This window comes from Arthrobacter globiformis, assembly GCF_030815865.1.
GTDB lineage: Bacteria > Actinomycetota > Actinomycetes > Actinomycetales > Micrococcaceae > Arthrobacter > Arthrobacter globiformis_B.
The window spans coordinates 1474665-1704453 of sequence record NZ_JAUSXI010000001.1; the positions used below are offsets into that span (position 1 = coordinate 1474665).

The 229789-nt window shown below is 65.3% G+C and carries 197 protein-coding genes, 1 tRNA gene, 3 rRNA genes, 5 pseudogenes and 1 riboswitch (2 of these 207 only partly in view); of the genes and pseudogenes, 108 read left to right on the top strand and 98 right to left on the bottom strand.

Going from position 1 to position 229789, the window contains the following annotated elements; genetic code table 11:
- Positions 1-1092, bottom strand: partial view of a DUF6361 family protein gene (locus QFZ33_RS06840; protein WP_307026007.1) — the 5' portion only. Its footprint begins 117 nt before the window's first position; only the first 1092 of its 1209 coding nucleotides appear in the window; its start codon is at positions 1090-1092; its stop codon lies off the left edge, out of view.
- 283 nt (positions 1093-1375) lie between these two features.
- Here QFZ33_RS06840 and QFZ33_RS06845 point away from each other — a divergent pair, with 283 nt between their 5' ends.
- Complete coding sequence (locus QFZ33_RS06845) at positions 1376-4252, top strand: SNF2-related protein (protein ID WP_307026009.1); 2877 nt, start codon at positions 1376-1378, stop codon at positions 4250-4252.
- A gap of 22 nt (positions 4253-4274) precedes the next feature.
- On the opposite strand, the gene QFZ33_RS06850 is transcribed toward QFZ33_RS06845, so the two are convergent.
- Complete coding sequence (locus QFZ33_RS06850) at positions 4275-4553, bottom strand: helix-turn-helix domain-containing protein (protein WP_307026011.1); 279 nt, start codon at positions 4551-4553, stop codon at positions 4275-4277.
- Positions 4554-4671: 118 nt separating this feature from the next.
- Here QFZ33_RS06850 and QFZ33_RS06855 point away from each other — a divergent pair, with 118 nt between their 5' ends.
- Both QFZ33_RS06855 and QFZ33_RS06860 read left to right on the top strand, forming a co-directional pair.
- Positions 4672-6534 carry a site-specific DNA-methyltransferase gene (locus QFZ33_RS06855; RefSeq protein ID WP_307026013.1) on the top strand — a complete coding sequence of 621 codons (1863 nt, stop codon included), beginning with the start codon at positions 4672-4674 and terminating at the stop codon, positions 6532-6534.
- 10 nt (positions 6535-6544) lie between these two features.
- On the top strand, positions 6545-9250 hold the full coding sequence (locus QFZ33_RS06860) for a restriction endonuclease (RefSeq protein ID WP_307026015.1): 2706 nt from the start codon (positions 6545-6547) through the stop codon (positions 9248-9250).
- A gap of 8 nt (positions 9251-9258) precedes the next feature.
- Here the strand turns inward: QFZ33_RS06860 and QFZ33_RS06865 are convergent, their stop codons facing one another.
- The 4 genes and pseudogenes from QFZ33_RS06865 to QFZ33_RS06875 form a co-directional block, all read right to left on the bottom strand.
- Positions 9259-9693, bottom strand: coding sequence for a DUF559 domain-containing protein (locus QFZ33_RS06865; protein ID WP_307026016.1), 435 nt, complete (start codon positions 9691-9693; stop codon positions 9259-9261).
- A 129-nt stretch (positions 9694-9822) separates the two neighbouring features.
- A pseudogene (locus QFZ33_RS23855) lies at positions 9823-10770 on the bottom strand (zinc-ribbon domain-containing protein); the annotation flags it as partial.
- A 103-nt stretch (positions 10771-10873) separates the two neighbouring features.
- Positions 10874-11218, bottom strand: a complete 345-nt coding sequence (locus tag QFZ33_RS06870) for an HNH endonuclease (RefSeq protein ID WP_307026018.1) — start codon at positions 11216-11218, stop codon at positions 10874-10876.
- Positions 11193-11558 carry a hypothetical protein gene (locus tag QFZ33_RS06875; RefSeq protein WP_307026019.1) on the bottom strand — a complete coding sequence of 122 codons (366 nt, stop codon included), beginning with the start codon at positions 11556-11558 and terminating at the stop codon, positions 11193-11195. Before QFZ33_RS06875 ends, QFZ33_RS06870 begins: the two co-directional genes overlap by 26 nt.
- Positions 11559-11772: 214 nt before the next feature.
- Between QFZ33_RS06875 and QFZ33_RS06880 the strand changes: the two genes are divergently transcribed.
- Positions 11773-13008, top strand: coding sequence for an exonuclease domain-containing protein (locus tag QFZ33_RS06880; protein WP_307026021.1), 1236 nt, complete (start codon positions 11773-11775; stop codon positions 13006-13008).
- 49 nt (positions 13009-13057) lie between these two features.
- Here the strand turns inward: QFZ33_RS06880 and QFZ33_RS06885 are convergent, their stop codons facing one another.
- Positions 13058-13378: a hypothetical protein gene (locus QFZ33_RS06885; RefSeq protein ID WP_307026023.1), complete on the bottom strand. Its 321-nt coding sequence runs from the start codon at positions 13376-13378 to the stop codon at positions 13058-13060.
- A gap of 225 nt (positions 13379-13603) precedes the next feature.
- On the opposite strand from QFZ33_RS06885, the gene QFZ33_RS06890 reads away from it, so the two are divergent.
- Positions 13604-14299 (top strand): DUF6994 family protein, encoded by a 696-nt coding sequence (locus tag QFZ33_RS06890; RefSeq protein ID WP_307026025.1) that lies wholly within the window; start codon positions 13604-13606, stop codon positions 14297-14299.
- A gap of 284 nt (positions 14300-14583) precedes the next feature.
- Positions 14584-21048, top strand: a complete 6465-nt coding sequence (locus QFZ33_RS06895) for a DUF3320 domain-containing protein (protein ID WP_307026028.1) — start codon at positions 14584-14586, stop codon at positions 21046-21048.
- 260 nt (positions 21049-21308) lie between these two features.
- Here the strand turns inward: QFZ33_RS06895 and QFZ33_RS06900 are convergent, their stop codons facing one another.
- Positions 21309-21536, bottom strand: a complete 228-nt coding sequence (locus tag QFZ33_RS06900; RefSeq protein WP_307026029.1) for a hypothetical protein — start codon at positions 21534-21536, stop codon at positions 21309-21311.
- Positions 21537-21617: 81 nt separating this feature from the next.
- Positions 21618-22940: a hypothetical protein gene (locus QFZ33_RS06905; protein ID WP_307026031.1), complete on the bottom strand. Its 1323-nt coding sequence runs from the start codon at positions 22938-22940 to the stop codon at positions 21618-21620.
- Positions 22941-23193: 253 nt separating this feature from the next.
- Between QFZ33_RS06905 and QFZ33_RS06910 the strand changes: the two genes are divergently transcribed.
- The gene (locus QFZ33_RS06910) at positions 23194-23820 is read left to right on the top strand and encodes a DUF4230 domain-containing protein (RefSeq protein WP_307026034.1); all 627 of its coding nucleotides are present in this window, start codon (positions 23194-23196) and stop codon (positions 23818-23820) included.
- A 234-nt stretch (positions 23821-24054) separates the two neighbouring features.
- Here QFZ33_RS06910 and QFZ33_RS06915 read toward each other — a convergent pair whose 3' ends face one another.
- Positions 24055-24924: a ribokinase gene (locus QFZ33_RS06915; RefSeq protein ID WP_307026036.1), complete on the bottom strand. Its 870-nt coding sequence runs from the start codon at positions 24922-24924 to the stop codon at positions 24055-24057.
- 139 nt (positions 24925-25063) lie between these two features.
- Here QFZ33_RS06915 and QFZ33_RS06920 point away from each other — a divergent pair, with 139 nt between their 5' ends.
- Positions 25064-26497 carry an MFS transporter gene (locus QFZ33_RS06920; protein WP_373427240.1) on the top strand — a complete coding sequence of 478 codons (1434 nt, stop codon included), beginning with the start codon at positions 25064-25066 and terminating at the stop codon, positions 26495-26497.
- 31 nt (positions 26498-26528) lie between these two features.
- On the top strand, positions 26529-27530 hold the full coding sequence (locus QFZ33_RS06925) for a nucleoside hydrolase (protein WP_307026038.1): 1002 nt from the start codon (positions 26529-26531) through the stop codon (positions 27528-27530).
- A 298-nt stretch (positions 27531-27828) separates the two neighbouring features.
- On the opposite strand, the gene QFZ33_RS06930 is transcribed toward QFZ33_RS06925, so the two are convergent.
- Positions 27829-28203 (bottom strand): PH domain-containing protein, encoded by a 375-nt coding sequence (locus QFZ33_RS06930; RefSeq protein WP_307026041.1) that lies wholly within the window; start codon positions 28201-28203, stop codon positions 27829-27831.
- A 103-nt stretch (positions 28204-28306) separates the two neighbouring features.
- Between QFZ33_RS06930 and QFZ33_RS06935 the strand changes: the two genes are divergently transcribed.
- Both QFZ33_RS06935 and QFZ33_RS06940 read left to right on the top strand, forming a co-directional pair.
- On the top strand, positions 28307-28510 hold the full coding sequence (locus tag QFZ33_RS06935) for a hypothetical protein (RefSeq protein ID WP_307026042.1): 204 nt from the start codon (positions 28307-28309) through the stop codon (positions 28508-28510).
- 103 nt (positions 28511-28613) lie between these two features.
- The gene (locus QFZ33_RS06940) at positions 28614-29885 is read left to right on the top strand and encodes a S8 family serine peptidase (protein ID WP_307026043.1); all 1272 of its coding nucleotides are present in this window, start codon (positions 28614-28616) and stop codon (positions 29883-29885) included.
- A gap of 3 nt (positions 29886-29888) precedes the next feature.
- Here the strand turns inward: QFZ33_RS06940 and QFZ33_RS06945 are convergent, their stop codons facing one another.
- Complete coding sequence (locus QFZ33_RS06945; protein ID WP_307026046.1) at positions 29889-30671, bottom strand: GntR family transcriptional regulator; 783 nt, start codon at positions 30669-30671, stop codon at positions 29889-29891.
- A gap of 331 nt (positions 30672-31002) precedes the next feature.
- Positions 31003-31803, bottom strand: coding sequence for a class I SAM-dependent methyltransferase (locus QFZ33_RS06950; RefSeq protein WP_307026048.1), 801 nt, complete (start codon positions 31801-31803; stop codon positions 31003-31005).
- A 136-nt stretch (positions 31804-31939) separates the two neighbouring features.
- On the opposite strand from QFZ33_RS06950, the gene QFZ33_RS06955 reads away from it, so the two are divergent.
- Both QFZ33_RS06955 and QFZ33_RS06960 read left to right on the top strand, forming a co-directional pair.
- A complete protein-coding gene (locus QFZ33_RS06955; protein WP_307026050.1) occupies positions 31940-33574 on the top strand; it encodes a LuxR C-terminal-related transcriptional regulator in 1635 nt (544 codons plus the stop codon).
- A gap of 81 nt (positions 33575-33655) precedes the next feature.
- Positions 33656-33802: a hypothetical protein gene (locus QFZ33_RS06960; protein ID WP_307026052.1), complete on the top strand. Its 147-nt coding sequence runs from the start codon at positions 33656-33658 to the stop codon at positions 33800-33802.
- Positions 33803-34054: 252 nt separating this feature from the next.
- Here the strand turns inward: QFZ33_RS06960 and QFZ33_RS06965 are convergent, their stop codons facing one another.
- From QFZ33_RS06965 to uxaC, 6 genes are all read right to left on the bottom strand, one after another.
- Positions 34055-34504 (bottom strand): DUF4383 domain-containing protein, encoded by a 450-nt coding sequence (locus QFZ33_RS06965; protein WP_307026054.1) that lies wholly within the window; start codon positions 34502-34504, stop codon positions 34055-34057.
- A 189-nt stretch (positions 34505-34693) separates the two neighbouring features.
- A complete protein-coding gene (locus QFZ33_RS06970) occupies positions 34694-34837 on the bottom strand; it encodes a hypothetical protein (protein ID WP_307026057.1) in 144 nt (47 codons plus the stop codon).
- A 5-nt stretch (positions 34838-34842) separates the two neighbouring features.
- A complete protein-coding gene (locus QFZ33_RS06975) occupies positions 34843-35799 on the bottom strand; it encodes a sugar kinase (protein WP_307026059.1) in 957 nt (318 codons plus the stop codon).
- Positions 35796-36461 (bottom strand): bifunctional 4-hydroxy-2-oxoglutarate aldolase/2-dehydro-3-deoxy-phosphogluconate aldolase, encoded by a 666-nt coding sequence (locus tag QFZ33_RS06980; RefSeq protein WP_307026061.1) that lies wholly within the window; start codon positions 36459-36461, stop codon positions 35796-35798. The genes QFZ33_RS06975 and QFZ33_RS06980 overlap by 4 nt, the downstream gene beginning before the upstream one ends.
- Positions 36458-37870 carry an MFS transporter gene (locus tag QFZ33_RS06985; protein ID WP_307026064.1) on the bottom strand — a complete coding sequence of 471 codons (1413 nt, stop codon included), beginning with the start codon at positions 37868-37870 and terminating at the stop codon, positions 36458-36460. The genes QFZ33_RS06980 and QFZ33_RS06985 overlap by 4 nt, the downstream gene beginning before the upstream one ends.
- A gap of 50 nt (positions 37871-37920) precedes the next feature.
- The gene (gene uxaC, locus QFZ33_RS06990; RefSeq protein ID WP_307026066.1) at positions 37921-39390 is read right to left on the bottom strand and encodes a glucuronate isomerase; all 1470 of its coding nucleotides are present in this window, start codon (positions 39388-39390) and stop codon (positions 37921-37923) included.
- Between the two features lie 194 nt (positions 39391-39584).
- On the opposite strand from uxaC, the gene QFZ33_RS06995 reads away from it, so the two are divergent.
- The 3 genes from QFZ33_RS06995 to QFZ33_RS07005 all read left to right on the top strand — a co-directional run bounded on the left by QFZ33_RS06995 (position 39585) and on the right by QFZ33_RS07005 (position 43856).
- The gene (locus QFZ33_RS06995; protein WP_307026068.1) at positions 39585-40595 is read left to right on the top strand and encodes a LacI family DNA-binding transcriptional regulator; all 1011 of its coding nucleotides are present in this window, start codon (positions 39585-39587) and stop codon (positions 40593-40595) included.
- Positions 40596-40809: 214 nt separating this feature from the next.
- On the top strand, positions 40810-42363 hold the full coding sequence (locus QFZ33_RS07000; RefSeq protein ID WP_307026070.1) for a UxaA family hydrolase: 1554 nt from the start codon (positions 40810-40812) through the stop codon (positions 42361-42363).
- A 50-nt stretch (positions 42364-42413) separates the two neighbouring features.
- Positions 42414-43856, top strand: coding sequence for a tagaturonate reductase (locus QFZ33_RS07005; RefSeq protein ID WP_307026072.1), 1443 nt, complete (start codon positions 42414-42416; stop codon positions 43854-43856).
- A gap of 37 nt (positions 43857-43893) precedes the next feature.
- Here the strand turns inward: QFZ33_RS07005 and xylB are convergent, their stop codons facing one another.
- Together xylB and QFZ33_RS07015 are read right to left on the bottom strand one after the other, a co-directional pair.
- Positions 43894-45294: a xylulokinase gene (gene xylB / locus QFZ33_RS07010; protein WP_307026073.1), complete on the bottom strand. Its 1401-nt coding sequence runs from the start codon at positions 45292-45294 to the stop codon at positions 43894-43896.
- Complete coding sequence (locus QFZ33_RS07015) at positions 45294-46241, bottom strand: sugar-binding transcriptional regulator (RefSeq protein WP_307026075.1); 948 nt, start codon at positions 46239-46241, stop codon at positions 45294-45296. The genes xylB and QFZ33_RS07015 overlap by 1 nt, the downstream gene beginning before the upstream one ends.
- Positions 46242-46451: 210 nt before the next feature.
- Between QFZ33_RS07015 and QFZ33_RS07020 the strand changes: the two genes are divergently transcribed.
- The 5 genes from QFZ33_RS07020 to QFZ33_RS07040 are packed head-to-tail and all read left to right on the top strand — an operon-like array spanning position 46452 to position 51488.
- Positions 46452-47798 (top strand): ABC transporter substrate-binding protein, encoded by a 1347-nt coding sequence (locus QFZ33_RS07020; RefSeq protein ID WP_307026077.1) that lies wholly within the window; start codon positions 46452-46454, stop codon positions 47796-47798.
- 26 nt (positions 47799-47824) lie between these two features.
- Positions 47825-48793 (top strand): carbohydrate ABC transporter permease, encoded by a 969-nt coding sequence (locus QFZ33_RS07025; RefSeq protein ID WP_307026080.1) that lies wholly within the window; start codon positions 47825-47827, stop codon positions 48791-48793.
- Entirely contained in the window at positions 48790-49725 is a 936-nt protein-coding gene (locus QFZ33_RS07030) for a carbohydrate ABC transporter permease (protein ID WP_307026082.1), read from the top strand. The genes QFZ33_RS07025 and QFZ33_RS07030 overlap by 4 nt, the downstream gene beginning before the upstream one ends.
- Before the next feature lie 36 nt (positions 49726-49761).
- The gene (locus QFZ33_RS07035; RefSeq protein WP_307026083.1) at positions 49762-49995 is read left to right on the top strand and encodes a hypothetical protein; all 234 of its coding nucleotides are present in this window, start codon (positions 49762-49764) and stop codon (positions 49993-49995) included.
- 26 nt (positions 49996-50021) lie between these two features.
- Complete coding sequence (locus tag QFZ33_RS07040) at positions 50022-51488, top strand: mannitol dehydrogenase family protein (protein WP_307026085.1); 1467 nt, start codon at positions 50022-50024, stop codon at positions 51486-51488.
- Between the two features lie 130 nt (positions 51489-51618).
- Here the strand turns inward: QFZ33_RS07040 and QFZ33_RS07045 are convergent, their stop codons facing one another.
- From QFZ33_RS07045 to QFZ33_RS07055, 3 genes are all read right to left on the bottom strand, one after another.
- Positions 51619-52017, bottom strand: a complete 399-nt coding sequence (locus tag QFZ33_RS07045) for a type II toxin-antitoxin system VapC family toxin (protein ID WP_307026087.1) — start codon at positions 52015-52017, stop codon at positions 51619-51621.
- Entirely contained in the window at positions 52014-52277 is a 264-nt protein-coding gene (locus QFZ33_RS07050) for a type II toxin-antitoxin system Phd/YefM family antitoxin (RefSeq protein ID WP_307026089.1), read from the bottom strand. Before QFZ33_RS07050 ends, QFZ33_RS07045 begins: the two co-directional genes overlap by 4 nt.
- Before the next feature lie 1078 nt (positions 52278-53355).
- Positions 53356-55257 carry a hypothetical protein gene (locus QFZ33_RS07055; RefSeq protein WP_307026090.1) on the bottom strand — a complete coding sequence of 634 codons (1902 nt, stop codon included), beginning with the start codon at positions 55255-55257 and terminating at the stop codon, positions 53356-53358.
- Between the two features lie 1160 nt (positions 55258-56417).
- Between QFZ33_RS07055 and QFZ33_RS07060 the strand changes: the two genes are divergently transcribed.
- The 3 genes from QFZ33_RS07060 (at position 56418) to QFZ33_RS07070 (ending at position 59218) form a co-directional block, all read left to right on the top strand.
- Positions 56418-56864, top strand: a complete 447-nt coding sequence (locus tag QFZ33_RS07060; RefSeq protein WP_307025295.1) for a transposase — start codon at positions 56418-56420, stop codon at positions 56862-56864.
- Between the two features lie 17 nt (positions 56865-56881).
- Entirely contained in the window at positions 56882-57871 is a 990-nt protein-coding gene (locus tag QFZ33_RS07065) for an IS3 family transposase (protein ID WP_307025297.1), read from the top strand.
- 837 nt (positions 57872-58708) lie between these two features.
- Positions 58709-59218, top strand: coding sequence for a hypothetical protein (locus tag QFZ33_RS07070; RefSeq protein ID WP_307026091.1), 510 nt, complete (start codon positions 58709-58711; stop codon positions 59216-59218).
- Here QFZ33_RS07070 and QFZ33_RS23860 read toward each other — a convergent pair.
- On the bottom strand, positions 59157-59288 hold the full coding sequence (locus QFZ33_RS23860) for a hypothetical protein (protein WP_373427333.1): 132 nt from the start codon (positions 59286-59288) through the stop codon (positions 59157-59159). The two genes, QFZ33_RS07070 and QFZ33_RS23860, sit on opposite strands and share 62 nt — an antisense overlap.
- A gap of 166 nt (positions 59289-59454) precedes the next feature.
- On the opposite strand from QFZ33_RS23860, the gene QFZ33_RS07075 reads away from it, so the two are divergent.
- Complete coding sequence (locus QFZ33_RS07075) at positions 59455-59883, top strand: YybH family protein (RefSeq protein ID WP_307026093.1); 429 nt, start codon at positions 59455-59457, stop codon at positions 59881-59883.
- A 133-nt stretch (positions 59884-60016) separates the two neighbouring features.
- Complete coding sequence (locus QFZ33_RS07080; RefSeq protein ID WP_307026095.1) at positions 60017-60754, top strand: hypothetical protein; 738 nt, start codon at positions 60017-60019, stop codon at positions 60752-60754.
- Positions 60755-60976: 222 nt separating this feature from the next.
- Here QFZ33_RS07080 and QFZ33_RS07085 read toward each other — a convergent pair whose 3' ends face one another.
- Together QFZ33_RS07085 and QFZ33_RS07090 are read right to left on the bottom strand one after the other, a co-directional pair.
- The gene (locus QFZ33_RS07085; RefSeq protein WP_307026097.1) at positions 60977-62653 is read right to left on the bottom strand and encodes a thiamine pyrophosphate-binding protein; all 1677 of its coding nucleotides are present in this window, start codon (positions 62651-62653) and stop codon (positions 60977-60979) included.
- Positions 62654-62773: 120 nt separating this feature from the next.
- On the bottom strand, positions 62774-63277 hold the full coding sequence (locus QFZ33_RS07090; protein WP_307026099.1) for an Lrp/AsnC family transcriptional regulator: 504 nt from the start codon (positions 63275-63277) through the stop codon (positions 62774-62776).
- A gap of 93 nt (positions 63278-63370) precedes the next feature.
- Between QFZ33_RS07090 and hisC the strand changes: the two genes are divergently transcribed.
- Both hisC and QFZ33_RS07100 read left to right on the top strand, forming a co-directional pair.
- Entirely contained in the window at positions 63371-64480 is a 1110-nt protein-coding gene (gene hisC, locus QFZ33_RS07095; protein WP_307026101.1) for a histidinol-phosphate transaminase, read from the top strand.
- A 69-nt stretch (positions 64481-64549) separates the two neighbouring features.
- Positions 64550-65974 carry an amino acid permease gene (locus tag QFZ33_RS07100; protein ID WP_307026102.1) on the top strand — a complete coding sequence of 475 codons (1425 nt, stop codon included), beginning with the start codon at positions 64550-64552 and terminating at the stop codon, positions 65972-65974.
- Positions 65975-66058: 84 nt separating this feature from the next.
- Here QFZ33_RS07100 and QFZ33_RS07105 read toward each other — a convergent pair whose 3' ends face one another.
- From QFZ33_RS07105 to QFZ33_RS07120, 4 genes are read right to left on the bottom strand one after another with little or no spacing between them, the layout of a single operon-like run.
- The gene (locus QFZ33_RS07105) at positions 66059-66637 is read right to left on the bottom strand and encodes a hypothetical protein (protein ID WP_307026104.1); all 579 of its coding nucleotides are present in this window, start codon (positions 66635-66637) and stop codon (positions 66059-66061) included.
- 2 nt (positions 66638-66639) lie between these two features.
- Positions 66640-67347, bottom strand: a complete 708-nt coding sequence (locus tag QFZ33_RS07110; protein ID WP_307026106.1) for a hypothetical protein — start codon at positions 67345-67347, stop codon at positions 66640-66642.
- Positions 67348-67363: 16 nt separating this feature from the next.
- Complete coding sequence (locus tag QFZ33_RS07115) at positions 67364-67540, bottom strand: hypothetical protein (protein ID WP_307026108.1); 177 nt, start codon at positions 67538-67540, stop codon at positions 67364-67366.
- A gap of 9 nt (positions 67541-67549) precedes the next feature.
- Positions 67550-69064, bottom strand: coding sequence for a multicopper oxidase family protein (locus QFZ33_RS07120; protein WP_307026110.1), 1515 nt, complete (start codon positions 69062-69064; stop codon positions 67550-67552).
- Positions 69065-69619: 555 nt separating this feature from the next.
- Between QFZ33_RS07120 and QFZ33_RS07125 the strand changes: the two genes are divergently transcribed.
- Together QFZ33_RS07125 and QFZ33_RS07130 are read left to right on the top strand one after the other, a co-directional pair.
- A complete protein-coding gene (locus QFZ33_RS07125) occupies positions 69620-70960 on the top strand; it encodes a sensor histidine kinase (protein WP_307026112.1) in 1341 nt (446 codons plus the stop codon).
- A complete protein-coding gene (locus tag QFZ33_RS07130; RefSeq protein ID WP_307026114.1) occupies positions 70953-71636 on the top strand; it encodes a response regulator in 684 nt (227 codons plus the stop codon). The genes QFZ33_RS07125 and QFZ33_RS07130 overlap by 8 nt, the downstream gene beginning before the upstream one ends.
- Positions 71637-71788: 152 nt before the next feature.
- Here the strand turns inward: QFZ33_RS07130 and QFZ33_RS07135 are convergent, their stop codons facing one another.
- From QFZ33_RS07135 to QFZ33_RS07155, 5 genes are all read right to left on the bottom strand, one after another.
- Complete coding sequence (locus QFZ33_RS07135) at positions 71789-71941, bottom strand: hypothetical protein (protein ID WP_307026115.1); 153 nt, start codon at positions 71939-71941, stop codon at positions 71789-71791.
- 23 nt (positions 71942-71964) lie between these two features.
- Positions 71965-73845, bottom strand: a complete 1881-nt coding sequence (locus QFZ33_RS07140) for a glycoside hydrolase family 15 protein (RefSeq protein WP_307026117.1) — start codon at positions 73843-73845, stop codon at positions 71965-71967.
- A gap of 27 nt (positions 73846-73872) precedes the next feature.
- Positions 73873-74349 carry a hypothetical protein gene (locus tag QFZ33_RS07145; RefSeq protein ID WP_307026119.1) on the bottom strand — a complete coding sequence of 159 codons (477 nt, stop codon included), beginning with the start codon at positions 74347-74349 and terminating at the stop codon, positions 73873-73875.
- Between the two features lie 471 nt (positions 74350-74820).
- Entirely contained in the window at positions 74821-76128 is a 1308-nt protein-coding gene (locus QFZ33_RS07150; protein WP_307026121.1) for a flavin-containing monooxygenase, read from the bottom strand.
- A 2-nt stretch (positions 76129-76130) separates the two neighbouring features.
- Entirely contained in the window at positions 76131-76517 is a 387-nt protein-coding gene (locus tag QFZ33_RS07155) for a TfoX/Sxy family protein (RefSeq protein ID WP_307026123.1), read from the bottom strand.
- A gap of 266 nt (positions 76518-76783) precedes the next feature.
- Between QFZ33_RS07155 and QFZ33_RS07160 the strand changes: the two genes are divergently transcribed.
- The 5 genes from QFZ33_RS07160 to QFZ33_RS07180 all read left to right on the top strand — a co-directional run bounded on the left by QFZ33_RS07160 (position 76784) and on the right by QFZ33_RS07180 (position 79675).
- On the top strand, positions 76784-77251 hold the full coding sequence (locus QFZ33_RS07160; protein WP_307026125.1) for a hypothetical protein: 468 nt from the start codon (positions 76784-76786) through the stop codon (positions 77249-77251).
- A complete protein-coding gene (locus QFZ33_RS07165) occupies positions 77248-78474 on the top strand; it encodes an Nramp family divalent metal transporter (protein ID WP_307026126.1) in 1227 nt (408 codons plus the stop codon). Before QFZ33_RS07160 ends, QFZ33_RS07165 begins: the two co-directional genes overlap by 4 nt.
- Positions 78471-78911, top strand: coding sequence for a hypothetical protein (locus QFZ33_RS07170; protein ID WP_307026128.1), 441 nt, complete (start codon positions 78471-78473; stop codon positions 78909-78911). The genes QFZ33_RS07165 and QFZ33_RS07170 overlap by 4 nt, the downstream gene beginning before the upstream one ends.
- Positions 78898-79245, top strand: coding sequence for a PRC-barrel domain-containing protein (locus QFZ33_RS07175; protein ID WP_307026130.1), 348 nt, complete (start codon positions 78898-78900; stop codon positions 79243-79245). The genes QFZ33_RS07170 and QFZ33_RS07175 overlap by 14 nt, the downstream gene beginning before the upstream one ends.
- A gap of 226 nt (positions 79246-79471) precedes the next feature.
- The gene (locus QFZ33_RS07180; RefSeq protein ID WP_190606256.1) at positions 79472-79675 is read left to right on the top strand and encodes a cold-shock protein; all 204 of its coding nucleotides are present in this window, start codon (positions 79472-79474) and stop codon (positions 79673-79675) included.
- Between the two features lie 1043 nt (positions 79676-80718).
- On the opposite strand, the gene QFZ33_RS07185 is transcribed toward QFZ33_RS07180, so the two are convergent.
- Positions 80719-82551 (bottom strand): tetratricopeptide repeat protein, encoded by a 1833-nt coding sequence (locus tag QFZ33_RS07185; RefSeq protein WP_307026131.1) that lies wholly within the window; start codon positions 82549-82551, stop codon positions 80719-80721.
- Positions 82552-82671: 120 nt separating this feature from the next.
- Between QFZ33_RS07185 and QFZ33_RS07190 the strand changes: the two genes are divergently transcribed.
- Complete coding sequence (locus QFZ33_RS07190) at positions 82672-82839, top strand: hypothetical protein (protein ID WP_307026133.1); 168 nt, start codon at positions 82672-82674, stop codon at positions 82837-82839.
- Between the two features lie 183 nt (positions 82840-83022).
- On the opposite strand, the gene QFZ33_RS07195 is transcribed toward QFZ33_RS07190, so the two are convergent.
- Both QFZ33_RS07195 and QFZ33_RS07200 read right to left on the bottom strand, forming a co-directional pair.
- Entirely contained in the window at positions 83023-83586 is a 564-nt protein-coding gene (locus QFZ33_RS07195; protein ID WP_307026134.1) for a hypothetical protein, read from the bottom strand.
- A 283-nt stretch (positions 83587-83869) separates the two neighbouring features.
- Positions 83870-84604 (bottom strand): FadR/GntR family transcriptional regulator, encoded by a 735-nt coding sequence (locus QFZ33_RS07200; protein WP_307026136.1) that lies wholly within the window; start codon positions 84602-84604, stop codon positions 83870-83872.
- A gap of 191 nt (positions 84605-84795) precedes the next feature.
- Between QFZ33_RS07200 and QFZ33_RS07205 the strand changes: the two genes are divergently transcribed.
- From QFZ33_RS07205 to QFZ33_RS07220, 4 genes are all read left to right on the top strand, one after another.
- Positions 84796-85341: a gluconokinase gene (locus QFZ33_RS07205; protein WP_307026138.1), complete on the top strand. Its 546-nt coding sequence runs from the start codon at positions 84796-84798 to the stop codon at positions 85339-85341.
- Positions 85342-85393: 52 nt separating this feature from the next.
- The gene (locus QFZ33_RS07210) at positions 85394-86797 is read left to right on the top strand and encodes a GntP family permease (RefSeq protein ID WP_307026140.1); all 1404 of its coding nucleotides are present in this window, start codon (positions 85394-85396) and stop codon (positions 86795-86797) included.
- A gap of 638 nt (positions 86798-87435) precedes the next feature.
- Entirely contained in the window at positions 87436-89670 is a 2235-nt protein-coding gene (locus tag QFZ33_RS07215; protein ID WP_307026142.1) for an FG-GAP-like repeat-containing protein, read from the top strand.
- 353 nt (positions 89671-90023) lie between these two features.
- Complete coding sequence (locus QFZ33_RS07220) at positions 90024-90323, top strand: hypothetical protein (protein WP_307026144.1); 300 nt, start codon at positions 90024-90026, stop codon at positions 90321-90323.
- Between the two features lie 69 nt (positions 90324-90392).
- Here the strand turns inward: QFZ33_RS07220 and QFZ33_RS07225 are convergent, their stop codons facing one another.
- Both QFZ33_RS07225 and QFZ33_RS07230 read right to left on the bottom strand, forming a co-directional pair.
- Complete coding sequence (locus QFZ33_RS07225; RefSeq protein WP_307026146.1) at positions 90393-91127, bottom strand: type 1 glutamine amidotransferase domain-containing protein; 735 nt, start codon at positions 91125-91127, stop codon at positions 90393-90395.
- A 96-nt stretch (positions 91128-91223) separates the two neighbouring features.
- Positions 91224-92513 carry a class I SAM-dependent methyltransferase gene (locus QFZ33_RS07230; RefSeq protein WP_307026148.1) on the bottom strand — a complete coding sequence of 430 codons (1290 nt, stop codon included), beginning with the start codon at positions 92511-92513 and terminating at the stop codon, positions 91224-91226.
- A gap of 340 nt (positions 92514-92853) precedes the next feature.
- On the opposite strand from QFZ33_RS07230, the gene QFZ33_RS07235 reads away from it, so the two are divergent.
- Positions 92854-93321 (top strand): hypothetical protein, encoded by a 468-nt coding sequence (locus QFZ33_RS07235; protein WP_307026150.1) that lies wholly within the window; start codon positions 92854-92856, stop codon positions 93319-93321.
- A 152-nt stretch (positions 93322-93473) separates the two neighbouring features.
- Positions 93474-95114 carry an alkaline phosphatase D family protein gene (locus tag QFZ33_RS07240; RefSeq protein ID WP_307026152.1) on the top strand — a complete coding sequence of 547 codons (1641 nt, stop codon included), beginning with the start codon at positions 93474-93476 and terminating at the stop codon, positions 95112-95114.
- A 25-nt stretch (positions 95115-95139) separates the two neighbouring features.
- On the opposite strand, the gene QFZ33_RS07245 is transcribed toward QFZ33_RS07240, so the two are convergent.
- Positions 95140-95493 carry a GYD domain-containing protein gene (locus tag QFZ33_RS07245; RefSeq protein WP_307026153.1) on the bottom strand — a complete coding sequence of 118 codons (354 nt, stop codon included), beginning with the start codon at positions 95491-95493 and terminating at the stop codon, positions 95140-95142.
- Between the two features lie 144 nt (positions 95494-95637).
- Between QFZ33_RS07245 and QFZ33_RS07250 the strand changes: the two genes are divergently transcribed.
- The 3 genes from QFZ33_RS07250 to QFZ33_RS07260 all read left to right on the top strand — a co-directional run bounded on the left by QFZ33_RS07250 (position 95638) and on the right by QFZ33_RS07260 (position 98168).
- Positions 95638-95910 carry a hypothetical protein gene (locus tag QFZ33_RS07250; RefSeq protein ID WP_307026155.1) on the top strand — a complete coding sequence of 91 codons (273 nt, stop codon included), beginning with the start codon at positions 95638-95640 and terminating at the stop codon, positions 95908-95910.
- A 241-nt stretch (positions 95911-96151) separates the two neighbouring features.
- The gene (locus tag QFZ33_RS07255; RefSeq protein WP_307026156.1) at positions 96152-97279 is read left to right on the top strand and encodes a hypothetical protein; all 1128 of its coding nucleotides are present in this window, start codon (positions 96152-96154) and stop codon (positions 97277-97279) included.
- A 133-nt stretch (positions 97280-97412) separates the two neighbouring features.
- Positions 97413-98168, top strand: a complete 756-nt coding sequence (locus QFZ33_RS07260; protein WP_307026158.1) for a ZIP family metal transporter — start codon at positions 97413-97415, stop codon at positions 98166-98168.
- Between the two features lie 81 nt (positions 98169-98249).
- Here QFZ33_RS07260 and QFZ33_RS07265 read toward each other — a convergent pair whose 3' ends face one another.
- The 3 genes from QFZ33_RS07265 to QFZ33_RS07275 all read right to left on the bottom strand — a co-directional run bounded on the left by QFZ33_RS07265 (position 98250) and on the right by QFZ33_RS07275 (position 102574).
- A complete protein-coding gene (locus QFZ33_RS07265; RefSeq protein WP_307026160.1) occupies positions 98250-100598 on the bottom strand; it encodes a multicopper oxidase domain-containing protein in 2349 nt (782 codons plus the stop codon).
- 179 nt (positions 100599-100777) lie between these two features.
- Positions 100778-102175, bottom strand: a complete 1398-nt coding sequence (locus QFZ33_RS07270) for a GAF domain-containing serine/threonine-protein kinase (RefSeq protein ID WP_307026162.1) — start codon at positions 102173-102175, stop codon at positions 100778-100780.
- Between the two features lie 141 nt (positions 102176-102316).
- The gene (locus tag QFZ33_RS07275) at positions 102317-102574 is read right to left on the bottom strand and encodes a hypothetical protein (protein ID WP_307026164.1); all 258 of its coding nucleotides are present in this window, start codon (positions 102572-102574) and stop codon (positions 102317-102319) included.
- A 699-nt stretch (positions 102575-103273) separates the two neighbouring features.
- On the opposite strand from QFZ33_RS07275, the gene QFZ33_RS07280 reads away from it, so the two are divergent.
- The 4 genes from QFZ33_RS07280 (at position 103274) to QFZ33_RS07295 (ending at position 109932) form a co-directional block, all read left to right on the top strand.
- Positions 103274-104798: ribosomal RNA gene (locus tag QFZ33_RS07280) — 16S ribosomal RNA — on the top strand.
- A 536-nt stretch (positions 104799-105334) separates the two neighbouring features.
- Positions 105335-108461 (top strand): 23S ribosomal RNA (locus tag QFZ33_RS07285).
- 232 nt (positions 108462-108693) lie between these two features.
- A 5S ribosomal RNA gene (rrf, locus tag QFZ33_RS07290) occupies positions 108694-108810 on the top strand.
- The 16S, 23S and 5S rRNA genes sit together here, the layout of an rRNA operon.
- Before the next feature lie 267 nt (positions 108811-109077).
- Positions 109078-109932 carry an SDR family NAD(P)-dependent oxidoreductase gene (locus tag QFZ33_RS07295; RefSeq protein ID WP_307026166.1) on the top strand — a complete coding sequence of 285 codons (855 nt, stop codon included), beginning with the start codon at positions 109078-109080 and terminating at the stop codon, positions 109930-109932.
- Positions 109933-110432: 500 nt separating this feature from the next.
- On the opposite strand, the gene QFZ33_RS07300 is transcribed toward QFZ33_RS07295, so the two are convergent.
- From QFZ33_RS07300 to QFZ33_RS07320, 5 genes are all read right to left on the bottom strand, one after another.
- Positions 110433-112586: a putative bifunctional diguanylate cyclase/phosphodiesterase gene (locus tag QFZ33_RS07300; protein WP_307026168.1), complete on the bottom strand. Its 2154-nt coding sequence runs from the start codon at positions 112584-112586 to the stop codon at positions 110433-110435.
- A gap of 513 nt (positions 112587-113099) precedes the next feature.
- Positions 113100-114482: a UDP-glucose dehydrogenase family protein gene (locus QFZ33_RS07305; RefSeq protein ID WP_307026170.1), complete on the bottom strand. Its 1383-nt coding sequence runs from the start codon at positions 114480-114482 to the stop codon at positions 113100-113102.
- Entirely contained in the window at positions 114479-115720 is a 1242-nt protein-coding gene (locus tag QFZ33_RS07310; RefSeq protein WP_307026172.1) for a glycosyltransferase family 4 protein, read from the bottom strand. The genes QFZ33_RS07305 and QFZ33_RS07310 overlap by 4 nt, the downstream gene beginning before the upstream one ends.
- Before the next feature lie 80 nt (positions 115721-115800).
- The gene (locus QFZ33_RS07315) at positions 115801-116046 is read right to left on the bottom strand and encodes a hypothetical protein (RefSeq protein ID WP_307026174.1); all 246 of its coding nucleotides are present in this window, start codon (positions 116044-116046) and stop codon (positions 115801-115803) included.
- A gap of 40 nt (positions 116047-116086) precedes the next feature.
- Entirely contained in the window at positions 116087-117523 is a 1437-nt protein-coding gene (locus QFZ33_RS07320) for a flotillin family protein (RefSeq protein WP_307026175.1), read from the bottom strand.
- Between the two features lie 372 nt (positions 117524-117895).
- On the opposite strand from QFZ33_RS07320, the gene QFZ33_RS07325 reads away from it, so the two are divergent.
- Together QFZ33_RS07325 and QFZ33_RS07330 are read left to right on the top strand one after the other, a co-directional pair.
- On the top strand, positions 117896-118105 hold the full coding sequence (locus QFZ33_RS07325; RefSeq protein ID WP_307026176.1) for a DUF2945 domain-containing protein: 210 nt from the start codon (positions 117896-117898) through the stop codon (positions 118103-118105).
- 125 nt (positions 118106-118230) lie between these two features.
- Positions 118231-119318: pseudogene (locus tag QFZ33_RS07330) on the top strand (pyridine nucleotide-disulfide oxidoreductase).
- 107 nt (positions 119319-119425) lie between these two features.
- On the opposite strand, the gene QFZ33_RS07335 reads toward QFZ33_RS07330, so the two are convergent.
- From QFZ33_RS07335 to QFZ33_RS24070, 3 genes are read right to left on the bottom strand one after another with little or no spacing between them, the layout of a single operon-like run.
- The gene (locus QFZ33_RS07335; protein ID WP_307026177.1) at positions 119426-120067 is read right to left on the bottom strand and encodes a DUF3618 domain-containing protein; all 642 of its coding nucleotides are present in this window, start codon (positions 120065-120067) and stop codon (positions 119426-119428) included.
- On the bottom strand, positions 120064-120495 hold the full coding sequence (locus QFZ33_RS07340; protein WP_307026178.1) for a phage holin family protein: 432 nt from the start codon (positions 120493-120495) through the stop codon (positions 120064-120066). Before QFZ33_RS07340 ends, QFZ33_RS07335 begins: the two co-directional genes overlap by 4 nt.
- Entirely contained in the window at positions 120492-121475 is a 984-nt protein-coding gene (locus tag QFZ33_RS24070) for a hypothetical protein (RefSeq protein ID WP_307026180.1), read from the bottom strand. Before QFZ33_RS24070 ends, QFZ33_RS07340 begins: the two co-directional genes overlap by 4 nt.
- 415 nt (positions 121476-121890) lie before the next feature.
- On the opposite strand from QFZ33_RS24070, the gene QFZ33_RS07350 reads away from it, so the two are divergent.
- Positions 121891-122763 carry a PRC and DUF2382 domain-containing protein gene (locus QFZ33_RS07350; protein WP_307026182.1) on the top strand — a complete coding sequence of 291 codons (873 nt, stop codon included), beginning with the start codon at positions 121891-121893 and terminating at the stop codon, positions 122761-122763.
- Between the two features lie 100 nt (positions 122764-122863).
- Positions 122864-123613, top strand: coding sequence for a MarR family winged helix-turn-helix transcriptional regulator (locus QFZ33_RS07355; protein ID WP_307026184.1), 750 nt, complete (start codon positions 122864-122866; stop codon positions 123611-123613).
- Positions 123614-123731: 118 nt separating this feature from the next.
- Here QFZ33_RS07355 and QFZ33_RS07360 read toward each other — a convergent pair whose 3' ends face one another.
- Entirely contained in the window at positions 123732-123941 is a 210-nt protein-coding gene (locus tag QFZ33_RS07360) for a hypothetical protein (RefSeq protein ID WP_307026186.1), read from the bottom strand.
- 87 nt (positions 123942-124028) lie between these two features.
- Complete coding sequence (locus QFZ33_RS07365) at positions 124029-124580, bottom strand: hypothetical protein (RefSeq protein WP_307026188.1); 552 nt, start codon at positions 124578-124580, stop codon at positions 124029-124031.
- Positions 124581-125353: 773 nt separating this feature from the next.
- On the opposite strand from QFZ33_RS07365, the gene QFZ33_RS07370 reads away from it, so the two are divergent.
- Positions 125354-125536: a hypothetical protein gene (locus tag QFZ33_RS07370; RefSeq protein WP_307026189.1), complete on the top strand. Its 183-nt coding sequence runs from the start codon at positions 125354-125356 to the stop codon at positions 125534-125536.
- Positions 125537-125588: 52 nt separating this feature from the next.
- Complete coding sequence (locus tag QFZ33_RS07375; protein ID WP_307026191.1) at positions 125589-126380, top strand: ZIP family metal transporter; 792 nt, start codon at positions 125589-125591, stop codon at positions 126378-126380.
- Between the two features lie 185 nt (positions 126381-126565).
- Here QFZ33_RS07375 and QFZ33_RS07380 read toward each other — a convergent pair whose 3' ends face one another.
- The gene (locus QFZ33_RS07380; protein ID WP_214849745.1) at positions 126566-127027 is read right to left on the bottom strand and encodes a DUF4383 domain-containing protein; all 462 of its coding nucleotides are present in this window, start codon (positions 127025-127027) and stop codon (positions 126566-126568) included.
- A 175-nt stretch (positions 127028-127202) separates the two neighbouring features.
- Between QFZ33_RS07380 and QFZ33_RS07385 the strand changes: the two genes are divergently transcribed.
- Positions 127203-128522 carry a cell division protein PerM gene (locus QFZ33_RS07385; RefSeq protein ID WP_307026195.1) on the top strand — a complete coding sequence of 440 codons (1320 nt, stop codon included), beginning with the start codon at positions 127203-127205 and terminating at the stop codon, positions 128520-128522.
- 40 nt (positions 128523-128562) lie between these two features.
- Here the strand turns inward: QFZ33_RS07385 and QFZ33_RS07390 are convergent, their stop codons facing one another.
- Positions 128563-129006: a hypothetical protein gene (locus QFZ33_RS07390; RefSeq protein WP_307026196.1), complete on the bottom strand. Its 444-nt coding sequence runs from the start codon at positions 129004-129006 to the stop codon at positions 128563-128565.
- A 39-nt stretch (positions 129007-129045) separates the two neighbouring features.
- Here QFZ33_RS07390 and purN point away from each other — a divergent pair, with 39 nt between their 5' ends.
- The gene (gene purN, locus QFZ33_RS07395; RefSeq protein WP_307026197.1) at positions 129046-129633 is read left to right on the top strand and encodes a phosphoribosylglycinamide formyltransferase; all 588 of its coding nucleotides are present in this window, start codon (positions 129046-129048) and stop codon (positions 129631-129633) included.
- A 120-nt stretch (positions 129634-129753) separates the two neighbouring features.
- The gene (locus QFZ33_RS07400) at positions 129754-130704 is read left to right on the top strand and encodes a hypothetical protein (protein WP_307026199.1); all 951 of its coding nucleotides are present in this window, start codon (positions 129754-129756) and stop codon (positions 130702-130704) included.
- Positions 130705-130783: 79 nt separating this feature from the next.
- Here the strand turns inward: QFZ33_RS07400 and QFZ33_RS07405 are convergent, their stop codons facing one another.
- Entirely contained in the window at positions 130784-132136 is a 1353-nt protein-coding gene (locus tag QFZ33_RS07405; RefSeq protein ID WP_307026201.1) for an MFS transporter, read from the bottom strand.
- Between the two features lie 215 nt (positions 132137-132351).
- Here QFZ33_RS07405 and purH point away from each other — a divergent pair, with 215 nt between their 5' ends.
- Positions 132352-134022, top strand: a complete 1671-nt coding sequence (gene purH / locus QFZ33_RS07410) for a bifunctional phosphoribosylaminoimidazolecarboxamide formyltransferase/IMP cyclohydrolase (protein ID WP_307026203.1) — start codon at positions 132352-132354, stop codon at positions 134020-134022.
- Positions 134023-134253: 231 nt separating this feature from the next.
- On the opposite strand, the gene QFZ33_RS07415 is transcribed toward purH, so the two are convergent.
- Both QFZ33_RS07415 and QFZ33_RS07420 read right to left on the bottom strand, forming a co-directional pair.
- Positions 134254-134424 (bottom strand): hypothetical protein, encoded by a 171-nt coding sequence (locus QFZ33_RS07415; protein ID WP_307026205.1) that lies wholly within the window; start codon positions 134422-134424, stop codon positions 134254-134256.
- A complete protein-coding gene (locus tag QFZ33_RS07420; protein WP_307026207.1) occupies positions 134408-135409 on the bottom strand; it encodes a trypsin-like serine peptidase in 1002 nt (333 codons plus the stop codon). The genes QFZ33_RS07415 and QFZ33_RS07420 overlap by 17 nt, the downstream gene beginning before the upstream one ends.
- A 363-nt stretch (positions 135410-135772) precedes the next feature.
- Between QFZ33_RS07420 and QFZ33_RS07425 the strand changes: the two are divergent.
- A pseudogene (locus QFZ33_RS07425) lies at positions 135773-137993 on the top strand (NADP-dependent isocitrate dehydrogenase).
- Positions 137994-138112: 119 nt separating this feature from the next.
- On the opposite strand, the gene QFZ33_RS07430 reads toward QFZ33_RS07425, so the two are convergent.
- A complete protein-coding gene (locus QFZ33_RS07430) occupies positions 138113-139051 on the bottom strand; it encodes an SRPBCC family protein (protein ID WP_307026209.1) in 939 nt (312 codons plus the stop codon).
- A gap of 272 nt (positions 139052-139323) precedes the next feature.
- Between QFZ33_RS07430 and QFZ33_RS07435 the strand changes: the two genes are divergently transcribed.
- Positions 139324-141540: a catalase gene (locus tag QFZ33_RS07435; RefSeq protein ID WP_307026210.1), complete on the top strand. Its 2217-nt coding sequence runs from the start codon at positions 139324-139326 to the stop codon at positions 141538-141540.
- Positions 141541-141591: 51 nt separating this feature from the next.
- Here the strand turns inward: QFZ33_RS07435 and QFZ33_RS07440 are convergent, their stop codons facing one another.
- From QFZ33_RS07440 to QFZ33_RS07490, 11 genes are all read right to left on the bottom strand, one after another.
- Complete coding sequence (locus QFZ33_RS07440; protein ID WP_307026212.1) at positions 141592-142128, bottom strand: mucin-associated surface protein; 537 nt, start codon at positions 142126-142128, stop codon at positions 141592-141594.
- Entirely contained in the window at positions 142125-143249 is a 1125-nt protein-coding gene (locus QFZ33_RS07445; protein WP_373427335.1) for a serine/threonine-protein kinase, read from the bottom strand. Before QFZ33_RS07445 ends, QFZ33_RS07440 begins: the two co-directional genes overlap by 4 nt.
- A gap of 355 nt (positions 143250-143604) precedes the next feature.
- Entirely contained in the window at positions 143605-145302 is a 1698-nt protein-coding gene (locus QFZ33_RS07450) for a hypothetical protein (protein ID WP_307026216.1), read from the bottom strand.
- 87 nt (positions 145303-145389) lie between these two features.
- The gene (locus tag QFZ33_RS07455) at positions 145390-146586 is read right to left on the bottom strand and encodes a hypothetical protein (RefSeq protein ID WP_307026219.1); all 1197 of its coding nucleotides are present in this window, start codon (positions 146584-146586) and stop codon (positions 145390-145392) included.
- A 123-nt stretch (positions 146587-146709) separates the two neighbouring features.
- Positions 146710-147780, bottom strand: a complete 1071-nt coding sequence (locus QFZ33_RS07460; protein ID WP_307026222.1) for a Gfo/Idh/MocA family protein — start codon at positions 147778-147780, stop codon at positions 146710-146712.
- Positions 147781-147973: 193 nt separating this feature from the next.
- Complete coding sequence (locus tag QFZ33_RS07465) at positions 147974-148681, bottom strand: ABC transporter ATP-binding protein (RefSeq protein WP_307026224.1); 708 nt, start codon at positions 148679-148681, stop codon at positions 147974-147976.
- A 2-nt stretch (positions 148682-148683) separates the two neighbouring features.
- On the bottom strand, positions 148684-150141 hold the full coding sequence (locus QFZ33_RS07470; RefSeq protein WP_307026227.1) for an ABC transporter permease: 1458 nt from the start codon (positions 150139-150141) through the stop codon (positions 148684-148686).
- Positions 150142-150342: 201 nt separating this feature from the next.
- Positions 150343-151443, bottom strand: coding sequence for a substrate-binding domain-containing protein (locus QFZ33_RS07475; protein WP_307026229.1), 1101 nt, complete (start codon positions 151441-151443; stop codon positions 150343-150345).
- A 53-nt stretch (positions 151444-151496) separates the two neighbouring features.
- Positions 151497-152774 carry a multiple monosaccharide ABC transporter permease gene (mmsB, locus tag QFZ33_RS07480; RefSeq protein WP_307026231.1) on the bottom strand — a complete coding sequence of 426 codons (1278 nt, stop codon included), beginning with the start codon at positions 152772-152774 and terminating at the stop codon, positions 151497-151499.
- Positions 152775-152818: 44 nt separating this feature from the next.
- A complete protein-coding gene (gene mmsA / locus QFZ33_RS07485; protein WP_307026232.1) occupies positions 152819-154375 on the bottom strand; it encodes a multiple monosaccharide ABC transporter ATP-binding protein in 1557 nt (518 codons plus the stop codon).
- A gap of 129 nt (positions 154376-154504) precedes the next feature.
- On the bottom strand, positions 154505-155695 hold the full coding sequence (locus QFZ33_RS07490) for an ROK family transcriptional regulator (RefSeq protein WP_307026233.1): 1191 nt from the start codon (positions 155693-155695) through the stop codon (positions 154505-154507).
- 210 nt (positions 155696-155905) lie between these two features.
- On the opposite strand from QFZ33_RS07490, the gene QFZ33_RS07495 reads away from it, so the two are divergent.
- Complete coding sequence (locus tag QFZ33_RS07495) at positions 155906-156724, top strand: nitrilase-related carbon-nitrogen hydrolase (protein WP_373427336.1); 819 nt, start codon at positions 155906-155908, stop codon at positions 156722-156724.
- On the opposite strand, the gene QFZ33_RS07500 is transcribed toward QFZ33_RS07495, so the two are convergent.
- Both QFZ33_RS07500 and alr read right to left on the bottom strand, forming a co-directional pair.
- The gene (locus QFZ33_RS07500) at positions 156711-158348 is read right to left on the bottom strand and encodes a PucR family transcriptional regulator (RefSeq protein ID WP_307026237.1); all 1638 of its coding nucleotides are present in this window, start codon (positions 158346-158348) and stop codon (positions 156711-156713) included. The genes QFZ33_RS07495 and QFZ33_RS07500 overlap by 14 nt on opposite strands.
- Complete coding sequence (alr, locus tag QFZ33_RS07505) at positions 158338-159570, bottom strand: alanine racemase (protein ID WP_307026239.1); 1233 nt, start codon at positions 159568-159570, stop codon at positions 158338-158340. Before alr ends, QFZ33_RS07500 begins: the two co-directional genes overlap by 11 nt.
- 102 nt (positions 159571-159672) lie before the next feature.
- On the opposite strand from alr, the gene QFZ33_RS07510 reads away from it, so the two are divergent.
- Positions 159673-161211 (top strand): amino acid permease, encoded by a 1539-nt coding sequence (locus QFZ33_RS07510; RefSeq protein ID WP_307026241.1) that lies wholly within the window; start codon positions 159673-159675, stop codon positions 161209-161211.
- Between the two features lie 33 nt (positions 161212-161244).
- Positions 161245-162969, top strand: coding sequence for a flavin monoamine oxidase family protein (locus QFZ33_RS07515; protein ID WP_307026243.1), 1725 nt, complete (start codon positions 161245-161247; stop codon positions 162967-162969).
- 357 nt (positions 162970-163326) lie between these two features.
- On the opposite strand, the gene QFZ33_RS07520 is transcribed toward QFZ33_RS07515, so the two are convergent.
- The 3 genes from QFZ33_RS07520 to QFZ33_RS07530 form a co-directional block, all read right to left on the bottom strand.
- On the bottom strand, positions 163327-163854 hold the full coding sequence (locus QFZ33_RS07520) for a gamma carbonic anhydrase family protein (protein ID WP_307026245.1): 528 nt from the start codon (positions 163852-163854) through the stop codon (positions 163327-163329).
- Positions 163855-163904: 50 nt separating this feature from the next.
- Complete coding sequence (locus tag QFZ33_RS07525; RefSeq protein WP_307026247.1) at positions 163905-164225, bottom strand: DMT family transporter; 321 nt, start codon at positions 164223-164225, stop codon at positions 163905-163907.
- A 95-nt stretch (positions 164226-164320) separates the two neighbouring features.
- Positions 164321-165733, bottom strand: a complete 1413-nt coding sequence (locus QFZ33_RS07530; protein WP_307026249.1) for an aminotransferase-like domain-containing protein — start codon at positions 165731-165733, stop codon at positions 164321-164323.
- Here QFZ33_RS07530 and QFZ33_RS07535 point away from each other — a divergent pair.
- Positions 165732-166739 (top strand): DMT family transporter, encoded by a 1008-nt coding sequence (locus QFZ33_RS07535; protein WP_307026251.1) that lies wholly within the window; start codon positions 165732-165734, stop codon positions 166737-166739. The two genes, QFZ33_RS07530 and QFZ33_RS07535, sit on opposite strands and share 2 nt — an antisense overlap.
- A gap of 42 nt (positions 166740-166781) precedes the next feature.
- On the opposite strand, the gene QFZ33_RS07540 is transcribed toward QFZ33_RS07535, so the two are convergent.
- Together QFZ33_RS07540 and purU are read right to left on the bottom strand one after the other, a co-directional pair.
- Positions 166782-167141, bottom strand: a complete 360-nt coding sequence (locus QFZ33_RS07540) for a class I SAM-dependent methyltransferase (RefSeq protein WP_307026253.1) — start codon at positions 167139-167141, stop codon at positions 166782-166784.
- Between the two features lie 119 nt (positions 167142-167260).
- Positions 167261-168121, bottom strand: a complete 861-nt coding sequence (purU, locus tag QFZ33_RS07545) for a formyltetrahydrofolate deformylase (RefSeq protein ID WP_307026254.1) — start codon at positions 168119-168121, stop codon at positions 167261-167263.
- A gap of 42 nt (positions 168122-168163) precedes the next feature.
- Positions 168164-168250: riboswitch (ZMP/ZTP riboswitch) on the top strand.
- Positions 168251-168424: 174 nt separating this feature from the next.
- Here purU and glyA point away from each other — a divergent pair.
- The 13 genes from glyA to QFZ33_RS07610 all read left to right on the top strand — a co-directional run bounded on the left by glyA (position 168425) and on the right by QFZ33_RS07610 (position 180493).
- A complete protein-coding gene (gene glyA / locus QFZ33_RS07550) occupies positions 168425-169729 on the top strand; it encodes a serine hydroxymethyltransferase (RefSeq protein WP_214849863.1) in 1305 nt (434 codons plus the stop codon).
- 8 nt (positions 169730-169737) lie between these two features.
- A complete protein-coding gene (locus QFZ33_RS07555) occupies positions 169738-170631 on the top strand; it encodes a bifunctional methylenetetrahydrofolate dehydrogenase/methenyltetrahydrofolate cyclohydrolase (RefSeq protein WP_214849865.1) in 894 nt (297 codons plus the stop codon).
- Positions 170632-170861: 230 nt separating this feature from the next.
- Positions 170862-172058: a sensor histidine kinase gene (locus QFZ33_RS07560; protein ID WP_307026257.1), complete on the top strand. Its 1197-nt coding sequence runs from the start codon at positions 170862-170864 to the stop codon at positions 172056-172058.
- A complete protein-coding gene (locus QFZ33_RS07565) occupies positions 172055-172720 on the top strand; it encodes a response regulator (protein WP_307026259.1) in 666 nt (221 codons plus the stop codon). The genes QFZ33_RS07560 and QFZ33_RS07565 overlap by 4 nt, the downstream gene beginning before the upstream one ends.
- Positions 172721-172859: 139 nt before the next feature.
- Positions 172860-173168, top strand: coding sequence for an SHOCT domain-containing protein (locus tag QFZ33_RS07570; RefSeq protein WP_307026261.1), 309 nt, complete (start codon positions 172860-172862; stop codon positions 173166-173168).
- A gap of 287 nt (positions 173169-173455) precedes the next feature.
- Positions 173456-174427 carry an ABC transporter ATP-binding protein gene (locus tag QFZ33_RS07575; RefSeq protein ID WP_307031702.1) on the top strand — a complete coding sequence of 324 codons (972 nt, stop codon included), beginning with the start codon at positions 173456-173458 and terminating at the stop codon, positions 174425-174427.
- Positions 174428-174512: 85 nt separating this feature from the next.
- A complete protein-coding gene (locus QFZ33_RS07580; RefSeq protein WP_307031704.1) occupies positions 174513-175331 on the top strand; it encodes an ABC transporter permease in 819 nt (272 codons plus the stop codon).
- Positions 175328-176161, top strand: a complete 834-nt coding sequence (locus QFZ33_RS07585) for an ABC transporter permease (protein WP_307026262.1) — start codon at positions 175328-175330, stop codon at positions 176159-176161. Before QFZ33_RS07580 ends, QFZ33_RS07585 begins: the two co-directional genes overlap by 4 nt.
- Before the next feature lie 100 nt (positions 176162-176261).
- Positions 176262-176825 carry a hypothetical protein gene (locus tag QFZ33_RS07590; protein ID WP_307026263.1) on the top strand — a complete coding sequence of 188 codons (564 nt, stop codon included), beginning with the start codon at positions 176262-176264 and terminating at the stop codon, positions 176823-176825.
- A 10-nt stretch (positions 176826-176835) separates the two neighbouring features.
- Complete coding sequence (locus tag QFZ33_RS07595) at positions 176836-177669, top strand: exodeoxyribonuclease III (protein WP_307026265.1); 834 nt, start codon at positions 176836-176838, stop codon at positions 177667-177669.
- A gap of 20 nt (positions 177670-177689) precedes the next feature.
- Positions 177690-178778 carry a tryptophan--tRNA ligase gene (gene trpS, locus QFZ33_RS07600; RefSeq protein ID WP_307026267.1) on the top strand — a complete coding sequence of 363 codons (1089 nt, stop codon included), beginning with the start codon at positions 177690-177692 and terminating at the stop codon, positions 178776-178778.
- A 16-nt stretch (positions 178779-178794) separates the two neighbouring features.
- Entirely contained in the window at positions 178795-179391 is a 597-nt protein-coding gene (locus tag QFZ33_RS07605) for a 2'-5' RNA ligase family protein (protein ID WP_307026269.1), read from the top strand.
- 37 nt (positions 179392-179428) lie between these two features.
- Positions 179429-180493 carry a YihY/virulence factor BrkB family protein gene (locus QFZ33_RS07610; protein ID WP_307031705.1) on the top strand — a complete coding sequence of 355 codons (1065 nt, stop codon included), beginning with the start codon at positions 179429-179431 and terminating at the stop codon, positions 180491-180493.
- Here the strand turns inward: QFZ33_RS07610 and QFZ33_RS07615 are convergent.
- The 5 genes from QFZ33_RS07615 to sdhC all read right to left on the bottom strand — a co-directional run bounded on the left by QFZ33_RS07615 (position 180450) and on the right by sdhC (position 184980).
- Positions 180450-181220, bottom strand: a complete 771-nt coding sequence (locus tag QFZ33_RS07615; protein WP_307026270.1) for an alpha/beta hydrolase family protein — start codon at positions 181218-181220, stop codon at positions 180450-180452. The two genes, QFZ33_RS07610 and QFZ33_RS07615, sit on opposite strands and share 44 nt — an antisense overlap.
- A 192-nt stretch (positions 181221-181412) precedes the next feature.
- The gene (locus tag QFZ33_RS07620) at positions 181413-182195 is read right to left on the bottom strand and encodes a succinate dehydrogenase iron-sulfur subunit (protein ID WP_307026273.1); all 783 of its coding nucleotides are present in this window, start codon (positions 182193-182195) and stop codon (positions 181413-181415) included.
- Between the two features lies 1 nt (position 182196).
- Positions 182197-183999, bottom strand: a complete 1803-nt coding sequence (gene sdhA / locus QFZ33_RS07625) for a succinate dehydrogenase flavoprotein subunit (RefSeq protein WP_307026275.1) — start codon at positions 183997-183999, stop codon at positions 182197-182199.
- 105 nt (positions 184000-184104) lie between these two features.
- Positions 184105-184596 (bottom strand): succinate dehydrogenase hydrophobic membrane anchor subunit, encoded by a 492-nt coding sequence (locus QFZ33_RS07630; RefSeq protein WP_102970629.1) that lies wholly within the window; start codon positions 184594-184596, stop codon positions 184105-184107.
- Between the two features lie 3 nt (positions 184597-184599).
- Positions 184600-184980 carry a succinate dehydrogenase, cytochrome b556 subunit gene (sdhC, locus tag QFZ33_RS07635; protein WP_076798412.1) on the bottom strand — a complete coding sequence of 127 codons (381 nt, stop codon included), beginning with the start codon at positions 184978-184980 and terminating at the stop codon, positions 184600-184602.
- 257 nt (positions 184981-185237) lie between these two features.
- Here sdhC and QFZ33_RS07640 point away from each other — a divergent pair, with 257 nt between their 5' ends.
- From QFZ33_RS07640 to QFZ33_RS07735, 20 genes and pseudogenes are all read left to right on the top strand, one after another.
- A complete protein-coding gene (locus QFZ33_RS07640) occupies positions 185238-186371 on the top strand; it encodes a mannose-1-phosphate guanylyltransferase (RefSeq protein ID WP_307026278.1) in 1134 nt (377 codons plus the stop codon).
- A 149-nt stretch (positions 186372-186520) separates the two neighbouring features.
- Positions 186521-187720 (top strand): amidohydrolase, encoded by a 1200-nt coding sequence (locus QFZ33_RS07645; protein ID WP_307026280.1) that lies wholly within the window; start codon positions 186521-186523, stop codon positions 187718-187720.
- 165 nt (positions 187721-187885) lie between these two features.
- Positions 187886-188320 (top strand): MarR family winged helix-turn-helix transcriptional regulator, encoded by a 435-nt coding sequence (locus QFZ33_RS07650; protein WP_307026282.1) that lies wholly within the window; start codon positions 187886-187888, stop codon positions 188318-188320.
- Between the two features lie 52 nt (positions 188321-188372).
- Positions 188373-188804 (top strand): organic hydroperoxide resistance protein, encoded by a 432-nt coding sequence (locus QFZ33_RS07655; protein WP_307026284.1) that lies wholly within the window; start codon positions 188373-188375, stop codon positions 188802-188804.
- Positions 188801-189829, top strand: a complete 1029-nt coding sequence (locus QFZ33_RS07660) for an NADP-dependent oxidoreductase (RefSeq protein WP_307026286.1) — start codon at positions 188801-188803, stop codon at positions 189827-189829. The genes QFZ33_RS07655 and QFZ33_RS07660 overlap by 4 nt, the downstream gene beginning before the upstream one ends.
- A 208-nt stretch (positions 189830-190037) precedes the next feature.
- Positions 190038-190439: a cytidine deaminase gene (locus QFZ33_RS07665; RefSeq protein ID WP_373427337.1), complete on the top strand. Its 402-nt coding sequence runs from the start codon at positions 190038-190040 to the stop codon at positions 190437-190439.
- Positions 190436-191749, top strand: a complete 1314-nt coding sequence (locus QFZ33_RS07670; protein ID WP_307026289.1) for a thymidine phosphorylase — start codon at positions 190436-190438, stop codon at positions 191747-191749. Before QFZ33_RS07665 ends, QFZ33_RS07670 begins: the two co-directional genes overlap by 4 nt.
- 2 nt (positions 191750-191751) lie before the next feature.
- Positions 191752-192369, top strand: coding sequence for a DedA family protein (locus QFZ33_RS07675; protein WP_307026291.1), 618 nt, complete (start codon positions 191752-191754; stop codon positions 192367-192369).
- 102 nt (positions 192370-192471) lie between these two features.
- Entirely contained in the window at positions 192472-193155 is a 684-nt protein-coding gene (locus QFZ33_RS07680) for a DedA family protein (RefSeq protein ID WP_307026293.1), read from the top strand.
- Positions 193156-193255: 100 nt separating this feature from the next.
- Positions 193256-194401 carry an adenosine deaminase gene (locus QFZ33_RS07685; protein WP_307026295.1) on the top strand — a complete coding sequence of 382 codons (1146 nt, stop codon included), beginning with the start codon at positions 193256-193258 and terminating at the stop codon, positions 194399-194401.
- Between the two features lie 73 nt (positions 194402-194474).
- Positions 194475-194909 (top strand): annotated as a pseudogene (locus QFZ33_RS07690) (MazG nucleotide pyrophosphohydrolase domain-containing protein); the annotation flags it as partial.
- A 475-nt stretch (positions 194910-195384) separates the two neighbouring features.
- Positions 195385-196665: a phosphopyruvate hydratase gene (gene eno / locus QFZ33_RS07695; protein ID WP_214849955.1), complete on the top strand. Its 1281-nt coding sequence runs from the start codon at positions 195385-195387 to the stop codon at positions 196663-196665.
- Positions 196666-196753: 88 nt separating this feature from the next.
- Positions 196754-197557, top strand: a complete 804-nt coding sequence (locus QFZ33_RS07700; protein ID WP_307026298.1) for an FtsB family cell division protein — start codon at positions 196754-196756, stop codon at positions 197555-197557.
- Positions 197558-197632: 75 nt separating this feature from the next.
- Positions 197633-198307: a DUF501 domain-containing protein gene (locus QFZ33_RS07705; RefSeq protein ID WP_307026300.1), complete on the top strand. Its 675-nt coding sequence runs from the start codon at positions 197633-197635 to the stop codon at positions 198305-198307.
- Positions 198304-199261 (top strand): annotated as a pseudogene (locus QFZ33_RS07710) (Ppx/GppA phosphatase family protein). The gene QFZ33_RS07705 and the pseudogene QFZ33_RS07710 overlap by 4 nt, the downstream one beginning before the upstream one ends.
- 18 nt (positions 199262-199279) lie before the next feature.
- The gene (locus QFZ33_RS07715) at positions 199280-200677 is read left to right on the top strand and encodes a S8 family serine peptidase (RefSeq protein WP_307026302.1); all 1398 of its coding nucleotides are present in this window, start codon (positions 199280-199282) and stop codon (positions 200675-200677) included.
- Between the two features lie 34 nt (positions 200678-200711).
- A complete protein-coding gene (locus tag QFZ33_RS07720; protein WP_307026304.1) occupies positions 200712-202199 on the top strand; it encodes an NAD(P)/FAD-dependent oxidoreductase in 1488 nt (495 codons plus the stop codon).
- A 131-nt stretch (positions 202200-202330) separates the two neighbouring features.
- Complete coding sequence (locus QFZ33_RS07725) at positions 202331-203281, top strand: N-acetyltransferase (protein ID WP_307026306.1); 951 nt, start codon at positions 202331-202333, stop codon at positions 203279-203281.
- A 20-nt stretch (positions 203282-203301) separates the two neighbouring features.
- Positions 203302-203375, top strand: a tRNA-Leu gene (locus tag QFZ33_RS07730).
- Between the two features lie 172 nt (positions 203376-203547).
- Positions 203548-204894, top strand: coding sequence for an ABC transporter substrate-binding protein (locus QFZ33_RS07735; RefSeq protein ID WP_307026308.1), 1347 nt, complete (start codon positions 203548-203550; stop codon positions 204892-204894).
- Between the two features lie 66 nt (positions 204895-204960).
- Here QFZ33_RS07735 and QFZ33_RS07740 read toward each other — a convergent pair whose 3' ends face one another.
- From QFZ33_RS07740 to QFZ33_RS07755, 4 genes are read right to left on the bottom strand one after another with little or no spacing between them, the layout of a single operon-like run.
- Positions 204961-205731, bottom strand: a complete 771-nt coding sequence (locus tag QFZ33_RS07740; RefSeq protein WP_307026310.1) for an ABC transporter ATP-binding protein — start codon at positions 205729-205731, stop codon at positions 204961-204963.
- Positions 205728-206759 (bottom strand): ABC transporter ATP-binding protein, encoded by a 1032-nt coding sequence (locus QFZ33_RS07745; RefSeq protein ID WP_307026311.1) that lies wholly within the window; start codon positions 206757-206759, stop codon positions 205728-205730. The genes QFZ33_RS07740 and QFZ33_RS07745 overlap by 4 nt, the downstream gene beginning before the upstream one ends.
- Positions 206756-207724, bottom strand: coding sequence for a branched-chain amino acid ABC transporter permease (locus tag QFZ33_RS07750; RefSeq protein ID WP_307026313.1), 969 nt, complete (start codon positions 207722-207724; stop codon positions 206756-206758). Before QFZ33_RS07750 ends, QFZ33_RS07745 begins: the two co-directional genes overlap by 4 nt.
- A gap of 9 nt (positions 207725-207733) precedes the next feature.
- Positions 207734-209029 (bottom strand): branched-chain amino acid ABC transporter permease, encoded by a 1296-nt coding sequence (locus QFZ33_RS07755; protein WP_373427338.1) that lies wholly within the window; start codon positions 209027-209029, stop codon positions 207734-207736.
- A gap of 348 nt (positions 209030-209377) precedes the next feature.
- On the opposite strand from QFZ33_RS07755, the gene QFZ33_RS07760 reads away from it, so the two are divergent.
- The gene (locus tag QFZ33_RS07760; RefSeq protein ID WP_307026316.1) at positions 209378-210283 is read left to right on the top strand and encodes a Bax inhibitor-1/YccA family protein; all 906 of its coding nucleotides are present in this window, start codon (positions 209378-209380) and stop codon (positions 210281-210283) included.
- A 175-nt stretch (positions 210284-210458) separates the two neighbouring features.
- Here the strand turns inward: QFZ33_RS07760 and QFZ33_RS07765 are convergent, their stop codons facing one another.
- Genes QFZ33_RS07765 through QFZ33_RS07780 form a run of 4 tightly spaced genes read right to left on the bottom strand, consistent with a single transcriptional unit; the run spans position 210459 to position 214955 of the window.
- The gene (locus QFZ33_RS07765) at positions 210459-211697 is read right to left on the bottom strand and encodes an acetyl-CoA C-acetyltransferase (protein ID WP_307026318.1); all 1239 of its coding nucleotides are present in this window, start codon (positions 211695-211697) and stop codon (positions 210459-210461) included.
- A 35-nt stretch (positions 211698-211732) separates the two neighbouring features.
- A complete protein-coding gene (gene galK, locus QFZ33_RS07770) occupies positions 211733-212890 on the bottom strand; it encodes a galactokinase (RefSeq protein WP_307026320.1) in 1158 nt (385 codons plus the stop codon).
- Positions 212887-214050, bottom strand: coding sequence for a galactose-1-phosphate uridylyltransferase (gene galT, locus QFZ33_RS07775; protein WP_307026322.1), 1164 nt, complete (start codon positions 214048-214050; stop codon positions 212887-212889). The genes galK and galT overlap by 4 nt, the downstream gene beginning before the upstream one ends.
- Complete coding sequence (locus QFZ33_RS07780; protein ID WP_307026325.1) at positions 214047-214955, bottom strand: DeoR/GlpR family DNA-binding transcription regulator; 909 nt, start codon at positions 214953-214955, stop codon at positions 214047-214049. Before QFZ33_RS07780 ends, galT begins: the two co-directional genes overlap by 4 nt.
- 172 nt (positions 214956-215127) lie before the next feature.
- On the opposite strand from QFZ33_RS07780, the gene QFZ33_RS07785 reads away from it, so the two are divergent.
- From QFZ33_RS07785 to QFZ33_RS07800, 4 genes are all read left to right on the top strand, one after another.
- Positions 215128-216105: an aldose 1-epimerase family protein gene (locus QFZ33_RS07785; RefSeq protein WP_307026327.1), complete on the top strand. Its 978-nt coding sequence runs from the start codon at positions 215128-215130 to the stop codon at positions 216103-216105.
- A 182-nt stretch (positions 216106-216287) separates the two neighbouring features.
- Positions 216288-217658, top strand: coding sequence for an AI-2E family transporter (locus QFZ33_RS07790; RefSeq protein WP_307026329.1), 1371 nt, complete (start codon positions 216288-216290; stop codon positions 217656-217658).
- Between the two features lie 3 nt (positions 217659-217661).
- A complete protein-coding gene (ilvA, locus tag QFZ33_RS07795; protein WP_214850020.1) occupies positions 217662-218900 on the top strand; it encodes a threonine ammonia-lyase in 1239 nt (412 codons plus the stop codon).
- Positions 218901-218908: 8 nt separating this feature from the next.
- The gene (locus tag QFZ33_RS07800; protein ID WP_307026331.1) at positions 218909-219514 is read left to right on the top strand and encodes a rhomboid family intramembrane serine protease; all 606 of its coding nucleotides are present in this window, start codon (positions 218909-218911) and stop codon (positions 219512-219514) included.
- 95 nt (positions 219515-219609) lie between these two features.
- Here the strand turns inward: QFZ33_RS07800 and greA are convergent, their stop codons facing one another.
- Both greA and QFZ33_RS07810 read right to left on the bottom strand, forming a co-directional pair.
- Complete coding sequence (greA, locus tag QFZ33_RS07805; protein ID WP_214850024.1) at positions 219610-220104, bottom strand: transcription elongation factor GreA; 495 nt, start codon at positions 220102-220104, stop codon at positions 219610-219612.
- Positions 220105-220307: 203 nt separating this feature from the next.
- Positions 220308-220778, bottom strand: a complete 471-nt coding sequence (locus QFZ33_RS07810; protein WP_307026334.1) for a DUF4307 domain-containing protein — start codon at positions 220776-220778, stop codon at positions 220308-220310.
- Between the two features lie 85 nt (positions 220779-220863).
- On the opposite strand from QFZ33_RS07810, the gene mca reads away from it, so the two are divergent.
- From mca to QFZ33_RS07825, 3 genes are all read left to right on the top strand, one after another.
- Positions 220864-221769, top strand: coding sequence for a mycothiol conjugate amidase Mca (mca, locus tag QFZ33_RS07815; RefSeq protein ID WP_307026336.1), 906 nt, complete (start codon positions 220864-220866; stop codon positions 221767-221769).
- Positions 221770-221902: 133 nt separating this feature from the next.
- On the top strand, positions 221903-222181 hold the full coding sequence (locus tag QFZ33_RS07820; protein ID WP_214850043.1) for a hypothetical protein: 279 nt from the start codon (positions 221903-221905) through the stop codon (positions 222179-222181).
- Positions 222159-224357 (top strand): thioredoxin domain-containing protein, encoded by a 2199-nt coding sequence (locus QFZ33_RS07825; RefSeq protein ID WP_307026339.1) that lies wholly within the window; start codon positions 222159-222161, stop codon positions 224355-224357. The genes QFZ33_RS07820 and QFZ33_RS07825 overlap by 23 nt, the downstream gene beginning before the upstream one ends.
- Here the strand turns inward: QFZ33_RS07825 and trhA are convergent.
- Positions 224338-224979: a PAQR family membrane homeostasis protein TrhA gene (gene trhA / locus QFZ33_RS07830; protein ID WP_307031707.1), complete on the bottom strand. Its 642-nt coding sequence runs from the start codon at positions 224977-224979 to the stop codon at positions 224338-224340. The genes QFZ33_RS07825 and trhA overlap by 20 nt on opposite strands.
- Before the next feature lie 277 nt (positions 224980-225256).
- On the opposite strand from trhA, the gene QFZ33_RS07835 reads away from it, so the two are divergent.
- Both QFZ33_RS07835 and QFZ33_RS07840 read left to right on the top strand, forming a co-directional pair.
- Positions 225257-226018: an isoprenyl transferase gene (locus tag QFZ33_RS07835; protein ID WP_307031709.1), complete on the top strand. Its 762-nt coding sequence runs from the start codon at positions 225257-225259 to the stop codon at positions 226016-226018.
- 326 nt (positions 226019-226344) lie between these two features.
- The gene (locus tag QFZ33_RS07840) at positions 226345-227781 is read left to right on the top strand and encodes a PhoH family protein (protein WP_307026342.1); all 1437 of its coding nucleotides are present in this window, start codon (positions 226345-226347) and stop codon (positions 227779-227781) included.
- Positions 227782-227963: 182 nt separating this feature from the next.
- Here QFZ33_RS07840 and QFZ33_RS07845 read toward each other — a convergent pair whose 3' ends face one another.
- The 3 genes from QFZ33_RS07845 to QFZ33_RS07855 all read right to left on the bottom strand — a co-directional run.
- Positions 227964-228620 carry a GNAT family N-acetyltransferase gene (locus QFZ33_RS07845; protein ID WP_307026344.1) on the bottom strand — a complete coding sequence of 219 codons (657 nt, stop codon included), beginning with the start codon at positions 228618-228620 and terminating at the stop codon, positions 227964-227966.
- A gap of 51 nt (positions 228621-228671) precedes the next feature.
- Positions 228672-229226: a hypothetical protein gene (locus QFZ33_RS07850; protein WP_307026346.1), complete on the bottom strand. Its 555-nt coding sequence runs from the start codon at positions 229224-229226 to the stop codon at positions 228672-228674.
- A 93-nt stretch (positions 229227-229319) separates the two neighbouring features.
- Positions 229320-229789: the 3' portion of a hypothetical protein gene (locus QFZ33_RS07855; protein ID WP_307026348.1), read on the bottom strand. The gene runs 313 nt beyond the window's last position; only the last 470 of its 783 coding nucleotides appear in the window; its start codon lies off the right edge, out of view; the stop codon is at positions 229320-229322.

Here is a 229789-nt window from a genome sequence, read left to right on the forward strand (position 1 = left end):
GAGCCGGCGTTCGTTGCGGAAGCGTGAGTTCGCCTTCTTCATCAGCTTCTCCCGGGTTTCGACGGCGGCGCGGAAGTCCGCGTTGTCGGTCAGCTTCCTGAGGCTGACGGCGGCCGTGAGCATTGCCCTCGCGAAATCGGCAGTGTTGCTATTGATTCCCCTGTTGAGGGCCTTGGCGCGGCTGAGGTAATCGTCTATGTCCCACGTGGCGAGAAGGTCCCGCTTGCTCTCGCGGCGTTCCTCCCAGGATTCCAGGAGATGCCGTGTCGGCTCCATCGTGTCGGCCTCATTGGAGAAAGTCTTCCATGACAGCTCCGCAACAAGGTGCTGATAGAGGATGGTGGCGCCGTTCTGAATGAAAGAGAATGCTTCAGCATCTTTGAGCCACTGCGCCGGTTCGCCCTCCGCACTGCGGCACGCAGGGTCAACCCAAGGTGCCCACGACCGTGGTTCGGGACTGGTCGCGGAGCCAACGACGTGAGCCAGCATTGTGCCCGTGCAGGTGGTGAGGATCCGCTCCTGGAGCCAGCGGGCTTCATCGTGGGAAAGCGTCAGCCCATGTTCGTCTGTCTGGGGGAAGCCAGCTGGTGGCTTTGGAAGAGTCTCGTTCCAGACGGAGTAGCGGCCTTCGTCCTCTTCAGGGGCAGGGGTGTCAGCGCACATGAGCAGTGCAACGGCGGAGCGGTCTGTTTCCGGACGGACGATCCCGTAGCGGCGAAGGGCCGACCAGTAGGCGGCCGATGGAAGCTGCTGCACGTTTCTGCCGGCGTCGCGGCCGATAAAGCTCTCCACTTTGCGTTCCCGGAATCGGTCAATTAGCTTCCGCTCGGATTCCTCGGCCCGTTTCCGCAGCTCGTCCGGTTTTTTGGTGACGTCGTGCGCATTGAGATAGGCCCAGGGGACCAAAAGCATGTATCGGGCACCCATGTGCAGGACTGACGTGCCCGGGAACAGGCTGTTGCTGATCGCGTCCCGGAGCTGGCCCATGCCAAGGTCATCGGTGGTTTCCGGAGTGCCGAAAAGCTTGACGAGCTCGCGCATCTTCGAGTTTTCTTCGGTGGAAGCGTCGAGCCATGAGATGAGGGAAGGCATTGGTTGAGGACTCGCTTCTGCGCAGGTGCCGAACAATTGCTGTGGTGGCACTTCGCAGCTACGAAAAATCCCCCGAAAGCACCATATGTCACCTCGGTCCCGCGACAAATCATGATGCGGCAATACTGCGCAGATTCTTTGTTTTGGTGACCGCCAGGTGGTTGTCGGGGCCAACGATCCCTCGCTTTGGCAGCCTGATCAGCAGCCGGTACCCCGTGAGGCAACGGATTCAGCTCCCATCCGTGCACAATTGACAGGTATATATGCATCTCAGGGGGCGCGCGTGACCACGGACTACCATGCCAAATATTGGGCGAACCTGCTCAAGGCACAAACATCAACTAGCAGCGACATCATGGCTGCCGTGTCATCGGCGCGGGTGGACCTCAACCCCCATCAGGTGGAAGCGGCGTCCTTCGCGCTGCGCTCGCCACTGAGCAACGGCGTCGTCCTGGCCGACGAAGTAGGCCTTGGCAAGACCATCGAGGCAGGGCTAGTGCTGCTGCAGCTATGGGCCCGGCGCAAACGGCGCCTGCTAATCATTGCCCCCGCAACGCTTCGCCGCCAGTGGGCATCGGAACTTTCCGAAAAGTTCGGACTACCCGCCCGTGTACTTGACGCTGACTCCTATGGGGGCAAGGGAAATCCGTTCGACGACGACCGGTCGGTTTTGATTTGCTCCTACCACTTTGCGGCTCGTCATCAGGGTGACGTCCAGATGGTCGCCTGGGACCGCGTCGTCTTCGACGAGGCACACCAGCTGCGGAACGTTTGGAAGTCCCAGAACCAGCGGGCCAAGGCGCTCGCGAGGGCAACCCGCCACGCCCCCAAACTGCTGCTGACGGCCACGCCCCTACAGAACTCGCTGATGGAACTTTACGGTCTCGTCCAGATCATCGATGAACACGTCTTCGGTGACCAGAAGACATTCCGCAGCGCCTATTCCAGTGCTGCCACGGATGCACCCACCATGCTGGAGTTGAAGGCGCGCCTGCAGCCCCTGGTTAAAAGGACCCTGCGTCGCCAGGTTCGGGAGTATGTGAAGTTCACCAGCCGTATCCCCATCACCCAGGACTTCACGCCCAGCGATGACGAGCAGGCGCTCTATGACCTCGTGTCTGAGTATCTGCAGCAGGAGGACTCCTATGCGCTGCCTAAGGCGCAGCGTACCCTGATGACACTGATTCTGCGCAAGATCCTGGCGTCCTCGTCGGTGGCAATCGCAGCGACTTTGGAGAATATGGCAGCCAAGCTGGAGGGCCAGGTGCGCCACCTTTCCGGGGAAAAGTCCGACGGCGGGACTCGCCACTCCGAGGCGGAGGACCTGGCTGAGGAGCTGGAGATCGATGAGGATTACGACGGCGAGCTGGAGGAATCCCGCGGGGTCGAGTTTGTCGATTCAGAGCTTGCGGGGGACTTCGCCGGCCGGCGGTCGGAAGCATCCCAGCTGCGGCAGTTTGCCGACCTGGCGCATTCGATCCAGCTCGACGCGAAGGCGAAGTCGTTGATCGAGATCCTGCCCAAGGCCCTTGCCATGGCCCAGGAACGGGGAGCCCAGGAGAAGGCGGTCATTTTCACAGAGTCGCGCCGGACCCAGCATCATCTGGTGGAGCTCCTCGAAGCAACCGGCTACGCGGGCAAAGTCATCACCATCAACGGGCAGAACATCGAGGCGCAGGTCCAGACGGTCTACAGCGACTGGCGGGCTAAGCGGCTGGAAGCCGGGCTGGCCGTGGCCAACCGGGTATCGGACACAAAGTCCGCGATCGTGGACGCTTTTCGGGACGATTACCCGATCCTAGTGGCGACAGAAGCGGCGGCAGAAGGCCTTAACCTCCAGTTCTGTTCCCTCGTGGTCAACTTCGATCTGCCGTGGAATCCCCAGCGCATCGAACAGCGTATTGGACGTTGCCACCGCTATGGTCAGAAGCACGATGTCGTCGTGGTGAACTTCCTGAACACGTCCAACGAGGCGGATAAGCGCGTCTTCGAACTCCTGGATGAAAAATTCAAGCTGTTCAGCGGGGTCTTCGGCGCCAGCGATGAGGTGCTGGGAGCGCTGGCATCGGGTTTCGACCTCGAGAAGCGGATCGGTGCGGTTTACCAGACCTGCCGCACGGCGCAGGAAATCGAGGAGCAGTTCGACAAGCTCCGCAGTGAACTTGAGACGGAGATTGAATCCAAGATGGATTCCACGAAGGCCACGCTGTTAGAGGACTTTGATGACGAGGTAATCGAGCGACTGGACGTACAGCTTGGCGAGAGCAAACGATCGCTCGGACTCCAGCAGGCGGCGCTCTGGTTTCTGACGCAGCACGAACTGCAGCAGGCGGCCGGAGCAGCTGCGGTGTTCGAACGGGACCAATTGCTGTTCGAACTGGATGGCGACGAACACCCAGGGCGCTATGTCATGGACTGGGCAAGAGCCGATGAGCTCAGGGCGACCTTCTACCATCACCTCTCACCGCTCGCGGAGTTGCTGAGCGCAAGGGCGGCGGCCCGGCAGCTGCCCGAGTCCGAGGTGGTCTTCGACTATTCGTCCCACGGCAGCACTGTGGGTGCGCTGGAGCCGCTTCGAGGAGAGTCAGGGCTCATGGCGGCCCAACTGGTCACCGTTGAATCGGCAGACAGCGTACTCGAGCTGATCCTGACCGGTGTCACCGATGGCGGCGAAGTGCTCGACGGCGAGCAGCTGGCCAGGATGTTCAGTTTGCAGGCCGCCGAGCTTGGCAAGGCGTTGGCGCCCGGTGAGGTCCGCTCCGTCCTGGCCAAGCAGGTCAACGGCGACGTCAAAGCCTTCGAAACGGCGCAGCGTGAACGGCTGGACGTGTTGCTCTCCGAGGAATCGGAAAAGCTGGACCGTTGGGCGGATGACCTCCGGCAGGGGCTGGAACTTGAGCTGAAAGACATCGAGAAGACGCTCAAGGAAGCCGGCCGGGAAGCCCGCCAGTCCGCCGGCATGGGTATCCAGGAGAAGCTTCTTGCTCAGCGGAAAAAGCAGGAGTTGGAGCGCAAGCGGAACCAGAAGCGCAGGGAACTATACGAGGAGCAGGACAGGATCGACGCCCGCAGGGATGAATTATTGTCCGAGGTGGAGGCTAAACTCGCGGCCAAGGTGATGGTCGAAGAGCTGTTTGCCATCCGTTGGACGCTCGCCTGAGATTCCCTGCCGTGGCGGGGCGTTACTGATCGGGTGAGCTGTTGGTGATGACCACATCGATCAGTTCCTTGGGATCGATCCGGTAGACGCGCGCCAGCTCCAGGAGGGTGGCCATGGTGGGGTTCGACGGCCACCGGTCGCCGTAGTCCGCGTGTCCCAGTTCCAAGGTGCGGTCGTGGCCTCGGGAGATTCCGGCGAGGCCCGCCCCCTCCTCCTGTGTCCAGCCGAAGTCCACCCGCAGATTCTGCAGCCGAAGCCCAAGAGCCTTGGCGGCTTCCGGTTTGAGCTTGGCGTGCGACACGACCTCTAGCTCAGTGCAATCCGGCTAAGTTAATGACATATTTATATGTCATTGTTTGCGAGCTCGGTCACGTTGAGACCCTCGCTTTCGTCTTTGCTGAACATGGGGTGCAATTCTGATGTCCGACGGCGCATGGAAGATTCAGGAACTGGCGTCGGAAGGCTTGCCGGACCGGGCCGCCGAACTGGGGCAGCTGTTCCCGGAGGCAATGACTGACGGCAAGGTGGACATCGGGCAGCTGAAGTTGCTCCTCGGTGAGGCCGTCGAGGAGTCTCCAGAGCGGTACGGGCTTACCTGGCCCGGGAAGCGCGATGCCGTCCGCCTGGCACAGAAGCAGTCGACCGCCACACTTAAGCCGATGCTTGGCGAGTCTGTGGATCCTGGCACCACTAAGAACGTGATCATCGAAGGTGACAACCTCGAAGTTCTGAAGCTCCTGCAGAAGAGCTACTTCGGCAACGTCAAGGTGATTTACATCGACCCGCCGTACAACACTGGTAACGACTTCGTGTATAAAGACGATTTTGCCCAGCCCATGGCCGAGTACTTGCGGGTTTCAGGGCAGACTGACGAAGGTGGGCGCCAAACTTCTGTAAATAAGGAAACCTCGGGGCGATTTCACTCGGACTGGCTTAACATGATGTATCCGCGTCTAGCTGCGGCCCGGAGCCTGCTCGATGAGCAGGGTTTGATCTTCATAAGCATCGATGAAGTTGAAATCTCGCGACTAAGACTTGCTTGCGACGAAGTGTTTGGTGAGGAAAACCACGTCGCTGACTTTGTGTGGCATAACAAGCGAGGCGGCGGAAATGACGCTAAGCACGTGGCTGTAGAACACGAGTATGTTGTCGCGTACGCGCGGGACAAAGTCCGTCTTGCGCACTTGTTTGTTCCATATGATCCGGCCTATCTCACGCGCTATCGTGAGGAAGACTCCATCGGACGCTTTTTCTGGGACACTTTCAAACGAAAGTCGGGAAAACAGTACTATCCGATCATTTGCCCTGATGGCACGGTCCTAGAATTCGACGAGAGGGGCAACCCGCTGAGTTGGCTTCGTTCTGAGGCGCGATTTCTGCAAGACCAGAAAGATGGCGAAGTCCGATTCGTTCGCTATGGAGATAGATGGTCGGTCCAATTTAAGCAGCGCCTGCCGGAAGGCAAGAAACCGCGGACGGTCTTCCTCGAGGAATCTATCCTGGGAAGCCAGGGAACCACCAGTGACGGAAGCACCGCTATGTTGGATCTTTTCGGCTCTAACATCTTCGACAATCCGAAACCTGTACCCCTGCTCAAACACCTGCTTTCGTTTCAGGGCGATCAAGACAGCATCATTCTCGACTTCTTCGCGGGGTCTGGAACCACAGCCAATGCAGTCATGAATATGAATGCCGAAGACGGTGGGAACCGGCGCTTCATCCTTGTCCAGCTTCCCGAAGAAACTGACAACCCGGAGTACCCGAGGATCTCGGACATCACACGCGAGCGTGTCCGCCGTGCCGGGAAGAAGATTAAGGAAGAAGCGGGCGACAAGGCCGCGAATCTGGATGTGGGTTTCCGGGCCTTCAGGCTCGCCGAGTCGAACTTCAGAAATTGGGATTCAGATACGGACACGTTCCTGAGCGAAGAGCTCGATTTCTACGTGGACAACATCAACTCCGGTGCCTCCGATGATGATGTCGTCCACGAGATTTTGCTCAAGGCTGGAGTGCCGCTGGACGTTGACCTGCAAAAAATGCAGGTTGCTGGCGAAGACGTTTACGTGGCAATGGAGGGCCTCTTTGTCACGAGTGCCGCACGAAAGATCAGCCAGGAACTGATTGACGGGCTCCTCGCGTTGGAGCCATGGCCTGTCCAGGTGGTGCTGCTGGACGCCGGGTTCGGGGACAACGATTCCCTCAAGCTCAACGCCCGGCATCAGTTTGCCAGCCGCCGTCCGGAATCGGATCCGGATAAAGACAACGCCCTCCGCACGGTCTGAGGCACCCCACATGAAACTTCAGTTTGACGCCACCCAGCCGTACCAGCGCGCGGCCGTTGACGCCGTCGTCGACCTTTTTGCCGGGCAGCCGCTGGCACAGAGTGCCTTCGAAACGTCGTTCGTGGAGGAAGGTGCGCTGCTGACAGAAACGGGCATCGGCAACCGGCTCGCCATCAGCGACGACCAGATTCTCCAGAACCTCCGGCTGGTGCAAGGCCGGGAAGAAAACTTCGTCCCCCAGGACGCCCGGGACCGGCAGCTGATTTCCAACAACTTCACGGTCGAAATGGAAACAGGCACAGGCAAAACCTACGTTTACCTGCGGACCATCCGGCGGCTGCACGAGCTTTACGGCTGGCGGAAGTTCATCATCGTGGTGCCGTCCGTTGCAATCCGTGAAGGCGTCAAGCAGAGCATCGAGGGTATGGCGGAACACTTTGCCGAGGTCTTCGAACGGCAATCCATGGACGCCTGGGTCTACGACTCCAAGGACATCAACAAGGTTCGCAGCTTCAACCGGGACAGCGACCTCAAGGTCATGATCATGACCCTGGCGTCGTTCAATAAAGCCGGCAACGTCCTGTTCAAGGACATCGAAGGCCTTGGCCAGGGCATAGACCTGATTGCAGGCACGCGCCCCATCGTCATCCTGGACGAGCCGCAAAAAATGGAGAGTAAAAAGAGCAAGGACGCCCTTGCCCAGCTCAACCCGCTGTTCACGCTGCGCTACTCCGCCACCCACAAGGAGCACTACCACCAGATCTACAAGCTGGACCCAGTCCGCGCCTACGACCTCGGGCTGGTCAAGCAGATCATGGTCCGCTCCGTAGTCCAGGAACAAAACCTGAACGCCACCAGCATCAAGGTGAAAAAGATCCTTGCCACGAAGACCAAGGTGACTGCCGACGTAGAAATCTTCGCGATCACGAACGGTAAAATTGGCAAGAAGACCGTGAAGCTTGACCGTACCGGGCAAAGCCTTTATGAACTTTCGGGCGGACTGAGCCAGTATGCCTCGTGGGTCATGGAGGATATCAAGCCGGATATAGGGGAAGTCATCTTCGCCAACGACAAAATCGTCCGCGAAGGCGAGGACCTCGGCGTGGACCGCGACGCGCTGATGCAAGCACAAGTCCATGCAACTGTGGAGAAGCACCTGCAGCACGAGGAGTACCTGCGGAAAAAACTCAACGCTCCCGGGGAACGGGTCAAGGTGCTTTCCGTCATCTTCATCGACAAGGTGGCCCACTATGCCGGCCCGGACTCCTCCCAGCCCAAAATCCGCCGCTGGTTCGAACAGGCTTACGCCGAATTGAGTGTTCAAGAACGCTTTGCAAAGCTGAACCTTCCGGATGTCGACGCTGTCCACAGTGGCTATTTCGCCAAAGACCGCTCGAGCGTAGCGAAAGACACCTCTGGAACGACGGCCGACGACCAAGCGATCTACGACGAGATCATGCGGGACAAGACGCTGCTCCTCAACCTAGACAACCCGCGCCGCTTCATCTTCAGCCACTCTGCGCTCCGGGAAGGCTGGGACAACCCAAACGTTTTCCAGATCTGCACCTTGAATGAATCGGTCTCCGCCGATCGCAAACGCCAGGAAATTGGCCGGGGGCTGCGCCTGCCCGTGAACGAATCGGGCGTGCGCTGCTTCGACAAGGCTGTGAACAAGGTGACCGTCATTGCCAACGAGCACTATGACGACTTCGCTGCGGCACTGCAATCCGAAATCGAGGAAGAGACTGGAGTGAAGTTCGACGGCGGCCGGATCCGGAACGAGCGCGACCAGGTTTCCGTCACGTTGGACCCGGGCTTCCGCCACAACCAGTACTTCAAGGAATTGTGGGACAGGATCAAGCCCCGGACCCGCTATGAGGTGACCATTGACAGCGACAAGCTGCTGGCCGACGTCGTTCAACGCCTTACGGAGGCGGCTGACATCGCCGCCCCGAAGTTCGTGATCGCTGACGCCTCCCTGGCCATCAAACGTGGAACGGAACAGGCTGCCGGTGGCGTGAAGGCACAACTGGCAGGAGCCCTGCACGAGGTGGATACCGTCCAGGCCAAAGTCCGCATTCCGGACGTTTTAGGCTACCTTCAGCGAGAGACCGGGCTGACCCGGGGAACGCTGGCCAAGATCGTCAAGGCCTCTGGGCGCACAGCCCAGTTGGGCATCAATCCGCAGGGTGTCCTGGACCTTTTGGCCCGAACCATCAACGAGTCCAAGCGTGCGCTGATGGTGGAGGGAATCGTTTACCACCGCATCGAGGACCATGATGATTCTGAATGGCAGCTGGACATCGTCACGGACGCCGAAGGCCCGGTCGACCGCAAATACCTCGTGGAAGTGGACGGTTCCATCTTCAGCCACGTCCGATTCGACTCCGCGGTGGAGGAGCAGTTCGCCCGGGATCTGGCCGGGCGTCTTGCCGACGGCGACACGGACGGGGACATTCGAATGTTCATGAAGCTGCCGCCGAGGTTCAAGGTCCCTACCCCGTTGGGTGGTTACAACCCGGACTGGGCCATCCTCAAGATCGACGTTCAGGATGGCCGCGAAACCGATGTAACGATGGTGGTCGAGACTAAGTCGACGCATGAGATCGAGAAGCTGCGGGACGAGGAGAAGAGGAAGATCGCTTGCGGCCGCGCTCACTTCGGCGCGATCGAGGTGCTGTACGAAGGACCAGTGGTCTCAGCCTCCGAAATCTAGCCGGATACCTACTTGGAGCGCTTATCAGTACCGCCTTCCTCTGCATCCCTCCGCTTTCGTGGAGCCTTGGCGCTCAATGGGACGAAACGTTCGGACAAGGGCAGAGATTCGTAAATACGCTCCGCCCTTTCGGCTGCCGACTGACTGGGTGCCTTGGCATAGGAAGATGCGATGTCAGAGGGGATCCACCCGAGGCTCACCATGTGGCGTAAGACCTTGGTTGTTATGGCCTTTACGTCCGGAACACGGTCTTGTTCAACCGATATGTCGTGCTGAGGATTCACGAGCGCCAACGGCTCCTCTCGTATGCGCACGACTTTGTACCCGGCGTCGCGAAGTTTCTTCGTTTTCAACACGTCACGCTGTTCGTGTTCTTTGCCCTTGTGGGAGTACGATCCGTCGAACTCGACGGCAATCCCCAAGGATTTGATGAGGATGTCCACGGTGTGCGGTCTATTGTGACCCAGATCGAGACGTTCTTGTCGCAGGGGGTCGACGTCCCCCGGAAACGCGAGTTCAAACTCGCACGCTAGTGCAACGTCGAGCTTGGATCGAATGGCCGGTGCGCACCATTTGCACCCGTCGCCGTCGTGAGCGCGTGCGCGAACTGAAGTAGACCACACGTGGGCGGAATCCTCAGGGCAGACCCACCAGACACTGCGGTTGCTGCCTGTTGTCACGTCAGCAGGAGTCAGCCTTCCGTTCTTTACGGGGTGCCACTGGTTAGCCAAGGTTGGCTGATTCAGGTCGAGCCGGTTACTGTCCGTGGGCCGTTTGCCGTTGCAGAAGGGACACCCGGCCCCGTTGGACGGACGGGAGCCAACCACGGCGGTCCACCTGTGTGTTTCATCCTTCCGGCATATCCAGGCCGCTTTATAGTCGCTACCGCGGGAAACCGCATCTGATCGTTTCGTGTTGGCTGGGTCCCACTCGGAGGCCAGAATCGGACTCGTTACCGCGACGCTATTGGACTCGTTGACCAGCTTTCCAGCGCAGTAGGGACATCCTCTGCCACGGGAACGGGTGGCAGGGGAGGCTTCATATTCGTGGCTGGGGTCGTTCGGGCAGTTCCACCAAACTTTCTTATTCGACTGCGGCAACACATCAGTCGGATTTACGCCAGTGTTGCGCCGGTGGTGCCAGGTCGCCAGCAGGCCAGGTCTCTCGGTAGCGAGGTTTTTGCCAGGGGTCGCTTTCATGCCCCTGCAAGCGGCGCAGCCATGGCCTTTAGTTCGGACGTCCGGGGCAGCACGCCAGGAATGTCCTTCTTCACACACCCACCAAATTTGGCGGTTGCTCCTGGGGCGAACGTGGGACGGCGGGAATTCATTCTTGGCGTGATCCCATTGGGCTGCAATGTCCGGGAACAGGTGCGCGAGCGACCGGATGCGCTCATCGCGGACCGGCTGTGGCCGCTTGCGACGGCCGCTGCCCGGTACTGCGACTTCTGCCCCTTCAGTGTTCGGGGCCATCTGGTCTGCGGGGAAAGTGGTGAGGCCGGTACCGGGGGTCACTGGCATTCACAGGCTTGTTGATACACATGGAAAAGCCTAGCGGGGTCCGCTCAGTATCGGCACAAAAACGGCCAAGGCCCCACCAATGCAGTCAAACGGGGCTGGCTCATCAATGGCAGCGGTGAAGCAAGCGATGCCAAGAAAACGGGGGGACGGTACGGGAGCCGAGCCGAGCCGAGCCGCGATCAGCTGATCGGCTCCCGTTCCCCAACGGCGATGGCGCTTTCGGCCGTAAATATTCCCGCCGTCGTCGTTCTATCCGACGCTGGTGGCCGGGAGACGGGACCCTGGCACCCTGGGCACGGTTGCATTTGGAGCAGGCCGCAACGAAGTTCTGCAAACTGGTGGATCCGCCCTTGGACCATGGGTAGAAATGGTCACCATGCTCAGCTGGCTTGGCACACCGGCGTCGAAGGCCGGCCTCCATCTCACACTGGCTGCCAGCCCTGGCCATGCCCCTCGCGGCGATGCTGGCGCGCGAAGCGCCGCACCGGGTCCCGGCGTCGGACGTCGCGGGCGTGGATGACGACTGCAACGATGACCAGGCCGACGAGGAATACGCCTGGCGGGGCAGCCGCGGCCAGAGCGCCGTCGACCATCCCGCCTAGGATTTCTCTGACCGATGTATTCTCGCCACTGTCTTGATTGGTTGTGTTCGGCATGAGCGCCAAGACAAATGAGAGGCTCAACCACAAAATGACAGCCGAATATGCCAGGCGCAAAGTTTGACGGCTCCAGTAGATGCGGTTCAGTTCCACAATAGGGACGTTCCCCAATTCGTTCTTCAGCTTCAAAAATCGCACTCCCAAACGGCAGCGGACCCACACGAACGGAGACGGGCTGGGCGGGCGCGTTGTCGCGGATTGTCGGCGGCGGCCGAAAAGAACGCAAGCGGGCTGTTGCTATGCCGAAATCTGAAGTTGTCAGAGCTAAGTGCAATAGTTGCCGCAGCGGCGGACGAAAATGTTCGCCTCCTTAAGCGTAGTAATTCTATTTGGGGACAAGACCATGAACGCAGGATTCGCCGTCATCGACGTGGAGACCACAGGACTCTTTCCGGGGAGCCATCGCATTGCCGAGATCGCTGTGGTGCACGTAGAACCGGACGGGACAGTCAGTAACCGCTGGGAAACGCTGGTAAATCCACAGCGCGACCTGGGACCACAGCATATACACGGCATTCGGGCAGCCGACATCCTGAACGCACCGGTCTTCGGTGACATCGCACATGATGTGATGGAGCTGATGGCTGGTCGTGTGCTGGTCGCACATAACGTGCACTTCGATTACCGCTTCGTCTCACATGAAATGGGCCGCGCCGGATTGGAATTGCCCTTCGAAGTCCACGAGTGCATGTGCACGATGAAGCTTGCCCGCCAATACTTGCCTGGCGCGGGGCGCTCCTTGAAAGATTGCTGCGACAGCTTCGGGCTGGATTTGAAAAACGCGCACTCAGCAGGTGACGACGCAGAGGCAGCTGCACACGTCCTTAGTAACTACATCCGTATGGATAGGGAGAGCCCACACTGGATTTCGGCCTTGGACCGGGCGTACTTTGCATCGTGGCCGGCTGTGAACCCAACACGTTTGCCGCAGGCGTTCCGCAGTTCCGGAAGCGAGCCCCGAGCCCACTTCCTAGAGCGGCTTGTGAACCGCCTGCCGGAGGTCGTGGGCCCGGATGAGCACAGCGCCTATCTTGCAACGCTTGACCGGGCACTCTTGGACCGGCAAATTTCGGCGTCCGAGGCGGACGGGCTAGTGAACCTTGCCGATTCGTTGGGCATAAGCCGAGGCATGGCTGAACAGCTGCACGTCAAGTACATGATTGCCATGCTGGCGGCAGCATGGGACGACGGAGTCATTACTGACGAGGAGGCAGCTGACCTTCGAATTGTTGGCGATCTCCTCGACATCAGCCAAGAGTCCGTTACTCAGGGACTCGCTGCGCCCGTCGTCGGGCAGGACGAACAAACGGGTGCGGCTGCGCAATCTTTCGCCCTGGCCGCGGGCGACAAGGTGGTACTCACGGGCGAGATGTCTCGGGATCGTGATGACATCGCGGCTGACCTGCGTGCTGCTGGGTTTGTCCCCCATCCGGCGATCACCAAAGCGGTCAAGCTGTTGGTAGCGGCAGATCCGGACAGCTTGTCCGGCAAGGCGAAGAAGGCACGCAGCTACGGGATTCCGGTAGTGGGCGAGGGCTACCTGCCACAACTGCTGGGGAATAGGGAGGCCCGTTCTTAGCGATGTCCGTGACGATGCTCGGGACGTACTTCTTCCCGACTTCCCCCGGCTACAACGGAGTGCATTCCCTATGCCGAGGGCTGTCGGGGTCCTCGCGCGGAGCGTCGTCGGTGAGCACCAGCAGGTGCCGGCCGGAACTGGAATCGTCGGCCAGCAGGTCCTGCAGTGCGGGCATCACTTGGTGCAGCCGGTGCTCGCGCCGCAGCTCCAGCACCTCCAACGGGTCGTGCAGGTGCCGCGGGCTGTGCTGGTCCGGGCTGATGCCCAGCGCCATGGACCGGCGCCACGACTCCGCCAGCGGCATGGGGATCTCCAGGCGCAGGGCAGGCGCGTACTTCGCCGGGTCCGAAAACCTCAGGCCGTAGTCCACCGTCTCCTCCGCACTGCCGGCGTCCTTGCCGGCAGTGCGGCGACTTCGTCTCAGCTTTGACGCAGCATTGGATCAAGACCGCCTTCGCGCGTGAAATCGCGTGAAAGGATTCATGCAACTTACGCTTCACGACAATATGGGGGTCTCAACAATGAACATGCTTGTCGGCTTGAACTGGCAAATGTCACAACAGCTAGAAACACGCATCGAACTCGAGGGACACTGATGACCTTCGACTTCCACTCGGATACTCCGGCCGGCAAGGACCCTGACTCCTTCAGCCCTGCCCTGCGGAAGTTCCACCAGTTGCTGTGGAGCAAGGAGTTGCCCACCGGCGCACACTTCGACCTGACAATGGAACCCGGCGCGTACCTCTTGCACCGGTCCTCGTCCGGTGTCTTCTTCCTCGCCAGCGACGCGATCACGACCAGGCTGCGGAAAAAGGCGTGGAACGTCATACGCGGGATCCCGGAAGACGACCTGCCCCAGTACCTCGGCTACACGGCCGGAAGCACGCTCGTGTTCCCCGGCAACAAAATCGGCGGAAAACCGACGATCAATGGTGCACGCGGGCTCCATCCCAGGATCGCCGATCGCTTCGATCTGACTCTTGAGTGCATCCGCCGCCACTATCTTGGCGAGCCGAGCCCCCTCGCAAATGTCCTGCTCAGATATGCGGAATTCTTCGCCCTGTTCGGGGATTTCGCCGGGTACGTCAAATTCTTCCTACTGGAAGACCTCGTGGAGGATGACGGCCAGACCATCCGGTTCTTCCACCCGTTCGTCGACTTCAGCACGCCGGCCGTCCCGAAGGACCGTGACGAATACCTCGAGTATTTACGGCTCAGCAACGCTTTCATCTCCGCACGCAATCGAAGGATCGACGAAGAACTTCAAGGGCGGATCGCACGGGAAGCCTGAAGTCCACTTGGTCGCAGCCCACCGGCCCTACGGAACGGCGGTATCCGCGGTCAAAGCTCGCTGCCTCGGCCGGACGGCTCTTTCTCCGTGTCCGTAGCCTCGGGAGGGCCGAAAGGGCCTCAAACGACGGGTTCAATTGGTCCGGGCCGTAACTTACCGGTTTTCCGGACCGCTGAGCGGCGCCAGAACCAGCAGACACGCAGGATTGTCAGCGCCGGATGCCATGATTGGTTGCATTGATTGAATGAAGGTACTGATGCCGGTGCCGTAGATGGGGGAATTTGATGAGTCTGTCCAACCGCGAGTATGTGGGCCGGGCCCTTGAGGCCTTGGCGGTTGGCCTTGAGCCCTACATCGCATCAGTGCTCTCTGAGGTAGCCCCCGGGGTGGCCTGGACCAAGATCATCCAGCACAAGGACGAGAACGCCGGCCGCGCTGCGCAATCCTACGCACCCACGGATCTCAGCGTGCAGCTGCGCATCATGACTGAATCCATGGGCTCACTCGGCTACCCCTTCAACCTCCCGCATGACGCACGCAGCCACACCTCCGAGCTGCGCCAGGCACGGAACCGCTGGGCCCACAATGAGACCTTCGACGACGCCGATACCTTCCGTGCCCTGGACACCGCAGGTCGGCTGGCCAAAGCGATCGGGCTGGACCAAACTCAGAGCGAGTTGGTTGCGCTTCTCACCGAGTACCAGAACCGGTCCTCTCCGAACCGGGAACAACCGGAAGAAGACCAGCAGGCCCTGCCGGCCGCCGTCGTGCAGCCGGACCTGCAAGCGGCAAACTCTGCAGGTGAACCTGTGGCCCATGAACCGGCGGCATCCGCTGCTCATGTTGTGGTCGAGGTGACCACGGCAGATGCACTGAGCTACGCGATGGCGCACAACGGCTTCCGCTTCGTCAGACAGGTCAGGATCACCAACGTTGGCGCGGAAATCCGCGGCGCCGTTGTTCATGTCGAGGCGTCCGCGCTGTCGGGCCGGATCTCGGGCGACTTCCAGCAGTACGTGGACCTGGCCGCAGGCCAGACCATCACGCTGGATGACCTCAACGTCCCGGTGGAGGCTGCCACCATGTATGACCTGGTTGACCGGCAGCTGGGAAAGGTACTGGTGACCGTGCAATCGGCGGGCGTCGATGCCGCCGTAAGGGAGCTGGGCCGCGCAGAGGCGGACCTGACGCTCCTGCCCGCCCAGCTGTGGATCGCCGGCCGGGGACTCGTCTCCTACGAGTTCCTGGCCGCCTACGTGCAACCGCACCATCCCAGCATTGCCAAGCTCATGTCCGAAGCCGCCGACATCCTCATGCAAACAACCGGCAGCGGCAGCTTCGACGGGTACCTGGAAGACGGGGACCGGGTTGACCAGATCGTATTCGCCATCGCCCAGGCCATGAGCGCCCGCGACATCCGCTACAGCATGCCACCTGCCAGCGGGGGACTGGAGGGCCAGCAGGTCCGCACGCCCGCGCAGGTCCTCGACGACCGTCTGGGCACGTGCCTCGACACCACGCTGGTCCTCGCCGCCGCCCTGGAATCCTGCGGCATCCGGCCTCTGATCTGGCTGGTGGAGGGCCACGCCTTCCTCGGCTACTGGCGGGAAGAAGGCAGCCTCAGCACTGCGGCCTCCGACGACGTGCCCGAGCTGGTCAGCCTTGTACAGCGCGGCTTCATCGGCCTCGTGGAAACCACGCTCCTCACCGGCAGTCAGCCGATCTCGGCGGCCGCACTCCGCAGCAGCCCCCTGAACCGCTATGTGGAAAGCGGCAATGACGAGATCAACGCAGTCACCGACGTCCGGCGCGCCCGCCTCGATGGCATCTACCCGCTGCCCGCCCGCACCATGTCCGACGCCGGAACCTACACGGTGGTCAACTACGTCCCGGAAACCAAGACTGCGCCGGCGCTGCCGAAGAAAGCAGCCTCAAACGGGGGACCGGCCAGGACCACATCCGATGTTCCACCCCGGGTGGTCCAATGGAAGAACGCCCTGCTGGACCTGAGCTTGCGAAACAGGCTCATCAACTTCACTGACACCGCCCGGTTCCCACTCGCAGTGCCCACCGCATGGATGGGCGCCTTCGAAGACCTCATCAGCAAGGGCACGTCCGTCAGCCTGCTTCCGTCCAACCAGATCAGTGCCATCCACCAGGAGCGCGGCGTCCGCTTCGGCAAAGACCTTCCCCAGGACGAACTCGCGGAGCTGCTCGATTCTAAAAAGTCCGTGTTCGCCGAGGTCACCGAAGACGGCTACAACGCCAAGATGCGCGGGCTCGCCTACAAGGCGAAGACCCAGCTCGAGGAAACGGGAGCCAACAACCTCTACCTGGCCATCGGCAGTCTGATGTGGGAGCTGGACGGCCGGGCGCTCAGGTCCCCGCTGGTTCTGGTCCCGGTCAAACTGACCTCTGCAGGGAAAAATGGCCTGTACCGGGTCACACTTGATGAGACGGGCCAGTCCACGCCGAACTATTGCCTCCTCGAGAAGCTGGCGCAGTCTCATGACCTGCGCATCCCGGGCCTGGCCGAGCCGGAGGAAGACGGATCCGGTATCGATCTGGACGCCGCCTTCGCGGCAGTCCGGGCCGCCGTTTCGGCCAAGGGCCTGGCCTTCCGGGTGGAAAACACCGTGGACCTGTCCATGTTGCAGTTCGCCAAGTTCCGGCTGTGGAAGGACCTTGACGAGAACTGGAAGGAATTCACGGCCAACAGCCTGGTCAACCACCTGGTCAGCACCCCCACGGAACTCTATTCAGACGGCGTTCCCGTCACGTCCGACGTCGACCTGGACGCCCTTGCGGCGCAGTGTCCCATACCAGCGGACTCGTCGCAGCTGGAGGCAGTCGCGTCTGCCGTCGCCGGCCAGACGTTTGTCCTGGAAGGCCCTCCGGGCACCGGAAAGTCTCAGACCATCACCAACCTCCTGACCCGTGCCATCGTTGACGGCAAACGGGTTTTGTTCGTTGCGGAGAAGCGGGCAGCACTCGACGTTGTCCAGAGGCGGCTCGACGACGTCGGGATGGGGCCGTTCTCCCTTGACCTGCATGACAAGGGCAGCAAGCCGGCGGTAGTCAGGGCACAGATCAAACACGCCTTGGAGCTGAGCCAGTCTGCAAATAAGCAGCAGCTTGAGACTGCCTCCACCGATCTTGCCGCAGCCCGGCGTGGGCTGGTCCGCTATACCAACAACGTCCATGAAGAGAACGGCGCGCAGCTTTCCCTCTACAGCGCGCGGACCAAGGCTCTGACCTATGAACCTGACCACGCGACGGTTCCGCTCAGCCCGGAACTGACAGCGTCCTTGAATGACTCCACCCTGACCTCCATCCGGCAGGTGTTCCGGGAACTTCCGGAGTTCACCGACCCTGTCCGTCCTGGGCCGGATCATCCGTGGCGGTTTGCCTCCGTTGCCGGCCGTGAGCAGCAGGAGAAGCAGCTGCTGGCTCTGGGACGGCGCCTCAATGAGGCGCTGAACGCCTTGCGGCCAACCCCCGGGCTTCCGGCGGTTCTGGACGCAGCGCAGACGCCGGCCGACCTCGAAACTCTCGCTACTCTGCTGCAGGACCGGAACGTCCCGTTGAAGACCCTGGATGTGGTCCGCTCCGGCGACTGGTCGGTGAACGCTGAACAGCTGGAGAAGCTGGTTACGGCCTTTGCATCCGTCCAGCATCCAGGCCTTGAGCAGGTCGCTCCGGGGGCCATGGACCTTCCCCTGCCGGAAATCCTCGGCCGTGCGCAGCAGGCCGCGGCCTCCGGATTCTGGGGACGCAAGAAGCGGCTGCTGGCAGTGGCCGCCGAACTGTACCCCGTGCTGGTTTCCGGAGCTGAAGTCCGCCACAAGGAGCTGGTGCCGCTGCTGGAGAAACTGGTGGCCGTCCAGCAGGAGGTCTCCGGCCTGCGGGCAACGCGGGGCGCTTTGCCTGGGCTTCCTGCGGATCAGCAATGGAACCCGCTGACGCCGGACGCCCAAGCCGACCTGCGCCACCGCATTTCCTGGCTGCGCTGGGCCGCGCAGGCGGTGCACCCATCTCCGGAGCCCGCCGTCGTGAGCTTCCAGAGCGAGCTCCGTACGTTCCTGAGGGACGCTCCGGACGTCCACCAGAACGTTGTCGGCTGGCTGCGGGAACTTTCCCAGGCCTGGGAAGAATTCCTGCAGATCCAGGGTGTGGTTACTGCTGACCTGCGAACGTGGACCGGTGGGCGGGGCTTCCTGGCCCGCTGGTGGGAAACGTCCGTGGCGCGGCGGCTGGATACGGCGGGGTCAGTGCCGCTGACGCGGTGGCTCGAGCTGGTCCGTCATGTCGAGCCGCTGCGTGCTGCGGGGCTGGTGGACGCCCGTAGTGCCATCCTCGACGGCGAGCTGGAGGCCGATAACGCAGCGGCAGCCTTTGAACGCGGTTTGGCTGAAGGGTCGCTGGCCGAACGGCAAATTGCTACCGGGTTGAGCGACTTTGATGCGATGGTGCACGAGCGCACCATCGAGCGGTTCACCAGCCGAGCGGAAACGGTGCGCGAGCTGCTCAAAAGCAACCTTGCCGCCGGGGTCCTGCGCTCCCGGACGGTCTCGTCGTCGTCGACCTCCGGTCGCATGGGCGAGCTGCAACGGCAACTGAACAGGCAGCGGGGTGGGATGTCCGTCCGCAAGCTGATGGAACACTACTCGGACCTCATCACGGGGATCATGCCCTGCACACTGGTCAGCCCGGATTCGGTGGCCCGGTTCTTCCCTGCCAAGGCCGGTCTGTTCGACATCGTGGTGTTCGATGAAGCCTCACAGATCCGGGTCGCCGACGCGGTGGGTGCTATGGGCCGCGGCGCGTCAGTGGTGGTCGTGGGTGACAGCAAGCAGATGCCGCCGACGTCGTTCGCGGAGATTTCCTCCGACGCCGGCAGCGACGGGGACGCCGAGATCTCCGTGGTGGAGGATATGGAGTCGATCCTTTCCGAATGCGTGGAAGCGCGGGTGCCGCGGCAGTGGCTGTCCTGGCACTACCGTAGCCAGGACGAATCGCTGATCGCGTTCAGCAACCAGCAGTACTACGACAGCAAGCTTTCCTCGTTCCCGGGCCCGTCCCACGGCGCTGCGAATGCCGGTGTCCGCGGACACGGCGTGAACTTTGTCCGGGTCGACGGCCAGTTCCACCGTTCGGGACCATCCAAGGTCCTTCGTACCAATCCTGAGGAGGCTGCGGCGGTGGTGGCCGAGATCCGCCGCAGGTTTGATGCTGATCCCGCGGGGACTCCCTCCATCGGTGTGGTCACGTTCAACCTGCAGCAGCGCGCACTGATCGAAGGTCTGCTGCGCGACACGGATGAGCCGCGCATTGTCGCCGCTCTTGACGAGGATTCAGAAGGCCTGTTCGTCAAAAACCTTGAGAATGTGCAGGGCGATGAGCGGGACGTCATCCTGTTCTCCACCGGGTTCAGCAAGAATGACAAGGGATATCTGCCGCTGAACTTTGGTCCCCTGAACCGGTCCGGTGGTGAACGGCGCCTGAACGTTGCCGTCACCCGTGCACGCCGGCAGGTTGTTGTCTTCTCCAGCTTCAACCCCGCCGACCTGCGTTCCGAGGAAACCAGCTCCGTCGGCATCAAGCACCTGCGGTCTTACCTTGATCTGGCAGAGCAGGGCACCGCTGCGCTGCCTTATGACGGGCGCCGCGCTCCTAACATTGACCTGCACCGGGAAGAGATAGCCGACGCGCTGCGGGATCGCGGCTTTGTTGTTTCGTCGAATGTGGGATTGTCCGATTTCAAGGTAGACCTGAGCGTTGCGTCGGCCGAAGACTCTTCCCGCCAGCTGATGGCCATTTTGCTGGACGGTCCGGCTTGGGCCGCACGCCGGACCGCGGGCGACCGGGACGGGCTGCCCCGGGATGTCCTCACGCGGATGATGCGGTGGCCTTCAGTAGAGCGGGTATGGTTGCCGGCGTGGCTTGCGGACAGTGAAGCCGTACTCGATCGGCTGGAACTGTCCTTGCGGGAAGCTGCCGATGACGTTTCGGGAGAAGCTGTCGCTAAGCCAGCTCCACGCGACACTAGCGTTCCCGGATCCGCTGGCGATGGGGGTCACGCAGAACCGCATAGGAGTGTCACTGACCCGCTCGGGACCCTGCCGCTGTTTGAGGAGATTCGGAAGCCTGCGGGACCGCCGTCGCCTGTGCCTGTTGTCTCCGAAGTTGCTACCTACCAGCCGTGGACAGTGAAAGCGTTCGGAACCACAGACGTTTTGGACAACCTGCACTCACGACGTTCGATCGCTGCCGTCCGAGATGCTATTGGTGTTGTTGTCGCGGCAGAGGGGCCAATACATCAGGACCGATTGGCAAGGCTGGTCTGTGCTGCATTTGGACTCAACAAGGTCAACGGTTCCCGTGCAAACTCCGTGCTTCGTCTGGTCGATCCGTCGGCTCACGTTATCGACGACGATGGGTTCGTTTGGGATGCCAGGGTGGATAGGCGCACTTGGAGCGTCTTCCGGTCTAATGACGCTGACATCGTTCGCAAACCGGAGCACATCAGCGTAGTGGAGCTACGGAATGCCATGATGGATATCGTGAGTGCGACAGGCGGCATCGGAGTGAGCGAGCTGCATCGGGAAACGATTCAGACGTTCGGCGGGAAGCGCCGGACTGCTGGCATCACGGCCCGCCTGAATGAGGGGCTGCAGCACGGAGTGGACACCGGACATCTTGAACTGCGCGGCGACACTGTGCGGCTGGCCACATCGTTTCAACCCTAGATGAGGCTCTGACTTCTTTCCTTCCGCACTACGCCTCGCAGTAACGGCGGCGACTGGCCCGACCGCAAAGCATACAAGCTCGTCATTGGCCAGCCCGGCGAATTACTGGACGAGGCACGGGCGGAGGAAGTCGTGGAGTGGCTCGTGATTTCGGAGCACACGATCGCGCGGGTCTTGTCGAAGCCTATAAAACACGGGTAATTCGCGGGATCGGCGGGATCAACGCCGTCTTGGTGACCTGGCGGGAATCCAGCCCTCGGCTATTTCTTCCGCATCTTGTTTTTTACTTCCGCTGCCTTGCGGTAGGCCTCTTTGGCTTCGGGGCTTGTTGCTGCACGATACATCTTCTTGCCGTCCTCAAGCAGTTTCCCTGCCTTGGCCTGCGTCTCCGGGTCTTTCGCGAGAGCGTAAAGCTTTGCGGCGGCATCTTTGGCCTTCTGCCCGCCGTCCTTCATAACAGCAACGGCTTTGTCTGCTTTTCCGGCCATGGTCTGCTCCCTATCGTGGGTGGTTTGTCTAGCGGGGCGAGCAAGCGCCAGGTCCAGTGATCGCTTTGCCCCAGCAGGTAATCAGGCAGCGACTGCAGGGAAAACTACAAGCGATCCGTCGCTGTTTCGTTCGATCTCGATTGCAACGTCATCCTGGTGGCCCCTGAGATGCAGACCGTCGCCCAGAGCACGCAATCGGTAGGCGGCTTGTAGCAGTTGGTCCACTTCGCCGGCCGTGAACGCAGGAAGGCGGAAACCGCCGTCGCGCTTCACCTCGAGCGCAGAAAGTCGAAGGAGAACCTGATTGATACCTGACTCCAACTCGTCGGTGCTGCGCCCGTCGTCGTGAAGCGCCCCGATGAAATTCTTGAAGGAATTGCCGGTGTCCTGCTGGGCGTGCTCGACTGCCTGAAGCACGAGCACCCGGCGTTTAAGAGCAATGGCCAGCCGTGCAATCTCTAGGTGCGCCCTGAACGTGCCGCCGTCCTCTGTGATGCCGGGGAACGCCTTTTTCAGATCGCTTACTTCGACTGCGCCGCCGGACAGCGCATCCAGCGCCGCTTCCCACTTCTTCAGCCGCCGCCGGGCGGCAGCGATAGCGGTATTGATGCCGTGCACGGATGAATCCAGACCGAGTGAAAAGCCGATCCGGCCCTGGTCCAGAAGGATCGAGGTAGCCTTGTCGATCGCTTCACGGCAACCGTCAAGCTCGTTGCGTTCCTTATCGAGACTGCCCTCGTGCAACTGCTCCAAAAGGTCAGTGATCCGCTCAATTGCTTCCTGACGCTGGTGCTCGGCATACGCGCTGACGCTGACGGCTACGGCCATCAGCACCAGTGGCGCCGCCACCGTCAAAGCTCCAGCGCTGGCAACCGCAACGCCTGCCGTAGCTGCCGAACCGGTTGCAGCACCCGCAGTGCCTGCAGCCGCGGCTTTACCAGCAACAGGCACAAAAGTGGCAGCACCGACGATGCCGGAGGAATCAACTAAGGCACCATGGATACCTCCCGCAACTCCTTTGGCCGCCATGGGCCGAACAAGTCCTTTGCCGACCTGCGCGGCAACCTTGGCGGGGACCACCATCCGGTAAAGAACCTCCCCCGCATCAGCAACATTCAGCTGCGGGGGAGCGGATGTCGCTGTCTTGCCTACGAGCTCCGCTAACTGCTTTGCGAGCGGGCTCGCTGCGTCAAGCGGAATCCCGCCCTTGCGCTCTCGAGTCGGGGGCATGGAATGCATTTCGAGTGTTGCTATGGGGGAATCCGCAAGTGCTGCCAGTACCGTTCTCAGTTCTGCGAGACGAGCCGGCGTGAGGCCGTCGGTGCCCAGCACGTCAGACACGCTTACAGCCTCTGTAGCTAGTGTCCATACCGGCACGAGTGCCTTGTTGTCAGTAGTAGTCACTCTTGGCCCCTCATGAAAGTGAATTCCGCCTTGGGCGGTGGTAGCGACGCTGCTTGGGGACCCGAGAACGTGGTCCTTGCTCAATTGTCACCGGTCGTTATCGTCCCACATTGAAATCAGTTTTTATGAAAGTGTCGCCACCGTAACCGTCGGGCGAGTCCCGCTACACTGATCCTGAATCAGCCAGACAGCAATTTCTGGAAGGCAACCAACAGGAACGGAACCCAAGCCGTTTCGAGGCAAAAGGGGACCAGTGTCCGAAGCGAAGTCATTCAAGCCCGTCGCGTTCATTGCATCTGCGGTGGCGGTGCTACTGGCTGCACTGCTTGTAGCAACCATGCTTGGGGTCGGCCCGTTTTCGAGCAAGAGCGAGCGGAGCCAAACCGTTCTGCTGAAGTCCGTCAAGGACGTGAGCCAGTATCACGCCGCCGTCGGCAATTTTGAACAGGTAGTGGACACTGGAGATGACGACGCGGCTATGCCCGATTTTATCGCGGGACGACGGACGCTGTTTGTCGCGGTTGGCACCGTCAATGCGCACGTCGACCTCGCAGGCTTGGCCGAGAACGATCTGAGGTTGTCTCCGGACGGCAAGACCGTGGAGCTGCGGCTTCCCGAGCCGCAGCTCGACAAGCCCAACATCGACCATGACCGGTCCCGTGTGTACAGCCAGGATCGTGGCTTGGCAGACCGGATCGTAGATGCATTCGAGGCACCGCAGCAGGCAGAGCTCTATAAGCTCGCCGAAAGCAACATGGCTGCCGCCGCGGAGGAATCCGAACTACGTGAGCGTGCTGCCGAGAATACCAAGGCCATGCTAACTGGCCTGTTCGGCTCGCTCGGGTACAAGGTGACCTTCCGCGACGCCGAGTCCCGTTAGACCATGTCAATCAAGTGGTTGTGACCCAGGCCCTCACAGCGACGAATTCGACAGACTGGTTTCGACAGGCTTAACGACAGAGGACTACAGCTCCAGCCGGAACACCCACAGCAGCACGTCCTCGCCCGGCACATACCAGTCACGCTCGGGCGCGCGACGGAAGCCCAGAGGCGTCGAGCGTGATGCGCCGGACCTCCGGAAAGTCAGGCGAGGCCGCCCGCCGGAACGCGAAGCTCACCGTGCGTCCGCGGCAGAAGCCGTCCGCTCGACGTAACGGCCCAGCTGTTCCAGGGCTGGCTGGGAGGACGGATCACCCACAGCGTCCGCGCCCACCGCATTAGCCACCGCAAGCGCCCGCTCGTAAGAAAGCCCGTCCCGTAGTGCCAGAACCAACGCAGCGCAGAAAGCATCACCAGCCCCGATCGTGTTCGCTACAACGGTTGCCACGGCTGGCGCCTCAGCCACCTTCCGGCCGTGCTCGAACATCGCCGAGCCGTCCTTCCCGTACGTCACCGCAACCAGCTTGGCCGTAGCCAGCGCCGGGATCAGCTCGTACTCCGTCTCGTTGACGATCACCAGGTCGCACCGCTCCAGCAGCTCGGCCGGCAGGTCCATCGCGGGGGCCGCGTTCAGGACGAAGAACCCGGAGGACTTTCGAGCTGCCTCCAGCACCACAGGCAGGCCCACCTCGAGCTGGCACAGCACCGCCTCGTCCGGAGCGAACGAAACGCGCTCCAACGAGAACTGCGAGTTAGCCCCCGGGCACACCACGATCTGGTTTTCGCCGTCGCGGTCCACCACGATCAGCGCGGTACCGGTCGCGTCACCGTCGAGCACCGCCACGTCGTCAGTGTCCACGCCGGCGGCGGAAAGCGACTCCAGCATCAGGCGTCCCTGGGCGTCGTCGCCCACCGCGCCAATCATCCGGGCGCTCCTGCCAAGGCGCGCGGCGGCCACGGCCTGGTTGGCCCCCTTGCCGCCGGGCTGCTGTTGCAGGACACCGCCGCCGATGGTCTCGCCGGCGGTGGGGAGCCGGTCCGTGGTGGCGATGATGTCCAGGTTGATGCTGCCGACGACGGTGACGGCAGGAAGTCGAGTGCTCATGGAGAAGTCCTATCAGGTCGAGCCAGGGCGGCTGAATTAGGAAACAGTGTACGCCACGGTTGTACTTGTTCGTTATACATGGTTGTATAACAACTCACATCCCACGGCAGAACCAGCCTGCAGAACAAAGGAGTTTGATGTGAACACACCAGCCAGCGGCACCGCCTCGCCGCCAGCCGCCGTCGACAATGAAGACGTGCACCAGACCAAACTCAGCGGCCGCCCCGCTGCCCTGCTCATTTCCACCCTGCTGCTCGGCGTGCTGTCCTTCCAGCTCAATGCCAGCATGGTCACCCCGGCGCTGCCGCAGATCGCCGCCAGCTTCGGCCTGGCCCCCGACGCGGCCGCCCCCGTGCAGTCCATGTTCTTCCTCGCCGGCGCCATCGCCGGTCCGGTGATCGGCAGGTGGAGCGACTTCGTCGGCCGCCGCGCCGCGCTCCTGCTGGTGCTGGCCATCATGGGCGCCGGCACCGTCCTCTGCATCGCCGCGCCCACCCTGCCGCTGCTCATCGCCGGGCGCTTCCTGCAGGGCGTGTCCAGTGCCGTCTTCGCTCTCTCCTACATCGTGCTCAGCGAGAACCTGCAGCCGCGCGTCTTCGGCACCTCCGTGGGCATCATCGCCGCGATCAACGGCGGCATCGGGGGAGTGGACGGCTACGTCGGCGGCCTGATGTCCGAGACGCTCGGCTTCCGGTCCATCTTCGCCGTCGTGCTGGTGCTCACCGCCGTCGCCGCCGGCTGCATCCTCAAGACCGTCCCGAAGGGGCGGCCGCACGGCGTGCGCGGGGCCATGGACTGGTGGGGCGCCGGCTCGCTCTCAGTGTTCCTGGTGTTCATCACCTACTTCGTCTCCGGCGGTTCGGCCGCCGGCTGGACCGCCCCCGGCACCCTGGCCCTGCTGGCCGGAACCGTCGTGTCCTTCGCCGCCTTCTGGATGATCGAGAAACGGCGCAGCCACCCGCTCATCGCCGTCCACCACCTGCGCTCCCGCCAGGTGTGGCCCGTCATCGCCACCACCGTCCTCACCCTCGCCGGCATCTTCGCCGTCATGAACTTCACCGTGGTGCTGCTCAGCCAGGATCACGACGCCGGGTTCGGGCTCAGTGCCTCCCTCTCCGCACTTCTGTTCCTCACCCCGGCCGCGCTCATCGGCGTCTTCGCCGCCCCCTTGGCCGGGTGGCTCGCGGGCCGCCGCGGCTGGATCAAGACCCTCCGCACCGGCACCGCGCTGAGCCTCGTCTGTGCCATCGCTGCCGCGGCGTTGTCCGGCAACCAGGTGGCGGTGATGATCGCCGTCGCGGCCCTCGGCATCTTCTACAACGGCCTCTTCCTCACTGCCATCAACGGACTCTCCGTCCTGCTCTCGCCCAAGGAAGCCCCGGCGTCCCTGCCCGGCATCAACGGTGCCTCCTTCGGGATCGGGGCGAGCCTCGGCGTCGTGATTGTTGCGCCGTTCGCCGCGCAGGCGACGCCGGCCGGCTACGCCACCGCCCTCTGGATCTCGGTGGCCATCACCGCGGCCGCGTTCATCGTCAGCCTCTTCGTCGCCGCCCCCAAGGGCGAGACCCTCTAACCCTTCCTCAACTGAAAGAAGAACCACCTCCATGACCAGCCACCCGTTCTACCTCGACTGCGACACCGGCATCGACGACGCCCTCGCCCTGGCCTACCTGCTCGCCTCCCCGCAGGCGGACGTGCGGGGGATCGGCGCCGTCAGCGGCAACGTGAGTGCCGCCGTCGGCGCACGCAACACCCTGGACCTGCTCGAGCTCGCCGGGCACGCGCACATCCCCGTTGCTCTGGGTTCGCATGACCCGCTTGTTGGTTCTTTTGGCGGGGGAGCGCCCTGGGTGCACGGCTCCAACGGCATCGGCGAGGTGTCGCTTTCTGAGTCCTCTGTTTCCCTTGCGCCGGAGACCGCGGCGGAGATGCTGGTGCGGCTAGCCCACGAGCACCCCGGCACACTGCGGGTCCTGGCCATCGGCCCGCTCACCAACATCGCCGAGGCGCTGCGGCTGGAGCCCGAGCTGCCGCGGCTGGTGGAGGAGATCACGATCATGGGCGGCGCGGCCCTGGCCCCGGGGAACCTCACGCCCGTGGCGGAGGCGAACATCGCCAACGACCCCGAGGCCGCCGCCCTGGTGCTGTCGGCTGGCTGGGACGTGACCCTGGTGCCGCTGGACGTGACCATGACCAACGTGCTGGAGGAGAACCACCGGCAGGAGTTGCTGGCCTCGTCCGGTCCCGTGCCGCGGGCGCTGGGGGAGATGCTGGGATACTACTTCCGGTTCTACGAGGGCATCTTCGGCCGGGCCTGCTCCGCCATGCACGATCCTCTCGCCGCGGCGCTCGCGGTGGGGGCCGTTACCGCTGCGGTAGCGCCGGTGGTGCACGTGGACGTCGACACCACGTCCGGGCCCAGCCGCGGGCAGACGGTCTGCGACCTGCGCGGACTGTACATGGACTACCCGGAGCAGCCCGGCGCCCGCTGCAGGGTGGTGCTGTCGCTGGAGGGTGAGTTTGCGCCGCACCTGGTGGAGACGCTGCTGGCGTTCAATCCGGAAGGTTCGACGGCGGGAGTCACCTTGGGTGCGGCGGTCGCCTGAGCGTTTCATCCGGCGGGCCGGTCAGGACCGCAGCCACTCCATCATCGGGAGGTGCCCGGCGCGGTCCACGATGAGGCACTGACTACGTAGACAGGCCGGTCCGCGCGCCTGACGACCGTGGCGGAACAGGGCCGATTCCCGGAGTCACCAGCCAGCCACGAGTTCGACGCCGAGGCCGGGGCGACGAACGGGAGGCGGGCTGCGCCGCCCTCAGGAGGCGCAGCGCCGTGGTGCCCCGGACGTCGGAGACCAACCGGCCGGCTGAGCGGCGGCGAGAACGTGACAAGACGACCCCAGGTCAGTGCTGCGTGCCAAGGACCGAATGGGCGATCAGCATATCCAGCCGCCGCACGTCCGCCTTTTTGCCCACCTTGATCTTGATGTGGCCCGCCCGCGTCCATAGCTCAAGCTCAGCGTCCACGTCGAATGTTCCGGCATTCTCCGAGGACCACATGTTGATTGCAGAATAGGGCAGAGAATACACCTCCACCTTCCTGCCAGTGAGTCCCTGGGCGTCGCGAACGATCAATCGCTTGGTCGTAAAAATGGCGCTATCGCGAAATGTCTTATACGCGGCCACCGGCTGCTCACCAGGGACCATTAGTTCCACAACGTCCTTCGGGATCGGACATTCGGCGACGAACATCCATGTGGTTACTGCTGCTGCCTCCAAGGCTGCTCCTTTTGATTGGTACGGGTCCAGCCATCAGTGTCTCAGGACGTCTGAGTCTCTCCGCGCTTTCGCCGTTGGCGTGTGTCGTGGCGGAGGCGACCGGATGGAGATCAGCATCGAGGAGCTGGGCCGCCAGGAGCAGAAGCTGAGCAGTTACCCAAAAAATGACGGCAGCCTGAGTGCCGCCCGCTACTTCCGGGCCTCCGCTTTGGTGAGGGCCGCGGGCAAGGTGGCACCGCCGTCGTCCGTTTTTCACGCGCGGCGGCGCCGTAGCACTGGCCCAACCCCCGAGTTTTTGTACAGATAATCCGCCTTTGGCCCCATTCAAGCCGCGAGAGCTGGACAAAAACTCGGGGTAATCTTCCGGCAGACGCTAGGTGGCCGGGCCTGATTGAAGCAAGATTCTCGGTATGAAAAAAGTCGTTACAGCCAGCCTCGCCGCAGTAGCCGTAGGTTTTGGCGCACTCACCATAGCTGTCCCGAGCAATGCGGCAACGGAGCCGCAACAGATCTCAGGCCAGATCATCGTCAAGTTCCGCGACAACGGCGCCGCACTTGGCCTGCTACGTCAGAACGGTCTCAGCGCCGGCGCTGGCATCGGCAGCACCGGCGCGCACCTCATCAAAGTACCGGCCGGCAAAGAGTCCCAGCTCATCGAATCCCTGAGCCGGAACCCTGCCGTTGAGTACGCCGAGCCGGACCAGGTCGTTACAGCCGCCACCGACGACCCGTATTTCGGCCGCCAATACGCACTGCAGAACCTGGGCCAGTCATTTACCAACACCGGCGACACGCAAACCATAGCCAAGGGCACAGACGACGCTGACGTGGACGCCGTCGAAGCGTGGAGCACCACGACCGGCAAGGGCATCACGGTTGCCATCGTCGATACAGGTGTCGCAATCGACCACGAGGACATATCGCAAAAGGTGGTGGCACGCGAGAACTTCAGTGATTCGAAAATCGTCAATCCCGAGGACTATGACAAGTACGGCCACGGCACGCACGTTGCGGGCATCGTTGCCGCCGCCCATAACTCCACAGGTGTTGCAGGGGTGTGTCCGGACTGCTCCATCCTGGATGCCAAGGTGCTTAACGACAGCGGGTCCGGCTCCAGCTCAGCCATCGCCAACGGCATCAACTGGGCAGTCGAAAACGGTGCCAAGGTCATCAACATGAGTCTCGGGCAGCGCGTCTCTTCACGCGTGCTCGAAACTGCGGTTAATAACGCGTGGAACAAGGGCGTGGTGCTGGTGGCTGCAGCCGGCAATGCCGGTACCCAGGCCAAGATCTACCCCGGTGCCTACCCCAATGTCATTTCCGTGGCTGCAACTGACAACAATGACAAGAAGGCATCCTTCTCGACCTACGGCAAGTGGGTGGATGTCGCGGCTCCGGGTGTCGACGTTTACTCGACCTTCCCGAACCATCCCTTCGCTCTGGGCACGCAGGGCGGACGGTCCATGGGTTATGACATTGCCAGCGGCACCTCAATGGCCTCACCTGTTGTCGCTGGCGTCGCGGCGCTTGTCTGGAGCACTCCTGCCGGTACCGCCAACAACCTGGTCCGTGAGAAAGTGCAATTAACCGCTGACGCCAAGGTTTTCGGGACCGGCACCTACTGGAAATACGGCCGGGTGAACGCGTGCAGGGCTGTCGGTGGGGATTGCGACCAGCCCTGAGGTTCAGGACTGGAGCGACTGCATCACGGAGAGGTGTCCGGCGCGGTCGGCGATGAGGCACTTAGCCAGATAGAAGGGCCGGTTCGCATGCCGGACGTACTGGGTTAGGACCAGGACCGGGTCCGAGGCGCGCAGGTCCAGCAGCTTGGCACGGCTCGGGCCCACCTGGCTCAGGCCAATCTGGCACTCGCCAGGTCCAAGTCCCCGGCCAGCCGCTTTGTTGAGGGCCGTGAGCAAGGTGGTGCCGCCGTCGTCCTTGATTTCCAGCGGCGCGGCGGTACCGCCGGCGAAGCTGACCGGCTGGGCGGAGATGTTTTCCTGCAGGTGCGCGATGGGTTCGCCGTCGCGTAGCAGGACGGATTCCCAGAGCCAGACGTCGCTGCCGGGTTCGACGCCCACGCCGGGGGCGACGAATTCGGAGGCCGGCTGCCGTTCCACCTGGATGCGTTTGATCTGGATCTGGTGTCCGGGGCCGCCGAGGACCTCCTCGAAGGGGCGGATGCGTTCGATGCCGATGCGGGGGAGGGTGTCTGAGACGAAGCGGCCGACGCCTCGCCGGGCACGGATGAGGCCGTCCTCCTCGAGCAGCATGAGGGCCTCACGCACTACGGTGCGGCTGACCTTCATGTCGGTCCCGAGTTCGGTCTCGGTGGGGAGCATGGAGCCGGGCTGCAGCAGGTTGTTGCGGATGGCTTCGGCGATCCGTGAGTAGACGGCAACCCGGAGCGGTGAGCCGGGCTGGGCCTCCACCGGCTGGGACAGGAACCGGACGGCGTCCTCGTGCACGTTATGCCTCGCTTGCGTTTGTTCTGGGGAATCCAGCCTAGCAAGTGGTACGCGCTTGTTGGACAACGGCTATTTCGATACGACGGCAGGCGGTGACGGCGCCCCTGGCTGACGTCGGAGCACGCACAGGGCTGCTGTTCACGCCCCGATCCCGCGGCCAGTTCCGTGATGCTTGACGCCGAAAGGTCAAGCGTTGATTGCGTAGTAGTTTATCCGGGTCCTGTGTCGGGTGGCTCAGGTCGTTGGATTCAGCCTATGCGACCGCCCCGACATCTATCCGCTCCCGTCAGGACGGGCTTCTGACCTGCCGAACCTCGAGGAGTAACGCTTTTCACTTTTTCGTTGCGGTAATGATGTGCCCCTGCAGCGGCGCGGCTACGGAGCCGTCAGCAGAAGTGAACGGGCGGAGGACTTCCTCGGCGTCTTCCCGGATGCTGGCATACTGCCGGGGAGTAATCCGATCAATGAGCGGTGAACCCTCCACCTCGGTTCGAACGAATGCCTCAACCGAGGCATGCCGGGCTGTTCCCATGTGGCTGCTGGCAGACACCACGTCCAGGCCGGCGGCGTGGAAGAGCCACTGCAGCTCGCCGATGTCCCCGCATGACCAATACGTGTTCAGTAAGGCCAGTGCCTGGTCACCGGCATGCCGGGCCGCGACGTCCATGAAAGGCCCGTACGCCGGTTGGTCCGCGAGGCGGCCGGGGACGACGGCGGCGACTGTTCCTCCATCGCGCGCCACCCTGGCCATTTCCCGCAGTGCACCGACCCTGTCAGGGAAAAACATTAGGGCCATTTGGCACAGGACGGCATCGAACTCCCGTGCCGGGAAGGGCAGTGCACCGGCGTCGCCCTTCCTCCAGTCAATGTCCGGACGTATCCTCCGGGCTACTGCCAGCATGGCGTCGTTAAGATCCACTCCCACAACTACCCCGGTTCCGGCGAGACGGTTAGCGGCATGCCTGGCCACGATCCCGGTGCCGCAGCCCACGTCAAGAACCGACTGACCAGGCGAGATGCCTGCGGCCTGGATCAGGAGTGGGGCCCACTCCGCAAAAATTGCTGGCACGAATTTCTGCTCATAGAACTCCGCTGCGGTTATCTGGAGCTGAAACGTCTCCGTAGCCGTCATCGTGATCATCCTCCTGTTCGACTCGTTCTGCTACTCCGAGTATGAAAGTGAAGCGCGTGCCATACATGGGTGCCGGCACCTAACTGCGGGGTGAGGGGCCATGTGCGGCCCCTCAGGTCAGGCCATAAAATAAGGAATGGCTTCCAATGCCGAGATGCTGCTCCGCGAGGGCCACTCAGCGCTTGACCAAGGAGACTGGCGTGCCGCCCGGTCGCGCTTTGCTGAGGCCCTGGAAGAAGAACCCGGCCCTGATGCGCTGTACGGCCTGGCCCGGGCATCTGAGTGGTCCGGCGACTACGAGGCCGCAATCAGCTTTTACGAGGGCGCTTTTGCCGGGTTCCGCTCGCGCGGTGAATCGAGGCTTCCGGCGCTCATCGCCGGCCGTGAATTGAGCTTTCTTTACACGGCCGTCTACGGAAATTCTGCCGCGGCTAATGGCTGGATGGCACGGGCAGTACGGCTCTCCAGGGAGGCCGGTGATTGCGTCGAGCGAGGCTGGGTGGAGCTGGCGGAGTGCCTCATGGCGGAAGACCCAAATGCCGGGGACAACCACGCACGCGCTGCCATGAAGATCGCCAGACGCTTTGGCGACGTCGACCTGCTATTCTGCGCCATGAGCTACGAAGGGCTCGTCCTAGTCCTGAAGGGCAGGATCGCAGAGGGTATGCGCCGCATCGATGAGGCCGCTGCAGCAGCGTCAGGAGGGGAGGTCCACGACTATCTGGCCGTGGGCGAGATCTACTGCAAAATGCTCGCCTGCTGCGAGCTGACGCTGGACGTCCGTAGGGCCGAGCAATGGATGGCTGCAGCGGAATTCTTTGGCCACCGTGCGAACTCGCCGTGGATCCCGGCCATTTGCGCCATGCACTATGGCGGAATCCTCACCGCAGCCGGGCGTTGGCCCGAAGCGGAGACCCAGCTCTGCGAGTCGATGCGGAAATACGACGGCGGCTACCGGGCAATGCGTGGAGGCGCCGTGGCGCGCTTGGCTGACCTGCGCATACTGCAGGGCCGGCTCGGTGAGGCTGCAGAACTCCTTCAGGCGGCTTCAACCGATGGATACTCGGTCCGCCCCCGGGCGCGGTTGCATCTTGTCAGAGGTGAAGCGGAAATCGCCGTCTCCATTCTGCGTAGGCATCTTGCTGCTGCAGGCACCTCTCGCCTGATAGGACCGGAACTGGCGCTGCTGGCCGAAGCCCAGGGGGCAGCGGGACGGGCAGGGGAGGCGTTGGCCATTAGCAGCCGGCTTGAGTCCCTGGCAGCGGACACTGGACTGGTACGGGACGTGGCCTTCGCCGAAGTAACTGCCGGACGGGCCGGCTGGGCGGAGGGTTCTCCCGATGCACTGGCACACCTGGAAGCGGCCCTTGGCGCGTTCACAGCCGCGGGCCTGCCGTGGGACGAGGCCCGGACACGGCTGCTGATTGCCAGGGCAGTGAAGGATTCCAATGTTGAGGTGGCGACGGCGGAAGCACGGGCGGCCCTGATGGCCTTCCGCAAGCTGGGGGCGGCACCTGATGCAGACGCCGCTGGCGCCCTGCTCCGCAGCCTGGGCAGCCCAGGGCGGCCTGCCCCCCGGATAGGAGGGCCCCTCACCGCCCGGGAAGCCGAAGTCTTGCGACTCCTCGCAGAGGGGGACTCCAACGATCAGATCGCGGGGCGGCTCGTTATCAGCAAACGCACTGTGGAGCACCACGTTGGAAGCATACTGGCCAAACTCGGCCTGTCCACCAGGGCCCAAGCCCAGGCCTATGCCGTGCGCCGCGGCTAGGACAGGCAACAGATAGAGCTGAGTCCAGGGCTTCAATTTGTTCCTGCCACAATTGGGTGAGACCAGAACGGGATCCGAAGCATGAAGGTCAAGCAACCTGGCGCGGCTGGGACCAACCTGGCTGAGGCTCATCTGGCACTCGCCCGGCCCGGGAACCCGGCCCAGCTGTTTGGTGAGGGCGGCAAGCAGGGTGGCAGGCTGCTGGAGCCGCCCTTGGACCACGGATAGAAGTGATCGCCGTGTTCGGCGGATCGGTTGCAACCAGCGCCCGAACCCCACCTCGAGCTCGCACTGGCCGCTCGCCCTTGCGATCCCGACCAACAAAGCCCCCGTGCGCGGAGTCTGAACTGCTTGCACGCAAAACTGCTCCCCGGGAGTCGGAACTGAATTTCTCAGTCCTACTTCCGGGGAGCAGTTCAGTCTCTCTCCGTTGCCGGGGGCTTTGCTGTTTCCGGGCGCTGGGTCGGGCGCCGGGGAGTCCTAGGCCCGTGCCTTGTGGCGCTTGGTGAGAACCAGTGCGAGGGCTACCATCCCTACCCCCAGGAGAAGGTGCAGGATGTTGTCGAAGCCGTTCAGCGGCACGAAGTTGCCGGCGGAATCCTGGGGGATCACCAGCCCGTAGACGAAGAGCACCAGGTAGATGATGCCTCCGTAGAGGAGGAAGGAACGGGATCCGGCGGCGGTCTTCGACAGGGCGAGTCCAGCTGCTCCGAACAACAGGTGGACGATGTTGTGCAGGGCGGAAACCTGGAAGAGGCCCAGCAACATGGCCTCGGAATGGTGGCCAGCGAAGGCCAGCTCGCCGTAGTTACCGGTGATGCCCGGGACGAAGCCCAAGACGCCGACCAGCAGGAATACGGCACCAACAACCATCGATGCCTTCTGGATGTTCGTGCGGGCCGCTGTCCCGGTGTGGGTGTGTGTTGCCATGGAGGTCTCCTGATGCGATATGTGTTCATGGACCGGCGGGCTCCCACCTGCCAATCCAACGGGCTATGCAAGCTATTCGCGCTGTACCGCATTGAGGATGGGTTTTTCCGAAACTTCAGGAGAAAAAGTGGCGGCCACCACCGGCGGTGCCACTACAGGCTTGCTGACAACAGTTCTCGGTGGATCAGTTCACACGCCGTACTGGTCCTCGTCGCCGATGTCCCCCTCGAGCAGCGCCGCGGCGGTGAGCTGTTCGGCGGCGGTCAGCATCCCGCCGTCGTCCGCCAGCGGAGTCTCGGTGGCAGGCAGAAAGTCTTGCCGAACACGAATCAAACGGCTTACCGGGCTACGGGGTCTTTGGACTCCAGTAGCCCGAGTTCGCCCCGGCGTGGCATGCCTTCCCAGTCACCCGGTACTTGGCAGGCGAAGGCTCCGGTGCGCACGGCCGTCTTCAGGCGTTGTTCCAGGTTCTCACCGGCCAGGAACTCGGCGATGTAGCCGGCAACGAAAGCATCCCCGGCTCCGACCGTGTCCACTGCGTTGACCGGCACGGCTACCTGGACGAGCTCAGCATTGTCGGCGACTGCCACGGCCCCCAGTGGTCCGAGTTTCACGACGGCATGCCGCGGGCCCAAGGCTGTCAGCTGGTGCGCCAGTTCCAGCGGCGGGGGCGGTTGCGATTGGTCCAGTCCCAAAGCGATCATCGCTTCGTCATCGCCGGCGAAGACCAGATCCACCTGCGGGAGCAGTTTCCGGTACAGCTCGCCGGCCTCTTCCGGGGACCAGAGGGCGGCACGGTAGTTGAGGTCCAGTGACACCAGGGTTCCTGCATCGCGCGCTACGGCTATGGCATGGTCAACGGCCGCCGCCGCTGAGGCCGACAGGGCAGGGGTGATGCCGGTCAGGTGCAGGAGCCGGGCTTCGCGGATCTGCCTCGCGGGGACGTCCTGCGGTTCAAGGCGGGAGCCAGCGCTTCCGGACCGGTAGTACCACACCTTGAGCTGTTCGGAGGTGCGGCGTTCTTTGATCATCAGCCCGGTGGGGGCCTCGGGGTCCACGATGCCGTGGACGTCGATGCCCTCGGCACGCAGTTCGCGGAGCACCAGCTCGCCCATGCTGTCGCCGCCGACCCGGCCGGCCCAGGTCACTGCCATGCCCAGCCGGGACAGGGCGATGGCAAAGTTGCTCTCTGCGCCGCCCATTCCGATGCTTAGGGAGCGTGTGTGTGCCAATGGCCCGGGCGTGTCGGCCTTCATCAGCCCCATCGTTTCTCCCATGGTGACCACCTCGCTCATGCGTTGACCATCCTGTTCTGGGCGAGGGCGACGAGGCGGGTGACCTCGGTGGCGCGCTCGGTGAGCGCGGTGAGATCGCCGCCCTTGAAGGCGTCTCCCAGGAGGGGCCCGCCCAGGCTCACGGCCAGGGCCCCGGCCTCGATCCATTTCGGCGCGTCCTGGATGGACACTCCTCCGGAGGGGATGATCGGCAGATCGGGGAAAGGCCCGCGCAGCTGCCCGATGTACCCCGGCCCCACCCCAGAGGCGGGGAACAGCTTGACGGCTGTGGCTCCCAGGGACCATGCCGTGTGCATCTCCGTGGGCGAGTACGCGCCGGGGAAGACGGGGACGCCGCGGTCGACGGCGGCACTGATCACCTCCGGCACTGTCACCGGGGTAACGAGGTAGTCAGCGCCGGCGTCGAGCGCCTGCCGGGCCTCGTGAAGGTCGACGACGGTGCCCACTCCGATTTCTGCGGAACCGGCGAACCGGGCCCTGAGTCCGGCGATCTCCTCGAAAACGCCCTCGGTGGTGAGGGTCAGTTCGATGGACCGGACGCCTCCGGCGATCAGCGCCTCGATAACCGGGGCGTACTCACGGGCGTGGGAGGTCCTCAGGACAGCGACCACAGGGTGTGCCAGCAGCATTGCGGAGGGCTGTGAGCGGGGGACTGTCATCATGGTTTCTCCTGGGTGGTGGGGTTCGATTCGGTGCCGTCCTGGGGGCTCCGTTCCAAGGGGGCCGGAGTCCCTTCCCGTGCATGCGTCTCGAGGACAAGCTCTTCCACCTTCTTGTCCGTCAGGGGATAAAGCATGGCGAGCACAATAGCGGCCGCGGCCAACGCCAGGCAGGGATAGAGGGTCTGCAGGCCCTTCATTCCGGCCAGTACCTCCGGGCCCTGCGGCACGTTGGGCATGTAGCCGATCGCGCTCAGTCCGAACCCGGCCAGGCCGCCGGCAACAGACTGGGCGATCTTGCGGGAGAAGTTGAACATGGAGTAGGTGATGCCTTCGCGGCGTACTCCGGTGCGCCAGTGGCCGAAGTCAATGACGTCGCAGACCAGCGCCCAGGTGATGCCGTTGGGCAGGGCCACCCCGATGAAGGAGAGGCTGAACAGGACGGTGAAGAGCACGGGGTTGGTCGGCAGCACGAAGTTCAGTCCGTCCGCGACGATGGCGAGCAGGAAGCCGCACAGGGCCGTACGCTTCTTGCCGATCAGGCGTGTCAGAACAGGGATGAGCAGGATACCGATGATCGAGGAGCCGATGCTGATCACGTTCACGTACGGCAGCAGCCGCACATCGCCCAGGTAGTACTGCGTGAAGTAGACGATCATCGACGTCTTCACGTTGTAAGCCGAGATCGAAAAGATCGTCATGACGACCAGGACCAGCAGGGGCCGGTTGGTGACGATGGTGGTAACGAAGTTCCGGACAGTCAGCTTCTCGCGGGTACGGACCACGGGGACGGCCTCCCGGGTGTACCTGAACGTGGCGAAGAAGCAGAGGACGCCCACCACCGCCATGGTGCCGGCGGGTGGCATGAACGCGACGCCGGTGACCAGCAGCGCAGTGACAGAACCGGCCTGGCGGAAGGAGGCGAGCTTGGCCCGCTCGATGGGTTCCTGGGTCATCACCGAGGCCAGCGAGCCGTAGGGGATGTTGGTGAACGAGTACAACACGCCCCACGCCATGTAGGAGACGTACGCGTAGACCAGGTTCACACCCTCGGACTGGCCGGGGGTGAGGAAGGTAAAGACCGTCAGCACGGCCAGCGCAATGGACGAGTAGAACATGACGCCCCGGAAGCGGCCGAAGCGGCCCACATTGCGCCGCCCGTCGATCACGGTGCCGGCGAGCGGGTCCATGAACGCGTCGAAGAGCTTCGTGATGACGAAGACGGAGGCGGCGGCTGCGGGTGGCAATCCCGCCACATCTGTGTAGAACTTCAGCAGGTAGGCCTGCCCGAGGTCGAACATGAAGCCGTTGCCCAGATCGCCCATGCCGTAGGCGATCTTCTCTTTCAGTGACACCATGCCACTTGTTTTCTTCGCCCGGGAACTGGTGGGCGTGGTGATTTTGTTGGCCATCGGGGTGCTCCTTTGCATCCAGGCAGATTAGGGGTCAGCCAAATTGAGGGTCAGGCGGAACGCCGGGAGTAGGCGGTTTTCGGGAGGTTGTAGGCGAGGTCGACGGCGGTTTCGACGGCCTCGTCCTGGCTGAGCCGGTGCTCAAGGACCAGCCGGGCCAGGAAGCCGGCGTCGATGCGGCGGGAGAGGTCGTGGCGGGCGGGGATCGAGGCGAAGGCGCGAGTGTCGTCGACGAAACCGGAGGTGTTGTAGAAACCAGCCGTCTCGGTCGCGGACTCGCGGAAACGCCGCATGCCCTCCGGGGAGTCGAGGAACCACCAGGGAGCACCCAGCCGGAGCGACGGATAGGCGCCGGCGAGGGGGGCGAGTTCGCGGCTGTAAAGAGTCTCGTCGACAGTGAAGAGGATGGCGCGGAACCTGGGGTCGTGGCCGTAGCGCTCCAGCAGCGGCTGCAGTGAACGGGTGAACTCGGTGGCCACCGGGATATCGAAGCCCTTGTCCTGGCCGTGGCGCTCGAAGACTCCCTTGTGGTGATCGCGCAGAACACCGGGATGAATTTGCATTACCAGCCCGTCGTCGCAGGCCATGCCCGCGGTGACGAAAAGCATGTGTGCGGCGAAGGCCTGCGCCTCCGCGGGGCTGACCGGTCCGCCCAGGGCGCGGGAGTACAGCTCTGCGGCGGCGGACTCCGCCATGGGTGTGGTGTCGGCGCTCAGGTGGCCATGGTCGGTAGCCAGCCCACCAGCGGCAACGAAGGCGCGGCGGCGCTCTCGCAGCCCGTCGAGGAACCCGGAATAGGTGGAGGTGTCCACAGCCGAGACCTCTGCCAGTTTGGCGACCTCAGCCCGCCACCCCTGACGGTCAAGATGGAACACGGCATCCGGGCGGAATGTCGGTATGATCCGCTCTCCCAGGCCCTGCTTGGCCAGCTGTGTGTGGTGGCGCAGGTCGCTGGTTGCAGGGTCGGTCGTGGAAATCAGCTCGATCGAAAACCGGTCCAGCAGTTGCCGGGGCCGGAAGTCCGGCTCCGCAATGCGAGCGGCTATCTGATCGTAGATCGCATCGGCAGTCTCGGCGCTGGGCATGAGGTCGACCCCGAAGACCTCGGCAAGCTCATGCTCCATCCAGTAGCGCGACGGGGTGCCGCGGAACAGCTTCCAGTTCTGGCAGAACGTCCGCCAGATGGCCCGCGAGTCAGTCTCGACCGGACCGCCGTCAATCCGCGGCACGCCCAGGGACTCGGGGGCTATCCCTTGGGAGACCATCATGCGGGTCACGTAGTGGTCGGGGACCACCAGGAGCTGGGCCGGATCGGCGAACGGCTCGTTGGCGGCGAAAACGTCCGCCTCAACGTGACCGTGCATGCAGATGAGCGGCAACTGCGCCGTCTGCTCGTAGATCTCGCGTGCCACGGCGCGCTGACGCTCATCCGCTGGAAGCGCACGGTCGGGATGCAGTTCCAGACGTCGTTCGACGGCTGGCAGTGCGGGGTCAAGATTCAGGAGGGTGGGTGCAGACATCAATGTCTCTCTCAATTTGAAGGGGGTTTGGGGGCCAGTTCCGAGGGGGTGGGGAGCTGGCTATGAAAACGTTATTATCAATGTAGCGCGGAGACAAGCTGAGACCAAGCTCATATCTTCAGAAACTTTGACGGGACGGGAACTTCATGGGTCCGGGGATAAAATCCGTAACAAAGCCACCGGGAGGTGAACCCATGTCCGTACCCGTGACGATCCGGGACGTTGCCAAAGCTGCCGACGTCTCTCCTGCCACGGTCTCGCGGACTTTCGTGCGCCCGGAGAAGGTTGATGCGGTGACCCGGGAGCGGGTGCTAAGCGCCGCCGCCCGGCTGGACTACCGCCCTAACCGCGCGGCGCAGTCCCTCATCACGGGCCTGACCGGCAACATCGGGATCGTGGTTCCGGACCTCACCAACCCTTTCTTCCCCAGCGTCGTGAGGGGCATTCAGAACCGGGCCGAGGAACTGGGCTACCCCGTGCTGCTGGTCGACAGCGGCGAGGATCCGGTTCGCGAATCAGAGCTTGTCACAAGGCTGGGCCGCCAGGTGGACGGGCTTGTCCTGTGCGCGGCGCGCATGACGGACGAGGACCTGCTTTCCCACCGGCAGCGGCGGCCGATGGTCCTAATCAACCGCGAGGTCCCGGGCGTCCCGGCCGTCACCTTCGACAACGCTGCTGGTATCGCGCAGGAGGTGATGCACCTGAAAGCCTTGGGGCACATGCGGATCGGGTACGTCGCCGGCCCCGGAACGAGCTACTCCAGCCGGGTGCGGCAAGGCGCAGTCACGACGCATTTGGCCGCTGCGGGTCTGACGGAGGTTGCCGTGGGCAGTTTCGCCCCCTCCTTTGAAGGCGGCCGCAGCGCGGCGGAAAAGGTTCTGCTCGCCAATGTCACAGCGGTCATGGTTTACAACGACGTCATGGCCCTGGGCCTGATCAACCAGCTCGCCCAGTACGGCGTCTCGGTTCCAAACGACCTGACCGTCGTCGGATTCGACGACATCGAATTCGCCGCCATGGCCAACCCGGCGCTGACCACCGTCCGGGTCCCGCGGGAGGAGGCCGGCGCCCTGGCCATGTCCTACCTCAACGCACTGATGACGGCGACAGGCCCCGCTCCGGAGCCGCCGGCTCAACTGAAGACGGAATTCATCTTCCGCGGCACGTCGGTCCGCGCTCCGCTGACGCAAGCACTGGCTGAGTAAGCGCAGCTGCCGGCTGCCCTCTTCCCCGTGGAAAGAGGGCGCCGGCTCGCCCTGATGGATCATCATCGGTGCTTTGCCTCAGCCGCCGATGGTGGGGCTTCGGGCGCACCCCAGCCATCACCCGTCCACTCATCCCTTGATGAAAACGTTTTCGTCGCTCTACAATGAAAACGATTTCATTCCCGTCGTTCCCTCACTGAAGAAGGATTTGGCCATGACGAGCATTCCCACCACCCTCCGTGACCTGAATGAGGTTGCGTTGGTACTGCGGCCCGAGGACGATGTCGCAGTCGCCACCCAAGACCTGCCCCCCGGTGCTGAGCTGACCGATCGGGGGCACCGGCTTCGCGTGCGGCAAAGCGTCCCCCGCGGTCACAAGCTCGCCCTACGGCCGCTCGCTGCGGGCCAACGGGTCCACAAGTACGGCCAGTCGATCGGCCGGGCCACGCGGGACATTGCGGCCGGAGACCACGTCCATACCCACAACCTCGGCATGGACAACGCCGATCGTGTGCATGAGTTCGGTACCGCCCGCGTGCAGCCAGCGGCACCAGGCGGGCCGGCGCGGACGTTCCAGGGGTATCACCGCGGCGACGGGCGCGTGGGGACCCGCAACTACATCGGCATACTGACCGCAGTGAACTGCTCGGCGTCGACGGGCCGAATGATCGCCGCGCAATTCACGGCTGCAGCCCTGCAGGGCTACGATAACGTCGACGGGGTCATAGCCCTAACGCATGATTCCGGTTGCGGTCTCGTCGCTGGCAGTGAAGGCGCCCGGCTGACGCGGCGCACGCTGCGGAGCTATGCCAACCATCCCAACATCGCCGGATTGTTGGTGCTGGGTCTGGGATGCGAGATGCTGCCAGCGACATCATTGCTGGACGGGCTGGACCTTCCGAGCGAGAAGCTGGTGCGGACTTTGGTCATCCAGGACAGCGGCGGGATCCGTGCAACGGTCCGTGCCGGGGTGGAGGCCATCAACGAGATGGTTCCGCACGTGAATGCACTGCGCCGCGAACCCGCTCCCATCTCGGAACTTGTGCTGGGGATGAACTGCGGCGGCTCCGACGGGTACTCGGGGATCACCGCGAACCCGGCCCTGGGCGTGGCCTCCGACCTGCTGGTTGCCCACGGGGCCACGACGATCCTTGCCGAGACGCCGGAAATTTTCGGAGCCGAACATTTGCTGACGCGGCGTGCGGTGTCCGAGGAAGTGGGCCTTAAGCTCCTGCAGCGCATCGAGTGGTGGAAGGACTACGCGACCTCCGGTGGCGGCTCCCTGGACAACAATCCCTCTCCCGGCAACAAGGCGGGCGGGCTGACGACCATATTGGAGAAGTCGCTCGGCGCAATCGCCAAGGGCGGCACCGCGGAATTGTCTGCCGTGTACGAGTACGCCGAGCCGGTCACCACGCGCGGGTTCGCCTTCATGGACACCCCTGGCTATGACCCCGTGTCCGTGACCGGCATCATCGCGGGTGGCTCCACGGTGGTGGTGTTCACCACCGGCCGCGGCTCTGTCCTGGGGGGCAAGCCCACGCCGTCGATCAAGGTTGCCACCAACACCCCGACGTTCGAACGCATGCGTGAGGACATGGATATCAACGCCGGACGCATAGTGGACGGAACCGCGTCGATCAACAGTGTGGGCGAGGAGATCTTCGAAAAGATCATTGCCGTCGCCTCGGGGGAGCAGTCCGTTTCTGAGCAGCTGGACCTCGGCCAGGACGAGTTCATTCCGTGGCAGTTGGGCGCAGTGACGTGACCGGCGCTGCCAGGACCTACGACGAAACTGCAGAGCAACGAGGACTTACCATGAAGAAACTGGACGCGACGACGACCGCACGGCCCGAGCTTCCGATCACTATCATGCAGTTTGGGGCCGGGAATTTCCTGCGTGCCTTTGTCGACTGGATGATCACGAGGGCGAACCAATCCGGCGTGACCCGCGACGGCGTGGCCGTCATACAGGCCACGGACCGCCCCTCGCAGGCCCTGCGCCAGCTTGCGGAACAGGACGGCCTCTTCCACGTCTACCTTGAGGGCATTAAGGACCGCCGCCCCGTCAAGGAGGTTGACCTCGTCACCTGTGTGCGCTCCGTGCTCAGCGCCCACAATCAGTTCGAGGAATACGATCGGCTGGTCATCAGCCCCGACCTCCGGGTCATCGTCTCGAACACGACCGAGGCCGGCATCGAGTTCGTGTCCGGCGACGACCTCAGCGCACGGCCCCCGCGGTCCTTCCCCGCCAAGGTCACGGCACTCCTGTACCGGCGGTTCGAGCATTTCCGGGGTGATCCGGAAGCAGGACTATCCTTCCTGTGCTGTGAGCTCATCGAGGACAACGGGTCGACTTTGCGAGAGCATGTGCTGCACCACGCAGCCGATAACGACCTCGGGGCGGAATTCGACGCATGGGTGCGGACCGCCTGTCACTTCTACGACACCCTCGTGGACCGCATCGTTCCCGGATTTCCCCAGGGGGAGATCGAGGCTGTGCAGGCGGAGATTGGATTCGCCGACGAACTCGTTGTCAAGGCCGAGCACTTCTACGTCTGGGCGATCGGGGGCAGCCCGGCGATTCGCGAGGTGTTGCCGTTAGACAGGGCAGGGCTGAATGTGCTGTTCATGGACGACATCCGTCCCTTCCGGGCGAAGAAAGTGCGGATACTCAACGGCGCCCACACAGCGATGTCAGCCATCGCGCTCCAGCTCGGATGCGAGACAGTGCGGGACGCTTTCGCCGTTCCGCTGGTGGAGGCTCTGATCAACCGCCTGGTTGCCGACGAGGTTTTGCCCACCATCGAAGGGGATCGCCAGGCGCTGGAGGCCTTTGCCCAGCAGATTCTTGAACGTTTCTACAACCCCTCCCTGCGGCATCAACTCGAGGATATCGCCCTGAACGCCCTCTCGAAGTGGGCGACGCGCAACCTTCCCGTCGTCCTGGATCGGTGGGCGGTCGATGCTCAGGCGCCGCTGACGGTCCTGTCGCTGGCCGCCCTCCTCGTTCTTTACAGCGGCCGGTCGGAAAATTCCCAGTTGGAGCCCCGCGACGACGCGAGGATCGTGCAGTTGCTGCGAAGCACCTTTGACCGCGAGGATCTTCCGGGGTGGATCGCAGGTGTGATCAATTGCCTTCCGTTGCCCGCCACGATGGACGCGGCAGCGATCTCACGGCTTTCAACAGAAACTTCCCGTGCCGCCGAACTCATTCTCGAGCGGGGGATGGCTGGGGCACTGCAAGAACTGCTTGCCTGACCGGCTGGCCGCTGGTGGGGCATCCAGGGGCTGCAACTCACACCCCGTAGAGGCTCTTACGCACCTCGGCATAGCGTTCCCGGACGCCGAAGCCCCAGTCTCCTTCGGGTTCGTAGGCGGCTTCGATGCTGCGTTTCCAGTCGGGAAGTTCTCCAGTGGCCGCCCATGCGGCCTGTTTGGCTGCGCCGAGGGCGACGTACTCCCTGGTTGTCGGAATCTCGACCGGCAGATTGAAAATAGTTGCTGCTGCCTGTCGCAGCGCCTGCGATTTGGAGCCTCCGCCAATCAGGAGAACTTTGTCCGGGGCGCCACCGGACTGCCTCAGGACGTCGATGCCGTCGGCCAGTGAGTTCAGCACGCCCAGCACGGAGGCGCGGGCGAGGTTCTCGGGGCTCATGTTGCTCCTGGTGAGACCGGCCAGGCTGCCTGTTGCGTGGGAAAGATTGGGGCTGCGCTCGCCGTCCAGGTAAGGAAGGAATGTCAGTCCGCCGGCGTCGCTGCCGGCGGCCTGTGCCAGGGAATCCAGTGTCGCAAGGTCGACGCCGAGCATGGTAGCGGTCGCTGCCATGACGCGGGCAGAGTTGAGCATGGCCAGCAGCGGCAAATGTCCGCCGGCGGCGTCCGCGAATCCGGCGATAGCACCGGTATGGTCCGGCATCGCGGAAGGTGTGGTGGTGAAGACGGTTCCGGAGGTGCCGATGGAGACGACCACCTCGCCCGGGCGCAGACCGAGCCCCAATGCGGCTGCGGCATTGTCCCCGGCGCCGGCGGCGAGGACGGCGCCGTCGATGCCCCAGCCGTTCTGCACGGTGCCGGCCTGCTCGTTCGACGCCACCACGCGCGGTAGGCGCGGGACCCGTCCGAAGAAGCGTTCCAGCAGGTCTGTCCGGTAGCTGTTGGTGACGGGGGAGAAGTAGCCGGTGCCGGAGGCGTCGCTCCGGTCCGTGATGAACTCCCCGCCCATGGCACCGTTGAGCCAGTCGTGGGGGAGGACCACCTGCTCGACTCGGCTAGCGGCATCCGGTTCGTTCTGCGCCAGCCACGCCAGCTTGGAGATGGTGAACGAAGCGACCGGGACAAGGTTGACGGCGTCCACCCACTGTTCGGGCCCAAGTTCGTCCCGCAGCCTCGCCGCGTCCGGCGCGCTGCGGGTGTCGTTCCACAGCAGGGCATCGTGCACGGGCGTCCCGGAACTGTCGAGGGCCACCATCCCGTGCTGTTGGGCGGCGATGCCGGCAGCGGAGACGGAACTGCCCAGCCGGTCAGCGCCGGCAGAATGCCATGCTTCCCGCAGCGCGGAGGTCCACACGGACGGGTCCACGGCGGTGAGATCAGGATGGGCCGCCGCACCAGACGTGATCACGTCACCGGTTTCGGCGTCCACGGCAAGGACCTTGCAGGACTGGGTGGAGGAATCCACCCCGACAACAATGCTCATTAACTCTTCTCCTCGTCGATCAGGTCAGTCAGGGCTTGGGCCAGCGGCGTATCAATGATCAGCGTGGTGACAAAGTCCGCCTTGGCCACGGCCAGCAGGGCTTCAGCCCGTGCTTCCCCCTGGGCCACGGCAATCACCTTCGGGGTCCGCTGCAGCTGCTTGATGGTGACGGCGATAATCTGTTCGTCCAGCCCCGATTCCACCGCAACGCCTGTGGCGTTTAGGAGCCGGCCGGAGCATTCCCCGACGGCGCCGGCCTCCACTGCCGCCTGCCTCACCTCGGCGTCGGCCCTGTCCCAGACGGTGGACGTGCCCGGCTTCCAGGCGCCGATTGCGACGACGGCCAGGTCGAGTGAATCCGCCTTTGCCAGGGCCTCGGCGATCTCTGGCTGGCGGCGCAAGCCGGCCGCCGTCGTCGGATCCTCCACCACCAGAGGTGCCCACAGCGGCCAAGTGAGCCCCCCACTCACATGTCCCAGCCGCTGGATCAGCTCCAGGGGATTGCTCTCGCCTTCTGTGGGAAGGGCTCCGGCAAGCTGGACAATGTCGCACCGGGGAAGCTCCCGGACCAGCCGCGAGGCCACGTCCAGGGTGCGGGACCAGGAGATGCCGATGGTCCCGCCGGCGGGTGCCTGCCGGGAGATTTCGACGGCGGCCGCTTTGGCCAGGATGGCGCGCGCCTGGATCACGTCCCCGGTGGTCTCCGCGACGATTACCTCCCTAATCCCCAGTGCGGACTCGATGCGCCGGATATCAGCAGCGGAGACGCGGGAGGGGAAATGCACCTTGATTTCCAGGATGCCCTTCTCGCGGGCCTCTGCGAGCAGGCGGGCAACCTGGAACCGCGAAATTTCATAGCTAGCGCCGATCTCCACCTTGGAGCGGTTTTCCAGGTAGTACTCGCTGCTGACGCGCGCCAGAAGCTCTTCATGGGAATGCTCCGCCATTCTGGTCACCTCTCGCAGATCTGATCATTTGAGTATCGCCTCTTGCTCAAATGACTATATATGACTAGAGTCACATGGCAGATGAGCAGTTGATCTTGCTCATATGAGCAACTCAACCGAGAACCGGCCGGGACCGGAGTGGCCCTTTCATCCGGGTCCCCGACTTCAGCCCGGGCTCGTGTCCCGACTTTTGAGCACAAAGGAGTTCTTATGCGTCCCAGCATGCGCGCAGCCTCGATGGCTGCCGGTGCCCTGTGCATCGCACTTTCCGCCTCAGGCTGCGCCGGCGCCGGCGGAGGCAATTCCGCCGGCGACCCGAACAGCATCAGCGTCCTGATGGTGAACAACCCGCAGATGGAGGATCTGCAGCGGCTCACCGCGGAAAATTTCACCAAGGAAACCGGCGTGAAGGTCAACTACACGATCCTGCCGGAGAACGATGTCCGGGCGAAGATCAGCCAGGAGTTCTCCAGCCAGGCCGGCCAGTACGACGTCGCCTCGCTGTCCAACTACGAGATCCCCTTCTTCGCCGCCAACGGTTGGCTCGCGCCGCTGGACAGCGTGGCCAAGGATCCCAACTTCAACCAGGCGGACATCCTGCCGGCCTACACGGCGTCGCTGACCGGCACGGACGGCAGGCTCTACGGTGAGCCGTTCTACGGTGAGTCCTCGTTCCTGATGTACCGGAAGGACATCCTGGAGGCCAAGGGCCTGGCGATGCCGGAGAAGCCGACCTGGGATCAGGTGGCTGAGATCGCGGCGAAGGTGGACGGCGCAGCTCCCGGCACGAAGGGCATCTGCCTGCGCGGCCAGCCCGGCTGGGGCCAGGTCTTCGCGCCGCTGACCACGGTGGTGAACACCTTCGGCGGGACCTGGTTCGACAAGGACTGGAACGCACAGGTCAACGCCCCCGAATTCACCGCAGCCACCGAGTTCTACACCAAACTGGTCCGCGAGCACGGCGAGGCGGGCGCCGCCCAGGCCGGGTTCACCGAGTGCCTGAACAACCTGAGCCAGAGCAAGGTCGCCATGTGGTACGACGCCACCTCCGCCGCCGGCGCGCTGGAAGCGGATGCGTCACCGGTGAAGGGCAAGATCGGCTACGCCCAGGCACCAGTGAAGAACACGAAGTCCTCCGGCTGGCTGTGGACCTGGTCCTGGGCCATGCAGGCCGCCTCGAAGAAGCAGGATGCCGCCGGGAAGTTCATCGCCTGGGCCAGCTCAAAAAAGTACGAGGAACTGGTGGCCTCCAAGCTCGGCTGGGCGAAGGTCCCCTCCGGCAAGCGCATCTCCACCTACGAGAACTCCGAGTTCCAGCAGGCTGCACCGTTCTTCAAGGCCGAACGCTTCGCGATCGAGAATGCGGACCCGAAGAACCCCGGCGCCCAGGAACGTCCCGCCGTCGGAATCCAATTTGTGGGCATTCCCGAGTTCGCCGCCCTGGGCACCAACGTCTCCCAAGGCGTCAGCTCCGCCATCGCAGGCCAGGGTTCCGTGGCCGAGGCGCTTGCCAAGGGACAGGCAGCCGCCCAAAAAGTCGCCGACAAGTACAAGTGACCTTAACCGAACTGCAGGAGAACATCATGACTACCGCAACGGCGCGCATCTCCCGTCCGGGACACAGCGCAGCCAAACCAACCAGGAACGCCAAGTCACGGGAACGCGCCCTGGCCTGGGCACGGCGCGCACCGCTGCTTCCGGCCCTGATCTTCCTCATCATCGTCACCCAGCTCCCGTTTGTGGTGACCCTGATCATCTCGTTCCTGAACTGGAACAGCCTGAGCCCGGACAAGACTGCATTTGCCGGCCTGGAGAATTACGTTACGGTCCTCACCGACCCTGACCTCCGCCAGGCGATCTTCACCACCATCCTCCTCACCGTCTCCGTGGTCCTGTTCAGCCTGCTCATTGGCCTGGGCCTGGCACTGCTGCTGGACAAGAAGTTCATCGGCCGAGGACTGGCACGCACCCTCCTGATCGCGCCATTCCTGGTGGTGCCCGTGGCCGCCGCCCTCATCTGGAAGCACGCCCTGCTCAACCCCACGTACGGGCTGATCAACGGCATCCTGACGTGGATCTGGTCCCTCTTCGGCAGTGTCACCCCGCCCCAGCTGGACCTGCTATCCCAGGCACCCCTGATGGCCGTCATCGTGTCGCTGGTGTGGCAGTGGACGCCGTTCATGATGCTCATCCTGCTGGCGGGTCTGCAGTCCCGCCCCATGGACACCGTGGAAGCCGCCCAGATGGACGGCGCCAGCCCGTGGGCGATCTTCCGGCACCTCACGCTGCCGCACCTGCGCCAGTACCTCGAACTCGGCGGCCTGCTTGGCGCGATCTACATCGTGCAGAACTTTGACTCCGTCTTCACCCTCACCGCAGGCGGACTGGGCACGGCCAACCTGCCCTACGCCATTTACCAGACGTTCTACTTCGCCAACGAATACGGCCTGGCGTCCGCGGCCGGCGTCGTGGTGGTCATCGGCACCATCATCGTGGCCACGTTCGCACTCCGCACCGTCTTTTCACTCTTCAAGAAGGAGGCAGCACGATGAGCACCCTCACCCCCGCCGCACCGCAGAGCACACCCTCCGGCCCGACGGCGGCCCTGAACACCGGCGCCCCCCGCGGTTTCGGGAAGTTCGGGGCCAAGTCCCGGATGGACCCCACCCGGAACAACACCGCCGCCGGCATCGCCGCCTGGCTCCTGGCACTGCTCTTCGCCACACCGGTGCTGTGGATGATCCTGACCTCCTTCCACTCCGAAACCGACGCCGCCACCAACCCGCCCTCCATCGCCGCGAACCTGACCCTGGACGCCTACAAGGAGTTCTTCGGCGCCAGCTCCGGGGTCAGCCCGTGGCCGCCAATGATCAACTCCGCCACCGCCTCGATCCTCTCCACCGTCCTCGTCCTCGCCCTGGCCATCCCCGCCGCCTACGCCCTCTCCATCCGGCCGGTGAAGAAGTGGACCGACGTGATGTTTTTCTTCCTCTCCACCAAGATGATGCCCGTGGTCGCTGCGATCCTGCCGCTCTACCTCTTCGCCCGGACCGTCGGGGCACTGGACAACATCTGGTTCCTGATCCTGATGTACACGTCCATGAACCTGCCCATCGCCGTCTGGATGATGCGCTCCTTCCTCGCCGAAGTCCCCGAAGAAATGCTCGAAGCAGCACAAATCGACGGCGCCAACCTCCTCCTCACCCTCCGCAAGATCATCGCCCCCGTGGCAATGCCCGGCATCGCCGCCACCGCCCTGATCTGCTTCATCTTCAGCTGGAACGAACTCCTCCTCGCCCGGGTCCTCACCGGCGTCGTCGCCGGCACAGCCCCCGTGTTCCTCACCGGCTTCGTCTCAGGCCAGGGACTCTTCCTCGCCAAAGTCTGCGCGGCCGCCGTCGTGATCTCACTGCCCGTGCTGTTCGCCGGCTTCGCCGCCCAGGACAAACTCGTCCAAGGCCTCTCGCTCGGCGCCGTGAAATAGCGCTTTTCCACTCCCGATTTTTCAAGGAACAGTTCGATGGCCACATCAACCGCAACGTCCCGCACCAATAGGCAGCCAGCAAGGCCGGCCACCATCCGCGCCGCCGTCCTGCCGCGCCATTGGCCGCTGGCCATCCAGCTCATCGCCGCCGGCAGGGTAAACCTGGACATCCTCGTCACCCGCAAGTTCACCCTCGCACAATCCGAAGAAGCGCCCAAAGCCGGCAAACAGCCCGGCCAGCTCAAAGCCGTCGTCTACCCGGGCCGCTGACAGCTCGCTTTGAAAGGAACAATCACATGCTCACAAATTCAGCGCTGACAGAACTCCCGGTCAACCTGGGCAGGCCGTCCTATGACCGCTCCGCCCTGACGGCGGGAATCGTTCACTTCGGCGTCGGCGGCTTCCACCGGGCTCACCAGGCTACGTATCTGGACCAGCTGATGAATGACGGCCTCGCCCACGACTGGGCCATCTGCGGAGTGGGCGTCCTGCCCGGCGATGCCCGCATGAAGCAGGTCATGGACAAGCAGGAGTGCCTGTACACGCTGGTGGTGAAGAACCCCGACGGCACCCGCGAAGGACGGGTCATCGGCTCGGTCATCGAGTACCTTTTCGCCCCCGACGACCCGGAGGCCGTCATCGAAAAAATGGCGTCCGACGCCGTCCGGATCGTTTCGCTGACCGTCACGGAGGGCGGGTACAACTTCCACCACGTCACCGGCGACTTCGACGCCGAAAACCCCGACGTGATCCACGATCTCCAGCCGGGAGCCGCGCCGCGGACGACCTTCGGACTGGTCACCGAAGCCCTGCGCCGCCGTCGGGAACGCGGCCTGGAACCTTTCACCGTGATGTCCTGCGACAACATCCAGGGCAACGGTGAGGTGGCCCGGAAGATGTTCACGGCCTTTGCTTCGCTTGTGGACCCCACCCTTGGCGCCTGGGTCGGCGAGAATGTGCCCTTTCCCAATAGCATGGTGGACCGGATCACCCCCGTCACCACCGACGACGACCGCAAGGCCATCGCGGAGGAATTCGGCGTGGATGACGGATGGCCGGTGGTCTGCGAGCCCTTTGAACAATGGGTACTGGAAGACCACTTCAGCCTGGGCCGCCCGCCCTTCGAAAAGGCCGGCGTGCAGCTCGTGGATGACGTGGAACCCTACGAGCTGATGAAGCTGAGGCTGCTCAATGCCAGCCATCAGGGCATGTGCTACTTAGGCCACCTCGCCGGCTACCGTTACGCCCATGAGGTGGCGCAGGATCCGCTGTTCGCCCGGTTCCTGCTGGACTACATGGACAAGGAAGCGACCCCCACCCTGCAGCCCGTACCCGGCATTGACCTCGACACCTACAAGCGCACGCTCATCGAACGCTTTTCGAACGAATACGTGCGCGACACCCTGGCCCGCCTCTGCGCGGAGAGCTCGGACCGGATCCCGAAATGGCTCCTGCCCGTGGTCCGCATCAACCTCGAGAACGGCGGAGAGGTCAGGCGGTCCGCGGCCATCGTGGCGAGCTGGGCCCGGTATGCCGAGGGCACGGACGAGCAGGGCACGCCCATTGAAGTCGTGGACCGGCTCAAAGACACCCTCATGGCCGCCGCCGCCCGCCAGCGGCAAGACCCGCTGTCCTTCATCTCAAACCGGGAGGTCTTCGGGGACCTGAGCGACAATGAAAGCTTTGTCGCTGCGTACTCCGAAGCCCTGGCCAGCCTGCACCAGCGCGGGGCCAGGGAAACGCTGAGGAACCTGGAGGCCTGAGCCGCCCAAGTCCCTCTGTTAGACCCTGCAGCAGGCGGACGACCCCGTCCGGAAAGTTCCGGGCGGGGTCTTTCGCTTCCTCCACAGCAAGCGAAGATCCGCAGCCGCCTTACTGTCCCTAGCTTGGGCGTTACGGCGCTTTGTCTGGCGACAGGGCATGCAGCCCTGCTTCTGTCGTCGCGGTGACCAGTTCCAGGTCATACGCAACCAGTACGTCCGACTGCAACCGGATAGCGGTGGCCAAATGAACGGCGTCGGCGCTGCGCAGCTTTCCCGGCATCGCGGCGGCGTACATCAGGTCCGAACGCGCAAGATCCACCAGGTTGATTCCGCCCAACACTGTGGTTATGAGTTCGGCCGGCAGCCCGCGGCGTTTTCCGGCGCAATGGAGCTCCGTGTACAGGAGCATCGAGGCCACCAGATGGTGCCCTCGGTGCACAGCAGCTGACAGATACTCGGCCACAGCGGTTGACTCAGCTTCCTCGACGACGAGTTTGAGGGCAGCTGAGGTGTCTACGTAAATGATCAACGGTCGCCGCGTAGGTCGGACAGCATTTCGGCGGTGCCTGCGCCGGATGTAACGCGGCGTAGGACCTGGAAATCGACGGGACCTGACGCTGGACGGACACTGCCGGATAGCAACAACCGTTCGAAGGGAGAAGCTGAGGGGGGAATGAGGGTAGCTGCGACCTCGCCGTTGTTGGTGACGTCGATCGTTTCGCCATTCTTCACGCGCTCCAGAATCTTACTGCTCTGATTCCGGAGCTCGCGGTGCGGGATAGTTGTCATGACTGCCTCCGTAGCAATCGTAGCAAGCCTGATGGCGGTTTGGCGGTTGCCGGCTCGAAGCGTGCAGGCGATGACCAGGATTTCGTTGAACAGATCTAGGAAGACTGGCCGGAGTGAATCGCGGTGAGCTGTGGATGGTCTCGGGCGGAACGTACGCGCAGGGCCACCCACTCCGTTGGCCTTCTCATCCTGCAGCAGGCAATGATCAGCATGGGACAGCCAGCTGATGCACTCACCAACGAGGAATCCCTTCCCCTGTTCGGCTCGATACCGCACCATTCTCGGCCTCGCTCAACAAGCGAGCGCCGCGGAGTTCGACGTCGATGAAGCCCTCGCATCTCTTCTATCGGCGGTGAGAAGCGCGTAGCTGCACCGCACAGGAGCTGATGGCCTGGATGGTGTATCGGAAGCATGATCCAGGCCGTCTGGCGCACGATCACCCTGCAGCCGAAGGTCCGGCTGGCTCGCGCTGTCCTCGTGCCCGGAAGCGGGCTGGGGTCGCGACGACGGTGCCCGGATACCTGGCCCGATGAAAGTGCCCGTGGGGCGCCTCATCTGCGACGCGGTGGGTGTCTCATATCCCTAGGGATACGAGGCACTTCGGTTACGAGACACGAGCGCTCGGCGTTGATTGGCCGTGACGCACTCGGAGTGCTTGATCCTTCACGGCCTGAAGAGGAACGGCGGATCGGGGGTCATCACAACAGGATGTCCGCGATCACTTTAATCGGTGCTTGGAACTCTAGTCGTTTGCGCGGTCTGTTATTCAGTTCCGCGGCGACGGTGCCGAGCAGGCCGTTTGTCAGCGGCCATGAAAAACTGCCCGTAGACGGCCACGGAAATGCCCAGCGGGCACACTAACTGGCCGCTAGTGGGCAGAAACTAATGGCCATTGACAGCCGTTCGTGTTTTCGTTGATGCCGCATTCCCAGGGTGACCTCGGGTCGCAAAGAAGATCTCAACGTCTGGGCAATGCGCATCGAGGATCTTGTCGATCTCAATTGCGTCAGACACCCGACCATTTTGAAACCTCGCGCCACCGGTTCCCAACCACACACGCGCCGGGGGGTGAAGTGACTCACAGGCTCGGATTCACCCCCTCTTCCGGGCCGTTATCCGGTCTCCGGCTGTGAGCGACAACCCTCCCGTCGACCGCTCGGAAGGTTCCCCACTGCCACCAGTAGTCGACGGTTCGTCCACCTTCAGAGGCTCGAATCATGGCCTTCTGGCAGGGATCACACGGGTCATACTGTCCCGAGATCCATAGTGTGTCGCCGGCGTTGAGCGGCGCCTCCGCTATCGCCTTGATCTCGGTGTGCGTCGACTCTTGTGCCTTGGGATATCCAAGCTTTTTCTGTTCAGAGGTCATCTCGCCGCTTCGGAACGGCTTGGGGTGCCAGGTCACCTTTCCCTGGCTGTCCGTCACCTTTACCGTCGCCTCGTGGGGGATGGGCCGCTCGTCACCCTTCTTGCCGACGTAGGCGGCCAACTTCGTGTTTTCGGGAAGACGGTTCTCCCAGACCTGCTTTGCGATCTGATCACCATTCGCCATCGCCCTTCGGAGCCTGCTCAGCCCTTTACGCGTGGTGCTCCATCCCTCGTAACGGATGGCGAGCGCCTCGGCCGCCATCTTGTCCTTCTTTTTGACCAGGGATTTCAACTTCCTGACTGACGTCACCGCGTACGAATCTGGCTGCTTCGGTCCCGGCACCGCGACGACCGGCAGGCTCCCCAGTGCTGGCGGCCCATGACTCGGAGGGGCAAGGTGAGACGTTGTTTGCGGCGCTGTTTCCGCAGGTTTGCCCGGAACAGGCTCCCGCGCCATCGGCGTGACGAGATCTGACGACCCCGGGACAGGCGGGGGCGCGCTCCGGGGTCCGTCGACGTGCACAGCCGAATGGTTGGCTTCCCATAACTTCCTGAAGGGTTCGCCGTAGCGGCCATCGATCGTCAGCGCAGCGGTGGAAACGATCTCGGCGAGCAGTTCCGCCTTCCGCTGGCTACGCTCAGCGGGCGAGGTGCTGGCCGGGTCTTGGTCGACGGCCTGGTAGGCGGCGACCAGGATGACTCCTTGGCCAGCACCAAGGACGATGCCCAGCTTTTCGCAGACATCCTTCACGGCGCTGTTGGTCGCATTCATGCTGCCAGCCATCTCTGCTGCGTTGGCGACCACACCCACCACCTTTGCCCAGACGTCGGGCCGCCCGGCGATCTCGCTCCAAGCAAGCGGAGGTGGCCCCCGGCGCAGCGTCCTCAACGCGACAGCGAGGTCATCGACACCCTTCGCTGTCTGCACAGTCGCCATGCCGACCTGGACCGAGACGCTCGCTCCCGTTAAGGCACCGGCTGTCGTCAGCGCGCCGATCACCTTTCCGCCGATGTCGCCTACTGCGAACGAACTCTGGCCGAGGACTGCCTCCTCGCCGACATCCACCCCCATTGCATCTGCCGCAGCGCCACCCATTTCGTCCCAGCCCTTGGCAACCTCCCCGGCCAGACCGCCGCCGGAGACGTCAACCCCCAATGCCCAGGCACCGAGGTCGACAAGTCCTGCAGCGGACGTGCTAAGCCCCTTCACCATCCCCATCGCACCCAGAGCCTCCCGCTTGCTGACGAAGGACAGAGCACTCTCCGGACGTTCGGATGTGCGGCCGCTAGTGGCTTGCCTCCGGCTAAGGGCCACGAGCCGCTTGAACTCGGACAGTCGTGCACCGCCCAACTCGTCGTGGTAAAGGTCGAAGACATTCATCATCTGCTCGACCCCCGCAGTCCGGACTCCGCTGACGGAGACGATCCGCGTCTTTAGGAGCAAGAGGAACTTGTCCAAGTAGTCAGTGCCGTCATAACCGGTACGTGAGCGATGGCTCTCGTCCCGCGCAGCCCACTTCTCCACCCGACGGAGTGCCTTGGTCTCGTCCTCGTCGCTGACCCACTTGCCGGTGAGTGCATCGCGAGCCTCGTCGACGTCCTCCTGCATCATGGCGAGAACATGCCTGTTCAGATCAGGCCGAGTCGGAGCCGCGGGCGGGGAGGCAACGGGCCCCCGCTGGATGGCTCTCACGACCGCTCGGTTGCCTGCCCTCTGCTGCGCCGCCCGAAACCACTCAGCGGCCGCTACCCCCGAGATACCCGGAATCGGCAGCACCAACGGTGGGGGCTGACGTTTAGACACAGTTGGTACGCCCTGCACACGTGCAGCGCCTGGCGCGCTGGCAACGCGCCGATTCATGTCCCGCTCAAAGGCCGAACCCACGACTAACAGCATAGGACTCGCCCAAGCCGTCGCAGGCATCAAGAGAGGCAGACAAAGGGGCAGACACCATGGTCGGGCAGGAGTGCCGACGGCGGACGGTGCGTGCTTAGGGTTCCTTGGAATTTCGCGGCTCGAGGGCCGCGCTTCCGACGTCGACGATTAGCCATATATCTCTGTGGGGCCACCCGTGGGTTTCTTCCGTGTGGCAAACGATCGCCTATGCCCGGTCCGGGCTAAGGGCGTGGTGGATTTCTTCGAGTTTGCTTACCCTCAGGCTTTTCGAGCTGGTATGGGGCTCCTCCCCGGCGGTTTTTTTCATTGCGGGTTTCTCGATTCCGGCACGACGAAGAACTTCCCGGTCATGGATGACATGGTGGGCCGTCTCATAACTCTTGGGTTTCAACACAAAGAGGATTCGGGACACGCTCGGCGGGTGAGACGTCGCTTTTCCTACATGCTTTTACAGCACAGAGCTTCTCTCCACCAAGCCGGGCTATCCGGTACTTCAACGGGGCATCGTCAGGCGTCACGGGACCCGTGCGTCGTTGGCAAATCGGACACCATCGCATCCACCAGAAACTGCGCCACGAAAGGCGAGCAGCGGGCCTGATTTGGCCCTTCAGCGTTGCTCGGTTGAAGGGCCGCAGAACTGCCGGCCTGGGCCCAAGGAGGATTTCGGTGGGCTGCTCCTGGCCGAGGTAGCTCCTGCCTATAGCGATGGCACAGCACTTGATCCTACGCAAGAGACTGTTTGGCTTTCGCATCTAGTCCGAACTGCAACCTTCAGATCCTTGACCACTTGAAGGTGTTTTCCCTGTGTGTCAGGCTGTTGTGTGACAGGGTCACTGTCGCTTCGGCCTGGCACTTAGGCCGGGGAAAGGTCCGTCATGGATTTTCTTGTCCCTTCCCGACGCTCGAAGCGGAGCCACTTCACTCTCGCGCAGAAGCACGAGATTCTTGATGAGTACGACAAGTGCCTCGAGCGTGGGTCCCGGATCGCCTTCTGTAGAGCGGTGGGCATCGCCGAAGGCACCTTGCGGCTTTGGGTTCAGCAGCGCGAAGCCGGGGAGTTGAGATCCAGTATCAAGCAAGGGAACGAGGACCAGCGATTGCGGGAAAGCGATAAGAGGCTGCTCGAGCAGGTCCTGAAGGAGAACGAGGTCCTCAAGGCCAAGCTGGCCCGGTCCGAGGCCGCGGTGGACATTCTGGGAAAAGCTTCCGCGCTCTTGGACGCCATGGCCAAGAGCGCGGCGGCAACGGATCCCGAACTGAAGGAACCGGAGCCGCAGCGCCCGGACTGGTTGGTGCCAAAGTCTGGAAAGACATCGCCCTGACCTTCGCGGGGAAACTGGTGACTGCCGGCTGGTCAGCGGTCACAGCCTGTGCCCTGGTGGGCCTGCACCGCACCACCTGGTACCGGCACCTGAAACCTGCCGCGCCGGCCGGAATCGCTGTGCCGCAGGCCGACCGGGCCTACCCGAACCGCATCACCACGGCCGAAGCCGAGGAGTTCATGGAGTTGCTCAACTCCGAGGACTACGGGAACCTCTCGGTCACCCAGGCCTACTACCGGATGCTCGACGCGGGTCGTTGCTCGTTTTCGATCGCGGCAGCCCACAGGATCGTGACCGCGCACGGCCAGAACGGGGACCGCCGGGCACAACGCGGTGGCACCGGTTCCAAACGGGCCAAACCCGTCCTGGAAGCCACGGCCCCGAACCAGCTCTGGAGCTGGGACATCACGATGCTGCATGGCCCGGGCAAACACATCTATCGGCTGTACACAATCATGGACGTGTTCTCGCGCAAGGTCGTCGGGCACCGCGTCGAATACACCGAAACCGCCGCCCTTGCCTCAGCTCTGATCCAGGACGCCGTGGCCGGAAACAGCCAGAGTCCCGCCGTGCTCCACGCCGATAACGGTGCGCCCATGCGGGCAGGCACCACCTTGGACCTCGCACGTGCCTTGGGCATCAGCCTGTCCTACTCCCGGCCCCGGGTCTCTGATGACAACCCATATTCGGAATCCCTGTTCAAGACCGTCAAGTACGATCTGGACTTCCCCGGACGCTTCCAGGACCTGCACCACGCCCGCGGCTACATGGCGGCATTCTTCACGAACTACAACGCCAATCACCGGCACAGCGGACTGAACTACTACACGCCCGACACCGTCCATCACGGACTGATCGAGCAGGCGCGCAGGCAGCGACAACAAACCCTCGATGCCTGCTACGCCCGCAACCCGCACAGATACCGCCGCAAGCCCACTGCACCGGGAATCCCTCCCGTCGCAGGAATCAACCACAAAGAAACCACCCGGCTGTCACAAACAGCTTGATATATACCGTTTTGGCCACCATTTAGGTACAGCCCGCTTATGACGATAAGAGTAGTTCCATCGCGCTGGCTCAGGACCGCATTGGGCATCTTTGCCACTACCTCGCATATTGGTTGATCTGCAGCACCAGGATCGAGTCATGACCCAACAGCCCGGAGGCTTGGTAGGAGTTGGGCGTAATCGCTCTCAGTCAAAGAAAGCTGGATGAAGCCGAAGCTGCATTTGCAGCCGCACGCACACTGAACCCAAATCACGTCAATTCGGTGTATCGGTTAGGAGAAGTGGCTCAAGCCCGCGGTCGGATGGGCCAAGTTCGTAGTCTGTTTTTGTGTGCCATTGCCTCGACCGAATTTCGATTGCAACCAGCGATTCTCGTAACTATGTTCATAACCCTCTGGCTTAATCGGCGTGGTCATCGTTAGTTACGAGACACATGAGGGATGACCATGACTGAGCTAATGAGCTATGTACGCGTTTTGACGCGGCAGCGGTCAACTGGCCGGCAGCACGCGGACCTTCTGGCCGCGGGCGTTCGACGCGGTGGCCTCTATGTGGCTGCAAGCGATGCCTGAGCCGGCAAACTCGGCGAGCAACTAGCGATCCGCTGGGGTTTTCAGCCCGTCGGAGTCCGCCGGACAACCGTCCGAAGAATTTTTGATTCACCCTGAGTAGCTACCCGCTTGCTGGTCCCAGAGAAACGCTTAGGCCCTTTCGGGCGCAAGCGGCAGAATGTGATCCAGCGGTCTTACCTTTGGTCTGCTTCGGCGAAGTCGAACAGAGGGTCAAGAAGGCCCGTTGCGACGCCTTTCGTGACGTCCCAGATTAAGGAACACAAATTTGCAGATCAACGAACAGATGCTGAAAGATGACGGGTTCGCTGGATTCAGACCATTTGAGGAGCTGGATATCAACCGGGTTCCACGGGCCCCCGGAATCTACGTAGTGCTCAAACCCGAGGGCTTCGAGCGGGTGTTCCTTGCGAAGAGCTTGGGAGCCCGCTTCAAGAAGCGGGATCCATCAATGCTCCAACCCGCTTTGGAGGCGGAATGGATCGAGAACGCGGATGTCCTGTACATCGGAAAGGCCAGCCCAGGAAGCACGGGCAACCGCGGACTGCGAAAGCATATTCAAGAGTTCACTGACTTCGGCCGCGGGAAGCCTGTCGGCCATTGGGACGGGCGGCTCATTTGGCAACTCGCCAACTCCCAATCGCTGGTTATCGCGTGGAAGGAGTTGGCAGCAGATGAGGTGAATCATGCCGAAGCCGCCTTCCACGCGGAGTTCGTCAGGATTTACGGAAAGCTGCCCTTCGCCAACTTGGTCCAAGCCAGGACGAAGGGAGTTTAGGCGTTGAAGGCGCCGGCGACTTCTCCTTTCCCCACGCCTCACGGTGCGCGAGCAGCGTTTCCTCGTCCATGAGCACGCTCTCCACATGCGGGTGCACCGCGCTGAACCGATCCGTTTGAAGTTTTCTGTCGCGGGTTAAGACCACGGCCCACCAATGCGGAGGTGCTATCCGGGGGCGGTGGGTGCATACTGGCGGCAGCGCCAGAAGGCGTGGTCCCGCGGGAGTGGTGAGGCTGATGGTTGATTCAGACTTTGATGGCGTGGTCGAGCGTCTGCGTGCCGCGCTGGCCGAAATCCTGAAGGGGGATCCTGCGCCCTGTCAGGCGCTGTTCGCCAAGAACGACGAGGTGACGCTGGCCAATCCTTTCGGCGGCGTTTCCCGAGGGCGGGACAACGTCGCGGCCAGCATCGCCAAGGCGGCGGCGATCTACCGTGACGGTGAGGTCGTGTCCATGGAAAACCAGGCCACCGCCGTCGTCGGGGACCTTGCCTACGTGGTGCTGATCGAGCGGTTCAGGGTTCGGGTTGCGGGACGGGCCGATCTAGACGACGTGGCCCTGCGCACGACGAACATCTATCGTCGGGAGGGCAACGAATGGCTACTTGTCCACCGCCAGGCCGATCCCCGGGTCGATGCACAGGCGCCCGAGTCGGTAGTCCAGTAATTTGGTCTCCACAGTTTGTTTTATTTGTGGGTTCTGCTTCGGGGCGGACTGCACTACCTTTCTTCTATGGCCATGGGCAACGTTGCCCTGACCCCTTATAGGAATTTCTACTCAGTGAGGAGTGGGAAAGGTCATGCCCTTACGGACCAAAATTTTTCTTGGTGTCCTCGTCTTGTTGCTGGTTGTCGGCGGGGGAGTGTTTTTGTACAACGACAACATAAAAAGGAGCCGAGCCGGGGAGTACAACCCCGAGATAAGTCCTGCAGATTTCACCACCAACATAACCAATAAGTACTTCGCACTCCCTGTCGGCAAGAAAATGACTTATGAGACGACCGACCAAGGAGGAGTCACCGAACGGATCGAGATTGAGATCCTGCCGGAGAAGATGCAGATAGAGGGCTTTGAGACAGTCGTCTATCTGGACAAGGAATACAAGAATGGGCAGCTGGTGGAGGAGACCAGGGACTACCTCGCGCAACACAAGAACGGCGACGTGTGGTACTTCGGGGAAGATGTGAATAACTACTGGAATGGGCTGCTACTGCACCACTCGGGCAGCTTCCTCCACGGAAAAGATGGAGCAAAAGCCGGGATTTGGATGAAGGCCGACCAGCGCGTTGGTGATTCCTATCGGCAGGAATTCTACATTGGCAGCGCGGAGGACATGAGGGATACCGTCGCCACCGGCCAGACCGTTTCCACGAAAACCGGCAAATACACCGACTGCGTCAAGGTCTACGACTGGACGCCGCTTGAGAAGAACTCACGGGAGCACAAATATTACTGCCCCCAGGTCAAGTCGTTGGTCCTGACCGAGGACCTGCAGACGGGCAGCCGGTCAGAACTCGTAAATGTTGTCCAGCCCTAGGCGCAACGGGAAGGCAACGCGGGCTTGGTACCTTCGCTACGTCGGGGGAGTGCCGCCGTCGTCCGCTTCAAATCGCGCTGCCCGGGGTCCCTGCCTGAGCCCTCCGGGAAGTACCACTCCCACCGTCCGTCAGTTTTTGTCCAGATAATGGCCGCTAAGAGGCCTTCTGGAGCCATTATCTGGACAAAAACTCCCCCCAATATTGCCGCTGGGAGACGGGCCTCAGCTGGCGACCGTCTCCTTTGCAGCCGTCTCCTTCGCCTTCATCCATTCGCTCAGCCACGGGGCGCGGACGCTCGAGGTGATGCGGCAGTCGGCCACGAAGGTGCCCTTGGCACCGGCGTCGATCCAATCCGTGAGCGCGGAAAGGTCCGCGAGGGTGCGGATGATCGCGGATTCCGCCCCGATCGCGCGGGCAATCCCGCTGAAGTCCACCTCGGGGATCAGCATAGGCTTTTCGGTCAGGCCCTGCGAGCCGTACTGATGGATCTCGGCCCCGTAAGCGGCGTCGTTGTAGATCACGACGACGGCGCTGCTCGCCGCGCCCACCAGCGACTCCAGGTCGGACAGGCCCATCAGGAATCCGCCGTCACCCGCGGCCAGCACCAGGGTGTTGCCGTCGTCCACGGCCCGGGAGGCCCCCACGGCGCTGGCCAAGCCGAGCCCGATCGACTGGTAGGCAGTTCCCACCATGACCAGGTCCTGAGGACGCGGGATGCGCCAGTACATGGGTGCCCAGCCGAGGAAGTGCCCGCCGTCCTGGACCACGGTGCGGCGTTCCGGCAGGACCGCATCCAGCGCCGTGGCAAGCGCGCGGGGGTCAAGGCGGCCGTCCGGGGTCGCCGCGGTGCCGGGGTGGTGGCAGGGCCCTTCGGCCAGCCGCTTGAGGGCTTCCGCACGCCAGGCCTTCGATGCATTGGCCTCGGACGGGGCGGCGTTATCCAGCAGCTCGAGGATCCGGCCTGCGGCGGCCTTGGCGTCCGCACTGACGAACATGTCCACCCGCGGGTTCGTCGGCTCCAAGGCGGCATCGATCTGGATCACGGTGGCGTCCGGGCCGATCAGGTGGCCGAAGCGCATGGTGAAGGGGCTCAGGCTTGCCCCCGCCACGAGTACCACGTCCGCCTCCTCCATGAGCCCGGCGGCAGTATCCGTGCCGAAGCCGCCCGCAACGCCGAGGTATCCCTCGCCCTGCAGCAGGTTCAGCGCCAGAGCCGTCCCGGCCGTGAGCGCGCCGAGACGGTCGGCGAGTTCCCGGAGTTCGGGGCCGGCTCCGGCGAGGTGCGCACCGCGGCCGGCAAGGATGAGCGGCCGCTTCGCGCCGGCCAGCAATTCGGCCGCCCGTCCCAGCCCGCCGTCGACGGCGTCCGCAACCGTAGCTGCCGGCGGCACGGGAAGCTCTTCCTCCGCCGCCTCAAGGGCCGCCAGGTCGTACGGAATGGCGATGACGACGGCGGTCCGCCGGGCAAGTGCATACTCCACCGCTTCCTGGGTGATGGAGCCCGTGGCTTCACGGGTGACCGTGAAGGTCGCCGCACCCAGCCCGGCGGCGATTGCCGCCTGGTCCACGTCCCAGGGGCGGGCGCCGCTGCTCGGGGCGTCCCCGGTGACGAGCACGACGGGGATCTGCGCCTGGACCGCTTCCGCGAGGGCCGTCAGGGCGTTGGTGTAACCGGGGCCGTAGGTGGTGGTCCCCGCAGCGAGGCGCCCGGATGCCCGGTAGTAGGCGTCCGCCGCCGCGATGGCGGCGCCTTCATGGCGCACGGCGGTGAAGCGGAGCCCCTCCTTCTCCGCGGCGTCCAGGAAGTAGACGTTTCCGTTGCCCATCACACCGAACACGTCGCTGAGATAGCTGCTGAGAACCTGCGCCACGCGGCCGGACACTGTAAGTGAAGTCATGCAGGAATCGTCAGCTCTGGATGCTCGATAGGCAAGAGAGCGTATATCTACTGGGATATTTGGCAGCCCAAGCATGGGACTAGTGAAAATATGCCCAAAGTGATCTGGGCCACGGCTTTTCTAGCCCGGCGTGCGGCTCTCCTGCTGCGACAGCCGGTTCAGCAGGCCGTCGAAGCGGGGCGGCATGAGTTCCAGGACTGAAATGGCCGTGCTGGTCCGCTGGATCCCGTCGATTTCCAGGATCTGGTTGGTGATGCGGTAGAGATCGGCCGTGTCCCGGGCCACTACCTTGGCCATGAGATCCGCGTCCCCCGTGGTGGCGTGCACCTCGATGACCTCCGGAATCGCTTCGAGCCCGTTTTCCACCGCGCCCGCGCGGGTCTGGCTGATGGCCAGGGAAAGGAAAGCCATCAGGCCGTAGCCGAAGGCCGCCGGGTCCAGCCTCCGGCTGAAAGACCTGAGGGCGCCGCCGCGCTCGAGCTTCGCCAGGCGCGCATGCACGGTGTTCCGTGCGACGCCGAGTGTCCGGGAAAGTGCCAGGGCGCTGGCCTCCGGGTCCTCGTCGAGGGCGAGGATGATCCTGGCGTCCAGGGAATCGAAGGTGCGGGAATTCGGGATAGTCATATTTTCACCACAGACACTAGAAGTTGAGCAGAAATCCCAAGGGATCCAGAGTATCTTGCAATGTGGTCCGGGTCACTTCCATGATCAAGTCTCATGACCACAGATCAGATCCGGACGGTTGCCGAAACCGCGCTCCCCATCCTGCGTGCGGCGGTTACCGGCCTCCCGTCCTATGTCCCCGGCCGGCGCAGCGCCGGCGAGGACATCGCAGCACTCGCCAGTAACGAAAGCCACCACGAACCCCTGCCCGCGGCCGCCGCCGCGGTGGCCGAAGCGGCCGGCAGGATGAACCGCTACCCGGACATGGCCGCCGTCGAGCTCCGCGAACGGATCGCCGGGCACCTCGGCGTCAGCGCCGGGGAAGTCGCAGTGGGACCCGGCAGCGTCGGCGTCCTACAGCAGATCACCACCGGGCTTTGCGACGCCGGGGATGAAGTGATCTTCGCGTGGCGGAGCTTTGAGGCCTACCCAATCCTGGTGGAGCTGGCAGGTGCCCGGCCCGTCCGCATCCCGCTGGACGACGCCGAGGGCCACGACCTCGACGCCATGGCCGCAGCCGTCACCGAACGGACCAAGGTGATCCTGGTGTGCACCCCCAACAACCCGACGGGCGTCCCGATCAGCCATGAACACATGGAGGCGTTCCTCCGTTCCGTCCGCTCTGACGTCCTCGTGGTGATCGACGAGGCCTACGTGGAATACGCCGAGGCGGGCAGTGGGCCCGACTCCCTGGCGCTCTACCGTGAGTACCCGAACGTCTGCATCCTTCGCACCTTCTCGAAGGCCTACGGACTGGCCGGCCTGCGCGTGGGATACGCCGTGGCGGCTCCGGACATCGCGGAGGGGCTGCGCCGGACCGCCATTCCCTTTGCGGTGACCGCCCTGGCCCAGAAGGCTGCCGTCGCTTCGCTGGACGCGGCCGACGAGATGGAGGCGAGGGTCGCCGTCGTCAGGGAAGAGCGCTCGCGGTTGGCTGCGCGGCTGGAAGCACAGGGCTGGAAACTGCAGCCAAGCCAAGGCAACTTCCTTTGGATCCGGGCAGACAGCGACCTCACGGCGAGGCTCGTGGCCGCCTTTGACGGAGCGGACATCCTGGTCCGCGCCTACCAGGGCGACGGCATCCGGATCACCGTTGCCGACCCCGCTTCCAACGATCGTGTGCTCCAGGTTTTGGAAGCCGTCCTGGCAGCCCACGCGGCCTGAAACCCCCATCCGCTCCACCCTTACCCGTTCCACCTTTACCCGTTCGACAGACAACCCAGAGGACTCCCCATGGAACAACAGACAATGACGTCTGCCCCGGCGCTTGGCGCCGCCCTGAAACCCCGGCAGCTCACAATGATGGGACTCGGAAGCGCCATCGGCGCGGGTCTCTTCATCGGTTCGGGCGCCGGCATTCAGGCCGCCGGCCCGGCGGTGCTGATTTCTTACCTGGTCGCCGGCACCCTCATCATCCTCGTGATGTGGGCCCTTGGTGAGATGGCTGCCGCCAACCCGGACAGCGGTGCCTTCTCCGTCTATACCGCCCGGGCCTTCGGACCAGTGGCCGGCGCCACCGTGGGCTGGCTCTGGTGGCTGCAGCTGGTGGTGGTCATCGCGGCTGAAGCGCTGGGTGCGGCAGGTCTGCTTTCCACGATCTTCCCCGCCCTGCCGGTATGGCTGATGGCCTTCGTGTTCATCGCGGTGCTTACCGCCGTGAACCTCACCCGGGTGAAGAACTTCGGTGAATTCGAGTTCTGGTTCGCGCTGCTCAAGGTGGCAGCAATCGTCGGGTTCCTCCTCATCGGCGTTGCCCTCCTTTTCGGCTGGCTGCCGGGCGTCCAGTCACCGGGCGTGGCCAACTTCACTGGGGGCGATTTCGCCCCGCACGGTTTCGCGGGGATCGCCACGGCGCTCTTCGTGGTGGCTTTCGCATTCGGCGGCACCGAGATTGTCTCCGTGGCCGCAGCCGAGACCCAGGATCCTGCCCGCAGCGTCGGAATGGCCGTCCGCACCGTCCTCTGGCGCATCCTCATCTTCTACATCGGTGCGATCTTCATCATCGCGGCTGTGGTGCCCGTGGGGTCGGCGGGCCTGAAGAGCCCGTTCGCTGCCGTACTGGAGGCTGCGGGCATGCCCGGCGCAGCCACCGCCATCACCCTGGTTGCCGTCGCGGCGCTTCTCTCTGCCCTCAACGCCAACCTCTACGGCGCTTCCCGGATGGCGTTCTCGCTCGCCGAGCGGGGTGAAGCGCCGCGGTCGCTCGCTTTCTTGTCCAAGGCCCGGGTACCGGTTGTCGCAGTCCTGGCCAGCGTCTCCTTCGGCGTCGTCACGGCCGTGCTCGAGGTGGCCTTCCCGGAGAAGGTTCTTCCCCTCCTGCTGAACATCGTCGGCTCGACATCCCTGCTGGTGTGGACTTCCGCCCTGGTCGCCCAACTTGCATTGCGTCTCCGCGCGGACCGTGAGGGAACCTTCCTTCCGTTGCGGATGGCGGGCTTCCCCTGGCTGACGGGTCTTGGCCTGCTCATTCTGGCGGCCATCTTCACGGTCGGCTTCATCGGCGAGGATTCCCGTCCCCAGCTCCTGAGCACGTTCGCCCTCGTGGCGGTCCTGGCGGCGGCGAACTGGCTGCACCACCGTTCCATGAAGCGCTCCGCCAAGATTCCGGCGCGCGTGGAGTCTTCGGAGCGCGCCGAGCCTCCGGTGCTCATCGACTGAACCCCGGCTTGGGGATTCCGCGCAAAGTGGAGGGCGCGTCCGGCCTGGCCGGGCGCGCCCTCCTGCACTGTTCTGGCTCTTGAGCTATGAGGCGGCCGCATTGAAGCCGGGGTCGGTGGTCGCAGTCTCCAGGAGCCGGTCGAAGCTGCTGATTCCGTAATCCGGTGGCGCAGCCGCGATGACGATCCGCGTCGTGGTGACCACCTCGGTCTTCGGCTTGTCATTCTGCTTCGGCTTCGGTGAGCGCTGCGGGATGACCTTCAGGTGCAGGCCTGACACCCCGTTCACAGACAGGGGCAGGCTCCCGCCGTCGACGAGAAGCGAGCGGAGCTCATCCGGCGAGAGTTGCTTGGTCCGGTCCGCCGTCAATTCGAGAATCACTTCGTTCACTGTGGCAGTTAGACGCTGCAGGAACGCCCGCTCACTCGCACTCTTGGCCCGGATGCCCAGCGCCGTGAAGGCGGTGGCGAAGAGCGCGACAAACAGCATTGTGGCGCCGACGTCCCGAAGGCCGGGCACGAAGAGCATCAGGATCAGGCACACGACGAATCCGACGACGGAAAACCCGCCGAACATGGCGCCCGCTTCTTCGCCCGGCCTGCCGGTCCATTGCTTGGAGGTGAAGCTGCAGACTTCCCGGGACTCGGTCCGTGGAGTTGGCATGATCAGTTCCCTTTCACTTCCAGTAAGGCCTCGGCCAGGATGATTGCCTCCCGTGCTTCCCGGAGACTTTCCCGAAGGCCCGGATCCGGGAAACCGAGGCTGGTGCCCTCCGGGGAGACAGCAAGATCATCGGCGACCTTCCGCAGATTGTCCCGCTCCAGCGCGAGCATCCGCGACGATGTCAGCTTGACTCTGCTCTTCTCCAGCTCAAACAGCGATGTGTCGATCTGGTCCCGGCGCGCACGGATCGCGCGGCACACCCCCTGCACGCGCTGCGTGCGGCTGGTGAACATCCGCTCCATCTTGGCTGCAACGTCATGAAGTTCCCTCAGGGTGCTGTATCTGCGCGCTTCATGCGTTCCGCTGTGCCGGGCCAGGAGCTGACTGATGAGCGAGAGACGCTGACGCCATAGCTCGAGCCCTGTCTGGTTCTGGGTGACGAGCAGTTCCGCAGCGCTCAGGGCCGTGGCAAGGGCGTCCCGCCGCGGAGTCAGCTTGCCGGCCGCTGCGTCCAGCCGCGCGATGAACTCTCCGTAGTTGTCGAGCGCGGGTGCTTCCTCCCAGCTCGCCACCGCCATGGTGGGGCGGGCAGGCGGCCCGTTGGACGCCGTCGAACTTTCCTTTGGTGTTCCGATACGCGGGGGTGTTGGCGGCTTTCGCGGCGGAACAGCGCGGGGTTCTGATCCGGAGTCAGGTGCGCCGTCACTCATGATCGATCGTCCCCATTCATGATCCGTTCAAGGCAGCCTCACACCGCCACGAACGAAGCAGGAGCGCCTGCGCACCTGCCTGTGAAAGCTCATTGTAGAGCGAGGGACCGACGTTGTCTGCGGGCTTGGTTTCGGCAGGCTCAACCAGGGGGGCGGTTTCGACAGGCTCAACCAGCGGCAGTTGCTCGACCATACCTCCTCGTCACGTTCCTGCCGGAAACAGCGGCCGGTACACCGGCGGGAAAGCGTTCGCGGGCAGGGTGTCACGCTTGGGCGGGTCAGCGGTGATGGGGTCATTGATCCGCGAATTACCCACTGCGTACTGAACCATCATGTCGTGGTCCTCGTGCACCAGGTTGTGGCAGTGGATCATGTACCGCCCTCCCTCCTGCGGGCTGGCGTCGAACTGCATCAGCGTGGTGATGGACTCGTTCTCGCCGGCGTAGAAGACGTCCTTGGGACCGAGCTCCCAGGCGAATGGTTTGCCGCCGTTGGTATTGCGGGCGATGATTTTCGCGTCTACCAGGTGGATGTGTACCGGGTGGAACCATCCTCCGGATTGGTTGATGATGGTCCACTGCTCGACGGCGAACGGCTGCGGGTTGCCGAACAACTTGGTGAACCCCGACCTTTCCACGTCGTCCCACAGGACCCCGTTGATGCTCCATTGGCCGTGTTGGCGCTCGAACCTGAGCTGCCTCCTCACCGTGGCCATCTGCGGGGTCAGGCTCATCGTGTCGATGCCGCCCAGGGACGCCCTGGGCGACCCTCCAGCGTCCAGCCTCGACGGGATAGCGGAGATGGACCCTGCCCTGGACCCCGAATCGGCGACCACCTGGAATCGCATGATCTTGTCCGTGTTGGCAAAGTCAATGTTGTTCTTGTTGCTGAGGTTGCGCAGGTCAACGGTCTGCCCGGTCCTGTACCTGCGGAAGTCGATCAGGATTTCGGTGCGCTCCGCAGCGCCCATTCGCCATGACGAAACGGCCTGGACCACCGGTGTCATGCCGGCATCGGTGGCAACGATGTGAACGGGTTCACCATTGGAGAGGGTAGGCCGGTAGGAGCGTGCGATCGATGCGTCGAGCACGCGGAAACGATAAATGCGTGGCTTGACCTTCATGGTGGGCCACGGCACCCCGTTGACCATGATCACGTCACCCCATAGCCCCTTTTCGCCGTTGTCGTTAAACGCGAGCGAGCCGTCCGCCTTGAACAGTGCGTCAGTAATCATCAACGGCACGTCGAACTCCCCCTGAGGCAGCTGCGCCCGCTCAAAACGGTCCGTCAGCGGGTAGAACCCGGCCAGTCCCGAATACACATTCTGGGCAGTGATGTGGTGCTTGTGGTCGTGGTACCAAAGCGTCCGCGCTGCCTGCCTGTTGGGGTAGTGGTAATTCTTGAAGAAGCCGGAACCGGTGATGTCATTGGCGTAGCCGTCGTACTGGGGCAGGGATGCCGAGCCGTGCAGGTGTGTGGCAGTGCTGAACGCCCCCGGTTGGACCAGCCCGCGAGCCGGGAACGCGTTGCGGATCCGTACCTCGATCCGGGTGCCCTGCTTGGCCCGGATAGTGGGACCCGGGAAGATTCCGTTGAACCCGGCGACGGTGGTGGTGAGGCCCGGCAGCATGCGGGCCTGTCCGAGTTTCTGGGTGAGGGCGTAGCGCTCGAAAGGTCTTCGCGGGTCCCCGTCATCGAAGCCCCGCTGAAACGGCACGAGCTCCGGGGGCCTCCGAAAGACACCCCTGTAAGGGACTGGCGTGTTCTGCGGTGCGAGCTGACTCCGACTTATTGCCTCAGCGGGCGCCGCCGCCTCAGCGCTGCTGCCGACCAACACCCCGGTCAAGGCAGCGCCGACCGCACCCAGTTTCAGTACTTCCCTGCGAGACGTCATTGTCTCCTCCAGCCATTGGGATCCTATGGGTTGACATACAGCGGACCCGCGACCGACAGCCGCGAGTCCGTTCTCCCCCTTGGAGATGCAAAGACCTGAGGTATAACGGCCCTTAGTGTCCGCCGGACGCACTGGGAAAATCTTGCAGGCTCTGCCAGCCTGGACTGCGCTTCCACCCAAATGGGGCGTTGGCCGGCCCAGGGCGGTGCACCAAGGTCAGTTTCCTGGCCGGTTTTCCTATGGCGCGGTTCTGGTGCACGGTCGTGTCACTTATGACTGGCCTTCCGAATGAATGTTCTGGCTTCTAGGTGGAGATTGGCCCGATACGGCGTTCTGCGACTGAGTGCCGTGGATAGGGTGGCAGGCATGGAACCAGTTATGAAGTTTGCGCGGCGTTGGGGCGCCCCGGCGGCGGCCGTCATTTTCTTCTCCCTGTGGTGCGTCGCCGAAGCCGGCCGGATGGCACCGATCGGAGATTTCGGAGGGGGCGGATTGCTTACGTGGCCCGGCACCTGGCCGCTCGTGCTGACCACGTTGGCGATTGCGGTCGCTGCCTGGCGGCCGGTGGCGTCCCTGGCGCTCGTTGCCCTGCTGCTCGCCGGACAGTTGGCGCACCTGATCCCGCCTATGTACGACAACAATTGGGCGATTTACATCGGCTCCTTTGTGGCACTGATCTTCATGGCATGGATGCACCAGGGACGCATGCGGCTGATCGCGGCCGGGGCCAATGTGCTCTTCGCAGCTGCCATGGTGTTCCTCCTCCTTTCGTGGAGGTACGGCGCCGGCGTCGGTTGGTTCTTCCACTACGGCGGCGATTTGGCGATGCTTCGTCGCAATGGCTGGCAGCTCTTTGCCCTTCTCGTCTTGATCGCCGCGGCATGCTTCGCCCTTGGACTCCTGCTGGCGCTCTACCAGGAGCGCGGAACTCTGTTCCGTGCGCGGGAACTTGCGCAAAGCACGCTCGAAGCGGCCGAGGTCGACTTGATCGTGGAACAGGAACGGACGCGCATCGCCCGGGACCTCCACGACGTCCTCGCCCATTCCCTCGCGGTCATAGCAGCGCAGGCCGACGGAACCCGGTACCTGAGCAGCGACCAGCCGAAAGCTGTCCTCAGCGCGTTGGAAAACATTGCGGGATCCGCCCGGACAGCGCTAATGGACGCCCAGCGTGTGATCGAAGGGGTGCGCGACGACGGCATGGCCGTCCCGCAGCCGCGGCTTAGTGACATTGAGACGTTGATTGAGGGTATGCAACGGGGCAGCCTCGAGATCGAATCCAGCGAATCCGGAACCCGCGTGGATCTTTCAGGCGGACAGCAGGTGGCGGTCTTCCGCATCGTGCAGGAATGCCTGACCAACGCCCTGAAACACGGCGGGAGGGGGACAGCTGTCCGTCTTCACTTCGATTGGAGCGGTCCGGGCCTGACCTTGCACGTGGCATCGGCAACTGTGGCTGCCAAACATGGACAAAGTGCGGAGCCCGTGCCGCAGCGGTCAGGCCGTGGTCTTCCCGGCATGCGGGAACGTGCGCACATGGCTGGCGGCTGGTTGACGGCCGGACCGGACGGCGAACAGTTCCGGGTGACGGTGTTCATTCCTTATACGGCAGGAAACCTCACCACCACGGAAGAAGGCGGCGCCGGTACCCGGCCCAGCCAGCAGCCCGCTCTCGTTGCGGTATCTGCCACGGCGGTGGAAGCCGACAATCGTGGCTGAGGCGGGATCGCGCATCAAGGTGGCCTTGGTGGATGACCAGCCGCTGTTCCGGGCGGGTATCCGCATGCTCATCGAAAGTCAGAGGGACATGGAGTTCTCGGGAGAAGCGGCCGACGGGGAACAGGCAGTATGGTTGGCGGCCGAGCGCCGTCCGGATGTGATGCTGATGGACTTGCGCATGCCCGTCCTGGACGGAGTCACCGCAACCAGCCGGATCATCAAACAGGCCGACGCCGGCAATACGGACAAGCCAAAGATCATCGCGCTGACCACCTTCAACCGGGACCAGGCCGTTGTGGAAGCCGTTCAAGCAGGGGCCAGCGGCTACCTGCTCAAGAGCGCCGAGCCGGAGTTTTTGCTGGCCGCCATCCGGACCGTCCACTCTGGATATTCCGTCATCGCGCCGGGATCAGTGCACTCCCTGTTCGAACACGCAGCGAGACGGACGCCCGTTGCAGGGCCGGATCTCTCCGTCCTGGATGTTCTCTCGGTCCGCGAGCGGGATGTGTTTCTCCTCGCCGCCAAGGGACTGACCAACGGGGAAATGGCCGAGGGTTTGTTCGTCTCCGAGGCCACCATCAAGACGCACCTGCGCAGCGTGCTGGACAAGCTGGAGCTGCGAACGCGCTTGCAGCTGATTGCCTTTGCCCACGAACGCCGGCTTCTCGGCAACTGAAACTGCGCGACCTGTTCAGTTTCGACGGGCTCAACCAGCGGGGTGGTTTCGACAGGCTCAACCAGCGGGGTCCGCCTCGGTTTCGATGGGCTCAACCGGCGGGGTCGGTCTCCGTTTCGACAGGCTCAACCAGCGTGGTGGTTTCGACAGGCTCAACCAGCGGGGTCGGCCTCTGTTTCGACAGGCTCAACCAGCGGGGTGGTTTCGACGGGCTCAACCAGCGGGGTGGTTTCGACGGGCTCAACCAGCGGGGTGGTTTCGACAGGCTCAACCAGCGCGGTCGGCCTCGGTTTCGACGGGCTCAACCAGCGGGGTGGTTTCGACAGGCTCAACCAGCGCGGTCGGCCTCGGTTTCGACGGGCTCAACCAGCGGGGTGGTTTCGACAGGCTCAACCAGCGGGGTGGTTTCGACCGGCTCAACCAGCAGAGCGTCGCGGAGGGCCAGCGCTGCCTGGACCAGCGCCGCGTGTGTCAGTGCCTGCGGATAGTTGCCGAGCAGGGCCCCTGTGCCGGGATCGATCTCCTCGCTGAACAGGCCCAGCGGACTTGCGTGCCCAAGAACCGCCCCGAACAATGCAGCGGCCTCCGCTGACCTTCCCGTGAGGGCGAGGGCCTGGGCGAGCCAGAAGGAGCAGGGGAGGAAAGCCCCCTCATCGCCCGGCAGCCCGTCCTGGCCCGGCGGGTAGCGGTAAAGGAAGGGGTAGCCGGCCGAAAGCTCCGACCACACCGCATCCACCGTGCCCCGAAGCCGCGGGGAGTCCGGTGACTCGAAGCCGGTTACCGGCAGGATCAGCAGGGCAGAATCAAGATCCATCGAGCCGTAGGAGCGGGTGTACGTGTTCCTCTCGGCGTCGAATCCATGGGTCCGGATGTCGGCGGCGATAGCGTCCCGGGCGCCTTCCCACCGGCGCCGCCGCCGGGCACTGAGGCGATGGCTCCGGGCAATGCCCAGCGCCCGGTCCAGGGCCAGCCAGCCCATGATCTTGGAATGCACATGCTGCGCCGCGTCAGCCCTGATTTCCCATATACCGGCATCGGGCTCCGGCCAGCGCCGCGCCACGAGGTCGGTAAAGCCGCGCATCGCCCGCCACGTCTCCGAGTTGAGCCGGTGCCCCTGCCGGACAAGGTTCCACGCGGCGTCGAGGACCCAGCCATAGCCGTCGAGCTGGTGCTGGTGGGCGGCGCCATTGCCCACCCGCACCGGAGCGCTGCCCGCGTAGCCCGGCCAGCTCGCCAGGGTGCGTTCGCGGGGGACATGCCCTCCGGTCATGGTCAGCAGAGCCGGCAGCCGGGGCCGCTGCAGCCTGCTCGCGTGCAGGAGCCAGTTCAGGAAGTTCAGGGCCTCGCCGTCTTTGCCCAGGCCGAGGAAGGCGGCGATGCCGATGCTGGCGTCCCGCGGCCAGGCGTACCTGTAATCCCAGTTCCGGATGCCGCCCGGGTCCTCGGGCAGTGACGTGGTGGGGGCCGCGACCGGCGCGCCCGAGGGGGAGTAGGTCAGCAGCTTCAGCGTCAGCAGGCTCCGCAGGACTGCTTCGCGGAACGGGATGTCCTCGCTGATGCCTGACGCCCACTCCCGCCAGCGGGCTTCGTCGGCCTCCACCAGATCCCATGCCGTTTCGGGATCGATCCAGACCAGGGGTTCCGTGTACGCCAGGGCGAGCACCATCACAACGGGACGCCCGGGCTCAACGGTGATTGCCGTCGTCGTACCCGGCTCCACCCGCATCCCGCCGCTGACGCCGAGCGACATGGCCAGGGCGCCCCATTCGCAGACCAGGTGCTGGTCCTGCCGGACGCGGGGCCGCGCGTGGCGCTCGCCGAAGCGGGGGTTAAATTCGACGGCGGCCTCCGCCGGAGCGCCGTCGGCCTCCAGCCGCCGGATGAGGAGGGTGGTGGGCAGCAGGCGGCCGGATACTTCCGCCACCATCGCCTCGGCGAGTGTCAGCGTGCCGCCGTCGGTGGCCCAGACCGTCTCAAGCGTGGCGGTGTGCGGCCGGTAACGGCGCACGATGCGCTCGCCGGGCAGGGCGGGACCGGCGCGGAAGGTGCCCGCGTCCGGGCCGCCGAGCAGTGCACCGAAGACGGGATCGCCGTCGAAGGTGGGCGCGCAGAGCCAGTCGATGCCGCCGTCGGCCGAGACCAGGGCGGCCGTGCGTGTATCCCCCAGCAGGCCGTAATCCGCAAGGGCGGGGGAATGCCTGGCTTCCATGGTGCGTCCACCTTCTCTCGCTGGGGGTCAGCTGGCCGTGAGCAGCAGCCCGAGCAGTGAGCCGTAAACCAGATGGGCCGCCACGGCCACCGCCGGAGTCTGAATTCCGTAGTTCAGGCCCAGCAGGCCCGGAGGTTCGAGTGCAGCCCGGCTGGCCGGACCCGCCCTGGTGCTGGCCATTCTGGGATGGATGCCGGGCAACAGCGGCAGGATGACGGTCAGCGCCACCGCGACGTGCAGGAGTCCCAGCAGCGCGCCGATCCACCACGTTGCCTGGCCCAGCAGCGCAAACACCGCCGCGTAACCGAGGGCGAAGACCTGCCCTGCCGCGAGGTGGATGAAGAAGCCGGCGATACGCGCCTTGTCTGGATCCGGGGTAACCAGGCTGCCCAGGACCAGGGGCAGGTCGAGCCGGGTCCAGCCGGCCATCTGGAAGGCAATCATCACCGCGGTCAAGGCCGTGGTGGCGAGCAGCCCGAACAGCGCCCAGCCTTGCCAGTCCACCTCAACCGCCGTCCCGCTGCTCGCGGGCGAGCCGCGCTTGTGCCAATTCCATGACGCACCTTCTAAAACTAGGTAATTCAATTTTAGAACCTCGGATGAGCGGCAATCAAGGTGCCAGCGTTGGGTCCTCCGATACCCATCTATCCGTCGCGGTCAGGAAGGCTTCCGTTTGGTGGAACTGCTGGATCAAGCGCCCGATGGCCACTGTCGTCGCGCCTCTGTGCAAGGTCTGCCCCCAGCGAGAGAGGAAAAAATCCGAGCCCCAGCCCAACCCCCACGAGGACCGGGAAGTACACGGCGTAGTACCGCCGAACGGCACCGCTGATCCCCAGGTCAGTCAAACCATCCGCCCGCGCCGCTGCCTTGGCCCATCGGGCACGGGCTCCCGCATCGGGGTCAGTCATCCTCACGACCTCCTTCCATCCGCCCGGCGGGCCACGGCTTGGTTTCGACAGGCTTAACCAGCGCGGTTCACCGCCACGCGATCTGGCCCGCCACGTATTCCGCGTCCAGCCCCACCGCCCCCACCGTGGAGGACGCGTGCCTCGTGAGCCAGGGGAGCCCGACAGCATAAAGCCCCGGAACCTCCGTGACCCCCCGCAAATGCCGCGGGTAGTTCCACTCGTCGAGCACTGGGATGTCCAGGAAGCCGAAGTCCAGCCCGTAGCCGGTGCTCCAGATGACGGAGGTGATGCCTTCGGCGCCGAGGTCCAGGCGCGAGCCGGAGGAAGAAGGCTGCCAGTCGACCGCCGGCACAGGTTCCGCAAGGGGCGCCTCGATCCCCGCCGCCGCTATGTACGTGTCAAGCATCACCTGCATCCGCTGCCCGAACGACGCCTCCACCAGCGCCATGCGGGCGGCGAGGTCGTCGCTGAAGACGAGTACGTCGTCGTCCGTCCCTTCAAAGTGGCCGTGCAGGCGGACGCCCCGGCGGCCGAGATCCCGCAGGCGGATGCTGTGCCCGCCGTCATTGCCGGAGATCAGCGGATTGCACGTGAAACGCGCGGCGGGCGAGGGGAGCTGCTCCGCCTGCAGGCCGTTGATGCCGTAGTCCGGTCCGTGCAGGTTTACCTGCAGGAGCCAGTAGAACGTGTCCTGGCCGCGGTAGCGCCGTGGCGCCTCGGGGCAGGCCGAGACAGACAGGTGCACGTCCCGGCCGGCGGCGAGCAGGTCCTCCGTGATCTGGCCGCCCGACTGCCCGGTCCCCACCACCAGCACCGCGCCGTCGGGCAGCTGCTGCGGGTTGCGGTAGTCATGGCTGTGCAGCTGGGTAATGTGCTCGGGGAGTTTGGCGGCCGACGCCGGAACCCGTGGCCGCTGATAGGCCCCGTTCGCCAGGACGATGTTCCGGGCCAGCCAGCTTGCCTGGTTCGTGTCGACGGCGAAGCCGCCGCCCGGTGTCGCCCCACCACGCCCTGTGCCGCCCGCGGCGCAGCCGTCCGCGCGTGCAACCCGGGTGACTTCCGTCCCCAGCTGCACGGGAGCTGCTATCCGCCGCGCGTAGTGCCGGAACAGCTCGATGACCTCGTCGCGGGGCAGGAACGCGTCCGGCTCCGGACCGTCGTACGTCATCCCCGGCAGCAGGAACGCGAAGTTCGGCGTGTTGAGGTAGAACGAGTCCCAGCGGTCCTGCCACGCGCCGCCCAGTTCCGGGCGCTGCTCCAGCAGCTGGTGTTCGACGCCGGCCCGGCTGAGCCAGCAGCTCGTGGCCAGGCCGGCCTGCCCCGCCCCGATCACCAGGGTGTCGACTTCACGCGCGGTGGCCGGAGAGAAAGACATGGCTACTTCTTGGCGGCCTTCGGCTTGGGTTCCTTCGCGGCCTTGGGCGGCAGGCTGGCGACGTACGCGAACGCCTTCTCCGTCCAGGCCCGGGCCCGCGCTTCGTCGCCGTCGCCCTCTTCGTTCCAGATCTCGGGCAGACCGGTGTACCCGCCCATTGGACGCTCCGGCGGCCCGAAGGGAACGGTGCGCTCCCCGGACTCGAGCGCCTCCCGGTCCTCCGCGGAGAGCTTGATGCCGATGGTCGGCCCGAACAGCCCGGCGAACATATTGCCGTTGACGAACGCCCCCAGGTTCCCGAACATCGGCTTGATGACCACCTCGGGATGGTCAGGCACCACGGCCCGGAAGTGTTCCTTGTCAGCCTCGGTCGCTTTGGGCATTTCCATTGGTGCACCTCCAGGTAGCAGGGCTCGGGCAGAAGGAGTGGGAATGGCCGTGCGCCATCCCATGCCCCGGATCATACGCCCGGCCGTCGGGCCCGGCCACCGTCACGGCCCGGCCCAACTGCCAGACAGCCCCGCCAACTTCACCATCCGGCGCTCTGCTGTTTGCCTGCCCGCAGTGCTATACCTAGCTCAAGGCAACTAAATGTGCGGCTGTTTGCAGTGCGGAGATTCGGACGATCCGGGCCTGCCCGGAGGCTGGAGGAAAGGTGCTGAGCAGGCCAGCCGGAGCGCGGACGGGCCGACGGGCACTCCTCGCCGTTGCCTGCCTCGGGGCGCTCGCCGTCCTCACCTCCTGCTCAGGCGCCGTCACGGACACCGTGTCCACCGCCGCCGAGGACAGCGCCTCCGCCATCGCCACCGCCCGGCTCGCCATCCGGCAGGACGCAGACGGCAAGCTCACCCGCGCCGCCACTTCCACCGCGCTCGATGACGCCCTCAAGGAAGTGCAGACCAGCCGCGACACCGTCCTACGGCTCTCACCCGCCTCCCCGGAGGACCGGCAGATGCGGGAGGACGCTCTGAAGGTGCTGGACAGTTCGGCCGCCGGCCTCACCACCGCGCGGAACGCTGTGTCGTCCGACGACGGCGGGCCGCCCCTTTCCGAGGGGGCGCGGGCGCTCGCAGCGGCAGAGGAAGCCCTGAACGGGCTGAAGTCGAAGGTGGGCGGGAAATGAAGCGCCTGCTGGGCGTGGCGCTCGGCATCCTGACCGCCATCGGCGGCTTTGTGGACATCGGCGACCTGGTGACGAACGCCGTCGTCGGATCCCGGTTCGGGCTGTCCCTAATTTGGGTGGTGTTGGTCGGCGTAGTCGGCATCTGCGTGTTCGCCAACATGTCGGGCCGGGTGGCGGCAGCCTCCGGTCGCGCCACCTTCGAGGTCATCCGTGAACGGCTGGGGCCGCGCGCCGGGCTGGCGAACCTGTCCGCGTCCTTCCTCATCAACCTGATGACGGTGACGGCCGAAATTGGAGGCGTCGCCCTGGCCCTGCAGTTGGCCAGCAGCGTCAACTACCTGCTGTGGATTCCGCTGGCCGCGGTGGCAGTGTGGCTGGTGATCTGGCGGGTCAAGTTCTCCATCATGGAAAACGTCACCGGGCTCCTGGGCCTGACCCTGATCGTCTTCGCCGTGGCACTGTTCCTGCTCAAGCCGGACTGGGGCAACCTGGCCAGCCAGGCCATCCCCGCCGTCCCGGCCGAGGAAACCGGCGCCACCTACTGGTACTTCGCCATCGCCCTGTTCGGCGCTGCCATGACACCGTACGAGGTGTTCTTCTTTTCCTCCGGCGCTGTGGAGGAAGGGTGGAAGATCAAGGACCTGATCCAGTCGCGGATCAACGTCCTGGTGGGGTTCCCGCTCGGCGGGCTGCTGTCCGTCGCGATCGCCGGGTGCGCCGCCGTCGTGCTTCTCCCGGCCGGAATCGCCGTCACGTCCCTCTCCCAGGTGATCCTCCCGGTGGCGGAGGGCGCCGGGAAACTGGGGCTCGCCGTCGTCCTTCTGGGCATTGTGGCCGCGACGTTCGGCGCCGCGCTGGAGACGACGCTGTCCAGCGGCTACACGCTGGCGCAGTTCTTCGGCTGGTCCTGGGGCAAGTTCCGTGCGCCGGCGCAGGCGGCACGGTTCCATCTGGCCATGATCATCTGTCTGCTGGTGGGCATCGGGGTGCTGGCCACCGGCGTGGACCCCGTGCTGGTCACCGAATACTCCGTGGTGTTCTCCGCCGTGGCGCTGCCGCTCACGTACCTGCCCATCCTGATCGTGGCCAACGACCCCCAATACATGGGCCACCACGTCAACGGCCGTGGCGTGAACGTGGTGGCGATGATTTACCTCGTGGTGATCCTCGTGGCCTCCCTGGCGGCCATACCCCTGATGATCGTGACAGGAGCCGGCGCATGAAAACATCCCGCCCGTTGGGCTCTGTTCCCCTTGTCCCGGTTCCGCCTGTCGCCGGGCAGACCCTGGACGCCCAGTTGCACCTGCTGGACCGGCAGGTTCTGGACAGCGACGGCGTCCCCGTCACCACTGTCGACGACCTCGAACTCGGCGCCCCCGAGGGCGAACCGGAGCTTCCTATAGGGACGGTGATCCCTGCAGGAACGCCGGCCCCGGTGCTCACCGCACTGCTGACCGGTCCCGTGCTGGGGACGCGCATCTTCGGCGGCAGGCCGCCGTCGTCCCGGCTGATCCGGATCCCGTGGACGGACGTTGCCGACGTCGGCGTGGTGGTCCGGCTCGGCGTCAGCGGACAGGGCCTCGACGCCGACTGGGTGGAGCGCTGGATCCGCGACAAGATCATCGCGCGGATTCCAGGAGGCCGCCGTGATCCTCGGTGACCTTTTGGGCACTGCCGTGCACGACGACGACGGCGTGCGGCTGGGGCGCGTGGCCGACGCCCGGTTTGTGGTGGACGGCGCACCGCACCGGCTGATGGCTGACGCCCGCCTGCTGGGCCTGGTGGTCAGCCCGCACAGCTGGTCGTCATTCCTGGGCTACGAGCGGAACAGCCTCACGCAGCCGTGGCCACTGCCGGGGCTGCTGCGGTGGCGGCACCGCGGATCCTTTTTTGTCATGTGGGAGGACATCGCGGTGCTCGGCGACCGGTCCGTCCGGCTGCGGCCCGGGTACACGGCGTACAGTCCGGCGCTGGACGGAAGCGGGCAGGAGTAGGTTTTTCGTTACGCTGAGCTGCCTGGAAAGGTTGTTCCCTCAACTTTGTCGCCTAGCCGCGAAATTGTCCTGTACAGTTGATCTCGTTGTTGTGTTTGCATTGTGTAGTTCAGGCAGTACGCGCGGTCGAAAGTCCGCGTCTTTCTGAAGTAGCGGTTTTGAACACCCCACACCGGAGGACCCGAAAGTCGGGACAGTTCCTCCACCTTCACGAAGGACAAAAATAATGGCTACTGGTACCGTCAAATGGTTTAACGCTGAAAAGGGCTTCGGCTTCATTTCCCCCGATGACTCCTCGCAGGACGTGTTCGCGCACTACTCCGCGATCAACTCCGGCGGCTTCCGCTCCCTCGAAGAGAACCAGAAGGTTTCCTTCGAAACCGAGCAGGGCCCCAAGGGTCCCCAGGCCGTCAACATCCAGGCTCTCTAATTTTCTAGAGAACCGGGACCGTTAGGTTTCGAGCAGGGCCCGTCTTCGTGACGGGCCCTGCTTTTGTTAACCAGGTTGTGCTGGAACGCTGCTGATTGAGCCTGTCGCTGCTGATCGAGCTTGTCGCCGCTGATTGAGCTTGTCGACCGCTGATTGAGCTTGTCGAAATCAAGGCGCGCGTGGTTTCGACAAGCTCAACCAGGGTGGACAACCGCGGATCGAGCTTGTCGAGATCAAGGCGGGGCCGGTTTCGACAGGCTCAACCAGCGGGGCGAACCGCGGATCGAGCTTGTCGAGATCAAGGCGGGGCCGGTTTCGACAGGCTCAACCAGCGGGGCGAACCGCGGATCGAGCTTGTCGAGATCAAGGCGGGCTCGGTTTCGACAGGCTCAACCAGCGGGGCGAACCGCGGATCGAGCTTGTCGAGATCAAGGCGGGGCCGGTTTCGACAGGCTCAACCAGCGGGGACAACCGCGGATCGAGCTTGTCGAGATCAAGGCGGGGCCGGTTTCGACAGGCTCAACCAGCGGGGCGAACCGCGGATCGAGCTTGTCGAGATCAAGGCGGGCGTGGTTTCGACAGGCTCAACCAGCGGGGCGAACCGCGGATCGAGCTTGTCGAGATCAAGGCGGGCGTGGTTTCGACAGGCTCAACCAGCGGGGGCGAACCGCGGATCGAGCTTGTCGAGATCAAGGAGGCTCGGTTTCGACAGGCTCAACCAGCGGGGCGAACCGCGGATCGAGCTTGTCGAGATCAAGGCGGGCGTGGTTTCGACAAGCTCAACCAGCGGGGCGAACCGCGGATCGAGCTTGTCGAGATCAAGGCGGGCGTGGTTTCGACAAGCTCAACCAGCGGGGCGAACCGCTGATCGAGCTTGTCGAGATCAAGGCGGGGCCGGTTTCGGCAGGCTCAACCAGCGGGTCGCCCGGTTTCGACAGGCTCAACCAGCGGGTCGCCCGGTTTCGACAGGCTCAACCAGCGGGGCCTGGTTTCGACAGGCTCAACCAGCGGGGCCTGGTGTCGACAAGCTCAACCAGCGGCTCTTAGAGCTGGCCGCGGGCTGCCAGGAACGCGGTCAGTGCGGGGTTTTCGATTTCCTTCGCCAGCCAGGGGATGGCCTGGGCTGCGGTGTCGTTACCGAGCACGGCGCGGTGGGACTGTGCCCGCACCACGAACTCGCGCATCCCGCTGCGGCTAGCAAGCGCACCGAGACTCTCGACGACTTCTCCAGCGTGCTCGGACCTTGCCGCGATGGCCACCTCCGCCGCAACGTCCAGCAGCCGGGCCGAATACCAGAGGTACCAGGGCTTGGGCTCCAGCCCCCTGTCGACCCAGTGCTGTGCCGCAGCAAGGTCGCCGTGCGCGAGGAACAGCCGAGCTTCCGCCCCAGCCGCGAGGGCCATGTAACAGTGGTCCCCGGCCAGGTCCGCCATCACCCACGACCGGTCGATCATTTCCGCGGCAGCCTCAAGATCGCCGGCCGCCAGGTACGTTTCGCCGCGCACTCCGGCCACAAAGGGTTCGAAGGCCGTCCAGTGCTCAGCAGCAATCCATTCGAGTGCCTGGTCCAAGGAAGCAGCCGCCGATTCCAGGTCCCCGCGCAGCAGCCACACACGGCCAAGGAGCGCGCTGCTGAACGCCAGTTGCCGGCGGTTCCGCACCTCCCTGGCCAGCCTGACGGACGCGGTCAACGCCTCCACCGCGTCGCCATAGCGTGCGGTATCCGACGCCAGCATCCCCTGGATCGCCAGGACCCGCGCCTGCTCGTCGCGGAACCCGGCGGCCGCCGCACTGGCCCGCTCAAGCCAGCCGGCCGCGCGGTCCGGAACGCCCCGCTGGACGGACAGGTACCCCAGCTCGCGGTAAGCGGCCGCCGTAGTGGGGGACGCGCCGTCATACTTTTCCGACGGCGCCTCCGCCGCCGGGGCTTCGGCGCTCAGCGCCCGGTGCAGGAAATCCGCCACCTCCGCGCCACGGCCGCCCGCCTGGTGGATCATTGCTCCGGCCAGCGTGACCAGCGACTCGGCGAGGATATGCCGGCTGGGGGTGCGCTGGGCCAGAACGACGGCGAGACGCAGCTGGTCCAGCCCCCGGTCCACGGCTCCGGCCGAGAGTGAGGCGCCGCCGGCGTCGAGATAGGACCGAACGGTCGCCACGGTGGCGGGAATTCCCGGGTCGGTCTCCGGTTCCGTGCCGGACAGGGCCGCGCGGATTTCCGGCGGCAGCGGCAGGCCCAGCTCGTCGCGATAGAGGTTGGCGCACTTGGCCACATGCTCCCGGGCACGTCGGTGCTCACCGATCGCTACGAGCGCCCGGACCAGCACGGCGTTGCAGTCGGTGTGGAACGGGTCCCGCTGCAGCGCACGGGAGGCCAGCTCCGCAGCCTCGCGGGGATCGCCCGAGGCCAGCGCGGACACTGAGGACTCATACAGCAGGGACTGCGCGCAGTTCTCCAGCCGGTAGCGCTGGTCCGCCAGCCAGGAATCGAAAACCGGGCAATCGCCGAAGGACAGTCCCTCCAGCAGCTGGCCATTCAGGCTGTGCGGGTCGGGGCGGGGGATGGCACCCGCCCCGACGAGTTCGACGGCGTCGCAGCGCCAGGGCGGCTGGAGCACCAGCCGCAGTGGGTCACCGTCGAATGTCACGCCGGCGAGCGTCCGCCGGAGCTCGGAGAGGTTCCAGCGTAGGGCGCCGAGCGGATCAGCCGCATCCGGAAACAGCAGCGTTGCCAGCCGCGACCGTCCGGTGCCGTCCGGCTGAAGCGCAAGGTAGGACAGCACGGCCCATGCCTTGCGGCCCCTGGGCTGCTGCGGGGGAGAGGTGCCAGTGGACTCGATCGCCGGCGGACCGAGGAGCCGAATGGTGCTTTCGGCCATACGCGCCATTCTAGCCCCGGCCATCCGCGGAGTCAGCGGGCGTTCACACGCTTGCTCACACGCCGTTCGCGGACACTGAAATCACCCCATCCGCAATACACAAACCGAGGCGCAAACATCATGGTACTGCTCGTTATCCTGCTTCTTACCGGACTCTGGGTTGTCACCGCCACCGTCCGCTCCGTCCTGACCGACGGCCGGGGACACCACCCCAGTGTCCGCTCCACCGAGCCATGGAGAGCGGGAGACCTTCCCAGCGTCCCCTACTCCAGCGCACGGCTCTGGTAGGACCGGATTCGAGCGGTTCGGTTTCGACAGGCTCGGTTTCGACAGGCTCAACCAGCGGGGGACGAGCTTGTTGAACGCTGATTGAGCTTGACGGAATCAAGGAGACCCGGGTTTAGACAGGCTCAACCACCGGAATACGACGGCGGGAGGCCGGCAGAACTGCCGGCCTCCCGCCATCTCGGGCTACTTAGGGCATTTGAGGTCCGGGTTGTAGGCCGCGAACATGCCGTCGGGATTATCCCGCCAGACCCACGCGTGCCGGGCGAAAGTCCCGGGGAACGGCCCATTCTCAAATTTCAGGCCTGCGATCTCCGGCCTCTTCTTGGCCGTGGAGAGGAATTCGACGGCTACCAGCTTGTACTGGCCCTGTTTGTTGGGCATGTACACCAGCACTTCGGGTTTGCGGGCATCGGTCTTGGCGTCCACCAACGAGTTCTTGACGTAGTGGAATCCCATCGCGCCAACACCCGGTTTGTCGACGCAGTCAGACCCCTTTTTGTAACCGTCCTCCATCGCTTCATCCAGCGAACGGTATTCCTCAGTGATGTCCCTCAGCGTGTGAACCAGTTTGCGCTGCTGGGACGTCAACTTGGAGTCATGATCATCGTCATCGTGCGTGGAGCTCCCGTAGGCGGCGGCGCCGGGCATAAGTCCTGCGGCCAGTCCAGCAGCCGCGACCATGGAGATCAATCCTGTTTTGCTGCGATACAACATTTTCTTCCAACCCTCTGAGACCGGTGTTTCCAATTCGGTAAGGGTGCGAAGCAGTGGACCGACCCCGCCCACCTTCGCCAGGATGCCGGTAGCCCCGATAGGCCAGCCGGTGGATTACCGCTCGCGTGCACTGCACGTAAAAGTTTTTGAGCGGCGTTAAGATTATGCGCCTGGCGCCAGGGTTTAGACAGACTTGGTTTCGACAGGCTCAACCAGCGGGTTTCGACAGGCTCAACCAGCGGGGTTTCGACAGGCTCAACCAGCGGGGCCACAGGCTCAACCAGCGGGGTTTCGACAGGCTCAACCAGCGGGGGGACTAGTGCAGGCCCATAGCTTCGCGCACTTCATCCAGGATGTGGTGCACGGCGCTCTCCGCTGCCGTCGCGTCCCCGGCGGCTACGGCGGCGGCCGCTTCCTCATGGGCGTCGAGGGCCTCGGGCCGCGGCTTGAATGGCATGAGTCCCTGGTGGGTGCGGCTGGTGAGCACCTCTGCCACCATCCCTTCTAGGGACGAGAACATCTCGTTGCCGCAGCTCTTCAGCAGCAGCCGGTGGTATGCGATGTCGACCGCCAGGAATCCCTCGAGGTCGCCGGCTTCACCCAGTCGGCGCAAGTCAGCGGCCAAGGCCACCAGCTGGCTGCGTTCCGCCGCGCTGGCCCGGCGTGCAGCGCCCGCCGCTGCAATGGGTTCGACGGCGATGCGGAGTTCCGTGAGGCTGGCGTATTGCTCGGCGCGGCGCTCGGACGCCAGACGCCACCGCACCAGCTTGGGGTCGTAGACGTTCCACAGATCCGGGCTCTGCACCACGATCCCTACCCGCCGGCGTGAGTAGACCAGGTTCATCGATTCGAGGACCTTCATGGTGTCCCGCGCCACCGTCCGGGACACGCCGTACTCCTGCTGCAGGCTGTCAAGGGTCAGGCGGCTTCCGGGCGCCAGGGCGCCGGACGCGATAGCCACGCCCAGGGCGTCAAGGACGCGTTCGTGCATGGCGGGTGAAAACCCGCCGTCGTACGCGTTATCCGCGCCGTCTTCTGTCGCCGTCGACATGATCCTGCCTTTCCTCTGCGCCGAGGCGCTCCCTCCAGAGTACCGGAAGGTGAAGTCAAAGGTATGACCTGTGACACTCAAAGATAGTATCTTTGAGAGGAATTGGTGATACCTTATCTCCAGCGCAGTTCGAGTCGGGCTGCAGATTGAGCTTCTTCCACAAGCCAAAGACGTCTTCTTCGGAGGTAAATATGCAGTATCCAGCCACGCATCTGGTGGTGATGGGCGTTGCCGGTTCGGGCAAGTCCACGATAGCCGCGGCCCTGTCCAAGCACCTCGGCTGGGCATCCGCAGAGGCGGACGAGTTCCACCCGCAGTCCAACATCGACAAGATGAGCCAGGGCATCCCGCTGCAGGACGAGGACCGCTGGCCCTGGCTGCAGCAGATCCAGAACTGGATGACTGAGCAGGCGCGTGCCGGCCAAAGCACCGTGCTCACCTGCTCTGCGCTCAAGCAGAGCTACCGCAAGCTGCTGGCCGAAGCCGAAGGCCGCGTCCTCTTCCTCCACCTGCACGGCGAGGCCGACCTGCTCAGCCGGCGCATGCAGGGACGCGAGGGGCACTTCATGCCGCCCACGCTCCTGCCCAGCCAGCTGGCCACCCTGGAACCGCTGACCGCCGAAGAGCTTGAGGCCGGAAGCCTTCGCCTGGACATCACCCGCTCCCCGGAGGAACTCCTGACGGAGATTCTGGCTGCCCTCAAGCTCCCGTCCAACCAGGAGCCCAGCGCCCAATAGGCGCTCCAAACTCTTTCACCTCCCCAACCAAAATCTGTTTCAAAGGAGAACCATGACCATCGAAGGATGGACACAAACGCTGGGCGCAGGACCGCTGCTGCTCATCGCGGCCGCGGCGATCGGCGTCCTGCTGTTCCTGATCATCAGGCTGCGCATGCACGCGTTGCTTGCGCTGATCGTGGTCAGCCTCGCCACCGCTTTCGCCACCGGCATCCCCGCCAACCAGGTGGTGCCCGTCCTCATCAACGGTTTCGGGACGACCCTCGGAACCGTGGCGCTCCTCGTCGGCCTGGGCGCCATGCTGGGCCGCATCGTCGAAACCAGCGGCGGCGCGAAGGTGCTGGCCGACTACCTGATCGGCATCTTCGGTGAAAAGCGGGCCCCGTTCGCACTGGGCCTCGCCTCCCTGATCTTCGGCTTCCCGATCTTCTTCGACGCCGGCCTCGTTGTCATGCTTCCCGTGGTCTTCGCCGTGGCCCACCGCCTGGGCGGGGGAGTGCTGCGCTATGGCCTCCCGGCTGCCGGGGCGTTCTCCGTGATGCACATCTTCCTGCCGCCGCACCCGGGCCCCGTCTCGGCGTCGGCCTTCTTCGAAGCGAACGTCGGCCTGGTGACCATTGCCGGTCTCCTCACCGCCATCCCCACCTGGTACGTCACCGCCTACCTTTACGGCCTGTGGACCGGCAAGAAACTGCAACTTCCGGTTCCGGAGCTCCTCGGCCACGCCACCGCAGAAGCCGAATCCCACCCGCCGCGCTTCCGCACCATCATCGGGCTGCTGCTCCTGCCGCTCGTCCTGATCTTCATCAACACGGGCCTGAACACCTTCTCCGCCTCCGGCGTGCTGCCGGCGGACGTCAAGGACGCACAGTGGTTCCAGCTGCTGCGCGCGCTCGGCGAAACCCCGGTGGCGCTGCTCATCTCCGTCCTCGTGGCGATGTTCGTCCTCGGCGCCAAACGCGGCGTCCACAACGGCGCCCTGGAGAAGCTGCTCGAGACCTCGCTGGGCCCGGTCTGCTCCGTCATCCTCATCACCGGCGCCGGCGGCATGTTCGGCGGCGTGCTGCGCACCTCCGGCATTGGCGACGCCCTGGCAGACGTGCTGGGCAGCATCGGCATCCCGCTCATCTTCGCGGGCTTCCTGATCGCCGCCATCCTGCGCATCGCCCAGGGCTCCGCTACCGTGGCCCTCACCACCACGGCCGGCCTCATTGCTCCGGGTGTTGCCACGGCCGGACTGAACGGCATGCAGATCGCCGCGCTCGTCATCGCCGTGGCCGCCGGTTCAGTGGTGGTCTCCCACGTCAACGACTCCGGCTTCTGGCTGGTGGGCCGCTTCTTCGGCATGGACGTCAAGACCACACTGAAGACCTGGACCGTCATGGAAACCCTGATCGGTGTCATGGGCTTCGCCATCGCTGCCACCATCTTCGGCGTCGCCGGGCTGGCGGGCTAGCGTCATTTACCGCTGATCGAGCCTGTCGAGATCAAGGACCGCAGTTTCGACAGGCTCAACCAGCAGCGGGAGGCCGGCAGATCTGCCGGCCTCCCGCCGTCGTACTTGTTAGGCCTTTCGGCGCTGTCCTGCTTTTTTCGTACTTCCACGGCGGAGAACGGCGGTGCGTTTGGTGGCATTAAGACTTGCCAGGTTGCAAGGATTCTTAAACCCCTAAAACTGAAGCCGGTTCAAGAAAGTCCCAAGCTTCTTACAAGTTGCTCAGGCGAACATGTTCCAAGGGGGAGTGCGCGCAAGGCATCAGGACCGCAGCAGCAGGCGCTTCGGTTTCTCGTATCCAGCCGGGAAGGTTTCTCGGGACTGGCATAGGCAAACAACTTCGATGAGTGGTGAGGCTAGTGACCATCCCTATACAGGCCGACGTTCAACTCCGGGAAGCAACGTTGCTGGACTATACATTTTTTAGACGTGGGTCGCGGAATCGGGGCCTCAGTGCACTGCTGACAGCGCTGTTGCTTGCGCTGGGTGCTCTGGTGGTGCCGGTTACGGCGTCGGCTGCTGAGGGTGATGTTGGGGTTGAGGATTTCTCGCATTCGGGGACGGGGACGCCAACAGGTACAAAGCGGCAGACCAATGCGTTGTGGTTTAACGACGGGGTCTGGTGGGGGAACCTGTGGGACACTGCCAGCTCGGATTTCCATATCTTCCGGTTCAATGCGGCGACGAGCTCGTGGGTCAATACGGGTGTGGCGACGGAGACGCGGGCGAACACTCATCATGACGTGTTGTGGGACGGGAAGACGTTGTTTGTGGCGAGCTATCGGTTCGTTAATGACGGCCTGCCGTTTGAGCCGAACTTCCCGTCGACAATGCGGCGTTACAGCTACGACTCGGGTACGAAGACGTACACGCTGCTGACTTCTGAACGAATCCACAACAACAAGGTGGAGACCATGTCCATCGACAAGGACTCGACCGGTCGTGTGTGGGCCACCTGGCAGCAGGGGAACCGGATCTTTCTGAACGTCACTGGCACCGATGGCATAACGTGGGGGACGCCGTTCGCGCATCCTGCGTCGTTGGGCAACGTGTCGGTGGACGACACGTCGGCTGTGATCGCGTTCGGCGGAGCCGGCAACGGCAAGATGGGTGTGATGTGGAGCCGGCAGGTCGGTGACGCCACCGACGGCATGTACTGGAGCTTCCACGTCGATACGGACGCCTCTACCACCACCTGGACCTCTCCTGTGGCGGCGGTGAAGGGGCTGCGCAGCGGTGATGACCACATGAACCTGAAGTGGCTGGACTCCACGGGTGGCCAGGTCTTCGCCGCAACTAAGACCTCAAACACGTCGGCGTCCCTGCCGCTGATCCAGCTGTTGGTATTGAATGCCACGACATCAACATGGTCGGCGCACACGATCGCGACCGTGTCGGAGTGCCCGAACCGGGTGATTGTCATGATTGATGAGGCTGCGCAGAAGCTGCGCACCTTCGCCACTTATCCGAAGCCGAGCGGCACGACGAACGCCGGTGTCTGCACCAGCTCGGGTGGTGCGGTTTACGAGAAGTCCACGCCGCTGAGCGACATCAGCTTCAGCACCACGAAGACGGCCCGTATCGTGGACGCCGACCAGTATGTCCACAACGTGACGTCGACGAAGCAGAACCTCAACAGTAATGCTTCGGGCACGGCCAACAGCGGCCTGCTGGTGCTCGCCGATGTGAACGCCACAAGCCGGTACTGGCACTACTACGACTCCACCGGCGGCGGTGGCGGTACTGACACCACGGCTCCGACGGTGACAGGTACGTCCCCGGCTGCTGGTGCACCTGGTGTCGCGGTGACGGCCAATGTAACGGGAACGTTCTCCGAGGCGATGACTTCATCGACGGTCACGCCGTCCACGTTCACGTTGACGTCGGGAGCGACGACGGTGGGGGCCGCTGTGACGCACAGCGGCGGGGTTGCGACGTTGAACCCCACTGCCGATTTGGCGGCGGGGACCACCTACACGGCGACCATCAAGGGCGGTGCCAGCGGGGTGAAGGATGCTGCCGGTAACGCGATGGCGGCGGACAAGACCTGGACCTTCACCACAGGCGGAGTCACCACCGTTTCGCGGGACTTCAACGGCGACGGGCGTGCTGACCTGATTGCCCGGGATTCCAGTGGTGTGCTGTGGGACTACCGCGGCAATGGCACCGGCACCTTCCCGACGAGGATCCGGGTTGGTGCAGGATGGAACATTATGACCGCGATCAGTGCCGCCGGTGACCTCACCGGAGACGGACGCGCAGACCTGGTAGCCCGGGATTCCAGTGGTGTGATGTGGGCCTACCGCGGCAATGGCACCGGCACTTTCCCGACGAGGATCCGGGTTGGTGCAGGATGGAACATTATGACCGCGATCAGTGCCGCCGGTGACCTCACCGGAGACGGACGCGCAGACCTGGTAGCCCGGGATTCCAGTGGTGTGCTGTGGGCCTACCGCGGCAATGGCACCGGCACTTTCCCGACGAGGATCCGGGTTGGTGCAGGATGGAACATTATGACCGCGATCAGTGCCGCCGGTGACCTCACCGGAGACGGACGCGCAGACCTGGTAGCCCGGGATTCCAGTGGTGTGCTGTGGGCCTACCGCGGCAACGGCACCGGCACTTTCCCGACGAGGATCCGGGTTGGTGCAGGATGGAACATTATGACCGCGATCAGTGCCGCCGGTGACCTCACCGGAGACGGACGTGCAGACCTGGTAGCCCGGGATTCCAGTGGTGTGCTGTGGGCCTACCGCGGCAACGGCACCGGCACTTTCCCGACGAGAATCCGGGTTGGTGCAGGATGGAACATCATGAATGCACTGAGCTCATGACCCGGCTCAGCGACGGCCGTCTCGCCCGTTACCCCTTCAGCAGGGGCATCTGGGCCGCGCGGACCATCGTTTGGGCGGGCTGGAACGCCTACAACGTCCTGCGGTAGGACCGGCCAGGGGGGGCACAAACCGAACCCGCGGCATTCGTCCAGTTCGGTTTGTGTTGCACCTCCCTCGTCCTCGAACGCGAGCTGCTCACCGCCAGCGAACTCGAGGAGATCCTCCGCCCCGAGCACTTGGCGACGCCTACGACCGCGTTTTGGCCAGTAATGTGCGGTACCGCTTTGTGATCGAAGCCGGCACGTCCTAAAAAGTGCGGCAGACTGGAACCCCCAACCCGAAGGCGGACCACATTGATCAATCTGCAGCAGGATGCCGAAGGCTTCATCCGAATGAACCGGCATTTCCCGGAGAGCATCCTCGTCTCCATCACCTTTTCCGACGGCAGGGTGGAGGAGGTGTCCGGCGCGCGGCTCAACCAGTCATACGACGAAGCCCTCGCCGAATACCGCGCACAAAACCATCTGGACGCGAAGGGTTTCTCGCGTTACCCGAAGAGCCGGACCAACCCCGGAAACAAGGTTGACTTCGTGCGGGTCCAGCCCGGCATGGGGACTGCGGTTTCGACAGGCTCAACCAGCGGCGACCGCTGATCCGCTGATCGAGCTTGTCGAGATCCGAGGCGCTTGGTTTCGACAGGCTCAACCAGCGGCGACCGCTGCTCAACCGGCGGTTGTTTCGCCTGCCAATTCGGTGTCTTCGACGAGGGCCTTGATAACCTCCTTGGCCACGTCCTCGCTGGACTGCGGGTTCTGGCCGCTGATTAGGTTGCCCTCGCGCACCACGTGGCTTGCCCAGTCCGGGCCGGTTTCCACGTTGGCGCCCTTGTCCCGCAGCGCCGTTTCAACGAACCACGGCGTGTTCTCTCCCGTGCCGCCGCCCAGTTCCTCCGAGTTGGCGAACACTGTCAGCTTGCGGCCCGCGAAGGCGAACGCGCCGTCGTCGGCCGTGGCACTGAGCAGGCCCGCCGGGCCGTGGCAGAAGGGGGCGATGATCTTGCCTACGCCGTTGGCTTCCACGAGGATCCGGCCCAGATCCTTGTCCTGGAAGAGGTCCGCCATGGGGCCGTGGCCGCCCGGCAGGACCACTGCGTCGTACCCGGACATGTCGACGTCGGCCAGCACTAGCGGTGCGAAGAGGTCGACGTCGATCATCTCCAGATAGGTGCGGAAGTCTTCCGCCCTTTCCTCACTGCCAACGGCGTCTGCCTGCAGGCTGATCTTGTCCACGGTGGGCTTGACACCGCCGGGAGTGGCGAAGTCCACGTTGTGCCCGGCCTGCTGCAGGGTCCGGTGTGCCACCACCAGCTCCTCCGCCCAGAATCCGGTGGGGTGCTGGCTGTTATCCTTCATGGTCAGCGAATCGGCCGCCGAGACGACCATCAGAATGTTAGCCATTGTCCTTGCTCCTTATGTGGTTTCTTGGTTTCGACAGTGGTCGCTGATCGAGCTTGTCGAGATCTCGCGTGACCGGGGTTTCTGGTTGCGACAGGCTCAACCAGCAGTCCATTCCCTCAGCCGCAGCGGAGGTTCCTGGCCGCCCGGCTTCTGCACCAGCACCTGGTTCACGCCGGTCAGGCCGCCTTCGAAGCCGAGTGCGCTGGATGCCATGTATAGGCGCCAGATGCGGGCGCGGCCGTCAGTTGTGAGCCGCACGGCCTCGTCCCAGTTCTCCTCCAGGTTCTTGACCCATGCGCGGAGCGTCAGGGCGTAGTGCCGGCGGAGGGCTTCGACGTCGAGCACCTCGAAGCCGCCGCCCTCCAGCGCCGTCATCAGTTCCGAGAGGCTGAGCATCTGGCCGTCGGGGAAGACGTAGCGGGGGATGAAGGAATCGGGGTCGTCCTCCGTGGGCCCGGCGTTCCAGGAGATGGCGTGGTTGAGCAGCCGCCCGCCGGGCCGCAACAGACCGTGCAGCTGCGAGACGTAGCGGTCCAGCTGTTCGCGGCCCACATGCTCTGACATGCCGATGGAGCTGATCGCGTCGTACGGCCCGTCGTCGATGTCGCGGTAGTCCTGGACGCGGATGTCCACTCGGTCCGTCAGTCCGGCCTCGGCGACCCGCTTGCGGACCAGCTCGGCCTGTTCCGTGGAAATCGTGATTCCGACAACGTGCACGCCGTACCGCTCGGCGGCGTGCAGGGCAAAGCTGCCCCAGCCGCAGCCAACGTCCAGCAGGCGCTGCCCCGGCTGCAGGCCCAGCTTGCGGCAGACCAGATCGAGCTTCTCCTCCTGGGCTTCTTCCAGGCTTCGGCTTTCATCGGACCAGACTGCGCAGGAATACACCATCGACGGGCCGAGGACCAGCCGGTAGAAGTCGTTGCCGACGTCGTAGTGGTGTGAGATCGCGGCGGCGTCCCGCTTCTTGGAGTGCCTGCGGCCGTGCTTTTCCACCTTCGCTTCCTCCGGCGGGGGAGCGGGGTGGGGGCCCAGCGCGCCGAGACGGATGCCGGTTTTCAGCAGCGTCCAGAGTTCCCGCGGCGTCGGCGGGCTGAATGGGCCTGGTTCGGCGAACTTGCCGGCGGAGCTCAGGGCGGCGAAGGCCTCGAAGATGTCGCCGTGTGCGGTGATTTCACCGGCGACGTACGCCCGGCTCAGGCCCAGCTGCCCTGGCGACCAGAGGATCCGCCGCAATGCCCGTCGGGATGTGAACTCGATCAGCGGCGCATCAGGGGGGCCCGCTTCGGAGCCGTCCCATGCCCGCAGCCGGACGGGGATTTCCTCGGTACCCAGGACGATGCCCAACGCCGTGGCTAGTCTTGGTGCCGCTCCGGTCGTCTTTGCCATCCTCGTTGCCTCTCGTCGGGTGCCCCAGTTCGACGGTCTGCGCCATTACAGTCCCGTGGCAATAACGTACACAAGCCTGCCTGCACCGGACAGTGAGACAAACTTGTCTCGTTGTGTCCGCCCGGTGTGGCTGGGGCTAGATTCCGTCCCGCTCCACGAATTCGCCGGAACCCTGCCCGGTACGCCGGAAGTTTCCGGCGCCCTCGATACGTTTCGGCGAACTCGGCCCAACCTGAGAGGTCCCCGGCGGCGCTGGCCCGAATTTCTCCACTCTGGACCGGCAATCCGGGCGGTGGGATGCTGATCGCACATACCGTCGGAGAGGGAGGCTGATATCGCCATGGACGACTCGCCGGAGACGCGCCAACGGCTGTCCGACCGCATCGAAGAGAAGCAGTCAGCACTCCGCTCCTACCTGGAACGGCTGCGGCCGCGCCGGCACAAGCTGACGGAATTCAGCGTCGCCGGGAGCGTGCTGGCCGCCATGCTCACAGCTGGTCCGGCGTTCGGAGGCACAGGATTCACCGCATCGGTCCAGGGCATATTCTCCCTGGACGACGCTTCCGTGGTGTGGCGGGTCCTTTGCTTGGGAGCGGTGATTCTGTCCGTCGGGGCCGGGCTCGCCACGAACTTTGCCAATTCCCAGGCTTTGGCCGAAAAGGTCACAGCAGCGGAGACAGCAATCGCGCAACTGGAGGGGCTGCAGCTGTCCCTGGGCTTCGGCCACATAGCGATTGACGAAGCAATGATGCTGTACAAACAGTTTGTCTCCCACGTTCCGTTCGTGGCGGAGGTGCCGTCCCGCTGAGCTGTCCTTTTAAGGAACGCACGACGGCGGGTGGCTGGCAGGAATGCCAGCCACCGCCATCCGCCGGCTAAGCAAAGCAGCGGCTGCCCGTCATCGCGCTGCTTCACTCAGTTCACCCCGCCGTCGCTAGCCCGTAACCCGGGCCGTCAAACATGGGCCCCATGACTGCTCTCTCCCGCCGTAACGTCCTCAAAGGTGCCATCGCCGCTGCCGGTGCCGCCGCCGTCGCCCCTTCACTGGTTGTCCCAGCGCACGCGGCCGGCCCCGCCGCGGTTCCCCTGGTCCGCAACCGCCTGACCCTCCCGTCCGGCATATCCACAGGCGACGTCACCACCAACTCCGGCGTCCTGTGGTCGCGTGCGTCAGGCGCGGGCCGGATGGTGGCTAACCTGCTGGCGGTGGACGAGGACGGGTCCCCGCTCCGCGGCAGCCGCGCCTTCCGGCGGGTCCTGCGCGGCACCACCGCCAGCGACGCCACCGACTTCACCTCGAAGATCCACGCGCGCGACCTCCCCTCGGGAACCCAGTTCGCGCTCACCATGCACTTCGAGGACCCGGACGGCAACGCCGGCGACGCCGCCCGCGGCTCATTCAGCACCGCCCCCGGTTCGAAGGCCAACAGCCGCTGGTCCCGCAGCGGCGGGACCGAGCGCGGCCAGAGCTTCGTCTGGACCGGGGACACTGCAGGCCAGGGGTGGGGCATCAATGAGGACATCGGCGGCATGCGCGGGTACGCGGCCATGCTTGCCATCAAGCCGGACTTCTTCATTCACTCGGGCGACACCATCTACGCTGACGGCCCCATCGCCGCCCAGGTCATCGAGCCCGACGGTCAGATCTGGCGCAACCTGGTCACCGAGGAGGTCTCCAAGGTGGCCGAAACCCTTGAGGAGTACCGCGGCCGGCACCGCTACAACCTCATGGACAAGAACATCCGCGCCCTCTACGCCGAGGTCCCGGTCATTGCCCAGTGGGACGACCACGAAACCACCAACAACTGGTACCCCGGCGAAATCCTCACCGACTCCCGCTACACCGAGCGCCGCGTGGACGTCCTCGCCGCCCGCGGCCGCCAGGCCTGGCAGGAATACCAGCCCATCGCCCAGCTCAGCGACGGCAGCACCGGATTCGAACCGGCCCGCATTTACCGCAAGATTTCCCGCGGCCCGCAACTGGACGTCTTCTGCCTGGACATGCGCACCTTCAAGGACCCCAGCACCGACGGCAAGGAAACGCGCCTCACCCACATCCTCGGCCAAGAGCAGGCCGACTGGCTCATCCGTGAGGTCAGCAAGTCCAGAGCCACCTGGAAGGTGATCTCCGCCGACCTCCCGCTCGGCATCATCGTCCCGGACGGGCCGGCAGCCCAGGAATCCCTCGCCAACCACGACGCCGGTGCCCCGTTGGGCAAGGAGCTCGAGATCGCGCGCGTGCTGTCCGCGTTCAAGCGCAACCGGGTTAAAAACGTGGTGTGGCTCACCGCGGATGTGCACTACTGCGCCGCCCACCACTACTCGCCCGAGCGTGCCGCCTTCCAGGACTTCGACCCCTTCTGGGAGTTCGTCGGTGGCCCCATCAACGCCGGAAGCTTCGGTCCCAACCAGATGGACGGCACGTTCGGTCCGGAAGTGGTCTTCTCCCGGGCCGGCGCCTACGCGGGCGAGTCCCCGCGCAGCGGCGAAAGCCAGTACTTCGGCCACGTGGACCTTGGCGAGGACGACGTCTTCTCCGTCACCCTCCGCAACGCCAACGGCATGGTGATCTTCCGCAAGGACCTGAACCCGGAGCGCTGAGCGCGCTCCACCGGCGGCGCCCGGCTCAGTCGACGGTAACATCGGGCTGCTCTACGGTGCCGGGAGGCTGGTACTTGATCTGCGCGGCCTGCCGCATTGCGTCCATCGTTTCCTCGACCGTCAGGAGCACCGTGGTTTCAAATGAGCCCAGCGCTCCGCCTCCGCTGATTGCCAGTGCTACCGCCGCCATGGACACGTTATCCGGAGCCTCCCAGAGGTTGTAGCCGTCGTGGGTCCCGAAGGCGTACCAAAATCCGTGGAGCTTCCCGCCGACCGATTCGATGTAGGCCTGTGCGGCCTTTCGACGGTCTTCCGGGTTGCTGATCAGCCTTGCCCACGTTTCCCGGGTGTAGCTGAACCTAGACAGATAGAGGGGCATGGTCGCGCCTTTCGTTCGCCGTCGGAAGCGGGATTCACCCAGAATGGCAGGCTGCGCTGCGGCCAGCAACGGCCAAATTTCTCGCCAGCGGGGGTGCGGTTCAGACGGGTAGTCACCCGGCCCGTCCGGTGGGAGGATTCCAATATGAGCGAGTTCCTTCCGGACCATGGCCCGCACCTGCACGCACACGCGGCACCCACGACCCAGCAAATGCGCACCGTTGGCCAGCGCCGCCGGGATGCCGAAGAGAAACTGGAACAGCATCTTCAGGAAGCCCGCCACAAGGACCATCCACAAAACGATGAGCCGCTCACACAGGCTGGCGGTCCGACGGCGGACGGCCAGGGCGTTGCAGGTGCCCAGGAGGGCGGCGGACTGCCCGCCGGAGAAGGTGTGGATCCGAACCCGGGGCGGTAGGTTTCCCTCCCCACCGGCGCCCTAACCTCGCAAGCTCGGCCAGGGGACCCAGCCGGCGTGGGTCCAAGCTCAACCACCGGGGCGGGCTGTCAACGGTCTTTTCGTGGGCAGAATGATGCGTGTCACATTTCGGTCGAGGACGTAATCCGGCATCTCCTCTGCAAAAATGGCGATGTCATGTGCGGGAGGTCACAAGCAACGGCGCTTGAGGCCTCCCGCGCAATGCCCTGGGGAGGCAAGGATGTCAGGAATCAGTTTTACGGCCATCGACTTCGAAACGGCCAACAGCCACCGCGGCTCGGCATGCGCCGTCGGCCTGGTGAAGGTCCGGGACGGGCACATCGTGGACACGGCGTCGTGGCTCATCAAGCCGCCGCCCGGCGTCGACGACTTTGATCCCATCAACGTGGAGCTCCACGGCATCGCCGAACCGGACGTCCAGAACGCCGCCGACTGGGAGATGTCCCTCGAGGGCATTCTGCAGTTCGTCTCCGAGGATCCGATCGTGGCTTTCGATGCCGCCTACGACGCCTCCGTAATGCGCAAAGCCACCGAGCACCAGCATCTGGACCTGCCAGCCAAGGACTTCTACTGCGCGCTGCACCTCGCGGAAGACCACCTGACCCTCCCGCGGCACCGCCTCAGCGACGTGCTGGCCGCGCTGGATCTTCCGCCCGTTGAGCGCCACGAACCGCGGTCCCACGCACTGGCCTGCGCCCAGATAGTGCTCGCCATCGCTGCCACACGCGGACTCACCACTCTGGCCGAGATCTGGGAAGGGCCGACGACGGCGGTCGGCAAGCGCCGCCGTGGCCGGCGCGTCCGCACCGACGCCGACCCTGAGGCTGAATCACCCAGCGCCACACCTGGGGGACCGGATGCCGCTGAGGGGCGTGATGAGCACGGGGGACCGGGCGAGCCCGACGCCAACCTCGCTGTGGTGGTGCCAGACGCCGTTCCGCACCTGATTGCCGACGGCGGCGGCACCGCTGAGGCCGGCACCGCTGAGGCCGGCAGGGTTGAGGCCGGGACCGCTGAGGCCGGCAGCGCTGACCTGCTGCAGCTGAGCCGGACCGAGGTTGAGCGCCCCGACTTTGAGCGCTCTGACATTGACCGCATTGAACCGGACGCGACTGCCAAACCGAGAGCCGCGAAGCGCGCCTTCAGCACCGCAGCGGGACTGGTGCTGTTCGCGCTGGGTGTGGCGGCCGCCGTCGGGCTCGCCTACCTCACGGGACTCACCATCCGGTACTTCGCCGCCGGCCAGGCCGTCACAGCGGCACTCACACTCGCCGCAGCCGCGGCCACCATGTGGGCGATCTGGGCAAGCATCACCCGCGGCTGGCACCGGCTCCGCCCCGGCAACTGACCTGCCGCGTCTCCGGCCTGCCGCCGCGGGTTCATTCTTCCCGTCTGCGAGAATGCTCGTGACCGGGGACGGGCGCGGTATCGGCTCCGCCCCCAGCTCATCGAGGCCTCGCGGCCGGGGAAGGCGGACACTCATGCCCATGTGGGCCCAGGCACTGTTTTGGGGAACTCTGGCCGGCGGAGCGCTGGTTCTCGGCTCGGGACTGTCCTGGAAATGGAACATCCCCGCCAAGCTTGTCTCCTCGATCATGGCGTTCGGCGCCGGCGTGCTCATCTCCGCGCTGGCGTTCGAACTCGTGGACGAGGCTGTGCAGGGCGGGGGACTCTGGCCCACGGTCCTCGGCTTCCTTGCCGGCGCGGTAGTCTACGTTGGCGCCAACGCGTTGCTGGCCCGCTCCGGAGCCAGACACCGGAAGCGCTCCAAGGACCAGCAGCCCTCCGAAAAGGACGAGCCGGGCAGCGGCACGGCCATCGCCGTCGGGGCACTCCTGGACGGCATCCCTGAATCGGTGGTCCTCGGCCTGGGCCTCGTCACTGCAGGAACGGTGAGCCCGGCCATGCTCGCCGCCGTCTTCATCTCGAACGTCCCGGAAGGGCTGTCCAGCACGGCAGGCATGAAGAAGGCCGGGCGCGGCGCCAAATACGTCTTCGGCGTTTGGGGCGGCATCGCCCTGCTCTGCGGGCTCGCGTCGCTGATCGGCTACACGGCGCTGGAAACCGCGCCCGACAGCGTGGTCGCCTTCATCACCGCCGTCGCCGCCGGCGGTATCCTCGCCATGCTCGCGGACACGATGATCCCCGAGGCCTTCGAGGAGCACCACAACCTCACCGGCCTGGTGGCCGCCGTGGGCTTCCTCTCCGCCTTCACCATCCACCACGTTGGCGGCTAGCTGGTGACCCCGACGACGGGTGGCCGGCGACGCTGGCGTCCACCCGCCGTCGAGCTTTAACGGCCGGTCCGAACGGACCGGTCAGACAGCCGTGACCGTGACAGTCCTGGTGGCGAGAACCTTCGACGTGATCCAGTGCAGGAACTGGACGCTGATAATGTACTTGCCGGGAGCCGGAGGGCGCAGCAGAAAGTCGAACTTTTCCGCGGCACCGGATTTGATGGTGTTGGTCAGGAGCGGCTGGCCCGCGATCGACGGCTGCACCGCGGGGCCCGTGGGCCTGGGGGTGGTCCAGAAGGGCCGTCCGTCGTGAGCGACCAGCTCGGCGATCCTGGCTGGCCTGCCCGCCGCGTCCGTGATCGTGGTCAGTGTGGGGAAGTAATCGACGTTCACCATGCGGATCAGCGTCGGATACTTGCCGTTCCGAACAACGTTGGCCCGCATCTGGGAGACGGCCCAGACTCTGTCGTCGCCTCTTGGCCGGCTGGGGATGTTGCCGCCGAGGAGGAAGAAGTGCTTGGGCTCGAAGCGGTTCAGCCCGGCATCCTCACCGTTGAGCCCCGCCGCATGGTTCAGTTCATGCCACCGCGGATCGAGGGAGTAGGGCGCAAGCAGGGTTTCCGTGGCGATGTCATAGAGCGGACCTTCAAAGGTGTGGCGGCGTGTCCCTGCCGGTGCGGGCATAACTGGATTGGCCGGAGGGTCGACGACGATCGCGCCGAACATGCCCATCTGGACGTGGAGCGGGGTGTTGACGTGGCAGTGGTAGAAGTAGGTTCCCGCCGAGCCGCGGTTGGGGTTGCCGCGTTCGGCAACGTCCGCCCTCCACTGGTACGTGTAGTGCCCCGTGACCTCGAAGGACGTATGTCCCACGCCGTCGTTCCGCGGGTCCGGTTCGATGCCATGCCAGTGGATGGTGTGCACCCTCTGGCTGGGCTTGATGGTCGCCTGGAACAGTTGCCCCTCCTGCATCCGCACCGTGGTCCCGGGGATCTGGCGGCCCAATTTGTTGCCCTCGAAGCTCCACATCTCATGCTCGGAGCCGTCAGGGAACGTGAACTTTCTGTTGAAGAAGTCCATCTCGACGAACACGTCAGGCTTCAGGGCAAACTCGGTTTCCGGGCTGCCCTCATGGGGCTGGTCCGACGAGAAGTCCACCTGGCTCCTGAAGGTGTGGTGTGAATCTTCGGCCGTAGGCGGCGTCCCTTGCGCCGGGGCGGGCTGAGCGGCCAGCACCCAGTCCGCCACCATCCCACCGGGGTATAGCCCGCCGCGCGCGGTCTGGGACGGCTCTGCATGGCAGTGCATGGGGTAGGTCCAGTCCTCTGTCCTCGCGTTCCATACCTGATCGATCACCTCCGGCGGCCGCCTGACCGGAAGTATGGCCTCCTTGCGTTCCAGCGGCTGCAGCTGGACGGTGTCCTCCCACTGCTGGAGTTGCACTTCGCCCTGGGCAGATACCCGGCCGTTGGACCTTGGAAAGTCGATGCCGTTCGCGCGGACGGTCCACACATGGTTGCCGTGGTAGTGGAGCTGGTGGTCCGCGATGCCGGCATTGAGCATCCGCATGAGGTGCCCGGTGCGGATGGCCCCGGCTGACGGGGAGGCGCTGAAGTTGCGCACATCCGTCTCGCGGGGGTGGCCTGAAGGAAGCGTGTCCTGATGCCGCCGCTCGTTGAACTCCAGATCATCGGTGACGGCCAGCGACTGGAACCCGGCGAACCCGTTGAGTGTGAAATAGTTCGGAACCGCCGGAACGGCCAGCGGATCCACCGTCTGCCCTCTCGAGGCGATGCGGGCCCAGTTGGAGTCCACGTCATGGCACAGCCACAGCCACTGGCGTTCGAACTCCGCGGCGCCCGGGGCCAGCCGCCAGGCATTGCGCGGGTCGATCACCACCAGGGCCCCGTACAGGCCAAGTGTTCTTTCCACGGGCTGGTTGCCCGGGTCGGTGTAGACGTAGGTCCCGGGCAGGGGCGCCGGAAACCGCAGCAGCTTCGATTTTCCCGGCGCGACCGGTCCAGAGCCGACGTCGGCCCCGCCCGGTCCGGCACTATGGAACCGCATCTCGTGCGGCTGCGCGAGGTTGTTATGCACCATGATTTCGATGGTGCTCCCGGTCTCCGCTATCAACGTCCGGGGCGGAAAGAAGCTGGCCCAATACCCCCGCCGGGCAAGGATCTGCCGGGGGAATGCCGGGTCCGGCCGCAACGGCGCGGGCCTCCCATGCGGCGGCACAGGAGCGCCCAGCGGGTACGTCCTGCTGGCAACCACCCGTCCGTTGGCGGTGATGACCCTCGGGCTCATGGCCACCGCCGGGTTCGGATCGTTTAATGCCGTGCGGCGTTCCCCGAAGCCACGGTGGTAGACCAGTGATCCGTCCACCATAGGAACGAATCCGTCGTTGATGTGGATGTCCAGAATAGCCACGCCCGACCTCCCAGTGTGCTGGGGACCGGAGCTAAATTGAAATGCAAGTCCACGTTCGCCCCCAATTGCGCTTTCAGACTGCCCCCATGGTTATGGCTGGAGCCTAGGGAAAGCTTGGGACCGCCGCCGACAAGGCTCATGTCCTTACATGGGCCGCACCGGCGGCGCTGTTCACGCCCCTAAGTTACGACGCCGGTATCCAGCGGTGCGGTCCGCCCGGCGGCTGCCTCAAGCCGCAGGTCGAGGTCAGTCATGACCACTGCGGCCAGGTCCCGCAGGTTTGCACTGTCCTCGCCGGTCATGGTGCGGGGTTGGAAGTCCAGGATGCAGAGGGTGCCCAGGTTGTAGCCGTTCCGGGTCTTGAGGGGAGCGCCGGCGTAGAATTTAAGGCCGAACTCGCCAGCGACCAGCGGATTGAGCAGCGTCCGCGGGTCCTCCGGCGCGTTCTCCACCACCCAAAGGTCGTCCTGCAGGATTGCCGACGCGCAGAGCCCCGGATCCCTGCTGATCTGCTCCACGTCCAGTCCGTGGTGGGACTTGAACCAGATCCGGTCATGATCGACGATCGACACAATGGCCACCGGCACCGAGAACAGCCTGGCAGTCAGGGCAGTGATCCTGTCGAAGGCGCCGTCCGGGGGAGTGTCGAGGATGCCGTAGCTGTGCACGGCCTCCATCCGGGCTTCCTCGTCGGCGGGAACGACGGTGGCGTCAACCTTGTGCTTTCCGCGGCTGCTCAGCGAGAGCTCATACAGGGCCTGGCTCACCTCGGTGGTCGACGGCCTGTCCTCCGGGTTCCGTGCTGTCATGGCGGCCAGGAGGAGCCGCCACTCAGGCTCGACGTCGTCAGGGATGTGGGGGTCGTCCATCAGGCGGGCGAGGGCGCTCTGCAGGGGGTCGCCCGGGAAGGCCTGCTGTCCGGTCAGGGACTCGAGCAGCACCAGCCCCAGGGAGTACACGTCACTTGGTGGTCCCAAGGGCTCGGCCTTCGCCTGCTCCGGGCTGAGGTAGCCCGCGGTGCCAAGGAAGCCGCCGTCGTGCAGGTCCTGGGCGTCAGCCATGAGCGCGATGCCGAAATCCGTCAGTTTTGCGTGCATCCGGGCGGTGTCGTGCTGGTAGTCGAAGACCAGGATATTGCCCGGTTTCACGTCCCGGTGAACCACGCCACTTTTATGGATGTAGGCCAAGGCATCCGCCACGTCGTAGCCGATCTCGGCAGTATGGCGGGAGGACAACGGGCCTTCGGCGAGGCGGCGCTTGAGATCCGGGCCTTCCACCAGCTCCATCACCAGGTAAATGCGGGTGCGGCCGGGCTCTCCCCGGTCCACGCCGGCGTCAAGGAGGGTGATCAGGCTGTGATGGTTCAGGGCCGCCAGGACTTTGACTTCGGCGTCATCGTCCCGTGCTGTTTCGTGAGCCGCGTTGCTTCTGTTGATGACTTTGAGGGCCACCTCGCGCTCGAGGGACTCGTCGACCGCCCGGTACACGTTGGCCATGGCGCCGGAACCGATCTGTTCCACCACCCGGTACCTTCCGCCGATGACTGCGCCTTGTGCAATGCCGGGTTGTACGGCCATGAGGTACCTTTGATTTCCCGCCGGGCCCCCGGGGCCGGCGATATTCGTGCGTTGAAGCGGTGCGACAGCAGTGTGTGCCAGATGCAGAGTTTTGAGTACACCGAAAGAGCCGACTTGCATCGGCTCTTTCGGTGGTTTGGCCTAGATGAGGCTGGGGGCGCTGGCCAGGATGTAGTCGGCGGCTGCCGGGCCGGTCATGGCCAGCTCGCAGTTCTCCGGATCGATGCCGCGCTCCCTAACGGCTGTGAACAAGGAGTCGGGGGCGGCTGGCTGCAACTCATGAATCAGGCACCAGCTGGTGTAGAGGCCATAGAGCTCGTCGGGGCCGAGGACCGTGTCGGTTTCCCGCTCGGTAGTCAGGGCTTCGGCGATAAATGAGTGAAACTGGGTGGCATCCATTTTGGCTCCTCTGAGGCATGCACATTGATCCGCCGTTTCTGCTTCAGCGATAACGGATCTCTGCCCATAGCGGCCAGCGATCTACCTGAAATTTATGCGAGACAGACTGTTCTGTCTAGTTGAGCCGGTCACACGCAGACCATTGTCCGGGACTTCGCTACCGGAGGGTACGCCAGGGCTCTGTCGGGTGCATCTGGTGGTGCCTGAAACTGACTGGGCTCGTTGCGATCCCGCCCTGGGCTAGCAGGGAAGGCTGCACCTCGGGGGCCCGATTTGCGCGGGCCTCGGGGGCCGTGTAGAGTCTTTCGAGTCGCCGCCGCTGAAGCGGAAAGATAGCGACCGACCCCCTTTCTAACAGCCTGAAAATGGCGCACTGAACTGTGTGCCGCGGACGGGCCGGGGACCTTCCTGCAAGCGGAAATCGCGGAAACGCTGGTTTGCAAAGCTTCGCCGGACCGGGTAAGTTTGAAAAGTTGCTCCGGAGCGATCCTGAACGGAAGTTTGGGTGGTGCCGGGTGTGTCTGTTGTTTGAGAACTCAATAGTGTGCCAAGTTTGTTGATACCGATTTTTTATTAAATTGGTTGAATTTGCCGGGCCTGCCACCTCCGTGGTGTGGTCTGGTGTTTTTGGCTGGTTTCAAATTTTGTGCAGCCTGGTTCCGCGTTATTTCCGTGGTGCCTGGTTGTGTCTGTTTTACTTCAACGGAGAGTTTGATCCTGGCTCAGGATGAACGCTGGCGGCGTGCTTAACACATGCAAGTCGAACGATGATCCGGTGCTTGCACCGGGGATTAGTGGCGAACGGGTGAGTAACACGTGAGTAACCTGCCCTTGACTCTGGGATAAGCCTGGGAAACTGGGTCTAATACCGGATATGACTCCTCATCGCATGGTGGGGGGTGGAAAGCTTTTGCGGTTTTGGATGGACTCGCGGCCTATCAGCTTGTTGGTGAGGTAATGGCTCACCAAGGCGACGACGGGTAGCCGGCCTGAGAGGGTGACCGGCCACACTGGGACTGAGACACGGCCCAGACTCCTACGGGAGGCAGCAGTGGGGAATATTGCACAATGGGCGAAAGCCTGATGCAGCGACGCCGCGTGAGGGATGACGGCCTTCGGGTTGTAAACCTCTTTCAGTAGGGAAGAAGCGAAAGTGACGGTACCTGCAGAAGAAGCGCCGGCTAACTACGTGCCAGCAGCCGCGGTAATACGTAGGGCGCAAGCGTTATCCGGAATTATTGGGCGTAAAGAGCTCGTAGGCGGTTTGTCGCGTCTGCCGTGAAAGTCCGGGGCTCAACTCCGGATCTGCGGTGGGTACGGGCAGACTAGAGTGATGTAGGGGAGACTGGAATTCCTGGTGTAGCGGTGAAATGCGCAGATATCAGGAGGAACACCGATGGCGAAGGCAGGTCTCTGGGCATTAACTGACGCTGAGGAGCGAAAGCATGGGGAGCGAACAGGATTAGATACCCTGGTAGTCCATGCCGTAAACGTTGGGCACTAGGTGTGGGGGACATTCCACGTTTTCCGCGCCGTAGCTAACGCATTAAGTGCCCCGCCTGGGGAGTACGGCCGCAAGGCTAAAACTCAAAGGAATTGACGGGGGCCCGCACAAGCGGCGGAGCATGCGGATTAATTCGATGCAACGCGAAGAACCTTACCAAGGCTTGACATGGACCGGATCGCCGCAGAAATGTGGTTTCTCCTTTGGGGCCGGTTCACAGGTGGTGCATGGTTGTCGTCAGCTCGTGTCGTGAGATGTTGGGTTAAGTCCCGCAACGAGCGCAACCCTCGTTCCATGTTGCCAGCACGTAGTGGTGGGGACTCATGGGAGACTGCCGGGGTCAACTCGGAGGAAGGTGGGGACGACGTCAAATCATCATGCCCCTTATGTCTTGGGCTTCACGCATGCTACAATGGCCGGTACAAAGGGTTGCGATACTGTGAGGTGGAGCTAATCCCAAAAAGCCGGTCTCAGTTCGGATTGGGGTCTGCAACTCGACCCCATGAAGTCGGAGTCGCTAGTAATCGCAGATCAGCAACGCTGCGGTGAATACGTTCCCGGGCCTTGTACACACCGCCCGTCAAGTCACGAAAGTTGGTAACACCCGAAGCCGGTGGCCTAACCCCTTGTGGGAGGGAGCCGTCGAAGGTGGGACTGGCGATTGGGACTAAGTCGTAACAAGGTAGCCGTACCGGAAGGTGCGGCTGGATCACCTCCTTTCTAAGGAGCACCTACAGGCCCATGCTTTTTCCGTGTATGCGGGGTGTGTGGTTTGTCAGGAGTAAAGGCCCGCTGCGCAGGCGATCGTTCTGCGGCGGGTGCTCATGGGTGGAATATCAACGAATAGCGGCCGCGTGGTTTTGTCCTGTGTCTAGTACGGACGGGTTCCCTTTCGGGGGTGGCTGTCCTGGAACGGTGCGGGGCGGGGTGATGCGGTTTAGTGTTTGGCACACTGTTGGGTCCTGAGGCAACAGGGCCGGGGGCGGGGTTTTTTCCCTTGTGTCCGGGTTTTGTTTGTTTCTGGTTTCCTGGCTGCACCGATCGCATGGTTTGCCCCCTTTTTTTGGGGGGTGTGTGTGGGGTGTGTGGTACGGGGTTGTTGTTTGAGAACTACATAGTGGACGCGAGCATCTTTTATAAGAAGCAATTTCCAAGAATATGAACCTGGATCTGTCCGGGCTGGTCTCGCCTTTCGGGGTGTGGCGGGCCTGGGTGGTTTTCATGGTTCTCTCGAAAATTACTCCTTGATCTTTTGTGGTCAAGTTTTTAAGAGCACACGGTGGATGCCTTGGCATTAGGAGCCGAAGAAGGACGTAGGAATCTGCGATAAGCCTGGGGGAGTCGATAACCGGACTGTGATCCCAGGGTGTCCGAATGGGGAAACCCCGCCAGACGCGCGAGTGATCTGGTGACCCGCATCTGAACACATAGGGTGCGTGGAGGGAACGCGGGGAAGTGAAACATCTCAGTACCCGCAGGAAGAGAAAACAACAGTGATTCCGTTAGTAGTGGCGAGCGAACGCGGATCAGGCTAAACCGACCCATGTGTGATAGCCGGCGGGCGTTGCATGGGCGGGGTTGTGGGACTTGTTGTCCTGGTTCTGCCGGACCGGGGAGGTGTGAGTGCTGGTATAGGTGAACGGTCTTGAAAGGCCGGCCGTAGAGGGTGTGAGCCCCGTAACCGTAATGCTGTGCACCGCCTTTGATGAGTATCCCAAGTAGCACGGGGCCCGAGAAATCCCGTGTGAATCTGTCAGGACCACCTGATAAGCCTAAATACTCCCTAATGACCGATAGCGGACCAGTACCGTGAGGGAAAGGTGAAAAGTACCCCGGGAGGGGAGTGAAACAGTACCTGAAACCGTGTGCTTACAATCCGTCGGAGCCAGTCTGATTCTGGTGACGGCGTGCCTTTTGAAGAATGAGCCTGCGAGTTAGTGTTACGTCGCGAGGTTAACCCGTGTGGGGAAGCCGTAGCGAAAGCGAGTCTGAACAGGGCGTTGCAGTGGCGTGATCTAGACCCGAAGCGAAGTGATCTACCCATGGCCAGGTTGAAGCGACGGTAAGACGTCGTGGAGGACCGAACCCACTTCAGTTGAAAATGGAGGGGATGAGCTGTGGGTAGGGGTGAAAGGCCAATCAAACTTCGTGATAGCTGGTTCTCCCCGAAATGCATTTAGGTGCAGCGTTGCGTGTTTCTTACCGGAGGTAGAGCTACTGGATGGCTAATGGGCCCTACAAGGTTACTGACGTCAGCCAAACTCCGAATGCCGGTAAGTGAGAGCGCAGCAGTGAGACTGTGGGGGATAAGCTTCATAGTCGAGAGGGAAACAGCCCAGACCACCAACTAAGGCCCCTAAGCGTGTGCTAAGTGGGAAAGGATGTGGAGTTGCGAAGACAACCAGGAGGTTGGCTTAGAAGCAGCCATCCTTAAAAGAGTGCGTAATAGCTCACTGGTCAAGTGATTCCGCGCCGACAATGTAGCGGGGCTCAAGTACACCGCCGAAGTTGTGGCATTCACATATTTTCCAAGCCTTCGTGGTTCAGGAGTGTGGATGGGTAGGGGAGCGTCGTGTGGGCGGTGAAGTCGCGGTGTAAACCAGCGGTGGAGCCTACACGAGTGAGAATGCAGGCATGAGTAGCGAAAGACGGGTGAGAAACCCGTCCGCCGGATGATCAAGGGTTCCAGGGTCAAGCTAATCTGCCCTGGGTAAGTCGGGACCTAAGGCGAGGCCGACAGGCGTAGTCGATGGACAACGGGTTGATATTCCCGTACCGGCGAAAAACCGCCCATGTTGAACAGGGGATACTAACCGCCCGAGACCTGCCCGACCGTCCTTTGGATGGAAGGGTTTTGGTGGAGCGCGGGACCTGATCCTGGGAGGCAAGCGTATTAACAGGTGTGACGCAGGAAGGTAGCCGAGCCGGGCGATGGTTGTCCCGGTCCAAGGATGTAGGGCGAACGGTAGGCAAATCCGCTGTTCATGTGCCTGAGATCTGACGGGACTCCCGTAAAGGGGGGATTCGGTGATCCTATGCTGCCTAGAAAAGCATCGGCGCGAGGTTTTAGCCGCCCGTACCCCAAACCGACACAGGTGATCAGGTAGAGAATACTAAGGCGATCGAGAGAATTATGGTTAAGGAACTCGGCAAAATGCCCCCGTAACTTCGGGAGAAGGGGGGCCCCAACCTTGAACACCACTTGCTGGTGGGAGGGGATCGGGGCCGCAGAGACCAGGGGGAAGCGACTGTTTACTAAAAACACAGGTCCGTGCGAAGTCGCAAGACGATGTATACGGACTGACTCCTGCCCGGTGCTGGAAGGTTAAGAGGACCGGTTAGCCGCAAGGCGAAGCTGAGAATTTAAGCCCCAGTAAACGGCGGTGGTAACTATAACCATCCTAAGGTAGCGAAATTCCTTGTCGGGTAAGTTCCGACCTGCACGAATGGAGTAACGACTTCCCCGCTGTCTCAACCATAAACTCGGCGAAATTGCAGTACGAGTAAAGATGCTCGTTACGCGCAGCAGGACGGAAAGACCCCGAGACCTTTACTATAGTTTGGTATTGGTGTTCGGAGTGGCTTGTGTAGGATAGGTGGGAGACGTTGAAGCCCGGACGCCAGTTCGGGTGGAGTCATCGTTGAAATACCACTCTGGTCACTTTGGACATCTAACTTCGGCCCGTAATCCGGGTCAGGGACAGTGCCTGATGGGTAGTTTAACTGGGGCGGTTGCCTCCTAAAAAGTAACGGAGGCGCCCAAAGGTTCCCTCAGCCTGGTTGGCAATCAGGTGTCGAGTGTAAGTGCACAAGGGAGCTTGACTGTGAGAGAGACATCTCGAGCAGGGACGAAAGTCGGGACTAGTGATCCGGCGGTACATTGTGGAATGGCCGTCGCTCAACGGATAAAAGGTACCTCGGGGATAACAGGCTGATCTTGCCCAAGAGTCCATATCGACGGCATGGTTTGGCACCTCGATGTCGGCTCGTCGCATCCTGGGGCTGGAGTAGGTCCCAAGGGTTGGGCTGTTCGCCCATTAAAGCGGTACGCGAGCTGGGTTTAGAACGTCGTGAGACAGTTCGGTCCCTATCCGCTGCGCGCGCAGGAAATTTGAGAAGGGCTGTCCTTAGTACGAGAGGACCGGGACGGACGAACCTCTGGTGTGTCAGTTGTACTGCCAAGTGCACCGCTGATTAGCTACGTTCGGATGGGATAACCGCTGAAAGCATCTAAGCGGGAAGCTCGCTTCGAGATGAGATTTCCATACACCTTGTGTGTGAGAGGCCCCCAGCCAGACCACTGGGTTGATAGGCCGGATGTGGAAGCGAGGACTAACGACTCGTGAAGCTGACCGGTACTAATAGGCCGATAACTTACACCACACACTCTTCTTCGTGAACGGATTCAAAAGACGTTCACACCAGGGGGAGAGTAAAAAGAAACAAGACTGCTTGCGTCCACTATGTGGTTCCCAACCAACAAACCCGCCACCGGGTTTCACGGTCCAGGAAACCAACAACTCAATAACAACACCACAGCTGCAACAACCTGCAGCAACGTGTGTAACCACAAGTTTTCCCACCCCGGCACACACCGGGGCACGGGACACAGGGTTACGGCGGTCATAGCGTGGGGGAAACGCCCGGTCCCATTCCGAACCCGGAAGCTAAGACCCACAGCGCCGATGGTACTGCACCCGGGAGGGTGTGGGAGAGTAGGTCACCGCCGGACAACCATTAGAAAAACGGTCGAGAGCCCCAACCAGTCATGGTTGGGGCTCTCCCGCATTTAACCCGCCAGGCGATCCCGCCCCAGGCGCCGGGTTTCGACAGGCTCAACCAACGGACCTTCCCCCAACCCTCCCGAGTTCGGCTTGAAGGTGATGGAGCGCCCCGTCCCGGTATTCGGCCCGCTAGGGGAACATGTCCAGGCCGGGCACCGTTGTATGTGGGGAACCGTGTCATGGATCAGCGGGTCAACCCCAACAAAGGACACCTTATGCCCCAGCGCACCATCGTCATCACCGGCGCCAGCGACGGCGTCGGGGCAGCAGCCGCGCGGAACCTGGCCCGGGCAGGTGAGCGGATCGTCGTCGTCGGGCGTTCCCCGGAGAAGACTGCAGCGGTGGGTTCGGAACTGGGCGTTGACTATTTCGTCTGTGACTTCGCGGAGCTGGCGCAGGTGCGCGACCTAGCCTTGGCGCTGCGGGCGAGGTACCCGCTAATTGATGTTTTGGTGAACAACGCCGGCGGGATCATGCGCGGCCACGAGCTGACGGCGGACGGCCATGAGAAGACTTTCCAGGTCAACCACCTGGCGCCGTTCCTGCTCACGACCGAGCTGCTGGACATTCTCACTGCCAGCCGTGCCACCGTCATCAATACCTCGAGTGCTGCCAACGGATTCGGGCGCCTGGATCTGACGGATCTCAACTCAGAGCGGAGCTACTCGACAAACCGCGCTTATGGCACCGCGAAACTCGCGAACATCCTGTTTACCGCCGAACTGCAGAACCGCTACGGGAAGGACGGCATTGCGGTGGCCGCCTTCCACCCCGGCGTCGTGGCGACCAACTTCGCCGCGGAGTCCACGAGCTGGTTCCGCCATGCCTACAAGACTGTCCTAAACCGGTTCCTGTTCTCGGCCGAGCAGGGCGCCGACACGCTCGTCTGGCTCGCTACTTCCACGCCCGGACGGGACTGGTTGTCTGGCGCCTTTTACGTCAAGCGTGCGCTGGCGAAGGCCAACAGGCAGGCCTACGACGCCGGGCTGGCGAGGGACTTCTGGGACCGCAGCCTGGAGCTTGTCAGTGCAGGCGAGCCGGCGGCCACGTCCGAACTCGACAACGCCTGAGATGCGCTGGTCCCATAGGGACGGGATTCAGCCCTCGCAGCCTACGCCGTCACTGTTGCTGTCCAGGCGGTAAATGTCCGAACCAGTGACGGTCACGGGCCCTTGAAGTCAACGCAAGTGTGCTGGGTGACGGAGTAGCTGAGGCCGCGGCGGCTTTGGCCGCAATCACACTGCCGCTGGCCGCCTGGCCATTTCCGCACCCTGTGACTACCAGCAACAGAAGACTGAGTACAGCAAGCCCCCGGCCGCGGCGCCGCTTGATTGAAGCAGCGAGAATCGCCTCATTGCGCCCCATCGACTGGTTCGTAGTCATATTTCCCCTAGGTCCAAGTACAGGTCTCCTGCCTAATGAGGGCACAGCAAAAAGTTCCCCTCAGGAAGGGCCCTGCGGGAGGGTCTGGGTGCAAGCGGCGAAAGGTGAGGGAAGGTTTGGGTTTAGGCAGCGAAAGGTGAGGGAGGGTTTCGGTTTTAGGCGGCGAAAGGTGAGGGACCGTTTGAAATCAGCGGCGGAGGCGAAGTCCCTCAAGCGCCTGAAGCGCCTCGGCTGAGCGGCTGATGGCCTGATCGAGGGCGGCCTCGGATTCAGGTACCGAGAACAGATAGCCCTGCAGCGCGTCGCACTGCAGGTCCGTCAGGTAGGCGGCCTGCTCGGCAGTTTCGATGCCCTCCGCGGTGACGCTGAGCCCGAGGCTGTGGGCCATATTGATCATGGAGCTGAGGATGGGCAGCTTCTCCGCCCCGGTGCGGACCATGGAGACAAAGGACTGGTCGATCTTCACCGCGTCCACGGGCAGGTCCTGAAGCCGGCCCAGGGACGAGTAGCCGGTGCCGAAATCATCGAGCGCAACCCGCACCCCGGCGCTGCGCAGGCTCGCGAGCTGGCTGATCACGTGGTCGTCGGCGTCGAAAAAGACGCTCTCCGTCACCTCCAGCACCAGCTGCCTGGGATCCATGCCGTGGGATTCGGCCATGGCCAGCACATTGCCGGCGAAATCGCGGTCCCGCAGCTGCACGCCGGACACGTTGACCGCCAATGAACGATCAGCGCCGCCGGTAAGCCAGGGCCCCAGCTGGATGAAACTTTCCCGCATCATTTGCAGGCCGATCACCGAGATCAGACCGCTGCGCTCCGCCGTCGGAATGAACTGCGACGGCGGGACATTCCTGCCGTCGCGCTCCCACCGGGCCAGGGCCTCGAACTGGATCACCTCTCCCAGCCGCGGCGAAACAACCGGCTGGTAACTCACACGGATCTCGTCGTTATCGACGGCGAGCCGCAGCCCCGCCTCCATGTCCGTCCGCTGCACCAGGGCCGTCATCATCTCCGGCCTGAACCGCATGTACCGGTTCTTGCCGGCGGCTTTGGCCGCGTACATCGCCACATCCGCGCGACGCAGTAGCTCCGACGCAGCCACCGCGTCCGCGCATAGCGACGCGATCCCCAGGCTCAGGCTGGGCCGCAGCATGGTCCCTTCGATCCACACCGGAACATTGAGCGACTGCACGATGCGCTCCGCGACGGACTCGGCATCCACAGATCCGGTCAGGAGCACGACGAACTCGTCACCGCCCAGCCGGGCCACAGTGTCATCCGGCCGGACGCAGGCCCTCAGCCGGCGGGCCACCTCCACCAGCATCTGGTCTCCGGCGGCGTGGCCCAGAATGTCGTTGACCTCCTTGAAGTCGTCCAGGTCGAGGAGGAGAACGTCGACGGCGGTACTACTGCGGCCGTGCAGCGCTTCGGACAGTTGGTCATGGAACAGCTTGCGGTTTGCCAGCCCGGTGAGCGGATCCTGAAACGCCATGGCTTTCAGCTGCTCTGCCTGTTCGGCCAGATCCGCCATCGCTTGCCGGGCCTGTTCCTGGGCCCGGCGCCGCGGCGTGACATCCCGGAAGCTCCAGACCCTGCCCACCACCAAGTTGCCCACCCGCTGTGGCCGTGAGTAGCGTTCGAACGTGCGGCCGTCGAGGAACTCCAACGTGTCGTGGCTTTCGGCGGTCGGGTGCGCGTACAGTTCGTTGACCTTGTCCAGGAAGCTCTCGGGGTGCGCAAGGAGGCCCACCACGAAATCAATCACGGCCGCGTCGTCGCCCGCGGCCATAAGCTCACGGGGGATGCCCCACATCTTCGTGAACTGCTCGTTGATGCCGGCGATCTTTCCGTCGACACCGACCACCAGGATCCCGTCAGCCGTCGACTCCAGGGTGGCGCTGAGCAGCGACATCGCCTCCCGCAGCTCGGCGTCGGCCTCCTGCCGGTGAAACGTGGCCCGGACTGATGCGACCAGGGATGCGCCGCCGTCGGAATCCAGCAGCGAGCAGGCCACCTCGCCGTGGAACTCGGTGCCGTCGCTGCGCAGGCCGTAGGACTCGAAGGGGGTCTGCGGGGCCGAGCTGTCTCCGGACTCCCGATCGCTGCGCAGGCTGGCGAAGAGGCGGTCGAATCCGCTGCGGTAGCCCTCGGCGAGGAGCATGCGGTGATCCTGGCCCACCAGGTGAAGCCTGCCGTAGCCGAAGAGCCGTTCGGCGGCGGCGTTGACCTGTGCGATCACGCCGTCGCTGCCGACCACCAGAACCGCGTCCGGCAGGGAATCGAACAGGGCGGCGTAGCTGCCGGCTGGAATCCCCTCAGGGCGTGGGGAAGCCGCCGTCATGCGACCGTTGCGTGAGACCGCGAAAAACTCATTGAGCGTCCACCCCCTCAGCAAGATCGTACCGCTGATCGAGCTTGTTGAGATCAAGGTCCGGCGGAGACCCGCTGATCGAGCTTGTCGAGATCGAAGGTTCAACCGGCGGACACCCCGCTGATCGAGCTTGTCGAGATCGAAGGCTCAACCAGCGGACACCCGCTGATCGAGCTTGTCGAGATCAAGATCCGGCGGAGGTCCTTGGTTTCGGCAGGCTCAACCAGCGGAGCCGGCTCAACCGGCGGACACCCCGCTGATCGAGCTTGTCGAGATCGAAGGCTCAACCAGCGGACACCCGCTGATCGAGCTTGTCGAGATCAAGATCCGGCGGAGGTCCTTGGTTTCGGCAGGCTCAACCAGCGGAGCCGGCTCAACCGGCGGACACCCCGCTGATCGAGCTTGTCGAGATCAAGATCCGGCGGAGGTCCTTGGTTTCGGCAGGCTCAACCAGCGGACCCAGGCTCAACCAGCGAACCCAACTCAACCAGCGGAGACGTGCCCAACCACCGGCGCCGTCTGGGTGCCGAGGCCGCGCACCGTCCAGCCTTCGGCCTGCCACGCCGCAGCGTCCAGTACGTTCCGTGCGTCCAGCACTGTCCGGCGTCGTACCAGCTGCCCGATGGCGGCCGGAGACAGTTCGCGGTACTCAGCCCACTCGGTCAGCAGCAGTACCAGCTCGGCACCCTCAAGTGCCCTCGTGGCAGAGGCCTCAAACCGCAGCTGCGGGTAGCGCATCCATGAATTGTTGATGGCCTTCGGGTCCGTCACCGTGACGTGCGCCCCGGCAGAGGCGAGCCGGAGCGCGACGTCGAGGGCGGGGGAGTTGCGGGTGTCGTCCGTGTCCGGCTTGAACGCCGCGCCCAGCACGGTGACCGTCCGGCCGGCGATCATGCCGCCGCAGAGTTCCCGGGCAATCTCCGCGGTCCGCGCCCGCTGGCCGACGTTGATGGAGTCCACCACACCCATCCAGCCGTCCACGGACCGGACCTCCAGCGCCTGGGCCTGGGCCCGGAAACTGCGGATGTCCTTGGGTAGGCAGCCCCCGCCGAACCCCAGCCCGGCGTGCAGGTAGCGGTTGCCGATGCGCGGATCCATGCCCATCGCCTCGCTCAGTTCGGTGACGTCGGCTCCGGCGGCGTCGCACAGTTCCGACATCGCGTTGATGAAGCTGACCTTCGTGGCCAGGTAGGCGTTCGACGCCGACTTAATCAGTTCCGCCGTCGCGAAATTGCACACGAGCCGCGGGATGCCGGCGCGCAGCAGCGGCTCGTACACCGCGTCCAGCACAGCGGTCACACCGCGGGCAGCTCCCTGTGTCCCGTCGCTACGGCGCCCGAACGCGCCCTCCTTGCCGCCGGGCACCCCGTACACCAGCCGGTCCGGCACCAGCGTGTCCTTCACCGCGGTGCCCTGCCGCAGGAACTCGGGATTCCAGCCCAGCAGCACGTCCGGCCGCGCGGCGAGCATGCGCCCCAGCCGGTCAACGGTGCCCACGGGCACGGTTGATTTACCGACGACGGCGGCACCCCGGCTCAGGTGCGGAAGGAGACTTTTGGTGGCGGAGACCAGGTAGCTGAGGTCGGCGCCGTCGGAGGTCTTGGACTGCGGCGTGCCCACGCATAGGAAGTGCATCTGCGCCCCGGCGGCGTCGGCAAAGCCCGTGGAGAAGCTGAGGCGGCCGGTGGCGCGGCCGTCGCGCAGGAGCTCGTCGAGCCCCGGTTCGAAGAAGGGGGCCCGGCCGGCTGCTAGTTGCTCGACGCGTGCGGGGTCGACGTCGATCCCCACCACGGTGTGGCCCATGGAGGCGAGGGTGGCAGCATGGACGGCACCGAGGTAGCCGCAGCCGATCACGGAAATTTTCACAGGGTGGCTCCTTGGGTGCGGGTGGCCGTGCTTTTGGCGGTCCGGGTTTCGACCGGCTCAACCAGCGGTTCCGCTGATCGGGCTTGTCGAGATTGGGGTCTGGTTTCGGCGGGATCAGCCAGCGGGATGCCGGCAATAGCCTCCTTGTACTGCCGCACCAGCTCCGCGCACAGGGCCGGCCACGTCCGGCCCTGGACCGAGGCGTAAGCGGCCGCCGCGAACGCGCGGCGCTTGGCGTCGTCGCCCATCAGGTCCATCACATGTCGGCGCAAGCCGGCCAGGTCACCGGGCTCATAGAGCCAGCCGGTGCGGGAATTTTCCACCAGATCCAGCGGGCCCCCGCGGCCAGTGGCCACCACCGGCACGCCGGATGCCATCGCCTCCTGGATGGTCTGGCAGAAGGTCTCGAACTCGCCCGGGTGGACGAACAGATCGAACGACGCCATGGCCCGGGCCAGCTCCTCGCCGCCGAGGAAGCCGGTGAACACCGCGGTGGGAAGGGCCTCCTCCAGCGCCGCCCGCTGCGGACCGTCGCCCACGATCACCAGGCGGGTGCCCGGAACGTCTGCCAGCGCGGCAAGATCCTCCACCTGCTTCTCCACTGCCAGCCGGCCGACGTAGCCGATGATCCGCTCGCCGGCAGGCGCCACGGAATCCCGCCAGCCGTCGTCGCGCTTTCCCGGCGCAAAACGCGCGGTATCCACACCGCGCCGCCACATGCCCACCCGAAGAATTCCGCGGCCGCGCAACTGGTTCAGCGCGAACGTGGACGGCACCAGCGTCCGGGACGCCAGGAGATGAATGTTTTCCACCCGGTTCCAGGCCCAGTTCTCCAGGAACGGCACCCCGTACCGGGCGGCGTAGCTGGGAACCTCGGTCTGGTAGATGGCCACCGTGGGGATCCCCAGCTGATGCGCGGCCTGCGCCGCCCGCCAGCCGAGCACGAACGGCGACGCCAGGTGGACCACGTCCGGTGCGTAGTCGGCAAGGATTCTCTTGACCCGGTACACACCTCCCAGCGCCACGCGCACGTTCGTGTAACCGGCCAGCGGAACGGAGGGCAGCCGGTGCACGAATGCGCCGTGCACAACGTCCAGAACATCAGCGTCCGACGTCGACGGCGCAATCACCAGCACCTCATCGCCCCGCTCCTGCAGATGCTCAAGCACCCGCAGGATGGAGTGCGTGACTCCGTTCATCAGCGGCAGGAATGATTCGGCAACGATAGCGATCCTCACACCTCAACGGTGTTCCCGCCGTCTAACGGTGCGGGGGAGCATGCGTGACCGGGAAGGGAAGGTTGGATTAACAGGCGGGGCTACCGTCCCTCGTGGCGAAGGACGTCCGGCAACTCATCCACGAAGACGGTCTGCGGCGGTTCGAAGTAGATGACCAGTACCTCGTCTCCCACCGTGAAGACACTGACCTTGTCGAACGGGTAGGCATGGAAAGCGCTGGTGCCGCCGCGGTAGGCGAGCATGACCTCGCCCACGGTTCCGGGGCCAACCTGTCCGCTCACCCTGCCGATCTTCCCGGTCAGGCTCCGGTCAACATTTCTGTGCACTGTGTCGCTCGGCTTCCCTCGGCTTCCTTCGGCACTGTTCTTAGGCGCCGGGCTGCTTCGGCGGCTGCTTGGCGTGGTTCTGCCCGTTTTTCAGAGCACCTGACAGTCGCGGCAGGAATGAGCCCGCCTGGGTGAGGATTCCGCCAACCATGCTGTTTAGGCCGTCCGCGCCGTTCAGGACGGTGAGCTGGTCCACGTGTCCAAACGGCTCGGCCGCCGCCGCCACAATGGCCGGCATGTTCTCCGCCAGCTGCTGGGCAATGACGGCATCCTGGTTGCTCTCCAGCGCCTCGCCGCGGGCCTTGATCCCCTCCGCCTCTGCCAGCGCCTTGGCCTGGATGGCGGACGCCGCGGCATCGCCGCGCGCCTTGGTGGCCGCCGCCTCGGCTTCGCCTGTCACGCGGGTGGCTCCGGCCATGGCCGCGGCTGCGCTCGCGCTGGCCTGCGCCTCCACTTCCACCCGGCGGGCATTGGCCTGGGCCTCGAGCTCCGTCCGCTTGGCACGGGCTTCGGCTGCGCTGATGTCCGCGGCCTTCTGCGCCTCCGCCTCGGTGCGCTGTGCGTACGCCTTGGCGTCGGCGGGCTTGCGGATGGTGGTCTGCAGCTTCTGTTCCTCGCGGTCTGCCTCGAGCTTGGCCACCTCGGTTTCCTGCACCACCACCTGCTGGCGGGCGGTGGCGTCTGCCAGCGGGCCGGCCTGTGCCGCATTGGCCCTTGCCCGTTCCGCGTTGGCCTGCGCCGCCGACTGTCTGATGGCGGACAGGCTCTGCGCGTCGGCGACCTGTGCGGCAGCCTCGGCTTCCCGCTCCGCGGCCTCGCGGTTGCGGGTGGCCTCCGCGATGCGGGCCTCCATCTTGACCTGGGCGATGTGCGGCTTGGCGATGTTCTGGATGTAGCCCGTCGGGTCCTGGAGGTCCTTAATCTGCAGGGAATCAACTACGAGTCCCAGCTTTTCCATTTCCACACCGCTCGCGCCGCGGACCTGGGACGCCAACTTGTCGCGCTCGCGGATAATTTCCTCCATGGTCATGCTGCCGATAATGGAACGCAGATGGCCCTCGAAGACGTTGTACACCTGGCTTTCCATTTTCGGCTGCTGGCCAAGAAACCTTCGGGCGGCATTGGCAATGAACGCCGGGGCGTCCCCGATTTTGTAAATGACGACGCCTTCAACGATCACCTGGATACCCTGGGACGTGACGCAGGAGACCTTCAGCTCCGTCTCGTTCAGCGTGAGGGACAGCGTCCGGACGGTCTGCAGGCCCGGAACCACCAGTGCGCCCTTGCCGGTGACGATCTTGAAGTCCATCCCGTCGGTGCTTTCCAGGGTCCCGCGCGTCAGTCCGGAAATGATGAGGGCCTCGTTCGGTTCGGCCACCTTCCACATCAGTCTGACGGCCAGCCAAATAACCAGAATGCCCAGAAGCACCGAGACAACAGTGATAATCAGCGGAAGGATGGCTGCCAGGTTCTCCATGGCGGTGTCCTCTCAGTGCGAAGGCCGAATGAGGTTGGGCCCTACTCAGCCGGAAAATCCCGGCGGGTAGGGCGCGGACTTGCGGAACCGGCAACCCCACAAATGCGGCATGACCAGCTGTAATAGACAGTCTGGTGGTGCGCCGGGGCATAGTCCAGCGATTCCGGCGGCGGTAGGAGCGCGAGCTCTCAGGCGCATCCGATCGGCACCGGCTCTGGCCGGTCACTGCCACCGGCTGTAGTGTCGGTCCTGATGGTCGACGCCGGTCCCAACGTTCCAGATCCAGCTCGCCAGTTCCAGCTCGCCAGATCCTGATCCACCAGATCCTGATCCACCAGATCTCGAACCCCGATCCCGACTCGAGGAGCACGTGTGGCACTGACCAAGGGCACCGAAGTGGAGTGGAACACTCCGCAGGGAAAGACCCACGGCAGGATTGTGGAAAAGAAAACAAGCGACTTCGAACTCGACGGCCACACCCACCGGGCCAGCGACGACGAACCCCAGTATGTTGTGGAGTCCGCAAAGTCGGGGGCAAGAGCCGTGCACAAGGCGGGCGCCCTGACGGAAAAGAAGGGCTAGTTCTGATGGCACCGGAATCAGGTCCTCCGCGTTCCAGCACACCGCCCGTTCCGCCGTCGCTCGGGAACCGTGCCGAGGCCGCCGGGACCTCCGGGCCCGCCAGCAACGGACGACGACGGTACAACGTGCTGGTGGTCGGCGGCGGGAACGCCGGGATATCGCTGGCTGCGCGGCTGCGGCGCTACGGTGTCCGCGACGTGGCGGTGGTGGAACCCAGCGGCAGGCACCTCTTTCAGCCGCTGTTCTCGCACATCGGCGGCGGTACCGCCGAGGCCGCCGAAGCCGTGCGCCCGCAGGAGTCCGTCATGCCGAAGGGCGTGACCTGGATTCCGGACAGCGCCGTGGACATCAAACCGTGCCGGGACTGGCCGAGGCCATGGAGTCGCCCCATGCCTCCTCTAATTATGTGTATGAGCTGGCCCCGAAGACCTGGGCCCTGCTCAGCGGGCTGACGGGCGGAACGGCCGTATTCACCATGCCCTCGGGACCGGTCAAATGCGGCGGCGCCTCGCAGAAGCCCATGTATCTTGCCTGCGACTACTGGCGCCAGCAGGGAGTGCTGCCCAACATCCGGGTGGTGATGGTGGTGCCGACCCCCACCGTCTACGGGGTGGCCGGCGTGGACGAGGAATTGAACCGCAAGATCGCCGAGTACGGCATCGAGCTGCGCTGCAACAGCGAGGTGACCGCCGTAGACGCAGCTGCCCGCGGCCTGCAAATCCGCAACTCCGTCAGCGGCTCCAGCGAGAGCCTCGGTTACGACGTCCTGCACGCGGTGCCGCCGCAGTCGGCGCCTGACTGGCTCAAGTCCACGGAATTGCCGGCAGCCGGTGACGACGGCGGCTTCGTGGAAGTGGATCCCGAGACGCTCCGTCACCCCAGGTACCCGAACGTCTGGTCCCTTGGCGACGCCGCTGGCACCAAAAACTCGAAGGCTGGCGCCGCCCTGCGGAAACAGACCACCGTGCTGGCCAAGAACCTTAAAGCGGTCATAAGAGGTGAGGAGCCTAAGTCCAAGTACAACGGCTACTCCGCTTGCCCCTTCACCGTGTCTCGGTCAACGGTCGTGTTCGCCGAGTTCGACGACGAGTACAAGCCGATGCCCTCGATCCCCAAAGTCGGCGTGGCGAAGGAGCGGCATTCCACCTGGATCCTCGAGCGCGACCTTTTTCCTGGAATCTATTGGAACCTGATCCTGAAGGGCCGGGCCTGAGCCCGCGCTACTGCCTGACCCCCGCCACCTCACCACAAACGAACGGCCGGCTCGCGTAAAGCGGGCCGGCCGTCGTCGTACTTGGACTCTTTAGAGCGTTATCGCCGTTACGTGTTTTGGACGTGGTCCCTGGCGTCTGTGGCGGTGGTTTTGACGTCGGAGGCGGCGGTTTGGCCTTCTTCCTTGACGTGCTGGGCGGCGTCGGTGGCGGTGGCCTTGACGTTTTCCATGGCGTCCTGGGCGGGTTCTTTCCAGCCTTCGGCCATGTCCTTGGCGGCTTCGGTCAGCTGGCTGGTCATCGGTTCGGCCGCGGTCTTGAGGGCGTCGGCGGCTTCGCGTTCCTTCTGGCTGGGCGGGATCAGCGAGGAGGCCAGCAGCCCGGCGCCGAAGGCGATCAGCCCGGCGGCGAGGGGGTTGCCCTGGGTTTTGGCGGCGACCTGGTGGGGTGCGTCGGCGATTGCTTCGCCGGCGGTGCTGATGGCGTTCCCGGCGGCGTCGGTGGCCTGGTGGACCCCGCCGCTGGTGCTGTGTGCGGCGTGGTGGAGGCTGCGGGAGGTGCTGTGGGTGGCGTGTTCGGCGGTGCCCATGACTTTTTCCTTTACTCCGAAGACGGCGTCCTTCACCTTGTCCGTTTGGCGGTGGACGATGTTGGAGGGGGTGACCTTGTCGGCGACGGCGTCCACGTTGGTGCCGAGGCGGGTGCGGGTTGCTTCGATGTCGGCGCGGATGGCGTCCGGGTTCTCACTCATCGGTGGTCTCCGTTTGGTTTGAGGGTGGGCGGGATTTCCTTGGCTGTCTCCATGGTCTGGGGCATGCCTTTGATGGCTTTGAGTTCCTTGCGTCCGATGGAGGCGAGGATCGCGGCGATGATGCCCCAGATGACGGCGACGACGACGGCGGACCAGCCCAGGCCCATCAGCTCGCCGAGGGCGTACCAGAGGGCGATGGAGAGGAACAGGAGCACGAAGTGCCCGGCGACGCCGGCGCCGGCGAGCATGCCGCCGCCCTTGCCCGCACGGGTGCCGGACTGTTTGAGTTCGGCCTTGGCGAGTTCGATTTCCTGCCGGATCAGGGTGGACAGGTCCCGGGTGACCTCACCGAGGAGGTCACCGAGGGAGGTGGTGTCGGCCTTGGCGTGGGCTTGGGTGGGAGGTGTATCGGGTATCTGGCTGCTCACAGGGGACGACCCCCACCCTCGGTATCATCAGTATCCCGGCGCCTCGGCTCGCCGTACCCTGGTTCGCCATAACCCGGCTCACCAATGGCCGGCTCTCCGACGCCCGGTTCGCCGTAGGTTGGTTCGCCGTAGGCGGGCTGACCAGTGGCGGGTTCCCCGTAGGCTGGTTCGCCGTAGGCGGGCTGTCCGGTCGTCTGTTCCCCATAAGTCGGCTCGCCGTAGGCCGGCTGGGTGTAGGCGGGTTCTCCCAATTCGGCCTGGTCATAGAGCGGTGTGCCGACCCCGGCGTCAAGGCTGCTTTCGGTGACCGGTGGCTGGACGGGGTAGGGCGGAACTGTGCCCGCGTATCCTGCGCCGGTTCCCGTTTCGGGGGCGCCGGCCTGCAGGCTGCGGCCCAGGCGTCCGGCAAGCATGCCCGCGCCTGCTGCGAGGAGCAGGAAGGTGCCGGGACGCTGGCGGGCAAAGGACTTCACTTCGTCCAGCAGCGAGCCGGGGTCCCGGTTGTCCAGCCAGGAGGCGACCGACTCGGAGCGGTCGGCGGCCTGCCGGATCAGGTCCGAGGCAACGCCCTGCTGGTCCGGCGCGTCGGCCATGGTGCGCAGCTGCGAGGAGATGGTGCGGATGCCTTCGGCGGCCTTGGTTTGCTGGGTGCCGGCCTGGTTGGTGAGGTCTGATTTTGCCTGGTGCAGCAGGTCCTTGGCGCTGTTCTTGGCCTCGTACGCGACGTTCTTCGCCTCGGACGCGGCCGTCCCGGCCACGTTCTGGGCAGCGACTTTAGTCTCGCCGGCGACGTTAGTAGCCTCTTCCTTCGCTACGTCCTTCTTCGAGGACGCATCGTCCTGGTAGCCCGGGCTGCCGGTGTAGCCGCTGGTGCCCGCTCCAGTTGCGCCATATCCGGTGGAGCCGGCGCCGTAACCCGAAGTCTGTGTGGCCGGGGGAGCGGTGAGGTCTTCATCCTGCGGCCATTGGTTCTCAGTCATCTTCGCTCTCTCTTTCCGAAAGGGTCAGTTGCTGTACAGGAACCAGCGTTGCTGGCATGCAATGGTAAGCATGTTTACTAATAAATAGTAAGCACCCTTGGCATTTTTTCCCACCTTTACTTCCGCCGACCTGGCATGAAGAGGGGTGGGGTCGCGTGACGGCGCGGAATTGCGGGTGCATCCGGGGCTGAGCGTCAAGAAAAAAGCTAAGTAGGCTTGCCAATAGGATAGTAAGCATGCTTAGGGTATAGATGCGAGGTCGGATTATCTGCCTCGGCGCGACGGCGGATGCCCGCCCCGGACGGCAGGTGCCGCTCTTTGGCGGCGATAGCGCGCCGTGTGGCGTCGCATCGCCGTCGCCGGTTAACCGTGAACAGCCAAAAGTGGACAAGAAGTCAACATTCAAGGAGACAGAATGCTCGCCAAGGAACACATCGACGACCTGCTGAACAAGAACGGAAACATCCTTTCGGCAGACGGAGGCAAGATAGGTTCCGTCGGACAGGTGTATGCGGACGATGACAACGGGCACCCTACATGGGTCACCGCACGGACGGGTCTTTTCGGTACCTCCGAATCCTTCATCCCCCTCGAAGGCGCCCGGGTTGATGGAGCCGACCTCGTCGTCCCGTACACCAAGGACCAGGTCAAGGATGCCCCGCGCGTGGAAGCGGAGGGACACCTCGATCCGGCCGAAGAGGACCGGCTTTACGAGCATTACCAGCTGAACGGAACGCTAACTTACTCCGAAGCTCGGAACGGGCACACCGCCGACTCCGGCCGGACGACCGACCGGTCCGCGCCCGGCCTTTCCGCCACTGAGCGGGATGCGGGATTCGCTGCCGCAGGCGGCGGGGGAACGTACAGCGCGGCGGATGAAAGGGCCCGTCGTGACACGTCCAGCCTTGCCGACGGCAACGCCATGACCCGCTCGGAGGAACGCGTGAACGTTGGCACGGAAAGGCAGGCTGCCAGCCGGGCGCGTCTGCGCAAATACGTGGTGACCGAAAACGTGACCCAGACCGTTCCCGTGCAGCGCGAGGAAGTGCGGCTGGAACGCGAACCGATCACCGAAGCAAACAGGGGCGAGGCGCTGGGCGGTCCGGACATCAGCGAGGCAGAACACGAAGTGGTGCTTCACGAGGAACGTCCGGTGGTGGAGAAGGAAACCGTGCCCGTTGAGCGGGTCAGGCTGGACGCGCAAACCGTCACGGACGAGGTGACCGTGGATGAACAAGTCCGAAAGGAGCGCATTGAGGCCGACGGCGTAGAGGACACCCGCCGCTAACTTGCCCCATGCGGGGCCGGGCTGCCGGCCCCGTATTGTCGGCATTGTGGGCTGGCCATGCCGCCAGCCCGGGCTCAAAGGGGAAAGAAGGTTCAAACCGATGGTCCCGAATCCTGACGCGGAGAAGTGGGGGCCTCACCAGCTGCTGTCCATGGCCGCCAGGCTCGTCCAGCGCAGGCAGGACCAGGCGCTGGCCGAACTCGGCCTCACCCACGCCGCAGTCATCGCGCTGCAGGGCCTCCTAGCCGGGCCACTGAACCAGGAACAGTTGGCCTCTGACATCAAGGTCCGCAGTCAGTCCATTGGCAGGGTCCTGTCGCGGCTCGAGGAGGCAGGGCTGGTGGCTCGTGCGTCCAGTTCTCTGGACAGGCGGCACAACGAGGTTTCCATAACGGAAGCAGGCCGCCAGGCACTGGAGGCGGCCAGGAAAGCTGAGCAGGATGCGCTGCCCCCCGACGTCGTCGAGGGTACCGTCCTGGGCCGGGAGCTGGCGCGGGTCATCAGCTACTTTCCCGGCCGCGCCAAGCCCGGCTCGGCCAAGAATCAGAATTCGGCCGCAGCCGTCGGCGACCCAACAGCGGAGGACGCCCCGGAAACGGGTTCTCCCGTAGCCGGAGCACCCACAGAAGGTACGGCGATAGAAGGCGGGATGCCCGCAGCCAGTGCGTCCACAGAAGGTGTGCCCGCAAGTGGGCAGCAGCCTTCGAGCGCAGATACTGCTGCAGAACCTGCCTTACAGGAACCCGCTTCCAGAGATGAGGTTGCCGCGCAGGACGCTGCGCCGGCGCCGCAGGACCGCGCCGGAACAAGGCAGACGCCGGACGGCGTCGGCGACTCCGGCCCTGAGTAGGCGGACTGATCATTGAGGAAGGAAAGTGTCGCCGCGCCACGCGCGGCGACACTTTCCTGGTTGGCGTACACGGTCCGGGCTCAATGCCCGACCGTGCTCTGGCTTCGCTGGGACACCTCTAGCGTCCCTGTCGCATCGGGTCCGGCCAGTTGCCGATGAGGCCGGACATGGGGTCGGGCCAGTTGCCGATCCGGCCGGACATGGGGTCGGGCCAGTTGCCGATCCGGCCGGACATGGGGTCGGGCCAGTTGCCGATCCGGCCGCTAAGGGGTCCGGACTGCGGACGGGACGGGCGAGGGGCAGTAGACAGCGGGGCGTGGGTAGACATGACATGTTCTCCTGACTGAACAGATGGTCCTTGCGCAGGTTGCGCAGGTGGTCTTTTCTGCCCGGAATGCGGACAGGGCTGACCTGTTCAGTCGGGGGAACACCCCGGATCGACGGCTGGGCTGGTGGGAAGGTGCTGGGCAGCATCGAACACGCGGACGCCGGCTAACAGGGGAGTCCGGTCCCAATCTCCTGCCACTTCGGCGGCCTGGGCGCCAGAGCCTTCGGAACTTGAGGAGGAGTTCCCTGGCGTTCCCTCGCTTGCGGCAAACGTCTGAAGATAGCCGTAGCCGGGCCGTGCATTGAGGTGCGGTTTGTGGGCAGCGAGCCTGGCGCCCGCCAGTTCACGAACCGGGGGCGTAATCATGTGAAGCTCGGCCAGCGAGAGGCCCGTGCCGGCGAGCGGCAGTCCGGCGCCGGTAGCCGGCAGGAACTGGACTGTTTCCGCGAATGTGGCCGGCCCCGCACTGTCTCCTGCCGTGGGAGCTGTCGTCCTCGGCCCAACTGCCGAGGGCGAAGCGGCATGTGGCGGCGCAGCAAGATCTGGCGCGTTCCCCCCGGCGTCGGGAACCGGCGTCGGCGTGACTCCCCGTACGGAAGCCGCGGGCAGTTCCGGCACGTGCACTGAAGGAATGTGCACTGAAGGAACGTGCATTGAAGGAACGTGCACTGAAGGAATAGGCAGCGAAGGGACCGGCACTAACGGGACACGCACTGAAGGGAGCGGTAGCGGAGGAACGGCGGGCACAGCAGGCGTTGCAGGCAGCTGAGGCGGCGACGCAACGACGTCTTCTGCGGCTGTTATTAGACTGTCCGCCTTGTCGAGCACGGGCGCAGTCGCTGTGGTCACGGGGGCGATCGCCGTCGATGCCCCGCTGACGACGGCGCCCGCCGTGTCCGCTACTGTGCTAACGACACTCGGCACAGGCTTGGTGGCTGCGGCCGGGAGGCTGGGTGCCGCCGGCAGTGCAGGTACTACCGGCAACAGCTTGCGGGCCGGGGCAACCTGGGAGACGGGGGAAGCCAGCGGAGCCGACACTGCCGACTGCGCGATGGCAGCGACGGGAGCTGTGGCGAGTGAACCAGTGTGGCGGGAACCGGAATCCAGGGAACCGGAACTGAGGGAACCAGAATTGGGGGAAACAGAGCCAAACGAATCGTTGTCCCCGGATGCCGCGTCGGCGGATGCCGCGCCCCAAATAATCCACGCTAAGGCGAGGAGAACGGGCAGCAGGAGGGCACGGACGAGCGCAGCCGTGTGAAGGCGCAAGCCGTTGCCCATTCGAATCAACCCCCCAGCGCAATGGGAGACCAGAATATGCCCAGCGCCCGGTTCCGTCTAGAGGAAAAAACATTTACGCATGATCTGGCCCGCTGAACCGCAATAAGATTGAAGCAGAAGGTGCTAATAGGATGTCTGGATCCATCGTCGTCGTCCTTGTGCTGCTGGCCGCAATTTCCGTCGTTGCCATTGCGGCAACAGTGCTGGCCGTCCTGCGCGACGGGCGCGGCGAAGTCCGAAGCGAACCAACTGAGGAGCCGTGGACTGCCGGAAACCTGCCCAGCGAGCCCTACGCCCTGATTCGCTTTAAATAGCCGTCACCGCCGGGACGTTCCCGGCACCTGACCCCGATCCTATACTGACGGTGTGGGAACCTCCCTGCTGTTCGGCGTGGTGGCCTCAAGCGCCCTTGTTCTGGGTGCGCTTATTGGTGTCCGCTTTGAGCTGCCAAAACGGCTCCTCGCGATTTTGCTCTCGTTTGCTGCCGGCGCACTCATCACGGCCCTGACCTTCGAGCTGTTTGAGGACGCTTACCAGCGCGGCGGCATTGTGCGGGCAGCATTCGGCCTGCTGGTTGGCGCGGTGGTTTTCACCGCCCTGAGCGCACTGCTTGACCGGTGGGCGCAACCGGGGTCCAAATCAGTGCCTGCGGATGAATTCCGCGGCAGCGCGAAGCTGGACACCGATGCGGCCGCTGAGGAGACGGCCCCCGCGTCCACGTCCACCCGGGGCGCCGCCGGAATGGCCCTGCTGGCCGCCGTGACACTGGATGGTGTGCCGGAGAACATCGCCCTGGGCGTCTCGCTGGGGGAGGGGACAGGGGGCCTGGCGCTCCTGGCCGCGATCTTCGTGTCCAATTTGCCGGAGGCGCTAGTGGGCGCGGCGTCCATGCGCAGCCAAGGCCGCACCGGCGGAGCGATCATGGCACTGTGGACCATCTGCGCCGTGCTGCTCGTGGCAGCCGTAGTCCTTGGTGCGGGCCCGCTGTCCGGGGCGGACCCGGAAACCATCTCGCTGCCCTTGGCCTTTGCAGCCGGCGCCGTCATTGCTTCCCTCGCGGACACGCTGATGCCGGAAGCTTTCGAACACGGCGGTCCCGCGGTGGCACTCAGCACAGCGGCGGGGTTTGTGCTCTCCTTCGTGCTGTCACTTGCCTGACTCCCGGACGCCTGACTCCCCCGGCCGGCATAGCCCTCGGCTGGGATGCACACGCCCTGTCGGACACAAAGTTGGTGCAGCCGCCCACGACTTTGCGAGGCCGCCTGCACCAACCGGTAGTACGAATACTCAGATTAGATATCTACTCATTCGCGGCTCCTAGTTCCCGGCGTTCGCGGTCCGGGCTATCTCCTGTCCTCGACCGAATGCCGTGAAAACATCCAGCCACAGGCAATCATCAGCACGCCAAGCACCATGTGCGTCCAGTTGTCCAGCATATTCAGCGACAGGAAGTTGGCCGCCGAATCTACTCCGACACTGAGCCCGTAGATGCTGAGGACGATGTACAGTGCACCGGCGCCCATGAGGAACCTGCGCGCGCCCATTTCGCTCCGGGACATGGCCCAGCCGGTTGCGCCGATAACCAGCTGCACGATGTTGAGCAGCATGGATACCTGGAACAAGCCGAGGAACATGGCGTGCGAATCAGGCCCAAGGAACATCAGTTCGCCATACCGTGCGGTGATGCCCGGGATAAACCCCAGCACACCGACCACCATCAAGACAATACCTACACCCATGCCAGCGTTCTGGACGTCAGTCCTGCCAAAGTGAACGCCGTGTGCATGTGGGGATGCGGTAGTCATTTTTCTGCCTCCAACCACTGAATGCGGACAAGCTAATTTTACGTCCGGCCTCCTGAAAAAGCGCTCGCGGTTGAGCTTGCCCCTACTGGCGCCAGCGTAGTCTCGTCCGACTTCTCGCGCTGATGAGCCTGTCGAAAACAGGTGGGCCGGGCCTCGCATGGCACGATGGGAGGCGATGAAACTGCGCGCAGACCAGACCGGAGACCGGGGCCTCCCCATGCCCCTGTGGCTGCAGGGCGGGCTTGAGTCCGCGCAGGCGGCCATGATTTCCGCACTCTTGGTCATCGCACCCATTGTTGCGGTGTGGGCCACCTCGGGTTTCGGAAGCAGCGGCCTCGATGCCCTGGCGCGGCTCGCCGGCCAGGTTTGGCTGGTCATCCACGGGGTGCCCCTCTACCTCACCGCGGTGGGGGAGGGTGCTGCCGCCAGGCCGGAGACCGGCACCCTGTCGCTGCTTCCGCTGGGCCTGACCCTCATCCCGTTCCTGCTGGCCTGGCGGGCGGGCAGGCGCCTGGCCCGGGCGTCGTACACGGACCAGCTGTGGCAGGCTCTATTCGGCTCGTGGCTGGCCTACGCGGGTTTTGGCATCGCCACCGGGTTCATCTGCCGGACCGAGGACGTTGGGGTCTTCCTTTGGTGGGCCGGGCTCCTGCCGCTGGTTCCGTTCGGCCTCGGCATGGTGATCGGCGCCCGGCGGGAGGCCGGTTCATGGAGCCGCCTGATCGGCGTCAACGCCGTGGACTGGATCGCCCGCACCAGCCAGCATTCGCGGTGGGCGGGTTCGTACCTGGCTTCCGTCGCCAAAGCAGGCTTCGTGGCTATTATCGCGGCGCTCGCCATTTCCTCGTCGCTGCTGGCAGTGGATCTTCTCATCCACTGGAACCTTGTGGTGGCGGTTTATGAAGCGCTCGACGCCGGACCCGTCGGAGGCGCGGCCCTCACCATTGCGCAGCTCGGCTTCTTGCCCAACCTGGCTGTGTTCGCACTCGCGTGGCTGAGCGGTTCCGGTTTCGCGCTGGGAGCCGGATCGCAGGTGGGTCCGCTGGGGACCGCCGTCGGACCGCTGCCCACCATCCCGGTTTTAGCTGCGATCCCTTCCGGCCCGCTCGATTTCGGACCGGTGGCGCTGGTGGTTCCCGTGCTCGCCGGGGTCCTGGCCGGCTGGTGGTTCCTGCGCGAGGGTGAAAATCACTTCGACGAATGGTTGTCCATCAAGCTCCACGTCCGCTGGCTGACCGCCGCGGCGTCCACGCTGTTCCTGGCCCTCATCGTTGGGGCTGCTGCCGGCGTTCTGGCCGCGGCTCTCGCCTGGCTTGCTCGCGGCTCCGCCGGCATCGGCCGCCTCACAGACATCGGTCCGGACCCGCTGTGGACGGCAGTCTGGCTGACGGCGGAAGTCGGCATCGGCGTCGTAATTGGGTATGCGGCGGGACCGTGGCTGGAACGCCGGCAACTGCGGGACGCCGAGCTGAGGACTGCGCCGAACAGCAAATAGCCTCCAGGGCGGACCGGCCGGCCCGGTGGCTCGCGGGGCTCTAGCGAACGGGCTGCTGAAGCGGTCCGGGCAGCGAGTTCTCCAACTGGACCCGGCACTCGGTGCTTGCCTTGCTGGTCAGCGCTTGGCGGGAGCACTGCTGGAAGTCGCGGACCTGGTTGAAGAACAGTGCCGAGGTCAGGACCAGGAGAACCATGACGGCGGAAACCACCAAACCGGAGATAGTGCCGAACAGCACCAACTTGGATTCCTTGAACCGGATGGCCCGGATGACCACGATGATCCCCAGCGCGATGCCCGCCGCCGTCAGAAGGGCCGTGAGCCAGAGGTAGGCGATGTCCAGCTGGAACACGAAGAAGGCGCCCAGCACGGCCACAATGAACATGCGGAACAGTGTGTGCGTCTTCTGGAGCGAGGCTTTGGCTTCCTCGCTGAGCGGACGCGCGGTCCGCTGTGGCCCTTGGGGGCCCGGAGTGGGGTTCATGTTTTCCAGCCTACGCGAGCAGCCGCTTAAGCTTGAGCAATGCGCATAGTAGTCCTCGTCTCCGGAACCGGTTCCAACCTCCAGGCCGTCATCGACGCCCTTCAAGCCGGGGACCTGGATGTTGAGATCGCCGCGGTGGGCGCGGACCGCCCGGGAACCTACGGCGTGGAGCGCTCTGCTGCTGCCGGGATCGACACGTTCGTGGTGGACTTCAAGGCCTACCCGGACCGCGCGGAGTGGAACGCCGCGCTGACGGAAGCCGTAGCCGCGTACCAGCCTGATGTGGTGGTTTCCTCAGGCTTCATGCGGATCGTGAGCCCCGAGTTCATCGACGCGTTCGAAGGGAAATACCTCAACACGCACCCCGCGCTGCTGCCGTCCTTCCCGGGCGCCCACGGGGTCCGCGATGCCATGGCCTACGGGGTCAAGGTCACCGGCTGCACCGTGCACTGGGCCGATGCCGGCGTGGACACCGGCCCCATCATCGCGCAGGAGGCGGTGGCCATCGAGGACGCCGACACCGAGGAGACCCTGCATGAACGGATCAAGGTGGTGGAGCGGCGGCTCCTGGTCTCCACCCTCGCGTCGCTGGCTGCGGAGTACGCGGCCGCGCGCACACCCAACTAGCTCGCATTTAATGTCGTTTTGAGCCGTCAAAACGACAACAACTGCCAGCCAGTTGGGATTGCGGCACATTGACCTGTGGATAACCCTCGGACGTGGCTCTACTTTTGCGACCATGGTGCCGTGAAGACCCCTCGTCCTCTTCCCGGGCCACTGGCCTTGGCACCTTTCACGTGCCAGGAAGCCGCCGACGCCGGTGTCAGCCTGAGGAGGCTGCGGCACGGAGCGCTGTACTCACCCAGCCGCGGCATCCGGGTGCCCAATTACGGCCCCACCCTTGGGCCTACGGAGCTGTGCACATCGGGGACAATCCGGCCGTTCACCAGGGTGACAGAGTTTTCAGCGGCTTCCCACGCCACTGCCTTCACCTTCTGGCAGTTCCCGGGGTTCCTACCCGGTCAACAGGATCCGCGTGTCCATATCTCCCGCCCGGACACGATGGCCATTCCCCGCCGCACGGGCGTCGTCGGCCATGTGGGACAGTTCTTCGACGACGAAATCGTGTGCGTTGACGGACTGCTGGTGACGAGCAGACTCCGAACATGGCTGGACATCGCACGGAAGATGAGTGTCGAGGAGTTGACCGTGGTGGCAGACCATCTCCTGCGCTTTCCCAGGCCCGAGTTTGAAGCCAGGGATGAGCCGCACTCCACCCTCGAGCAGCTGGCCGACATGCTGGACAGACACAAAGGTACGCCGGGCATCCGAAAGGCCAGGCTAGCCCTCGACTTGGCGCGGGTAGGTGCGGATTCTGCGCCGGAAACGCGGCTAAGACTGTCGTTAGAGCAGGCTGGCCTACCGGAACCGCAACTGAACGTGCGCACCGAACTCGGTTCCGGCGTCGTACGCCAACCAGACATTGGCTATCCCGAACAGCGGGTTGCAGTGGAATACGAGGGTGAGGGCCACTCGGAAGCTGAGCAGATTGTCCGGGATATCGCCCGCGAGGAGGACTACGGCCGTGGAGGCTGGCTGCTCGTGAGGATCTCCAAGCGGCACATGCAGAACGGAGCCCGGTCCGCCGTCGCGAAAGTCCGCGGCGCGCTAGTCAGCAGGGGCTGGGCACCCAAGTGACTCGCAGTTGTTGTCGTTTTGAGGCTTCAAAACGACAACAACTGCGGGTTAGTTGGGGGCGGGGAAAACCGGGAGGAACCTACTCGAGGCGGCGCTGCCTGGTTTCCGGGGAGAAGAACGCCATCCACAGCACCGACAGGACCACCAGCCCGCCGGCGAGGGCGAACGATGTGGCCAGCCCCAGCTCCGGCCAGAAGTAGTTCGCGAAAATGAGCGGTCCGAAGCCTGCGCCCAGCCGCGAGAACGTCGAAGCCCAACCGAAGCCGCTGCCCCTAAGCTCCGTGGGGTACAGCTCGGAAACGTAGGCGTAGAGCACCGGGATAGCCACCTGCACCACGAACCCGAACACCAGCAGCCAGAACACGGCAGCCGTGGGCACATCCACCACGAACGCCACCACCACCAGGATCAGCGCGGACAGAGGCCCGGTAATAGCCAGCAGCCACTTGCGGCCTACGCGCTCCACGAGCAGCGCTGCCGCGATCACGCCCAAGAGCCCGACGGCGGCCATCCCCGCCGTCGTCAGGAACGCCTTGTACTCGGCGAACCCGGCGCCGATCAGGATTCGCGGCATCCAGGTCAGGGACAGGTAATAGACCAGCAGGATGCTCATGAACAGGGCCCAGGCAGCGGTGGTGATCTTCCAGTTGAACTGCCAGACCCCGCGCAGTTGCTGCCACGCGCTCCCGGCGGAAAACCGCAGTACAGCCTGCGGCTCCGGCAGGCTGTAGGCCCGGGGCTCGGCTCCGGTGGCCTCGACCAGGCCGTCAATCACCCGGGCCGCTTCGTCTCGGCGTCCCTTGCGGATAAGGAACAGCGGCGACTCGGGAACGCTGCGCCGCACCCAGAACACCAGCAGGGCAGGCAGCACCATGACGAGCATTGTCAGGCGCCAGTCGGCAAAAGCGGCGACGAGCCAGGCGGACACGAAGCCGCAGAGCGCAGCACCCACTGGCCACCAGCCGTCCATCGCGGTGAGGACCCTGCCGCGCTGCCTTCGGGGCGTGAATTCGCCCACCAGCGCGTAGTCCACGGGAATGCAGCCGCCCAGGCCGAATCCGGCCATGAAGCGGAACACACAGAACCAGAGGAAATCGGGGGAGAAGGCGCCGAGCACCGTGAAGAGCGAGAAGATCAGCAGGGTGGCCGTGAAGGCCTTCCTGCGCCCGATGGTGTCAGCAATGGTGCCCCAGATGAAGGCGCCCAGGGCCATCCCGATCAGGTTGGCCGTGCCGATCCAGCCGGCCTCGCCGGGGGTGAGGCTCCAGTGGGTGGACAGCAGCGGAATGAGAATGCCATTGAGGGTGACGTCCCAGGCGTCGAACATGAATCCCAGGCCGCCGATCACGAAGATCCGGCCCTGCACTTTCCAGCGCCACGGCAGTTCCTGGACTACCTGCTCGCCGCTGGGCACAGCGGTGTAAATATTCATCTCGGCCTCCTGCTTAAACCTTACGTTGCGGAACGCCCCGGGGCGCTGGGTGTTGAACCGGCACCAGCCCCTTACGCCGGGGAGCGCCGGGCCGGCACGCGCGGAAGCGCCGGGCGCCGGGGCCGCCAGCAGGAGGGGGTCCGCCGACACGATAAACTGGGCCGTATCCCCACCAACCGCGGCACATCAACCGCGAGATAAAGACGGAGACTTTTGTGAGCTTGACGCAGCTTGACCGTGTTCCCATTCGCCGGGCCCTGATCTCGGTATACGACAAGACCGGTCTGGAGGAGCTCGCCACTGGCCTGCACGCAGCAGGGGTCAAAATTGTTTCCACCGGCTCGACCGCCAAGAAGATCGCCGCGGCCGGCATCCCAGTCCAGGAAGTCGAAGAGGTCACCGGTTCCCCCGAGATGCTCGACGGCCGGGTCAAGACCCTGCACCCGCGGGTCCACGGCGGCATCCTCGCAGACCGCCGCGTCCCTGCCCACATGGAGACCCTCGCCAAGATGGAGATCGAGGCCTTCGACCTCGTCGTGGTGAACCTCTACCCGTTCGTGGAGACGGTCAAGTCCGGCGCCGAACAGGACGACGTCGTGGAGCAGATCGACATCGGAGGCCCCGCGATGGTGCGCTCCGCCGCGAAGAACCACGCCGCCGTCGCCATTGTGGTGGACCCGACGTTCTACGGCGACGTGGTCCGCGCCGCCGGCGAGGGCGGGTTCGACCTCAAGACCCGCCGCCGGCTCGCCGCCAAGGCGTTCGCGCACACCGCCACCTACGACACCGCTGTGGCCACCTGGACCGCCAGCCAGTTCCTCGACGAGGACGGCGACGGCGTCATCGACTGGCCCGCCTACTCCGGCCTGGCACTGGAACGCTCCGAGGTGCTGCGCTACGGCGAGAACCCGCACCAGCAGGCTGCGCTCTACGTGGACAAGGCGGCCCCCGCGGGCATCGCCCAGGCCGACCAGATCCACGGCAAAGCCATGAGCTACAACAACTTCGTGGACGCCGACGCAGCACTCCGCGCCGCCTACGACTTCGCCGAGCCCGCCGTGGCCATCATCAAGCACGCCAACCCCTGCGGTGTGGCCGTGGCCTCCGCCGACGCGGCCGACCCGATCGCCGACGCCCACGCCAAGGCCCACGCCTGCGACCCCGTCTCCGCGTTCGGCGGCGTCATCGCGGCCAACCGCACGGTCACCGCCGGCATGGCCCAGACCGTGGCCGGCATCTTCACCGAGGTGGTCATCGCCCCCGGCTTCGAGCCCGAGGCCGTGGAGATCCTCTCCAAGAAGAAGAACATCCGCCTGCTGTCCCTCCCGGAGGGCTACGGCCGCTACCCGGCGGAAATCCGCCAGGTCTCCGGCGGCGTCCTGGTGCAGGTCACCGACAAGGTGGACGCCGACGGCGACAACCCCGCCAACTGGACGCTTGCCGCCGGCGAAGCAGCCGACGACGCCACGCTGGCCGACCTCGCCTTTGCCTGGACCGCCTGCCGCGCGGCCAAGTCCAACGCGATCCTGCTCGCCTCCAACGGCGCTGCAGTGGGCATCGGCATGGGCCAGGTCAACCGCCTGGACTCCTGCAAGCTCGCCGTCGAGCGGGCCAACACGCTGGGCGTCAGCGTGGAGTCCGACGTCGACGGTGCCGGCGGCGCCTCCAACGCCGACGCGAGCGGCGCTCCCGCCCGTGCCCGCGGCGCGGTGGCTGCCTCCGATGCGTTCTTCCCGTTCGCCGACGGCCTGCAGATCCTGATCGACGCCGGCGTGCGGGCTGTAGTGCAGCCCGGCGGCTCGGTCCGTGACGAGGAAGTCGTCGCTGCAGCCAACGCTGCGGGCATCACCATGTACTTCACCGGCGCTCGCCACTTCTTCCACTAGTCCCCACCGCCTCCCTAACCTCGCTGCGCTCGGCCAGGGAACCCGGGCGGCGTGGGCCCAACCGCCTCCCTAACCTCGCTGCGCTCGGCCAGGGAACCCGGGCGGCGTGGGCCCAACCGCCTCCCTAACCTCGCTGCGCTCGGCCAGGGAACCCGGGCGGCGTGGGCCCAAGCAAAGCCCGACGGCGGCTGCCCCCTTAGGGGGACGGCCGCCGTCGGGCTTTAACTTGCTTTAGTTTTCTTCCGTTTCCTCCTGATCCGGCAACCGGATGTCCCGGGGGAGCGCTTCGGCCATCCGTTCCGTGGTCCAGTAGGCCAGGATCTCCTCGGGCGCCTGGTTGACGTTATGGCTTACCTCAGCGTCGTCAGGGCTCCCCGCGTCATCCTTATTTCCGCTGTGCACTGTCGTAGACCTTCATGATGGTCGAGCCCCAGAACGGCCCGAACATCGTGGTGGAACTCGTCCCGTACCCGTAGCTGTTGACCGAGTTCTGGAAGCCGTTGGCTGAGCTTGCAGCGTCCGTGTCTCCCCGGGCAAACCAGGGGCCGCCCGAGGAACCGCCCGTCATGTCACAGGAAATGCCCTGGGAGTTGAACTGGGGGTTGATCGTGTCGTTCTTGGCCGTGCCTGTGCAGCTGACCAGGGTCTGGCCGGTGAACGGGGCCACGGCCGGGTAGCCATAGGACTTGTATGTCAGGCCCCGGGGCTGGCTGAACTCCACACCGGAGGCACCCACCTTGTCGGCCAGGGCCTTGCCCCCCACCCGGGCCACCACGGCGAAGCCGGTGTCGTACCGGATATCGCCGCCGGAGGTCCAGTTCCGTGCCGCGTGCAGCGACCGGGCCGGCCATTGACCATACGGGGACTGGCCATTCACGTAGCCGGGAACAAACACCCAGTTGGTGGCGAAGGCGCCAGGCCCCTCATTGACACAGTGGCCGGCGGTGGCCACGAGGCTCTTGTTCTGGGCAGCGACTGAGTTGCCGGAGCAGACGTAGTTGATTCCGGCGAGGGTGAAGAAGACCTTGCCGATGTGCGGCACCGGCGTTTCGTTTGCGTGCAGGGCTGTGGTTACCGTGGTCTGCGGGGCGGTACCGGCGATTCTCGCTGGCGCTCCCGTCTCCACGGCAGCCGAAGGCGAGGATCCTTTGTTTTCATGCCTTGCCACGGCCTTGACGGCCAGCACATCGCCGGGATGGGCGGCGCGCATGCGCTCGGGCGTCCAGTAGCCCTGCGGGCTGGACACTGGGGTGCTTGCGACCTGCAGCTGGGTTGAGTCCTGCGACGTTGCAGAAGAGGCTGTTGCGCCGCCAATGGCGCCCACAGCCAGCAGCAAACCTGTGGAAAGGCTCAGAAGGCTGCCAGCCAGAGTCTTTTTGCTCGTCATTGCGGTCCTACCTATCAGGTGGGGCGGGCCTGGAGGCACGCCGGGTGACTGATTGACCTACCCGGGGAGGACGAGCTCGGTTAGTAACGATTCAAGTCTTCTTGCCAGATAGGGTGATCTGCCCCTGCCGCAAGGGGTTCCAACTCAGTTCAGCCGCCGAAGCGGTGTTCCTTTATGAGAGAAAGATTAGAGCCCCACCGCGCCGGGCACAATGGATAGTGTGAGCGAAGACACGGGAACGGGGTAATCCAAGGGGATCCGGCAGCCCGGGTAAGGTTCATCCGGTTCACCTCGGGTAAGTTAAAGGTTGGTGAAATAGCCGGAATACCAGATACAAGCCGACCTTCAGGGAGACGCCCGAGCATGGCCAAAATTATCTATACCCACACCGACGAAGCGCCGATGCTGGCCACATATTCGTTCCTGCCGATCATCGAGGCGTTCGCGTCCACGGCAGGTGTGCAGGTGGAGACCCGCGACATTTCGCTGGCCGGCCGCATCATCGCCGTCTTCGGCGACTACCTCACTGAAGAGCAGCGGATCGGCGACGCCCTGGCTGAACTCGGTGAACTGGCGAAGAAGCCGGAAGCCAACATCATCAAGCTCCCCAACATCAGCGCATCCGTCCCGCAGCTGAAGGCCGCCATCGCCGAGCTTCAGTCCCAGGGCTACAAGCTGCCGGACTACCCGGACAACCCCACGTCCGACGAAGAGACCGCGATCCGGTCCCGCTACGACAAGATCAAGGGCTCCGCCGTGAACCCGGTCCTGCGTGAAGGCAACTCGGACCGCCGCGCACCGCTGTCGGTCAAGAACTACGCCCGCCAGAACCCGCACTCCATGGGTGCCTGGACCCCGGAATCCAAGACCAACGTGGCACACATGGACGCCAACGACTTCCGCGCCAACGAGAAGTCCGTGGTGGTCCCCCGCCGACGGCACCATCGAAATCCAGCTGGTCCGCGAGGACGGCACGGTCAAGGTCCTGAAGAAGGCCTTCCCGGTCCTCGCCGGCGAAGTCATCGACGGCACCGTGATGCGCGCCGCCGCCCTGGACGAATTCCTGGCAGCACAGGTAGCCCGCGCCAAGGAAGAGGGCGTGCTCTTCTCCGCACACTTGAAGGCCACCATGATGAAGGTCTCCGACCCCATCATCTTCGGCCACGTGGTCAAGGCTTACTTCTCCGAGCTGTTCGACACCTACGGCAAGCAGCTCGCCGCGGCCGGACTCAGCCCCAACAACGGCCTTGCCTCCATCCTCAACGGACTGGACGAGCTGCCCGAGGACGTCCGCGAGGGCGTCCAGGCAGCCGTCAAGAAGGGCCTCGAAGAAGGCCCCGCGATCGCCATGGTCGACTCCGACAAGGGCATCACCAACCTGCACGTCCCCAGCGACGTTATCGTGGACGCTTCCATGCCCGCCATGATCCGCAGCTCAGGCCACATGTGGGGCCCGGACGGCCAGGAAGCCGACACTCTGGCAGTCCTCCCGGACAGCTCCTACGCCGGCATCTACCAGGTCGTCCTCGACGACTGCCGCGCCAACGGCGCCTTCGACCCCACTACCATGGGCACGGTTCCGAACGTGGGCCTCATGGCCCAGGCTGCAGAAGAGTACGGCAGCCACGACAAGACCTTCGAGGCCCAGGTCCCCGGCAAGATCCAGGTGGTCGACGGCTCCGGTACCGTCCTGATCGAACACGAAGTTGCCCCGGGCGACATCTGGCGCGCCTGCCAGACCAAGGACCTCCCCATCCGCGACTGGGTGAAGCTGGCCGTAAACCGCGCCCGCGCGTCCCAGACCCCCGCTGTGTTCTGGCTCGACGAGACCCGTGCGCACGACGCCAAGCTCATCGAGAAGGTCCGCGAATACCTGCAGGAGCACGACACCGAGGGCCTGCAGATCGAAATCCTGTCCCCGGTGAAGGCCACCGCTTTCACACTGGAGCGCATCCGTAAGGGCGAGGACACCATCTCCGTCACCGGCAACGTGCTCCGCGACTACCTCACGGACCTTTTCCCGATCCTGGAGCTGGGCACCAGCGCCAAGATGCTGTCCATCGTTCCGCTGATCAACGGCGGCGGCCTCTTCGAGACCGGGGCCGGCGGCTCCGCTCCGAAGCACGTCCAGCAGCTGCTGAAGGAAAACCACCTGCGCTGGGACAGCTTGGGTGAATTCCTGGCCCTGGCCGTCAGCTTCGAACACTTGGCCAACACCACGGACAACGCCCGCGCGCAGGTCTTGGCTGACACCCTGGACCGCGCCACCGGCACGTTCCTGCTCGAGAACAAGTCTCCGAGCCGCAGGGCGGGCGAACTCGACAATCGGGGCAGCCACTACTACCTGGCGCAGTACTGGGCACAGGAGCTCGCCAAGCAGACCGAGGACGCCGAACTGGCAGACTCCTTCGCATCGGTCGCCGACGCGCTGACCTCCAACGAGGAGGCCATCGTTTCCGAGCTCCTGGGCGTCCAGGGCCAGCCCGTGGACATCGGCGGCTACTACCGCCCGGACGCCGAGAAGGCTGCCGCCGTGATGCGGCCGTCCGCGACGCTCAACAAGATCGTTGCCAGCCTGAGCTGATTCGCCTGGGCCAACTCTCCGGCCCGCGGCTGAACTGTCGAGCCAAAGGAGCGCCCCGCCACTCGTTTGAGTAGCGGGGCGCTTCTTTGCTTGCCGGGACTGCCGGCCTGCAGATTGACCTACCGGTCGGGAATGTCGTCGCGGCGGGTGTCCGCGTGCCGGGTTTCGGTCCGCGGCTCACCGGTGTCGTCGTCCCCGTACGGGGCATCGACCGCCATGTCAGGGTCCGTGCTGACGGGCCGCTCGGTTGCCGAGGCGTCGTAGGCGTCGCCTGACTCGTAGCTGCGGCCCGGCACCGCGTCCATGCCGGCCCCCTCGGAGTAGCCGGTGCTCGCGCCCGGGTCGCCGTTGCCGCCGGCTGCTGTAGTCCCCATGCCGACGCCGGCCGCTCCGGCTCCTGCGCCGGCTCCTGCGCCTGCTCCCGTTGTCCCGGCTCCCGTCGTCCCGACACCCGTTGTCCCGGCACCCGTGGTCCCGGCTCCCGTCGTCCCAACTCCCGTCGTCCCGACTCCCGTTGTCCCGTCAACGGTGCCAGCCCCCAGGCCGGTTCCCATGCCGCCGCCGCCCGTGCCGGCCGCCGTCGGACCCGTATCACCTTCCACCTCGCCACCGCTCACGCTTTCACGCCAGGCGCCAGTTTCCGTGTCGCGTTCCTCGATGAATTTCTTGAACTTTCTCAGGTCCGAGGCGACCTGCCGGGAATCGAGTCCGGTGGCCGCACCGAGCTTCTCCACCGCGGATTCGGGCTCCCACGTCAGCTCGACGTTCACCTTGGTTTCGTTGGCGCCGAGGGACTCGAACCATACAGTGCCGGCATTGCGTGGCTCATTCAGGCTCTCCCATGTGACCCGTTGGTCCGGCTCCTGGACGGTGATCTGGGCGTCATACTCGCGCTTCACACCGGCGATGCTGGTTTCGAAATGAACAGTGGTGTCGTCGAGCTGACGGACGGCGTCGACGCCGCTCATAAAATTGGGGAAATCCTCAAACTGGGTCCATTGGTTGTAGGCCTGGCGTACGGGGACATCGACGGTGATCGATTCCTGGACAGTTGCCATGCTAGGTTCACTCCTTCGGCGTACGGGCGGACAGCCCGTGGTTCTGATTGCCCTCGTTCGGATGGAACACCTCCAACGTAGCGGGAAGCAGTCGGCATTTGAAGAGTGAAACTAAGTCTGCTGACTATGAAGCTCAGGCAGGCCAAATGACGGCCCGCGGTTGTGGGCGGCCACTCGGTTTCGTAGGGTACTAAGCAGGCTTATCTTTCGGCCAGGTGCCCAGCGCCGAGGCCGAGCCCGGCTAGGCCGCCGTTTCGGAAAGGATCGTCTCTGTGCCTGAAGAACCAGCTATCCACATCCCGGGAGCGCCGGCAGGCGAGCAGCCCGCCGTCGTCGAACCCACCACCCCGCGGGAACCGCTGCCGCCCAAGCCGGACCAGCAGGGGCCGGAAGCGGTGTCTCCGACCGGCAGCCCCACGGGTGCGCCGGAACACTCCCGGGCGCAGTCCGGCCAGTACCTGACCACCGCACAGGGGCTCCGACTGGCGGACACAGACCACTCGCTGAAGGCGGGGCCTCGGGGACCGATCCTGCTCCAGGACCACCACCTCCGGGAGAAGATCACCCACTTCGACCACGAGAGGATTCCGGAGCGCGTGGTGCACGCTCGGGGCGCCGGTGCCCACGGCGTCTTCCGTTCGTACGGCACGGCCGCCAACATCACCCGCGCAGGCTTTCTCGCCAAGGATGTGGAAACGCCGGTGTTCGTCAGGTTCTCCACGGTCCTGGGCTCACGCGGGTCCGCTGACACCGTCCGCGACACGCGGGGATTTTCCACCAAGTTCTACACCGACGAGGGAACCTATGACCTCGTGGGCAACAACATTCCTGTGTTCTTCATCCAGGACGGAATCAAGTTCCCGGACATCGTGCACGCCGCAAAGCCGCATCCGGACCGCGAGATCCCGCAGGCCCAGAGTGCCCACGACACGTTCTGGGACTTCGTGTCCCTTCACACCGAGGCGCAGGCGCACACCATGTGGAACATGTCCGACCGCGGGATTCCGCGCTCCTACCGAACCATGGAAGGCTTCGGCGTCCACACCTTCCGCCTGGTTGACGCCGCCGGCGCCACGACGCTCGTCAAGTTCCACTGGAAGCCGAAGCAGGGCGTGCATTCCCTGGTCTGGGAGGAGGCCCAGATCATTAACGGCATGGATCCGGACTTCCACCGGCGCGACCTGGCCGATGCGATCGAGGGCGGCGCTTACCCGGAGTGGGAGCTGGGCATCCAGACCTTCCCCGACACCGATACCCAGATGTTCGAGGGGATCGACCTGCTTGACCCCACAAAGTTTGTGCCTGAGGAACTCGCCCCGGTGCAGCCGATCGGCCTGATGACGCTCAACGCCAACCCGGTCAACTACTTCGCGGAAACAGAGCAGGTGGCCTTCCATCCGGGGCACCTCGTCCCGGGCATTGACGTCACCAACGACCCGCTGCTGCAGGTCAGGTTGTTCTCATACCTGGACACCCAGATTTCGCGGCTTGGCGGGCCGAACTTCGCGCAGATCCCCATCAACCGACCGCAGGCTCCGGTCAACGACATGCTGCGCGACGGCATGCACCAGACCGCCGTCCACGCCGGGGTGGCGCCCTACCGGCCCAATTCCCTCGATGGTGGCTGCCCGTTCAAGGCCGGGGCAGACCTCGGGGCGTTCGTGGATGTCCCGGAAGCGGTAGCCGAGGCCATCAAGCAGCGGAAGAATCCCGCTTCCTTCGACGACCACTACAGCCAGCCCCGGCTGTTCTTCCGGAGCCTCACGCCGGTGGAACAGGACCACGTGATCCACGCCTACACGTTCGAACTGGGCAAGTGCTACGAGAAGCCGGTCCGTGAGCGCCAGCTGCTCGCGCTGGCCAACATCGATACCTCGCTGTGCGCCGCCGTGGCCCGCGGGCTCGGTATGCCCGCCCCTGAGGCCACCGAGGACGTGCCGGACGCCCAGCTTAGCCCCGCCGTGTCCCAGCTGGGGAAGACCTGGCCGGTGGCCGGCCGCGTCGTCGGAATTGTGGCGGACGAGTCCAGTGATCTGGAGGCCGTCCGGGATGCCCGCAAGGCGCTCGACGACGCCGGCATCGTGCCGCTGGTGATCGCACCTTCCGGCGGGACGCTCGGGGGAGAGTCCGACGGCGGGATCCCGGTTCAGCGGACCTACCTCACCGCCCGCTCCACCGAGTTCGACGCGGTCATCGTGGCAGGATCCGGGGCGCCGGCGGACGATGCCGAACAGGGGCTCGACGCGAAGGCCGGAGATCCCGGTGCTTCGCTTGATCCCCGCATCGTGTTGCTGCTGTCAGAGGCCTTCCGCCACGCCAAGGCCATCGGGGCGTGGGGATCCGGCTCCGCAGGGGTGGATGCGGCCAGCATCCCGGACGATGCGGCAGGCGTGGTGCTGGGGGACAGCGCCGGGCAGGTGGTTCCGCAGATCCAAGAGCTGCTGGCCGCCCACCGGGCGTGGGAGCGGTTCCCGGCAGCTGCTTCCTGACGGGGTAAGAAGCTTCGGATCGAGTAAGAACAAGGGCTGGTCCCCGGGGGACTAGTCCTTGTTCTTGCCCGAACCCTTGTCCTTGCTCCCCTCCGAGCTGCCCTTGCCGGAGTTGTCCTGCCGTCCGCTGTTCGCGGGAGCCGGCACGGGGGCAGGGGCGGGAGTCGGGGCCACCACTGCGGGCGCAGTCGTCGGTGAGGGTTTCGGGGCTGCCGTGGGCTTCGCGGCGGCAGCCTGGGCAGCAGCTTCCGCAGCCGCCTTTTTGGCTGCCTGCGCTGCCGTGAGGTCGGCCCGCACGGAGTTGATGGCCGCCGTTATGCTCCGGTGGCGTTTGAAGGAAACCTGCCCGGCAGCCGCCGCAGCATCCAGATCAGAGGACAGACGGTCCAGGGACTTCAGGGCGGCGGCAGGGTTGCTTCCCGCAGCAGACCTGGTGACCTCCAGGACCAGCTGCTGAAACTTTGCAGCCGCGTTCGTCTCGAGCTCCGGGGCGGCGCCGGCGCAGCCTGCCAGTCCGGCTGCCAATATGCACCCGGTGAGGACTGTCATCGCCCGGCGCCACACGGCCGGTGCCCGGCTTGGGCTCATGGTTCAACGCTCCTTTGGAGCTCCACGAGATGGTCGCCCAAGGTGCCGCTCACGCTGGGGTAAGGAACGACGTCGGGCGTTACAGCTGAATTGGCGGCGACGGTCACGGCGGCGGCTCCGCCCAGCAGGACTGCCGCAGCAAGGGCGGCGCCAATGCGAAAGCGCCGGCTCCGGCGTTTCGTGCCTGCCGCGCGGCTGCTCCGGCCGGAAGTAGCTGACCTGGCCGGTGTCTTGGCTGTTGTTTTGGCGGTGGTCTGCGTCGCAGAAAGCCCGACCGGAAGAATCGACGGCGGCCGCGACGGGAGTGCGGGGAGAACGCGGGTGTGCTCCTCGGCCAGGTCTCCGGGAACGGAATCCGGTGAAACGAGGGCGTGCCGAAGAGCCACTTCCAGATCAGCGGCGGAAGGCCGCTCCAGCGGGTCGAGGGCGGTCATGGAGGCCAGCAGGTGCTGCCATTGTGTGGGCAGGTCGGCAGGGATTTCAGGGGCCCGATGCAACCGGGCCACCGCCGATTCCACCGCGCCGCCCGGATACTCCATCGTGCCCTTGATGCATTCAAGCAGCACGAGGCCGAGCGAATAGATGTCTGACGCGGGCGAAAGTGGGGAGCCCATCGCCTGCTCAGGGCTCAGGTACGCTGCTGTGCCCACCATGGTGCCGGTGGCCGTGAGGCGGGTCCCGTCCACGATCCGCGCAATGCCGAAGTCCGTCAGTTTGGGCCGCACCGGCTCGCCGGGACGAACCTGGATGAGGAGAATGTTGGCGGGTTTGATGTCGCGGTGGATGATGCCCAGCCCATGAACGTAGGCTAGGGCATCCGCGATCCCGGCGCCGATGACGGACAGTTCCTCGAGCGGAACCCGGCTGTGCCGGAGGCGGCTGCGCAGGTCCTGCCCATCCACGAGTTCCATGGTGAGGAAGGGCCTGGGCTGGTCCGGGACGCGGGTATCCACGCCGGCGTCGAAAAGCGTGACAAGGCTGGGATGGTTCAGCGTCGCCAGGAGCCGGATCTCGGCTTCCTGGCGTTTGAGTTCATCGGCATCTGCGGCTTGGGGGGCGAAAAGCTTCAGGGCCACGTCCCTGCCGAGGTTCTGGTCCCTGGCAGTATAGACCGACGACATCCCGCCGCGTCCGATCACCCCACCCAGCAGGTAGCGCCCGCCCAGTACCTCCGTTGTCACCCCGCTGTGCGTTTCTTTCAACACGTTGCCGTCCTTCTCAGTTCTGGCTCGGTGTTAAGAGTAATACGTCTACTTACTAATTGAGGTCGCTGGTTGATTTCCTGGGAGTGGCCCGGTTCCCGAACGCCCGGTTCCCGAACGCCCGGTTCCCGAACGCCCGGTTCCCGGCGGGCGGGGGCGCGGCTTGCGGGCGCGAGGCTTCGCCGGCGGCCCGGCACCCGGTAGTCCAGAGGACTGCCGCGATGCGGACCGCCGACGAAGGGCGGTTATTCCTGTCCGGACAGGATCCGGACCGTTAGGCCTTCTTCCTGCGGATCACCAGCAGCGCGCCGATGGCGAGCAGGACCAGGGCGACTGGCAGCAGTCCAGCGTCGGCTCCGGTGTTGGCGAGCATCTGCTGTGCAGTGGCCATGTTGCCCGTGGCCACGTTTGCCGTGTTTGCGGTGTTTGCGGTGTTGGCCGATGCAGAGGCGCCTGTTGTCAGGGAGCCGGCGGGCAGGATGGCAGCACCCGAAGTCGTGGTCACAGTGCCATTGTCCGTGCCAGTTGCGGTGTCGGTGCCAGTTGCGGCTCCACCGGTGGTGTCCGTGCCGGTGCCACTACCGTCGGTGCCGGTCGTCGCGGTTCCGTCTGTGGCGTCGGTGCCGTCGGTTCCGGTTCCGTCTGTGGCGGTTCCATCAGTGCCCGTGCCGTCGGTTCCGGTTCCGTCTGTGGCGGTTCCATCAGTGCCCGTGCCGTCGGTTCCGGTTCCGGCTCCATCGGTACCGGTTCCATCCGTTCCGTCACCCGGATCGGAGCCGTTGCCGGTTCCATCACCGGGATCAGCGGCAGGCGGCGTTGTCACAGTTCCTGCGCCAAGTCCGATGCCCAAGTCGACACCCAGGTCCACGGATGCATCAGTCACCGTGCCGAGCCCGAGGTCAACGGTGCCTTCAGCACCACTTCCCAAAGAACCCGTGTTGCCGAGGTTGACGTCGAGTGCGGCTGCCACGTCTGCGGCCGGAGTCGTGCTACCAGTTCCCGTGGTGTTTCCGAGGTTCACGTCGACCAGGGCTGCGACGTCGGCGGTGGGAACAGTGGTGTCGGTTCCCGTGCCGGTGGTGTTGCCGAGGTTGACGTCGACCAGGGCTGCGACGTCGGCGGTGGGAACAGTGGTGTCGGTTCCCGTCACTGTGGTGTTGCCGAGGTTGACGTCGAGTGCGGCTGCTACGTCTGCGGCGGGAACAGTGGTGTCGGTTCCCGTCACCGCGGTGTTGCCGAGGTTGACGTCGAGTGCGGCTGCCACGTTGGCGGTGGGAACAGTGGTGTCGGTTCCCGTCACTGTGGTGTTGCCGAGGTTGACGTCGACCAGGGCTGCCACGTTGGCGGCGGGAACAGTGGTGTCGGTTCCCGTCACTGTGGTGTTGCCGAGGTTGACGTCGACCAGGGCTGCCACGTCTGCGGCGGGAACAGTGGTGTCGGTTCCCGTCACTGTGGTGTTGCCGAGGTTGACGTCTGCGGCGGCTGCCACGTTGGCGGCGGGAACAGTGGTGTCCGTTCCCGTCACTGCGGTGTTGCCGAGGTTGACGTCGACCACGGCGGCGCCGTCGGCTACGGGAGCAGCCGGGGTGGTACCCGTCGTCGTGTTGCCGAGGTGTACGTCGACCACGGCGGTGGCGTCAGACGCAGGAGCAGTCGTCCCAGTTCCCGTTCCCGTGCCACCGAGATTGACGTCGACCAGGGCGGTGGCGGCCGGTGCCACGGCGGCAGTGCTGCCGTTCGAGGTACCCGTGTTGAGGTCGGCATTGACGTTGACCGCGGAAGAATTCGACGGCGCTGGGCCACCCAGCAGACCCAGCGACGTCGAAGCATTTAGGTCCGCTGAAGCGGTTTCAGACGCGATGTTGACCGCGCCCGTGGCAGTGGTATCCGCGCTCGCCGCGGTTGCGCCGAGGGCAAGTAGCCCGCCGGCAAAGAGGGTGCCTAATAGGCCCCTGCGAACTGTCTGGTGCATTGTGATGTCTCCTGAAAAGTTGTTGTCAGGTGCTCATGGCAACCTGATTGGCCGTGTGTCTGCCGCAGGGAGGCAGAAGGGGCCCAACTAGTCAGGAGAGGAGCCGGGGTCGATGGCCACCGGCGAAGGAACATGCTGAAGGGGTCCGCTGACAGGGACAAAGCCCATGAGCGGCAGGTATTCAAAGGGGCTGTTCAGCCAGGCGGCCGAAGCGGAAGGGCCACCGGATGACGTGCCGCTTCCCGAGCCCGAGGCCGGAGCCGGAAGCAACGCCTCCGGTGATGGCGTGCGGTCTTCACCGGATGGCGAGTCTCCGCCGGCGGGAACCTCAGGGGCGGATCCCGTGGGGTTGGCAGCTTTCGGCGCAACAGGGTGGCTGAAATGAGCAGGTGATCCGACGGCCGGGTGGACAGGCAGCGCGGACGCCACAGAGGGCCCGGCGACGATGCCAAGCGAGGCCTCTGGACTTGTGGAAATTTGCCTCGTTTCGGCGAGGTCGACTGCGGGTAGCCATTCTGGAACCGCGACAGCACCCGCCACGACGTCCCTGACGGGCACGGTGATCGGTGCCGTGAGAGGAGGTGCCTGGCTGGGCACGTCAGTGACCGTCTCGACGGGAAGCTCGACAGTATCAGTCGCCGGGCTCACGACGTCGGTTACTGGTTCCACGACCTCGGCTACTGGCTTAACGGCCTCAGCCACAGGCTTCACGATAGTTTCGGCCGTGTCCGTCAGCGCTCCATCAGCAACGGAGGCTACGGGGCCGGTAACTCCAGCCACGGTGTCATCAGGAAGCGCCTCGCCCATAGGCTGTCCGCCGAGAGCGGCGTCAGCGGGCTCCACAATGTCCGCCACAACCGGAGAAACGACGGCGACAGGTGGCGCGGGCATGGAAGGAACGGGAGTCACAGGTGGCGTCGCAACCACCGTAGCCTGTTCGGCCGGCGCCGGCGCAACCGTAGCCGGAAATGATGCCGGGAGGGCAGCCGGATCGACGGCCGGAAGCGGCAGGGGAGCTACAGCCGGCGTGGGCTGAGCAACGACGCCGGCTTCATGTGCTTTCGGGGAGACCAGCGCGCCAACGCTCCCCGCCACGCTGTCCGTACTGCCTTTGACGGACGAGACGGCCGAGGAAATGCTGCCGGCCAGCACATCAGTTCCGTGTGAATTATCGGCGTCGGCCGCCGGGGCGGATACCGCCAGCCAGGCCGCAGCAGCCGCGCCGGCCAAAAGAACCGGGCGCAAAGGGCGCAGCGCAGACCACGACAAAGCCGCAATGGTCATGCTTACCACCCCCAAAGCCCATCGAGTGAACCGACGATCGACTACAGCCTAAGCCTGCCCCAAAGTGAGAGTCCAGACCCGGGAGAATAATTCTTCCGATTCGATGAAAGGCCGGAAGGCTCCTCAGTGGGCATCGTTCGGATACGCGACACCGAGCTGGGCGCGCACGCCGTCGAACAGCCGCATCGTGTTGAGTGAGTCCTCCAGTGGCATGACCGGGCTCTCGGTGAGGCCCTGCTGGACGCACCGGGTCACCTCACGAAGCTCGTACGTATAACCCCGCCCCGTCACCTCGAAGTGTTCCGTCCGGGGTGTCTCCTGCCCGATCCCCACCACCAGCTTTTTGGGGTTGTTGATCGAGCCGAGTGTCTGCAGGTACCCCAGGCTGCCGGCAACAGTTGCGGCGCGGGGGCCGTGGGCGAGCAGGGACGAGGTGAGCTGTGCCTGCGCACCGTCGTGGTACCCCAGCGTAAGCGCATTCTGGGCGTCCACGCCGTCGTCGTTCAAAGTGCCCATGGCACTGACCGTCTGCGGGAAACCCAAGGTCCCGAGGGCCCACAGCAGCGGGTAGACGGTGATGTCCAGAAGCGCGCCGCCGCCGTCCTGGACGGCCCAGAGCCTGGCGGTGGGAGAGTAGGGCGCCGGGAAGCCTAGGTCCGCAGTGACCCACTGGACGGTGCCGAGTTCGCCGGAATGCGCGATCTCGAAGGCCCTCTGCATGCTGGGCAGGAAGCGGCTCCACACGGCTTCCATCAGGAACAGCTTCTTTTCGCGGGCCACGTCGATAAGCTCGGCAGCCTCACGGGCGTTGATGGTGAACGCCTTTTCGCAGAGCACATGCTTGCCTGCCCGAAGCGCAGCCAGCACCACCCGGTGGTGCTGGGCGTGCGGCGTGGCCACGTAGACCACGTCCACAGAGTCGTCGGCGAGGAGCCGTTCATAGCCGTGCTGTCCGCCGTCGTCCCCGTACCCCACGGCAAAGCCGAACTCGCCTGCAAACGCGTCCGCGGTGTTCTGGGCACGGGAGCTGACGGCGTACAGTTCCGCGTCCTCCAGAAGCGCCAAGTCCCGCGACACCAGGGAAGCGATCCGGCCGGTGGCAATGACACCCCAGCGCAGCCGGCGGCCTGTGGCGGCAAGGGGATCCTGGTTGGACTGGCTGAAGAGCCACGGCTTGGCGATCGGTGACGTCATGACGCCATCCTCTCACCCGCGTGCGGGAGCGTTCGGTCAAAACCGGCAGGAAGTGAGGAAGGATCGGGTAAAAACCTGCGAAAGGTGAGGAAGGATCGAGTTGGAACGTGCGAAAGGTGAGGGAGGGTGTTCGGCCCGCCCCCACCTTTCCGTGCAAACCCGACTGCCGGCTACTTAGAGCGTCGACGGCGACCTAGACTGCCGCCGGCTCCGCAGCGCGGCCCCGGACGGGTTCCTCCGTCAGCCTGCCCTGCTGCAGCCGGAACCGGCGGTCCGTCTTGTTGGCGAGCGTGCGGTCGTGCGTGACCACGAGGATGGTGGTGTTGTGGTCGTGGCTGAGGGAGCTGAGCAGTTCGATGATGTGCTCGCCCGTCTGTTCATCGAGGTTGCCCGTGGGCTCGTCGGCGAGGATCAGCTTGGGTTCGTTGGCGAGGGCCCGGGCGATGGCCACGCGCTGCTGCTCGCCGCCGGAGAGCCGGTTGATGCGGCGGCCGTGCTTGTCCGGATCGAGCTGCACCTGCTCCAGCAGTGCCCGTGCCCGCTCTGCCCGAGTCGCCTTCCGCACCCCGGCGAACTCCATGGGCAGCATGACGTTATCCAGCGCGGACAAGTTGGGCACCAGGTTGAACTGCTGGAACACGAAGCCGATGTCCCGGCGCCGGTACTGAGTCAGCTTGCCGTCCGGCATGCCCGCCAAACTCACGCCGTTGACGACGACGTCTCCGCTGGTGGGCTTGTCCAGCGCGCCCAGGAGGGACAAGAGAGTACTCTTGCCGCTGCCGCTCTTGCCCACGATGGACGCCAGCGTGCCCTGCTCCAGCTCGAAGCTGACGCCGTTGACCGGCTTGATGGTGCGGTCGCCGGACTTGAACGTGCGGACCAGATCCTTGACTTCAATCATGGCTATTCTCCTCGGAGGACTTCGATGGGGCGGATGCGGGCGGTGAGCAGGGCCGGAACCAGCGCGCCGATGATGGCGACGCCGAACACTGCCGCGATGCCGGCGGCAAGGATGCCGGGGGACACGCTGGCGGTGACGGAGGTGAGCAGCTGGGAGGCGCCGCCAAACGGTCCGCCCTGGCCGCCGGGGAATCCGCCGGACGCGCCGGCGAGTCCGCCGCCGCGCTGCCCGGTGGGGGCCGCCGTCGTGCTGGTGCTGGAGCTGACCAGCGCGGAGGCGATGCTGCCGCTGGCGAAGGAGGCGATGACGGCGCCCACCACGCTGCCGAGCGCCACCAGGACCAGGGCCTCGAGCACGAACTGCAGGCCGATGGTGCGGTTGGGTGCGCCGATGGCCTTCAGAACGCCGATTTCGCGGCGGCGCTCGCGGACCAGCATGATCATGATCAGCAGGATGATGAGCCCAGCGGTACCCAGTGCCGCGATGAACGCCACCATGGAGATGCTCTTGACGCTGTCCAGCGAGGTGACGGCGGTCTCGAGGTTGCGCTGGCCCTGCGTGACGTCTGCCTTGTCGGTGCCGAGAGCGTTCTGCAGTGCCGTCTTGGCGGCGTCGACGTTCTCCATGCTGTCCACCGTGACGGTCATCGTGGACAGTTCGCCCGGCAGCTCGGCCAGGGTCTGGGCGGTGGGGAGCGTGACGTATAGGGCGTTGTTGCCGAACGTGGTGCCGGCGTCGAACAGGCCGGCGACGGTGAAGGTCTTGCTGTTGATCGTGAAGGTGGAGCCGACCTTGAGGTTGTTCTTTTCAGCAAGGGTGGTGCCCAGCAGCGCCTTGCTGGACTCGGCCGTGTAGTCACCCAGCCCGGTGCCTGAGGTCAGTTCAAGTGCCTTGCCGGTGCTGTCCACCTCTGCGCCGGTGCCGGTGGCCGTGATGGGAAGGGACCGCGCCGGCTGGGTAGTTGCGGTGGTCCCGGTACTTCCCGTGGTTCCGGTTGTTCCGGAGCTGTCCTGGTTGCGCGCGCCCAGCGTTCCGGCGTCGACTGCCGCGGTGAGGCTGGTGGTCAGCGTGGTGGTGGTCTGACCGCCGGGGCCGCCCTGCCCGCCGCCCGGGCCGGTCTGGGTGCCGGCTGCCGTCTGTGCTGCGGCCTCGGTCGCGTTGCGCAGCCTGAGCGCCTTGGTTCCGACGACGGCGGTCACGTTCGGGACGTCCGCCGCCGTGGCTGCCTGCTCAGCGGTGAGCGGCTCGCCGCCGCCTTCGAAGCCCTGGCCGCCGGCCGGGTTCACCGTCAGCACGGTCCCCACCGAGGCGTTCAGCTCCTGGACTTTGGCGCCCACGGCCTGGTTGGCCACCAGCATGGCCAAAGCCAGGCCAATGGCGACCGCCAATACGGCCACAACCGCCGCTGTTCGGACCTTGTTTCTAAACGCATTGCCTACACTTCGGGCGAGGACGCTCACTGCACTCCTTGGGATCACATGCCGGGAATTGGCCGGCTTCGGATCCCACACTGGTACCCGCTGCTGTGCGCGAAACGGGCCGAACCTATGTTTGCGCTGTGAAGAGACACCCGGGCGCGGCAAAGGAAGAGCCCCGGCCCTCCCTGGTGAACTGGTCACTTGCGGGGGAGCCGGGGCTCTGTGGAGACAGCGCCTGCGGTGTTACTTGGTGATCGGGCCGAGGACCGGATCGTCCACGTAGGCCGTCTTGACGTTTTCCTTGGTCACGATGACCGGCTCCAGCAGGTAGGCCGGAACGGTCTTGACCTTGTTGTTGTAAGACTTGTCGTCGTTGATCTCAGGCGTCTTGCCGGCCTGGATGTCCTTCACCATGGTGATCGCGTGCTCAACGAGCTTGCGGGTGTCCTTGTTGATGGTGGAGTACTGCTCGCCGGCCATGATGGACTTGACGGACTGAACCTCGGAGTCCTGCCCGGTGATGACCGGAACAGGTTTGCCGTCGGCCTTGACAGACGTCAGCACGGCGCGGGCCAGAAGATCATTCGGGGACAGTACGCCGTCCAGGGGAGCGCTACTGTAGGAGCCGCTCAGGAGGGTATCGGCGCGCCTCTGGGCGTTTTCACTCTTCCAAGCCTGGGTTACGGCCTGTTCGAAGGATGTCTGGCCGGAAAGCACCTTGAGGGTGCCGTCGTCGATCTTCGGCTTCAGGACGCTCATGGCGCCGTCGAAGAAGACCCTCGCGTTGGCGTCGTCAGGGGAGCCGGCGAAGAGCTCGATGTTGTAGGGGCCGGAAGGCTTCTTGGCCTTCAAGCCGTCCAGCAGCGCCTGGCCCTGGAGCTCACCGACCTTGAAGTTGTCGTAGGCCACGTAGTAGTCCACGTTCTCGGTGTTCAGCAGCAGGCGGTCGTAAGCGATGATGGTGGCGCCGGCGTCCTTGGCCTGCTTCAGCTGGGTGCCGAGCTGGGCGCCGTCGATTGCGCCGACGATGATGACCTTGGCGCCCTTGGTGATCATGGCGCTGATCTGGTTCTGCTGCTCGGATACGCCGGCGTTGGCGAACTGTACATCCGGCTTGAAGCCTGCCTGGCTGAGGCCGTCGTTGAACAGCTTCTCTGCCAGGACCCAGTTCTCACTGGTCTTCTGGGGGAGTGCGACGCCGATCGAGGAGCCCTTGGGGAAGGCCTCGCCGCCGGCGGTTCCGCCGCCCGTTGTGCCGGTATCGGAACGGCCGCAGGCTGTCAGCGCCAGTGCCGCAATGGCAGCGATCGCTGCCGCCTTTCCTGCTTTACCAATCATTCGCATTGCTTGGTTCACTTTCTTTAGGGGTGGGACATGCTTCCGGGGAGCGGCAGGGCTCAGGCTTCCCGGGAGATGGTTTCTTTCGTGGAAGTAACTTCGTCAGGCTGGAGCGGGGTGCCGCCGCTGGGGCGGTTGAAGCTCTGCGTCAGCATGCCGATGATGGAGCGCTTGCCCTGGCTCTTGTTGTAGACGTCGAACGCGACGGCGATCAGCAGGACCAGGCCCTTAATGATCTGGGTCAGGTCGGCGCCGACGCCGAGGAGCTGCAGGCCGTTGTTCAGCACGGCCATGACCAGGCCACCGACGATCGAGCCGATCACGGTACCCACGCCGCCGGTCACCGCTGCACCGCCAATGAACACAGCTGCGATGGCGTCCAGTTCCCAGCCCACGCCGTCGAACGGTCCGGAGGCCGTGGAACGGCCCACGAAGATCATGCCGGCGAGGCCAGCGAGGATGGCCATGTTCATCATGACCAGGAAGTTGACCTTCTTGGACTGGACGCCGGAGAGCTCGGCCGCGTGGCGGTTGCCGCCAACCGCGTAGATGTGGCGGCCGACGACGGTTTTGGAGGCGACAAAACCGTAGATCAGAACCAGGACGGCAAGGATGAGGCCGGGGATCGGGAACGAGGTTCCCGGCCGGCCCGTGGCGAACAGGTACGTGGCGTACAGGATGGCGCCGCAGACCAGCACGAGCTTGGTGACGACGACCCAGCCCTCGGGGACCTCGGCGCCGAGGGCCTTGGCGGTGCGGCGGGCGCGGAGTTCACTGAAGATCACGAACGCGACGCCCAGCAGGCCGAGCAGCAGGGTGAGGTTGTTGAACCCGGTGTTCGGGCCGACCTCGGGAAGGTAGCCGGAACCGATGTACTGGAAATCGGCGGGGACGGGGATGGTGTTGGACTTTCCGACGAACTGGTTGAAGCCGCGGAACAGCAGCATGCCGGCCAGCGTCACGATGAAGGCTGGAATCCCCACATAGGCCGTCCAGAACCCTTGCCAGGCGCCGATCAGGGCTCCCAGCGCGAGTCCGAGCAGAATGCCCAGATACCAGGGGATGCCCCAGTCCCTGATGGCCAGGGCCACTGTGACGCCGACAAATGCCGCCACGGAGCCGACCGACAGGTCGATGTGGCCAGCGATGATCACCAGCACCATGCCGATGGCCAGGATCAGGATGTAGGAGTTGCCATTGAAGAGGTTGATGACGTTGCCCGGGGTGAGCGTGCGGCCTTCGGTGGCGATTTGGAAGAAAACGATCAGTGCAACCAGGGCGAAGATCATGCCGAATTGACGGGTGTTGCCGCCAAAGAGCTTCTTGAGCGCGTTCATTGTGTCAGTCCTTGTTCTGGAAGGTTCTGGAGGATTCCAGAGGTTCAGGCGGTTTTTCTGGCGGAAGTCATGAGTTTCATGAGGCTTTCCTGGCTGGCGTCGTCCCTGTCCAGGACGCCGGTGATGGCGCCTTCGAAAATGGTGTAGATGCGGTCGGAGAGGCCCAGCAGTTCAGGCAATTCGGAGGAGATGACAATGACTCCCTTGCCCTGGTTGGCCAGTTGCTGGATGATCCCGTAGATCTCGTACTTGGCCCCGACGTCGATGCCGCGGGTGGGCTCGTCCAGGATCAGCAGGTCAGGATCGGTGAACATCCACTTGGCCAGGACCACCTTCTGCTGGTTGCCGCCGGAGAGCTTGGCCACACCTTCCTCCACGGACGGCGTCTTGGTGCGCAGCGACTTGCGGTACTGCTCAGCCACGGTGAATTCCTTGTTGGCATCCACTACGAAGTGCTTGCTGATCTTGTGCAGCGCGGCCGAGACGGTGGTGGTCTTGATGTCGTCCAGCAGGTTCAGGCCCAGCGACTTCCGGTCTTCCGTGACGTAGCCCAGACCGGCGTCGATGGCCTGCTTGACGCTCTTGAGGTGAAGTTCCTTGCCGTTCTTGTAGATCCGGCCGCTGATGAAGCGGCCGTAGGAACGGCCGAACACGGACCGTGCCAGTTCGGTGCGGCCGGCGCCCATCAGCCCGGCGAAGCCGACGATCTCGCCGCGGCGGACGAAGAAGTTCGAACCCTTGCAGACCAGGCGGTCCTGCACCTGCGGGTGCCCCACAGTCCAGTCCTTGACCTCGAACAGCTTGTCCCCGATCTTGGGTTCGTGGTCCGGGAAGCGCGATTCCAGGGTGCGCCCCACCATGCCTTTGATGATGCGGTCCTCGTCGACGCCGTCGGCCTTCACGTTGAGCGTCTCAATGGACTTGCCGTCACGGATGATCGTGATGGAGTCCGCGATCTGCTCGATCTCGTTGAGCTTGTGGGAAATGATGATGGACGTGATGCCGCGGCCCTTCAGGCCCAGGATCAGGTCCAGCAGGTGCTGGGAGTCCGATTCGTTCAGCGCAGCTGTGGGCTCGTCCAGGATGAGGAGCTTCACGGACTTGTTCAGCGCCTTGGCGATCTCCACCAGCTGCTGCTTGCCGACGCCGATTTCCTTGATCGGGGTGTCCGGGTCCTCGCGCAGGCCCACCCTTGCGAGCAGTTCGCGGGAACGGGTGCGGGCTTCGGCCCAGTCGATCACCCCGCGCTTGACCGGTTCGTTGCCCAGGAAGATGTTCTCCGTGATGGAGAGCTCCGGAATGAGCGCCAGCTCCTGGTGGATGATCACGATGCCGGCGTGCTCGCTGGCCCGGATGTCCTTGAACTGCTGCACCTCGTTTTGGTACACGATGTCGCCGTCGTAGCTGCCGTAGGGGTACACGCCGGAGAGGACCTTCATCAGCGTCGACTTTCCGGCACCGTTCTCCCCGCAGATCGCGTGGATTTCGCCGGCCTTTACCGTCAGGCTCACATCGGACAAGGCTTTAACGCCAGGGAATTCCTTGGTGATGGAGCGCATCTCCAGAAGAACCGGCTCGCTCTGCGTGTTGAGGGACGTCATGTGCCCTTACGCCTCCAATGCATTGACTTCGTTGTCTTCCCTGCAATCCGCAGGGCCGTCTGATGAAAAAAGTAGATGGAGCATGCCCTTGTCGTCAAGTCTTTAACGCAACGGCGGGATAACGAAACGCTACGTGCGCCGGATTCCGGCGTGCTGGAAGACCAGAGACGCGGCCCCCAGGGCCTCGGCCCGGTCATTCAGCGAGGACATGGTCAGGGTGGTGGTTTCGCCGATGACCGGCACGGCGTGCCGCACCAAACCTCGCCGGATGGGGTCCAGCAGGATGTCGCCCAGCCCCGCCAGTGGGCCGCCCACCACAATGACCTCCGGGTTGATCAGGTTGGCTACATTCCCGAGCGCCCGGCCCACCGCGAGGCCGGCATCGTCCACCACGCGCAGGGTGGCGGCATCCCTCGCAAGGGCTTTGCGAACGATGTCCCCGGGGGTCAGCGGGCGCTCCTCGCCGCGGCTGAGCAGCTCGATCATGGTGGTGGTGGAGGCGATGGTCTCCAGGCACCCCCTGTTGCCGCAGCGGCAGATCAGCCCGTGTTCGTGGATGGTCGCATGGCCGATCTCGCCGGTGATCCCGACGTTGCCGTAGTACGGGTTGCCGTTGAGGATCAGGCCCGCGCCAATGCCGGATCCAATTTTCATGAACAGCAGGTTGCTGATGCCGCTGTGCGGTCCCCAGGTGACCTCGGACAGTGCACCGAGATTCGAGTCATTGTCAACGAATATGGGAAACTGGAACGCCTCTTCGAGTCGCTCCAGGATGTCGATGCCCACCCACTCGGGCAGGATCGCCCCCTGTGCCACGGTGCTGGTCCGGCGGTCAATCGGGCCGGGGATTCCGACGCCGGCACCCACCACGGCGCTGCGCTCCACGCCGCTGTCCGCCAGCAGTTTTTCGAGCAGGGCGACGGCGGCCTGGATGCCCTGCTCTGCCTGGTGTCCGAGGGGCAGGAGCACCGATTCCTCGGCGATGATGTGGTAGCTGAGCGAGGCGAGAACCACCCGCAGGTGCCGCCGGCCGAAGTCGATGCCCACCGCCACGGCGCCGTTGCTGTTGAGCCGGACGTTGAGTGCGCGCCGCCCGGAACTGGTGGTCGGCTCGGTGGAGGCAAGACCGGAGTCCTGCATGATCTTGACGATGTTGGACACTGTTGCGGTGGACAGTCCCGTCTGCCGCGCGAGCTCCGCCTGGGTCGAAGGGCCGTTTAGCAGGCATTCGATGATCCGCTGCTGGTTCAGGTGCCTGAGTGCGGATTGCGACCCGGGGTTCTTGGTTCGGCTCCTCGTTGAGCTCGATGGTGAGGGCATGGAATGAACATTGCACCATCGGCGACCTTGTAGTCAAGAAGTTAACGCAACGACGCGGCATGTGGAAGGAAGCAGGTGCCGGGCAATCCGTCCCGAAGGTGGTTCAGGGCGGTGCAAATGGACCGCATCGGCAGCCGCCGCCCGCGGATACGCTGAAGGGAACGGCGTCCGGTGTTGGGCGGGCGTTCACGAAGACTTGAGGTGATCACGGTGAAGCTGGCGCTGATGCAGGCGAACTCCAGTGTTTTGGACATCGAACGGAACTGCGGAGCCATTGAGCGCGCGGCGCGGGCGGCTGCGGAGGCGGGTGCCGCGGTGCTCCTGACCCCCGAGCTTTTCCCCGTGGGCTACGCCCCGCTGCGAGTCAGGGCGGAGCTGGATCCCGACGTCCTGCCCGGCATCCGGCAGACCCTTGCCGGCATCGCTGCCACACATCGCATCGCGCTGGTCTACAGCCTGCCGGCCGTCACGGCCGACGGGCAGTGGCGGATCACCGCTACGGTCCTGGACAACCGCGGGAACGAATTGCTCAGCTATGCCAAGGTCCACCTTTTTGGTCCGGAGGAGGCCAGGGCGTTCAGCCCTGCGGAAGCACCCCCCGCCGTCGTCGATCTGGGCGGCATCAAAGCCTCGCTGGCCATCTGCTACGACGTGGAGTTCCCGGAGACGGTGCGGGCGGCCGCCGCGGCCGGCGCCGACCTGCTCCTGGTTCCCACTGCCCTGGCCCACGGCTTCGAGTCCGTTCCACAGGTGCTGCTGCGTGCCCGGGCGCTGGAGAGCCAGCTGACAGTCGCCTATGCCAACCACTCCGGGGAGGAGGACGGCTGCGTCTTCCTGGGCGGAAGCGTCATTGCCGGGCCCGACGGCGAACTGCTCGCCGCCGCGGGCCCCGGCCCGGAACTGCTGTACGCGGAGGTCAGCGCCGAAGCGGCCCGCAAGGCTCGCGAGGACGTGCCCTACCTGCGCGAACGCCGCCCTGATGTTTACCGCGCCTGGGAGGAGAACGGCGGCGGCATTAATCAGGGCTAGGTGGCAGCCCGTCCACGTACTGCAGCGCAATCCAGAGTTCGGCCCGGACCTGCGCCTGGTTCAGGTCGGTGTCCAATAGCTCGGCCACCGCGTTGATCTGCCGCCGGACGCTGTTCCGGTGCAGGCCCAGCGCCTTGGCGCTGGCATCCCAGTTCCCGTTCTCGCCGAGCCACGCCCTCAGTACGGACAGGTGGGCGGTCCGGCGGTCGCTATCCTGGCTGAGCACCGGCTCCAGCAGCCGCTCGGCCAGCATGGTTCCGGCTTCCTGCCCCAGCAGTCCGGCGACCGTCCACGTCACTTCACCCACCCGGGCGCTCTGGCCGGTGCTCTGGACGCGCTGCCGCAGCGCCGTCACCTGCTGGTAGGCGCTGCCCAGATCCGTGAGCTCGGTGGTGTCCCCGATAACCAACCGCCACCCGAGCTTCTCGACCTCGGCAAGCAGTGCGTCGTCCACCCTTAGCCGGGTGATGGCGGCGAAGCCGTAGTCTGTGATTTCCACGAGCTTGGTGTCGAACAGGCGGCGCCACTGCAGCAGCTCCCGGACCGGGCCCTCCGCGGTGCGTCCGGCGGCCTGCCCCGCCCTGGTGGCCGGCTCCGCCCTGATGCCCTGCACAACGCGCAACGGACCGGAGCGCGTGGAGGAAGTGCTCTGGGCCAGCAGGTCCCTGAGCCCGTTGATGTGCCGCGCCCCGCCGGCGGTCAGGCTGTCGGGGTGCAGCAGCAGCGACGTCGCCAACTGGCTCGGTGCCAGTGACCCGCTGGTCCGTTGCCGGACCAATAGCTCAAGGAGCCCGACGGCGGAGGAGACCACGCTGTTCTGCGCGGGCGTCAGCGGCGAGTCAGTACCCAGCACCAGCGCGCCAAGGTTCGCGTCGCGGGTGCTGCGCAGCGGGTGCCCGAACACGAGCGAAGATCCGGGGACGTCGAAGGAATCCATCTCCACCCTCGGCCCGCTGCCGCCCAGGAGCCGGTCGAGCAGCGGCTGCAGGGTGGCGACCTCGACGCCTGAGCCCGCCCGGGCGCGCACCCGCCCGTCCGCGCCGACCAACATGGCCCATACGGGAACCCGCTGCACCAGCGCAGCCAGGAGCTCATGTTCGGGCCGGGCGGACAGGACGGCGCGCATCAGTTGCCTGTTCGTGTCCGCGAGGTGGCGGAACACCTTCGCGTTGTCCGACTCCAGTAGCTGGGAGAACTCGAGCCCGATGGCCGCGAATGGGACCGTGCTGGGCACCTTCACCAGGGTCAGGTTGTGCCGGACGCAGGCGTCCACCACAGTGTCCGGGACAGCACTGAAGTACGGCTCCAGGCCGAAGCCCAGTGCCCCGACCCCGGCCTTCACCAGGCGCCCGACGTAGGCGTCAACCCGGGCAGCGTCACCCGCGTCGCCAACGAACGGCAAACCTGCCGTGAGGAGGAATTCGCCGTCGAGCAGGTATGGCGTGGGGTCCTCCAGTTCACTCGGCTCAACCCACCGCAGCAGCCCGGAAGCGTTGCCGCCGTCGTGCAGTACCGTGAGCTCGGGCGGCAGTTTCGCCAGGAACTGTTCCAGGGTGACGACACTCAGCCGCTCCGCCGCCGCACTGGCTACCGGGGCGATTCGCGTTCCTGCCTCAGGCGACATGCGGTGCCCCGTCCCCGGGCTCCTCGTAATCCGGGCACTCGTGCGCCTGCGGGAGGCTGTAGGCCCTGGGCAGCCGCGGCGCGATCCTGTTGATGATCTCGTCGCCGTGGCTTCCAATGGCGGCGCCCCATTCATCGGCGCTCGCGGCCCCGTCCCGGGGGTCGCCAAACAGGACGGCCGTATCACCAACATTGATTCCGCCGGGCTCGGGGCCCAGGTCCACCATGAACTGATCCATGCACACCTTGCCGATCACCGGAACCCTCCTGCCGCCCAGCTGCACCACGCTCCGGCCGGAAATGCCCTTCGGAATGCCGTCCGCGTAGCCCAGCGGGATCAGTCCCAGGAACCTCGGCTCGTGGGTGATGGCCTGGTGCTCGTAGCTCACACCGGTGCCGGCCGGAACCTTCTTCACCAGCACCACGGGAGCGGTAACTGCCAGGGCAGGCCGGAGGCCGTAGTCGGCGGGGTCAAGGTGGTCCGCCGGAGCCAGGCCGTAGATGGCCAGCCCCGCCCGCACCATGTCGAACGAAAATTCCGGCCGGTCCAGGATGTTCGCCGAACTGGAGACGTGCCGCAGTTCCGGATCCAGCCCTGCCTCGCGGGCTTGCCTGACGGCTTCCTCGAAGGCGTCCACCGCACCGGCATTCCCGGGGTGGGCGGGAACGTCCGCCCAGGCCAGGTGGGTCCAAATGCCCCTCACATGGAGATTCCCAGCCAGTTCCGCCCTCCGTGCAGCGGCCACCAGGTCAGGCCAGTCCTCGGCACGGGCGCCGCCGCGGCTCAGGCCGCTGTCCAGCTCAAGGTGGACGGCGGCGGCCTGTCCCAGCGAGCGCGCTATGCCGGCGACGGCGTCGAGTTGGGCGATGCTGCCCAGGGACATGTCGACGTCGTGGCTGACTGCCTCACGGATGGTTTCGCTCGACCCGGAGGCGAGGTACAGCCACGACAGAACCGGTGCCGTGATGCCCGCCTGGCGCAGGGCCAGGGCCTCGGTGAGCTGCGCCGTGCCCAGCCAGTCCGCGCCGGCGGCGAGGGCTGCGCGGGCCACGTCGATCAGGCCATGGCCGTAGCCGTTCCCTTTCACCACGGCCATGAAATGGGGTGCAGGAGTGAGGGCCCGGAGGGCACGCACGTTGTCTGAAATGGCGGACAGGTCCACGCTGACCTGCCCGGAAAGCACCGCCTCGGGCGCGTTTGTTTGTTGTGCATTACGTCTCATGCCAGAACACTATAGGTCATTTTGCACACCCGTGAGACACGGCTCACACACCTAGGCTGGAGACACGGAAAGCCCCCAACTACCCACGAACGGACGTCAACGATGACTGTGCCCACCCAAGCAGGACAACGGCCTCCCGTGCAGGCCGTCCGCCCCGGACTGGCAGCCCAGCTGCTCCGCCGCAAGCCGATCGGGCAGATGGTCCAGGAAGCCGAGACAGGCCAGGGCGGAACGCGCCTCGTCCGCAGCTTCGGAGTCATGCAGCTGACGATGATCAGCGTGGGCGCCACCCTCGGCACCGGCATCCTGGTGATCCTGGGCGAGTCCGTGCCGCTGGCCGGGCCGGCCATCTGGATCTCGTTCGCCATCGCCGGCCTGGCCGCGCTGCTGTCCGCGGTGTCCTACGCCGAAATGGCCGGTCTGGTGCCGGCTGCGGGCTCCAGCTACTCCTACACGTACGCCACGATGGGCGAGGGCATGGCCTGGATCTGCGGCTGGTGCCTCGTGCTCGAATACGCCGTTTCCGTGGCTGCCGTGGCAGTGGGCGCCGGCCAGTACGTCAACGAATCGCTGGCGGTCTTCGGGCTGGCCCTGCCGGATGCGGTGTCGCAGCCGCCGGGCGGCGGCGGCTTAGTCAACATCCCGGCCATGGTGATTGTGGTGCTGGCCATGGTTCTGCTGGTCCGCGGCGCCAAGGAAAGCGCGTGGATCAACACCGCGATCGTGCTGGTCAAGGTGGGGATCCTGGTCTTCTTCTGCGCGGTGGCCTTCACCGCGTTCAACGGCGGGCACTTCGAGCCGCTGCTGCCGATGGGGGCCGCCGGCGTCTCCGCCGCCGCCTCCCGGGTCTTCTTTTCCTACATCGGCTTCGACGCCGCCTCCACCGCGGGCGAGGAAGCCCGCAACCCTAAGCGCGACCTGCCCCGGGCAATCATGCTCTCGATGCTGATCGTCACCACCATCTACGTGCTGGTTGCCGTTGCCGCCATCGGCGCCCGCCCGTGGGGCTGGTTCGACGGCACGGAAGCCGCACTGGTGAAGATCCTGGAGGAAATCACCGGCCAGCCGTGGATCGCGCTGATGTTCGCCGTCGGCGCTGTGCTCGCAATTGCCAGCATCGTGCTGACTGTCCTCTACGGACAGACCCGCATCCTTCTTTCCATGTCCCGCGACGGGTTGGTTCCCCGCATCTTTGGCCGCGTCTCCCACCGCACCGGCACGCCCGTTGCCGGAACCCTTATCGTGGGAACCGCCGTCGCCCTCACCGCCGGGCTGGTCCCGCTCGGGGCGCTCGCAGACGCCACCAGCATCGGCACCCTGTTCGCCTTCGCCCTGGTGAACGTGGCCGTCATCCACCTCCGCCGCACCCGGCCGGAGCTTCCGCGGACCTTTCGGGTTCCGCTGTTCCCGCTGACACCGATCCTGGGCGCGCTGATGTGCGTCTACCTGATGGCCAACCTGGGCGCCGAGACGTGGGTGACCTTCGGGATCTGGATGCTCGTGGGACTGGCCGCCTACTTCGGCTATGGCAGGCGGCACTCGCGGGTGGCCGCGCTGGGGCAGGAGGAATACCGTGAACTATCCGCCCGTGATTCTTCCCCAGCTCCCGCACCTGCTGAACAGACAACTTCGCACCAGTAAGACAACACACGAGACCACGGAGACAGACCTTCCATGACAACCGCTACCGAACTGCCGGCATCCGACCCGTCCAGCGCCACCACGGCGTCGGGCCTGCCCGGAGCACCAGGCCAGGCCCCGGTGACCATGCTGAACCCGGACTTCCCGTTCAGCTACGACCACTATCTCTCCCACCCTGACGGACTGGGTTCGGTGCCGCCGGAACTGTACGGCACCGAAGTCGCCGTGGTGGGTGCCGGACTGTCCGGGCTGGTGACAGCGTACGAGCTGATGAGGCTTGGGCTGCGTCCGGTGCTTTACGAGGCGGACCAGCTTGGCGGACGCCTGCGCACGGCCAGCTTCCCGTCTGCCCCGGATGTGGTGGCAGACCTGGGCGGCATGCGGTTCCCGGTGTCCGGCAAGGCGTTCTACCACTATGTGGACCTGCTGGGACTGGAGACGCGGGACTTCCCCAACCCGCTGGCCCCGGTAACCTCCAGCACCGTGATTGAGCTGGCGGGGCAGAAGCATTACGCCACCACCTCGGCAGACCTGCCGCCGTTCTTCCGCGAAGTGGCCGACGCCTGGAAGGCCGCCGTGAACGACGGCGCGCAGTTCACGCAGATGCAGGAAGCCATCCGGGCGAGGGACACGGCCCGGATCAAGGAGCTGTGGAACGAGCTTCTTCCGGAGCTGGACGAGGAGACCTTTTACGGCTTCATCGCCGGCAGCCAGGCGTTCCGGAAGGCGGGCTTCGCGCACCGCGAGGCATTCGGCCAGGTCGGCTTCGGCACCGGCGGCTGGGACACCGACTTCCCCAACTCCATCCTGGAAATCCTCCGCGTCGTCTACACCGACGCCGACGACCAGCACCGCCTCATCGCCGGGGGAGCGCAAAGGCTCCCCGAGACACTCTGGCGCCACGCGCCGTCGGGCATGGTGCACTGGCCGGCAGGGACGTCCCTGGCGTCCCTGCACTCAGGCTCCCCGCGCGGAGCCGTGGAACGGATCAGCCGTGAGGCGGACGGCAACCTCCGCATCCGGGAGCGCTGGGGGAGGGAAGCCTCCTACCCGGCGGTGGTCACCACCTGCCAGTCGTGGCTGCTGTCCACCCGGATCCACACCGAGGAGGCGCTGTTCCCGGCTGAGCTGTGGACGGCGATCGAGCGCTCGCACTACATGCAGTCGTCCAAGACGTTCGTGATGGTGGACCGGCCGTTCTGGAAGGACATCGACCCGGAAACCGGCAGGGAGGTCCTGTCCATGACGCTGACGGACCGGCTGAACCGGGCCACCTACCTGCTGGACAACGGCCCGGACCAGCCCGCCGTGATCCTGCTGTCCTACACGTGGAACGACGACGCGCTCAAGTGGCTGGCGCTCGACGCCGACGAACGCGTGGAGCTGATGCTGCACTCGCTCGAGCAGATCTACCCCGGCGTGGACATCGCCAGCCACATCGTGGGCCAGCCCATCACCGTCTCCTGGGAGGCCGACCCCAACTTCATGGGCGCGTTCAAGGCCAACCTGCCCGGCCACTACCGCTACCAGCAGCGGCTTTTCACCCACTTCAAGCAGGACCAGCTGCCGGAATCCCAGCGCGGCATCTTCCTCGCCGGCGACGACGTGTCCTTCACGGCAGGCTGGGCCGAGGGTGCGGTGACCACGGGACTAAACGCGGTGTGGGGCGTGGTGAACCACCTCGGCGGCTCATCGGCACCCGGCAACCCCGGCCCAGGCGACCTGCTGGACGAGCTGGGCCCGATCAGCCTGGACTAGTTCCCGGTGGGGAGCGAAACCAAGCCCGCTGGTTGAGCCTGTCGAAACCAAGCCCGCTGGTTGAGCCTGTCGAAACCAAGCCCGCTGGTTGAGCCTGTCGAAACCAAGCCCGCTGGTTGAGCCTGTCGAAACCAAGCCCGCTGGTTGAGCCTGTCGAAACCAAGCCCGCTGGTTGAGCCTGTCGAAACCAAGCCCGCTGGTTCAGCCTGTCGAAACCAAGCCCGCTGGTTGAGCCTGTCGAAACCAAGCCCGCTAACCTTGATCTCGACAAGCTCGATCAGCGGTTGCCCAGCTCGATCAGCGGTTGCCCAGCTCGGTCAGCGGTTGCCAAGCTCGATCAGCGGTTGCCCAGCTCGGTCAGCGGCCGTCTGCGTGGAGTTCGCGATGCGCCTTGGCGAGCTCGCGGTAGTGCGCCGCGTTGCGCTGGACGCCGTCGAACTCCTCGGCGGTGAGCTCGCGGCGCACCTTGGCCGGGACCCCGGCCACCAGCGAACGGGGCGGGACTACCGTCCCTTCCAGCACGACGGCGCCGGCCGCCACGAGCGAGCCGGCGCCGATCACCGCGCCGTTGAGGATGGTGGCGCTCATGCCGATGAGGCAGTCGTCTTCCACGGTGCAGCCATGGACGACGGCGCCGTGCCCGACGCTGACCCGCGCCCCCACGCTGCAGGGGAAGCCGGGGTCGGCGTGCAGCACCACGTTGTCCTGCAGGTTGCTGCCGGTGCCCACGGTGATGGCGGCGGTGTCCGCGCGCACCGAAACGCCGTAGAACGCGCTGGCGTCCTCGGCGAGCGTGGCACGGCCGATGACTGACGCCGTCGGCGCCAGGAAAACGGAGGGGTGGATGTCCGGCGTGTCACCGGCGAAGGGGTAAATGGGAGCCATGCCCCCAAGCCTAGGACACCGGCTTGGTTCGCCGGGGTGGGCCGGAACCGTCAGTGGGCTCCGCCGACGTTCAGGACGACGACGCCGGCGACCACCAGCCCGATCCCGAGGATCTTCGTCAGGTTCAGTTCCTCGCCGAGGAAGACGGCACCGATCGCCACAATGGCAACCGTTCCGAGGCCTGACCACAAGGCATAGGCGACGCCGACGGGCACACTCTTGACCACCTGCGACAGCAGGGCGAAGGCAACCCCGTAGGACGCCAGGCACCAGACGCTGGGCCAGAGCCGGCTAAATCCTTCTGTCGACTTCAGCAGGCTGGTGCCCAGGACCTCCGTGGCGATCGCCAGTGCCAGATAGACGTAGCCCAAGAAGATGTGTCCTTTCCCAATGCTGGGGCCTAACCGGCGTGCTGCCGGCGTTGCGCACCCAGGGTCCCATCCTAGGCGCGCGCGGAACGGCGGAGTCACCCGAGGGTCCGCGAAAGCTCCTGGCCGAGAATCCGGGTGCCCTCGGGGAAGGCGCCCGGGTTGGGGCCCGCGTAGTTGAGCCGGATGAAAGGCCCCGCGGGTTCGGCGGGGAACCACTCCGTTCCGGCCGCAATGATGACGCCGGCGGTTTCGCAGTACCTGGCGAGCTGTTCGACGTCGGTCCCGTCGGGAAGCCGTGCCCAGAGATTCAGTCCACCTTTGGGGACGTTCTCGACGTGCGCCTGCGGTGCGTGCTGAAGCAGGCTCGTGAGCAGGAGATCGCGGCGGGACTGGAGCTGGTGCCGGAGGCTTTTCAGATGGGTCTGCCAGCCCGGCTGCGTGACGACCTCGAGTGCCGCCGCCTGGAGCAGGCCACTGACATACATCGACTCGGCTGCCCGGTCGGCAAGGATGCGTTCGCGCGCAGGCCCGCGGGCGATGACGGCGGCCACACGGACGGCAGGGGAGACGCTTTTGGTCAGTGACCGGAGATACACAACGTGGCCGGAGTCGTCGCGGGCCGCCACAGGCTGGGCTGTGGTGGTGATGCCGAAGTCGTGTGCCCAGTCGTCTTCGAGGAGGAAGGCGCCGTTTTTCCGCACGACGTCCAGCACCTGTTCGCAGCGCCGGCCGTCCCACTGCGCGCCGGTGGGGTTCGCGTAGTTCGGCTGGGCATAGAACATCCGTGCCCCCGTCTCCGCGAAGGCGCGGGCCAGTTCCTCCGGGTCGGGTCCGCCGGCGCCGCTGGGCACGGGGATGACCCGGACGCCGGCCTGCGCCGCGGCCAGGATGGCCCCCCAGTAGGTCGGGGACTCGACGAGGAGCGGCTGCCCGTAGCCGACGAGCGCCCTGAAGATGGAGCTGAGGCCGCTTTGGCTGCCCGGAAGCACGACGACGTCGCTCGGGGTTGGCGGGGAAATGCCGGCTGGGGTGGAGCTTCCGAGCTCGTGGGCGAACCAGGATTGCAGCTCGGGCAGCCCTGCAGCCGGGGGACGCGATAACGCCGCCTCGCCGCGGGCCGCCCGTGTTAGCGCTGCGCGCACCAGCCGCTCGGGGAGGAGTTCGCGGTCCGGATAGCCGGAATGGAACGCAATGACATCGTTCGGTGCGGTGCGCATCGCGGCGGAGGCCGGCCGCAGCGGCGCCTGTGGTGATCGCAGGGCGGCCGTCTGCCAGCCGTAATCCGACGGCCGCGCTGTCCGGACGGCCCGCACGAATGTCCCCACGCCTGGGCGGCTCTCGATGACACCTTCCCTCGTGAGGGCCTGCAGCGCCTTCTGGACGGTGACGGGGCTGGCCTGATACTCCGCGACGAGCGACCGGGTTGACGGCAGTCTCGACCCCGGTGCCGCGCCGGCAACCCATTCCCTCAGCCGCAACGCGATCCGGGAACTGCTATCGTTGTTCATGAGAGACAATAGTAGCGCTACTGTTCCGGATCGCCCAGTGATATCGCCGCCCAGCGGCTCGTCATCCACCCGGCCCGTACCCACTGGATCGTCCCGCGCCGGAATATGGTGGGGCCTCTTGGGAGTAGCGGCTTTCTCGTTCACTGTTCCTTTCACCCGCCTGGCAGTAGAGGGGCTGTCGCCGTTGTTCATTGGCTCAGCCCGGGCAGTGGTGGCGGCTGTCCTTGCCGCCGCGGCACTGGTGCTGGCGCGGCAGCGCCTGCCCCGCGGCGTGCAGTGGCTTCGCCTGGCGGTGGTCGCCGCAGGGGTGGTCGTCGGCTTCCCCATGCTCACGTCCTTCGCACTCACTGCCGCGCCGGCCAGTCATGGGGCCGTGGTTATCGCCCTGCTTCCTGCTGCAACGGCGACGCTGGCGGTGCTCCGCGGCCGCGAGCGCCCACGAGCAGCCTTTTGGGTCGCGACCGGAGCGGGGGCCATAGCTGCTGTCGGCTTCGCCGTCGCGCAGCCCGGTGGCTTTGGCCAGCTGCGTTGGACGGACCTGCTGTTCTTCGGCGCCGTGCTGGCCGCTGCCGTGGGGTACGCCGAGGGTGGACTGCTGGCCCGCGAGCTTGGCCCGTGGCAGACCATATCCTGGGCCCTCGTCCTGGCCTCGCCCCTGATGGTGGGTCTTGTGGCTTTCTCCGTGTCCCGGCAGCCGCCCTCGGGCACTCCGGTGCAGTGGGCCGCCTTTGCTTACCTCGGCGTCGTCAGCATGTTCCTGGGCTTCTTTGCCTGGTACCACGGCCTCGCCATCGGACCCATGGCCCAGGTGAGCCAGGTCCAGCTCGCCCAGCCGGTGATGAGTATCTGCTGGGCTGCGCTTCTGCTCGGCGAGCAGCTGACGTGGGCGACCATGGTCGGCGGACTCGCCGTCATACTCTGCGCCGGCGCCGCGGTCCGGGTAAGGCTCAACCGGTCGCCAGCGCCCCAGAGCCGCCCACTGCCCGTCCCGGTGGACCGGAGATAGCAGTGGGGATTCAGTTCGAGCGGGAGTCAGCTCCGGCGGTGGTCAAGGGAGGACGACGGCGATCGGCGCACCCGCTTCTGCCACCCGCTCAAGCTCCCGCACGACGTCGTCCGCCTGGTCTGCCGTGAGGCCCTCCAGCGACTGGACAGCCCAGACTGCCGGGAACGTATTTGCGGCGAACGGCAGGCGCGTGGGCTCCGCCACCGACACGCTCAGGCGGCGGGCCATGGCGTACCTCACGTTGCCGTCGAAGGGATCAACGCCCGTGTAGTGGATGCCGGCCTGAACGAACCGGAGACCGTCGTCGCCCGGGCCGCAGCACACGTCCAGCACTGCGTGCCTGCCCTGTGCCTTGAGCAGTGCGATGAAGGGTTCCAGCGAAGTTTCTGTCAGCAGAGTCATTGTGTTAACCAGTCTTGGTTAAAACCCGCCGGGTGTGAACCGCTGCGCGCCCACGGGAACCCGGAACCGCCGCCGCGGGCATGCTGTCCGCGGGCGGCGTGTGCTCGGTTGAAGCGGGATCAGTTAAAGACGACCGTCCGGTTGCCGTCCAAGAGCACGCGGTGTTCGGCGTGCCACTGCACGGCCTGGGCGAGGGTGCGTCCTTCCACGTCCCGGCCCATCTGCACGAACTGCTCCGGCGTGCGCGCGTGGTCCACCCGGATGACTTCCTGCTCGATGATCGGGCCCTCGTCCAATGCGGCGGTGACGTAGTGCGCAGTGGCACCGATCAGCTTGACGCCGCGGGCATGGGCCTGGTGGTACGGCTTGGCGCCCTTGAAGGACGGCAGGAAGGAGTGGTGGATGTTGATGGCCTTGCCGGTCAGCTCGGTGCACATGTCGTCGGAGATGATCTGCATGTAACGGGCCAGGACGGTCAGTTCGACGCCCTCTTCGGCGATGATCTTGCGCAGCTGGTCCTCGGCCTGTTCCTTCGTGTCGGCCGTCACCGGGATGTAGTGGAACGGGATGCCGTAGAACTCGGCCAGCCCGGCCAGGTCGCGGTGGTTGGAGACAATCGCCGGAATCTCGATGGGGAGGGTGCCGGAGCGCTGCAGGAACAGGAGGTCGTTCAGGCAGTGGGCGGACTTGCTGGCCATCAGCAAGGTACGCACTTTGCGGCCCACGGGGTTCAGGCTCCACTGCATGCCAAAGGCCTCGGCCACCGGCTCCAGGGCGGCGACCACCTCAGTGTGGGGTGCGGTGGTGGTGGCTTCCACGCGCATGAAGAAGGTGCCGGTGGATTCGCTGCCGTACTGCTGGGAGTCCGTAATATTGCAGCCCGCCACGAGCAGGGCGCCGGCCACGGCGTGGACGATTCCCGGGCGGTCGGGGCAGGACAGGGTTACTACGTACGATTTGGCGAGCTGGTCTTCATTCACGAAGAACAGCCTACCCGCGCGTCGGTCCCGCATTTGATAGTGTGGTGGCGTCGCAACTGGCGTTTGGGTGGCTAACCACCAGGGAGCGGCATTCACGAAGACCACGGATCGTACGCCTGGGCCGAGGGTCATGTTTTGCCGGTAGCGCTGCGCTTCTCGAAGAGCGGCCACCCCATTGCGCTGCGGCGCCCTCATAGACCTGCGCCCGGAACGCTTTCCGGATGGTGGTCTTCGACGGGCGGAGCAACGTTCCAGCCGGTAGCCTGACCTTTAGCAGTGCCCATCCCTAGCCAGGAGTTCTTCGTGACCACTTCACCGACTTCCGTTAGCACCTCCTTCGTCAGCAACCAGCCGCTGGCTGAGCTCGATCCCGAGATCGCCGCAGTACTGGACCAGGAACTCGGCCGCCAGCGCGGCACCCTGGAAATGATCGCCTCCGAAAACTTCGCCCCCCGCGCGGTCATGGAAGCCCAGGGCTCCGTTCTGACCAACAAGTACGCCGAGGGCTACCCGGGCCGCCGCTACTACGGCGGCTGCGAGTACGTGGACGTCGCCGAGCAGCTGGCGATTGACCGGGTCAAGGACCTGTTCGGCGCCGAATACGCCAACGTCCAGCCGCACTCCGGCGCGCAGGCCAACGCCGCCGCGCTCTCCGCCATGATCACCCCCGGTGACAAGATCCTGGGCCTGTCCCTGGCCCATGGCGGACACCTCACGCACGGCATGAAGCTGAACTTCTCCGGCAAGCTCTACAACGTGGCCGCCTACCAGGTGGAGCAGGACAACTTCCGCGTCGACATGGACAAGCTCCGCGAGCAGGCCATCGCCGAAAAGCCGCAGGTGATCATCGCCGGCTGGTCCGCGTACCCGCGCCACCTCGACTTCGCCGCGTTCCGCTCCATCGCCGATGAAGTGGGCGCCCTGCTCTGGACGGACATGGCACACTTCGCCGGCCTCGTGGCAGCAGGCCTGCACCCGAGCCCGGTGCCGCACTCCGACGTCGTCACCTCCACCGTGCACAAGACCCTCGCCGGCCCCCGCTCCGGTGTGATCCTGGCCAAGCAGGAGTGGGCCAAGAAGCTCAACTCCAACGTCTTCCCGGGCCAGCAGGGCGGACCGCTCATGCACGTCATCGCCGCCAAGGCAGTGGCCTTCAAGATCGCCGGCACCGCCGAATTCAAGGAGCGCCAGGAGCGCGTCCTGGAAGGCGCCAAGATCATCGCCGACCGCCTCAACCAGTCGGATGTTGCCGAGGCCGGCGTCTCCGTCCTCACCGGCGGCACCGACGTTCACCTGGTGCTCGTCGACCTGCGCAACTCGCAGCTGGACGGCCAGCAGGCCGAGGACCTCCTGCACTCCGTGGGCATCACCGTCAACCGCAACGCCGTGCCGTTCGACCCGCGCCCGCCGATGGTCACCTCCGGCCTGCGCATCGGCACCCCGGCCCTGGCCACCCGCGGCTTCGGCGCCACCGAATTCACGGAGGTTGCCGAGATCATCGCCACCGCCCTGAAGGCCGGCTCCGCCACGGACGTCGAGGCCCTGCAGGCCCGCGTGGACAAGCTCGCCGCTGACTTCCCGCTGTACCCGCAGCACGAGCAGTGGTAAACCCGTCTATGGCGCAGACCGCCAAGGTTCTTGACGGCAAGGCAGCCTCGGCCGCCATCAAGTCCGAGCTGGCTGAGCGTGTCGCGGCCCTGAAGGCCCGCGGCGTCACTCCGGGCATTGCCACCGTGCTCGTGGGCGCGGACCCCGCCTCTCAGCTGTACGTGTCCATGAAGCACAAGCAGTCTGTGAAGATCGGGATGAACTCGATCCAGCGCGAGCTTCCGGCGGACGCCACCCAGGCCCAGGTTGAGGCCCTCATTGACGATCTCAATGCGGACCCCGCCTGCCACGGCTATATTGTGCAGTTGCCGCTGCCCAAGCACCTGGACACGCACGCCATCCTCGAGCGGATCGACCCCGCCAAGGATGCCGACGGCCTGCACCCGACCAACCTTGGCCGGCTGGTGCTCAACGTCAACGACGAGATCACCTCGCCGCTGCCGTGCACGCCCCGTGGCGTCATCGAGCTCCTGGAGCGCAACGGCTACAGCCTCGCGGGCAAGCACGTCGTGGTGGTCGGCCGCGGCGTCACGATCGGCCGCTCGATCGGCCTGCTGCTTACCCGGCGGGCCGTGAACGCCACCGTGACGCTGACGCATACCGGAACCAAGAACCTTTCGGAGCTGCTGCGGCAGGCGGACGTTATTGTGGGCGCGGCGGGTGCCAAGCACATCGTCAAGGCTGCCGACGTAAAGCCGGGCGCGGCGGTGATCGACGTCGGTGTCACCCGTGAAACCGACCCCGAGACGGGCAAGAGCAAGGTCCACGGCGACATCGATCCCGCCGCTGCCGAGGTAGCTGGCTGGATTTCGCCGAACCCCGGCGGCGTCGGTCCCATGACAGTGGCTCTGCTCATGACCAACGTGGTCGAAGCCGCGGAACGCCAGGCGGGCATCAGCTGAACTGTTGCTCGAGCTGAACTGTTGCTCGAGCTGAACCGCTGATCGAGCTGAACCGCTGATCGAGCTGAAGCGCTGATCGAGCTTGTCGAGATCCAGGGTTTCGTCCCCACCCGCCCCTGGCCTCGCAAGCTCGGCCAGGGAACGGCGTAGGGCGCCTACTCCTTCGGGAGTAGGCGCCCTACGCCGTTAAGCCGACGACGGTCCGGGCCTACCCGGCTAGGCTCGGACGTATGCAGCGCCGTTTCCGGGGACCGCCCACAGCAGCCATTGTGGTTGCCGTGGCCGTCTTCGAGGTGGTGGGCACCGTCTTCGCCTCCGCCCGGCAGCCGGACCACCGGCCGCTGGATGCCCTCGCGTTCGTCCTGCTGCTCGCGGGACCGGCCTCCCTGTCGCTGCGGCGCCGCGCTCCGCTGGTGATGCTTCCGGCCGCGGCGGCGTCCGTCGCGGCGTATCTGGCGCTCGGCTACGCGTGGGGTCCGGTGTTCCTGTCGCTGGCGCTGGCGATCGTGCTCTCCACCGCGGCCGGGAAGCGCTGGCAGACCTGGACCGTGGCCGGCGCATGTGCAGCCGTCCTGGTGGCGGGCGCGGCAGTCAGCGGCGACGAGTTCGCCCTGATCCGGGTATTCGCCGGCACCTCGTGGCTGGCCATTCTTGTGCTGCTGGGGGAGGGCGCGCGGCTGCGCACCGAGCGGGTGGCGGAACGGCGCCGCCAGCACGAGGCCCGCGAACAGGCCGCCCGCGACGAGTACCGGCTGGCGCTCGCCCGGGACATCCATGACGTCGTTGCCCACTCCCTGTCGCTCATCAACGTCCGCGCCTCGGTGGCGCTCCACCTGGGGGAGAAGGACCCTGCCCAGTTCCGCCCCGCGCTGGAAGCCATCAAGGCGGCGAGCAAGGACTCGCTCGCGGAGGTCCGCCAGCTCCTGGGCGTGCTCCGCGAGGACGCCCCGCTGAGTCCCGCGCCGCCGCCGCGGCTGGATCGGATTCCCGGGCTAGCCGACGACGCCCGCCGCGCGGGGCTTGAGGTCAGCCTCACCCAGCCGGAGGCCGCCGTTGTGCAGCAGCTTCCGGACGCCGTACAGGAAGCGGCGTACCGGATCGTCCAGGAGGCCCTGACCAACGTGGTGCGGCATTCCGGAGCCCGGAAGGCCGCCGTCGTCCTTGCCCTGGAGGGCACGACGCCGGTGGAGAGCCCCGGAAAGCAGCTCACCGTTACCGTTGACGACGACGGCGCCGGGGCCACCGGAGTGCCGGAAGGCAACGGAGTGACGGGGATGCGGGAGAGGGCGGCCGCCGTGGGCGGTTCGCTGCACGTGGCGCCGCTGAACCTTGCGCCGCTGCATCCGGGCTGGCGGGTCCGCGCGGTGATACCGGTAGCGGGACCGCTGGCCGGCCCCTTGCCAGCTCCCGAACGGGAGGCGCGGTGATCCGCATCCTGCTGGCCGACGACCAGAATCTCATCCGCGCCGGCTTCCGCGCCCTCCTGAACGCCGAACCGGACATGGAGGTGGTGGCCGAGTGCGGCACCGGCCGCGACGCCGTCCGGCTGGCTGCCCGGGAGCGTCCCGACGTGGTGCTTATGGACATCCGGATGCCCGAGACGGACGGGCTGGAGGCCACCAGGAAGATTATGGCGGACCAGGGCCTTGCCGGCACGCGCATCATCATCCTCACCACCTTCGAGCTGGACGAATACATCGCGGAGGCGGTGCGGGCCGGGGCGGCAGGGTTCCTGGTGAAGGACACCGAACCCGAGGAGTTGCTCCGGGCCGTGCGCGTGGTCCACGACGGAGACGCGCTGCTCTCGCCGTCGGTCACCCGGCGCATCATGGCCCAGCTGGCGCTGCAGTCCCGGGCGGCTGCGGCTCCGGTGTCGCTGGCGAACATCACCGAGCGTGAGCGTGAAGTCCTGCGGCTCGTGGGCGAGGGCCTGAACAACGCCGAGATCGCAGAGCGGCTGGTGATCACGCCGCTCACCGCCAAAACGCACGTCTCGCGCATCATGACCAAGCTGCTGGTCCGGGACCGGGCGCAGCTGGTGGTGCTGGCCTACGAATCGGGGCTCGTCCGGCCCGGCTGGGCCGGCTGAGGTAGCGGGCGCGTGACTCCCGGCGGAGTACGCCGGGCACCCAAGGTGACTCCCGGTGGCAGACGACCCGCCGCCGTCGGACGGCCAGACTCGAACCAGAGCCGAAAGACGGCCCTTACCGAGATTTTGGGAGCACGACATGACTTCATCCCTAGCCACCACTTTCGCGGTCCAGTCCGCGCAGCTGCTGGCCGATCCCGTCGCCCACGGCCCGTGGGGCACAGGATTCTCGCCATGGTTCCTGCTGTTCCCGCTGTTCTGGATCCTGGTGATCGGACTGTTCATCTTCTTCGCCCGGCGCACCTGGCGCAGGAACCACGAGTGGGCCACCGCCCGCGGCGGCGAAAGCGTCCTTCGCGAGCGCTACGCACGCGGCGAAATTGACGAGACCGAATACCACCAGCGGCTTGAGGTCCTGCGGGGGGAGCCGCGGGGGAACCGCAGGTAACGCCACCCGCAACGCGGGGTCGGATATCGCCCGATTATGCGTCCCCCTTGGGCGACATCTGACCCTCCCCACCCGCCCCTTCCCTCGCAAGTCCGATCCGGCTCCCTGCCCTCGCAAGCTCGGGCCGGGGCCCTCGCCGGAGCGGCTCCACGGCCAGGGAACCCGGCGGACGTGGGCCCACGTTGCTGTTCGGTTTTTGAGATTTAGCTATTCCTTTGGCCTCCGCCGCGTACTAGCGTGATGGGGTGCCCGAACTCCATTCCGCCCAAGGAACCTCCAACAAGCCTGTGCCCGCCAACGAAAGAGGTCCCAAGAGTGATAACGAGCCCGCCGCCCCGCGGTACGTGATTACCGCAGAGAACCTGACCAAGACCTACGGCGACGTCACCGCCGTCGACGGCATTTCCTTGAGCGTTCCAGCGGGGGAGGCCTTCGGGCTGCTCGGGCCGAACGGCGCGGGCAAGTCCACCACCATGAAAATGATCGGCGGAGTGTCCCAGCGGACGTCCGGGAACCTGACCATCATGGGGCTGGATCCCGAGCAGAACGGGCCCGAGGTCCGCGCGCACCTGGGCGTGGTGCCGCAGCAGGACAACCTGGACGAAGAACTCAAGGTCCGGGACAACCTGCTGGTCTACGGCCGCTACTTCGGCCTGCCCATGAGCTACCTCAAGCCCAAGGCCGATGAACTGCTCGAATTCGCGCAGCTGACGGACAAGGCCAAGTCCAAGGTGGACGCCCTGTCCGGCGGCATGAAGCGCCGCCTCACCATCGCGCGCTCGCTGATCAATGAGCCCCGCATCCTGCTGCTCGACGAGCCCACCACCGGCCTGGACCCGCAGGCGAGGCACATCCTGTGGGACCGGCTGTTCCGCCTGAAGGAGCAGGGCGTCACGCTGATCCTCACCACGCACTACATGGATGAGGCGGAGCAGCTTTGCGACCGGCTGATCGTGGTGGACAAGGGCCGGATCATGGCGGAGGGCTCGCCGGCTGCGCTCATCCGGGACTACTCCACCCGCGAGGTCCTGGAGCTGAGGTTCGGGTCGGAACGCAACGCCAGCATCGGGGCCGAGCTCGAGGGCATCGGCGAACGCCTGGAAACGCTCCCGGACCGGGTGCTCATCTACACACACGACGGCGAGGCCGCGCTGGAGGAAGTCTCGGCGCGAGGGCTGCGCCCGCTGACGTCGCTGGTGCGCAGGTCCTCGCTGGAGGACGTGTTCCTCCGGCTCACCGGCAGGAGCCTCGTTGACTGAGCCGTCCACTGCCGGGCGCGCTGCCGGACCCGCGAGCGGGCCCGGCAGCGCCAGTTCGTCGGAAAGCCCGACGGCGGGAGGCACCTTGCGCGCCCACCCTCCAGAGGTGTCGGCCGCCAAGGCGCGGCGCTGGGGCGCCTTCTACTACGCCGAGCAGGTCCTGCGCGTCATGAAGGGGTACGGCTGGTCCATCTTCCTGTACAGCGTGGGCCAGCCCGCCGCGTACCTCTTCGCGATGGGCGTCGGCCTGGCCACGCTGGTGGACACCAACGCTGTCTCCGCGTTCGGCGGCGTCAGCTACATCGCCTTCATCGCCCCGGCACTGCTCGTCTCTGCCGCGGTCATGACGGCGGCCACCGAATTCACGTTCCCGGTGATGGACGGCTTCAAATGGCGCCGCGTCTACTACGGGCCGCACGCCTCCCCGCTGACCCCGGAGCAGATCGCGGCGGGGCAGATCATCGCGGTGACCCTGCGGTTCCTGCTGCAGTCCGTCATCTACTTCGTCATCGTCGCCCTGTTTGGCGCGTCACCCAGTGGCTGGGGCTGGGGCTCCGTGCTGGTGGCAACCCTGGCCGGGCTCTCGTTCGGCCTGCCGCTCATGGCCTACGCCACATCCATCAAGGAGGACAAGGGCCAGTTCGCCATGGTGATGCGGTTCATCGTCATGCCGCTGTTCCTGTTCTCCGGCACGTTCTTCCCGCTGGACACCCTGCCAGTGCTGGTCCGCTGGATCGGCTGGATCTCGCCCATCTGGCACGGCACGGAGCTGGGCCGGGTGATGACTTTCGGCTACGAGGAATCCCCGGTGCTGACCGTCATCCATGTCCTGTTCCTGCTGGGCCTGGCCTGGTTCGGCTGGGTCCTCACCAAGCGCCAATTCATCAGGAGGATGGGGCAGTGACACTCCTGACCCACGGGCACGCCGTCACCGAGGAAGCCCGGAACCGGCGCTTCGGCCCGCTGTATTCACGCAATGCCCGGGCGGTGATCGGGCGCGGGCTGATGGCCACCAAGAGCAGCAACTGGATGGTCATGCTGTCCGGGTTCTTCGAGCCGGTACTGTTCCTGATTTCCATGGGCGTCGGGTTGGGTGCCGTGGTGGGATCCGTCGCCGGTCCGGGCGGCCAGGAGATCAGCTATGCGGCGTACATCGCGCCGGCGCTCCTGGCGGTCTCGGCCATGAACGGGGCGGTGTATGACTCCACTTGGAACGTCTTCTTCAAAATGAACTTCGCCAAGCTCTACCAAGGGATGCTGTACACCTCGCTCGGGCCCCTGGACGTGGCCATCGGCGAGATCTTCCTGGCCCTGCTGCGCGGTCTGCTGTATGCCACCGGGTTCACGGCGGTCATGGGGCTGATGGGCCTGATCACCACCCCGTGGGCGCTTCTGATGATTCCGGCCTCGGTGCTGATCGCGTTCGGGTTCGCCAGCTTCGGCATGGGCATCACGAGCTTCATGAAGACCTTCCAGCAGATGGACTGGGTGAACTTCATCATGCTGCCAATGTTCCTGTTCAGTGCCACCTTCTATCCGCTGAGCGTCTACCCCGAGTACATCCAGTGGCTGATACAGGCCATGCCGCTGTGGCACGGCGTGGAGCTGCTGCGGCAGATCAGCGCGGCCTCCTTCACGCCGGCGACGGCCATCCACGTGGGCTACTACCTGGTGATGATCGTATTGGGCCTCATGCTCACCACCGGCCGGCTGCGGAGCCTGTTCCTGAAGTAGGGCTGCTTTCCGGGAGGTGTCCGCCGGCTGCACGCCTGCAAGGTGTTCGCCGCCGGTGGAAGCGTCCTGGAGCCGCCCGGCGATTTGAGAGAATAGCTTCATGCAATCTCTGGGCAGCTCCAAGTCTTCATCCACCCCGGGCCGGGGCGGATTTTCCATGTTCCGCATCAGCGGTCCGGGCCTGCTGGTCCTGATCACCGCCTTCCTCGTGGCAGTGATCTTCGCCGCCAACCAGAACGACGTCGTCGGCTGGGTTGTTGCGGTCATCGCGCTGTTCTGGCTGGCGCTGGCGTCCTTCGTGGTCTTCAGCATCCAGCGGGCGGCCAAGAAGGCCGGGGCGAAGATCAACGAGGCGCACAACGCGTTCAACGCCGCCACGGGCCGCGCCCCTTCCACCGTTTCGGCCGACCACGGCGGAACCCGCCTGGTCCGCGAACGCGGCGAGGTGGAGGAGCTCCGGGACATGAAGCTCGACCACTCCTTCAAGATCGTGCAGGTGCAGGTGCGCGTGGTGGAGCAGGAGCGGGCCAAGGGCGCAGCCGCCGACCAGGACACCATCCGCCGCGCCCTGGAGACCATCGAAATCACCGCCACCAACGCACGTGACATGATCAAGTCGTCCGGCGGCTCCGGCGAGCCCGTGACCGGAACCATCATCGACTAGAGTGGAACGGGTGAGCTCGGCATTGAAGAAGGACCACCTTCGCATCGCAACAGTCAACGTCAACGGCCTCCGTGCTGCCTACAAAAAGGGCATGTCGGAATGGCTCGCGACCCGCGAAGTGGACATCCTGACGCTGCAGGAGGTCCGGGCCCCTGACGCAATCGTCCGCCAGCTCATCGGCGAAGGGTGGCACATCCTGCACGCGGAAGCCGAGGCCAAGGGCCGCGCCGGCGTCGCCATCGCCTCCCGCGAGGAGCCTCTCGTCACCCGCGACCACATCGGCGATGACTACTTCGCCACGGCCGGCCGCTGGGTGGAGGCGGACTTCCGGGTCCGCGACGCCGAAGGCAACGCGTCCCAGCTGACCGTCGTGAGCGCCTACGTGCACTCCGGCGAGGCCGGCACCCCCAAGCAGGAGGACAAGTACCGCTTCCTGGATATCATGAGCACGCGCCTGCCAGAGCTCACCAAGCACAGCGACCACGCCCTGGTCACCGGTGACCTGAACGTCGGCCACACCGAGCTGGACATCAAGAACTGGAAGGGCAACGTCAAACGTGCCGGCTTCCTGCCCGAGGAGCGCGCCTACTTTGACCGCTTCTTCGGTGAGGAGATCGGCTGGAAGGATGTTCACAGGGGCCTGGCGGGTAACGTCAACGGCCCCTACACCTGGTGGTCGCAGCGCGGCCAGGCCTTCGACAACGACACCGGCTGGCGCATCGACTACCACCTGGCCACCCCCGCCCTCGCGGCCGCAGCAGTTTCGGCTGTCGTGGACCGGGCACCCTCGTGGGACACCCGCTTCTCTGACCATGCCCCGCTGGTAGTGGACTACCGGCTCTAGTTCCAGAAGGTTTCCGACGAATGACCTCCACTTCCACCGTGACCGACGCCGCAGCTGCGCAGCCCGAAGCAGCAAACGGAGCCCAGCCGGCTGCCGGGATCCGGCACCGCATCCTCTCCGGCATGCAGCCCTCCGCGGACTCGCTGCACCTTGGCAACTACCTCGGCGCCCTCGTGAACTGGGTGCGGATGCAGGACGAGTACGACGCCATCTTCTTCATCCCGGACCTGCACGCCATCACAGTTCCCCAGGACCCCGCCGAGCTGGCACGCCGGACGCGGGTCACGGCGGCGCAGTACATCGCCGGCGGCGTGGACGTGGACAAGTGCACCCTGTTCGTCCAGTCCCAGGTTCCCGAACACGCCCAGCTGGCCTGGGTCCTGAACTGCATCACGGGCTTCGGCGAAGCGTCCCGCATGACACAGTTCAAGGACAAGGCGCAGAAGCAGGGCTCGGACCAGGCCAGCGTGGGCTTGTTCACCTACCCCATCCTGCAGGCCGCGGACATCCTGCTGTACCAGCCCCACGGCGTTCCGGTGGGAGAGGACCAGCGCCAGCACGTCGAGCTCAGCCGCGACCTCGCCACCCGGTTCAACTCCCGCTTCGGCGAAACCTTCACCGTGCCCAAGCCCTTCATTCAGCTGGAATCCGCGAAGATCTACGATCTGCAGAACCCCACCGCCAAGATGTCCAAGTCGGCAGAATCCCCGACCGGGCTGATCAACTTGCTGGATGATCCGAAGGTCATCGCAAAGCGGATCAAGTCGGCGGTCACGGACACGGAGACGGAAATCCGGTTCGAGCGGGAAACCAAGCCTGGGGTCTCGAACCTGCTGACCATTTACTCGGCCATCACGGGCCGGTCGGTGGATGCACTCGTTGGCGACTATCAGGGCAAGATGTACGGCCACCTCAAGGTGGACCTTGCCGAGGTTGTGACGGAGCGCCTGACCCCGATCCGCGACCGCGCGAACGAGCTGCTGGCCGACCCGGCCGAGTTGGACCGCCTGCTGGCCCACGGCGCCGACAAGGCCCGCGCAATCGCCTCAGCCACCCTCGCGGACGTTTATGCCAAGACCGGCTTCCTGCCATATGCCGGAGCCCGCTAGCGAGATGCCGGCCCCCATGCCCGCCAACAGCGGAGTCAGCAACGGAATGAGCCTAGGGGTCATTCTGGGCTTCCCGCCTGAAATCGCCGAGGAACTGCAGCGGTGGCGGGCTTCCTTCGGGGACCCCATGGCCACCGTCATCCCGGCGCACATCACGCTGGTCACCACCACGCCCACCGATGACTGGGAAGCGGCCCGTGACCACGTGCGGCAGGTGGCCCGGACGCAGGCGCCTTTCATGGTGACCATCAGCGGAACGGGGTCCTTCCGGCCCGTCTCCCCGGTGGTCTTCATCAACGTGGAGGACGGCTTCCAGGAATGCGTCGACCTGCACGAAAAGCTCCAGACCGGGCCGCTCGAACGTGCGCTGCCTTTCGCCTACCATCCCCATGTGACCATTGCCCACGACGTCGCACCCGAGAGCCTCGATGAGGCCGAAACGGTGCTGAAAGACTACAGGGCCACCTTCCCGGTGGTTAGCATGGGACTTTACGAGCACGACACCGACGGTATTTGGCAGCTACGGGAAGAGCTTGACTTTGGTACCGAACCAGACGACGAACGGGACGCACTCCGGGCAACAAACGCCGACGGAGCCACCGCTACCCACTGAACGTGCGCAGCTGCTGCTGGAGGTCATCCGCAAGCAGGTGGAGTGGGGCAAGGCCCGCAGGTCCGGCCAGGGAGCGTTTCCCCAGCTCATGGCCCTGGTCCAGTGGCTGCAGGCCCGGCTGAACGCCTTCCGCCCGATGCGGGCCTGGCAGCACTACACACGGCAGCACGGCCCGCTGATGAGCGCGGGCACCGGCTTCAACATGTTCTTCTCCATCACCGGCCTGCTAGCCATAGGCTTCTCCGTCGCGGGGCTGGCGCTCCGCGGCCAGCCCGCGCTCCTGGACCGGATCATCGCCAGCGTGGCCGAAAGCGCCCCCGGGCTGCTGAAGGTCGACGGCGGCGACGGGTTGGTGGACCCCAAGGACCTCCTGAACCCGGACGGTCTCGGCTGGACGGCAGTGATCGCCGCCGTCGTCACCATCATTACGTCCCTGGGCTGGATCGCCGGCCTCCGGGAGGGGCTCCGCGGCGTGATGATGCTGGGACCGCTCAAACTCAATCCGGTGGTCCTGAAACTACACGACGCCGGTACGTTGCTTCTGCTCGGCGTCGCCCTGATTATCAGCTCGGGTGCGTCCCTCGTGTTCGGCACCGCGGCGGGCTGGGCGATGGAGCAGCTCCGCCTGGACCCGGCCGCGGCCGGTCCGCTGGCGGCGCTGATCAAGATCGCCGTGCCGCTGGTCCTGAGCTGGATCACGGCGTTGATCATGTTCCGCCTGGCCGGCGGCCTGAAGCTGTCCCGGCGGGCGCTGCTGGAAGGAACGATCCTCGCGGGCGTGGGCACCACTGTGCTGCAGGTCTTCAGCACCGAACTGCTGGCCGGTGCCGGACGCAACCCCATCCTGGCGCCGTTCGCGATCATTATCGGGCTGCTGATCTGGTTCAACCTGGTCAGCCAGGTTTACCTTGTCGCCGCGTCCTGGTCAGCCATCCGTGAGGAGGACCTGAAGGCCTCGCCTGCAGCCAAGACCACCGGCTGGGGGTCACGGCAGGTGCAGCCCGGAAAGACGCCTGTGGAAGGGCGCCACCCGGCCGAGCACCCGCGCCCCGTGGGCGTCAGTGTCCGGCGTCGAGGTACTGGTCGGCCCACGCCGCGATAATCTTCGCGGCCCGCGCCGCCTGCCCCTTGCCGGTCAGCAGGTGGTCGCTGCCCTCCAGCGAGACGAAGTTCCGCGGATGGCGGGCGGTCTGGAAGATCGTGCTGGCGTTCTCGATGCCCACGGTGTTGTCCGTGGGGGAGTGCAGGACCATCAGTGGCTTGTGCAGCCGCTTGATGCAGTCCGTGAGGTCGGCGTTCTCGAGGTCCTCCACGAAATGCCGGCGGATCTCCACGCGCTTGCCGCCCAGGTCCACCTCGGCGCTGCCTTCGCTGAGGATCCTGTCGAGCGCCGCGTCGAACACGTGGGCCACATGCTTGGGGGAGAAGGGCGCCCCGACAGTGGCGACCGCATCGAGTTCCGGGATCTGGGACGCGGCCGCGAGGACGGCGGCGCCGCCGAAGGAATGCCCCACCAGCAGTGAGATGGCCCGGCCCTCGGCCCGCATGTACTCCGCAGCCCGGACGGTGTCCGCCACCTTGTGGCTGAACGACCCGGCGGACCACTGGCCCCCTGAGCCGCCGAGGCCCACGTTGTCGAACCGGAGCATGCCGATCCCGTTGTCCGCCAGCGCCTTGCACATCCGGGACGCCGCGGGGCTGTCCTTGCCCAGCGTGAAGCCGTGCGAAAAGACGCCCCAGCCCTTCACCGGGCCGTCCGGCACATCGAGAATGCCGGAGAGCAGTTCGCCGGTGGTGCCTTTGAACGAGACTTTTTCCGAGCGGTGCATCTGTGTCCTCCCTGGTGGTTGAGCTGGGCCCACGTCCGCCGGGTTCCCTGGCCGAGCTTGCGAGGTCAGGGGGCGGGTGGGGAGAAACCGGGATCTCGACGGGCTCGATCACCAATATCTGAAACGACGACGGCGCCGCTCACCGTACGTTTACCGTACGTGGTGAGCGACGCCGTCGTCCGCGTTGAAACCTTAGATCTTGCGGGCCAGGATGGCCTGCTTGACCTCTGCGATGGCCTGCGTGACCTGGATGCCGCGGGGGCACGCCTCTGAGCAGTTGAAGGTGGTGCGGCAGCGCCACACGCCTTCCTTGTCGTTGAGGATCTCCAGGCGCATGTCGCCGGCGTCGTCACGGGAGTCGAAGATGAACCGGTGGGCGTTCACGATTGCTGCCGGGCCGAAGTACTGGCCATCGGTCCAGAACACGGGGCAGGAGGACGTGCACGCAGCGCACAGGATGCACTTGGTGGTGTCATCGAAGCGCTCACGGTCCTCGGCGGACTGCAGGCGTTCCTTCGTGGGCGCGTGGCCCTTGTTGATGAGGAACGGCATAACCTCGCGGAAGGACTGGAAGAACGGCTCCATGTCCACGATCAGGTCCTTCTCCACCGGCAGGCCCTTGATGGGCTCAACAGTGATGGGCTTGGACGTGTCCAGGTCCTTCAGCAGGGTCTTGCAGGCAAGGCGGTTGCGGCCGTTGATGCGCATGGCGTCGGAACCGCAGACGCCGTGGGCGCAGGAACGGCGGAAGGAGACGCTGCCGTCCACTTCCCACTTGATCTTGTGCAGGGCGTCCAGCACGCGGTCCGTGCCGTACATGGTCAGCTTGAAGTCGTCCCAGCGGGCTTCCGCGGAAACCTCGGGATCGTAGCGGCGGACGCGCAGGGTGATGTCGAACGTCGGGATTTCCCCGCCGCCGCCAACACCGGCGGGAAGTTCGATCTTGGAGGCTGGCTCAGCAAGTTCAGCGGACATATTAGTACTTCCTCACCATCGGCTCGTAGCGCGTAAAGACAACCGGCTTGGTGGCAAGCCGGACACCGGCGATTGCCTCCTCCGCGGAACCGTCGGCCGGTGCGTGGTCTTCTTTGTACGCCATGGAGTGCTTCATGAATTTTTCGTCGTTGCGGTCCGGGAAGTCCTCGCGGAAGTGGCCGCCGCGGGATTCCTCACGGTGCAGGGCAGCAACCGTCATGACCCTGGCCAGCTCCAGCAGGAACCCGAGCTCAACAGCCTCCAGCAGGTCAAGGTTGAAGCGCTTTCCCTTGTCCTGGACGTTGATGCGCTGGTACCGCTCCTCGAAGGACTCGATGTCCCTGAGGACCTGGTTGAGCGTGTCTGCCGTGCGGAACACCTGCATGTTGGCGTCCATGGTGTCCTGCAGTTCCTTGCGGATCGCGGAAACCTTCTCGGTGCCGTTAGCGTTGCGGGCCACATCGAGCAGGCGGATGGTGAAGTCTTCCGGGTTCTCCGGCAGCTCCACGAAGTCGGCCGTCTTGGCGTATTCGGCGGCCGCAATGCCGGCGCGCTTGCCGAACACGTTGATGTCCAGCAGGGAGTTGGTGCCCAGGCGGTTGGAGCCGTGCACGGAAACGCAGGCCACCTCGCCGGCAGCGTACAGGCCCGGAACCACGGTGTCGTTGTCCTGCAGGACCTCGGTGGTGATGTTCGTCGGGATGCCGCCCATGGCGTAGTGCGCCGTCGGGAAGACGGGAACCGGCTCCGTGTAGGGCTCCACGCCGAGGTAGGTGCGGGCGAACTCGGTGATGTCCGGCAGCTTGGCGTCGATGTGGGCGGGCTCAAGGTGCGTCAGGTCAAGGAGCACGTAGTCCTTGTTCGGGCCGCAGCCGCGGCCTTCGCGGACCTCGTTGGCCATGGAGCGGGCCACGATGTCACGCGGGGCGAGGTCCTTGATGGTGGGGGCATAGCGCTCCATGAAGCGTTCACCCTCGGAGTTGCGCAGGATGGCACCTTCGCCGCGGGCCGCCTCGGACAGGAGGATGCCGAGGCCGGCGAGGCCGGTCGGGTGGAACTGGAAGAACTCCATGTCCTCCAAAGGGATGCCGCGGCGGAACGCGATCCCCATGCCGTCACCGGTCAGGGTGTGGGCGTTGGAGGTCGTCTTGAAGACCTTTCCGGCGCCGCCGGAGGCGAACACCACGGACTTGGCCTGGAAGACGTGCAGCTCGCCGGAGGCGAGGTCGTAGGACACGACGCCGGCCACGCGCTTCTGCTTGAACGGCGTGCCGTCTTCGCGCACGGCGTCTTCCTCGACGGTCAGGAGGTCCAGGACGTAGTACTCGTTGTAGAACTCAACGTTGTGCTTGACGCAGTTTTGGTACAGGGTCTGGAGGATCATGTGGCCCGTACGGTCGGCGGCGTAGCACGCGCGGCGCACCGGAGCCTTGCCGTGGTCACGGGTGTGGCCGCCGAAGCGGCGCTGGTCGATGCGGCCCTCGGGCGTGCGGTTGAACGGCAGGCCCATCTTCTCGAGGTCCAGCACCGCGTCGATGGCTTCCTTGGCCATGACCTCGGCGGCGTCCTGGTCAACCAGGTAGTCGCCGCCCTTAATGGTGTCGAAGGTGTGCCATTCCCAGTTGTCTTCCTCGACATTGGCCAGGGCTGCACACATGCCGCCCTGCGCCGCACCCGTGTGGGAGCGGGTGGGGTACAGCTTGGTCAGTACTGCTGTTCGCGCACGCTGACCGGACTCGATCGCGGCGCGCATCCCGGCGCCACCGGCACCGACGATGACGACGTCGTACTTATGGACCTGCATACCAGACGCTCTTTCTCTCAAAATTCGCAATAAAACAGCGGGCGGTCTGAGCCGTCTCCGCACAGAACTGCGGCCCGCCAATGGATGGCGGGCCGCCACGGGATGCTACGCGGGGCAGAAGCCGCCGGGCAGCTGGACGCCGTCCACCACCGGGCACGGGTTGAAGGTGAAGATCACCAGGGTGCCGAGGATGATGATGACGGCAGAGGCTGCGTAGAGGACCATCTTGAGCCAAAAGCGGGTGGAGTCCTTCTCGGCGTAGTCGTTGATGATGGTGCGCACGCCGTTGGTGCCGTGCAGCATGGCGAGCCACAGCATGGCCAGGTCCCAGAACTGCCAGAACGGATCTGCCCACTTGCCGGCTACGAAGCCGAAGTCGATGGCATGGATGCCTTCGCCCACCAGGAGGTTCACGATGAGGTGGCCGAAGATCAGCACTACCAGCACCACGCCGGAGAGGCGCATGAACAGCCAGGCCAGCATTTCGAAGTTGCCGCGCGAGTTGCCGTTGCGGCGGTATTTCGGGGCGATCTTGCCGGACTCGGGCTTGCCGGCGATCTGTCCGCTGCGCGGGGACTGGATCTCAGTTGCAGACATGGCTTAGTGACCTCCGAGCGCGAGGGACAGGTGGCGGATGGCGAAGGCGACCATGGTGACGACCCACAGGCCCAGCACCACCCAAAGCATCTGACGCTGGTACTTGGCGCCCTTCTTCCAGAAGTCGACAGCGATGATGCGCAGGCCGTTGAAGGCGTGGAACACGATCGCTGCGACGAGGCCCGTTTCACCCAGGGCCATCAGCGGGTTCTTGTAAGCACCGATTACTGCGGTGTAGGCCTCAGGCGACACCCTCACCAGGGAGGTGTCCAGCACATGGACCAACAAGAAGAAAAAGATCACTACACCAGTAATGCGGTGTCCAACCCAAGACCACATGCCCTCACGGCCGCGGTACAAGGTGCCAGCTGGTTTCGTCGGCACTGAATAAACCTCCCTGCAAAACAGTGGCGCTGGCGTGGGATCCACGCGGGGGGAACGCCTACTGCGAGAGCACTCGTAGCTCAGGCCTAAATCTAGGCTTCGCTCACAGCTTATTCAATTCAGGCGTTCCTTGCCCGCCACGTACTGTGCGGATTTTCGGCTATTTTGAGACGAAGACCACATCTATTTCCACTGTATCCACATGCTGGCCGGCCGCGAAAGACGGCCTTGAGGTGCGTCGGCTAAAGTAGGGCCTGATGAGTAACGACAAAGTGACAAGCCAGGATTCACCTCTCAGCCGTTTTATCGCTGTGATTCCTGCAGGCGGTGTGGGGACCCGCCTCTGGCCTCTGTCACGTGCAGCAGCTCCCAAATTCCTTCATGACCTCACAGGTTCGGGCAGCACGCTCCTGCGTGCCACGTACGACCGTCTTGAACCGCTGGCCGGTAACCGCGTCCTCGTGGTCACTGGCGTGGCGCACCGGAACGCCGTGTGCAGCCAGCTGCCCGAGGTTCAGGACGGCGACCTCGTGCTCGAGAGTGAACCCAAGGACTCCGGCGCCGCCATCGGCCTGGCCGCAGCCATCCTGCACCAGCGGGACCCGGACATCATCATGGGTTCCTTCGCTGCAGACCACGTAATCAGCCCCGACGGTCTCTTCCAGGAGGCCGTCCGCGAAGCCATCCACACCGCCGCAGCCGGCAAAATCGTGACCATCGGCATCAAGCCGACGCACCCGTCTACGGGCTTCGGCTACATCCGGTCCGGAAACTCGCTGAACATCCCCGGCGCGCCCAGTGCCCAAGCGGTGGTGGAGTTCGTGGAGAAGCCGGACGAGGACGTCGCCCAGCAGTACGTGGACAGCGGCGAGTACGTCTGGAACGCCGGCATGTTCGTAGCGCCCGTTTCCCTCATGCTCAAGCACCTGGAAGCGAACCAGCCCGAGCTGTTCAACGGCCTCCAGGAAATCGCACAGGCCTGGGACACCCCGCAGCGGGACGAAGTCACGGCCCGGATCTGGCCCACCCTGCCCAAGATCGCCATTGACTACGCGGTCGCCGAGCCCGCAGCGCTGGCCGGGGACGTCGCGGTCGTACCCGGCTCCTTCCGCTGGGACGACGTCGGTGACTTCGCCTCCGTGGGCCGGCTCAACAGCGCCAAGGAAGTGGACGAGGTGACCGTCCTCGGCGAGGGCGCCCGCGTCTTCACCGAAAACGCGAGCGGCGTGGTGGTCTCGGACACGAAACGCGTCATCGCACTGATCGGTATCAAGGATGTCGTCATTGTGGACACCCCGGATGCGCTGCTGGTCACCACCAAGCAGCACTCCCAGCGGGTGAAGCAGGCAGTGGACGCGCTGAAGGCCAGCGGCGACACCGACGTTCTATAGCGGGCCGACCATATTGGAGGGTGCCCAAGCAATCCGGCGCCCTCCAGCCATAGGTAATGCCATCCAGCACCACCTAAAGCCGAGACGGCGAACACGTAACGCGGAGAAGGCGATGCCGCTAATTTTCCCGGCCTCGCTACAGTTGAGGTGTGCGCAATTACACTACTGAAGCTGAGCCCACCGCCCTGGTGGGGCCGTGGCTAGAGCCCCTGTTGCCGGAACTGATCGATTTTCGCCGTGACCTGCATGCGCACCCCGAACTGTCCTTCAGGGAATTTCGGACCACCGACAAGCTGGCGGAGCGGCTCGAGGCTGCAGGCCTCGAGCCCCGCCGGCTGGAGGGCACCGGCCTGACCGTGGACATCGGCGAGGGTCCGATCGCCACGGCGCTGCGCGGCGACATCGATGCGCTCCCGATCATCGAGGAAACCGGACTGCCCTTCGCCTCGAAGAACCACGGCGTCACGCACGCTTGCGGCCACGACGTGCACACCACCACCATGCTGGGCATCGCGCTGGTGTTGCACCGGATGCACCAGGAGTCCCCGCTGGGCGGTACCGTTCGCATCATCTTCCAGCCTGCCGAGGAAACCATGCCCGGCGGGGCGCACTCCTGCATCGAGCAGGGCGTCCTAAAAGGCGTGCCCCGCATTCTGGCACTGCACTGCGACCCGCGCATCGAAGTCGGCAAGATTGGCACGCGCATCGGCGCCATCACCTCGGCGTCGGACACCATCAGGATTGAACTGTCCGGCCGCGGCGGGCACACCTCGCGCCCGCACCTGACCGAGGACCTCGTTTTCGTGCTGGCGCAGATTGCCGTGAACGTGCCGGCCGTCCTGTCCCGCCGGGTGGATGTCCGCAGCGGCGTCTCCGTGGTGTGGGGACACATCTCCGCGGGCTCGGCGCCCAACGCGATCCCCGGCACCGGATACATGGCAGGGACCATGCGGTGCCTGGACCGCGACGCTTGGCACAGCGCCGGTGAACTGCTGGATGAAGTGGTGCACCAGGTGGCCGCGCCCTACGGCGTCGACGTGCGGCTGGAGCACACCCGGGGCGTTCCTCCGGTGGTCAACTCCGAGCATGAGACGGCACTGATCGAGGCCTCGGCGCGCGCCGAGATCGGCGAGGGCGCAGTGGTGCTGACCCCGCAGTCCATGGGCGGGGAGGACTTCGCCTGGTTCCTTGCCGAGCTGCCGGGAGCCATGATGCGCCTCGGCACCAAAACTCCCGGCGGCGAGGAGTACGACCTTCACCGCGGCGACTACATCCTGGACGAGCGTGCCCTCGGCTACGGTATCCAGGTCCTAACCGCCGCAGCGCTCCGCACCATCCGCGACCTTTAGGCCGGCGCAACCCCACCGCTCCCAGCGCGAACGCACACTTAAGCCCCCGGCTTCGAGCGCGAACGGACACACTTAAGCCCCCAGTCCGGGCCGCAAGTGTCCGTTCGCGCATTCCTTTGCCCGGGTAAGTTGTGCGCAATTGAATTGCCCGCTACCGTTGTGGGTATGCCCGATGCTCCGCGTCTTGACCGCCAAGTGTGCTTTGCCCTCTACTCCGCGTCGCGGGCTGCCACCGCCGTTTACCGCCCGCTCCTGGAGGAGCTGGGCCTGACGTACCCGCAGTACCTTGTCATGCTCGTGCTCTGGGAAAACGAGCCGCGCGGCGTGCGGGAACTGGGGGAGGAGCTTGGGCTCGACTCGGGAACCCTCTCGCCCCTTCTGAAGCGGCTCGAAGCGCTGGGACTCGTTGAGCGGCGGCGCTCGGCGGCGGATGAACGCCGCGTCGCCGTGCACCTGACCGACGCCGGCAAGGCCCTGAGCGGCAAAGCCTCCGGCGTGCCCCAGCACCTCGCGGCCGCAGCGGGCCTGAGCCCCGGCGACCTTGACCAGCTGCGCGAAACCCTCGGCAAGCTCACAGCAGCCCTGCACGATTCGCTCTAACGCAGCGCCCAAAACACCAAACCACCAAGCCTCCCCACCAGAAGGAAACACAGTGAAGACTCTCTACACAGCCGAGGCCTTGGCGTCCGGCGAAGGCCGCGACGGTTCCGCGCGAACCAAGGACGGCAAACTCGACGTCAACCTCGCCAGCCCGGTGGAGCTGGGCGGCAGCGGCCAGGGCACTAACCCGGAGCAGTTATTCGCCGCCGGCTATGCGGCATGCTTCCACTCCGCGCTCCGCGTGGTCGGCCGGCAGGCCCGGGCAGACCTCACGGACTCCGCTGTCGCCGCCAAGATCCACTTTGGCGCCCTCGAGGACCGCGACGGCTACGGCCTGGCCGCCGAGCTGGAAGTCGCACTCCCCGCACTGGACCGCGGCACTGCCGAGGGCCTCATGGCCAAGGCGCACAGCATTTGCCCGTATTCCAACGTGACCCGCGGCAACATGGACGTCGCACTCACGCTCGTGGAGTTCGCAGCGTGAGCGCGGGCGCAGCAACAGCGTTCCCGGTGACCACCCGGGAGATCCAGCTGGCCTCCCGGCCGGAAGGGCGGCCGGTCCCGGAGAACTTCAGGCTGGCCGAGACGGCAGTCCCGGCCCTCAAGGAGGGCCAGGTCCTGGTCCGGAACCTGTTCATCTCGGTGGACCCGTACATGCGCGGCCGCATGAACGACGCCAAATCCTATTCAGCGCCGTTTGCGCTGGACAAAGCGCTCGACGGCGGTGCGGTGGGTGAGGTGATCGCGTCCCGGTCCGATGAGCGCAGGGTGGGGGACGTCGTCGTACATCAACTCGGCTGGCGGGAGCATGCGGTGGTGGATGCGGAGCGGACAGCTCCCGCGGACACGGACCTCGCCCCGGCCTCAGCCTTCCTGGGTGCGTTGGGCATGACCGGACTCACCGCGTACGCGGGCCTGCTGAAGGTTGCGGAGTTCAAGCCCGGCGATGCCGTGTTCGTCTCGGGCGCCGCCGGCGCGGTGGGCTCGCTCGTGGGGCAGATCGCCAAGGCGAGGGGGGCCTCAAAGGTGATTGGCAGCGCGGGCACGCCGGAGAAAGTGACCCGGCTGCTGGACCTGGGCTTCGACGCGGCGTTCAACTACCGCGATGCCTCGGTCCTGGAGCAGCTGAAGGCCGCCGCCGGCAGTGATGGCATAGACGTGTACTTCGACAACGTCGGCGGTGACCATCTTGAAGCGGCGCTGTCCGTCCTGAACGTGGGCGGCCGTGTGGCCATGTGCGGAGCCATCGCCCAGTACAACTCGACGGAGCCGCCGGCCGCGCCGCGCAACCTCGCCGTGGCTATCGGGAAACAGCTCACGCTGCGCGGGTTCCTGGTGGGCGGCCAGCGCCAGCACTCCGCCGAGTTCGCCGGGCAGATGGCCGGCTGGCTGGCCGACGGCACCGTCCGGTACGACGAGACGGTGGTTGACGGCCTGGAGAACGCGCCGCAGGCCTTCATGGACATGCTCGACGGCGGGAACACCGGGAAGATGCTCGTCCGGATCTAACCAGTGCAACTGCCGTCACTCCCGAGCGCGAACGGACACTTATGCCCCTGCTGAGGGGCCGCAAGTGTCCGTTCGCGCTCGGCGCGTTACCCGGACAGGGAGCAGGACACTAAAGTGGGCTCATGAGTGCGCTGCGGCGCACCAGGGTGCCGGCCAGCGGCATCCCGTACGCCAAGGGGTGACGGCCGTGCAGAACGACGCCAACGAAATGGGCGCCAGCATCGACTGGCCGGCCCTGGAGGCCGCTGCGCTCGACGCCATGAAGGCCGCCTACGCGCCCTATTCGAACTTTCCGGTGGGTGCCGCGGCCGTCACGGCGGACGGCCGGATCGTGAGCGGCTGCAACGTGGAGAATGCCAGCTACGGCCTGACGCTGTGCGCCGAGTGCGTCCTCGTGGGAAACCTGCAGATGACCGGCGGCGGCCTGCTGCGGGCCTTCTGCTGCGTGGACGGCGGCGGCAACGTGCTCATGCCCTGCGGACGCTGCCGGCAGCTGCTGTACGAGTTCCGGGCGCCCGGTATGGAGCTCATGACGACGCGTGGGATCAAGACCATTGACCAGGTGCTGCCCGACGCATTTGGACCCGAACACCTGGAGGGAACCCGGTGACCCAGAGGACCGAGGCGTTCGACGCCGTCGACATCATCCGGACCAAGCGCGACAAGGGCGCACTGAGCCCCGAACAGATCGACTGGACCATCGACGCGTATACCCGTGGCGTCATCGCGGAGGAGCAGATGGCCGCCCTGAACATGGCCATCCTGCTCAACGGCATGGACCGTGCCGAGATCGCGCAGTGGACCGCGGCAATGATCGCCTCGGGCGAACGGATGGACTTTTCCGGTCTCCGGCGGCCCGACGGCGGCGTGAAGGTAACCACCGACAAACACTCCACGGGCGGGGTTGGGGACAAGATCACTTTGCCGCTCGCGCCGCTCGTGGCCGTCTTCGGCGTGGCTGTGCCGCAGCTGTCCGGGCGCGGACTGGGCCACACCGGCGGCACGCTGGACAAACTGGAATCCATTCCGGGCTGGCGCGCGGCCCTGAGCAACGACGAGATGATGGCCCAGCTCCAGGATGTGGGCGCCGTCATCTGCGCCGCCGGCGCCGGGCTCGCTCCCGCCGATAAGAAGCTCTACGCGCTCCGCGACGTCACCGGCACGGTGGAAGCGATCCCACTGCTTGCCTCCTCGATCATGAGCAAGAAGATAGCAGAGGGCACGGGCTCGCTGGTGCTCGACGTCAAGGTGGGCAGCGGGGCCTTCATGAAGGACGAGGCCGGCGCGCGCGAACTGGCCGAGACCATGGTGGCGCTGGGCAAGGCCGCCGGGGTGGAAACCGTGGCCCTGCTGACCAACATGGGCACCCCGCTCGGGCTGACCGCGGGCAACGCCATCGAGGTGGAGGAATCCGTAGAGGTCCTCGCCGGCGGCGGCCCGGCCGACGTGGTCGAACTGACGGTGAGGCTCGCGGAGGAGATGCTGCGGTGCGCCGGTGTTCCCGACGCCGATCCGGCCGCGGCACTCAAAGACGGCAGGGCCATGGACGTCTGGAACCGGATGATCGAGGCCCAGGGCGGGGACCCGCGGGCGAAGCTGCCGGTGGCTCGGGAATCTGAAACCATCTACGCGCCCGCCGACGGAGTCCTCGTGGAGCTCGACGCGTTCGCCGTGGGTGTGTCGGCCTGGCGGCTCGGTGCCGGGAGGGCCAGGAAGGAAGACGCCGTGCAGGCCGCCGCGGGCGTCCGCCTGCACGCCAAGCCTGGCGCAACTGTGCGTGCCGGCGAACCGCTGATGACCCTATTGACGGACACGCCGGAGAAGTTTGCCCGGGCCAAGGAGGCGCTTGAACACGCCGTCACCATCGCACCGGTTGGCTCCAGGCCTGCCCAGCAGCTCATCATCGACCGCATCGCCTGACCGTGCAGGCCATCAATGACTTCATCCTGGCTGCGGCCGGGCAGCCCTGGGTGCTTTTCATAGTCCTGGCCTGTTGCGTCATCGACGGCTTCTTCCCGCCCATTCCCAGTGAATCGGTGGTGGTGGGGCTGGCAGCCGTCGCCGCGACGGCGGACGTCCCCAACCCGTGGCTGCTCGCCGCCGTAGCAGGACTGGGCGCCTTCACCGGCGACAACGCCGCCTACCTCATCGGCCGGGGTGTGGGCACACAGCGCTGGGCCTGGATGCGCGGGCCGCGCATGCAGCGCGCGTTCCGGTGGGCCGGGCGGGAGCTGCGCAAACGGCCGGCGTCGCTGATCCTCGTTGCGCGGTTCGTCCCCATCGGCCGGGTGGCAGTCAACCTGACCGCGGGTGCCACCCACTATTCGCATCCGCGCTTCATCGGGCTGACTGTGGTTTCCGCCACCCTCTGGGCCTCGTATTCCGTCGCCATCGGGCTGTTCTTCGGCCAGTGGTTCGAGGAGAACCACCTGCTGGGGGCCGTGATCGCCATTGTTTGCGCCATTGTGCTGGGCATCCTGGTGGACCTCGGCATTAACCGGCTGCGGGGCCGCATACAGGATCCGCTCCAGGAAAGTTGACTTTCCAATCAAGGCGTAGCGGACTATCCTCCGGCCGTGCGACACTAAAGAGCGATTTGCGTCACTTCCTGTCCTGTTATATTGCCGAGGAGCAACACCCGCGTGGAGTTTATTAATGAGGCCGTGCTCCATGCAGCGGGTCAGTGGTGGATTTATCCCGTTCTCCTCATGTTCTTCTTCGTTGACGGGTTCGCGATGGTGGTCCCCAGCGAGACGCTCATCGTGGCGCTGGCGGCCTTTTCCCGGCACAGCGGGGAGCCCAACCTGTGGATCCTCGGCCTGACTGCCCTGACCGGCGCCATGGCGGGCGACAACATGGCCTACATGCTGGGCCGGAAGATCGGCCTGGAGCGCTGGAAGTGGATGCGCAGGCCCAGGGTGCAGAAAGTCTTCGGCTGGGCGCGCTACGAACTGGAGAAGCGCGGCGCTGTGCTGATCTTCACGGCGCGCTACATCCCGTGGGGACGCGTGGCGGTGAACTACGTCGCCGGCACCACCGGATACCCGCACCGCCGGTTCTTCCTGCTGGACGCCTTGGCCTGCTTCACGTGGGTGGGTTATTCGATCGGGATCGGCCTCGTCGCCAGCTCTTTTCCGTGGCTCCACAGCAACCCGCTGCTGGGCGCCGGCATCGCCGTCGTGTTTGCCATCCTGCTGGGCATCGTCATCGACCACGCCCTGCGCTGGTGGCACAAGCGACTCGGCCGCAATGATGCCGCGGTTCCGGAAGAGAGCCCGGCGGCGGATCAGGGCAACGTCACGGAACAGAGCAGCCGCGTGGCTTAGGGCCGGTGCTTGGCAGCACGGCTGAGCGGCCATCCGGGCCGCCCGTCGCCATGCAGCGCGCCCGTTGGCATTGCCGCCGGTGCAACCCTAGAGTTGGTACGTGACTGAGCCAATCGTTGACGCCGCCCCTGCCCTTGACTTCGACCTGAAGAGCCTGCCCAAGGTATCCCTTCACGACCACCTGGACGGCGGCCTGCGCCCTGCCACCATCATCGAGCTGGCGGAGGCCGTGGGGCACGCCCTCCCGTCGACAGACCCGACCGCGCTGGGCGAATGGTTCCGCGAATCCGCCGACTCCGGCTCGCTGGTCCGCTACCTTGAGACGTTCGACCACACGGTCGCCGTCATGCAGACCAAGGAAGGCCTGGTCCGTGTCGCCAAGGAGTTCGTGGAGGATCTGGCGGACGACGGCGTGGTGTACGGCGAAGTGCGCTGGGCGCCGGAGCAGCACCTCCAGAACGGACTGACGCTGGACGAGGTTGTCGAAGCCGTCCAGGAGGGCCTCGACGCCGGCGTGGAGGCCGTGGCCGAGACCGGCCGCGAGATCCAGGTGGGCCAGCTGATCACGGCCATGCGGCACGCCGACCGCGGCCAGGAAATCGCCGAGCTCGCCGTTCGGCACCGCGACAAGGGCGCTGTAGGGTTCGACATTGCCGGAGCCGAAGACGGCTTCCTGCCGTCGCGTTTCCGGGACGCCTTCACCTACCTGGCCGAACACAACTTCCCGGCCACGGTGCACGCCGGCGAAGCCGCCGGACTGGACAGCATCCAGTCCGCCCTGGTTGACGGCCGCGCGCTGCGCCTGGGCCACGGTGTGCGCATCGCCGAGGACATCATGGTGGAGTTCGACGAGGACGACGCCGACGACGAGGACAGCGACAACATCGGCGTGGTCACCCTCGGCAACCTGTCCAGCTGGATCCGCGACCGCGGCATCGCCCTGGAAATCTGCCCGTCCTCCAACCTGCAGACCGGTGCCATTGCCGGCTTCGGTGAGGGCATCGAAAGCCACCCGCTGGACATGCTTTACCAGCTGGGCTTCAACGTAACCATCAACACGGACAACCGCCTCATGAGCGGCGTGACACTCACCGACGAGTTCGAGCTCCTAGTGGAGACCTTCGACTACGACCTCGACGACCTGCTGGAACTCACGCTCAACGCAGCCGAAGCATCCTTCCTTCCCTTGGAGGAAAAGGAAGCCCTCGTGGAGTACATCAACGACGCGTACGGCGACCTTGGCTGAAATTCCTGAACCCGCCAGTGAAACGGCGGAGCTGCTGAGGGTGATCGCCGCCCTCCGCGAGCACTGCCCCTGGATGGGTGCACTGACTCACGAGTCGCTCGTGGAGTATCTGCTGGAGGAGGCCTATGAAGTGGCCGAGACCATCGAGACGGGTGCGGATGAAGCTGAACTGAAAGGCGAGCTGGGCGATGTGCTGCTCCAGGTGGTGCTGCACGCCCGGCTCGCCGAGGAGCGAGGCGTGTTCGGCTTCGGTGACGTCGCCCGCGGCCTCACCCATAAGATGATCCGCCGCAATCCCCACGTGTTTCGTCCGGACGGAACCCTCCAGGACTCCTTTCCCGCCACGGTGGCGGAGATCGTGCTCAAGTGGGACGCCGTGAAAAAGGCCGAAAGCCCGCAGCGCAGCACGCCGTTCGAAGGCATCCCGGTGGCTCTGCCCGCGTTGGCCCGGGCCCAGAAAACCCTTGACCGGGCCGAGCGGGCCGGGCTGCAAGCCCCGGTGGTAGAACGAACCCCGTTGGTTGAACGAACCCCGTTGGTTGAACGAACCCCGTTGGTTGAACGAACCCCGTTGGTTGAACGAACCCCGTTGGTTGAACGAACCCCGTTGGTTGAACGAACCCCGTTGGTTGAACGAACCCCGTTGGTTGAACGAACCCCGTTGGTTGAACGAACCCCGTTGGTTGAGCTTGTCGAAACCGCTCTGGCCGAAACGATAAAAACCGAAGCCGAACTCGGCGAGCTGCTGCTCGCCGTCGTCCATTCGGCCCGGAACAGGGGGTTCGACGCCGAACGCGCCCTCCGCGGGGCCGTGCGGCGATACCAGAACCGCCATCCGGAGACTTCCGCGCCCGGATCATGACGTCCGGGTTCTGGATAGGTTTCCGTAACGTGCACCACTCTCGACTACGCTAGTCACTGACGAGGACGTCGAGATTTTTTCCCCTAAAGTCCCCAGTAAATCGCCCACAAGGAGCACATCCATGGCGCTTATCGATGCCATCCACGCCCGCGAGATCCTCGATTCCCGTGGCAACCCCACCGTCGAAGTTGAAGTTCTCCTCTCCGACGGCCAGATCGGCCGCGCTGCCGTTCCGTCCGGTGCGTCCACCGGCGAGCATGAAGCCGTTGAACTGCGCGACGGCGACAAGGGCCGCTACCTCGGCAAGGGTGTCCAGAAGGCCGTTGACGCCGTCATCGACCAGATCGCCCCGGCCCTGACCGGCTTTGACGCCACCGACCAGCGCAGCATCGACCAGGCCATGATCGACCTGGACGGCACCGCCAACAAGGCCAAGCTGGGCGCCAACGCCATCCTCGGTGTCTCCCTGGCCGTTGCCAACGCCGCGGCAGCTTCCGCCGACCTGCCGCTGTACAAGTACCTGGGCGGCCCGAACGCCCACGTCCTGCCCGTTCCGCTGATGAACATCCTCAACGGCGGCTCGCACGCGGATTCCGACGTCGACATCCAGGAATTCATGATCGCCCCCATCGGCGCCGAGACCTTCTCCGAGGGCCTGCGCTGGGGCGTCGAGGTTTACCACAACCTCAAGTCCGTGCTGCAGCAGAAGGGTCTCTCCACCGGCCTTGGCGACGAGGGCGGCTTCGCCCCGAACCTGCCGTCCAACCGCGCTGCCCTTGACCTGATCCAGGAAGCCATCAAGAACGCCGGCTACACCCCGGGCACCGACATCGCCCTGGCCCTGGACGTCGCCTCCTCCGAGTTCTTCAAGGACGGTGCCTACCAGTTCGAAGGCAAGGCCCTGAGCGCCGCCGAGATGAGTGCCTACTACGCCGAACTCGTTGCCGATTACCCGCTGGTTTCCATCGAGGACCCGCTGGACGAGAACGACTGGGAAGGCTGGAAGATCCTCACCGACACCATCGGTGACAAGGTCCAGCTGGTGGGCGACGACCTGTTCGTCACCAACCCCGAGCGCCTGCAGCAGGGCATCGACGCCGCCACGGCCAACTCCCTGCTGGTCAAGGTCAACCAGATCGGCTCATTGACCGAAACCCTGGACGCCGTTTCCCTGGCCCAGCGCTCCGGTTACACCACCATCACCTCGCACCGCTCCGGCGAAACCGAGGACACCACGATCGCCGACATCGCCGTTGCCACCAACGCCGGCCAGATCAAGACCGGTGCCCCGGCCCGCTCCGAGCGCGTTGCCAAGTACAACCAGCTGCTGCGCATCGAAGAGGAACTCGACGACGCCGCACGCTACGCAGGCCGCAGCGCGTTCCCGCGTTTCAAGGCCTAGTAGCCAAAGAAACAGCTGACCGGTGGCTATGGTGGAAAGACCATAGCCACCGGTTTTGTTTTAGGCGCCCACACGTTACAGGAGTGTCATGGCTACCCGCCGTCCCAAAGTTCCCAGGGTGACCCCACCAGCACAGCAGCCCTCCGCCGGCTCTGCCGGGGGAGACGTTATCCAGGCGGACTTCCGCGGCCCCCGCTCGGCGCAAGCCACCCACGAAGCCGGAACGGGAACGGCACACGAGACCAAGGCAGCGGGCAGGGCCAACGGCGCTGGTATCCAATCTGGCGTTGCTGCGAAGACTGGCACGGGTTCCAGGGGCGCCACGGGCGCGAGTACCACAGGCGCCGGTGCGAAGGGCTCAGGTACGAGGGGCACCGGTTCAGAGGCTGGCGCTGCCCCAAAAGCTGGCGCGGGCACCCAGGCTAGCGCCGGAAAGACAGGCAGCAGCCGCGGAAAGTCCGGATCATCCGCCGTCACCGCCGGGGAAGACAACCTCGACCCTGTTCCTGCCAAGGCGTTCTCCGGCCGCATGCTGGCGCTGGCCGTGGTGATGGTTGCCATCACCATCATGCTGGCCCCCACCGTGAAGATCTTCATCGACAAGCGGGCAGAAATCGCGGCCCTGGAGTCGGACATCTCGGACAGCAAGGCGGACCAGGACAACCTCAAACGGCAGGTCTCGCGCTGGCAGGACCCCAACTATGTCAAGCAGCAGGCACGCGATCGCATTAACATGGTTATGCCGGGTGAGACCGGCTACTGGGTTTTCGGCAGCGACCTGCCGGCCGGCGCATCAGGCAGCCAGCCCAGTGCTGCAGAAACACAAGACCCCGCCGACGTGCCCTGGGTGGATTCCCTCTGGGAGTCCATCAGGCGCTCGGCAACAGACTAGGAGCGGCGCCCGCCGCGGGACTGCCTACCGGAATTTCGGGGCAGCCAGATCCGGGCAGGAAGGACGGCCACGCCAGTGGACGACAACACGGCAACCGCCCCCGGTGACGCCAGGCAGCCATCAGCACAGGACCTCGACGTGCTCAGCCGCCAGCTTGGGAGGCCGGTGCGCGACGTTGTGGAAATCCCGGCGCGCTGCGTCTGCGGGAACCCGCTTGTGGCCGCGACATCCCCGCGCCTCAGCAACGGAACTCCCTTCCCCACCACGTTCTACCTGACGCACCCCGTCATCACGTCAGCGGTCTCCCGGCTTGAGGCCGGCGGCCTCATGAACGACATGAATGACCGGCTTGCCGCCGACGAGTCCCTGGCAGCCTCCTACCAAGCGGCGCATGAGGCATACCTGGCTGCCCGTGCCGCCATCGGGGCACGGTCGGGGATCGGCGACGTCCCGGAGATCGACGGCGTCTCGGCGGGCGGCATGCCCACCCGAGTCAAGTGCCTGCACGTCCTGGTGGGACACTCGCTGGCCGCCGGTGCGGGCGTGAATCCGCTGGGCGACGAAGCCATCGCAGCCATCAGCGAATGGTGGACCGCCGACCGCTGCCACTGCGAGGGTGCATGGGACACGGCCGGCGAGGCGCCGTCCAGGGACCTCAGCCGCCACGGGCCGCAGGGACTGCCGGATATCGTCGGCCGGCCGGCGCCCGTCCGCAAATCCAAGACGGACGCAGCGGAGGCAGGCGCATGACCCGGGTGGCCGCCATCGACTGCGGAACCAACTCCATCCGCCTGCTCATCGCCGACATCGACCGCAGCAACGGCACCACGAAGCTCACCGACGTCGTGCGTGAAATGCGGGTGGTGCGGCTCGGCCAGGGCGTGGACGCCACCGGGGAGCTGGCGCCCGAAGCGCTGGAACGAACCTTCGCAGCCACGGCCGACTACGCGGCGCTCATCCGCGAGTACCAGGCCCAGAAAGTCCGGTTCGTGGCCACCTCGGCCAGCCGAGACGCCCGGAACCGCCAGGCGTTCGTGGACGGCATCCAGAACCTCATTGGGGTGGAGCCCGAGGTGATCACCGGCCACGAGGAAGCCGCGCTTTCCTTCGCCGGCGCCAGCAGCGTGCTCCCCATTTCGGCAGAGGACAAGGTGCTGGTGGTGGACCTGGGCGGCGGCAGCACGGAGTTCGTGCTCGGCGACGCCAGCGGCGTGATCGCCGCAAGGTCCGTGGACATCGGCTGCGTCAGGCTCACCGAACGCCACCTCACATCGGACCCCGCCCACGACGGAGCAGATCGCCGCCGCGGAGGCCGACGTCGACGCCGCCATCGCCGAAGCGCGACTGGACGTTCCGCTCGAACGCAGCACCGCCGTCGTCGGGGTTGCCGGCTCTATCACCACCATCACTGCGCACGCCCTCAGGCTGCCCGAATACCTGCCGGGGGCCATCCACGGCGCAGAACTGTCCATCTCCGCTGTCCAGGCCGCGGCCACCGATCTGCTGCAGATGACGCGGGCGCAGCGGGCGGAACTGCCGTACATGCACCCCGGCCGGGTGGACGTCATCGGCGCCGGCGCGCTGGTCTGGCGGCGCATCCTCACCCGCATGGGCGAGCTCAGCGGCGGCCGCATAATTACGGCCACCGCCAGTGAGCACGATATTCTGGACGGAATTGCCCTGAGTGCCGAGGCACCGAGTTAACCGAAAATTGGATTCTGAATGACCAGAGCAACAGCCCGGCTTCGCCGGACGGTCTCGGCCCTTCTGTCCGCGGTGCTTGCCGGTGGCATCGCCGCGTCCGCCGTCGCCACCGCACCGGCCGCGCAGGCCGATTCCTGGCGGGACAAGGAGTACTGGCTCAAGGAAGCCGGCATCACCAAGGCCTGGGAAGTCTCCAAAGGCGCCAACGTGAAGGTCGCTGTGATCGACAGCGGCGTGGACGGAAGCCATCCTGACCTCAAGGGCGTGCTGGCCGGCGGCCATGACGTTTCCGGTGCCGGCGCCCCCGACGGCGAGAAGAGCATCGGTGCCAAGCCCGAGCACGGCACACTCGTGGCCACCATGCTTGCGGGCCGCGGGCACCAGGCGCCGAAGAAGACGTCGGCCAGCTCCAAGCCCTCCCAGAACGCCACCGCGACGGCATCCAAAGCCATGCCGGACGGCATTATCGGCGTGGCGCCCGAGGCGCAGATCCTCTCCGTATCCACTTGGCTGGGATCGGCCAACCCTGGCGGCAAGAGCGACCAGGACCAGATCCCGGAGGCTGTGCGCTGGGCGGTGGACAGTGGCGCAAAGGTCATCAACATTTCGCTGGGCAGCACGTCGCCGGAGTGGCCGCAAAGCTGGGACGCCGCCTTTCTGTACGCCGAGCAGAAGGACGTGGTCATCGTGGCCGCGGCCGGTAACCGCGTCGGCGGCAACGTGCAGGTGGGGGCTCCGGCCACCATCCCCGGCGTGCTGACCGTTGCCGGCGTGGACCGGACCGGACAGGCGAGCACCGATTCCTCCTCCCAGGGCATCAGCATCGGCGTGGCCGCGCCGGCGGAGAAGCTCGCCGGCGGACTGCCCGGCGGCAGCTACGCGGAATGGGCCGGCACGTCCGGTGCCACCCCCATCGTCTCCGGCGTTGCGGCGCTGATCCGCTCCAAGTGGCCGGAGATGAGTGCCAAGCAGGTCATCAACAGGATCGTCTCCACCGCCAAGGACGAGGGCGCGCCGGGCAAGGACCCGCTGTACGGCTTCGGGGTCCTCAATGCGGAGGCTGCGCTCAAGGACGATGTGGCCGAAACGAAGGCCAACCCGCTGGGTTCCATCGCGGAGTGGATCCGTGTCCACCGGCGCGGGAACTTTGCCACTCCCGCGCCCGAGCCGACGGCAGGGGTGCCCACCCCGCAGGCTACGCTGCCCAAGGCGACGGTGCCGGTCGCCGTGCCGCCGTCACAGCTGGACAGTGCGTTGCCGGCGGCAGTGGTCATCGGGTTCGGCGCGCTCTTCATAGCCATTATTGCGGCGGGTGCTGTCCAGTTGAGGCGGGCCTATCGTGCGTCGGGCGGGGGAGTGGACGAGCCGGAGACTGGCGCGGTCACGAGGGTGGATCCGGCAGACCGGCCAAGTTAGTGAAGATTTTCACAAAGTACTGTATTCTGGAGTTATGGCAACCACCCCACAGCTCCAGGATCGTCCGCGTGTGCTCGTCGTCGGCGGCGGGTACGTCGGCCTCTACGTAGCCCTCAAACTGCAGAAGAAGATCGCGAACGCAGGCGGCATCGTCACTGTCGTTGATCCGCTGCCCTACATGACTTACCAGCCCTTCCTGCCGGAAGTTGCGGGCGGAAACATCGAGGCCCGCCACGCAGTGGTCTCGCACCGCCAGCACCTCAAGCAGAGCGAGCTCATCCAGGGCCGCGTCGTCTCCATTGACCACGCCAACCGCACGGCCGTGGTTGCCCCTGCTGACGGCGGCGACAACTTCGAGATGCCGTACTTCGACGTCGTGCTTTCCGCTGGCGCCATCACCCGCACGTTCCCCATCAAGGGCCTGGCGGACAAGGGCATCGGCCTGAAGACCATCGAGGAAGCCGTTGCGCTGCGCAACAAGGTCCTTGACCGCATCGAGGTCGGTTCCACCATGACCGACCCCGCCGAACGCGCCCGCGCCCTGACCTTCGTGGTGGTGGGTGGCGGCTTCGCCGGCATCGAGTGCATCACCGAAATGGAAGACCTCGCCCGCGCTGCGGTGAAGAACAACCCGCGCGTCAAGCAGGAGGAAATCCGCTTCGTCCTCGTAGAGGCCATGGGCCGCATCATGCCCGAGGTCACCGCGAAGCAGGCCGAATGGGTTGTGGAGCACCTCCGCAGCCGCGGAATCGAGGTCCTGCTGAACACGTCGCTGGACAACGCCGAGGGCGCCCTCAAGCTCATCAACCTGCCGGACAAGACGCTGGCCCAGGAATTCGAGTCCGACACCCTCGTGTGGACCGCCGGGGTCCAGGCCAACCCGATGGTCCGCTCCACCGATTTCCCGCTGGAACCCCGCGGCCGCGTCCGCGTCCTGCCGGACCTGCGCATCTCGGGCGACGAAGGCATCATCGACAACGCCTGGGCTGCCGGTGACATCGCCGCGGTTCCCGACCTGACGGGCGCTGGCCTGCCGGACGGCACCTGTGTTCCCAACGCCCAGCACGCGCTGCGCCAGGCCAAGCGCCTGGCCAAGAACCTGTGGGCTTCCCGCTGGGACAAGCCGCTCGTCGACTACAAGCACAAGAACCTCGGTGCTGTGGCCGGCTTCGGCGAGTGGAAGGGTGTTGCCAACATCAACCTCCTCGGCCGCATCGGGCTCAAGGGCCCCCTCGCCTGGCTGGCCCACCGCGGTTACCACGGCATGGCCATGCCGACGTTCGAGCGCAAGTTCCGCGTGATCTTCAACTGGATCCTGAGCTTCTTCGCGGGCCGCGACACCACCCAGCTGCTGGACCTGGACAACCCGCGCGGCGCCTTCGTGGCCGCAGCTACCCCGGCGCCCAAGCCTGCTGCCGCGGCTCCTGCCGCACCGGCGCCGGCTGAGAAGGCTCCGGCCGACAAGCCTGCGGACCCGGCCCAGGGCGGCGCCAAGGATCCTGTCAAGGCTGAAGCCAAGTAACCCTTAGGCAAAAATAACGACGGCGGCCGTTCCCTTTCGGGGGGAACGGCCGCTTTCGCGTTTCCCTGGGCCGTTCCCCGGTGGGGGAGCCCCTCCCCGACACGGGCAGGGTGCACACATAGACTGGCTCCATGACGGGTGAAAAGAACCTCCAAACGCTCCTCGCATCGATGCATCCCGTGCTCCGGGCCGGGGAGTACGTCTACGTTCTGTGGCCGCACGGCAAACCGTTGGCGGGGCACATCGAAGCCGCCGTCCGGGAAGCCGAGGGGCTCACGGTGGTCCTGCCCCGGGCCGAAGCGGAGGCGCTGGAGCTGCCCTACGATTTCGTCGCGGCCTGGATCACCCTGGAGGTCCACTCTGCCTTGGAGGCCGTAGGCCTGACCGCGGCCGTCAGCAGGGCCCTGACCCAGGCCCGGATCAGCTGCAACGTGCTGGCCGGCTTCCACCACGACCACCTCTTGGTGCCGGTAACCGACTCGGCGCGGGCGCTGGAGGTCCTTTCCGAGCTCGCGGCCGCCAACGCCCCCGAGCCCGAACCGGTGCGGGAAGTGGTGCTCCGCAGCGAGCAGCCCCGGGACCGCGACGCCGTCCTTGCCTTGACCGCCGAAGCCTTTGCCGTTTCACCGGTCACCCGACTGCCCGTGGACGGGGAGCCTGTTGAGGTCAAGGTGCTCCGCGAGCTGTTCGTCGCCGAGGAGTACCTGCCGGAGTTCAGCATCGTCGCTGAACTGGACGGCGAAATCGTCGGGCATGTAATCAGCACCCGCGCGTGGGTGCAGGACCTCGAGCTGCTGGGGCTCGGGCCCATCGGCGTGACGCCCCGGCTGCAGCGCCACGGTATCGGCTCGGCGTTGATGCGCGAAACTGTCGTCCGTGCCAACGCTGCGGGGGAGAAGGGCATCGCGCTGCTGGGAAGCACCGACTATTACCCCCGGTTCGGCTTCGTCCCGGCGTCGTCCCTGGGCATCGAGGCGCCGGACAGAAAGTGGGGCGACCACTTCCAGCTGCTGCCACTCGCTCTGTGGCCCGGCGGGGTGCACGGCACATTCCGGTACGCAGGGCCCTTGTCCGCCGTCTGAGGCGATACGATTGACCGGGCGCCCCAGTAGCCCAATTGGCAGAGGCAGCGGACTTAAAATCCGCGTGTTGTGGGTTCGAGTCCCACCTGGGGTACAACTTCTCTCCTCCGCGACGCCGGTGTTCCAATATGCAACGACTGTTATGAGGATGTGACCTTAGTCACTTATTTTCACGCTCGAATTGCATTAGCTTGAACTTAACTCAGGAACCCCTGACCAAAATCGCATCAAAGGCCGTTCGCACCTTTCGATCGAGGAGACTCTAAATGATTTCACTCCCCCAGACGGCGCCACGGGTCGCTAAGATCACTGTGCTTAGCATCGGCGTCGCCCTTCTGGCCACGGCTTGTGGTGGCGGTTCCACCCCGAGCGCGACAGAATCCTCCGCAGCGGCCGGCGGCATCGCGTGCCCTGCACCCAGTGCCACGGCCGGGGCGACCAGCACCGCCAGTGAAACCGGCGGCGTACCGGCAGCAACTACCACCACTCCCACTGCGCTGAAACTTGGGTCGCTCCTGCCGACGACGGGGTCGCTGGCGTTCCTCGGCCCGCCAGAAATCGCCGGCGTGAACCTCGGCATCAAGGAGGTCAACGACGCCGGCGGCGTGCTCGGCAAGCCGGTGCAGGTGGTCCATCGCGACTCCGGCGACACCAAGACCGACATCGCCACGCAGTCCACCACGGCACTTCTCGGCCAGGGTGTCAGCGCCGTCATCGGTGCTGCCTCCTCGGGTGTGTCAAAGACCGTGATCAACCAGATCACCGGCGCGGGCGTGGTCCAGTTCTCGCCGGCAAACACCTCGCCGGACTTCACCACCTGGGATGACAAGGGCCTGTACTGGCGTACGGCTCCGTCCGACGTCCTGCAGGGCAAGGTGCTGGGCAACTACATGGCCACCTGCGGCGCCCAGACTGTAGGCATGATCGTCCTGAACGACGCCTACGGCACGGGCCTGCAGAAGAACATCAAGGCCGCCTTTGAGGCAGCCGGCGGCCAGGTCGTGGCCGAGCAACTCTTCAACGAGGGTGACTCGCAGTTCAGCAGCCAGGTGGACAAGATCATCGCCGCCAAGCCGGACGCCATTGCCCTGATCACCTTTGACCAGGCCAAGAGCATTGTTCCGCTGCTGACCGGCAAGGGCATCAAGCCCTCGCAGCTGTTCATGGTGGACGGCAACACGTCCGACTACAGCAAGGACTTCCAGGCAGGCACGCTGAAGGGCGCCCAGGGAACCATCCCCGGCACCTTCGCCAAGGATGACTTCAAAAAGAAGCTCCTCGCCATCGACCCGGCACTGAAGGACTACAGCTATGCCGGTGAGTCCTACGACGCGGTCAACCTGATTTCGCTGGCGTCCGAGGCCGCCAAGAGCACCAAGGGTACGGAGATCGCCAAGCAACTCAAGGCAGTCTCCGAAGGCGGCGAGAAGTGCACGGACTTCGCGTCCTGTGTCACGCTGCTCCGCAACGGCAAGGACATCGACTACGACGGCCAGTCCGGTCCGGTGACCTTCTCCGACGCCGGTGACCCAACGGAAGCCTTCATCGGCATCTACGAGTACCAGGACGACAACAAGTACACGCCGGCCAGGGAAGAGTTCGGCAAGCTGTAAGCCGTTTTCCCTTCGCACGCAGAGGCCCCCGTCCAGCCGGACGGGGGCCTCTGCGTGCTACGGTATTTAGTCCTCGTCGGCCAGCGTTCCGAGATACAGCTGGATGACCTTCGGGTCCTTCATGAGTTCACGGCCGGTGCCCGTGTACGCGTCCCTGCCCTGGTCCAGGACGTAGCCGCGGTCGCAGATCTGCAGGCAGCGGCGCGCATTCTGCTCCACCATGATCACGGACACGCCCGCTCGGTTAATCTCGTGCACCCGCAGGAAGGTCTCATCCTGCTTGACGGGGGAGAGGCCGGCCGAGGGTTCGTCCAGCAGCAGCACTGCCGGCTCCATCATCAGGGCCCGTCCCATCGCCACCATCTGCCGCTCGCCGCCGGACAGGGAGCCCGCACGCTGCGCCCTGCGTTTCCCGAGTTCCGGGAAGAGGCTGGTGACGAAGTCGAATCGCTCTGCGAAGTCCTTGGGCCGCTGGAACATGCCCATCTGCATGTTTTCCTCGATGGTGAGCGTGGCGAAGACGTTGTTGGTCTGCGGCACGAAACCCACGCCCTGGGTCACCAGCTTGTTGGCCTTCAGCCCCGTGATGTCACGGCCTCTTACCACCACAGAGCCGGAGTGCACCTTCACCAGGCCGAACATGGCCTTCAGCAAAGTGGACTTGCCGGCCCCGTTCGGGCCGATTATGCCAATCAGTTCGCCCTTCCTGGCCTCGATGCTGCACCCGTTGAGGATGTTGACGCCCGGGAGGTATCCGGCCACCAGATCGGAGACCTTAACGACGACGCCGTCCTCGGCTGCGCTGCTTGCGGCCGGGGCCGCGCTCGTGGCACTCATTCCTTGTCCTTATCTGTATCGATGGCCGATGAACCCCGGGGCTTGAGGTCGGGCACCACGGCGTCCACGGCGATGATGCCCGCGTCCTCGGTGCCGACGATGGATTCCTCGTCCGCCGCGAGTTCCTGCTCCAGCGCCTTGATGCCCTCAGTGGCGCCGAGGTCGACGTCGTGGTGGGCGCCCAGGTAGGCGTCGATGACGGCGGGGTTCTTCATGACCTCGCCCGGCGGCCCTTCGGCCACGATTTTTCCCTCGGCCATGACCACCACCCAGTCCGCGATGTGCCGGACCATGTGCATGTCGTGCTCCACGAAGAGGACTGTCATGCCCTCGGACTTGAGGTTCTTTACGTGGTCCAGCAGCGACTGCGTCAGCGCCGGATTGACCCCTGCCATGGGTTCATCCAGCATGACCAGCTTGGGCCTGACCATCAGGGAGCGGGCCATTTCCAGCAGCTTGCGCTGGCCGCCGGACAGTGACGCCGCGTAGTCATCCTTTTTGGTATCGAGCTTGAACTTCTCCAGTAGGACGTTGGCGTGCTCGGTGATTTCCTTCTCGCGGCCGCCCCAGATGTTCTTGAACAGGGCCTTGGACAGCCGCTCGCCCGGCTGATTGGAAGCGCCCAGACGCATGTTTTCCATGACCGTCAGCTTGCCCATGACCTTGGTGAGCTGGAACGTGCGGACCATGCCCATCCTGGCCACCTTGTAGGAGGACACCCCGGCGATGCTCTGGCCCTCAAACTGCCACTTGCCGGAGTTCGGTGTGTCGAATCCGGTGAGCAGATTGAACAGGGTGGTCTTGCCGGCCCCGTTGGGGCCGATCAACGCGGTGATTTTGTGCCGCGGGATCTCCAGGTAGTCGACGTCGACGGCGTTGATGCCGCCGAAGCTGCGCGTGACGTTTTCGGCGACGACGATGGGGTCCCGCTTCTTGCAGCCGGGGGTGTTGTCCCCGAGGGCAATCGGCCGGGCGTCCGTCATGTAGTCGACGCCCTCTTCCATTGATTCTTCGCTGTGCTTGCTCATGCGAACGCGAGCTCCTTCTTGTTGCCAAAGACACCCTGCGGCCTGAAGATCATCAGCAGCATCAGAGCGATGCCCACCAGGATGTACCGCAGCTGGCCGGCCTGGACCGTGGTCAGCCAGGTCACCGCGCCGGATTCGATGAGACCGTAAAGGACGCCCTGCGTGAGGGACAGGACCACCCAGAAGATCATGGCGCCGATTACCGGCCCCAGGACCGTGGCCATGCCGCCCAGCAGCAGGCTTGTCCAGAGGAAGAAGGTCAGTTCGGTGCCGTAGTTGGCGGGCTGCACGGCACCGCGGGGGAGCGTGAAGATCATCCCCGCCAGCGCGCCGAAGATGCCGCCGATTACCAGCGCCTGCATCTTGTGCGCATATACGTTCTTTCCGAGTGAGCGCACCGCGTTCTCGTCCTCGCGGATGCCCTTCAGCACGCGCCCCCAGGGGCTGCGCATCAGGAGCCAGACAAGAACGCAGCCGACGGCCACGAGTCCCCAGCCCACCACCCGGATGAAGAAGTCACGGTTGTTCATGCCGAAGTAGGAGCCCTCGGGGAACGGGTTCATCGAATAGAACCCGCCCTCAAAGGCGGCGAGGCCGTTGGCTGAACCGGTGACGGACGTGAGCTGGTTGGTGGTGACGACGTAGCGGACGATTTCCGCTGCCGCGATGGTGACGATGGCCAGGTAGTCCGCCCGGAGCCGGAGGGTGGGAATGCCCAGCACCAGCGCAAAGAGCACTGAGCAGACGACGGCGATCAGCAGGCTCACGAAGAAGGGCGTCCGGAGGGTGAGCGTCGAGATGGCGAAGCCGTAGGCCCCCACTGCCATGAAGCCGGCCTGCCCGAAGTTGAGCAGGCCCGAGTAGCCGAAGTGCACGGCGAGGCCGAGCGCGGCGAGGGCGTAGGCCGCCGTCGTGGGGCTAAAAAGCTCGCCCGCGGCGCTGGAAAGGATGAATCCGAAGTCCATGGCTGTCTCCTAACCCACGCGCTCGCGACGGCCCAGGATGCCCTGGGGCCGGAACAAGAGGACAACGATCATGATGAAGAGTGCTCCCACGTATTTGAGGTCGGCCGCAAGGCCGAAGACGGTGGTCAATTCGACGAAGATGCCGACGATGATGGATCCGACGAGGGCGCCGAAGACGGTGCCAAGGCCGCCGAGGGTCACGCCTGCGAAGATGAGCAGCAGGATCTGGGAACCCATGTCGAAGGTGACGCCCGGGCGGTAGTAGGCCCAGAGGATGCCCCCGAGTGAGGCCAGCATTCCGCCCGTGATCCAGACGATCCGGATGACGGAGTCGACGTCGATGCCGGAGGCGGCGGCCAGGGCTGGGTTGTCGGCCACCGCCCGGGTTGCCTTGCCCAGCCGCGTTTTCAGCAGCACAATGCCGATGAGGGCGATCACGATGGCGCTGATGATCAGGGACCACAGGTTGTTGGGGGAGATGGAGACCGGGCCAATCTGAATTTCCGCACTCTGCGCGAACGGCAGTTGCTGGGTGGCCCCGCCGAAGTAGAACTGGATGATGTAGCGGACTGCCAAGGCGAGGCCGATGCTGACGATCATCATGGGCACCAGGCCGGTGCCGCGGCGGCGCAGGGGCCGCCAGAGCCCGGCGTCCTGCGCGTAGCCAAAGAGTCCGCCGCCGAGCAGGGCCAGGATGATGGCCAGCCAGAAGGGCAGGTTCATGGCGCTGAATCCGAAGACGAGCACGGCGCCGAGGGTCACCATCTCGCCGTGCGCGAAGTTGGTGAGCCCGGTGGTGCCGAAGATCAAGGACAGGCCCACAGAGGCCAGTGCCAGCAGCAGGCCGAAGCTAAGGCCGGCCACGAGCCTGTTGAGGAGGTTCTGGCCAAAGTCCTGCTGCTGCACCACGATGCCCTTGCCGAAGGTGAAGATGACTGAGAGGTTTGATGTCTGGCTGAAGGCGACGGTACGGGGATTCGACTGGCCTTCGGCGAGCTTGATTCCCTCCGGAAGCGTGGATTCGTCCAGTTGGATCACGTAGCTGCCCTGGGTGGGAACGCCTATCCGCCAGGAACCGTTGGCGCTCGAGGTTGCCTCGCCGGTGAAGTCACCGCTCTTGGCGGTGATCTTGACGCCCTCGAGGGGGCGCCGTGCGTCGTCGCGGAGGAAGCCGCTGATGCTGTTCTGAAACTGCTGGTTCGACGGGGGTGGCGTCGGAGCTGGAGTCCCAGCCTGCGCTGCCGGCGCTGCGGCCAGCAGAAGTGCCACGACGGCGGAGGCAATGGCCCCCCATACCTTCAGCAGCCCGGCCGGCCGCCGGATAGGCAGGCCTCTCGGTGTGCGTCTCAAATTGAAAACCTCCACGTGGGGGTGGTTGCGTCTGCGTCGTTGCAGCCGCTGCGAACGGAGGGTGGCGGATATCGGTGCTGGTGGAGCGGGTCTTGACTAGCTGTGATATCCGTCACCCTGACCCGCTTATCGTACAGCGCAAGCAGTACAAACCGCGTGGGCGGAGCTGGCCATCAGATAGCGATCCGGTAACAACTCAAAAGCCCGCTGCCCGGGCGGAACTTTCCCTGCCGCTGGCGCGTAGGAATTGATAGCGTGAGCTTTAGGACCATCACTCAACCCCATATATGGAGGACACCCGCAATGGCACTTGGCGGAAACCCGATCTTCAACGGAAAGAATTTCCGTGGAGCCACCCAGGCACCGCCTGTCCCGCAGGCGTACGGCCAGAACAACTACGGCCAGGGCCGCGTTCCCGGCCAGGTCATGGACGCCCAGTCCGGCTGGATGTCGCAGCAGCAGAACATGAGCCAAGACCAGCTGCAGCAGATGTACAACCGGCCTGCCGCCGGCCCGGCCGAAACCGGGCGGATGACCTTCGACGACGTCATCGTCAAGACCGCCATCTGCCTCGCGGCAGTGGTGGCCGGTGCCGCCGTCACGCTGGTCGTGGGCCAGTCCCTCGCCAGCCTGCTCATGATCGTCGGCGCGCTGGGCGGCTTTGTGCTGGCTCTCGTCAACACGTTCAAGAAGCAGCCATCGCCTGCCCTCATCCTGGCCTACGCCGCCCTCGAGGGCCTGTTCCTCGGCGGCCTGACCCGCATCCTTGACGGGCTGTACCCGGGCGTCGGCCTGCAGGCGGTCATCGGCACGCTGTCCGTCTTCGCCGTGACGCTGGTGCTCTTCAAGAGCGGCAAGGTCCGCGCCACGCCCAAGGCGATGCGCTTCTTCATGATCGCCACCATCGGCTACGCGGTCTTCGCCCTGATCAACATGATCATGATGTGGACCGGTGCCGTGGATTCCCCCTTCGGCCTGCGCACGAGCTTCCAGATCTTCGGCATTCCGCTGGGTGTCTTCATCGGCCTGCTCGCGATCGGCCTCGCCGCGTTCTCGCTGATCATGGACTTCACTAGCATTGAGGCGGGCGTCCGCAGCGGAGCGCCGGAGCGCTTCTCCTGGACCGCCGCCTTCGGCCTGACCGTGACGCTCGTGTGGCTGTACGTGGAAATCATCCGCCTGCTGGCCATCCTCCGCGGCGACGATTAGCCGGCATCCCGCCGTCGTCATTCAATAGCACCAGCAACTCAATAGCACCAACAGCGAGTGGGTCCCGCAAACCGGCGGGGCCCACTCTCGCGTCAAGGCTGGAGTTTTTGTCCACTTATTTGGACTTGAGGGGCCATTTGGAGCCATTATCTGTACAAAAAACTCCAACGGGAGGCTAGGTGAGGCGCTCCAGCACCACGGCCATGCCCTGCCCGCCGCCAACGCACAAAGTGGCGAGGCCCAGCGTTCCGTCCGTCTCGCGGAGGCCGTTGAGCAGCGTGGTGGTCATTCGTGCACCGGTCATGCCGAACGGATGACCGAGCGCGATGGCGCCGCCGTGCACGTTGAGCTTCGCGGGGTCGATTTTCAGTTCGCGGGCGCTGGCCACCACCTGGACGGCGAAGGCCTCGTTGAGCTCCACCAGATCGATGTCGTCGATGTCCAGGCGGGCGCGGGCGAGCGCCTGCCGGGAGGCTTCCACCGGCCCCATCCCCATCAGCTCGGGGGACAGGGCGGTGGCAGCGGTGGAGACGATTTTTGCCAGTGGCTCGAGCCCCAGGTCCCGGGCCAGGTCGTAGCTCATGACGACCAGGGCGGCGGCGCCGTCATTGAGCGGGCACGCGTTGCCTGCGGTGACAGTGCCCTCCCGCCGGAAGACCGGCTGCAAGGCGCTGACGGCTTCCAGGGTGACGCCTGGCCGCGGCGAATCGTCCCGGTCCACCAGCGTGCCGTCGCGCCGCTCGTACGGCGTGATTTCGCGGGAATAGAAGCCGGAGTCGATCGCGGCCTCGGCACGGTTCTGGCTCAGCACGGCCCATTCGTCCTGGTCCGCGCGGCTGATCCCGTAGGAGGTGGCCACGTTCTCGGCTGTCTGGCCCATGGCGATATAGATATCCGGCATCCGGCCGCCCAGCCGGGGATCCGTCCAGGGCGTGTTGGACTCGGCGCGAGCGGCCGTCCGGTGGCGGGCCGGTTCGAACAGCGGGTTGTGGTTCCCGGCTCCGGTTTCGCCCGCCCCGGCCCAGTCCTGGTAGCGCGATACGGCTTCGACGCCGGCCGCCACGAACGCCTGGCCCTCGCCCGCCCGGATGGCATGGAAGGCCATCCGGAGCGTCTGCAGGCTGGAGGCGCAGAACCTGTTGACCGTGGCGGCGGGCACGTTGTCCAGGCCGGCGAGGATGGTGACGACGCGGGCCATGTTGGAGCCCGCCTCGCCGCTCGGTTCGGCGCAGCCGAGGTACAGGTCGTCCAGGCCGGGCCCGCTGTCCCCCGTGGGGTCGAATGCCGGCAGCTTGGCCAGCGCCGCCCTGACCATGGCCGCGGCCATATCGTCCGGCCGCTCGTCCTTCAGTGAGCCCTTGAAGGCGCGGCCGATCGGGCTCCTGGCGGTTGAAACAATGACTGCTTCAGGCATGCGACCAGCCTACGCCCGTACTCCCGCTTGAACAGCTACGCCAGCCGCGTGGCCCCGGCCGCCGGGGTGACCGTGAAGATGTCCGGCGCGGTGTACCCCGCTTCCGCAAAGGCCCTTACGACGGCGGTACGCACCTGCTGCTCCTCGCTCACCGGAGTCAGGGCGAGGGCGGCCCCGCCGAAACCTCCGCCGGTCATCCGGGCGCCGATGGCGCCGTTTGCCCGGGAGGCCTCGACGGCGAGATCGAGTTCAGCGCAGGAAATTTCGAAGTCGTCGCGCATGGATGCATGGCTGGCGTCGAGCAGGGCGCCGATTGCCGATGGGCCTTGCTGCCCCAGGAGTTCCACGGTCTGCAGCACGCGGTCGTTCTCGGTGACGACGTGCCGGACGCGGCGGAAGGTGACCTCGTCCAGCAGCCCGCTGGCCTCTTCCAGGTCGCCCGGCGTGACATCGCGCAGAGCCTTGACGCCCAGCACCTCGGCACCCAGTTCACAGGAGGCACGGCGGGAGGCGTAGCCGCCGTCGGCATGGGAATGCGAAACCTTGGTGTCGATGACCAGCAGGACGAGGCCGGCAGCCTCGGCCTCGAAGGGAACCAGTTGGACGCTCTGGTCGCGGCAGTCCAGGAACACAGCGTGGCCCTTCGAACCGCGCAGGGAGGCGGACTGATCCATGATGCCCGTGGGTGCACCGACGAAGTCGTTCTCGGCGCGCTGGGTGGCCAGCACCATGTCCTCCGGTCCCAGGCCTGCGCCGGTGAGGTCATTGAGTGCCGAAATCACCGCGCATTCAATGGCGTGCGAGGAGGACAGGCCGGCGCCGAGGGGCACGTCGGAATCCAGCAGCAGGTCGAGGCCCGGCACGTCGATGCCGCGCTGCTGCAGGGACCAGATGACGCCCAGCGGGTACTTGGTCCAGCCCTTGGCCGCCGGGCCCGCCAGCGAAGCGGTGTCCGCCGTCGTGAGCCCCTGGCCGCCGTAGGTCGAGAGCAGTCGGATGGTGGAGTCGGGGCGGACCCCTACGGCCACGCGGGCGGTCCTGTCGATCGCGAAGGGCAGCACGAAGCCCTCGTTGTAGTCAGTGTGTTCGCCGATCAGATTGACCCTGCCGGGAGCTTGCCACACGCCGTCGGGCTGGCGGCCGAACGTCGAGTGGAATTGGGCAGCGAGGCCGGTGGTGGCGGGGGCGGTCATGCGTGGGCTCCTTCGATGAGGCCGGGGGCGGCCGGAGCGAGCGCCTCGGCCGGGGATGCCGGAACGGTGGCCGAGCGGAGTAGTTCCGCCACCTGTTCGGGAGTGGTGTCGTTGATGAAGGCGCCCATGGCCGCCTCGGAGCCGGCAAGGAACTTGAGCTTGTCGGCTGCGCGGCGCGGGGAGGTCAACTGCAGGTGCAGGTAGCCGGCAGGGCGCAGCACCTCATCCACCGGGGCCTGATGCCAGGCCGAAATGTAGGGCGTCGGGGTGGGGTAGAGGGCGTCGAGGCGCTTGAGCAGGTCCAGGTAGACGTGCGCCAGCTCGTCCTTCTCCTCCCCGGTTAGCCCGGCCATGTCGGGGACCTGGCGGTGCGGAACGAGGTGGATCTCCAGCGGCCACCGGGCCGCGAACGGAACGTACGCGCTGAAGCTGTCGCTTTCCAGCACCATCCGGCTGCCGTCCTCCCGTTCAGAGCGCAGCAGCGAGCCGGTCAGCGTCTGCCGTCCGCCGGCGTCGTCATAAAACCTACGCGCAGCGGCGCCCATGACGGAGGCGCGCGGCGTGACATAGGGGTAGGCGTAGATCTGGCCGTGCGGGTGGTGCAGGGTGACGCCGATGTCTGCGCCCCGGTTCTCGAACGGAAAAACCTGCTTGATCCCGGGCAGTGCGCTGAGGGCTGCCGTCCGATGCGCCCACGCCTCCACCACGGTGCGGGCGCGGGTTTCGCTCAGGCCGCTGAAGGATCCTGTGTGCTCCGGGGTGAAGGTGACAACCTCGCACCGTCCGAAGGCGGGGCCCGTGGTGCCCCAGCCAGGGCTGGCGGGGACCGGGCCCAGGGCCGGGCCGAGGGAGGGAAAGCGGTTCTCGAACACCACGACGTCGTAGTCCGGGGCAGGGATCTCCGACGGGTTGGCGCCCGTGGTGGGGCAGATAGGGCACTGGTCAGCGGGCGGCAGGTGAGTGCGCGTCTGCCGGTGGGCGGCCACGGCCACCCACTCGCCGGTCAGTGCGTCGTACCGGACTTCGCCGGGCTCCCCACGGGGCGGGAGGTCCCTGCGGTCCTGCGTGGCCTCGACGGAGCGCGGGCGGGGTGTACCGGCGTCGTCGAAATAGAGCAATTCGCGGCCGTCGGCGAGCTGGGTACTGGTGATGTGGGTCATGCATCATTTCCTTTGAACGCGATAGCCGACGGCGTCTGGCCGTCCGGGAGGCGGGGAGTGGAGGGGGCGGGTGTTAAGGGGTCTGGCGTTGCGGGAGCGGGGATCCCGGCGGCAGCAGTTATACGTGCCAGCCGCAGCTCGCCGACGGACTGCCGGAGCAGTTCCTCGGCGGCCGGGCCGGCGGAGCCTGTGCTGATCCGGTCGTCGGTGATGAGGATGCCGACAGCTGACAGCGGGGCGATCCCGGCGAGCCCCACGCTCCCGTACTTCGTGGCGTCTGCGAGCACCGCCACCTTGTCCGACGCCGCGATCATGGTGGCGTTGACCTCGGACTCGAGGAGGTTCGGTGAGGTGATGCCGGCCTTCGGGTCGAAGCCGTGCACGCCCATGAAGCACAGGTCGGCGTGCAGAGTGTCCAGGGCGTGCACCGTTACCGGGCCCACAAGCGCCTCTGAGGGTGTGCGCTGGCCGCCCAGGACCACGGTGCGGATGCCGCCGTCGCCTGCCGACGCCAGGGCGCTAGCCACCATGAGGGAGTTGGTGGCCACCGTGAGCCCGAGGTCCCGGGGGAGTAGCCGCGCGAGCTCATGGGTGGTGGTGCCGCCGGAAACCAGCAGGGTCATGCCGGGGCGGAGCAGCGTGAGGGCCTCCGCGGCGATGGCCCGTTTCGCCTCCGTTTCCCGGGCCGCCTTGGCGCCGAAGCCCGGTTCGAGTGCACTGAACGCGGCAGCGCGTGTGGCGCCGCCGTGAACCCGCAGCAACTGGCCTTCGGCGTCGAGCGCGTCGATGTCGCGCCGAACGGTCATTTCGGACACGCGGAGCAGGTCCGCGAGTGCCGCCACCCGGACGGTGCCTTCGGCGTCGAGTTCCTGGAGGATGAGGTGCTGCCGCTGGGTTGCGAGCACGTTGCTCCTCCTTTCCTTGCGGGCTCAGCTGCCTGTGCGCCCGGTCACTGTTTGTGGCTGTTCCCATTGTGGCACAATCGATCAAAAACAAATACTTTCTCACAAAAGATAACAGGAGCTGCTCCTTCCAGGCGGTGCATGCGTTGTGGGGCGTGCGTTGTACGGTAGGTCCATGACTCCCGGCGCGACTTCTGAAACCAGCGATTCCCCGACGGCCAGTGATGCCCCGACGGCGCGGCAGCGCTACGCCACGGGCAGGCAGTACGAGCTCAGGCGGGGCGATGCGCTCGCCGTGGTCACCGAGCTGGCTGCCGGGCTGCGGTGGTACAGCCGCGGAGATGTCCAGCTGACGGAGTCCTACGGGGACTCCGACATTCCGCCCGGCGCCACGGGCATCACCCTGGCACCGTGGGCCAACCGGATAGAGGACGGCCTCTGGCACCTGGACGGCAAGAAGCAGCAGCTGGACATCACCGAGGTTTCCAAAAACAACGCCAGCCACGGGCTTCTGCGCAACGCGTCGTACTCGCTGGTCGACGAATCCGAGTTCGCCGTGACCCTCGAGGCGACCGTCTTCCCGCAGCACGGCTACCCCTTCCTGCTGCGGCACCGCGTAGAGTACTCCCTGGCCGAGGACCTGGGCCTGGAGGTGCGGCAAACGCTGGTCAATGATGCCGAGGCCGAGGCGCCGTTCGTGCTGGGCGCGCACCCGTACCTCCGGCTCGGTGATGTCCCTTCCGAGGACCTCACCCTGACGGTGGACGCCGCAACGCGGCTGGTGGCGGATGAGCGGCTCATCCCGCGCAGCTCGGAACCCGTTTCGGCGGACAGCGACCTGCGGCAGGGGAGGACGGTGGGGGACGTGGATCTCGACGCCGCCCTTACGGGCCTGGCGTTCGACGGCGGGATCGCCAGCCACACGCTGACCGCGCCGGACGGCCGCAGCGTCAGCCTGTGGCAGGACGAGACCTGCCCGTTCGTCCACGTGTTTGTCAGCCGCATCTACCCGGGCCGGTCCGCGGCCGTGGCTGTGGAACCGATGACGGGTCCGGCCAATGCCTTCAACTCCGGGGACAGCCTCCGCTGGCTGACGCCGGGGGACTCGTTCACCATCACCTGGGGTATCCGCGCTGACCTGGCTGGTGCCTAAGCCGAGGAGGGCCCGCCCTGGGCAGTGACCGACCTGCGCGGTGACTGACCCGCGCGGTGACCGGACCCGCGCAGTGACCGGACTCGCGCGGTGACCGGACCCGCACGGTGACCGACCCTGGCAGTGCACAGTCGGGCCGTGGCGCGTTTCCCATAGCCGGGCGGCTAGGGAAGTATTGGGCTATGACGCCACCAAAGGACGCCACACCAGACGATGCAGCCAACACGACAGGCAGTGGAAGTGCCACGGGCGGGGCGAGCACGCCAGGCGCTGCCCGGCCCTTCGGGCGCCTGGAGCCGCGGCGCATCAGGACTGACCGTGACCTTGAGCAGGACATTCCTTACGGCGTGCGCATTGCGGCGGCATGGGCCTGGCGGCTGGGGCTGATCCTGCTGATTACCGGTGCCCTGGTCTGGCTGCTGGCCAAGGTCAGCTTCCTCATCATTCCCGTCATGGTGGCGGCACTGCTTGCCGGCCTGTTGAGCCCCGTGGTGCGGAGGCTGCGGGAGTCGCGTCTCCCCAACGGGGCCGCCGTCGCCATCACGGTTCTGGGCTTCATCGGGCTTATCGCCGGTTCCCTTGCCCTGGTGGGCCGGCAGCTGGCCCTCGGTTTTCGCGAGCTCTGGAATCAGGCGCTGACCGGGATCCAGCAGATTCAGGACTGGCTGGCCGAGGGGCCGCTGCACCTGAGTGCGGCGCAGATCGACCAGTACATCAAGGAGGCCACGGCGGCGCTGCAGAACAACAGCAGCAGCATCCTCAGCGGGGCGCTCTCCTTCGGCAGCACGGCCGGGCACTTCGCTGCCGGTATGGTGCTGGCGCTGTTCATCATGATCTTCTTCCTCCTCGAAGGCAGCCGCATTTGGGCGTTCCTGGTCCGGCTGCTGCCCCGTCGGGCCCGCGTCGCCGCTGACGGCGCCGGGCGGCGCGGCTGGGCGTCCATGGTCAGCTATGCCCGGATCCAGATGTTCGTGGCCTTCGTGGACGCCGTCGGCATCGGTGCGGGCGCGGCGATCATCGGGGTGCCGCTGGCACTGCCCCTGGCCGTGTTGGTCTTCATCGGCTCCTTCATCCCCATCGTCGGTGCGCTCGTGACGGGTGCCATCGCGGTGCTGCTGGCCCTCGTGGCCAACGGCCCGGTCAACGCACTGATCATGCTGGGCATCGTGCTGCTGGTGCAGCAGCTGGAAAGCCACATCCTGCAGCCACTGGTCATGGGCAAGGCCGTCGCCCTGCATCCGGTGGCCGTGATCCTGTCCGTTGCCGCCGGTTCCTACCTCGCCGGCATCCCCGGGGCGCTGTTCTCGGTCCCCATCCTGGCCGTAGCAAATTCGGCGATTCGGTATATTGCTGGCAGAACGTGGGAACATGAACTTGTGCCGGCTGCCGCGGGTACCGCAGGCCTGACCCCAGCCGACGAGGACAACACCTTCAAGGATGTCCGGCTGCCGGGCTCGCAGTCCGGCCACGGCAACGCTGCCGGCACTGCACACGGCACCCCGGGCGGCAAGGCCGCTCCCGGTGCCGACGTCGAATCACCCAAAGGAGAATAGTTCGTGAACACCCCCGAAAGCCTTCCCGTCACGTTGGACGATGTCCTTGAGGCGCAGAAGCTGCTGGACGGGATTATTGCGCGGACCCCGGTGGAGTCTTCCCGGGCCCTGGGCGCCATGGTGGGCGGCGAGGTTTACTTCAAGTGCGAGAACCTGCAGCGCGCCGGCTCCTTCAAGGTGCGCGGCGCCTACGTGCGGATGGCGCGCCTCTCCGAATCGGACAAGAAGCGCGGCGTGGTGGCGGCTTCCGCCGGCAACCACGCGCAGGGCGTGGCCGTCGCCGCCAAGAGCCTGGGCATCAAAGCCCGCATCTACATGCCGCTCGGTGTTGCACTGCCCAAACTCGCCGCGACACGCAGCCACGGCGCCGAGGTGGTCCTGCACGGACACAACGTGGATGAGGCCCTGGCAGAGGCCCAGCGTTATGCCGACGATACCGGCGCAGTCTTCGTCCACCCCTTCGACAACGTGGACGTCGTGGCCGGCCAGGGCACCCTCGGGCTGGAGATCCTCGAGCAGGTGCCCAACGTCGACACCATCCTGATGGGCGTCGGCGGCGGTGGCCTGCTGGCCGGCGTCGCGGTGGCCGTCAAGGCCCGCGCCAAGGAACTCGGCCGCGACATCCGCATCATCGGCGTCCAGGCAGAAAACGCGGCCGCGTACCCGCCGTCGCTGGCAGCGGACGCCCTGGTGCCGCTCAAGAAGGTTTCCACCATGGCCGACGGCATCGCCGTGGGCCGTCCCGGGCAGCTGCCGTTCAGCATCATCCGCGAACTGGTGGACGATGTGGTCACCGTCAGCGAAGACTCCCTGGCCCGGGCCCTGATCTTCCTGCTGGAACGCGCCAAGATGGTCGTCGAGCCCGCCGGTGCGGTGGGCGTGGCGGCCCTGATGGACGGCAAGATCGAGAACCCCGGAACAACAGCCGTCGTCCTGTCCGGCGGCAACATCGACCCCATGCTGATGCTCAAGGTGATCCAGCGCGGGCTCTCTGCCGCCGGCCGGTACATGACCGTGCGGATGATGCTTGATGACCGCCCGGGCTCGCTGGCCACCATTGCCCGCATCATCGCCGAGAACGACGCCAACGTTACCGGCCTCGACCACACCCGCGTGGGTGGCTCCATCAGCATGGGCGACGTCTCCATCACCGTGAACCTCGAGACCAAGGGCCACGAGCACGGCGAACAGGTCCTCGGCGCCCTGCGCGCCGAGGGCTTCCAGCCAATCGTGGTGCACTAGGAGCCACCATGCTGGACAGCCCGCGAGAGGCATCCGCCACCAGGGAAACGGCTGCCGCCCGTGCCAAGGGCGGGCTGCTGGTGGTGGGATCGTTCGTGGCGCTCCTGTTCGCCATCGAGCTGCTCAACACGGTGCTGCTGCACTCGCTGAACGGCGTCTTCGGGCTCAGGCCCAGAAGCGCCGACGGCATCCTGGACGTGTTCACCTTCCCGCTGCTGCACGCCAACCTCAATCACGTGCTGTCCAATGCGCTGCCGCTGATCATCTTCGGGTTCCTGGTGTTTCTGTCCGGGATCCGGGTCTTCCTCACGGCCGTTGCCTGCAGCTGGCTGGGCTCCGGGCTGGCCGTTTGGCTAATTGGCGCCGGCGGAGTCACCGTGGGCTCGTCCGGCCTGGTCTTCGGCCTGTTCGCGTTTCTCTTGGTGCGCGGATTCTTCAACCGCAGCTGGTGGCAGATCCTTCTCTCGGTGGTGCTGTTCCTGGCCTACGGCAGCATCCTTTTCGGGATCATTCCGAACATTGCAGGATACGTGTCCTGGCAGGCCCACCTCGGCGGCGCCGCAGGCGGCGTCCTGGCCGCCGTCGTGCTGCGGGCGCGGGCATCCCGGCGCTGAATGCCTTTAGCGCGTCTTAAAGCACGACGCCGGCCGTCCCCGAAAACGGGGAGGCCGGCGTCGTGCGTTTGCTGCGACCGCGGATGGATGCGGTGTCAGCCCGAGTAGGGCTTGGCGGAGATGATCTCCACCGGGATGTCCTTGCCGTTGGGGGCGGTGTAGCTGAGCTTGTCGCCCTCCTTGTGACCCATGATCGCGGCACCGAGCGGGGACTTATCACTGAAGACGTCCAGGTCGGAGTCGCCGGCGATTTCGCGGGAGCCGAGCAGGAAGGTCTCCTCGTCACCGGCGATGCGGGCGACCACGATCATGCCGGGCTCAACGATTCCGTCGTCGGCCGGTGACTCGCCGACGTGGGCGTCGCGGAGCAGGACGGTCAGCTGGCGGATGCGGGCCTCGATCTTGCCCTGCTCTTCCTTCGCAGCGTGGTAGCCGCCGTTCTCCTTGAGGTCACCCTCCTGGCGCGCGGCGTCGATCTTTTGGACGATTTCCGCACGGCCGGGGCCGGAAAGGTGGTCCAGCTCTGCCTTCAGGCGGTCAAAAGCTTCCTGGGTAAGCCAAGCTGCAGGCGCGCTGTTAGTGGTAGACACGGACTTCTCCTCTAGTGGGTGTACAAGCGGTCATACAAACAAACACCCCGCCACGGTGGCCACCTGTGGAACTCAGTAACCATCTCAGCGGGGTAAAGGTATTGATCCATTGTAGTCAATCCCGTGGAGTAAACCCAACAACCAAGCGGCGTGGGTCACAACCTTCTTCTGCTGCCCGTTTTCCTGCGGGCTCCAGGCGGGCCCTAGGAGGCCGAGGGCTTCGGAATCCAGCAGCTGTCCACGACGCCCGAGACGGCCTGCGATTCGGTGCGCAGGACAACCCGCCGGGCGAGGGTGCGCCCGCCGTCGGCACTCTGCCCCTGCGCGTCCTGCTCAACCGGCGGAATGTCGACCACTTTCCAGCCGACAACGGCGAACTTGGAATCGAGCGCCTTAACGGCGCACTTGACCGCAGTGCCGGGTTCCCTCGTCACCTGGAAGTCCACCTCGGCCTGGGTGGCATCCGTGGTCCGGTACCCGATGTCCTTGTAGCTCACCGACGTCGTGGCATTGGACGTGGACACCCAGGCCAGAAAACCCATCCCGATGGCCAAGGCCGTGATAACCGCCCAGCGCTTGGCCTTTCGGGACAGCCTGCGCTTTGGACGGCCATAGCGATTGGCTAGGCTAATGTCTGCAGGCTGGGCAGTGCCCGACTTGTCCTCGGTAGTCACCCTTCCAGTTTAGTGGCGATTCCCCCGGGGAAATATCCGGCGTCAGCATTGCAGCCAGTTCCAGGAGAAAGAGGAGCAGTCCCCCATGACAGCGTCCACCAGTCAGTCGCCGAAGCTTCGCCTGCTGTCAGTCCACGCCCACCCGGATGACGAGTCCAGCAAGGGCGCAGCCACCATGGCCATGTACGCCGCGGCCGGTGTGGACGTTATGGTCGCCACCTGCACGGACGGCTCACGCGGTGGCATCCAGAACCCGGCCATGGAGGGCGAGCCCCATCCCAAGCGCGACATGGCCGGTGCCCGCCGCCTCGAAATGAACGAGGCCGCCCGGATCCTGGGCATCCGGCAGCGCTGGCTGGGCTTCGTGGACTCGGGGCTGCCCGAAGGCGATCCGCTCCCGCCCCTGCCGGCCGGTTGCTTCGCGCTGCAGTCCCTGGAACGGGCCGCGGGCCCCCTCGTCAGGCTGGTCCGGGACTTCAAGCCGCACGTCATCGTCAGCTATGACGAAAACGGCGGCTACCCGCATCCGGACCACATCATGGCGCACCGGGTTGCGGTGGAGGCCTTCGAGGCCGCAGGGGACCCCGCCAGGTATCCCGGCACCGGTGATGCGTGGGAGCCGAGCAAGCTCTACTACGACCGCGCCTTCAGCCCGGAACGCTTCCGTGCCCTGCACTTTGCCCTGGAGGAGGCCGGGCTCCAGTCGCCCTACGCCCAGCGCCTTGCCGCCTGGCTTGAGGCGGACGCTGAAGGGCACACGCCGCCGCCGCCCGCGCATGAAACAACCACCCAGGTGGACTGCGGCGGCTTCTTTGCAACCCGCGACGACGCCCTCCGGGCCCACCGGACGCAGGTGGACCCGCTCGGCTTCTTCTTCGCCGTGTCTGCGGAGATGCAGGCGCGCGCCTGGCCCTGGGAGGACTACACGCTGATCCAATCGAAGGTGGCCACGAAGCTGCCGGAGAAGGACCTCTTCGCGGGGCTAAGATAGAGACAAGAGACATTTTCTATCCCGCGTAGAAGACAGCGTGGCGGCCGAAGCGGCCGCGGCTGCGCGCGTACCAACGGGCCAGGCGTTAGCCCACGCGGCGGACGGCGGCCCCAGCCTTGAGAAGGTTTGAACAGTGCACCATTTGCTCATTGCCCTGGCATCGTCCCCGGCCCCCTCGCCGTCGCTGCGCCCCGGCCTGTCCCAGGACCAGGTCACGCCCGGCCTGCTGGGATTCCTGCTGACCGCTTTCATCGTGGTGCTCACCGCGCTGCTGATCGTGGACATGGTGCGCCGCATCCGCCGGGTGCGGTACCGCGCCCAGGTAGAGGAGGAACGGATGGCTGCCGCCGAGGCCGCGGACATCTCCCGCGACGATGCCGCCAACGGCAATGCAGGCCGCGCCGACACCTGAGCCCGGATCAGGGCAGCCCGGATCGCGGGAGTCCAAGCCGGGGGAGCGCAATGCCCTCGGCACGGAACCCTCTGCCTACCTGCGCCAGCACGCCGGCAACCCGGTGCACTGGCAGCCCTTCGGGGACGCCGCCTTTGCGAGTGCCGCGTCCCGGGACGTCCCCGTGTTCCTGTCCATCGGCTACGCCGCCTGCCATTGGTGCCACGTCATGGCCCGGGAATCCTTCGAGGATCAGGCCACCGCTGACTACCTGAACGGCCATTTCGTGGCAGTCAAGGTGGACCGTGAGGAGCGTCCGGACGTCGACGCCGTCTACATGGCCGCCACGCAAGCCATCAGCGGCGAGGGCGGCTGGCCCATGTCCATCTTCCTGACCCCAGAGGGCCGGGCCTTCCACGCCGGCACCTACTTCCCGCCGCGGCCTATGCCCGGGCGGCCCTCCTTCCGCCAGGTCCTCGAGGCCGTGCATGAGGCCTGGACGGAGCGCCGCGGCGCCGTGGAGGAGAACGCCCGCTCCCTCGCGCAGAACATGGGCCAGGTGCAGCTCGCGGCGGCGGTGGACGTCTCCCGCCCGCCGGAACTGCTCGACGCCGGACTGTTGCCCGCCGCCGTGCGCTCCCTGTCCGGGTCCGAAGACCCCGACGACGGCGGGTTCGGCACCGCCCCCAAGTTCCCGCCGTCGGCCGTTCTGGAGTTCCTGGTCCGGCACGCGGCGGTGCCCTCTGACACCGCCGAAGAGGCCAGGGAGATGGCCGGGCGCACCCTCGCGGCCATGGCCCGCTCGGCGCTCTTCGACCAGCTCGACGGCGGCTTCGCGCGCTATTCGGTGACACGGGACTGGTCCGTTCCGCACTTCGAGAAGATGCTGTACGACAACGCCCAGCTGCTGCGCGTCTACGTGCACTGGGTCAGGCTCGGCGGAACGGCCGGGTTTCCGGCCGTCGAGGCCGCCGACGTTGCGGCGCGCACCGCCGACTGGATGCTCACGGCGCTGGGGCTGCCGGAAGGAGGCCTGGCATCCTCGCTGGATGCCGACTCCGTAGTGGACGGCGAGCACCACGAAGGGGCCAGCTACCTCTGGACCCCCGGAGATCTTGAACGGCTTCTCGGCGCCGAGGATGCCGCGGCCGTCGCCTGGATGATGAACGTCGGCGTCCGCGGCACCGTCTCGGAGCTCGGCTCGCCGCTGCACCCGGGCCGGGCGCTGGACGGTGACGAGGCACGGCTCTGGCTGGACGTGATGCCCAGGCTCCGGGAAGCCCGGGCGCGCCGGCCGCAGCCCGAGCGGGACGAGAAGGTGGTGGCGGGCTGGAACGGGCTCGCTGTGGCTGCGCTAGCAGAGGCCGGGGTAGTCCTGGACCGGCCGGACCTCGTGGCGGCAGCCGGCCGGATCGCCGGATATCTGGAACGGGTCCACTGGCGGCCGGCACCGGAGGAGTCGGCAGCAGGGGTGCGGGCAACAGGGAAGCTGGTCCGGGTTTCGCATAGCGGCGCGGCCCGGGGGATCGGCGGCCTGCTGGAGGACTATGCGTTCTGCGCGGACGGCTTCCTGGCTTTGTATTCGGCCACGGGCTCGGCGCGCTGGTACACGCTGGCCGAGACGGTGATCCAGGCGGCGTGCACCCGGTTCGTGGACGGCGGGCGGCTCGCCGACTCGGCCGGGGAATCGGCGCAGGTGGTCAGCGCCCAAGGTGGGAAGCCCGGCCTGGGCTTCTTTGACGACGCCACGCCCAGCGGGGCTGCGGCCTTTGCCGGGGCCCTGCTTAGCTATGCTGCCCTGTCCGGTTCCGCGGAACACCGGACAATGGCGGGGAGCATCCTCGTCCTGGTGCCCCCGCTCGCCACGCGGGCACCGCGGGTGGCGGGCTGGCTGCTGGCCACAGCGCAGGCCGCGCTGGCGGGGCCGCTGGAGGCCGCCGTCGTCGGACCTGCCGGCCCCGAGCGGGATGCCCTCCACCGCGCGCTGCTGCTGTCCCCGAGTCCGGGGCTGGTGGTGGCGGTAGGGGAGGCTGAGGCGGACGACGGCGGGAAGCCGGCCGAAGTGCCGCTGCTGCGGCAGAGGCCGGCCGGGCCCGGCGGTGCGCCGCTCGTCTACGTCTGCCGCGACATGGTCTGCGACCGGCCCGTGGCGACCGTCGAGGCGGCGTTGGAACGCGTCAGCTCAGCACTGCAATGAGGATGGCTGCGAAGTGCGCGGCAAAGGCCAGCACCGTGAAAGCGTGGAACAGTTCGTGGAAGCCGAAGTGCCAGTAGCTGAAGTTGGGTTTCTTAAGGGCGTAGAACACGGCCCCGGCAATGTACAGGGCCCCGCCGACACAGATCAGCAGCGCCGCCGGGACGCTCGCCGCGAAAAAGGCGGGCAGGTAGAAGAGGGACCCGCAGCCGAGGCCGATGTAGATGGGCACGTACAGCCACCGGGGTGCGTCGGTCCAGAGCAGCCGGAACAGCACGCCAAGGATTGCGGCGGACCAGATCAGCCAGAGCAGGAACTCCGCCGTCGTCCTGTCCAGGAGGCTCCACGCGAGCGGAGTGTAGCTGCCGGCGATCACCAGCATGATGTTGGTGTGGTCCAGCCGTTTGAGGACGCGTTTGACGCCGGGGGACCAGTTGCCGCGGTGGTACACAGCGCTGATGCCGAACAGAAGGACACCGGTGAGGGCATAGATGGCGGACGTGATCTTGCGGTCCGCGGTTGGCGCCACCACAACCAGGACGATACCTGCAGCCAGGGCCAACGGCGCGGTGACCGTGTGGATCCATCCCCGCCACTTGGGCTTGATCGTCAGCAGTTCCGCGATGCGTGCCGCGGCGTCGTCCACGGCGGTGGGTTCTGCCTTCGACGGCTCCGGGGTGCGAGGCTTGGGGGCTCGCGGTCCGCCGTCCGGGGCGTTGCTTTCCATGCCTTCCAGAATAACCTACGTTTCAGTAAGTTACCTTCCGGTAACGTCTCCTTGCCGGGTCCTTGCGGCTCGTTGGTGGGGCTTCGGGCGGCAGCTTGCAAGCTACCGCCGCCTCCGGGCGGTAGCCTAGGACTTGCACAAAAGTCGGACAGCAGGAAGTCAGGTGATTCTCCGGATGGAATGGCCCGGGTTTCTCTATGGCTTCTATGAGCGGAAGCTTCTGCGCTCCCTGGAGCCGGGGCGGATCCCAAGGCACATCGGCGTAATGGTGGACGGCAACCGGCGCTGGGCCCGGCAGTTCAATGCCCCCACCAGCCAGGGCCACCAGGCCGGCGCGGACAAGATCCATGAGTTCCTCGGCTGGTGCCAGGAGCTGGGCGTCAGGGTGGTCACCCTGTACATGCTCTCCACGGACAACATGAACCGTTCCGGCGAAGAGCTTGACCTGTTGATGGGAATCATCGCTAACACGCTGGACCGGCTCGACGAAGACGCCGACATTTCGGTCCACGCCATGGGCGCCCCGGAGCTGCTCCCGGACTACCTGGCGGACCGACTGACCACGCTCACGGCCCGGACGCCGGTGCGGGAAAAGCTGCACGTAAACGTGGCCGTCGGCTACGGCGGCCGGCGCGAGATCGTGGACGCGGTGCGCGAGCTGCTGCACGACGCCGTGGCGCACAAGGCGGACATCAGTGAACTTGCCGACTCCCTGAGCGTGGAGGACATCTCGCGCTTCCTCTATACGCGCGGCCAGCCTGATCCGGACCTGGTCATCCGGACCTCCGGCGAGCAGCGCCTCTCCGGCTTCCTGATGTGGCAGAGCGCCTACAGCGAGTTTTACTTCTGCGAGGCACTTTGGCCGGCCTTCCGGAAGGTGGATTTCCTTCGCGCCCTGCGGGACTACGCCGGCAGGCAGCGGCGCTTCGGTGCGTAGCGTTGTTGGCGTCTGTTGGCATTCCGCCTGGGCCGCCGCCGTTCAGCCGCCGCCGTTCAGCCGCCGCCGTTCAGCCGCCGCCGTTCAGCCGCCGCCGTTCACGCCAAATTCACACGCCGGCAACAGGAATCGCCGGAAGAAGACGTTGGAAATTAGTTCGGGGCGAATTACGTTGAATCCATCAGCAGGCAAACCGCCGGCTGATCGGGGAGGCCAGTACATGGAGCGATTCTTCGCACCGGTTGTATGGGAGGCCGGATCCGGCCTCGTGGCCGAGCCGCCTCACCAATAACAATTCCGGGCAGCGCCCCGGGGCTGGAGTCGATGTGGCTATTTCTGAACAACTGCCCGACGTCATCACGGACAAGGGTGAGAAGGCTACCTCTCGCGCCAAGCGAGCCAATTCAAAGACCGGTGCGGACACGAAAGACGCCGCAGCCGGTCTTGCTGTTTCCGGCCCACAGACTGAATCCCAGCCATCAGTCTCCACTTTCGTCATCGACACCTCGGTGCTGCTCTCCGACCCCCGCGCCCTGCTGCGGTTCGCGGAGCACGAAGTTATTGTGCCGATCGTGGTGATCACCGAACTTGAAGGGAAGCGGCATGACCCCGAACTCGGCTACTTCGCACGGAAGGCGCTCCGGCTCCTTGATGACCTTCGCATCCAGCACGGCGGGCTGAACCGGCCCATCCCGCTGGGCGACGCCGGCGGTACGCTCATGATCGAGATGAACCACATCTCGGCCGAAGTCCTGCCGGCCGGGTTCCGCGGCGGGGACAACGACAGCCGCATCCTCGCCGTCGCGAAGAACCTCTCCAACGAGGGGCGCAACGTCACCGTGGTGTCCAAGGATCTCCCCATGCGGGTCAAGGCCTCGGCCATGGGCCTGCTGGCCGACGAATACCGCAACGAGCTCGTTAAGGATTCCGGCTGGACCGGCGTCGCCGAGATCGATGCGAGCGACGAGGAGATCTCCACGCTCTACGGACACGAACCGGTCTTCATCCCGGCGGCTGCAGAGATGCCGGTCAACACCGGCCTTGTGGTGCTCTCCAGCCGCGGCTCGGCTCTCGGCCGTGTTGGTGCCGACAAGCAGGTCCGCCTGGTCAAGGGGGACCGCGACATTTTCGGCCTCCACGGGCGCTCCGCGGAGCAGCGGCTCGCCATCGATCTGCTGATGGACCCCGCGGTGGGCATCGTGTCCCTGGGCGGGCGCGCGGGCACCGGTAAGTCGGCCCTTGCCCTGTGTGCCGGCCTGGAGGCGGTGCTGGAACGCCGCGAGCACCGTAAGGTGATCGTCTTCCGCCCGCTCTTCGCGGTAGGCGGCCAGGAGCTCGGCTACCTGCCGGGCTCGGAGCAGGAAAAGATGAACCCCTGGGCACAGGCGGTTTTCGACACCCTGGGCGCGCTCGTGAGCCAGGAGGTCGTGGAGGAGGTCATGGACCGGGGCATGCTGGAGGTCATGCCGCTGACCCACATCCGTGGACGCTCACTGCACGACGCCTTCGTGATCGTGGACGAGGCCCAGTCGCTCGAAAAGAACGTCCTGCTGACCGTCATGAGCCGGATCGGGCAGAACTCGAAGATCGTCCTCACCCACGACGTCGCCCAGCGCGACAACCTCCGGGTCGGACGGCACGACGGCGTCGCAGCCGTCGTAGAAACCCTGAAGGGCCACCCGCTCTTCGGCCACATCACCCTCACCCGCTCCGAACGCTCGCCCATCGCGGCACTCGTCACGGACCTGCTCGAAGGGGCGTAACTCACGGCGGGGTGCCGGGGCTGCGTTCCGCGGCAACGGCGCCCCGCCGTCGCTGGTTAAGCTTGCCGGAACCAGCGAGACTGCCGATTGACGTCGGTTCGCCAAATGTGGCCGCGCCGGCCCGCTGCGCCACTGCCGCTGGTTGAGCTGGTCGAAACCGGTTCCCCTCGGCTTCGATAAGCTCAACCAGCGGCGACCCCCAGGAGGAACCTTGCCGTGGGTTCGTGGCCTTCCACCTTTAGGTGCCAGTCAGGGCGGCGGAAGCCTTCCGGGGTGAGGCGCACCCGCTGAACCGTCTCCTGCTTGCCGCCCCGGGACATGCGGGTGACGCCGTTCAGTTCGTAGCCGAGCGACCGGGAGACGCCCAGGGAGGCGGCGTTCCAGTCGGCGGCGTCAGATTCGCAGACTTCTGCGCCGAGCCAGTCAAAGGCGTAAAGCGCCACCGCCGCCCGCATCTCCTTGCCGAAGCCGCGGCCCTGCGCGCTCTTCCGCAGCCATGACCCGCTCGCGACTGTGCGGAGGGCCGTAAAGTCCCTCGCCGCGATGTCCTGGCAGCCGAGGAAGGTGTCCTCGTGCCAGACGCCCAGCGTCAGCGTCCATGACTCGGGGGTGGAGGCGGCACGGCATTGCCAATACCAGCGGGCCATGTTGGCTCCCAGGTCGCCGGCTGGGACAGCGGTCCAGGGTGTGCTGAACGGGTTGCGGCCCTGTTCGTGGATACCACTGGCCGCCGCTTCAACCGCGGCAGGGATGTGGTCGTCGCGCAGTGGCCGCAGCGTGAGCCGGGGAGTGGCCAAGGTGAGCGCGAATGGAGGCCACACGGAGATCAGCTCGGTCATGCCGGAAGCCTAGCCGATGCAGGCCCCGCCTATGCCGCTGCGGCACCGCCGTCAGCTGGTGTGGTGCGACAGGCCGAGGGACAGCCGGGTATTGCCGGGCCCCTCCAGCACCAGGGCAATCGCCTGGTTGGGAAGCTCAAAGACCATGGTGGCGTCCGCGGTATCTCCCTGCCGGAGCTGCGCTTTCGCCGGTGACGTCCAGAGCGGATGAATGCTGTTGGCGCCCAGCCCCGTCACCGAGAACTGCGACGTGTCCAGCGTGATGCCTGCACCTTCGAGAGCCGTGAACTGAACCAGAATCCTCACCCGGTGGGTCCCCGCGGACGGGCCCTCGTCCAGGACCTGGACTCGTTCCGGCGGAAGCCAGCCGTCCTTTTCCAGCGGGATGATGCCATTGACCCGCGCCGTTCCGCCGGGGATCACCGCGCTCGCGCCCAGCGGGGTGCTGGCCTCCGGCTTGGCCGTAAGGAAGAGATATCCCAGCACGAGCCCCAGGGCGCAAAGCAGGGAGAGTGGGATCACCAGCAGCTTCCGACGGCGCGGGGTACCGGTCCTGCCGGTGGCGGCCGTGTCAGGTGTCGATACGTCTGGAGCCATGGTTGACATGGCATGAGTTTGCGGCCGGCAGGTTGGAAAAAACCTGCGCGGCACCCCGCATTCCGGGTGGCCCGACAGGCGGGGTTCGACAGGCTGGGTTCGTCAGGCGGGGTTGGGACGCAGCGGCCACTGGATGTGCTCGCGCACATCAGTGAGGTTCATCGGTTCCGCCACGAAAAGATCGTCCAGCATGTACTCATCCACGGCCAGGATCCGGATGCAGTGCCCGGGAATCTGCCCCTCGCCGTCGAGCGGTCCGGCGGAGACGCACACTCCGGTCCCGGCATCAATGCGGATTCTGGTCCGGCCCGGTCCGCACAGGGGTGCTGCCGGATCCAGCGGACGGTACCCGGCATTCGGTGAGACCACGGTTTCCAGCGCCGCGCGGCCTTCGTGCGTCACCTCCTGAACGGGCTCCAACAGTTCGACGGCGTTGGCATTCGGGAACTCCAGCGGCACCGGGGCATTTCCCGCCAGCTCCACCGGATCCAGTGCAGCAGCGAACCGGCCGTTTCCGAATGAGGGTTCGCCGTACGCGGCCTCCGGGCGGCGCCGCACCAGCCCGCCGTCGT

What these genes read in the sequence shown, in the direction of transcription:
- QFZ33_RS06855 (WP_307026013.1), top strand. Translation starts at nt 4,672, where the DNA reads ATGTCCGACGGCGCATGGAAGATTCAGGAACTGGCGTCGGAAGGCTTG.
- QFZ33_RS06860 (WP_307026015.1), top strand. Translation starts at nt 6,545, where the DNA reads ATGAAACTTCAGTTTGACGCCACCCAGCCGTACCAGCGCGCGGCCGTT.
- QFZ33_RS06870 (WP_307026018.1), bottom strand. Translation starts at nt 11,218, where the DNA reads ATGGCCAGGGCTGGCAGCCAGTGTGAGATGGAGGCCGGCCTTCGACGC.
- QFZ33_RS06880 (WP_307026021.1), top strand. Translation starts at nt 11,773, where the DNA reads ATGAACGCAGGATTCGCCGTCATCGACGTGGAGACCACAGGACTCTTT.
- QFZ33_RS06890 (WP_307026025.1), top strand. Translation starts at nt 13,604, where the DNA reads ATGACCTTCGACTTCCACTCGGATACTCCGGCCGGCAAGGACCCTGAC.
- QFZ33_RS06895 (WP_307026028.1), top strand. Translation starts at nt 14,584, where the DNA reads ATGAGTCTGTCCAACCGCGAGTATGTGGGCCGGGCCCTTGAGGCCTTG.
- QFZ33_RS06900 (WP_307026029.1), bottom strand. Translation starts at nt 21,536, where the DNA reads ATGGCCGGAAAAGCAGACAAAGCCGTTGCTGTTATGAAGGACGGCGGG.
- QFZ33_RS06915 (WP_307026036.1), bottom strand. Translation starts at nt 24,924, where the DNA reads ATGAGCACTCGACTTCCTGCCGTCACCGTCGTCGGCAGCATCAACCTG.
- QFZ33_RS06925 (WP_307026038.1), top strand. Translation starts at nt 26,529, where the DNA reads ATGACCAGCCACCCGTTCTACCTCGACTGCGACACCGGCATCGACGAC.
- QFZ33_RS06935 (WP_307026042.1), top strand. Translation starts at nt 28,307, where the DNA reads ATGGAGATCAGCATCGAGGAGCTGGGCCGCCAGGAGCAGAAGCTGAGC.
- QFZ33_RS06940 (WP_307026043.1), top strand. Translation starts at nt 28,614, where the DNA reads ATGAAAAAAGTCGTTACAGCCAGCCTCGCCGCAGTAGCCGTAGGTTTT.
- QFZ33_RS06950 (WP_307026048.1), bottom strand. Translation starts at nt 31,803, where the DNA reads ATGACGGCTACGGAGACGTTTCAGCTCCAGATAACCGCAGCGGAGTTC.
- QFZ33_RS06955 (WP_307026050.1), top strand. Translation starts at nt 31,940, where the DNA reads ATGGCTTCCAATGCCGAGATGCTGCTCCGCGAGGGCCACTCAGCGCTT.
- QFZ33_RS06960 (WP_307026052.1), top strand. Translation starts at nt 33,656, where the DNA reads ATGAAGGTCAAGCAACCTGGCGCGGCTGGGACCAACCTGGCTGAGGCT.
- QFZ33_RS06965 (WP_307026054.1), bottom strand. Translation starts at nt 34,504, where the DNA reads ATGGCAACACACACCCACACCGGGACAGCGGCCCGCACGAACATCCAG.
- QFZ33_RS06975 (WP_307026059.1), bottom strand. Translation starts at nt 35,799, where the DNA reads ATGAGCGAGGTGGTCACCATGGGAGAAACGATGGGGCTGATGAAGGCC.
- QFZ33_RS06980 (WP_307026061.1), bottom strand. Translation starts at nt 36,461, where the DNA reads ATGATGACAGTCCCCCGCTCACAGCCCTCCGCAATGCTGCTGGCACAC.
- QFZ33_RS06985 (WP_307026064.1), bottom strand. Translation starts at nt 37,870, where the DNA reads ATGGCCAACAAAATCACCACGCCCACCAGTTCCCGGGCGAAGAAAACA.
- uxaC (WP_307026066.1), bottom strand. Translation starts at nt 39,390, where the DNA reads ATGTCTGCACCCACCCTCCTGAATCTTGACCCCGCACTGCCAGCCGTC.
- QFZ33_RS06995 (WP_307026068.1), top strand. Translation starts at nt 39,585, where the DNA reads ATGTCCGTACCCGTGACGATCCGGGACGTTGCCAAAGCTGCCGACGTC.
- QFZ33_RS07000 (WP_307026070.1), top strand. Translation starts at nt 40,810, where the DNA reads ATGACGAGCATTCCCACCACCCTCCGTGACCTGAATGAGGTTGCGTTG.
- QFZ33_RS07005 (WP_307026072.1), top strand. Translation starts at nt 42,414, where the DNA reads ATGAAGAAACTGGACGCGACGACGACCGCACGGCCCGAGCTTCCGATC.
- xylB (WP_307026073.1), bottom strand. Translation starts at nt 45,294, where the DNA reads ATGAGCATTGTTGTCGGGGTGGATTCCTCCACCCAGTCCTGCAAGGTC.
- QFZ33_RS07015 (WP_307026075.1), bottom strand. Translation starts at nt 46,241, where the DNA reads ATGGCGGAGCATTCCCATGAAGAGCTTCTGGCGCGCGTCAGCAGCGAG.
- QFZ33_RS07020 (WP_307026077.1), top strand. Translation starts at nt 46,452, where the DNA reads ATGCGTCCCAGCATGCGCGCAGCCTCGATGGCTGCCGGTGCCCTGTGC.
- QFZ33_RS07025 (WP_307026080.1), top strand. Translation starts at nt 47,825, where the DNA reads ATGACTACCGCAACGGCGCGCATCTCCCGTCCGGGACACAGCGCAGCC.
- QFZ33_RS07030 (WP_307026082.1), top strand. Translation starts at nt 48,790, where the DNA reads ATGAGCACCCTCACCCCCGCCGCACCGCAGAGCACACCCTCCGGCCCG.
- QFZ33_RS07035 (WP_307026083.1), top strand. Translation starts at nt 49,762, where the DNA reads ATGGCCACATCAACCGCAACGTCCCGCACCAATAGGCAGCCAGCAAGG.
- QFZ33_RS07040 (WP_307026085.1), top strand. Translation starts at nt 50,022, where the DNA reads ATGCTCACAAATTCAGCGCTGACAGAACTCCCGGTCAACCTGGGCAGG.
- QFZ33_RS07050 (WP_307026089.1), bottom strand. Translation starts at nt 52,277, where the DNA reads ATGACAACTATCCCGCACCGCGAGCTCCGGAATCAGAGCAGTAAGATT.
- QFZ33_RS07055 (WP_307026090.1), bottom strand. Translation starts at nt 55,257, where the DNA reads ATGATGCAGGAGGACGTCGACGAGGCTCGCGATGCACTCACCGGCAAG.
- QFZ33_RS07060 (WP_307025295.1), top strand. Translation starts at nt 56,418, where the DNA reads ATGGATTTTCTTGTCCCTTCCCGACGCTCGAAGCGGAGCCACTTCACT.
- QFZ33_RS23860 (WP_373427333.1), bottom strand. Translation starts at nt 59,288, where the DNA reads ATGGACGAGGAAACGCTGCTCGCGCACCGTGAGGCGTGGGGAAAGGAG.
- QFZ33_RS07075 (WP_307026093.1), top strand. Translation starts at nt 59,455, where the DNA reads ATGGTTGATTCAGACTTTGATGGCGTGGTCGAGCGTCTGCGTGCCGCG.
- QFZ33_RS07080 (WP_307026095.1), top strand. Translation starts at nt 60,017, where the DNA reads ATGCCCTTACGGACCAAAATTTTTCTTGGTGTCCTCGTCTTGTTGCTG.
- QFZ33_RS07085 (WP_307026097.1), bottom strand. Translation starts at nt 62,653, where the DNA reads ATGACTTCACTTACAGTGTCCGGCCGCGTGGCGCAGGTTCTCAGCAGC.
- QFZ33_RS07090 (WP_307026099.1), bottom strand. Translation starts at nt 63,277, where the DNA reads ATGACTATCCCGAATTCCCGCACCTTCGATTCCCTGGACGCCAGGATC.
- hisC (WP_307026101.1), top strand. Translation starts at nt 63,371, where the DNA reads ATGACCACAGATCAGATCCGGACGGTTGCCGAAACCGCGCTCCCCATC.
- QFZ33_RS07100 (WP_307026102.1), top strand. Translation starts at nt 64,550, where the DNA reads ATGGAACAACAGACAATGACGTCTGCCCCGGCGCTTGGCGCCGCCCTG.
- QFZ33_RS07105 (WP_307026104.1), bottom strand. Translation starts at nt 66,637, where the DNA reads ATGCCAACTCCACGGACCGAGTCCCGGGAAGTCTGCAGCTTCACCTCC.
- QFZ33_RS07110 (WP_307026106.1), bottom strand. Translation starts at nt 67,347, where the DNA reads ATGAGTGACGGCGCACCTGACTCCGGATCAGAACCCCGCGCTGTTCCG.
- QFZ33_RS07115 (WP_307026108.1), bottom strand. Translation starts at nt 67,540, where the DNA reads ATGGTCGAGCAACTGCCGCTGGTTGAGCCTGTCGAAACCGCCCCCCTG.
- QFZ33_RS07125 (WP_307026112.1), top strand. Translation starts at nt 69,620, where the DNA reads ATGAAGTTTGCGCGGCGTTGGGGCGCCCCGGCGGCGGCCGTCATTTTC.
- QFZ33_RS07140 (WP_307026117.1), bottom strand. Translation starts at nt 73,845, where the DNA reads ATGGAAGCCAGGCATTCCCCCGCCCTTGCGGATTACGGCCTGCTGGGG.
- QFZ33_RS07150 (WP_307026121.1), bottom strand. Translation starts at nt 76,128, where the DNA reads ATGTCTTTCTCTCCGGCCACCGCGCGTGAAGTCGACACCCTGGTGATC.
- QFZ33_RS07155 (WP_307026123.1), bottom strand. Translation starts at nt 76,517, where the DNA reads ATGGAAATGCCCAAAGCGACCGAGGCTGACAAGGAACACTTCCGGGCC.
- QFZ33_RS07165 (WP_307026126.1), top strand. Translation starts at nt 77,248, where the DNA reads ATGAAGCGCCTGCTGGGCGTGGCGCTCGGCATCCTGACCGCCATCGGC.
- QFZ33_RS07170 (WP_307026128.1), top strand. Translation starts at nt 78,471, where the DNA reads ATGAAAACATCCCGCCCGTTGGGCTCTGTTCCCCTTGTCCCGGTTCCG.
- QFZ33_RS07180 (WP_190606256.1), top strand. Translation starts at nt 79,472, where the DNA reads ATGGCTACTGGTACCGTCAAATGGTTTAACGCTGAAAAGGGCTTCGGC.
- QFZ33_RS07185 (WP_307026131.1), bottom strand. Translation starts at nt 82,551, where the DNA reads ATGGCCGAAAGCACCATTCGGCTCCTCGGTCCGCCGGCGATCGAGTCC.
- QFZ33_RS07190 (WP_307026133.1), top strand. Translation starts at nt 82,672, where the DNA reads ATGGTACTGCTCGTTATCCTGCTTCTTACCGGACTCTGGGTTGTCACC.
- QFZ33_RS07200 (WP_307026136.1), bottom strand. Translation starts at nt 84,604, where the DNA reads ATGTCGACGGCGACAGAAGACGGCGCGGATAACGCGTACGACGGCGGG.
- QFZ33_RS07205 (WP_307026138.1), top strand. Translation starts at nt 84,796, where the DNA reads ATGCAGTATCCAGCCACGCATCTGGTGGTGATGGGCGTTGCCGGTTCG.
- QFZ33_RS07210 (WP_307026140.1), top strand. Translation starts at nt 85,394, where the DNA reads ATGACCATCGAAGGATGGACACAAACGCTGGGCGCAGGACCGCTGCTG.
- QFZ33_RS07225 (WP_307026146.1), bottom strand. Translation starts at nt 91,127, where the DNA reads ATGGCTAACATTCTGATGGTCGTCTCGGCGGCCGATTCGCTGACCATG.
- QFZ33_RS07230 (WP_307026148.1), bottom strand. Translation starts at nt 92,513, where the DNA reads ATGGCAAAGACGACCGGAGCGGCACCAAGACTAGCCACGGCGTTGGGC.
- QFZ33_RS07235 (WP_307026150.1), top strand. Translation starts at nt 92,854, where the DNA reads ATGGACGACTCGCCGGAGACGCGCCAACGGCTGTCCGACCGCATCGAA.
- QFZ33_RS07240 (WP_307026152.1), top strand. Translation starts at nt 93,474, where the DNA reads ATGGGCCCCATGACTGCTCTCTCCCGCCGTAACGTCCTCAAAGGTGCC.
- QFZ33_RS07245 (WP_307026153.1), bottom strand. Translation starts at nt 95,493, where the DNA reads ATGCCCCTCTATCTGTCTAGGTTCAGCTACACCCGGGAAACGTGGGCA.
- QFZ33_RS07250 (WP_307026155.1), top strand. Translation starts at nt 95,638, where the DNA reads ATGAGCGAGTTCCTTCCGGACCATGGCCCGCACCTGCACGCACACGCG.
- QFZ33_RS07255 (WP_307026156.1), top strand. Translation starts at nt 96,152, where the DNA reads ATGTCAGGAATCAGTTTTACGGCCATCGACTTCGAAACGGCCAACAGC.
- QFZ33_RS07260 (WP_307026158.1), top strand. Translation starts at nt 97,413, where the DNA reads ATGCCCATGTGGGCCCAGGCACTGTTTTGGGGAACTCTGGCCGGCGGA.
- QFZ33_RS07270 (WP_307026162.1), bottom strand. Translation starts at nt 102,175, where the DNA reads ATGGCCGTACAACCCGGCATTGCACAAGGCGCAGTCATCGGCGGAAGG.
- QFZ33_RS07275 (WP_307026164.1), bottom strand. Translation starts at nt 102,574, where the DNA reads ATGGATGCCACCCAGTTTCACTCATTTATCGCCGAAGCCCTGACTACC.
- QFZ33_RS07295 (WP_307026166.1), top strand. Translation starts at nt 109,078, where the DNA reads ATGCCCCAGCGCACCATCGTCATCACCGGCGCCAGCGACGGCGTCGGG.
- QFZ33_RS07300 (WP_307026168.1), bottom strand. Translation starts at nt 112,586, where the DNA reads ATGACGGCGGCTTCCCCACGCCCTGAGGGGATTCCAGCCGGCAGCTAC.
- QFZ33_RS07320 (WP_307026175.1), bottom strand. Translation starts at nt 117,523, where the DNA reads ATGGAGAACCTGGCAGCCATCCTTCCGCTGATTATCACTGTTGTCTCG.
- QFZ33_RS07335 (WP_307026177.1), bottom strand. Translation starts at nt 120,067, where the DNA reads ATGAGTGAGAACCCGGACGCCATCCGCGCCGACATCGAAGCAACCCGC.
- QFZ33_RS24070 (WP_307026180.1), bottom strand. Translation starts at nt 121,475, where the DNA reads ATGACTGAGAACCAATGGCCGCAGGATGAAGACCTCACCGCTCCCCCG.
- QFZ33_RS07350 (WP_307026182.1), top strand. Translation starts at nt 121,891, where the DNA reads ATGCTCGCCAAGGAACACATCGACGACCTGCTGAACAAGAACGGAAAC.
- QFZ33_RS07355 (WP_307026184.1), top strand. Translation starts at nt 122,864, where the DNA reads ATGGTCCCGAATCCTGACGCGGAGAAGTGGGGGCCTCACCAGCTGCTG.
- QFZ33_RS07360 (WP_307026186.1), bottom strand. Translation starts at nt 123,941, where the DNA reads ATGTCTACCCACGCCCCGCTGTCTACTGCCCCTCGCCCGTCCCGTCCG.
- QFZ33_RS07370 (WP_307026189.1), top strand. Translation starts at nt 125,354, where the DNA reads ATGTCTGGATCCATCGTCGTCGTCCTTGTGCTGCTGGCCGCAATTTCC.
- QFZ33_RS07380 (WP_214849745.1), bottom strand. Translation starts at nt 127,027, where the DNA reads ATGACTACCGCATCCCCACATGCACACGGCGTTCACTTTGGCAGGACT.
- QFZ33_RS07385 (WP_307026195.1), top strand. Translation starts at nt 127,203, where the DNA reads ATGAAACTGCGCGCAGACCAGACCGGAGACCGGGGCCTCCCCATGCCC.
- QFZ33_RS07390 (WP_307026196.1), bottom strand. Translation starts at nt 129,006, where the DNA reads ATGAACCCCACTCCGGGCCCCCAAGGGCCACAGCGGACCGCGCGTCCG.
- purN (WP_307026197.1), top strand. Translation starts at nt 129,046, where the DNA reads ATGCGCATAGTAGTCCTCGTCTCCGGAACCGGTTCCAACCTCCAGGCC.
- QFZ33_RS07405 (WP_307026201.1), bottom strand. Translation starts at nt 132,136, where the DNA reads ATGAATATTTACACCGCTGTGCCCAGCGGCGAGCAGGTAGTCCAGGAA.
- QFZ33_RS07420 (WP_307026207.1), bottom strand. Translation starts at nt 135,409, where the DNA reads ATGACGAGCAAAAAGACTCTGGCTGGCAGCCTTCTGAGCCTTTCCACA.
- QFZ33_RS07430 (WP_307026209.1), bottom strand. Translation starts at nt 139,051, where the DNA reads ATGGCAACTGTCCAGGAATCGATCACCGTCGATGTCCCCGTACGCCAG.
- QFZ33_RS07440 (WP_307026212.1), bottom strand. Translation starts at nt 142,128, where the DNA reads ATGAGCCCAAGCCGGGCACCGGCCGTGTGGCGCCGGGCGATGACAGTC.
- QFZ33_RS07445 (WP_373427335.1), bottom strand. Translation starts at nt 143,249, where the DNA reads ATGTCGTCGGTCTATACTGCCAGGGACCAGAACCTCGGCAGGGACGTG.
- QFZ33_RS07450 (WP_307026216.1), bottom strand. Translation starts at nt 145,302, where the DNA reads ATGCACCAGACAGTTCGCAGGGGCCTATTAGGCACCCTCTTTGCCGGC.
- QFZ33_RS07455 (WP_307026219.1), bottom strand. Translation starts at nt 146,586, where the DNA reads ATGACCATTGCGGCTTTGTCGTGGTCTGCGCTGCGCCCTTTGCGCCCG.
- QFZ33_RS07460 (WP_307026222.1), bottom strand. Translation starts at nt 147,780, where the DNA reads ATGACGTCACCGATCGCCAAGCCGTGGCTCTTCAGCCAGTCCAACCAG.
- QFZ33_RS07465 (WP_307026224.1), bottom strand. Translation starts at nt 148,681, where the DNA reads ATGATTGAAGTCAAGGATCTGGTCCGCACGTTCAAGTCCGGCGACCGC.
- QFZ33_RS07475 (WP_307026229.1), bottom strand. Translation starts at nt 151,443, where the DNA reads ATGCGAATGATTGGTAAAGCAGGAAAGGCGGCAGCGATCGCTGCCATT.
- mmsB (WP_307026231.1), bottom strand. Translation starts at nt 152,774, where the DNA reads ATGAACGCGCTCAAGAAGCTCTTTGGCGGCAACACCCGTCAATTCGGC.
- mmsA (WP_307026232.1), bottom strand. Translation starts at nt 154,375, where the DNA reads ATGACGTCCCTCAACACGCAGAGCGAGCCGGTTCTTCTGGAGATGCGC.
- QFZ33_RS07490 (WP_307026233.1), bottom strand. Translation starts at nt 155,695, where the DNA reads ATGCCCTCACCATCGAGCTCAACGAGGAGCCGAACCAAGAACCCCGGG.
- QFZ33_RS07500 (WP_307026237.1), bottom strand. Translation starts at nt 158,348, where the DNA reads ATGTCGCCTGAGGCAGGAACGCGAATCGCCCCGGTAGCCAGTGCGGCG.
- alr (WP_307026239.1), bottom strand. Translation starts at nt 159,570, where the DNA reads ATGAGACGTAATGCACAACAAACAAACGCGCCCGAGGCGGTGCTTTCC.
- QFZ33_RS07510 (WP_307026241.1), top strand. Translation starts at nt 159,673, where the DNA reads ATGACTGTGCCCACCCAAGCAGGACAACGGCCTCCCGTGCAGGCCGTC.
- QFZ33_RS07515 (WP_307026243.1), top strand. Translation starts at nt 161,245, where the DNA reads ATGACAACCGCTACCGAACTGCCGGCATCCGACCCGTCCAGCGCCACC.
- QFZ33_RS07520 (WP_307026245.1), bottom strand. Translation starts at nt 163,854, where the DNA reads ATGGCTCCCATTTACCCCTTCGCCGGTGACACGCCGGACATCCACCCC.
- QFZ33_RS07535 (WP_307026251.1), top strand. Translation starts at nt 165,732, where the DNA reads ATGAGAGACAATAGTAGCGCTACTGTTCCGGATCGCCCAGTGATATCG.
- QFZ33_RS07530 (WP_307026249.1), bottom strand. Translation starts at nt 165,733, where the DNA reads ATGAACAACGATAGCAGTTCCCGGATCGCGTTGCGGCTGAGGGAATGG.
- QFZ33_RS07540 (WP_307026253.1), bottom strand. Translation starts at nt 167,141, where the DNA reads ATGACTCTGCTGACAGAAACTTCGCTGGAACCCTTCATCGCACTGCTC.
- QFZ33_RS07555 (WP_214849865.1), top strand. Translation starts at nt 169,738, where the DNA reads ATGGCGCAGACCGCCAAGGTTCTTGACGGCAAGGCAGCCTCGGCCGCC.
- QFZ33_RS07560 (WP_307026257.1), top strand. Translation starts at nt 170,862, where the DNA reads ATGCAGCGCCGTTTCCGGGGACCGCCCACAGCAGCCATTGTGGTTGCC.
- QFZ33_RS07570 (WP_307026261.1), top strand. Translation starts at nt 172,860, where the DNA reads ATGACTTCATCCCTAGCCACCACTTTCGCGGTCCAGTCCGCGCAGCTG.
- QFZ33_RS07590 (WP_307026263.1), top strand. Translation starts at nt 176,262, where the DNA reads ATGCAATCTCTGGGCAGCTCCAAGTCTTCATCCACCCCGGGCCGGGGC.
- trpS (WP_307026267.1), top strand. Translation starts at nt 177,690, where the DNA reads ATGACCTCCACTTCCACCGTGACCGACGCCGCAGCTGCGCAGCCCGAA.
- QFZ33_RS07605 (WP_307026269.1), top strand. Translation starts at nt 178,795, where the DNA reads ATGCCCGCCAACAGCGGAGTCAGCAACGGAATGAGCCTAGGGGTCATT.
- QFZ33_RS07615 (WP_307026270.1), bottom strand. Translation starts at nt 181,220, where the DNA reads ATGCACCGCTCGGAAAAAGTCTCGTTCAAAGGCACCACCGGCGAACTG.
- QFZ33_RS07620 (WP_307026273.1), bottom strand. Translation starts at nt 182,195, where the DNA reads ATGTCCGCTGAACTTGCTGAGCCAGCCTCCAAGATCGAACTTCCCGCC.
- sdhA (WP_307026275.1), bottom strand. Translation starts at nt 183,999, where the DNA reads ATGCAGGTCCATAAGTACGACGTCGTCATCGTCGGTGCCGGTGGCGCC.
- QFZ33_RS07630 (WP_102970629.1), bottom strand. Translation starts at nt 184,596, where the DNA reads ATGTCTGCAACTGAGATCCAGTCCCCGCGCAGCGGACAGATCGCCGGC.
- QFZ33_RS07640 (WP_307026278.1), top strand. Translation starts at nt 185,238, where the DNA reads ATGAGTAACGACAAAGTGACAAGCCAGGATTCACCTCTCAGCCGTTTT.
- QFZ33_RS07650 (WP_307026282.1), top strand. Translation starts at nt 187,886, where the DNA reads ATGCCCGATGCTCCGCGTCTTGACCGCCAAGTGTGCTTTGCCCTCTAC.
- QFZ33_RS07665 (WP_373427337.1), top strand. Translation starts at nt 190,038, where the DNA reads ATGGGCGCCAGCATCGACTGGCCGGCCCTGGAGGCCGCTGCGCTCGAC.
- eno (WP_214849955.1), top strand. Translation starts at nt 195,385, where the DNA reads ATGGCGCTTATCGATGCCATCCACGCCCGCGAGATCCTCGATTCCCGT.
- QFZ33_RS07700 (WP_307026298.1), top strand. Translation starts at nt 196,754, where the DNA reads ATGGCTACCCGCCGTCCCAAAGTTCCCAGGGTGACCCCACCAGCACAG.
- QFZ33_RS07715 (WP_307026302.1), top strand. Translation starts at nt 199,280, where the DNA reads ATGACCAGAGCAACAGCCCGGCTTCGCCGGACGGTCTCGGCCCTTCTG.
- QFZ33_RS07720 (WP_307026304.1), top strand. Translation starts at nt 200,712, where the DNA reads ATGGCAACCACCCCACAGCTCCAGGATCGTCCGCGTGTGCTCGTCGTC.
- QFZ33_RS07725 (WP_307026306.1), top strand. Translation starts at nt 202,331, where the DNA reads ATGACGGGTGAAAAGAACCTCCAAACGCTCCTCGCATCGATGCATCCC.
- QFZ33_RS07735 (WP_307026308.1), top strand. Translation starts at nt 203,548, where the DNA reads ATGATTTCACTCCCCCAGACGGCGCCACGGGTCGCTAAGATCACTGTG.
- QFZ33_RS07740 (WP_307026310.1), bottom strand. Translation starts at nt 205,731, where the DNA reads ATGAGTGCCACGAGCGCGGCCCCGGCCGCAAGCAGCGCAGCCGAGGAC.
- QFZ33_RS07745 (WP_307026311.1), bottom strand. Translation starts at nt 206,759, where the DNA reads ATGAGCAAGCACAGCGAAGAATCAATGGAAGAGGGCGTCGACTACATG.
- QFZ33_RS07750 (WP_307026313.1), bottom strand. Translation starts at nt 207,724, where the DNA reads ATGGACTTCGGATTCATCCTTTCCAGCGCCGCGGGCGAGCTTTTTAGC.
- QFZ33_RS07760 (WP_307026316.1), top strand. Translation starts at nt 209,378, where the DNA reads ATGGCACTTGGCGGAAACCCGATCTTCAACGGAAAGAATTTCCGTGGA.
- QFZ33_RS07765 (WP_307026318.1), bottom strand. Translation starts at nt 211,697, where the DNA reads ATGCCTGAAGCAGTCATTGTTTCAACCGCCAGGAGCCCGATCGGCCGC.
- galK (WP_307026320.1), bottom strand. Translation starts at nt 212,890, where the DNA reads ATGACCGCCCCCGCCACCACCGGCCTCGCTGCCCAATTCCACTCGACG.
- galT (WP_307026322.1), bottom strand. Translation starts at nt 214,050, where the DNA reads ATGACCCACATCACCAGTACCCAGCTCGCCGACGGCCGCGAATTGCTC.
- QFZ33_RS07785 (WP_307026327.1), top strand. Translation starts at nt 215,128, where the DNA reads ATGACTCCCGGCGCGACTTCTGAAACCAGCGATTCCCCGACGGCCAGT.
- QFZ33_RS07790 (WP_307026329.1), top strand. Translation starts at nt 216,288, where the DNA reads ATGACGCCACCAAAGGACGCCACACCAGACGATGCAGCCAACACGACA.
- QFZ33_RS07800 (WP_307026331.1), top strand. Translation starts at nt 218,909, where the DNA reads ATGCTGGACAGCCCGCGAGAGGCATCCGCCACCAGGGAAACGGCTGCC.
- mca (WP_307026336.1), top strand. Translation starts at nt 220,864, where the DNA reads ATGACAGCGTCCACCAGTCAGTCGCCGAAGCTTCGCCTGCTGTCAGTC.
- QFZ33_RS07825 (WP_307026339.1), top strand. Translation starts at nt 222,159, where the DNA reads ATGCAGGCCGCGCCGACACCTGAGCCCGGATCAGGGCAGCCCGGATCG.
- QFZ33_RS07835 (WP_307031709.1), top strand. Translation starts at nt 225,257, where the DNA reads ATGGAATGGCCCGGGTTTCTCTATGGCTTCTATGAGCGGAAGCTTCTG.
- QFZ33_RS07845 (WP_307026344.1), bottom strand. Translation starts at nt 228,620, where the DNA reads ATGACCGAGCTGATCTCCGTGTGGCCTCCATTCGCGCTCACCTTGGCC.
- QFZ33_RS07850 (WP_307026346.1), bottom strand. Translation starts at nt 229,226, where the DNA reads ATGTCAACCATGGCTCCAGACGTATCGACACCTGACACGGCCGCCACC.